The organism is Acidovorax facilis, assembly GCF_050626955.1.
Lineage (GTDB): Bacteria > Pseudomonadota > Gammaproteobacteria > Burkholderiales > Burkholderiaceae_C > Acidovorax > Acidovorax facilis.
The window spans coordinates 4818865-5042816 of record NZ_CP192460.1 but is presented as its reverse complement, the minus strand read 5'-3'; the positions used below and the strand labels follow the sequence as shown (position 1 = coordinate 5042816).

The 223952-nt window shown below is 66.1% G+C and carries 200 protein-coding genes (2 of these 200 only partly in view); 96 read left to right on the top strand and 104 right to left on the bottom strand.

What is annotated here, in order from left to right:
* The 4 genes from ACQ4MJ_RS23105 to ACQ4MJ_RS23090 form a co-directional block, all read right to left on the bottom strand.
* Positions 1-768 carry the 5' portion of a Bug family tripartite tricarboxylate transporter substrate binding protein gene (locus ACQ4MJ_RS23105; protein ID WP_431151142.1) on the bottom strand. Its footprint begins 240 nt before the window's first position, so 768 of the gene's 1008 nt are visible here — the first part of the coding sequence; its start codon is at positions 766-768; the stop codon falls past the left edge of the window.
* A 97-nt stretch (positions 769-865) separates the two neighbouring features.
* The gene (gene ligK, locus ACQ4MJ_RS23100) at positions 866-1549 is read right to left on the bottom strand and encodes a 4-carboxy-4-hydroxy-2-oxoadipate aldolase/oxaloacetate decarboxylase (RefSeq protein WP_218300927.1); all 684 of its coding nucleotides are present in this window, start codon (positions 1547-1549) and stop codon (positions 866-868) included.
* Between the two features lies 1 nt (position 1550).
* Entirely contained in the window at positions 1551-2585 is a 1035-nt protein-coding gene (locus tag ACQ4MJ_RS23095) for an amidohydrolase family protein (RefSeq protein WP_056742987.1), read from the bottom strand.
* A gap of 35 nt (positions 2586-2620) precedes the next feature.
* Complete coding sequence (locus tag ACQ4MJ_RS23090; RefSeq protein ID WP_431151143.1) at positions 2621-3313, bottom strand: substrate-binding domain-containing protein; 693 nt, start codon at positions 3311-3313, stop codon at positions 2621-2623.
* Between the two features lie 170 nt (positions 3314-3483).
* Here ACQ4MJ_RS23090 and ACQ4MJ_RS23085 point away from each other — a divergent pair, with 170 nt between their 5' ends.
* Positions 3484-4434, top strand: a complete 951-nt coding sequence (locus tag ACQ4MJ_RS23085) for a LysR substrate-binding domain-containing protein (protein ID WP_431151144.1) — start codon at positions 3484-3486, stop codon at positions 4432-4434.
* Positions 4435-4539: 105 nt separating this feature from the next.
* Here the strand turns inward: ACQ4MJ_RS23085 and ACQ4MJ_RS23080 are convergent, their stop codons facing one another.
* From ACQ4MJ_RS23080 to ACQ4MJ_RS23055, 6 genes are all read right to left on the bottom strand, one after another.
* Entirely contained in the window at positions 4540-5496 is a 957-nt protein-coding gene (locus ACQ4MJ_RS23080; protein WP_431151145.1) for a DUF1932 domain-containing protein, read from the bottom strand.
* The gene (locus ACQ4MJ_RS23075) at positions 5493-6464 is read right to left on the bottom strand and encodes a Bug family tripartite tricarboxylate transporter substrate binding protein (protein WP_431151146.1); all 972 of its coding nucleotides are present in this window, start codon (positions 6462-6464) and stop codon (positions 5493-5495) included. The genes ACQ4MJ_RS23080 and ACQ4MJ_RS23075 overlap by 4 nt, the downstream gene beginning before the upstream one ends.
* Before the next feature lie 146 nt (positions 6465-6610).
* The gene (locus ACQ4MJ_RS23070; protein ID WP_431151147.1) at positions 6611-7927 is read right to left on the bottom strand and encodes a TRAP transporter large permease; all 1317 of its coding nucleotides are present in this window, start codon (positions 7925-7927) and stop codon (positions 6611-6613) included.
* Complete coding sequence (locus ACQ4MJ_RS23065; protein ID WP_176887440.1) at positions 7927-8445, bottom strand: TRAP transporter small permease; 519 nt, start codon at positions 8443-8445, stop codon at positions 7927-7929. Before ACQ4MJ_RS23065 ends, ACQ4MJ_RS23070 begins: the two co-directional genes overlap by 1 nt.
* 147 nt (positions 8446-8592) lie before the next feature.
* On the bottom strand, positions 8593-9630 hold the full coding sequence (locus ACQ4MJ_RS23060) for a TRAP transporter substrate-binding protein (RefSeq protein WP_176887441.1): 1038 nt from the start codon (positions 9628-9630) through the stop codon (positions 8593-8595).
* Between the two features lie 216 nt (positions 9631-9846).
* The gene (locus tag ACQ4MJ_RS23055; RefSeq protein WP_431151148.1) at positions 9847-10635 is read right to left on the bottom strand and encodes a GntR family transcriptional regulator; all 789 of its coding nucleotides are present in this window, start codon (positions 10633-10635) and stop codon (positions 9847-9849) included.
* 289 nt (positions 10636-10924) lie between these two features.
* Between ACQ4MJ_RS23055 and ACQ4MJ_RS23050 the strand changes: the two genes are divergently transcribed.
* Both ACQ4MJ_RS23050 and ACQ4MJ_RS23045 read left to right on the top strand, forming a co-directional pair.
* Complete coding sequence (locus ACQ4MJ_RS23050; RefSeq protein WP_431151149.1) at positions 10925-11980, top strand: Rieske 2Fe-2S domain-containing protein; 1056 nt, start codon at positions 10925-10927, stop codon at positions 11978-11980.
* On the top strand, positions 11977-12942 hold the full coding sequence (locus ACQ4MJ_RS23045) for a PDR/VanB family oxidoreductase (RefSeq protein WP_431151150.1): 966 nt from the start codon (positions 11977-11979) through the stop codon (positions 12940-12942). Before ACQ4MJ_RS23050 ends, ACQ4MJ_RS23045 begins: the two co-directional genes overlap by 4 nt.
* A 183-nt stretch (positions 12943-13125) precedes the next feature.
* Here ACQ4MJ_RS23045 and ACQ4MJ_RS23040 read toward each other — a convergent pair whose 3' ends face one another.
* The 3 genes from ACQ4MJ_RS23040 to ACQ4MJ_RS23030 all read right to left on the bottom strand — a co-directional run bounded on the left by ACQ4MJ_RS23040 (position 13126) and on the right by ACQ4MJ_RS23030 (position 19306).
* Positions 13126-13476: an HPF/RaiA family ribosome-associated protein gene (locus tag ACQ4MJ_RS23040; protein WP_218300919.1), complete on the bottom strand. Its 351-nt coding sequence runs from the start codon at positions 13474-13476 to the stop codon at positions 13126-13128.
* A 279-nt stretch (positions 13477-13755) separates the two neighbouring features.
* A complete protein-coding gene (locus ACQ4MJ_RS23035) occupies positions 13756-15765 on the bottom strand; it encodes a CHASE2 domain-containing protein (RefSeq protein ID WP_431151151.1) in 2010 nt (669 codons plus the stop codon).
* On the bottom strand, positions 15737-19306 hold the full coding sequence (locus ACQ4MJ_RS23030) for a TonB-dependent receptor domain-containing protein (RefSeq protein WP_431151152.1): 3570 nt from the start codon (positions 19304-19306) through the stop codon (positions 15737-15739). Before ACQ4MJ_RS23030 ends, ACQ4MJ_RS23035 begins: the two co-directional genes overlap by 29 nt.
* 294 nt (positions 19307-19600) lie before the next feature.
* Between ACQ4MJ_RS23030 and ACQ4MJ_RS23025 the strand changes: the two genes are divergently transcribed.
* On the top strand, positions 19601-20476 hold the full coding sequence (locus tag ACQ4MJ_RS23025) for a gamma-glutamyl-gamma-aminobutyrate hydrolase family protein (protein WP_218300916.1): 876 nt from the start codon (positions 19601-19603) through the stop codon (positions 20474-20476).
* 9 nt (positions 20477-20485) lie between these two features.
* Here the strand turns inward: ACQ4MJ_RS23025 and ACQ4MJ_RS23020 are convergent, their stop codons facing one another.
* On the bottom strand, positions 20486-21427 hold the full coding sequence (locus tag ACQ4MJ_RS23020) for a LysR family transcriptional regulator (RefSeq protein ID WP_431151153.1): 942 nt from the start codon (positions 21425-21427) through the stop codon (positions 20486-20488).
* A gap of 58 nt (positions 21428-21485) precedes the next feature.
* Between ACQ4MJ_RS23020 and ACQ4MJ_RS23015 the strand changes: the two genes are divergently transcribed.
* The 4 genes from ACQ4MJ_RS23015 (at position 21486) to ACQ4MJ_RS23000 (ending at position 25121) form a co-directional block, all read left to right on the top strand.
* Positions 21486-21833: a protocatechuate 4,5-dioxygenase subunit alpha gene (locus ACQ4MJ_RS23015; protein ID WP_431151154.1), complete on the top strand. Its 348-nt coding sequence runs from the start codon at positions 21486-21488 to the stop codon at positions 21831-21833.
* Positions 21834-21844: 11 nt separating this feature from the next.
* Positions 21845-22690, top strand: coding sequence for a class III extradiol dioxygenase family protein (locus ACQ4MJ_RS23010; RefSeq protein WP_431151155.1), 846 nt, complete (start codon positions 21845-21847; stop codon positions 22688-22690).
* Between the two features lie 136 nt (positions 22691-22826).
* On the top strand, positions 22827-24119 hold the full coding sequence (locus tag ACQ4MJ_RS23005; RefSeq protein WP_431151156.1) for a putative DNA modification/repair radical SAM protein: 1293 nt from the start codon (positions 22827-22829) through the stop codon (positions 24117-24119).
* 15 nt (positions 24120-24134) lie between these two features.
* Positions 24135-25121: a TIGR03915 family putative DNA repair protein gene (locus ACQ4MJ_RS23000; RefSeq protein WP_431151157.1), complete on the top strand. Its 987-nt coding sequence runs from the start codon at positions 24135-24137 to the stop codon at positions 25119-25121.
* Here the strand turns inward: ACQ4MJ_RS23000 and ACQ4MJ_RS22995 are convergent.
* Both ACQ4MJ_RS22995 and ACQ4MJ_RS22990 read right to left on the bottom strand, forming a co-directional pair.
* Entirely contained in the window at positions 25015-26016 is a 1002-nt protein-coding gene (locus tag ACQ4MJ_RS22995; RefSeq protein ID WP_431151158.1) for a pyridoxamine 5'-phosphate oxidase family protein, read from the bottom strand. The genes ACQ4MJ_RS23000 and ACQ4MJ_RS22995 overlap by 107 nt on opposite strands.
* Positions 26013-26654, bottom strand: coding sequence for a glutathione S-transferase family protein (locus ACQ4MJ_RS22990; protein WP_431151159.1), 642 nt, complete (start codon positions 26652-26654; stop codon positions 26013-26015). The genes ACQ4MJ_RS22995 and ACQ4MJ_RS22990 overlap by 4 nt, the downstream gene beginning before the upstream one ends.
* Positions 26655-26771: 117 nt before the next feature.
* Between ACQ4MJ_RS22990 and ACQ4MJ_RS22985 the strand changes: the two genes are divergently transcribed.
* Positions 26772-27695: a LysR family transcriptional regulator gene (locus ACQ4MJ_RS22985; protein ID WP_431151160.1), complete on the top strand. Its 924-nt coding sequence runs from the start codon at positions 26772-26774 to the stop codon at positions 27693-27695.
* A 301-nt stretch (positions 27696-27996) separates the two neighbouring features.
* A complete protein-coding gene (locus ACQ4MJ_RS22980; protein ID WP_431151161.1) occupies positions 27997-28566 on the top strand; it encodes a response regulator in 570 nt (189 codons plus the stop codon).
* A 59-nt stretch (positions 28567-28625) separates the two neighbouring features.
* Here the strand turns inward: ACQ4MJ_RS22980 and ACQ4MJ_RS22975 are convergent, their stop codons facing one another.
* On the bottom strand, positions 28626-29219 hold the full coding sequence (locus tag ACQ4MJ_RS22975) for a TetR/AcrR family transcriptional regulator (protein WP_431151162.1): 594 nt from the start codon (positions 29217-29219) through the stop codon (positions 28626-28628).
* Between the two features lie 135 nt (positions 29220-29354).
* Here ACQ4MJ_RS22975 and ACQ4MJ_RS22970 point away from each other — a divergent pair, with 135 nt between their 5' ends.
* Both ACQ4MJ_RS22970 and ACQ4MJ_RS22965 read left to right on the top strand, forming a co-directional pair.
* Positions 29355-30191, top strand: a complete 837-nt coding sequence (locus ACQ4MJ_RS22970; protein ID WP_431151163.1) for an SDR family NAD(P)-dependent oxidoreductase — start codon at positions 29355-29357, stop codon at positions 30189-30191.
* Positions 30192-30235: 44 nt separating this feature from the next.
* A complete protein-coding gene (locus tag ACQ4MJ_RS22965) occupies positions 30236-31369 on the top strand; it encodes a thiolase family protein (RefSeq protein WP_431151164.1) in 1134 nt (377 codons plus the stop codon).
* Between the two features lie 13 nt (positions 31370-31382).
* Here the strand turns inward: ACQ4MJ_RS22965 and ACQ4MJ_RS22960 are convergent, their stop codons facing one another.
* The 6 genes from ACQ4MJ_RS22960 to ACQ4MJ_RS22935 all read right to left on the bottom strand — a co-directional run bounded on the left by ACQ4MJ_RS22960 (position 31383) and on the right by ACQ4MJ_RS22935 (position 35455).
* Positions 31383-31859, bottom strand: coding sequence for an FKBP-type peptidyl-prolyl cis-trans isomerase (locus tag ACQ4MJ_RS22960; RefSeq protein WP_055397684.1), 477 nt, complete (start codon positions 31857-31859; stop codon positions 31383-31385).
* A 90-nt stretch (positions 31860-31949) separates the two neighbouring features.
* Positions 31950-33032 carry a pirin family protein gene (locus ACQ4MJ_RS22955; RefSeq protein ID WP_431151165.1) on the bottom strand — a complete coding sequence of 361 codons (1083 nt, stop codon included), beginning with the start codon at positions 33030-33032 and terminating at the stop codon, positions 31950-31952.
* A gap of 288 nt (positions 33033-33320) precedes the next feature.
* A complete protein-coding gene (locus tag ACQ4MJ_RS22950; RefSeq protein WP_431151166.1) occupies positions 33321-33689 on the bottom strand; it encodes a DUF1428 domain-containing protein in 369 nt (122 codons plus the stop codon).
* Positions 33690-33779: 90 nt separating this feature from the next.
* Positions 33780-34274 (bottom strand): DUF1579 domain-containing protein, encoded by a 495-nt coding sequence (locus ACQ4MJ_RS22945; protein ID WP_431151167.1) that lies wholly within the window; start codon positions 34272-34274, stop codon positions 33780-33782.
* A gap of 57 nt (positions 34275-34331) precedes the next feature.
* Entirely contained in the window at positions 34332-34991 is a 660-nt protein-coding gene (locus tag ACQ4MJ_RS22940) for a glutathione S-transferase family protein (RefSeq protein ID WP_121508929.1), read from the bottom strand.
* Positions 34992-35026: 35 nt separating this feature from the next.
* Positions 35027-35455, bottom strand: a complete 429-nt coding sequence (locus tag ACQ4MJ_RS22935) for a VOC family protein (RefSeq protein WP_121508236.1) — start codon at positions 35453-35455, stop codon at positions 35027-35029.
* A 137-nt stretch (positions 35456-35592) separates the two neighbouring features.
* On the opposite strand from ACQ4MJ_RS22935, the gene ACQ4MJ_RS22930 reads away from it, so the two are divergent.
* On the top strand, positions 35593-36276 hold the full coding sequence (locus ACQ4MJ_RS22930) for a TetR/AcrR family transcriptional regulator (RefSeq protein WP_431151168.1): 684 nt from the start codon (positions 35593-35595) through the stop codon (positions 36274-36276).
* Here the strand turns inward: ACQ4MJ_RS22930 and ACQ4MJ_RS22925 are convergent.
* From ACQ4MJ_RS22925 to ACQ4MJ_RS22915, 3 genes are all read right to left on the bottom strand, one after another.
* Entirely contained in the window at positions 36273-37085 is an 813-nt protein-coding gene (locus ACQ4MJ_RS22925; protein ID WP_431151169.1) for a cupin-like domain-containing protein, read from the bottom strand. The two genes, ACQ4MJ_RS22930 and ACQ4MJ_RS22925, sit on opposite strands and share 4 nt — an antisense overlap.
* Positions 37085-38542, bottom strand: coding sequence for a metal-dependent hydrolase (locus ACQ4MJ_RS22920; protein WP_431151170.1), 1458 nt, complete (start codon positions 38540-38542; stop codon positions 37085-37087). Before ACQ4MJ_RS22920 ends, ACQ4MJ_RS22925 begins: the two co-directional genes overlap by 1 nt.
* Positions 38543-38756: 214 nt before the next feature.
* Positions 38757-39737, bottom strand: coding sequence for a helix-turn-helix transcriptional regulator (locus ACQ4MJ_RS22915; protein ID WP_431151171.1), 981 nt, complete (start codon positions 39735-39737; stop codon positions 38757-38759).
* 104 nt (positions 39738-39841) lie between these two features.
* On the opposite strand from ACQ4MJ_RS22915, the gene ACQ4MJ_RS22910 reads away from it, so the two are divergent.
* From ACQ4MJ_RS22910 to ACQ4MJ_RS22900, 3 genes are read left to right on the top strand one after another with little or no spacing between them, the layout of a single operon-like run.
* Positions 39842-40606, top strand: coding sequence for an NIPSNAP family protein (locus tag ACQ4MJ_RS22910; RefSeq protein WP_431173679.1), 765 nt, complete (start codon positions 39842-39844; stop codon positions 40604-40606).
* A 19-nt stretch (positions 40607-40625) separates the two neighbouring features.
* Positions 40626-41249: a glutathione S-transferase family protein gene (locus ACQ4MJ_RS22905; protein ID WP_431151173.1), complete on the top strand. Its 624-nt coding sequence runs from the start codon at positions 40626-40628 to the stop codon at positions 41247-41249.
* 38 nt (positions 41250-41287) lie between these two features.
* Positions 41288-41809, top strand: a complete 522-nt coding sequence (locus tag ACQ4MJ_RS22900) for a hypothetical protein (protein WP_431151174.1) — start codon at positions 41288-41290, stop codon at positions 41807-41809.
* A gap of 141 nt (positions 41810-41950) precedes the next feature.
* Here ACQ4MJ_RS22900 and ACQ4MJ_RS22895 read toward each other — a convergent pair whose 3' ends face one another.
* The gene (locus tag ACQ4MJ_RS22895) at positions 41951-42850 is read right to left on the bottom strand and encodes an oxidoreductase (protein WP_431151175.1); all 900 of its coding nucleotides are present in this window, start codon (positions 42848-42850) and stop codon (positions 41951-41953) included.
* Positions 42851-43021: 171 nt separating this feature from the next.
* On the opposite strand from ACQ4MJ_RS22895, the gene ACQ4MJ_RS22890 reads away from it, so the two are divergent.
* Complete coding sequence (locus tag ACQ4MJ_RS22890; RefSeq protein ID WP_431151176.1) at positions 43022-43996, top strand: LysR family transcriptional regulator; 975 nt, start codon at positions 43022-43024, stop codon at positions 43994-43996.
* A gap of 191 nt (positions 43997-44187) precedes the next feature.
* Positions 44188-44700: an SRPBCC family protein gene (locus ACQ4MJ_RS22885; protein WP_431151177.1), complete on the top strand. Its 513-nt coding sequence runs from the start codon at positions 44188-44190 to the stop codon at positions 44698-44700.
* A gap of 38 nt (positions 44701-44738) precedes the next feature.
* Here ACQ4MJ_RS22885 and ACQ4MJ_RS22880 read toward each other — a convergent pair whose 3' ends face one another.
* Positions 44739-45614, bottom strand: coding sequence for a hypothetical protein (locus ACQ4MJ_RS22880; RefSeq protein WP_431151178.1), 876 nt, complete (start codon positions 45612-45614; stop codon positions 44739-44741).
* A 117-nt stretch (positions 45615-45731) separates the two neighbouring features.
* Positions 45732-46532 (bottom strand): SDR family oxidoreductase, encoded by an 801-nt coding sequence (locus ACQ4MJ_RS22875; RefSeq protein ID WP_431151179.1) that lies wholly within the window; start codon positions 46530-46532, stop codon positions 45732-45734.
* A gap of 140 nt (positions 46533-46672) precedes the next feature.
* On the opposite strand from ACQ4MJ_RS22875, the gene ACQ4MJ_RS22870 reads away from it, so the two are divergent.
* Positions 46673-47596 (top strand): LysR family transcriptional regulator, encoded by a 924-nt coding sequence (locus tag ACQ4MJ_RS22870; RefSeq protein ID WP_431153146.1) that lies wholly within the window; start codon positions 46673-46675, stop codon positions 47594-47596.
* Positions 47597-47787: 191 nt separating this feature from the next.
* Here ACQ4MJ_RS22870 and ACQ4MJ_RS22865 read toward each other — a convergent pair whose 3' ends face one another.
* The 4 genes from ACQ4MJ_RS22865 to ACQ4MJ_RS22850 form a co-directional block, all read right to left on the bottom strand.
* Positions 47788-48363, bottom strand: coding sequence for a DUF1439 domain-containing protein (locus ACQ4MJ_RS22865; RefSeq protein WP_431151180.1), 576 nt, complete (start codon positions 48361-48363; stop codon positions 47788-47790).
* Positions 48364-48547: 184 nt separating this feature from the next.
* Positions 48548-48799, bottom strand: a complete 252-nt coding sequence (locus ACQ4MJ_RS22860; protein WP_055401112.1) for a hypothetical protein — start codon at positions 48797-48799, stop codon at positions 48548-48550.
* Positions 48800-48966: 167 nt separating this feature from the next.
* Complete coding sequence (locus ACQ4MJ_RS22855) at positions 48967-49452, bottom strand: GNAT family N-acetyltransferase (RefSeq protein ID WP_431151181.1); 486 nt, start codon at positions 49450-49452, stop codon at positions 48967-48969.
* A 63-nt stretch (positions 49453-49515) separates the two neighbouring features.
* Positions 49516-50394 (bottom strand): PA4780 family RIO1-like protein kinase, encoded by an 879-nt coding sequence (locus ACQ4MJ_RS22850; protein WP_055401116.1) that lies wholly within the window; start codon positions 50392-50394, stop codon positions 49516-49518.
* A 192-nt stretch (positions 50395-50586) separates the two neighbouring features.
* On the opposite strand from ACQ4MJ_RS22850, the gene ACQ4MJ_RS22845 reads away from it, so the two are divergent.
* Positions 50587-51435 carry a hypothetical protein gene (locus ACQ4MJ_RS22845; RefSeq protein ID WP_431151182.1) on the top strand — a complete coding sequence of 283 codons (849 nt, stop codon included), beginning with the start codon at positions 50587-50589 and terminating at the stop codon, positions 51433-51435.
* A 150-nt stretch (positions 51436-51585) separates the two neighbouring features.
* Here the strand turns inward: ACQ4MJ_RS22845 and ACQ4MJ_RS22840 are convergent, their stop codons facing one another.
* From ACQ4MJ_RS22840 to ACQ4MJ_RS22830, 3 genes are all read right to left on the bottom strand, one after another.
* Positions 51586-52008 (bottom strand): hypothetical protein, encoded by a 423-nt coding sequence (locus ACQ4MJ_RS22840; RefSeq protein WP_431151183.1) that lies wholly within the window; start codon positions 52006-52008, stop codon positions 51586-51588.
* Positions 52009-52366: 358 nt separating this feature from the next.
* On the bottom strand, positions 52367-53146 hold the full coding sequence (locus tag ACQ4MJ_RS22835) for a tRNA-uridine aminocarboxypropyltransferase (protein WP_426305561.1): 780 nt from the start codon (positions 53144-53146) through the stop codon (positions 52367-52369).
* Entirely contained in the window at positions 53143-53751 is a 609-nt protein-coding gene (locus tag ACQ4MJ_RS22830) for a class I SAM-dependent methyltransferase (protein WP_121508221.1), read from the bottom strand. Before ACQ4MJ_RS22830 ends, ACQ4MJ_RS22835 begins: the two co-directional genes overlap by 4 nt.
* A 124-nt stretch (positions 53752-53875) precedes the next feature.
* On the opposite strand from ACQ4MJ_RS22830, the gene ACQ4MJ_RS22825 reads away from it, so the two are divergent.
* Complete coding sequence (locus ACQ4MJ_RS22825) at positions 53876-55111, top strand: hypothetical protein (protein WP_055401122.1); 1236 nt, start codon at positions 53876-53878, stop codon at positions 55109-55111.
* A 120-nt stretch (positions 55112-55231) separates the two neighbouring features.
* On the top strand, positions 55232-55918 hold the full coding sequence (locus tag ACQ4MJ_RS22820; RefSeq protein WP_055401134.1) for a Vgb family protein: 687 nt from the start codon (positions 55232-55234) through the stop codon (positions 55916-55918).
* A 40-nt stretch (positions 55919-55958) separates the two neighbouring features.
* Here the strand turns inward: ACQ4MJ_RS22820 and ACQ4MJ_RS22815 are convergent, their stop codons facing one another.
* Positions 55959-56348, bottom strand: a complete 390-nt coding sequence (locus tag ACQ4MJ_RS22815) for a VOC family protein (RefSeq protein WP_055401124.1) — start codon at positions 56346-56348, stop codon at positions 55959-55961.
* Positions 56349-56521: 173 nt separating this feature from the next.
* Between ACQ4MJ_RS22815 and ACQ4MJ_RS22810 the strand changes: the two genes are divergently transcribed.
* Positions 56522-57121, top strand: a complete 600-nt coding sequence (locus ACQ4MJ_RS22810; RefSeq protein WP_228897218.1) for a flavin reductase family protein — start codon at positions 56522-56524, stop codon at positions 57119-57121.
* Between the two features lie 32 nt (positions 57122-57153).
* Here the strand turns inward: ACQ4MJ_RS22810 and ACQ4MJ_RS22805 are convergent, their stop codons facing one another.
* From ACQ4MJ_RS22805 to ACQ4MJ_RS22795, 3 genes are all read right to left on the bottom strand, one after another.
* Positions 57154-57495, bottom strand: coding sequence for a DUF1330 domain-containing protein (locus ACQ4MJ_RS22805; RefSeq protein WP_055400741.1), 342 nt, complete (start codon positions 57493-57495; stop codon positions 57154-57156).
* A gap of 187 nt (positions 57496-57682) precedes the next feature.
* Positions 57683-59092: a DUF2130 domain-containing protein gene (locus tag ACQ4MJ_RS22800; RefSeq protein WP_121508924.1), complete on the bottom strand. Its 1410-nt coding sequence runs from the start codon at positions 59090-59092 to the stop codon at positions 57683-57685.
* Between the two features lie 72 nt (positions 59093-59164).
* Entirely contained in the window at positions 59165-60085 is a 921-nt protein-coding gene (locus ACQ4MJ_RS22795) for a LysR family transcriptional regulator (RefSeq protein WP_431153147.1), read from the bottom strand.
* 116 nt (positions 60086-60201) lie between these two features.
* Here ACQ4MJ_RS22795 and ACQ4MJ_RS22790 point away from each other — a divergent pair, with 116 nt between their 5' ends.
* From ACQ4MJ_RS22790 to ACQ4MJ_RS22780, 3 genes are all read left to right on the top strand, one after another.
* Complete coding sequence (locus ACQ4MJ_RS22790) at positions 60202-61038, top strand: pirin family protein (RefSeq protein WP_431151184.1); 837 nt, start codon at positions 60202-60204, stop codon at positions 61036-61038.
* A gap of 82 nt (positions 61039-61120) precedes the next feature.
* Positions 61121-61765, top strand: coding sequence for an NADPH-dependent F420 reductase (locus ACQ4MJ_RS22785; protein WP_121508216.1), 645 nt, complete (start codon positions 61121-61123; stop codon positions 61763-61765).
* 319 nt (positions 61766-62084) lie between these two features.
* Positions 62085-63440: an MFS transporter gene (locus ACQ4MJ_RS22780; protein ID WP_431151185.1), complete on the top strand. Its 1356-nt coding sequence runs from the start codon at positions 62085-62087 to the stop codon at positions 63438-63440.
* Between the two features lie 789 nt (positions 63441-64229).
* On the opposite strand, the gene ACQ4MJ_RS22775 is transcribed toward ACQ4MJ_RS22780, so the two are convergent.
* Positions 64230-64988, bottom strand: a complete 759-nt coding sequence (locus ACQ4MJ_RS22775) for a tyrosine-protein phosphatase (protein WP_431151186.1) — start codon at positions 64986-64988, stop codon at positions 64230-64232.
* Positions 64989-65117: 129 nt separating this feature from the next.
* Between ACQ4MJ_RS22775 and ACQ4MJ_RS22770 the strand changes: the two genes are divergently transcribed.
* On the top strand, positions 65118-65960 hold the full coding sequence (locus ACQ4MJ_RS22770) for a helix-turn-helix domain-containing protein (protein ID WP_431151187.1): 843 nt from the start codon (positions 65118-65120) through the stop codon (positions 65958-65960).
* On the opposite strand, the gene ACQ4MJ_RS22765 is transcribed toward ACQ4MJ_RS22770, so the two are convergent.
* From ACQ4MJ_RS22765 to ACQ4MJ_RS22740, 6 genes are all read right to left on the bottom strand, one after another.
* Positions 65921-66259: a DUF2834 domain-containing protein gene (locus tag ACQ4MJ_RS22765; RefSeq protein WP_426305583.1), complete on the bottom strand. Its 339-nt coding sequence runs from the start codon at positions 66257-66259 to the stop codon at positions 65921-65923. The genes ACQ4MJ_RS22770 and ACQ4MJ_RS22765 overlap by 40 nt on opposite strands.
* A 149-nt stretch (positions 66260-66408) precedes the next feature.
* Positions 66409-66759: a DUF4124 domain-containing protein gene (locus tag ACQ4MJ_RS22760; RefSeq protein WP_431151188.1), complete on the bottom strand. Its 351-nt coding sequence runs from the start codon at positions 66757-66759 to the stop codon at positions 66409-66411.
* Positions 66760-66830: 71 nt separating this feature from the next.
* Entirely contained in the window at positions 66831-67433 is a 603-nt protein-coding gene (locus ACQ4MJ_RS22755) for a YbhB/YbcL family Raf kinase inhibitor-like protein (protein ID WP_431151189.1), read from the bottom strand.
* A gap of 115 nt (positions 67434-67548) precedes the next feature.
* Entirely contained in the window at positions 67549-68325 is a 777-nt protein-coding gene (locus tag ACQ4MJ_RS22750; RefSeq protein ID WP_207402156.1) for a helix-turn-helix transcriptional regulator, read from the bottom strand.
* An 89-nt stretch (positions 68326-68414) separates the two neighbouring features.
* A complete protein-coding gene (locus ACQ4MJ_RS22745; protein ID WP_121421561.1) occupies positions 68415-68648 on the bottom strand; it encodes a hypothetical protein in 234 nt (77 codons plus the stop codon).
* Positions 68645-71569, bottom strand: a complete 2925-nt coding sequence (locus ACQ4MJ_RS22740; protein ID WP_431151190.1) for a DNA topoisomerase III — start codon at positions 71567-71569, stop codon at positions 68645-68647. The genes ACQ4MJ_RS22745 and ACQ4MJ_RS22740 overlap by 4 nt, the downstream gene beginning before the upstream one ends.
* A 131-nt stretch (positions 71570-71700) precedes the next feature.
* Between ACQ4MJ_RS22740 and ACQ4MJ_RS22735 the strand changes: the two genes are divergently transcribed.
* The 3 genes from ACQ4MJ_RS22735 to ACQ4MJ_RS22725 are packed head-to-tail and all read left to right on the top strand — an operon-like array spanning position 71701 to position 74031.
* The gene (locus ACQ4MJ_RS22735; protein ID WP_431151191.1) at positions 71701-72303 is read left to right on the top strand and encodes an SET domain-containing protein; all 603 of its coding nucleotides are present in this window, start codon (positions 71701-71703) and stop codon (positions 72301-72303) included.
* Positions 72300-73247, top strand: coding sequence for a biotin--[acetyl-CoA-carboxylase] ligase (locus ACQ4MJ_RS22730; protein ID WP_176887494.1), 948 nt, complete (start codon positions 72300-72302; stop codon positions 73245-73247). Before ACQ4MJ_RS22735 ends, ACQ4MJ_RS22730 begins: the two co-directional genes overlap by 4 nt.
* 46 nt (positions 73248-73293) lie before the next feature.
* Positions 73294-74031 carry an SPOR domain-containing protein gene (locus tag ACQ4MJ_RS22725; protein ID WP_431151192.1) on the top strand — a complete coding sequence of 246 codons (738 nt, stop codon included), beginning with the start codon at positions 73294-73296 and terminating at the stop codon, positions 74029-74031.
* A 45-nt stretch (positions 74032-74076) separates the two neighbouring features.
* On the opposite strand, the gene ACQ4MJ_RS22720 is transcribed toward ACQ4MJ_RS22725, so the two are convergent.
* The 3 genes from ACQ4MJ_RS22720 to ACQ4MJ_RS22710 all read right to left on the bottom strand — a co-directional run bounded on the left by ACQ4MJ_RS22720 (position 74077) and on the right by ACQ4MJ_RS22710 (position 77534).
* Complete coding sequence (locus ACQ4MJ_RS22720; RefSeq protein ID WP_431151193.1) at positions 74077-75078, bottom strand: MBL fold metallo-hydrolase; 1002 nt, start codon at positions 75076-75078, stop codon at positions 74077-74079.
* Positions 75079-75184: 106 nt separating this feature from the next.
* Positions 75185-76636, bottom strand: coding sequence for a sensor histidine kinase (locus tag ACQ4MJ_RS22715; RefSeq protein ID WP_176887497.1), 1452 nt, complete (start codon positions 76634-76636; stop codon positions 75185-75187).
* 223 nt (positions 76637-76859) lie between these two features.
* Positions 76860-77534: a response regulator gene (locus tag ACQ4MJ_RS22710; protein WP_055394601.1), complete on the bottom strand. Its 675-nt coding sequence runs from the start codon at positions 77532-77534 to the stop codon at positions 76860-76862.
* A 118-nt stretch (positions 77535-77652) separates the two neighbouring features.
* Between ACQ4MJ_RS22710 and ACQ4MJ_RS22705 the strand changes: the two genes are divergently transcribed.
* Genes ACQ4MJ_RS22705 through ACQ4MJ_RS22695 form a run of 3 tightly spaced genes read left to right on the top strand, consistent with a single transcriptional unit; the run spans position 77653 to position 80962 of the window.
* Complete coding sequence (locus tag ACQ4MJ_RS22705; protein WP_176887498.1) at positions 77653-78309, top strand: response regulator; 657 nt, start codon at positions 77653-77655, stop codon at positions 78307-78309.
* Entirely contained in the window at positions 78306-79721 is a 1416-nt protein-coding gene (locus ACQ4MJ_RS22700) for a sensor histidine kinase (protein ID WP_431151194.1), read from the top strand. Before ACQ4MJ_RS22705 ends, ACQ4MJ_RS22700 begins: the two co-directional genes overlap by 4 nt.
* Positions 79722-79771: 50 nt before the next feature.
* The gene (locus tag ACQ4MJ_RS22695; protein WP_176887500.1) at positions 79772-80962 is read left to right on the top strand and encodes a serine hydrolase domain-containing protein; all 1191 of its coding nucleotides are present in this window, start codon (positions 79772-79774) and stop codon (positions 80960-80962) included.
* A 30-nt stretch (positions 80963-80992) separates the two neighbouring features.
* On the opposite strand, the gene ACQ4MJ_RS22690 is transcribed toward ACQ4MJ_RS22695, so the two are convergent.
* Positions 80993-81922: an N-formylglutamate amidohydrolase gene (locus ACQ4MJ_RS22690; protein ID WP_431151195.1), complete on the bottom strand. Its 930-nt coding sequence runs from the start codon at positions 81920-81922 to the stop codon at positions 80993-80995.
* 121 nt (positions 81923-82043) lie between these two features.
* The gene (locus ACQ4MJ_RS22685; RefSeq protein ID WP_121421568.1) at positions 82044-83009 is read right to left on the bottom strand and encodes a Bug family tripartite tricarboxylate transporter substrate binding protein; all 966 of its coding nucleotides are present in this window, start codon (positions 83007-83009) and stop codon (positions 82044-82046) included.
* 108 nt (positions 83010-83117) lie between these two features.
* Here ACQ4MJ_RS22685 and ACQ4MJ_RS22680 point away from each other — a divergent pair, with 108 nt between their 5' ends.
* From ACQ4MJ_RS22680 to ACQ4MJ_RS22670, 3 genes are all read left to right on the top strand, one after another.
* Positions 83118-84095: a LysR substrate-binding domain-containing protein gene (locus tag ACQ4MJ_RS22680; RefSeq protein ID WP_218300865.1), complete on the top strand. Its 978-nt coding sequence runs from the start codon at positions 83118-83120 to the stop codon at positions 84093-84095.
* A gap of 70 nt (positions 84096-84165) precedes the next feature.
* Positions 84166-84396, top strand: a complete 231-nt coding sequence (locus ACQ4MJ_RS22675; RefSeq protein WP_121421570.1) for a helix-turn-helix domain-containing protein — start codon at positions 84166-84168, stop codon at positions 84394-84396.
* Positions 84397-84411: 15 nt separating this feature from the next.
* The gene (locus ACQ4MJ_RS22670) at positions 84412-84939 is read left to right on the top strand and encodes a Clp protease N-terminal domain-containing protein (RefSeq protein ID WP_218300864.1); all 528 of its coding nucleotides are present in this window, start codon (positions 84412-84414) and stop codon (positions 84937-84939) included.
* 6 nt (positions 84940-84945) lie between these two features.
* Here ACQ4MJ_RS22670 and ACQ4MJ_RS22665 read toward each other — a convergent pair whose 3' ends face one another.
* A complete protein-coding gene (locus ACQ4MJ_RS22665) occupies positions 84946-85458 on the bottom strand; it encodes a MarR family winged helix-turn-helix transcriptional regulator (protein ID WP_218300863.1) in 513 nt (170 codons plus the stop codon).
* A gap of 141 nt (positions 85459-85599) precedes the next feature.
* Here ACQ4MJ_RS22665 and recA point away from each other — a divergent pair, with 141 nt between their 5' ends.
* Both recA and recX read left to right on the top strand, forming a co-directional pair.
* A complete protein-coding gene (gene recA, locus ACQ4MJ_RS22660; RefSeq protein WP_121422935.1) occupies positions 85600-86676 on the top strand; it encodes a recombinase RecA in 1077 nt (358 codons plus the stop codon).
* A gap of 82 nt (positions 86677-86758) precedes the next feature.
* Complete coding sequence (gene recX, locus ACQ4MJ_RS22655) at positions 86759-87238, top strand: recombination regulator RecX (protein ID WP_176887505.1); 480 nt, start codon at positions 86759-86761, stop codon at positions 87236-87238.
* 43 nt (positions 87239-87281) lie between these two features.
* On the opposite strand, the gene ACQ4MJ_RS22650 is transcribed toward recX, so the two are convergent.
* Both ACQ4MJ_RS22650 and argC read right to left on the bottom strand, forming a co-directional pair.
* Complete coding sequence (locus ACQ4MJ_RS22650) at positions 87282-89975, bottom strand: chemotaxis protein CheW (protein ID WP_431151196.1); 2694 nt, start codon at positions 89973-89975, stop codon at positions 87282-87284.
* A 163-nt stretch (positions 89976-90138) separates the two neighbouring features.
* Positions 90139-91071: an N-acetyl-gamma-glutamyl-phosphate reductase gene (argC, locus tag ACQ4MJ_RS22645; RefSeq protein ID WP_431151197.1), complete on the bottom strand. Its 933-nt coding sequence runs from the start codon at positions 91069-91071 to the stop codon at positions 90139-90141.
* A 215-nt stretch (positions 91072-91286) separates the two neighbouring features.
* On the opposite strand from argC, the gene sucC reads away from it, so the two are divergent.
* From sucC to ACQ4MJ_RS22600, 9 genes are all read left to right on the top strand, one after another.
* Positions 91287-92447, top strand: coding sequence for an ADP-forming succinate--CoA ligase subunit beta (sucC, locus tag ACQ4MJ_RS22640; RefSeq protein WP_056056610.1), 1161 nt, complete (start codon positions 91287-91289; stop codon positions 92445-92447).
* A 15-nt stretch (positions 92448-92462) separates the two neighbouring features.
* Positions 92463-93359, top strand: a complete 897-nt coding sequence (gene sucD, locus ACQ4MJ_RS22635) for a succinate--CoA ligase subunit alpha (protein ID WP_056056609.1) — start codon at positions 92463-92465, stop codon at positions 93357-93359.
* A 504-nt stretch (positions 93360-93863) separates the two neighbouring features.
* Complete coding sequence (locus tag ACQ4MJ_RS22630) at positions 93864-96494, top strand: CHASE2 domain-containing serine/threonine-protein kinase (RefSeq protein ID WP_431151198.1); 2631 nt, start codon at positions 93864-93866, stop codon at positions 96492-96494.
* A 17-nt stretch (positions 96495-96511) separates the two neighbouring features.
* Complete coding sequence (locus ACQ4MJ_RS22625) at positions 96512-97300, top strand: Stp1/IreP family PP2C-type Ser/Thr phosphatase (protein ID WP_121421578.1); 789 nt, start codon at positions 96512-96514, stop codon at positions 97298-97300.
* Between the two features lie 44 nt (positions 97301-97344).
* Positions 97345-97998, top strand: coding sequence for an FHA domain-containing protein (locus tag ACQ4MJ_RS22620; RefSeq protein WP_218300858.1), 654 nt, complete (start codon positions 97345-97347; stop codon positions 97996-97998).
* Positions 97999-98061: 63 nt separating this feature from the next.
* Entirely contained in the window at positions 98062-100323 is a 2262-nt protein-coding gene (locus tag ACQ4MJ_RS22615; protein WP_431151199.1) for a CHASE2 domain-containing protein, read from the top strand.
* Positions 100324-100335: 12 nt separating this feature from the next.
* Complete coding sequence (locus tag ACQ4MJ_RS22610) at positions 100336-101130, top strand: MBL fold metallo-hydrolase (RefSeq protein WP_431151200.1); 795 nt, start codon at positions 100336-100338, stop codon at positions 101128-101130.
* Positions 101131-101520: 390 nt separating this feature from the next.
* On the top strand, positions 101521-102063 hold the full coding sequence (locus ACQ4MJ_RS22605) for a pilin (protein ID WP_431151201.1): 543 nt from the start codon (positions 101521-101523) through the stop codon (positions 102061-102063).
* Positions 102064-102143: 80 nt separating this feature from the next.
* Entirely contained in the window at positions 102144-102965 is an 822-nt protein-coding gene (locus ACQ4MJ_RS22600) for a hypothetical protein (RefSeq protein WP_431151202.1), read from the top strand.
* Between the two features lie 29 nt (positions 102966-102994).
* On the opposite strand, the gene ACQ4MJ_RS22595 is transcribed toward ACQ4MJ_RS22600, so the two are convergent.
* Together ACQ4MJ_RS22595 and moaC are read right to left on the bottom strand one after the other, a co-directional pair.
* Positions 102995-106066: a fused MFS/spermidine synthase gene (locus ACQ4MJ_RS22595; RefSeq protein WP_431151203.1), complete on the bottom strand. Its 3072-nt coding sequence runs from the start codon at positions 106064-106066 to the stop codon at positions 102995-102997.
* 62 nt (positions 106067-106128) lie between these two features.
* Positions 106129-106644 (bottom strand): cyclic pyranopterin monophosphate synthase MoaC, encoded by a 516-nt coding sequence (moaC, locus tag ACQ4MJ_RS22590; RefSeq protein WP_431151204.1) that lies wholly within the window; start codon positions 106642-106644, stop codon positions 106129-106131.
* Between the two features lie 100 nt (positions 106645-106744).
* Between moaC and ACQ4MJ_RS22585 the strand changes: the two genes are divergently transcribed.
* Positions 106745-108304 carry a M48 family metalloprotease gene (locus ACQ4MJ_RS22585; RefSeq protein ID WP_431151205.1) on the top strand — a complete coding sequence of 520 codons (1560 nt, stop codon included), beginning with the start codon at positions 106745-106747 and terminating at the stop codon, positions 108302-108304.
* On the opposite strand, the gene ACQ4MJ_RS22580 is transcribed toward ACQ4MJ_RS22585, so the two are convergent.
* The 3 genes from ACQ4MJ_RS22580 to ACQ4MJ_RS22570 form a co-directional block, all read right to left on the bottom strand.
* Positions 108272-108625: a phage holin family protein gene (locus tag ACQ4MJ_RS22580; RefSeq protein WP_055394559.1), complete on the bottom strand. Its 354-nt coding sequence runs from the start codon at positions 108623-108625 to the stop codon at positions 108272-108274. The genes ACQ4MJ_RS22585 and ACQ4MJ_RS22580 overlap by 33 nt on opposite strands.
* Positions 108626-108711: 86 nt before the next feature.
* A complete protein-coding gene (locus ACQ4MJ_RS22575) occupies positions 108712-109170 on the bottom strand; it encodes a hypothetical protein (protein WP_218300852.1) in 459 nt (152 codons plus the stop codon).
* A 78-nt stretch (positions 109171-109248) separates the two neighbouring features.
* Positions 109249-109983, bottom strand: coding sequence for a TerC family protein (locus ACQ4MJ_RS22570; protein WP_055394555.1), 735 nt, complete (start codon positions 109981-109983; stop codon positions 109249-109251).
* Positions 109984-110471: 488 nt separating this feature from the next.
* On the opposite strand from ACQ4MJ_RS22570, the gene ACQ4MJ_RS22565 reads away from it, so the two are divergent.
* Entirely contained in the window at positions 110472-110912 is a 441-nt protein-coding gene (locus tag ACQ4MJ_RS22565; RefSeq protein ID WP_431151206.1) for a DUF3717 domain-containing protein, read from the top strand.
* A 94-nt stretch (positions 110913-111006) separates the two neighbouring features.
* The gene (locus tag ACQ4MJ_RS22560) at positions 111007-111312 is read left to right on the top strand and encodes a hypothetical protein (RefSeq protein WP_055394551.1); all 306 of its coding nucleotides are present in this window, start codon (positions 111007-111009) and stop codon (positions 111310-111312) included.
* A gap of 75 nt (positions 111313-111387) precedes the next feature.
* Here ACQ4MJ_RS22560 and ACQ4MJ_RS22555 read toward each other — a convergent pair whose 3' ends face one another.
* Positions 111388-111948, bottom strand: a complete 561-nt coding sequence (locus ACQ4MJ_RS22555) for a YaeQ family protein (RefSeq protein WP_008903834.1) — start codon at positions 111946-111948, stop codon at positions 111388-111390.
* Between the two features lie 186 nt (positions 111949-112134).
* A complete protein-coding gene (purB, locus tag ACQ4MJ_RS22550) occupies positions 112135-113514 on the bottom strand; it encodes an adenylosuccinate lyase (protein ID WP_121421591.1) in 1380 nt (459 codons plus the stop codon).
* A gap of 119 nt (positions 113515-113633) precedes the next feature.
* On the opposite strand from purB, the gene ACQ4MJ_RS22545 reads away from it, so the two are divergent.
* The 8 genes from ACQ4MJ_RS22545 to ACQ4MJ_RS22510 all read left to right on the top strand — a co-directional run bounded on the left by ACQ4MJ_RS22545 (position 113634) and on the right by ACQ4MJ_RS22510 (position 121033).
* A complete protein-coding gene (locus tag ACQ4MJ_RS22545; protein WP_055394547.1) occupies positions 113634-114248 on the top strand; it encodes a glutathione S-transferase N-terminal domain-containing protein in 615 nt (204 codons plus the stop codon).
* A gap of 69 nt (positions 114249-114317) precedes the next feature.
* Positions 114318-115034 carry a TetR/AcrR family transcriptional regulator gene (locus tag ACQ4MJ_RS22540; RefSeq protein ID WP_431151207.1) on the top strand — a complete coding sequence of 239 codons (717 nt, stop codon included), beginning with the start codon at positions 114318-114320 and terminating at the stop codon, positions 115032-115034.
* Positions 115035-115215: 181 nt separating this feature from the next.
* Positions 115216-115803, top strand: coding sequence for a TRAP transporter small permease (locus ACQ4MJ_RS22535; protein WP_431151208.1), 588 nt, complete (start codon positions 115216-115218; stop codon positions 115801-115803).
* 23 nt (positions 115804-115826) lie between these two features.
* Positions 115827-117107, top strand: a complete 1281-nt coding sequence (locus tag ACQ4MJ_RS22530; protein WP_121421594.1) for a TRAP transporter large permease subunit — start codon at positions 115827-115829, stop codon at positions 117105-117107.
* A gap of 72 nt (positions 117108-117179) precedes the next feature.
* Positions 117180-118184 (top strand): TRAP transporter substrate-binding protein, encoded by a 1005-nt coding sequence (locus ACQ4MJ_RS22525; RefSeq protein WP_431151209.1) that lies wholly within the window; start codon positions 117180-117182, stop codon positions 118182-118184.
* Between the two features lie 131 nt (positions 118185-118315).
* Entirely contained in the window at positions 118316-119176 is an 861-nt protein-coding gene (locus tag ACQ4MJ_RS22520) for a shikimate dehydrogenase (protein WP_431153148.1), read from the top strand.
* 36 nt (positions 119177-119212) lie between these two features.
* Positions 119213-120112, top strand: a complete 900-nt coding sequence (locus ACQ4MJ_RS22515; RefSeq protein ID WP_431151210.1) for a VOC family protein — start codon at positions 119213-119215, stop codon at positions 120110-120112.
* 15 nt (positions 120113-120127) lie between these two features.
* Entirely contained in the window at positions 120128-121033 is a 906-nt protein-coding gene (locus ACQ4MJ_RS22510) for a sugar phosphate isomerase/epimerase family protein (protein WP_431151211.1), read from the top strand.
* 30 nt (positions 121034-121063) lie between these two features.
* On the opposite strand, the gene ACQ4MJ_RS22505 is transcribed toward ACQ4MJ_RS22510, so the two are convergent.
* The 15 genes from ACQ4MJ_RS22505 to glnE form a co-directional block, all read right to left on the bottom strand.
* Positions 121064-121519, bottom strand: coding sequence for a nuclear transport factor 2 family protein (locus ACQ4MJ_RS22505; protein ID WP_055394683.1), 456 nt, complete (start codon positions 121517-121519; stop codon positions 121064-121066).
* A gap of 5 nt (positions 121520-121524) precedes the next feature.
* On the bottom strand, positions 121525-122307 hold the full coding sequence (locus tag ACQ4MJ_RS22500) for an SDR family NAD(P)-dependent oxidoreductase (RefSeq protein ID WP_055394685.1): 783 nt from the start codon (positions 122305-122307) through the stop codon (positions 121525-121527).
* Entirely contained in the window at positions 122304-122843 is a 540-nt protein-coding gene (locus ACQ4MJ_RS22495; protein WP_431151212.1) for a DUF3833 domain-containing protein, read from the bottom strand. Before ACQ4MJ_RS22495 ends, ACQ4MJ_RS22500 begins: the two co-directional genes overlap by 4 nt.
* Positions 122844-122863: 20 nt before the next feature.
* Positions 122864-124159, bottom strand: a complete 1296-nt coding sequence (locus ACQ4MJ_RS22490; protein WP_431151213.1) for an MFS transporter — start codon at positions 124157-124159, stop codon at positions 122864-122866.
* Complete coding sequence (locus tag ACQ4MJ_RS22485; RefSeq protein WP_121421602.1) at positions 124156-124653, bottom strand: chalcone isomerase family protein; 498 nt, start codon at positions 124651-124653, stop codon at positions 124156-124158. Before ACQ4MJ_RS22485 ends, ACQ4MJ_RS22490 begins: the two co-directional genes overlap by 4 nt.
* A gap of 89 nt (positions 124654-124742) precedes the next feature.
* Positions 124743-125966 (bottom strand): class I SAM-dependent methyltransferase, encoded by a 1224-nt coding sequence (locus ACQ4MJ_RS22480; protein ID WP_431153149.1) that lies wholly within the window; start codon positions 125964-125966, stop codon positions 124743-124745.
* 26 nt (positions 125967-125992) lie between these two features.
* Positions 125993-126784 carry a DUF1365 domain-containing protein gene (locus ACQ4MJ_RS22475; protein WP_431151214.1) on the bottom strand — a complete coding sequence of 264 codons (792 nt, stop codon included), beginning with the start codon at positions 126782-126784 and terminating at the stop codon, positions 125993-125995.
* On the bottom strand, positions 126781-128100 hold the full coding sequence (locus tag ACQ4MJ_RS22470; protein WP_431151215.1) for an NAD(P)/FAD-dependent oxidoreductase: 1320 nt from the start codon (positions 128098-128100) through the stop codon (positions 126781-126783). Before ACQ4MJ_RS22470 ends, ACQ4MJ_RS22475 begins: the two co-directional genes overlap by 4 nt.
* A gap of 244 nt (positions 128101-128344) precedes the next feature.
* A complete protein-coding gene (locus tag ACQ4MJ_RS22465; protein ID WP_431151216.1) occupies positions 128345-128938 on the bottom strand; it encodes a glutathione peroxidase in 594 nt (197 codons plus the stop codon).
* A gap of 322 nt (positions 128939-129260) precedes the next feature.
* On the bottom strand, positions 129261-130466 hold the full coding sequence (locus tag ACQ4MJ_RS22460; protein WP_431151217.1) for an HD-GYP domain-containing protein: 1206 nt from the start codon (positions 130464-130466) through the stop codon (positions 129261-129263).
* A 92-nt stretch (positions 130467-130558) separates the two neighbouring features.
* Positions 130559-133666, bottom strand: a complete 3108-nt coding sequence (locus tag ACQ4MJ_RS22455) for an efflux RND transporter permease subunit (RefSeq protein ID WP_431151218.1) — start codon at positions 133664-133666, stop codon at positions 130559-130561.
* Positions 133667-133678: 12 nt separating this feature from the next.
* A complete protein-coding gene (locus ACQ4MJ_RS22450) occupies positions 133679-134878 on the bottom strand; it encodes an efflux RND transporter periplasmic adaptor subunit (RefSeq protein WP_431151219.1) in 1200 nt (399 codons plus the stop codon).
* Positions 134879-134950: 72 nt separating this feature from the next.
* On the bottom strand, positions 134951-136387 hold the full coding sequence (locus ACQ4MJ_RS22445) for an efflux transporter outer membrane subunit (RefSeq protein WP_431151220.1): 1437 nt from the start codon (positions 136385-136387) through the stop codon (positions 134951-134953).
* Positions 136384-137112 (bottom strand): TetR/AcrR family transcriptional regulator, encoded by a 729-nt coding sequence (locus tag ACQ4MJ_RS22440; protein ID WP_176887534.1) that lies wholly within the window; start codon positions 137110-137112, stop codon positions 136384-136386. Before ACQ4MJ_RS22440 ends, ACQ4MJ_RS22445 begins: the two co-directional genes overlap by 4 nt.
* A 105-nt stretch (positions 137113-137217) precedes the next feature.
* Positions 137218-139965: a bifunctional [glutamate--ammonia ligase]-adenylyl-L-tyrosine phosphorylase/[glutamate--ammonia-ligase] adenylyltransferase gene (gene glnE, locus ACQ4MJ_RS22435; protein ID WP_431151221.1), complete on the bottom strand. Its 2748-nt coding sequence runs from the start codon at positions 139963-139965 to the stop codon at positions 137218-137220.
* A 98-nt stretch (positions 139966-140063) separates the two neighbouring features.
* Between glnE and ACQ4MJ_RS22430 the strand changes: the two genes are divergently transcribed.
* The 4 genes from ACQ4MJ_RS22430 (at position 140064) to ACQ4MJ_RS22415 (ending at position 147853) form a co-directional block, all read left to right on the top strand.
* Positions 140064-144224 (top strand): YhdP family protein, encoded by a 4161-nt coding sequence (locus tag ACQ4MJ_RS22430; RefSeq protein ID WP_431151222.1) that lies wholly within the window; start codon positions 140064-140066, stop codon positions 144222-144224.
* A complete protein-coding gene (locus tag ACQ4MJ_RS22425) occupies positions 144224-145039 on the top strand; it encodes a carbon-nitrogen hydrolase family protein (RefSeq protein ID WP_228897305.1) in 816 nt (271 codons plus the stop codon). Before ACQ4MJ_RS22430 ends, ACQ4MJ_RS22425 begins: the two co-directional genes overlap by 1 nt.
* Positions 145036-147081 (top strand): two-component system sensor histidine kinase NtrB, encoded by a 2046-nt coding sequence (locus ACQ4MJ_RS22420; RefSeq protein ID WP_370110263.1) that lies wholly within the window; start codon positions 145036-145038, stop codon positions 147079-147081. The genes ACQ4MJ_RS22425 and ACQ4MJ_RS22420 overlap by 4 nt, the downstream gene beginning before the upstream one ends.
* A 142-nt stretch (positions 147082-147223) precedes the next feature.
* Positions 147224-147853: a response regulator transcription factor gene (locus ACQ4MJ_RS22415; protein ID WP_055394714.1), complete on the top strand. Its 630-nt coding sequence runs from the start codon at positions 147224-147226 to the stop codon at positions 147851-147853.
* A gap of 41 nt (positions 147854-147894) precedes the next feature.
* Here the strand turns inward: ACQ4MJ_RS22415 and ACQ4MJ_RS22410 are convergent, their stop codons facing one another.
* The 3 genes from ACQ4MJ_RS22410 to ACQ4MJ_RS22400 form a co-directional block, all read right to left on the bottom strand.
* Positions 147895-148542: an OmpA family protein gene (locus ACQ4MJ_RS22410; protein ID WP_055394716.1), complete on the bottom strand. Its 648-nt coding sequence runs from the start codon at positions 148540-148542 to the stop codon at positions 147895-147897.
* A 78-nt stretch (positions 148543-148620) separates the two neighbouring features.
* Entirely contained in the window at positions 148621-148749 is a 129-nt protein-coding gene (locus ACQ4MJ_RS22405; protein WP_255669686.1) for a hypothetical protein, read from the bottom strand.
* Positions 148746-148922, bottom strand: a complete 177-nt coding sequence (locus tag ACQ4MJ_RS22400; RefSeq protein ID WP_228897174.1) for a hypothetical protein — start codon at positions 148920-148922, stop codon at positions 148746-148748. The genes ACQ4MJ_RS22405 and ACQ4MJ_RS22400 overlap by 4 nt, the downstream gene beginning before the upstream one ends.
* On the opposite strand from ACQ4MJ_RS22400, the gene mltA reads away from it, so the two are divergent.
* The gene (gene mltA, locus ACQ4MJ_RS22395) at positions 148855-150078 is read left to right on the top strand and encodes a murein transglycosylase A (RefSeq protein WP_431153151.1); all 1224 of its coding nucleotides are present in this window, start codon (positions 148855-148857) and stop codon (positions 150076-150078) included. The two genes, ACQ4MJ_RS22400 and mltA, sit on opposite strands and share 68 nt — an antisense overlap.
* A gap of 113 nt (positions 150079-150191) precedes the next feature.
* Here the strand turns inward: mltA and ACQ4MJ_RS22390 are convergent, their stop codons facing one another.
* The 5 genes from ACQ4MJ_RS22390 to ACQ4MJ_RS22370 form a co-directional block, all read right to left on the bottom strand.
* Positions 150192-150635: a hypothetical protein gene (locus ACQ4MJ_RS22390; protein ID WP_431151223.1), complete on the bottom strand. Its 444-nt coding sequence runs from the start codon at positions 150633-150635 to the stop codon at positions 150192-150194.
* A 103-nt stretch (positions 150636-150738) separates the two neighbouring features.
* Entirely contained in the window at positions 150739-152496 is a 1758-nt protein-coding gene (locus ACQ4MJ_RS22385; RefSeq protein WP_431151224.1) for an MFS transporter, read from the bottom strand.
* Between the two features lie 101 nt (positions 152497-152597).
* Positions 152598-154088, bottom strand: a complete 1491-nt coding sequence (locus tag ACQ4MJ_RS22380) for a DUF3999 domain-containing protein (RefSeq protein ID WP_431151225.1) — start codon at positions 154086-154088, stop codon at positions 152598-152600.
* The gene (locus ACQ4MJ_RS22375) at positions 154085-157063 is read right to left on the bottom strand and encodes a DUF2339 domain-containing protein (RefSeq protein ID WP_431151226.1); all 2979 of its coding nucleotides are present in this window, start codon (positions 157061-157063) and stop codon (positions 154085-154087) included. Before ACQ4MJ_RS22375 ends, ACQ4MJ_RS22380 begins: the two co-directional genes overlap by 4 nt.
* Positions 157064-157449: 386 nt before the next feature.
* Positions 157450-157935, bottom strand: coding sequence for an Lrp/AsnC family transcriptional regulator (locus ACQ4MJ_RS22370; RefSeq protein WP_055400366.1), 486 nt, complete (start codon positions 157933-157935; stop codon positions 157450-157452).
* 191 nt (positions 157936-158126) lie between these two features.
* Here ACQ4MJ_RS22370 and ACQ4MJ_RS22365 point away from each other — a divergent pair, with 191 nt between their 5' ends.
* From ACQ4MJ_RS22365 to ACQ4MJ_RS22345, 5 genes are all read left to right on the top strand, one after another.
* Positions 158127-161702: an indolepyruvate ferredoxin oxidoreductase family protein gene (locus ACQ4MJ_RS22365; protein ID WP_431151227.1), complete on the top strand. Its 3576-nt coding sequence runs from the start codon at positions 158127-158129 to the stop codon at positions 161700-161702.
* A 301-nt stretch (positions 161703-162003) separates the two neighbouring features.
* On the top strand, positions 162004-162339 hold the full coding sequence (yajC, locus tag ACQ4MJ_RS22360) for a preprotein translocase subunit YajC (protein WP_055400362.1): 336 nt from the start codon (positions 162004-162006) through the stop codon (positions 162337-162339).
* A 161-nt stretch (positions 162340-162500) separates the two neighbouring features.
* Positions 162501-164384 (top strand): protein translocase subunit SecD, encoded by a 1884-nt coding sequence (gene secD / locus ACQ4MJ_RS22355; RefSeq protein ID WP_228897166.1) that lies wholly within the window; start codon positions 162501-162503, stop codon positions 164382-164384.
* Positions 164385-164396: 12 nt separating this feature from the next.
* Positions 164397-165347, top strand: a complete 951-nt coding sequence (gene secF, locus ACQ4MJ_RS22350) for a protein translocase subunit SecF (protein ID WP_121421621.1) — start codon at positions 164397-164399, stop codon at positions 165345-165347.
* Between the two features lie 17 nt (positions 165348-165364).
* Entirely contained in the window at positions 165365-167737 is a 2373-nt protein-coding gene (locus ACQ4MJ_RS22345; protein WP_121421622.1) for a DUF1631 domain-containing protein, read from the top strand.
* A 64-nt stretch (positions 167738-167801) separates the two neighbouring features.
* On the opposite strand, the gene dprA is transcribed toward ACQ4MJ_RS22345, so the two are convergent.
* On the bottom strand, positions 167802-168989 hold the full coding sequence (dprA, locus tag ACQ4MJ_RS22340) for a DNA-processing protein DprA (RefSeq protein ID WP_431151228.1): 1188 nt from the start codon (positions 168987-168989) through the stop codon (positions 167802-167804).
* An 87-nt stretch (positions 168990-169076) separates the two neighbouring features.
* Positions 169077-170294, bottom strand: coding sequence for a LysM peptidoglycan-binding domain-containing protein (locus ACQ4MJ_RS22335; protein ID WP_431151229.1), 1218 nt, complete (start codon positions 170292-170294; stop codon positions 169077-169079).
* Positions 170295-170493: 199 nt separating this feature from the next.
* Between ACQ4MJ_RS22335 and def the strand changes: the two genes are divergently transcribed.
* The 12 genes from def to ACQ4MJ_RS22275 all read left to right on the top strand — a co-directional run bounded on the left by def (position 170494) and on the right by ACQ4MJ_RS22275 (position 180739).
* Positions 170494-171003, top strand: a complete 510-nt coding sequence (gene def / locus ACQ4MJ_RS22330) for a peptide deformylase (RefSeq protein WP_121421624.1) — start codon at positions 170494-170496, stop codon at positions 171001-171003.
* 35 nt (positions 171004-171038) lie between these two features.
* Positions 171039-171518: a hypothetical protein gene (locus ACQ4MJ_RS22325; protein ID WP_055400348.1), complete on the top strand. Its 480-nt coding sequence runs from the start codon at positions 171039-171041 to the stop codon at positions 171516-171518.
* A gap of 31 nt (positions 171519-171549) precedes the next feature.
* Positions 171550-172617 carry a methionyl-tRNA formyltransferase gene (locus ACQ4MJ_RS22320; RefSeq protein ID WP_431151230.1) on the top strand — a complete coding sequence of 356 codons (1068 nt, stop codon included), beginning with the start codon at positions 171550-171552 and terminating at the stop codon, positions 172615-172617.
* Positions 172614-173438 (top strand): AzlC family ABC transporter permease, encoded by an 825-nt coding sequence (locus ACQ4MJ_RS22315; protein WP_431151231.1) that lies wholly within the window; start codon positions 172614-172616, stop codon positions 173436-173438. Before ACQ4MJ_RS22320 ends, ACQ4MJ_RS22315 begins: the two co-directional genes overlap by 4 nt.
* Positions 173438-173776: an AzlD domain-containing protein gene (locus ACQ4MJ_RS22310; RefSeq protein ID WP_431153152.1), complete on the top strand. Its 339-nt coding sequence runs from the start codon at positions 173438-173440 to the stop codon at positions 173774-173776. The genes ACQ4MJ_RS22315 and ACQ4MJ_RS22310 overlap by 1 nt, the downstream gene beginning before the upstream one ends.
* Before the next feature lie 238 nt (positions 173777-174014).
* A complete protein-coding gene (locus tag ACQ4MJ_RS22305; protein ID WP_176887550.1) occupies positions 174015-175214 on the top strand; it encodes a phosphoglycerate kinase in 1200 nt (399 codons plus the stop codon).
* Between the two features lie 209 nt (positions 175215-175423).
* On the top strand, positions 175424-176113 hold the full coding sequence (locus ACQ4MJ_RS22300) for a hypothetical protein (protein WP_055400342.1): 690 nt from the start codon (positions 175424-175426) through the stop codon (positions 176111-176113).
* On the top strand, positions 176110-176667 hold the full coding sequence (locus ACQ4MJ_RS22295) for a FlgO family outer membrane protein (protein ID WP_431151232.1): 558 nt from the start codon (positions 176110-176112) through the stop codon (positions 176665-176667). The genes ACQ4MJ_RS22300 and ACQ4MJ_RS22295 overlap by 4 nt, the downstream gene beginning before the upstream one ends.
* 191 nt (positions 176668-176858) lie before the next feature.
* Complete coding sequence (pyrF, locus tag ACQ4MJ_RS22290; protein WP_431151233.1) at positions 176859-177686, top strand: orotidine-5'-phosphate decarboxylase; 828 nt, start codon at positions 176859-176861, stop codon at positions 177684-177686.
* A 56-nt stretch (positions 177687-177742) separates the two neighbouring features.
* A complete protein-coding gene (locus tag ACQ4MJ_RS22285; protein WP_431151234.1) occupies positions 177743-178639 on the top strand; it encodes a LysR family transcriptional regulator in 897 nt (298 codons plus the stop codon).
* A 124-nt stretch (positions 178640-178763) separates the two neighbouring features.
* Positions 178764-179738 carry a Bug family tripartite tricarboxylate transporter substrate binding protein gene (locus ACQ4MJ_RS22280; protein ID WP_431151235.1) on the top strand — a complete coding sequence of 325 codons (975 nt, stop codon included), beginning with the start codon at positions 178764-178766 and terminating at the stop codon, positions 179736-179738.
* A complete protein-coding gene (locus ACQ4MJ_RS22275; protein WP_431151236.1) occupies positions 179735-180739 on the top strand; it encodes a succinylglutamate desuccinylase in 1005 nt (334 codons plus the stop codon). Before ACQ4MJ_RS22280 ends, ACQ4MJ_RS22275 begins: the two co-directional genes overlap by 4 nt.
* Positions 180740-180858: 119 nt before the next feature.
* On the opposite strand, the gene ACQ4MJ_RS22270 is transcribed toward ACQ4MJ_RS22275, so the two are convergent.
* Together ACQ4MJ_RS22270 and ACQ4MJ_RS22265 are read right to left on the bottom strand one after the other, a co-directional pair.
* Positions 180859-181833 carry an EamA family transporter gene (locus ACQ4MJ_RS22270; RefSeq protein WP_431151237.1) on the bottom strand — a complete coding sequence of 325 codons (975 nt, stop codon included), beginning with the start codon at positions 181831-181833 and terminating at the stop codon, positions 180859-180861.
* Positions 181830-182270: an acyl-CoA thioesterase gene (locus tag ACQ4MJ_RS22265; protein WP_431151238.1), complete on the bottom strand. Its 441-nt coding sequence runs from the start codon at positions 182268-182270 to the stop codon at positions 181830-181832. The genes ACQ4MJ_RS22270 and ACQ4MJ_RS22265 overlap by 4 nt, the downstream gene beginning before the upstream one ends.
* A gap of 258 nt (positions 182271-182528) precedes the next feature.
* On the opposite strand from ACQ4MJ_RS22265, the gene ACQ4MJ_RS22260 reads away from it, so the two are divergent.
* Entirely contained in the window at positions 182529-184511 is a 1983-nt protein-coding gene (locus tag ACQ4MJ_RS22260; RefSeq protein WP_431151239.1) for a methyl-accepting chemotaxis protein, read from the top strand.
* A gap of 130 nt (positions 184512-184641) precedes the next feature.
* On the opposite strand, the gene ACQ4MJ_RS22255 is transcribed toward ACQ4MJ_RS22260, so the two are convergent.
* Entirely contained in the window at positions 184642-186042 is a 1401-nt protein-coding gene (locus tag ACQ4MJ_RS22255) for an ATP-binding protein (protein WP_431151240.1), read from the bottom strand.
* Positions 186039-186812: a response regulator gene (locus ACQ4MJ_RS22250; RefSeq protein ID WP_431151241.1), complete on the bottom strand. Its 774-nt coding sequence runs from the start codon at positions 186810-186812 to the stop codon at positions 186039-186041. Before ACQ4MJ_RS22250 ends, ACQ4MJ_RS22255 begins: the two co-directional genes overlap by 4 nt.
* Positions 186813-187039: 227 nt before the next feature.
* Here ACQ4MJ_RS22250 and ACQ4MJ_RS22245 point away from each other — a divergent pair, with 227 nt between their 5' ends.
* Both ACQ4MJ_RS22245 and ACQ4MJ_RS22240 read left to right on the top strand, forming a co-directional pair.
* Positions 187040-187636 (top strand): hypothetical protein, encoded by a 597-nt coding sequence (locus ACQ4MJ_RS22245; RefSeq protein ID WP_431151242.1) that lies wholly within the window; start codon positions 187040-187042, stop codon positions 187634-187636.
* Positions 187637-187689: 53 nt separating this feature from the next.
* A complete protein-coding gene (locus ACQ4MJ_RS22240) occupies positions 187690-188661 on the top strand; it encodes an alpha/beta hydrolase (protein ID WP_431151243.1) in 972 nt (323 codons plus the stop codon).
* A gap of 67 nt (positions 188662-188728) precedes the next feature.
* Here the strand turns inward: ACQ4MJ_RS22240 and uvrA are convergent, their stop codons facing one another.
* Positions 188729-191785, bottom strand: coding sequence for an excinuclease ABC subunit UvrA (gene uvrA, locus ACQ4MJ_RS22235; protein WP_431151244.1), 3057 nt, complete (start codon positions 191783-191785; stop codon positions 188729-188731).
* 113 nt (positions 191786-191898) lie between these two features.
* On the opposite strand from uvrA, the gene cysC reads away from it, so the two are divergent.
* The 6 genes from cysC (at position 191899) to ACQ4MJ_RS22205 (ending at position 198309) form a co-directional block, all read left to right on the top strand.
* Positions 191899-192495: an adenylyl-sulfate kinase gene (gene cysC, locus ACQ4MJ_RS22230; protein WP_055400369.1), complete on the top strand. Its 597-nt coding sequence runs from the start codon at positions 191899-191901 to the stop codon at positions 192493-192495.
* Between the two features lie 193 nt (positions 192496-192688).
* Positions 192689-193867 carry an MFS transporter gene (locus ACQ4MJ_RS22225; protein ID WP_431153153.1) on the top strand — a complete coding sequence of 393 codons (1179 nt, stop codon included), beginning with the start codon at positions 192689-192691 and terminating at the stop codon, positions 193865-193867.
* A 128-nt stretch (positions 193868-193995) separates the two neighbouring features.
* Positions 193996-194556 (top strand): single-stranded DNA-binding protein, encoded by a 561-nt coding sequence (gene ssb / locus ACQ4MJ_RS22220; protein ID WP_055400317.1) that lies wholly within the window; start codon positions 193996-193998, stop codon positions 194554-194556.
* Positions 194557-194870: 314 nt separating this feature from the next.
* Positions 194871-195446, top strand: a complete 576-nt coding sequence (locus ACQ4MJ_RS22215) for a hypothetical protein (RefSeq protein ID WP_431151245.1) — start codon at positions 194871-194873, stop codon at positions 195444-195446.
* 86 nt (positions 195447-195532) lie between these two features.
* Positions 195533-196246 carry a Bax inhibitor-1/YccA family protein gene (locus ACQ4MJ_RS22210; RefSeq protein ID WP_121421645.1) on the top strand — a complete coding sequence of 238 codons (714 nt, stop codon included), beginning with the start codon at positions 195533-195535 and terminating at the stop codon, positions 196244-196246.
* A gap of 422 nt (positions 196247-196668) precedes the next feature.
* A complete protein-coding gene (locus ACQ4MJ_RS22205) occupies positions 196669-198309 on the top strand; it encodes a hypothetical protein (RefSeq protein ID WP_228897149.1) in 1641 nt (546 codons plus the stop codon).
* Positions 198310-198547: 238 nt separating this feature from the next.
* Here the strand turns inward: ACQ4MJ_RS22205 and ACQ4MJ_RS22200 are convergent, their stop codons facing one another.
* The 8 genes from ACQ4MJ_RS22200 to ACQ4MJ_RS22165 all read right to left on the bottom strand — a co-directional run bounded on the left by ACQ4MJ_RS22200 (position 198548) and on the right by ACQ4MJ_RS22165 (position 211732).
* Positions 198548-202867: a cellulose synthase subunit BcsC-related outer membrane protein gene (locus ACQ4MJ_RS22200; protein ID WP_431151247.1), complete on the bottom strand. Its 4320-nt coding sequence runs from the start codon at positions 202865-202867 to the stop codon at positions 198548-198550.
* A gap of 90 nt (positions 202868-202957) precedes the next feature.
* Positions 202958-205282 (bottom strand): cellulose biosynthesis cyclic di-GMP-binding regulatory protein BcsB, encoded by a 2325-nt coding sequence (gene bcsB / locus ACQ4MJ_RS22195; protein WP_431151248.1) that lies wholly within the window; start codon positions 205280-205282, stop codon positions 202958-202960.
* Between the two features lie 30 nt (positions 205283-205312).
* A complete protein-coding gene (gene bcsA / locus ACQ4MJ_RS22190; RefSeq protein ID WP_055400303.1) occupies positions 205313-207499 on the bottom strand; it encodes a UDP-forming cellulose synthase catalytic subunit in 2187 nt (728 codons plus the stop codon).
* Positions 207496-208278, bottom strand: a complete 783-nt coding sequence (gene bcsQ, locus ACQ4MJ_RS22185; protein ID WP_055400301.1) for a cellulose biosynthesis protein BcsQ — start codon at positions 208276-208278, stop codon at positions 207496-207498. Before bcsQ ends, bcsA begins: the two co-directional genes overlap by 4 nt.
* Positions 208275-208811: a cellulose biosynthesis protein BcsP gene (gene bcsP / locus ACQ4MJ_RS22180; RefSeq protein WP_121508143.1), complete on the bottom strand. Its 537-nt coding sequence runs from the start codon at positions 208809-208811 to the stop codon at positions 208275-208277. Before bcsP ends, bcsQ begins: the two co-directional genes overlap by 4 nt.
* Positions 208812-208855: 44 nt before the next feature.
* Positions 208856-209332 (bottom strand): cellulose biosynthesis protein BcsD, encoded by a 477-nt coding sequence (gene bcsD / locus ACQ4MJ_RS22175; protein ID WP_233559526.1) that lies wholly within the window; start codon positions 209330-209332, stop codon positions 208856-208858.
* Positions 209333-209663: 331 nt separating this feature from the next.
* The gene (mnmA, locus tag ACQ4MJ_RS22170; protein ID WP_055398068.1) at positions 209664-210794 is read right to left on the bottom strand and encodes a tRNA 2-thiouridine(34) synthase MnmA; all 1131 of its coding nucleotides are present in this window, start codon (positions 210792-210794) and stop codon (positions 209664-209666) included.
* Positions 210791-211732, bottom strand: coding sequence for a LysR family transcriptional regulator (locus ACQ4MJ_RS22165; protein ID WP_055398073.1), 942 nt, complete (start codon positions 211730-211732; stop codon positions 210791-210793). Before ACQ4MJ_RS22165 ends, mnmA begins: the two co-directional genes overlap by 4 nt.
* Before the next feature lie 179 nt (positions 211733-211911).
* Here ACQ4MJ_RS22165 and ACQ4MJ_RS22160 point away from each other — a divergent pair, with 179 nt between their 5' ends.
* Genes ACQ4MJ_RS22160 through ACQ4MJ_RS22150 form a run of 3 tightly spaced genes read left to right on the top strand, consistent with a single transcriptional unit; the run spans position 211912 to position 215170 of the window.
* Positions 211912-213003: a 4-oxalomesaconate tautomerase gene (locus tag ACQ4MJ_RS22160; RefSeq protein WP_431151250.1), complete on the top strand. Its 1092-nt coding sequence runs from the start codon at positions 211912-211914 to the stop codon at positions 213001-213003.
* Positions 213004-213042: 39 nt separating this feature from the next.
* Positions 213043-214041: a Bug family tripartite tricarboxylate transporter substrate binding protein gene (locus ACQ4MJ_RS22155; RefSeq protein WP_431151251.1), complete on the top strand. Its 999-nt coding sequence runs from the start codon at positions 213043-213045 to the stop codon at positions 214039-214041.
* A 55-nt stretch (positions 214042-214096) separates the two neighbouring features.
* Entirely contained in the window at positions 214097-215170 is a 1074-nt protein-coding gene (locus ACQ4MJ_RS22150; RefSeq protein WP_431151252.1) for a porin, read from the top strand.
* Positions 215171-215177: 7 nt separating this feature from the next.
* Here the strand turns inward: ACQ4MJ_RS22150 and ACQ4MJ_RS22145 are convergent, their stop codons facing one another.
* Genes ACQ4MJ_RS22145 through ACQ4MJ_RS22130 form a run of 4 tightly spaced genes read right to left on the bottom strand, consistent with a single transcriptional unit; the run spans position 215178 to position 219407 of the window.
* On the bottom strand, positions 215178-216011 hold the full coding sequence (locus ACQ4MJ_RS22145; RefSeq protein ID WP_218300805.1) for an SDR family NAD(P)-dependent oxidoreductase: 834 nt from the start codon (positions 216009-216011) through the stop codon (positions 215178-215180).
* A complete protein-coding gene (locus ACQ4MJ_RS22140) occupies positions 216008-216802 on the bottom strand; it encodes a citryl-CoA lyase (RefSeq protein WP_431151253.1) in 795 nt (264 codons plus the stop codon). Before ACQ4MJ_RS22140 ends, ACQ4MJ_RS22145 begins: the two co-directional genes overlap by 4 nt.
* 17 nt (positions 216803-216819) lie before the next feature.
* On the bottom strand, positions 216820-218346 hold the full coding sequence (locus tag ACQ4MJ_RS22135) for a class I adenylate-forming enzyme family protein (protein WP_431151254.1): 1527 nt from the start codon (positions 218344-218346) through the stop codon (positions 216820-216822).
* Positions 218347-218375: 29 nt separating this feature from the next.
* Positions 218376-219407: a tripartite tricarboxylate transporter substrate binding protein gene (locus ACQ4MJ_RS22130; RefSeq protein WP_431151255.1), complete on the bottom strand. Its 1032-nt coding sequence runs from the start codon at positions 219405-219407 to the stop codon at positions 218376-218378.
* A 104-nt stretch (positions 219408-219511) separates the two neighbouring features.
* Between ACQ4MJ_RS22130 and ACQ4MJ_RS22125 the strand changes: the two genes are divergently transcribed.
* The 4 genes from ACQ4MJ_RS22125 to tcuB form a co-directional block, all read left to right on the top strand.
* Entirely contained in the window at positions 219512-220339 is an 828-nt protein-coding gene (locus tag ACQ4MJ_RS22125; protein ID WP_431151256.1) for an IclR family transcriptional regulator, read from the top strand.
* 220 nt (positions 220340-220559) lie between these two features.
* A complete protein-coding gene (locus ACQ4MJ_RS22120; RefSeq protein ID WP_431151257.1) occupies positions 220560-221543 on the top strand; it encodes a LysR family transcriptional regulator in 984 nt (327 codons plus the stop codon).
* A 285-nt stretch (positions 221544-221828) separates the two neighbouring features.
* Positions 221829-223295, top strand: coding sequence for an FAD-dependent tricarballylate dehydrogenase TcuA (gene tcuA, locus ACQ4MJ_RS22115; protein ID WP_431151258.1), 1467 nt, complete (start codon positions 221829-221831; stop codon positions 223293-223295).
* On the top strand, positions 223282-223952 hold the 5' portion of the coding sequence (gene tcuB, locus ACQ4MJ_RS22110; protein WP_431151259.1) for a tricarballylate utilization 4Fe-4S protein TcuB. The gene runs 511 nt beyond the window's last position; 671 of the gene's 1182 nt are visible here — the first part of the coding sequence; it begins with the start codon at positions 223282-223284; the stop codon falls past the right edge of the window. Before tcuA ends, tcuB begins: the two co-directional genes overlap by 14 nt.

The window sequence follows — 223952 nt, the reverse complement described above, 5'->3', positions numbered from 1 at the left end:
CTTGGGGCCACCCGATTCGGCCACGGTGGGCACGTCGGGGAACTCGGCCGAGCGCTGGGGCCCGGCAAACGCGAGCAGACGCAGCTTGCCAGCGCGGTACAGCGGGCCTGCGGTGGCGGCGCTGCCCAGCGCAAAGTCGATCTCGCCGGTGGAGACCGAGGTGTAGAGCTGCGTGGTCTCCTTGAAGATCACATGCTCCATCTGCGTGCCGGTGGCCGATTCGAACAGCTCCGAGCCCAGGTGCACCGGGTTGCCCACGGACCAGCTGCCGTAGTTGAGCTTGCCAGGTCGCGCCTTGGCGTCTGCCACGATATCGGCCACGGTCTTGTACTTGCTGCCCGTGCCCACGGTGAAGAAGAAGTGCGTCTTGAACAGCGGCAGCAGCGTGTCGAAGTCCTTGGCCACGTCGTAGGGCAGCTTCTTGAACAGGCTGGGGTAGGCGGCCAGGTGCACGTTGTCCAGGATGAGCAGGTCGTGGCCGTCCTTGGCGCCGCGCTTCCAGGCATCGATGGCGATGAAGCCGTTGCCACCGGGGCGGTTCTCCACGATCACGCCCGTGCCCCAGGTGCGCGAGAGCTTGTCGGCCACTAGGCGGGCCACACCATCGGGGCCTCCGCCCACGGGGAAGGGGCTGATGACGCGCACCTGCTTGGTGGGGAACTGCTGCGCGGCAGCGAATTGCGGCGCCAAAGCTGCGGCCGCGGCCACGCCCAATGCCAGGGACAACGTGCGGCGGAGACGGAAAGAGGGAGACACAGAGAACGTCATGGAATACAGAACAGAAGAAAAACGATAGCTATAAAATTAATAGCTACTAGCGCTTATTGAATAAGCGCTAGAGGCCAAAAAGACTTGAGACCGGGGTTCAATCGATGTACCTGAGGCCTGCCTTCTCCAGGCCGGGGCGCATGTTGTACATATCCAGGCCCAGCACGCCGCTGGCCAGCTTGGCGCGCTTCTCGCCTTCAAAGCTTTCGCGCTTTTGCGCGGCGGCCAGGGTCTCGACCGCGCGGGCGGCAGGCACACACACCACGCCGTCGTCGTCGGCCACGATCACATCGCCCGGCGTGACCAGCGCACCGGCGCACACCACGGGGATGTTGACCGAGCCCAGCGTGGCCTTGATGGTGCCCTTGCTGCTGATCGCCTTGCTCCACACGGGGAAGTTCATTGCCTGCAGCGTCTTCACGTCGCGCACACCGGCGTCGATGATGAGCGCGCGGGCGCCACGGGCCTGGAAGCTGGTGGCCAGCAGGTCGCCAAAATAGCCGTCGGTGCACTCCGAGGTGACGGCTGCCACCACGATGTCGCCGGGCTGGATCTGCTCGGCCGCCACATGCATCATCCAGTTGTCGCCGGGCTGCAGCAGCACGGTGACGGCTGTGCCGCTGACCTGCTGGCCGCCGTAGATGGGGCGCATGTAGGGCTTGAGCAGGCCCACGCGGCCCATGGCCTCGTGCACGGTAGCCGAGCCGAGGGCAGCCAGGCCGTCAGCGGCTGCGCGGTCGGCACGGGTGATGTTGCGGTAGACAACGCCAAGTTCAAACATGTCAGAGCCCCTTTGCCTTCAGGCGTGAATCGAGTCGGGAGAAAACACGGCGCGTGTTGGCTTCGTAGATCTGGTGCTTGTCGTCGGCACTCAGGATCGTGGACGCCTCGATATAGCGCTTGGTGTCGTCGTAGTAGTTGCCGGTGGTGGGGTCGATGCCCCGCACCGCGCCGATCATTTCGCTGGCAAACAGCACGTTCTTCACCGGGATCACGGTGTTGAGCAGGTCGATGCCGGGCTGGTGGTACACGCAGGTATCGAAATACACGTTGTTCATCAGATGCTCGTCGAGCAGGGGCTTCTTCATCTCCTGCGCCAGGCCACGGAAGCGGCCCCAGTGGTAAGGCACCGCGCCGCCGCCGTGCGGGATCAGGAACTTGAGCGTGGGGAAATCCTTGAACAGGTCGCCCTGGATCAACTGCATGAAGGCCGTGGTGTCAGCGTTCAGGTAGTGCGCGCCGGTGGTGTGGAAGCATGCGTTGCAGCTGGTGCTCACGTGGATCATGGCGGGCAGGTCGTACTCCACCATCTTTTCGTAGATGGGGTACCAGTGCTTGTCGGTCAGCGGGGGGCTGGTCCAGTGGCCGCCGGAAGGGTCAGGGTTCAGGTTGATGCCCACGGCGCCGTATTCGTGCACGCACTTTTCCAACTCAGGGATGCAGGTGGCGGGGTCCACGCCGGGGCTTTGTGGCAGCATGGCCACGGGCACGAAGTGGTCGGGGAACAGCGTGGAGACCCGATAGCACAGCTCGTTGCAGATGGCGGCCCAGGTGCTGGACACATTGAAGTCGCCGATGTGGTGGGCCATGAAGCTGGCGCGCGGACTGAACAGCGTGATGTCGCTGCCGCGCTCCTTCATCAGCTTGAGCTGGTTGGTCTCGATGGACTCGCGCAGCTCGTCGTCGCTGATGTGCAGGTCTGCCACTTTGGGCATGGCGGCTGGGTCTTTGATGCCGGCGATCTGCGCATTGCGCCAGTTCTCCAGCGCCTTGGGGGCCGTGGTGTAGTGGCCGTGGCAGTCGATGATGAGGCTCATTTTTGGGTGCTCCTGGAAGGTGTTCTTGTGATCGGTCAGGCGGGGGTCATGCCCTGCTTTTGCTTGGCGTCCGCCGCAGCGGGAGAGGCCAGGTAAGCCAGCAACGCACGTGCTGCATCCGCCTGTTGCGAATGCACGCCAACGCCTGCGGAAAACGTGGTGGTGATCTGGATGGCCGGTGGCAACGGGCCCACGATCTGGATGCCCGGCACGTGCAGCAGCTCGCTCAACTGTTGAAAGCCCAGCGCCACCTCGCCCTTGGCCACCAGCGAGCCCACCGGCACCCCAGGGGGCGCCTGCACCATGCGCGGTGCGATCTGTTCGGCAATGCCCCAGCGCTCGAACAGCTTGGCCAGTGCCACGCCGCTGGGGCCGGTGGACAGGCTGATGCTGGGCGCGGCCAGCACGGCCTGGCGCACTGCTTCTTCGGTGCGGATGTCGGGCAACGGTGCGCCTGCAGGCACGGCCACGGCCACGCCGGAGTGCACCCAGTCCACCTTGCTGCCGGGCAGCAGGTGACCCGCAGCCAAAAGCTTGTCGATGGCGTCGGAGGCAAGGATGACGACGTCGAACGCCTCACCGGCCGCCACACGCTTGGCCGCGTCCACGCCGCCCACCGATTCGATGGCGGCCTGCGTGCCCGATTGCTGCGCAAACCCGGCCCCCAGATCGGCCAGCACCTGGCGCGTGGCCATCGACGAAATGCCGCGAATTTCTGGGGGGGTCATGCTGTGTCTCCTGCCGGGCTGCGGGTGGCCCGCGCGTTGCGTGCGCTGGGGTTCCATGGCGCTGATTGTGGTCAGCGCAGGGCCAAACAAGAAGGCGGCACCGGCACTACCAGATATATCATTCCGTGATCGTTGACTTGGAGCTATTCAAATAGCAGAGAGCATTCCCCATGGACCTCAAGCAGATCGAATACTTTGTGCGCGTGGCCGAGCTGGGTAGCTTTACCCGGGCTTCTGTGGTGCTGGACATTGCCCAGCCTGCCCTGAGCCGCCAGGTGCGCCTGCTGGAGGTGGAGCTGCGCCAGAACCTGCTGGTGCGCAATGGCCGGGGTGCCACGCCCACCGAGGCGGGCAAGCTGCTGCTGGAGCATGGGCGGGGCATCCTGCACCAGGTGGAGCGCGCGCGCGAAGAGCTGGGCCGCGTGCGCGGCGCCCTCGCCGGGCGTGTGGCCATTGGCCTGCCACCCAGTATTGCCAAGGTGCTGACCGTGCCGCTGACCCGCGCCTTCCGCGTGAAGCTGCCCGATGCGGCGCTGGCCATCAGCGAGGGCCTGTCGGTGGCCATGCGCGAGTCGTTGACCACAGGGCTGCTCGACATTGCGCTGCTCTACAACACACCCCCTGCGCCGGGCATCGAGATCACCGCGCTGCTGGAGGAAGACCTGTTTCTGGTGCAGCGCCGCGCCGTGGGCCAGACGGATGCCGAAGCCGATGCGCTGGCGCGCGAGCCCGTGTCGCTGGACGAGCTGACACGATTTCCGCTGGTGATCCCCACGCGCCCCAACTCGATCCGCATGCTGGTGGAGTCCGAACTGGCGGCCCGCGGCAAGCGCCCACAGATCAGCCTGGAGATCGACGGCGTGGCCGCCATCCTGGACCTGGTGGCCGATGGCGCGGGCTGCGCGGTGCTGCCCATGAATGCGGTCACCACGTCGGGCAAGCCCGAGGTGTTCATTACGCGGCCGATTCTGGGTGCGAGCATGGATGGCGAGGACAGCGCACGGCTGCGCAGCAAGCTCTTCTTGGCAGTGAGTTCGCAGCGCCCTGCAACGCTCACGCAGCAGGCGATGGCGGAACTGATTCGCAGCACCTTGCAAGCGTTGTACAGGAGCCCCCCCTGAGGCGCTGCGCGCCCCGGTGCAGCCGCCAGAGGCGGCAGCTCTTCGCGAACGTCCAAACCTGTGCAAGCAGGCTTGGAGCAGAGGCCTATCAAAGAGACCGAGGCGTCAGCCCCCGGCCCCAGGTGATGACAAACTTTCTAACAACCGATCCGCATAGTCCTGCCAGCGCACGTCCTGGGGCAGACCTTGAAAGATGCCTTCGCGCGCCAGGTCGGCCACCCACTGCTGCTTGTCGGCGATGGCTGATGCCATCAGCGGCGCCATGCCTGCTTCACCCACGGTGCGGGCTGACTCGCGCATCTCTTCGGCGCGGCGCTGGCCGTGCTGCACCACGCGGCTGAAGAAGTAGCTGCCCTGCTTTTGCCAGTCGATGGACGGAAAGGTCTCAGCCAAGGTGGGCAGCACATGGTCTTCCACACCGTAATGGCGGGCCGTGGCATAGCTCTCCATCACCAGCGCCTCCAGCCCCTTGATCATCACGCTGCGACACATCTTGATGGCACTGGCCACGCCCAGCTGGTCGCTGACCGGCTTGGCGTCCATGCCCCACCCGTGCAACACAGGCGCCAGCGTGGCGGCGTGGGGGCCTCCGAGCAGCATGGGCACGGCGATGCCATAGGGCGGCACCGACGTCATCACCCCCGCCTCGACGTACCGGGCGCCACGCGCGTGGATCAACGCGGCGGCCTGCTGCTTGGTACCGGGGGATGCGGAATTGAGGTCCAGAAAGAACGCGCCAGGCGCAATGTGCAGCGCCACCGCCTCGGCCACCGCCAGCGTGTTGCTGGCCGTCACCGCCGACACGATGAGCTGGCGCCCGGCGCACAGGGCCGCAACGCTGTCGGCCGCAACCACGCCCGCCACCTGTGCGTGGGCGAGCGGCTCGGGGCCCTTCGCAGGGTCGATGAACTTCAGGTCCCATACCGCCACATCGCTCACACCGGCTTTGCGCAGGCCCGCTGCAAAGATGCGGCCCACCTCGCCGTAGCCGACGATACCCAGGCGGTCCACAGGGGGCAGGACTGGGTTCTCTTCGGTCTGCATGGTGCTATCAGGTTTCATTGCTTGGGGATGCCCGCGCGCTCCATCACGGCGCGCCAGCGGTCGATGTCGGTTTTGAGCAGGGCAGCGGCCTGCTCGGGTGTGGAGGTGCGGGGCTCGACGTTGAGCGCGCGCAGCTGCTGCTGCACGGCGGGTGTCGCCACGGTGGCCACCACCTCGCGCTGCAGCCGGTCCACCACCGCGCGCGGTGTGCGCGAGGGCACGGCCAGCGCGTTCCATGAAGCGGCCACAAAACCCTTCACGCCCAGCTCCACCGCCGTGGGCGCATCGGGCAACACCACAGAGCGCTGCTCGCCCGTGACCGCCAGAACGCGCAACGCCCCGGCGCGCACCTGCGGCAAGGTGGGGCCCAGAATCTCCACGCCCACATCCACCTGCCGACCCCGCAGCGCGGTGATGAGTGCGGGCGTGCCGTTGAACGGCACCACCTGCGCATCAATGGCCGCGCTGCTTTTGAACAGCTCGGCCGCCAGGTGCTGGGTGCTCCCGATGTTGATGCTGCCGATATTGAGTTGGCCTGGATGGGCCCGCGCATGCGCCAGCAGCTGGGCCAGCGTGCGGTGGGGCGAATCGGCAGGTACCAGCACCGCGATATCGAAGAAACCCAGCGTGCTGACCGGAGCGAAGTCGGCCAGCGTGTCGTAGGGCAGCGACTTGAAAAGGCTTGCGGATACCGCCGTGCCGTTGGACAGGAGGAACAGCGTATGCCCGTCGGGCTCCGCGCGTGCGACCGCATCGGCAGCCGCCACACCCCCGGCGCCGGGGCGGTTGTCGATGACCACGGGCTGCCCCAGCCGCGCGGCCAGCACGGTTGCCACGGCGCGTGCGGTGAGGTCACCCACGCCGCCCGCCGCAAAGGGCACCACGATGCGCAGCGCCTTGGTTGGGAACGCGGGCTGCGCATGCACCCGCAGCGCAGTCAGCGCCAGGGAAGCCGCCGCAGCAGCAAAGACACGGCGGCGCTGCATGGTCAGTGCTCCACTGCGGTACATACCGCCACAGCCGTCGCAACTGACGCGGCCACGCCAGCGGCCGCCGCGCAAGGGCCGGCCCGCCGCGCTGGCGGCGTCCCCCTTGAGGGGGAAGCTGCGACGCGGCTCAGGGGGGGCTTCATTTAAAACCTCAAAACGAAGATCACGATGCTCGGGAACGCCACCAGGATCGCGGTGCGTATGAAGTCACTGGCGACAAACGGCAGGATGGCGCGGTAGGTGGCCATGATGGGAACGTCTTTGGCCATGCTGTTGATCACAAACAGGTTCATGCCCACGGGCGGTGTGATGAGACCCACCTCGACTACGATGAGCACCAGGATGCCGAACCAGATCGCGAACTCTTCGGGCGTGAGGCCAAAGTCCAGCGCAGTGACGATGGGGAAGAACACAGGGATGGTCAGCAGGATCATGGACAACGAATCCATGAAACACCCCAGCACCACATAGATGACCAGGATGGCGACCAGCACCACCATCGGGCTCAGGCCCGACCCGGCCACCATCTGCGCGGCCTCCTGGGGCAGTTGCGACAGCGCCAGGAAGGTGTTGTAGACACCCGCGCCCAGCACGATCATGAAGATCATGCCCGTGGACACGGCTGTGCCCATCACGGCGCCGACCAGAGTCTTGCGGTTCAGCCCACCCGATAGCCAGGCTGCCACGCCCGTGCCAAAGGCCCCCACGGCAGCGCCTTCGGTGGGCGTGAAGAATCCGAGGTAGATGCCGCCCACCACGGCAATGAAGATCAGCAGCACCGGCCAGACCTTGGCCGTGGCTTTCCAGCGCTCCGCCATGGGCATCGGGGGCTTGGAGCCCATCTCCTTGGGGCGCCACCGGGCATACAGCGCGATCACGATGACGTAGCCAATCGCCGCCATGATGCCCGGCACAAAAGCGGCCAGGAAGAGCTTGGCAATGTTCTGCTCGGTCAGGATGGCGTAGATCACCAGCACCACCGAAGGCGGTATCAGAATGCCCAGCGTCCCCCCCGCCGCCAGCGTGGCAGTAGAGATGCCGCCTGCGTAGCCTGCCTTCTTCAGCTCAGGCAGCGCCACCTGACCCATGGTGGCCGCCGTGGCCAGCGATGAGCCGCAGATGGCACCAAAACCCGCGCAGGCGCCCACGGCCGCCATGGCCACGCCGCCCTTGCGGTGGCCAATCCAGGCCTCCGCCGCCTTGAACAGCGCCTGTGACAAGCCACCCAGCGCCGCAAACTGGCCCATGAGCAGAAACAGCGGAATGACCGACAGCGAGTAGCTGGAGAACGTGCTGAAGGTGACCTGCTTGAGCTGGTTGAGCACCGGCGCCGTGGTGCCGTAGATCAGCCACGCACCCACCAGGCCGCAGACCAGCATGGCCAGGCCAATGGGGATGCGCACAAAGATGAGGAACAGCAGGATCGGGAACGACCAGGCTGCGAGTTCGACGCCGCTCATCAGTGCACCCCCGCTTCGGTGGTCCAGCCTTCGGGCTCCTTGCCGATGCCCAACAGCGTAGCTGTGCGCGCCAGGTAGGCGAGGCAGCCGATGACGGCGCCCACCAGGCAGGCGGCATAGGCCCACCACAGGGGCATCTGCAGGATGAAGGTGGTTTCCATGTATTGCTTCTTCTCGACCATGCCTTCGTAGAGCTTCCAGGTCATCAGCAGCCAGACCGCCAGCATCAGCAGGTCGCTGACCAGCAGCACCGCACGCTTTGCCCAGGCGGGCAGGTGCGTGTACAGCAGGTCCACCGTGGCATGGCCGCCCTTGAGATAGGTCCAGGGCAGAAAGAACAGCACGGCAACACCCGTGCCCATCTCCACCAGTTCAAAATCGCCCGGCACCGGCCCCAGGCCCAGGCCGATCAGCGCCCGGCCCGTGATGCTGGCCACGATCATGAGGGTGAGCGCGACCAGCACGATGCCGCCCACGATGGCGGCCCAACGGGACAGCCGGTAGATAAATGCAATCATGCGGAGTTGTTCCTGCAGAGGTCCAGAAAAGGGGCGACGCACACAGCCGCGCCCGCAGCGCCCTTGGCGCCGTAGAGACAAAGCAACAAGCAGGCAGCCAGGGCAGGCCACCTTTCGCAACCAGGGCCGGCCCGCCGAGCCACCGGCTTACTTGCTGTGCTTGGCAATCAGTGCGCGGGCTTCAGCAGCGAGCTTGGCGCCATCAAAGCCCTTGGATTTGGACTCGGCGACCCAGTCCGTCTCCACCGCAGCGGCCGTGCGGCGCCAGCGCTGCGTCTCGGCCACATCCAGAGCCACGATGTTGTTCTTGGCGCGCTCGGCAATCTGGCGGCCCACCTTGTCGCCCTCGTCCATGGCACGACCGAACATGGCAGCGGCCTCAATGCCGGAGTTCTTGTCGATCACTGCCTTGAGATCGGGTGGCAGCTTGTCATAGCTGGCCTTGTTCATCGAGAACGCAAAAGTCTGCGTGTACAGGCCTTCCTTGCCAGCAAAGGTCGTGTGGTTGCGCACCAGCTCGGTCACCTTCAACGAGGGCGTCACCTCCCAGGGGATGGTGGTGCCGTCAATCACGCCTTTGGACAGGGCCTCGGTCACAGCGGGAACGGGCATGCCCACAGGCGTGGCGCCCAGCTTGGTGAGCATGTTGTTGATGATGCGCGAGCCCCCACGCACCTTCATGCCGCGCAGGCTTTCCAGGCCGGTGACCGGCGCCTTGGTATGGAACAGGCCGGGGCCATGCGTGTGCACGGCGATGAGCTTGACGTCCTTGAACTCGTCGGCCGCGAACTTCTCGACGTATTCCTGGATGGCGCGCGAAGACGCTTCAGCGCTGCCGCTCATGAAGGGCAGCTCGAACACTTCGGTCTTGGGGAAACGGCCGGGGGTGTAGCCCAGCACCGTCCAGGTGAAGTCCACCACGCCATCGCGCGCCTGGTCAAACAGCTGTGGCGGCGCGCCGCCCAGTTGCATGGCGTGGAACAGTTGCACCTTGATCTTGCCGCCCGAGTCGGCCTCGACCTTCTGGGCCCAGGGCACCAGGGCCTTGGCCGGGATGGTGGCCTGGGGTGGGAGCATCTGGTGCAGCCGCAAGGTCACGGTCTGCGCCATGGCACTGCCAGCCACCGTTGCCAGGGCCGCTGCCCCCAGGGCCGTCAATGCGGCGCGTCGCTTGAAGAAGTTCATTTTTTGTCTCCGGTCTCGATTTATCTGCACATCTGCGAGGCCACACCCCAGGGCCGCAGAGAACCTGCGGCATGGAGCGGGACACTGTCCCGCCCCCACTGTGCATGCAGTCGCATCCACATGCCAGTTCTATGACGGACTTTCAGCTATGCCGTAACGTTATGAAACCGGTGAAACCCGCAGACCCTGCAACCCTCGCGCTTGGTTGGTTGTCCGTCACCCCCGCCGAATGAGCGTGAGGGCGGGCATGTCGGCATGCACCTGCCCACCGTCCTGGCCCGACAAGGCTGCACGCAGGTTGCGCTGCGCGAGGCGCGAATGCTCGCGCATGATCGCCTCGGCCCGCGCGCCCTCATGGTGCTCGATGGCGTCCAGCAGCTGGCGATGCTGGTCTTGGGCCACCACCAGCAAGTCGCGCGCCTGCGGCGAATGGGTCTGCACCATCACAAAGGCCGAGGGCGACGCAAACGGCAAGCCCTTGACCCGCTCCAGCTCCCGCGCCACCACATCGCTGCCCACCATGCGGCCCAACAGCAGGTGAAAACGTGCGTTCAGCTCCACATAGCGCGAGAAACCCACGTCGTCCAGCGTGGAAGGGGCCAAGGTGGTGTCGATGGCATCCAGGCAGGCATGGGCGTCGGCCAGCACGGCGGCATCCACCCCGCGCTCGGCCGCCAGGCGCGCGGCCAGCCCTTCCAGCGTGCCGCGCAGCGCAATGGCGTCGGCCACATCGGTTTCGGAAAAGGTGCGCACGGCGTACCCGCCCCCGGGCAGCAGCTGCAGCAGGCCCTCTTGCTCCAGCCGCATGAGCGCGGCGCGGATGGGCGTGCGCGACACCCCCAGCTTCTCGACGATGGCCAGTTCGGCAATGCGCGCACCGCCCGGCAACTCACCCGCCAGGATCATTTCACGCAGGCGCAGCTGCGCCTTCACCGACTGCGAAGCGCCACCTTCGGCAGCGTCGCCCGGGGCGGAATCCGCAAGGAGGGGCTCAGAGAGGTTCATGTGGAGTGTGCGGAGAGTTGATCGAAAAAACCATGCAACCAAGTCTTGGGTCAGCCCGGCGGCCCATTAATGTATACAAACAAAAACCAAACCAACTAGAAAATTCAAAAAAATAGCTTCAAAAACAAGGGCATATGCGATATGCCCATTCGGAATAGCTGCTTTTCAACGATTGAATGTATACATCGAACGGCCTTTTTTGCACAATCCGCTTCACAACACCAAAGCGCTGAAGGCGGCCTGCGGGCCAGGCCAACAACATCCCACCACCCCACGGAGAGAGACAAGCATGTTTCCCAAAAACGCCTGGTACGTAGCCTGCACCCCTGACGAGATCGCCGAAAAGCCCCTGGGCCGCACCATCTGTGGCGAGAAGATCGTCTTCTACCGCCCCGCGCCCGACCAGGTCGCCGCGCTGGACGACTTCTGCCCCCACCGGGGCGCACCACTGTCGCTGGGCACGGTGTGCGAAGGCCACCTGCAATGCGGCTACCACGGCCTCAGGGTGGAATGCACGGGCAAGTCGGTGTCCATGCCCGGCCAGCGCGTGCAAGGGTTTCCCAAGGCGCGCAGCTTTCCGGTGGTGGAGCGCTACGGCTTCATCTGGGTGTGGCCCGGCGACGCCGACAAGGCCGACCCCGCCACCATCCACCACCTGCCCTGGGCCAACAACCCCGAATGGGCTTACGGCGGTGGGCTGTACCACATTGCCTGCGACTACCGCCTGATGATCGACAACCTGATGGACCTGACGCACGAGACCTACGTGCACTCCACCAGCATCGGCCAGAAGGAAATCGACGAGGTGCCCTGCAAGACCCGCGTGGAGGGAGACGAGGTGATCACCAGCCGCTTCATGGAAGGCATCGAAGCGCCGCCCTTCTGGAAGATGGCGCTGCGCATGAACGGCCTGCCCGACGACCAGCCGGTAGACCGCTGGCAGATCTGCCACTTCACACCACCCAGCCATGTGCTGATCGAGGTGGGCGTGGCGCTGGCGGGCAACGGCGGCTATGACGCCCCGGCGGACAAGAAGGCATCGAGCATCGTGGTGGACTTCATCACGCCCGAGACCGAGACTTCGATCCACTACTTCTGGGGCATGGCGCGCAACTTCAAGCCGCAAGACCCCTCGCTCACCACGCAGATCCGCGAGGGCCAGGGCAACATCTTTGCCGAAGACCAGGACATGCTGGAACAGCAGCAGCAGAACCTGCTGCGTTACCCCGACCGCAAGCTGCTCATGCTGAACATCGACGCAGGCGGGGTGCAGTCGCGCAAGATCCTGGACCGCATCATCGCGGCCGAGCAGGCCGCCACTGCACCCCAGGCGGTGGCCGCATGACCGCGCAGGAAACGATCCAGGTCCGCGTCGTCAAAAAGCAGGCCGAGGCCGAAGGCATTGCCAGCTTCGAGCTGGCGCGCGTGGACGGCGCCGCGCTGCCCCCGTTCAGCGCGGGTTCGCACATCGATGTGCATCTGCCCGGAGGTGTGACGCGGCAGTATTCGCTGTGCAATGCCTCGCACGAATCGCACCGCTACCGCATTGCCGTGCTGCGCGATCCGGCGTCGCGTGGCGGCTCGGTCGCCATGCACGACAGCGTGCACCAGGGCGATGTGATCACCATCAGCACACCCCGCAACCACTTTGCGCTGCACCCCGCGCAGCGCACGGTGCTGCTGGCCGGTGGCATTGGCGTCACGCCGCTGCTGTGCATGGCCGACCGGCTGGCGCGCACGGGCGCCGACTTTGCGCTGCACTACTGCACACGCTCTGCCGAACGCACGGCGTTTGCTGCCGAAATTGCCGCATCGGCCATGGCACCGCGTGTGCATTTCCATTTCGATGCGGGCCCGGCCGAACAGAAGCTGGACATTGCCGCCGTGCTGGCCGCGCCCGGGCCCGACAAGCGCCTGTATGTATGTGGACCGGCAGGCTTCATCGACCATGTGGTGAACAGTGCCAAGGCCCTGGGCTGGGCGCAGGACCACATCCACCTCGAGTACTTTGGCGCCCCTGCGCAGGACACCTCGGGCGATCAGGGCTTTGACGTGCGCATTGCCAGCACGGGCAAGGTCTACGCGATTGCGCCCGACGTGTCGGTGGTGGAAGCCCTGCGCAAGGAGGGCATCGACATCCTGACCTCGTGCGAGCAGGGCGTGTGCGGCACCTGCCTCACGCGCGTGCTGGAGGGCGAGGTGGACCACCGCGACATGTACCTGACCGACGAAGAAAAGGCAGCCAACGAGCAGTTCATGCCCTGCTGCTCGCGCGCGCACAGCAAGCTGCTCGTGTTGGATTTGTGAAGTTGAACACCCCCTGAGTCGCCTGCGGCGCCTTCCCCCTGAAGGGGGACGACGCCCTCGCTGCGGGGCGGCCCTTGCCAGGCGTCCCCCGCGTGGGGCTCGCGGGGGTTTGGCTGAAAAATCCTGAATTGATAGCTGCTAGCGCTTATCCATCAAGCGCTAGCAGCCAATTTCACTCAAAACTCACTCTTCCACGGCCGTGCGGATCGTGTCGCGGCCGTGCCGGTCTTTGACGCGGCCCAGGTCGGTGTCGAGCGCGCGGGCCAGCTTGTCCACGGCGCCGATGAAGGCGTTGGCCATCTTGTCGGCTTCGTCGGTCACAGTGACGGGCTGGCGGCCGGTGACGCGGGCCTCGAGGCGGCAGCGTTTGTCATTGGCGCCGGACTTGCCCGCATCCAGATCTGACAGAAACACCTCCAGCCGCGTGATGTGGTCCTGAAAGCGCGTGAGGCGGCTCTTGGACTCGTCCGTGATCCATTGCGCGAGCGACTCGCCGCCGTGGATGTGGTCGTCGGTGTTGACTTGTACTTGCATCAGAGTTCCTTTCAGATGACGTTGCTCAGGGGTCCATGATGGCACCGCAGGCCTTGACCCCGGTAAACACATGTCAAAACATCCTCAGAACCTGTTCAAGGTCTTTTCGGGGATCGCATTGGAGTGCCATCGGGATGAGTGGAAGCTTCGGATGCGCCGCATGGGCTCGTGCCCATGCAAGCAGCCGGGGCGCCAAAGCTCCGAGTTCATCGGCCCGATTTCACTCCAACCCTTCGGGCAAGTGCCTTGTGCGACCCCGAAAAGACCTTGAACAGGCTCCTACAACTTGTCCAGCGCCACGGCGGGCGACCAGTCGCTGCCAACGGGCAAGGCGCGCGCCTCTGCCACGCGCTGCTGTAGGCGCAGCGCCGCGGCATCCCCAGGCACGCGTGCCAGCACCTGTGCCAGATAGCCGCTGGCACCGTCCCAATCGCGCGCGTGGAAGGCACTGAGCGCGGCCAGGCTGGCATCCCGCACAGCGGCATCGTCACACGGTGTGAACACACGCACGGGCTCGGTTTTTCCCTTCACGACCACATCATCGAGCGCGCGCAGAGCCACCGAGGAAGGCAGCTGCGCGGCGGTGGCGGCAGAGAGCAGGATGCCGGTGCCAAAGGCCTTGTTGGCGCCCTCCAGCCGTGCGGCCAGGTTCACCGCATCGCCAATCGCGGTGTACGAAAAGCGCTGCTCCGACCCCACGTTGCCCACCACCACCCGCCCCGTGTGCAGGCCAATGCGCATGTGGATGGGCGGCAGGCCCCGCGCACGCAGGTCGGCCACCAGCACCTGCATGGCCTGCTGCATGGAGATGGCCGCAGTCACCGCGTGCTCGGCGTGCTGCGGGTCGTCGAGCGGCGCCCCCCAAAAGGCCATCACCGCGTCGCCGATGAACTTGTCCACCGTGCCACCCGTGGCGTGCACGATGGGCGTCATGGCGTTGAAATACGCGGTGAGCACTTCCACCGTCTGCTCGGCACTCAGCTGCTCCGATAGCGTGGTGAAGTTGGCCAGGTCGGTGAACATGAGCGTGACCTCGCGCGCCTCTCCGCCCAGGCGCATCAGCTCGGGCTGCGCAATGAGGCGCGAGACCACGGCGGGCGGCACATACTGCGCAAACATCGCCCGCGTCTGGCGCGCGCGCCGGCGCACAAAGGCATAACCCGCCAGCGCCGCTGCACCATAGACCGCCAATGCCGCCGCCGCAGGCAGCAAGGGCGGCCACCACAGCTGAAAGCGCCCGAACAGCCACCACGAGGCTCCCGCTATCGCCGCCACCAGCGCCGCCGCCAGCGCTGCGGCGCCCGCCGGGTGCAGCCTGCGGTTGCCCCATAGCAGCAAGGGGACCAGCAGCGCTACGAGGGCCAGCGTCCAGCCTTCGGGCACGCTGCGCAGCCCGCCGCCGGTGAGGTAGTTGTCCACCAGCGTGGCCTGCAGTTCCACACCGGGAAACAGGCGCTCGCCCCCTGCGGTGCCAAACGGTGAATTGAACAGGTCGGCCTGCGACCGCGACAACTCGGTCGCGGTGCGCGCCGAGCGCCCCACCAGCACGATCTTGTTCTTGAAGAAGCCCGCTGGCAGCAGGCCCGGCTCCAGCGCCTGGTAGTACGAGCGCGTGTCAAACGTGCCGCGAGGGCCCCGGTAGCCGATCCAGTCGAAGTGGCGCAGCACCGGCAGCTTGCCGCGCGCCTCGGCCGCGCGCTGGGCCAGCCGCAGGGCAAAACCCTCGCGCGCCACGGGCACACGGCGCACCACAAAGTCATCGTCGGGCTCCACCCCGGCATCGCCCGCATCGGCTCCGGCGTCCAGAAACCGCTGCAGTGGCATCACGTCCAGCCACAGCGCAGCGTTGCTGCTGTCGATCTTTTCACGGGTGGCGGCCAGCACCACGGGGCCGGTCTCTGCGATGGCCTGCGCCAGTGCGGCATCTTCGGCTTCGGTTGATGGGTCGGCGAACACGATGTCCAGGCCCACGGCGGCGGCACCCTCGTCGTGCAAACGCTTCAAAAGCGCTGCATGCACGCTGCGCGGGAAGGGCCAGGTGTGTTGCAGCTCTTGAAACGTGGGTTCGTCAATCGCCAGGATCACCACGGGCAGCGCCGTGCGCTGCGGCGCAGTCCAGGCCGTGAGCACGTCGAAGGTCTTGAACTCCAGCGCGTGCCAAGTGCGGCTGAACGTGGCCGCACCCACCAGCAGCAGCGCCAGCGCGCAGGCTGCCAGCGCGTAGACCTGTTGCTGGCGCCGGACCGCTGGCGATGCGGAATCAGAAGCGGTAGCGCGCGTCCAGAACATACCGGGTCTTTCTGCGGTCTGACTTCGGCGCCCACAGGTTCAATGCGGCCACCCCCACCACCCAGTGTTTGTCCTGCGATTCCCAGAAACCCATCAGGTCCAGGCCCCAGCCGGGTGCCATGCGCGTGAGGTTTTCCTTGTCTTCAAAACGCTCCGACCGGTACACCGCACGGCCGCTGACATAAAACCGCTGCGGGCTGACCCAGGTGGCGCCCAGCACTGCGGTGTGGCGCGGAATGTAGGGGATGCGCCCTGCCGGCCCCTCCGTGTCGTAAATATGGCTATCGCTGCCCTGGTAGAGGTACTTTGCGTAGCCCGACCAGCGCCGGTTGAACATGTGGTTGACACCGGCACCGAGGGTCTTGAGCGTGCCGCTGTCAAAGCTGGGGGAGTCTTCCAGCAAGTCGGTATTGGAGAGGTTGACCAACTGGGTGTTGCGCATCTCCTCCAGGAAAGGCAGGCTCGGCGTGCGCAAGTCGACACCCACCATGCCGGGGTTGCGCACGCGCAGGTGGTCTGCGCGCAGGCTCAGGAAGGTGTTGGCGCCCAGTTCCATGCCCAGTTGCGCCACGGTGCGCTTGTGGCGCCCACCAGCTTCCACGAGCCGGTCTTCCACGGGAATGCCCGCTGTTTCCACGCTGGTCAGGGTGGACACGCTGAGCGGCCGCAGCCAGTCTTGGTAGGCCATGCGCACCGTCGTGCCTGCGGCGGGTTGCCAGACAACGCCGATACGCGGCGTGACCACACGTTCCATGTCTGCCCGACGCGCTGCCTCGTCGGTAACCAGATCAAGGTTCGCGAGGTAGTAGCGAGTAAAGCCGTCCACGCGGTGGCGAATCTGCTGAAGCCCCAGTGCGGCGTCCAGGTTCAACGCGGCGTCCAACCGCTGGGTGGTCGCCAGGGTGAGGCCGGTATACCGCCGGTCAATCCGGTTGTAGCCCAACGCAATCAAATAGTCCGTGTAAAGCCCCACACCGGGGATGTCGGCCGCCACCACGCTTTCGCCTGCCAACACATTGTTCTGCCGCTCACGCACGTGCTCCAGCGCAAGGCTCCAACGACTGCCCGGTGCGGTGTCCAGGGTGTGGCGCAACTGCAGATCGGTCAACTGTTTGCGTGGTGCAGTGCTGAAGCTTGTCACCGTCACCAAAGGCGGGTCGATATACACCGTGGGGTAACGCAGATACTCGTTGTTTTCCACACTGCGGCCCAGCTTGATCCATGTCTGCTCCGTCGGCCCCCAGCGGTACGCTAGGCCCAAAGCGCCTTGGCTGTTCGTGTTGTCAATGGACGTCTCAGGCAGGTTCTGGCTCCGCATGCGGGCCTCGAACTGGTTCCCATAGGCAAACAGATTGATGCGTTCCGTGGGCTGCATGCCAACACCTGCAGTCACGGCGCGCCCGGTCAGATCGCCATAGCCGCCCCGCACCGCCGGGGCCTGATTGTTCAGCAGATCAAAAGGCAACTCGCTCACGCTGACCGACTGCGCTTTGAAGAACCAGGAAGTGGGCACATAGCTGTTGTTCATGCCATTGAGCGTGATGGCGGGTGCACGCGACCGTGCATCCTCCTTGTCCAGCGTCACCCCCACCGCCCCATGCGCCCCGGGTTGCTGCAGCAGCGACGAATACCGCTGGCTCGCCCCAAACGCCATCGGGTCTGTGAGGAAACCCTGGAACAGCGCCGAGTTCTTGTTGAACTCGCCCGCATACCGGTCTGCCAAGAACAGGTGGCTTCCGCCCCAGTACGGATAGAAGCTCTGCTGCGCCAGTTCCAGCGCCCAGTCTTCCATGCCAAAGAAGGCCATGGAGGCACCCAGGTTGGCGCTGCCTTTCTGGTCGTTGGCGACCTGGTTGAGCGACTTGAGGTAGGGCATGCGTTGCACCGCTGCGCGCGCAGCCTCCACCGCTTCGCCGGGCTGGAACAGGTCGGTGTGGATCTGTGCCAGCAGCATGTAGGGCACGGGGTCCTTGTCGTCCAGGCTGCTGGCCTGGCGCAGCGTGGCCAGTGCGTCCTGGTGGCGGCCGAGCTGGTAGTACGCCACGGCCGTCCAGGTCTTGGCGCGGGCGTAGCGGGGCTCCATCACACCCGCGCGCAAAAAGGCATCCAGCGCCGCCTGCGGGTTGCCCTGCTTGAGGTGCAGCAGCCCCTGGCCGGTGAGCGCCACATAGTCCGCCGGGTTGTCGCCTAAAGCGGTGGCAAAGGCTTGGCCCGCCTCGGTGAACTGGTTGGTGAAGGTTTCCAGCGTGCCCAGCTCGCCCCAGGCGCCTGGGCTTTGGGGCGACAGTGCCAGCGCCTGCTGCAGATTGGCGCGGGCGGGGCGGGCGTCTTCGCGTTCGGTGTGGGCACTGCCCAGGCCCTGCCAGCCCCGGGCGTCTTGCGGCGCGAGCTGCGTGGCCTCGGTGTACGCACTCAGTGTGCCGGGGGCATCGCCCCGGCGGCGGGCCAATTCAGCCCGCACCATCGCAAGCTCTGCATGCGCCATGGCCTGTGCCGGGGCCAGCGTGGCGGTGGCCTCGTCCACGCGGTCGCTCAGCAGTTGCACCCGGGCCAGCTGGGCCACCAGGGCCGGGTGCGCGGGCCAGCGCTGCAGGGCGGTGCGCAGCGTGGTGGCCGCAGCGGCCGCGTCGCCTTCCATGAGCCACACATCCGACTGCATGAGCCAGACCGGCAGCGGGGCGGCCGGCGTGGCCGCCTGGCGGGCCAGCTGTTCGCGCGCAGCGAGGACATCGCCCGCCTGCAGCGCGATGGCAGCCTCCATCACGGCCACCCAGGGTGCGGGTGCGCTGCCGTTTGCTTTCGCCTGCGCCAGCGCGGCACGCGCGGCGGGCAGATCGCGGGCCACCTGCGCGGTGCGCACGGGGGCCAGCGCTTCGGGCACGGTCTCGGCGGCCAGGTGCGGCAGCGGGTCGGCGCGCAGGGCGTTGACCCACTGGATGCGGTCGCGCGGCTGGCTCAGCACCAGTTTGACCGGGGCCTTGCCCACTTCGGCATAGGCGGCCTCGTTGGCGCCCACCGACACCTGCCCCTGCGCATTGGAGAACTCCACCGTGCCCGACAGCACGGTCAGCAAGGTACGGCCGTCGTCTTCCACGCTGATGTCCCAGTCGGTGCCCCGGATCGCCGCCGTGGCCGCCGGGGTTTCCAGGTTCAGCCGTGAGCCATCGGCGCGGCGCGTCTGCGTCCAGGCCCGGCCCGCGTTGAGCAGCAGCGTGGTCACCGGCTGGGCGGGTGTGGCCACGCCCTTGACCTGCAGCACCGTGTTTTGGTGCAGGCGCAGCTGGGTGTCGTCGGCAAACAGCAGGGCCATCCGCGCGGCTTGCCGGGTGCGCACGAAATCGCCCGTGGCGAGGGCCTGGGCCGGGCGAGCGGGCTGCCAGTCGGCTGCAGCTGCGGCACGCTGGTCGCCCGTGCCCTGCAGGCTGACGATCTCGGCGGCAGCACCTGCGGGCACAGCGGCCTGGGCCAGCAGCGGCCAGGCCAGGGCGGTCAACGTGGCCAGCGCCGTGAGCGCGGGCAGGCAATGCTTCTTGTGGGACATGTCATGGGCTTTCGGGGAAGGCTGGAGGGGCACCACCTGGCGCAGCCTCCCTGGCGCCCGGCGAGCAGAAATTATGGCCAGCCCACCGCCCCAACCGGCCTCTTGCGAGACACCGCACGGTTGCATTTTCATGAAGAAAGCCACATTTCGTAGCACTGCTTTACCGGCGGCAGGCCTCGCGCAGCCCTGCACGGCCCCTTCCTACAGACGTGGCGCGGGGGCGGTGCTACAAATTGGTAACCCAAGATTGCATTGATCACACGCCCCGCGCGTGTTCCCTGGAGCCCACCACCCATGCCCGCCGCACCCCGCCTCAAGATTGGCCTGTCCGCCTGCTTTCAACACGCCGACCCCGCCCGCCCGTTGTTCACTGGCAAGACGCTGCAGTACGTCGAGCAGTCCATCGCCCACTGGCTCATGTCGGCCGGTGCCATGGTGGTGATGGTGCCCTGCCCCACGGGCGAGACGGCACGCGGTGACGTGACGCTGGACCACTATGCCGAGTGGCTGGACGGCATCGTGATGCACGGTGGCGCCGACGTGTGGCCGGGCAACTATGGCGAGGAGCCCCTGCGCGAAGAGTGGGTGGGCGACCGCGTGCGCGACCTGTACGACCTGGCCGTGGTGAAAGCCTTTGCCCAGGTGGGCAAGCCCATCTTTGGCGTGTGCCGGGGCCTGCAGCTCATCAACGTGGCCTTTGGCGGCGCGCTGTACCAGGACATCGAGACCCAGCACCCCGGTGCGCAGCAGCACCGCAACGCCAGCACCTACGACCAGCATTTCCACGACATCCAGATCCTTCCCGACTCGCACCTGGCCACGCTGTACCCCAACACGCCACGCGCTCGGGTCAACAGCATTCACCACCAGGGCATCAAGCGAGTGGCGCCCGAGTTTGTGGTCGAGGCCCTGAGCGAGCCCGACGGCGTGCCCGAGGCGATTCGCCTCAAGCCCGCGCCGGGGCGCGGCTACATCGCCGCCACGCAATGGCACCCGGAGTTCCACAAGCAGGGTTCAGACACGCTGGACGACACGGCCATCCTGAATGACTTTCTGGCGGCGTGCGAACAGGCCAAGGCCCACCCACGGCCGGTGCTGCGCCCCGCGCCTTCGTTGCGGGAACGGGCGGCGCGGCGGCTGCGAAAGGCGCTGTCACGGCAGCGCGACTGACCCTGCGGGTCAGGCACCTTCCACAGGCAACACAGCGGCCAAGACATCTTGCAGCTGCGCCCGCAGCCAGCGGTGTGCCGCGTCTTGCTGGTAGCGCACATGCCAGATCAGGTACATGGGCAGACTGGGGCAGGCCACGGGCACCGGCACACCCGCCAGCGCGGCCAACGCGGTGCGCCCCATCAGCGACGGCGCTGTAGTGAGCAGCGAGGTGCCCCGCACAAACGCGGGCAGCGCGGCAAAGCCCGGCACGCGCACCACCAGGCGGCGGCGCACGCCACGTGCTTCCAGTTGCCGGTCCAGTTCCAGCCCCCGGTGCGCCTCGTAAGCCACCGTGGCGTGGTCCGCCGCCAGGTACTCCGCCTCTGAGGCCGGAGCGCTGCGCACGGCCGGGTCATAGAACACGCGGTATTGGTCTTCAAACAGACGCTTCTGCACGATGTCGGTGCCCTCGGGCGGGCGGGGGCTGATGACCAATTGGCACGCGTCAGACCGCAGCAGCTCGGCACTTGGCGCGCCGCTGGGCACGATGCGCAGCGTGACGCACGGTGCGGCAGTGCGCAGGCGCGCGGCCAGCGCGGGCAAAAGCAGGTCGCGCTGAAAGTCGTTGGCGGCGATGGTCAGCTCGGTCTGCCAGGCGCTCGGGTCAAACTCGGCCCCTTGGGCAAACAGCTGCATCTGGTGCAGCATGTCACGCGCGGGCTGGGCCAGGGCCTCGGCCCGGGCGGTGGGCACGATGCCACGCCCGCGCTTCACAAAAAGCGGGTCACCGGTAATGGCGCGCAGCTTGTCGAGCAGGTGGCTCACGGCCGACTGGGTGACGCCCAGGCGATCAGCCGCCGCCGTGATGCTGCCCGTCTCCAGCACGGCCAGCAGCAGCTTCAGCAGGTGTCCGTCCAGCGCTGATCCATCGAAATTGCTCATGCATTCGATGATGTTTTGAGGCTTCATCTTTGGCAATGGCATCGCGACACTGCGGGCTGACTTACATCAAGCCCCGGAGACTTCCATGCCTTCCCCACTGCCCCCGATCCCCGGCACCACGCCGTTCGATGGCGACCAGGCCCGCAAGGGCTATGCGCTGAACAAGATGTGCTTTTCGTTCAACGACGAGGCCAACCGCAAGGCTTTTCTGGCCGACGAAGAGGCGTACATGAAGCAATACGGCCTGAACGAGCAGCAGGCCGCCGCCATCCGCGCCAAGAACGTGCTGCAGCTGATTGCCGCGGGCGGCAACGCCTATTACCTGGCCAAGTTCGCGGGCATCTTCAAGCTGGACATGCAGGACATCGGCGCGCAGCAGACGGGCATGACCAAAGACGAATTCAAGGCCATGCTGGTCGCAGCGGGCAAATAAGGAGACATCACATGGCACAACTCATCGGCGGCCTCGGCACCTCGCACATCCCGGCCATTGGCAACGCCATCCACAAGGGCCTGCAGAACGATCCGTACTGGAAGCCCTTCTTCGACGGCTTTCCGCCCATCCGCCAGTGGCTGGGAGAGAAGAAGCCGGACGTGGTGGTGATGTTCTACAACGACCACGGCCTGAACTTCTTCCTCGACAAGATGCCCACGTTTGCCGTGGGCGCGGCGGCGCAATACAACAACGCCGACGAAGGCTGGGGCATCCCCACGCTGCCGCCCTTCCCGGGCGAGGTGGACTTGTCGTGGCACCTCATCAACACGCTGGTCGAGCAGGAGTTTGACGTGACCACCTGCCAGGAGATGCTGGTGGACCACGCCTGCACGCTGCCGCTCAAGCTCTTCTGGCCCGAGGGCGATTGCCCCGTGACGGTGGTGCCGGTGTGCATCAACACCGTGCAGTTCCCGCTGCCATCGGCCAGGCGCTGCTACGCGCTGGGCAAGGCAGTGGGCCAGGCGATCAGCAGCTGGGACAGCAACAAGAAGGTGGCGGTGATCGCCTCGGGCGGGCTCAGCCACCAGCTCGACGGCGAGCGCGCGGGCTTCATCAACAAGGCGTTTGACCTGCAGTTCATCGAGAGCCTGACCACCAACCCCGAATGGGCCACGCAGTTCAGCGTGCACGAGCTGGTGGAAAAGACCGGCACCCAGGGCGTGGAGCTGCTGATGTGGCTGGCCATGCGGGGCGCCCTGGCCACTGCGAGTGCGGGCGTGCAGCGGGTGCACAGCAACTATCACATCCCCATTTCGAACACGGCCACGGCGGTGATGGCCCTCGAAACGGAGTAATCCTGCAATTTTCAGCTGATTTTGGCTGCAAGCGCATGATTTTCATAAGTTTTCAGCTATCAAATCAGGAGCATATTGCCGCTATCGCTTGACCCCAGGCTGGCGTCAGACAATCAAAATACTGTAAATTCATCCAGTGAATTTACAATCCAAACTCGCCATCCTGGCCGACGCCGCCAAGTACGACGCCTCGTGTGCATCGAGCGGTGCTGCGCCGCGGAACTCGGTGGGCGGGCGGGGCATGGGCTCTACCGAAGGCATGGGCATCTGCCACAGCTACGCGCCGGACGGGCGCTGCATCTCGCTGCTCAAGATTCTGCTCACCAACTTCTGCCAGTACGACTGCCTGTACTGCGTGAACCGCTTGACCAGCAACGTGCCCCGCGCGCGCTTCACGGTCGATGAGGTGGTACAGCTCACGCTGGATTTTTACCGCCGCAATTGCATCGAGGGGCTGTTCCTGTCCAGCGGCATCATCCAGAGCCCGGACTACACGATGGAGCAGGTGGTGGAGGTGGCCCGCGTGCTGCGCGAAGAGCACGACTTTCGCGGCTACATCCATCTGAAGACCATTCCCGATGCAGCGCCGGAGCTGATGGAGCGCGCAGGCCGCTATGCGGACCGCCTGTCCATCAACATCGAGCTGCCCACGGCCGAAGGCCTCACGGCCCTGGCGCCAGAAAAAGACAGCGTCGCCATCGACCGCTCCATGGCCCGCATGGCGGTGCACATTGGAGAATCCCGCGCCGCGCGCAAGGAGCAGGCTGCACTGCCCATCGTGTCCATGCCGCAGTCGCGCACCACACGCCGCGCCAGCGTGCCGCACTTTGCGCCCGGCGGGCAGAGCACGCAGATGATCGTGGGGGCGGATACGACCAACGACCGCACCATCCTCGCCACCAGCGCGCGGCTGTACGGCGTGCACCGGCTGCGGCGCGTGTACTACTCGGCCTTCAGCCCCATCCCCGATGCGGCGCGCGCCCTGCCACTGGCCGCGCCACCCACGGTGCGCGAGCACCGGCTGTACCAGGCCGACTGGCTGATGCGCTTTTACGGTTTCACCCACGACGAGATCGTGCCGCCCAGCCAAAGCAACCCAGGCAGCCAGGCCGGCATGCTGGCGCTGGACATGGACCCCAAGCTGGCCTGGGCGCTGGCGCACCGCGAGCGTTTTCCGGTCAACCTCAACACCGCCCCGCGCGAACTGCTGCTGCGCGTGCCCGGCTTTGGCGTGCAGACGGTGGACCGCCTGCTGGCCGCGCGCCGCGTGCGCCGCCTGCGGCATGCGGACCTGGCGCGGCTGCATGTGCCGCTGAAGAAAGTGCTGCCCTTTGTGGAGGCGGCCGACTACCGCCCCGGCCGTGCGCTGGACGCTGCCGACCTCGCCGCGCAGTTGACGCCGCCGCCGGTGCAGCGCAGCCTGTTCTGAGCTGGAGAGGCCCGCATGCAGCGCCACACCATCACGCTGGACCACGCCACCGACTGGCCCGGTTTTCGCCAAGCGGCACGCGCCCTGGTGCAAGCCAACGTGCCTCCGCAGGCTGTGGACTGGCGCTGCCAGGCGGATGCCGCTGAAGACCTGTTCGCGCCCGAGCTTGCTGCCAGCCACACCTTGCCCAGCCCAGCCCCCGATGCGCCGCCGCTGCGCGTACCGCCCGATTTTGTGCACCTGTGCGAGCAGCTCATCCTGCACCGCGACCCCGCCCGCTTTGCGCTGATGTACCGCCTGCTGTGGCGCATGGCGCAGGGCGGCCATGAAGCCGAAGCCGCGCGGCACGACCCGCTGGACGCCGACCGCATGTTGGCCCACCACATGGTCCGCAGCGTGCGGCGGGACATCCACAAGATGCACGCCTTTGTGCGCTTTCGGCCCGTGGTGGAGCCCGATGGCCAGACCCTGCACATGGCCTGGTTCGAGCCCGACCACTACATCACCGTGGCCAACGCGGGCTTCTTCATCCGCCGCTTCACACAGATGCGCTGGGCCATCCTCACGCCCGACGCCAGCGTGCGCTGGGACGGCCAGCAGCTGCACACCGGCCCCGGGGCGCAGCGCAGCGACGCGCCGCCGCCCGATGCGGGCGAGGCACTGTGGCTCACCTACTACCGCCACATCTTCAACCCCGCGCGGCTCAAGCTGGCCATGATGAAAAAGGAGATGCCCACGCGCTACTGGCACAACCTGCCCGAGGCGGCTCTCATCACCGAGCTGGCGCAGACGGCGCACGAGCGCAGCGGGCAGATGGTGGAAGCCGAAGCCACAGTGCCGCGCAGGCGGATCGCGGAGACACCGACCCGGGCGCGGCGCGCGGGGGGCGCACCGCTCAGCCCAGCGCCGCCTCACGCATCACCCGGAACTGGGGGGCCGATACCGGCGGTGTCCAGCGCCAAGGCAGCACCTGCGGCCGCCACAGGGCGCGCAGCACTGTGAGGCGCAGCACACGCTGTGCACCGGGCCAGGGCGCACGCGCTGCGCTGTCCCACAGCACCTCGGCCTGCGCGGCAATGTGCAGCAAGCCGCCCTCTTCATAGTCCACCACCAGCAAGCCTGCCAGCGGGTGCAGGGCGAGGTTGCCCAGGGTGTTGAAGAACTGGTTGCCAGGGTAGTCCGGCAGGCTCAGCACCACGCCGGCCTCCGTGTTCGCCACCTGCACAAAGCCTGCCTCGCCGCCCCGGTGCGATACATCCACGCCTTCGCTGTGCTCGGCACCAGGGCGTGGCGCCGAGGCACTGGCGATGAACAGGGTGTCGGCACGCTGCACGCGCGCGATGGCGGCGGCGTCCAGTCCGGCGCCCAGCCACTGCACCGGGCCCGGAGCGGCCAGCGCAGCGCGCAGGCCTGGCTCCCGTGCCTGGATGTATTTGGGGCAGTTGCCAAAGCTCTGCACCACCTGCACGTCCAGGCCGCTATCGCCAAACGCTGCCACCCGCCCGTTCATGCGGTTGCGCCGCCGCGTGTGCGGCTCCAGCCCCAACACGCCCACGGCCGCGCCTGGCGCCAGGTGTGTGAGCACCGGGTCCTTGGAATCCGGCGCAGTCGCGATCTGCATGTGCTGCGCATCGGGGGTGTGCACAAACCCAGGCGGTCCGGCAAGCATCGTGGCCCACGGCTGGCCTTGTTCATCCAGCGTCCCCAGCAGCAAGGTGGGCAGCTTTTCAAACAGCTCACGGTGCTGGTCGGGCATGTGGTCGCGCAACACCATGGCACCCACGGCCGCCATGCGCTCGCGCACGCCCACGCGCGCCTGCAGGGCCTGCTCACCGCGGTGGAAAGCCTCGGGCGGCACCGGCGCCGCAACCGATGCAGCGGCCACGGTGGCTGTCATGCCGCCACCTGCTCGGCAGTGGGCAGCTGGTCGGCCAGCACCGGGTAGCCCGGCAAGGCCTGCATGCGCGCCACCCAGGCCGCAATGCGCGGGTAGGCATCCAGCGGCAGTCCCGCCAGATGGGCCTGCGAGGTGTAGCTGACCATGGCCACATCGGCCAGGCTGGGCGCTGAACCCCCGAGCAACCAGGCCCGCCCCTGCAGTTCGTCCTCCATGAAGGCGAGCAGGCGCTTGCCGGTGGCCTGCGCCACCTCGTTCACGGCACGGCCCGTCAACGTCGCAAAGCGCGGCCCTCCGATGCCCGGCGCCAGAAAGCCCGCCGCCAGGCTGAACCAGCGCTGCAACTGAGCCTGCCCCACGGCGTCTTGTGGCAGCCAGGCACTGCCGGGGGCGTAGCGCTGCACCAGATAAACCAGGATGCCATTGCTGTCACTCAGCACCTGGCCCGCGTCCACCAGCACGGGCACCTGGCCCAGCGGGTTGAGCGCCAGAAACTCCGCGCGCTGGTGTTCGCCGCGCAGCAGATTCACATCAATCAGTTCATAGGGCAAGCCGAGCAGGGACAGCATCAGCTCCACGCGATGGCAATGGCCCGAGATGGGCATGCGGTACAGCTGGAGCGGGGTGGTGGGGAACATGGTGAGGCCTCGTCGGTGGGTGAGTGAAAAGATGGCTCGACGATATCTATTGCAATCTGCGATGTGAATAACCAATCACCGCTTTTCATAATTGCCACATTCGCAATAATGGGGTGCATGGACTATCTCGACACCTTGCGCTGTTTTGTGACCGTGGCGGACGCCGGCGGCTTTGCCGTGGCGGGCCGGCGGCTGGGCTGCTCCGCCACGGCCGTCACGCGCGCCATTGCGGCGCTGGAGGCGCGGCTGGGTGTGCTGCTGTTCCAGCGCAGTACGCGTTTGGTGCGGCTGACCGAGGCGGGCGAGCGCTTCTTGCACGACTGCCGCCCCCTCTTGAACGACCTGCACGAGGCCGAGCAGGCAGCCAGCGGTGCACAGGCCGAGGCCCAGGGGCTGCTGTCCATCACCGCACCGCAGATGTTCGGCATCCAGCACGTGGCGCCCATCGTGCAGGGCTTCTTGCACGCCCAGCCGCGTGTGCAGGTGCGCACGCTGTTCGTCAACCGCCTGGTGCACTTGCTTGATGAGGGCATGGACGTGGCCATCCGCATCGCGCACCTGCCTGACTCCGGCCTCACTGCCGTGCAAGTGGGTGCGCTGCGCCGCCTGGTGGTGGCGTCTCCCGCCTACCTGGCGCAACACGGCGAGCCCCGGCACCCCCACGAGCTTGCCGCGCACCGCGCCATCGGCTTCTCATTCGATGCGCGGGCCGTGGCGCCCTGGAAGTTCAAGGACGGCGCCACGGGCCAGCCGCAGTTTGCGTGGATCAGCAACAGCAACGAGGTGGACATCGCCGCTGCCGAAGCAGGCCTGGGCCTCACGCGCTGCCTGGCCTACCAGGCCGCCGCCAGCCTGCGCGCGGGGCGGCTGCGCATCGTGCTGGCCGAGCACGAACTACCGCCCGTGCCCGTGCACATCGTCTACCCCGCCGGGCGGCGCGCACCGGCCAAGGTGCGCGCGTTTGTGGAGTTTGCGCGCGAGCGGCTGGTGGCAGAGCCGGTGCTGCGCGGGCGTGGGCTGGTGCGCGGCGGAGCGCAGTGACAGGCCATACTTCGAGTATTTTTGGCCTCTAGCGCTTATCCATCAAGCGCTGGTAGCTATCAATTTTGAACTTCATGCGGGGCAGCATTGTTCAACTGGGATGGGACCCTCGCCCGCTCTTTCACCGTGAAACGGAACACGCTACCCGGAGCGGCGGCCGCATCTGGAATACTTGCGCCCTGTGGACACGAGATGTGCGAACGCGCCCGTCACTCACCCATCCAGCGGCCATCCGCTGGAACCCAGCGAACGCAATGACCCGCCGCCCGCCATCCAAGAACGAAAGAAACGAGACAGCACCATGAGCATCTTCGACCGGCTTCTGGGCAGTGTGCGCAAACCGACGGGGAAGCCCGAAGCCCCCCCCGTCCCACCAGCGGCACCCGTGGAACGCCGCCAGCGCAAACGTGTCAACGCCCGCAAGGGCACCACGGTGCTGATCATTGACGACTCGCCGACTGTTGTGGCCGTGCTGCGCAAGGCACTTCGATCTGCAGGCTATGACACCCGCGAGGCGCTCGACGCCGAGCAGGGCCTCGCCCTGATCGCAGAGGAAGCGCCCGAACTGATCTTCCTCGACATCATCCTGCCGGGCATGAACGGGTTCAACGCGCTGCGCGCGATCCGCAAATTGCCCGCTTCGCAGCACATCCCCGTGATCATGATCAGCGGCAACGAGCATGCCACCGAGCAGTTCTACGCCAACCGCATCGGCGCGGACGACTTCATGAAGAAGCCGTTCTCGCGCCACGAGATCTTTGCCCGCATCGAGGCACTGCTCGACGAGGAGTTCATCCCCCGGCGCAAGGTGGACGCCGCGCCAACGTCCTCGCCCACTGCGGCCGCTCCAGCCACGCCCACCGCGCCCTGAGATGCAGGCCGATCACGCCGCTTTCTCAGCCGCGATCACATGAAAAGTCCTCCAGGTTCTCAAGCTGCAGGTGGTGCACAGACGCGCAGTGCCGCCGCCGTGGCCTGCAGGATCTCGTCCGAAAAGTCCGGATCGTCCACCGCGCGCGCCAGCACCATGGCGCCGACCATGCTCGCGTAGTCGGCCAGCGCGCGCTGGCGTTTGGCCGCCTTGGTGCGGCCGGGCATCAGCGTAGCCAGGGCGTCCACCTGTTTTTGCACCCCATCGGTCACGGCCTGCCGCACGGCGGGGCCCTGGCGCGCGGCGTCGCTGCCCAGCGCGGCCAGCAGGCAGCCGTGGCCGGGCGCGTCGCGATGTCGGGCTGACAGGTAGGCAGATTCCACCGCTCCCAGCGGGTCTTTCCCGTTGTGTGCAGCGTCGCGCGCCAGCGCAGCCCAAGCGGTGTGCAGCTTGCCCAGCGCGCGTTCGGTGGCCTGCGCCATGAGGTCGTCCTTGGATGCAAAGTGGCCATAGAAGCCACCGTGCGTCAGCCCCGCGCTCTTCATGAGGTCGGCCACGCCAATGCCATCGAAACCTTTCTCACGGAACAGCTGCGCGGCCGTGTCCAGGATGCGCTCGCGGTTTTCTGCCATCTGTTCCTTGCTGACTTTCATCGCATTTCCCCTGTTTGCTGCGCTGTCTGAAATCACCCGCTTGACATTTTAAATGATGGTCGTCATATAATTTAAACATGATAGCCATCATGTAAAGCATCTTTCACCTTTTTCTGTTTTCTTCAGGAGCCTTTCATGTCCACTGCTGCATCCCATTCATCCCGCACCTCTATGCCCTCCCTGGGCACTGCTGTTGTCACCGGCGCATCGTCCGGCATAGGGGCGGTGTATGCCGACCGCCTGGCCCGGCGCGGCTATGACCTGGTGCTGGTGGCCCGCGACGCTGCACGCCTGACGGCTCTGGCCGACCGCCTGGCACGCGAGACCGGCGTACGCACCGAGGTGCTGCAGGCCGACCTGACCAACCCCGCCGACCGGGCCCGCGTGGAGCAGCGCCTGCAGTCGGACGCCAGCATCACCTTGCTGCTCAACAACGCAGGCATGGCCGTGAGCGGCACGTTCCTCGAGTCCGACATCGATGCGGTGGAACGCATGATTGCGCTCAATGTGGTGGCGCCCACGCGGCTTGCAGCGGCCGTGGCCAAGGGGTTTGCAGCACGCAAGGCGGGCACGCTGATCAACATCGCATCGGTGCTGGCGCTGGTGCCCGAGATGTTCAGCGGCACCTACAGCGGCACCAAGGCCTATGTGCTCAACCTCTCCAAGTCACTGCAGGCCGAACTGGGCAGCCACGGCGTGCGCGTGCAGGCTGTGCTGCCGGGCGCTACACGCACGGAGATCTGGGACCGCGCGGGCACACCCATCGCCCACCTGCCGCAAGAGATGCTGATGGATGTGGACACCATGGTGGACGCAGCGCTGGCAGGCCTGGACCAGGGTGAAGAGGTGACCATCCCGTCGCTAGAAGCCGTGCATGAGTGGAGCGCACTGGAAGACGCCCGCCGCGCGCTGGGCCCCTTCCTGTCGCTGCGCGACCCGGCACGCCGCTACCTGGCCGCCGCTGTCGCCTAACCCGCAACCCACCCCACCAAACGTCACCCCCGAAAGGCATCGCCATGAAAGCCCTGATCACCGCCTATGCCCGCTCGCCCTTCCACTTTGCGCGCAAGGGCGCGCTGGCCGGCATGCGCCCCGACACCCTGGCCGCACAGGTGGTCTCCGGCCTGCTGCAGCGCACCGGCATTGACCCCTCCACACTCGAAGACGTGATTGCCGGCTGCGCCTACCCCGAGGCAGCGCAGGGCAACAACATCGCGCGCATCGTGTCGCTGCTCGCGGGCCTGCCGCACGAGCTGGGCGGCATGACGGTCAACCGCTTCTGCGGCTCGTCCATGTCAGCCATCCACATCGCCGCCGCGCAGATCGAGGCGGGCCTGGGCGAGGCATACCTGTGCATCGGCGTCGAGTCGATGACCATGGTGCCGCAGGGCGGCTTCAACTTCTCGCCCCACCCCGCGCTGTACGAACACAGCGACGCCTACATCAGCATGGGCGAGACGGCCGAGAACGTGGCGCAACGCTACGCGGTGACGCGCGCCGACCAGGAGGCGCTGGCCGTGGCATCGCACCGCAAGGCGGCCGCCGCGCGCGATGCAGGCCGCCTGCAGGCCGAGATCGTGCCGATCACGCTGGCATCCGGCGACATGGTGGCGCAGGACGGATGCATCCGCCCCGGCACCACGCCCGAGGCCCTGGCCGCGTTGCGCCCCGCGTTCAGGGACGATGGCGTGGTCACCGCAGGCACCTCATCGCCATTGACCGATGGCGCCGTGGCCGTGCTGGTCACCACCGAAGCCTATGCCACCCGCCATGGCCTGGCGCCCCTGGCCCGCATCCTGGCGATGGCAACCGCGGGCGTGGACCCCGCCTACATGGGCATGGGCCCGGTGCCCGCCACGCGCAAGGCACTTGCGCGCGCAGGCATTGCGGCACAGGACCTGGATGTGGTGGAAATCAACGAAGCGTTTGGATCACAGGCCCTGGCCTGCATCCGCGAACTGGGCCTGCGCGAGGACGCGATCAACCTGGACGGTGGCGGCCTGGCCATCGGCCATCCGCTGGGCGCCACAGGTGCGCGCATCACCGGCAAGGCGGCGGCACTGCTGCTGCGAGAGAAGGGCCGCTATGCGCTGGCAACGCAGTGCATAGGCGGCGGGCAGGGGATTGCGACGGTGCTGGGGGCCGTGTAGCAATCTGCCGTGATCAGTGCTGGTGGCCGTGTGCCCCGTGCACATGGCGGTGTGCAATTTCTTCAGCACTGGCAGCGCGCACTTCGGTGACCTTGCAACTGAACTTCAGCGCCTGCCCGGCCAGCGGGTGGTTGCCGTCCAGGTGCACTTCGGGGCCCTTTATCTTGACGACGTTGAACAGAGCGGGCTGGCCGTCAGTGCCCATGCCCTGCAGCTGGCCGCCCACCTTCACGCCCGGGGGGAACTCGGTCTTGGGGATGGTGCGCACCAGGCTTTCGTCGCGGGCGCCGAAGGCGTCTTCCACGGCCAGGTCCAGCGCGGTGGTGAAGCCGACGGCCTGGCCTTCGAGGGCGGCTTCGACCTTGGGGAAGATGTTTTCATAGCCGCCGTGCAGGTATGACAGGCTGCCCGCGTCCAGCGGCTTGCCCTGCGGTGTAGTGACCTTGTACGTGATGGTGACGGCGGTGTCTTTGGTGATGGTGGTGGCCATGGTGGTATCTGCTTGCGCTAAAAGCGTGCATTGTCCACGAGGCGCCCGGTGGCCGCCGGGCACCTCGGGGGCGGGGCGCGCCGCCCCGGCTTACGCGCCAGCCGTCGCCTCTGCCGGCCGCTCTTCTTCCGCCTGCCCCGGATACCGCGCAAACCGCCGTGCCTCGGTGCCATGCACCGGGTCCTGGTCGGGCCAAGGCCACCCGCCGAACTGGGTGCGGCGGTAGTCGTTCATGGCCTGCATGATCTCCGCCTGCGTGTTCATCACAAACGGGCCGTACTGCGCCACGGGCTCGCCAATGGGGCGGCCCTGCAGCACCAGGCATTCGACGGCGGTGGTACCGGTGTTGGTCAGGGTCCAGTCCTCGGTGGCCCGCACCTGCAGCGCGGCGTGGCGGTCCACGTCTTGCGGGCCGACGCGCAGGCTGTCGCCCACAAAGAAGTACAGCATGCGCTGCGTGGTCTCACCCTTCGCCGCAGGCAGTGTCCATTCAGCACCGGGCTCCAGGTGCAGCGTCCAGATGGCGACGTCGCCTTCGGGCTGGGAGGCCCAGGATTCGGGCGGCGGCGACAGCGGATCGGGCGCGCCGGGCAGCGCACCGGCCACCACCGTCACCGTGGTGGCGCGGCCTGCAGCGTCGTGGTGCACCAGGCGCGGGATGCGCTCGTTCCACAGCATGGTGAAGTGCGGCGCCACCATCTTGTTCTTCGCGGGCAGGTTCAACCAGATCTGGAACAGCTCCAGAGGGTTGGGCTCGGTGGCGTTGAGCAGCGGGAACATCTCGGAATGCACGATGCCCTTGCCGGCGGTGACCCACTGCACATCGCCGCCACCAAAACGCGCGGCCGCGCCCAGCGAATCGGAATGGTCGATGAGGCCCTTGCGCACCAGCGTCACCGTCTCAAAACCCCGGTGCGGGTGGCCCGGAAAGCCCGGCACGGTCTCGCCGTGGTACATGCTCCAGCCGTCCTTGCCGCTGAAGTCGCTGCCGATCTGGCGGTCTTCAATCGGCACGGCCGGGCCGAACGCGGCGTTGCCTGCGGGGTAGGCATCGTCATGGTGGGCGCAGAAAAGAAACGGGTCCATCGTGGGCCACTGCGGGCCAAGCAGCTGGGCGCGCACGATGGGCACCAGGGCGGTGCTTGCAGTAGCAGCAGGTGTGGACGACGACATACGGGGGCTCCTCATGTTGTGCACCGCCACGATCGGGCGGTATGCCTGTGGAATATGGAGCCTATGGTGCCTGAGCAGAAGTGCTGTGGGTGGAACAGTGCGATGCGGCGGGCAGGACAGTGGGGGCTTTGCACCGCGTGCTCTTACAGAACACCCAGGGATGACCTGCACAACTCCCTGCGATCTGTGATGGCACGGCCTCGGGCGGGTTGTGCAGGACATCCCTAGCCAAGTCCGGCCCTGGCGCTTGTCCACCAAACACCGATTGCTATCAGTTTCGACGGCTGATCAAGCCTTCACCTCCACCACCTGCTCGAAGCCGCCAAAGATCATGCGTTTGCCATCAAAGGGCATGGGCGGGTTGCCGGGTGCGGACGGGTCCATGCGCGGGTCTTCCATCATCTTCTTCATGCCCGCGTCGCGCGTGGCTTTGTCGGGCCATTCGACCCACGAAAAGGCCACCGTCTCCTCGGCGGTGGCCTGGACCGCGCGGCGGAAATCGGTGACTTTGCCGTCGGGGACGTCGTCGCCCCAACCTTCGATCACACGGATCGCGCCCAGCTCGATGAACATCGCGTCGAAATGGCGCGCGTGCTCAATGAACTTCTGCTTGTTGGCGGTGGGAACCGCGATCACGAAACCATCGATGTAGGACATAGCTTGACTCCTGTGAGGTTGACCATGGGATGCGCCCGCCTGTGGGCGCCACGTATTCGTTCGGCGGACGCGGACCGGGGCCCGCCTCCTTCACTTGCGCCGGTACGTTGCCTGCATCATCTGCGACCAGCTGCCATCCGGCTGCAGACTGAACGATGTCAAGTTGCGTTCGTTTGTGCTCACCAGCGTGATCACGTCGCGGTAGCGGGCGGTCTTGCCGTCGTCCTTGAAGCTCGGGCCTTCGGTCTCCAGGGTCAGCACCTTCTGGTCCGCATCGAGCGTGCCTTCGTACACGAACATGTGGGTCATCATCGAGCCCACCCAGGTGCCGCGAAACACGCTCTTCTCGGGGTCGTAGCCCAGCGTCATCAGCATGTGGGCTTCGCCCCCGCCGGGCATGGTGCCCGTGCCTTCGCACAGTACCCACAGGTCGCCCAGGGCGCGCACATGCTCGGAGCCAGTGGATTGCTCTTGAACGGGGGCGCCGGACTCGCCGGGTGGAGCGTCGCAGTTGGCGTCGCTGGTCCAGTCGCCAATCAGCTGCTGCAGCCAGCGGTGCATGGCGTGGGGTTCGGCATTCATCATTTCGGTCTCCTTGGTGGTTGGGGTTTGGCAATTCAGTCAGCTTGGGGGTCGATCCCGTCAATCACGGTCTGGCGCCCCGAGCGGAAAGTAGTGGCGGTAGGGGCGGCCGCCCTCCACGGCTTGCGCAAATGAGGGTCGCGCCAGCAGTCGCGCGCGGTAGGCGCGCAGCAGGGGGTAGCTGGCGGCAATGGGGTGCGTCCAATCGGCATAGAACAGCGCGGGCGCCGCTGCGCAGTCGGCCATCGTGAAGCCGTCGCCCGCAGCCCAGGTGCGGCGGGCCCATTCGCCTTCCAGCCATGCATAGGCCTTCTCCAGCTTGTCAGCGGCCCAGGCCACGCCGTCAACGCGCTTGGCGGGGTCGCCAGTCAACGCAGCGTTCACCGCGTGCTGGACGGGCGCCATCACGTGCAGGTCAAAGAACCGGTCCATGAACCGCACCTGCAACGCCGCTGCAGGGTCGGCCGGTATCAGCTGCACAGGCCCCGGGTGGGCCATCTGCAGGTGCTCGATCACGATGCTGCTCTCCACCACCGTGTGATCGCCATCCACCAGAAGCGGAAACTTTGCCAACGGCCAGCGGCGCAGCCATTCGGGCGCATGGTTGCCCGGCGCAGCGGGGTCGAGATTGCGCAATTCAAAGGGAGTCCCGTTTTCATACAGCGCAGTCAGCACCTTCTGGGTGTACGACGAGAAAGGGTGTCCATAGAGGGCAAGCATGGCCGTACCTGTGTTGGAGCTCTGGTGCGCTTCGCTCATTCGGGCGCCACCACCATCCACGGCACGCCAAAGCGGTCGGCCACCATGCCGAAGGCCTGCGAGAAGAAGGTCTTGGCCAGCGGCATCTGCACCTGGCCACCGTCGGCCAGCGCATTGAACAGGCGCTGGGCCTCCGCTTCGCTCGCGGGGCTCAGCGCCAGCGAGATGCCCTGGAAGCTGGCCTTGCCCGACCCCATGCCGTCCGATGCCATCAGCGTCGTCTCGCCCACGGTGAATTCGGCGTGCATGACCATCTCGGGCGTGGGGCCTGGGCCGCTGCCGTCGGCGCAACCCTGTCCTGCAGCGGGCTCGGGGTTGTCCTTGTAGCGCATGAGGGTGCCGACCTTGGCGCCCAGGGCGCTGCGGTAGAAGTCCAGCGCTTCCTCGCAACGGCCTTCAAACATCAGGTAGGACTCGACTTTCATGGGGTCTCCTTGCAAACCAGGCCGTTCATCGCATGAAGGCCTGGGAGGGTCATAAAAAAGAAAGTGTTCACCTCATTGTGAACACCGTCCACAAACAATAGCAAAGATAATGGACAGTGTCCACATCCAAGTCCGCCATGCCCGTAACCAATCGCAACGCCCCCGCCGCCAGCACTGCCAAGACTGCCACCGCAGGCCCCGCCCCGCGCGCCACCTACCGCCATGGCGACCTGCGGCGCGCGCTGCTGGACGCCGGTGTCGAGCTGGCCCGACAGGGTGGCCCCGACGCTGTGGTGCTGCGCGAGGCCACACGCCGCGCGGGGGTGGCGCCCAACGCGGCCTATCGCCACTTTGCCAACCGCGACGATTTGCTGGCCGCCGTGCGCGCCGCCGCCGTGGCAGCTGCCGCGCACTTCATGGAGGCCGAACTGGCCCAGGTACCCACCACCGGCACCCGCACCGAACAGGCCCACGCCAAGGTGCGCGCCGTGGGCGCAGGCTACATGCGGTTTGCGCATGCCGAAACGGGCCTGTTCCGCACCGCGTTCGGAGGCCGCTTCACCGTGCAGACCCATCCCGACCCGGCCATGGGCGGCGCCACGGGCCTCAATCCCTTTCAGCACCTGAGCGCCGCGCTGGATGACCTGGTCACCGCTGGCGCCCTGCCACCCGAGCGCCGCCCCGGCGCGGAGTACCTAGCATGGTCCACCGTGCACGGTATGGCGCTGCTCAGCATTGACGGGCCACTGCGCGGCACGCCGCAGCCCCTGCTGGACGGGCTGGGGCAGCGGCTGCTGGACATGGTGGAGCGGGGGATTTAGACCCGCGCCGGATGGCAGGTGCAGTGCCCACGCCGCCACAGGCCTGCAAGATGTGCGCCCTGCACAGCCTGGCGCCACGCCCACTGCGCGTACACCGTCGTGCGGGTGCCAAAAAACCCGCTCAGCAACACGCTGGGGGTGTGGTTCACCACTTCATGCCACCAGCGCGCGGGCACATAGAGCACGTCCCCGGGCTCCAGGTCCACCACCCAGGCGTCGCCTGCAACAACACCTCGGTCCACCACGGCATCAGCATTCAGTGAAGCCAGGGCCGCCCAGCGGTCATGCTTGGCGGCAACGGCACCCAGCCGCTCCACCGCCCCGGGGCGCAGCAGATAAAAGCGCTTGCGCCCCACCAATTGCACGGCAAGGTTGTCGAGGTAGTCGTGGTGCAAGCCCGTTCTGGCCCCTGCGGGGCCGATCCAGGTCTGGGCATCGTGCAGTGCCCCGGGCGGAAACAGCTCTTGCGGACGCACGTCGGCGCGCAGCGTGGGAAAGGCACCCAGAAGATTGAACTCCTTGAGGTACAGCGGCGCTTCGCCGGCGGTGGCAGGGCCTTGCAGGGACTGGAGATAAGCGCCCAGAGTGGAAGGCTGGAACACGGTGGCGCCCAGCTCGCGGTTGCCCTGCACCAGCCGCACGGGCATGTCGGGGGCCAGCGCCCCCAGGCGCTCCCAGGTCCACTGCGCCACTGCGGGCCAATGGGCCGCGCGCTGGCGCAACACACAGGGCTCGCGGCGGCCGACGGCCTCGGCCACGGAAACTGCCTGCGCGCCCAATGGCTCCCACGCGCTTTCATGGTCTGCCATCACAGCACCCTGGCCATGCGGCGTTGCATCCCCCGCAACCAGGGCAGCGGCACATGGCGCCACAGCGGCGCCAGGGACGACAACGGGATGCGCCCCCGCACCACCACCCCGTAGTCCAGCGACGCAGCATGCGGAAAGTAGTCTGGCTTGCAGGCCACGATGGTCTTGAAGCCCTTTTGCCAGTAGTAGCGCAGCTGCGGGTCTTGCGGCATGCCCCGGCGGGTGGCGTAGACATACGACTCCACCGGGGCATGGGTCTCGCTCCTGCGCCAGCGGGCCAGGCCCGGCACGGGCGAGCCCAGGTAAATCTGGCGCCAGCCAGCCTTCAGCGCACGCGGCCAGAAGAACGCAAAGATCGCCTCCACCCCTTGCGGGCTGACGCTGCTCAGACTGATGCCAAACAGGTCACGGCTGGGCTGTGCCCCGTCCTGGCTTCCAACCTCCGCGCAATCGGCCCAGGTGCGGGCGCTTTGCAACTGTGCCGCTGAAATGGGCTTGAGGAACAGCGAGGCCAGCGCCTCGCCCGTGCGCGGGCAGAACGCCCCCATGCACAGCTGCGGGTGGGCCGCGATGCGTTGCGCCATGGCCTGCGCGCTGGCGGCCTGGTCGTCGCTCCACTTCTGGTGCTCCAGCACCAGCAGGCGGGGAATGTCGTGGGCCTGCAGCGGGCGCACTTCGATGCGGGTCTTCTCTGCATTTCGGCCCGCGTGCGGCGCTGGCACCAGGCGGTGCAGCGGCAGCCCGTAGCCCAGCCACCCCACCGCCATGCGGGCCAGGCCCATGCCCTGCCGCAGCACAAACTCCGCCGCAGACCGGACACCACCACCCCAGGTCAACCGGCCCTGCGCGCGATCGGTCTGAAAGAAGTCCCAGGTGTGGCGCGCCACATCGCCCAGCAATATCAGGGACGCCAGCACATACAGCCCCAATCGGCGCCCATAGCCCACCTGGCCCACCTCATTGAGAAGGCGCAGCGCCACGCCATGGTGCGCCACCTCTTCTTCGCAGTGCCAGCGCCACAGGCTGGACTGGCGGGACGCGTTGTGAACCAGCCAGCCCTCGCTGCGCAGTGCCTGGCGCGAGATCAGCGCTGTCAGGTATTCCAGCGCCGCCGCCAGGGCCAGGCGCTCCTTCCAGGCCAGCGCCTGCTCCAGGCCCTGCACGGCGCGCTCGATGCGCGCCTCCAGGGCCACGGCGTTGTAGCCCTGGGCCGCCAACTGCGTGTTGTACAAGCGGTGCGCGCGCTGGTGGGCGCGCTCCTCGCGCACGAACTGGGCCACCTCTTCCTGCAAAGGTGCCCCTTCGGGCAGGCGCGTGACAGCGTCTTCCATCGCCCGGATCACAAACTGCTCCCCCGAGGGCAGCAGCAGCGAAAACGCATTGAACAAATACGAACGAAAGGGGGTCTGGTTCCAGAACCGCTCGGACGCCCCCGACACCACCATCACTGTTTGCATCACCGCAGGCCATTGTTAAAGCCTGTCGAAGGTAGTGGGGGTACGTGTCGCGCATGTGACACCTCCAACACCACCCAACCGGCAGGGCGGCTGCAGTGGCAGGGCACGGTCTGCGTTGAAGTGCCTGCTCAGTTTTAGAAGATTTTTAGGCCCTAGCGCTTATCTATATTGCGCAAACAGCTACAAATTTAATAGCAACCCCCTACAACCCAGATCACGGCAGTCCATACAGGCGCGCCGTGGCCACCACCCGCTCCATGAGCGCGCGGCGCAACGCCACAGGCCGCAGCACCTCCACCTGCGGAGACAGCCGCATGAGTTGCCCGCAGGCGTGTTCCACCGACTCAATGGGAATGGTGACGGCCACGCGCCCGTCCTTGCGGCGGGGCGGCGGGGCCGCAGCCACCGCGCGGGCCACGGCGCTGCTGAGCGCGCGCAGGCCCTTGAGCCCGGCCGGTGTGGCCAGCAACGCCGCCTCGCCGGTGTAGATCCCTGCTTCAAAACGCTGGATCGACTGCGCCCAATAGCTGGCCAGGTCAAACCGCGCCGGGCGGCGCACGGGTGTGGCCAGCGCCGTGGCAGCCCGGATGTTCGACACGCGGTAGGTACGCGGTCCGCCTTCTGTCGCACCCGCAGGCCCTGCCACCAGGTACCAGACACCCGCCTTGAGCACCAGCCCCAGCGGGCTCACCGTACGCTCCACCGTGTCGGCCCAGCTCTCGTAGCGCATCGCGATCTGGTGACCGCTCCACACCGCAGCGGCCACGGTGGGCAGGTGGGGCGTGGGGTCGCTCTCGCGGTACCAGTCCACCGGGTCCAGGTGCAGGCGGGTGCTCACGCGCTGGGCGTCTTCGCGCCACGAAGCGGGCAGCGACGACAAAAGCTTCAGCCGCGCGCCCTCCACATCGCCGCCCAGCCCCAGGTCCTGCGCGGGGCCGGGCAGGCCGCTCAAGAACACGGCCTGCGCCTCGGAAGGCGTGAGCCCGGTGAGCGTGGTCTTCCAGCCTGGCAGCAGCGCAAAGCCACCGTTGCGCCCGCGCTCGGCATAGATGGGCACACCGGCCGCACTGAGCTGGTCCACATCGCGGTACAGCGTGCGCACGGAGACCTCCAGTGCCTCGGCCAGCGCCTGCGCACTCATGCGGCCCTGGGTTTCGAGCAGCATTTGAAGGGAAAGCAGGCGGCTGGCGCGCATGGGCAGGCAGGTTGTGCGGGTAACTGGGGGGTACTAGGGTGAAGGCGAAAGATAGCGCAAATACCTGCCATAGGTTGGCAGGTATTGCGGCGCAGACTCCGATCATGAGCTTGTCTTCCCCCCACAAACCCGGAGCCCGCATGCCCACCGCCGACCACCACCCCATCGTCGAACTGCGCCAATACACCCTGCACCCAGGGCAGCGCGACGCACTGATCGACCTCTTCGACCGCGAGTTCGTTGAAACACAGGAGGCCCATGGCATGCGCGTGCTGGGCCAGTTCCGCGACCTCGATCAGCCCGACCTGTTTGTCTGGCTGCGCGGCTTTGCCGACATGAACGCACGCCGCCGCGCGCTCGAAGCCTTCTACGGCGGCCCCGTGTGGGCGGCGCACCGCGCTGCCGCCAACGCCACCATGATCGACTCTGACAACGTGCTGCTGCTACGCCCCGCGTGGCCCGGGGCGGCGTCCACGTTGCCGCAACACGCCCGGCCCGCGCCGGGCGCCACAGGCACTGCGGCGGGTGTGCTGGACGCCACCGTGTTCTATCTGCACGAGCCCGCCACCCCGGCCTTGCTGGACTATTGCCGCCACCGCATGGCCCCCGCGCTGCAGCGCGGCGGCGCGCGCCAGGTGGCGTGGTACAGCACCGAAGCCAGCCCCAACACCTTTCCCCGCCTGCCGGTGCGCGCGGGCGAGCATGTGCTGCTGGGGCTGGCGCTGTTTGGCGATGCAGCGGCGCTGCAGTCCTTTGCCAACAGCGGCGCCTGGGCGCGGGACGTAGCCCCGGGGCTTGCCCACTGGCTGGCCCGGGCGCCCGAGGCGCACCGGCTGCAGCCCACGGCGCGCTCGGCGTTGCATGCCTGATCGCAAAGGAGAAGAGCCCATGTCCACACCCGCCTCCCTGCTGCTGTACGGTGCCGCAGGTTCCGGCCATTCGTACAAGGTTCGGTCGCTGCTTTTACTGACAGCCACCCCGCACCGCTACCAGCCCATTGCGCTCGATACGCCCCGGGCCGAGCGCCCCGCAGACTTTGTGGCCGCCAGCCACTTCGGTGAAGTGCCGGTCCTCGTCGATGGCGGCACCGCCTATTGCCAATCCAATGCCATCCTGCTCCATCTGGCGCAGCGCACCCGCGCCTTCTGCGGCGCTGCGGCGGAAGGGAGCGCCATCCTGGAATGGCTTTTCTGGGAGACGAACCGCATTGGCTTCAGCGTGCCCAACCTGCGCTTTGCAATGCGCTGGGCGCCACAGCCTGGCGAGGTTCTGACCTACCTGCGCGCACGCGCCATCGCAGACTTGACCACGCTGAACGAAACACTCGCAAGCTCGGAGTTTCTGGTGCCTTCCGGCCCCAGCATCGCAGACCTCGCCTGCTCGGCTTATCTCTTCTGGCTGCCCGAAGCGGGCCTCGCCGCCGAAGACTTCCCCTGCGTGTCGCGCTGGCTGAATGCTCTGCGTGCCCTGCCCGGCTGGGTTCATCCCAACGAAGCCATGGCTTCGTCCTGATCCTTCATCCCCCTCACGAACCCCCATCACCACACACCATGCAAAACTCCACCACAACCCCCACCACTGGCAACAACGCCGCCCGCGACTTCGACTTCCTCATGGGCTCCTGGCAGGTGTGCAACACCCGCCTGGTGCGCCGCCTGGCCGGCTGCACCGACTGGGAGACCTTTGACGCCACCGGCACCGCACGCCCGCTGCCCGGCGGCATCGGCAACTACGACGACTTCATCCCCGCCACCTGGAAGCCCGGCTTTGTGGGCATGGCGCTGCGCGTGTTCAGCCCTGAGGCACAGCGCTGGAGCATCTACTGGCTGGACAACACCACCGGCGGCGTGGACGCGGCCACCGGGCTGCTGCATCCGCCCGTGGTGGGCGGGTTTCGCGATGGCATGGGCATCTTCGAAGGCCAGGAGAACTTCGAGGGCCGCCCCGTGCATGTGCGCTTCGAGTGGTCGCAGATGCACACCGGCGCACCGCGCTGGCAGCAGGCTTTTTCGGACGACGGTGGGGCCACCTGGGAAGTCAACTGGGTGATGGAGTTTGCGCGGCCGGTGTGAGGCCCTGCACACCGTTGCAGGGGTGGGCGGCTGGCACGGCATCCGCCATTCCATCCAACCACACCATCGCCACTGATTGAGAGCAAAAATAGCCTCCAGCGCTTATCCCATAAGCACTAACAGCTATTAAATCAGGAGCTTCTATCCAGCAGACAGCGCCTGGACCTCCTCACGCTCGTGCACCGGAAAATCCGTGGACGCCGCTACGGCCCGCCACTGCGCGGTCTCTTGCGCCACGAAGGCATGCGTATCGGCAATGGTCTGCAGCGTGTCGGTGCCCAGTGGCAGGCGCAGCGGCGGTGTGCGGCTGGCCACCAGCTTCATCACGGCCTGGGCCAGGCGCACGGGGTCGCCAGGCTGGTTCAGGTTGATGCGGCGCGCAGCCTCGCGCACGGCGCCCGCGCTGGCGGCGTAGTCGTCCAGCACACGTGGCGCCACGGCCAGCGAGGCACCATCAAGGAACTCGGTGCGGAAGTACCCGGGCTGCACCGCCGTGGCATGGATGCCCAGCGGTGCCAGCTCGGCATGCAGCGCCTCGGTCAGGCCTTCCACCGCGAACTTGGTGGCGCAGTACACGCCAAAACCGGCACTGGAGCGCACGCCACCCAGCGACGAGATGTTGATCACATGCCCTGCTCGGCGCGCGCGCATGGCGGGAAGCACGGCCCGGGTCACATGCAGCAGGCCGAACACGTTGGTGTCGAACAGTCGCAGCACTTCGTCGGCGGTGGATTCCTCGACAGCGCCCAGCAGGCCGTAGCCCGCGTTGTTGACCAGCACGTCGATGCGGCCAAAGCGCTCCAGCGCGGCGCCCACTGCGTGGCGGGCCTGGGCTTCGTCGGTCACGTCGAGCGCCACCGGCAACAGTGCGTCGCTGGGGCCCAGGCGCTTTTCAATCGACGCGGCATCGCGGGCCGTGGCGACCACGGCGTCGCCCTGGGCGAGCGCAGCCTCGGCAATGCGGGCGCCAATGCCGCGCGAGGCGCCGGTAATCATCCAGACGCGGGGGAAGGAGGAAGGGAGAGCAGTCGAAGCCGTCATGGCGGAAGTCCTTGAAAGGGATTGAAAGCGGGGTTCTGGCAAACGCAGCACGCTGAGATGCAAAGGCGCGGCCATGGAGGTGAACTGTAGGCAGACCATTGCCATCGCACTAGCCCATAATTTCTGACTTCATTCACAAGTGAAACTTGTCAATACCTCGGAACGGACACCATGGCCATCAATGAACTGCGTGCCATTGCCACGTTTGCCAAAGCCGCCGAACTGGGCAGCCTGCGGCAGGCGGCCTCGGCCCAGGGCATCACCCCGCAGGCTGCCAGCTTGGCGCTGGGGCAGCTCGAATCGCACCTGGGCGTGCGGCTGTTCCACCGCACCACGCGCAGCCTGAGCCTGACCGAGGAGGGGCGCCAGTTTCTGGAGGCCGCGCTGCCGGGCCTCGCGACCCTGCAGCGGGCGGTACACGGCGCGCGGCGCGGGCGCGAGGAGATTGCGGGGCCGCTGCGCATCGTGGCACCACGCTCCATCATGCTGGAGGTGGTCTGGCCCGTGCTCGACGTGTTCTGCCGCCGCCACCCGCTGGTGGAGCCCGATGTGCAGCTGGACGACCGCATCGGTAACTGGGTGGAGGACCGGGTGGACGTGGGTTTCCGCTCGGGCTACCCGCCCGAGGGCGGCGTGATTGCGCGGCGCCTGATTGCGCTGCAGCTGGTGGTGTGCGCCACGCCGGACTACCTGGCCCGCCATGGCACACCCACCCGCATCGAAGACCTGGCGCAGCACCGCTGCAGCGGGTTTCGCCACCCCACCACCGGCAAGCCCATGCCGTGGGAGTTTCAGGTGGGCGATGACATCGTGGCCCATGCCATACCGCCTGCGTTCTGCGTCAACGACATCGAGCTGGAAGCGCGCGCGGTGCTGGGCGGCCACGCCATCGGCCAGCTTGTCGGCGTGACGGCGGCGCCACTGGTGCGCAGCGGGCAACTGGTGCCCGTGCTGACCGAATTCGTGCCCCAGCACCTGGGCCTGTACGTGTACTACGGCAGCCGGGCAGCGCAGCCGGCCCGCGCGCGCGCCTTCATCGATCTGGCGGTGGAGATGCTGGCCGACAACCCGGCGTTCGGGCTGAGCGTGCAGGAGCTGCGGGCCCAGGCCCCAAAGCCCCGGCGACGCAAAGCATCGGCCACCTGAACGGGCGCAAGCCGCCGATGGCTGCCGTGTGCGCCCGCCGCGTCGGCGCACAACGTCTTCGCCCGTGAAAGAGGCGATTGCGGGTCATTTGGCAAACAGTCCGTTGCGGAGAAGGGTATTTATCGGTGTGGTCGCACGCCCTACAGTGACTTGACTGCCCGAGAGGCGGAAGCAACGCACCGGATTCACCCATGACCACCTTCTCTGCCACGGTCCAGACACACATCAAGGCCTCCCCGGCACTGGCGTTCCAGCACATCGCGCCCATTGACCCGCGCGCCCTGTTCACCGGCTACGGGCCTTTGCCCGCAGTGATCGGAACGCGCGACCAGACGGGCGCCTGGGACACGCCGGGGCAGACGCGCATCGTGGCGCTGTCCGATGGCAGCGTGGCCGAAGAACGGCTCAAGCACTACCACCCGGCGCAGTACTTCAGCTACACCGTCAGCGGCTTCACGGGTGCGATGCGCTGGCTGGCCACCGGCGCCAACGGGGCCTGGTGGTTTGACCCGCAGGCGGGTGGCACGCAGACCACGGTGCGCTGGCGCCACGCGTTTCATCCCCGCTCCAAATGGGCCGCGCCGGTGCTCTGGCTGCTGGCCAACGTGCTGTGGCGCGGCTACATGCGCAAGGCGCTGCGGCTGGCCAAGATGCAGATCGAGACCCCACTGCGTGCGCCCGGAGGCCCAGCGATTTCAGCCTGAGGCGGCCCCCATCCGACCCGACGACTGCCCACCACGGCTCAGTTGCTTTTGGCTTCGAAGAATGGCGTGCCCTGAATGGCCGACGGGCTGACGGTAAACGTTCTCAGGGGCTCCAGGGGCGGGGTCTCGCCTGGTTTCGGCGCAGGGCGCGGGGCGCCAGGATTCAGCGCGGGGGCTATGCAACCCGTACGCACTGTTTGCACCACTTCAGGGTCCAGCGCCCGGCGTTTGCCCAGGCGGCTGCCTGACAGAAACAGCATGTCTCCTTTCAGCTCGGCCCGCTGGCTCATCAGCGGCAAGGCCTGCAGCGGATCAAACCCCACACGCACTGAATTGGCACCGTCCAGCCGGTACTGCACCACCTTCACGACCGCTGGCTTTCCCGGGGCTTCCTCCACCACGTCGCCCAGGTAAAAGTAGCGCACGGCCTCTGCAGGCAGTGGGGGCAGCGGGTAGTTTTCAGACCAGCTGCTGTGGTCCGGGCCAAACAGCGGGCGCAGCGTGGCCGGGGCCTTGTCATCAGCCGACACCGCAAACACCGGCGCGCGGGCACTGGACAGCGTGGGGCCGTGGAAGTCGAACTCCACCATGGCGCCCAGCGCTGCCACCTTGCGGGCGTAGGCCGGGAACAAGGTCTGGTCCTGCCGCACCTGCTGCAGCCGGACTCCGCTGCCTTCCGCCTTCCAGCGGCCCGCCATCAGCATGTCCAGCACCCCGCCCGTCACCGCAAAACAAAAGGTGTTGTCGTCCAGCAGCGCCAGTTGCGTGATGGTGTCCACGGAACGCCCCCGGTATTCGCCCACATAGCCCGACTCGGCGGGCGTGGCGGCGTGCAGGGAGACGCTGACCATCAGCGCGGTCAACGCTGCTGCAGGGGCGCAGGCATTGCGCAAAGTGCGGAGGGTGAGGTTCACAAAAGGGTCCCAGGTGGAAGGGTGGGCCACTATATCGCCCTGGGCGCAACCCGCGCGCGCAACGCCACCCACCAGCACAAAGTCCCCAAAGTCCCGCGAGCCCAGAGCTACCTTGGCTCAGGCAGCAAACCCGCCATCGATGAGCAGGCTGGCCCCGGTCACCATGCCCGACTCCGGCCCCGCCAGATAGGCCACCATGCCCGCGATCTCGTCGGGGTGGGCATGGCGGCCGAGCGCCATCATGCCGTGCATGTTGCTGGCCAGGGGGCCGTCGGCGGGGTTCATGTCGGTGTTGACCGGGCCGGGTTGCACGTTGTTCACCGTGATGCCACGCGGCCCCAGGTCGCGCGCCAGGCCTTTGGTGAGGCCCACGATGGCGGCCTTGCTCATGCCATAGACGCTGAAGCCTGCCCATGGCACACGGTCGGAGTTGGTGCTGCCGATGGTGATGACGCGGCCATAGGCACCGCCCTGGCCCATGTGGCGCACGGCAGCCTGCGTGGCCACAAACACCGCGCGCACGTTCACGTTGAGCGTGTGGTCGAAATCGGCGAGGGCAAAGCTGTCGATCTCGCCCGCCACCGCCACGCCGGCGTTGTTGACGAGGATGTCGAGGCGGCCCAGCGTGCGCGCGGCCGTGTCGATGGCTTGCGTGAGGGCGGCGGCGTCTGCACTGTCGGCACGCAGCGCCAGGGCCTTGCCGCCGGCCGCTTCAATAGCCGCCACCAGCGCCTGCGCGGGAGCTTCGGAGCTGCTGTAGGTGAAGGCCACCGCCGCTCCGTCGCGCGCCAGGCGCTGGACGATGGCGGCGCCGATGCCACGCGCGCCGCCGGTGACAAAGGCCACCTTGCCCGCCAACAGGCGTGACGCGCTGGCAGGCAGCGTGGTGGGGGCGGATGTATCGGGCACAGAAGACATGGTGTTTTTCCTAAAAAAATCAGATGGTTGAAAAGGTTCTTCACGGAACCAGGAACACCTGCAGTTTCAGAAAAACATTGCTTTGCGGGTAGCCAGGAATGGGCTGGATCTATTTCAACCTGCAGTTGAAAATGCAAACCATGCAACCCCTGAGCCACCTCGAATCGTTCGTCAAATCCGCCGAGTGCGGCAGCTTCTCGGCCGCCGCGCGGCTCATGGGCCTGACGCCTGCCGCCGTGAGCAAGAACGTGGCGCGTCTGGAGGCAGGCCTGGGCGTGCGGCTGTTCCAGCGCAGCACGCGGCGCATCACGCTCACCGAAGGCGGGCAGCGCCTGCTGGCGCAGATCAGCCCGCCGCTGACCGCGCTGGCCGATGCGGTGGACCACGCGGCCGAGGCCGAGCAGCAGCCTGCGGGCACGCTCAAGGTGAGCATGGGCCTGGCGTTTGGCCGTGCCTACATCGTGCCGCTGCTCACCGAGTTTTTGCAGCGCTACCCGGCCATCCAGCCCGACTGGCGCTTTGAGAACCGCCAGGTGGATCTGATCGGCGAGGGTTTTGATGCCGGCATTGGCGGTGGCCTGAATCTGAACCCCGACATGGTGGCGCGCACGCTGGGGCCGATCCACCTGGTGGTGGTGGCCGCCCCCGCGCTGCTGCAGGGCCGCAAGGCGCCGCGCCACCCGGCAGACCTGGCGCAGTGGGACGGCATTGCGCGCCGCGCCATCCGCACGGGGCGCGTGCCAGTGACCACGCTGCGCAACAAGGCGGGCGACGCTGCAGCGGCAGTGTTCCGCCCCCGCATCGTGTTCGACGACCCCGAGGCCATGTGCCAGGCCGCGCTGATGGGCCTGGGCCTGGCCGTGCTGCCCATGCCGTTTGCGCAGCCCTGGCTGGCGCGCGGCGACCTGGTGCGGGTGCTGCCGGGCTGGTGGGCGGATGCAGGGCCGACATCGCTGTACTACCCCAGCAAAAAGCTGCTGCCAGCGCGCACGCGGGTGTTTGTGGATTTTGTGGTGGAGCAGTTCGCGCTGCGCGGGTTTGCGCAGCGGGTGCGGGGCGATTGAGCGCAAGCCCCTGCGCGAGACTGACCTGCGCAACCTGCACCACCCTCGGCCCAGCCCTGGTGGGAGAGGGCGGGGAGAGGGAGAACAAGCGCGGCGCCCCCGAAGCCCCGTCTCCCCCACCGGCTCCCACGAGGGGAAAGGGAGTTAACCCCGGCGCTGCGGCGATGGAAGGCGGCCGCGCCCAGCGGGCGTCATGGCTGCTTGCCCACAAACGCCACGTTGAGCCCCTTGGCCGTCACCGTGATGGGCCCGGGCTGCAGCCCCAAGCCGTCGAACATGGCCGTGTCCTGCGGGCGCAGCTGGTGCAAGGTGACTTCGCGCAGGGATTGTTCGGCCAGCACGGGGGCATAGGCATTGATCAGTTCGGTGACGGCCGGTTTGAGCGTGGGGAAATCCAGCCGCCCCAGCCGGATCTGGTGGGCGCGCAGCGTGCGGTCACTGGCTTCATAGCGCAACGCAAACTCCACATCGAACGTGCCCGCGTGGCTGCGCCGCAGCGCAGCGCCCGCCGCGTCCACCGCCATGACGGCGCCCAGGCGATTGACCTCAGGCAGCAGGCGCAGGCGCGGGGGTTGCAGGGTGAGATCGAACAGGCCTTGCACCGGCACACTGCGCGGGAACTTCGTGGCCACCATCTCCTGCAGCTGCGCGAGCGGCACCGTGTAGCTGGGCTGGGCCCACGCGGCACGCCCTGCCAGCAGCAAAGCGGCGCCGCCCAGGGCCAGGCCGCTGCCGGTGGTTCTCAGAAATCGTCTGCGGTGCAGCATGAGGCTATCTCCTTGATAGGCCTGTGTGACACGCACGAGATGAAAAGGTGCCCCATTTGGGGGCCATGGCTGTGTATCCATTCGCACAGCCCTGCAAGCCGTTCCCAGCCATGGGTTGGAACCCAAAATGACCGCTGGCGCTTATCCAACACGCGCTGACCTCTCTCCATGGAGATGCGATTGCTTATCGCCCCACCACCGACCAGCCTGCCTTCTGGTTGCCCTTGTCGTTCTCATACTCCCACGCCGTGCCGCAGCGATCGCACACATAGCGGGTGATGGTGACGGAGCCCGTCTCGCGGTCTTCCTTGCGGTTGCCGCGCTGCACCAGCTCGGCGTGGCCCGGCGCCTTGCGCCAGTTGCGCTGGATGCCCTGGCAGGGCTCGCACAGCGCCATGGGTTTGAGTTCGTTCTGTCGGGCCAGGTCTTTGGTCATGGGGTGTCAGCCATCGTGGGCCGGTGTGGGTGGGTTTGTCTGCTGCGGGGCGGCTACTGTAAGGCACCTGCGGGTGCAAAGACACAGCATGATGGCTGAATTACAAGCAAAATCAGCCTCTAGCGCTTGATAGACAAGCGTAACCAGCTATCAAATCAGGAGTTGCCTTAGCCCATCACCAGCGCCTTGGCCATGCGCGCGTTGTGCAGCACCACGCCCGCGCGCTCCACCTGCTGGCGCGCTTCCACCGCGAAGCCCTGGGCGGCAAAAAAAGGCTCGGCCGTCAGGCTCACATGGGCGTTCAAGCGGGTGATCCCGCGCTGCGCCGCCTGCGCGTGGAGGTGTGCCATCAGCGCCCGGGCCACGCCCTGGCCTGCGAACGCCGGGGCCACAAAAAACATGTCGATGGTGCCGCTGGCCTGCAGATCGGCAAACCCAGCTATCGCCCCGCCGTCTATTGCTTGCGCGATGAAGGGCTGGTTGGCCCGCATGCGCTCGGCCCACTGCGCGGCGTCGTGCTCCAACGGCGCCCAGGCGGCCAGCTGTTCGCCGGTGTAGTCCTTGCAAGCCAAGCCATGCACCGAGGCATGAAAAACGGCGCGCAACGCGGGTTCGTCGCCAGGGCAGAAGTTGCGGATGCGGAAGGAAGGCATGGCGAGCGAACTGCAGAGAAAAAGGGGCGCGATGGTGCCACAGCGCAGCGCAGTGGGGAAATCTCAGCCCGCCGCCATGCGCAGCCTGCGCGCTGCATCTTCGTCGCGTGCGTCGTCGATCTCGCGCAGCACGGCCTGCATGTCCACATCGGCATGCGTGGGCGCATAGATGCCGGTGAGCGGCGTCTCGTTGCTCAGCAGCCCGCTCTGGTACAGGCTCCAGATCTCGGGGCCGTATTGGGTGGCGCGCAGCTCGGGGGCAAACTGGCCGAAGAAGTCGCGCAGGTTGGCCACGTCGCGCAGCAGCATGCGCTGGGCGTGGTTGTTGCCCGCAGCGTCCACGGCCTGGGGCAGGTCGATGATGACGGGGCCATCGTGGCCGGCTTCACCACCTTCTGCGCCCGGCAGGTGGGCCAGCAGGATGTTGAACTCCGACAAGTCACCATGCACCACGCCCGCACACAGCATGCGCACCACCTCGGCCACCAGCGTGGCGTGGTGGGTGCGCGCGTCTTCGGGAGTAAAGCTCACATCGTTCAGGCGCGGGGCGGCGTCACCGTGGGCGTCGGTCACCAGCTCCATGAGCAGCACGCCGTCGTGAAAGTTGTAGGGCTGCGGCACGCGCACGCCGGCAGCGGCCAGGCGGTAGAGCGCATCGACCTCGGCACTTTGCCAGGCGGCCTCTTGCTCTTGCCGGCCAAACTTGCTGCCCTTGGCCATGGCGCGGGCCGAGCGTGAGTTCTTGACCTTTCGGTTTTCGGTGTAGTCCACCGCCTGCCGAAAGCTGCGGTTGTTGGCCTCTTTGTAGATCTTGGCGCAGCGCGTTTCATCACCACAGCGCACCACATAGACCATGGCCTCCTTGCCGCTCATGAGCTGCCGGACCACGGTGTCGATCAGGCCTTCCTCAATGAGGGACTGCAGGCGGGGGGGAGCTTTCATCGGGTCAGTGCGGTAGAGGGGGAATGGTCCATTGTCGTTGCAAGGCCACAAGAGCACGGCGTGCCCAGGGCCTTGAACGACAATCCGACGGCTTTTCAGTGTGATGACGGGCCGCGCCTGGGCACGCCGCCGTTCCACCGCCTTCTCTTTTTCTTGCGCCGTACCAGGCGCTGCCGCCCGGAGACACCCCCCATGCCCTTCGCCATTGCGCTCCCCGCCACCGCCCCGCGCGCTGCTGTGTTGGCGGGGCTTCTGATCGGGGGCGTTGCGGTTTCGCAGCCTGCGGCGGCTGCCGGGTTCCGCCAGGGTGCCTATGCGGACTCCTTGGGCAGCACCGCCGTGGTGTGCGTGACAGCGCAGCACATGGCCAGCCTGACGGCCCCCGCCTGGAAGAATGCCATGCAGCAGCGCGGCATGGACTGCACGGTCAGCGAGTCTGACCAACCCATGCCCGGCCATGAGACCTGGAAGGCCCGCTGCGTCGCCCCTGCCCAGGCCGCAGGCGCCAGCGCCGCGCACCTGTACCAGTTCACCGTGCACGCCGATGGCGAGCAGCTTGTCATCGACAGCGGCATGCAGACCTCGGCGGGCCGGCAGATGATGAAGAAGGCCTTTTTCGGCACCTACCAGGGGGCGTGCGCGTCCGGCACCCCACCCCTGGACGTGTGGGCCTACCTGGATGGCACGCACGGCATGGCGACACCTGCGCAGGCCGATGCACGCAAGGCGGTCGCCATCGACCTGATCCGCTGCGGCAATGTGTTCAACGGCCTGTCGCTGAGCGTGGCAAAAGCCCGGCAAGAAGGCATGCGCGCCGCTGCGGCGGCCATGCTGGAAGCAGCGGTGGAGCTGCACCCGGGCGAGGGCGACTTCCACATCGACGCGCTCAGGAAATCGGCGCCCGAAGTGTCGGCCGAACTGGTTGGTACGTCGGCAGAAAAGAAGTTTGCGCTGTACCAGACCTGCAGCCCGTATCTGGAACCAGATGGCGTCACCAAGGCGGTACAAAGCCGCGTGGCTGGGGGTGCGACCCCACGCTAGCGGGGTGTTGCACGCTATCCGGCACGTAGAACGGCGATTCCTTCGCAACTGCCGCACCCTGATTCAGGCACCTCACGGCGCCTACAAACGCCAACGCCCCGCACCACGCACAGTGGTGTCGGGGCGCTGCTTGGGGCTAGGAGTCTGCGCTTATTTGTCCAGCTCGGCGGCCAGCATGTCCCAGCTGGGGTACGAGCTTTCATCGAGAGTGATCGTACCCTTGCCTGCGGCAAACTTGAAAGCGGTGGTGCCGGTGCGGGCAAATTCCAGGGTCTTGAGTTGGCACACCGCGGCCTTGGAAGGGGCATCGTTGCAGTAGCGCGGGGCGTTGTCCACGATGGTGCCGGCCGCGTAGCGCACCTGGCGCAGATGGTCCACGGTCTGAAAGCTGTCCTGTTTCACATCCATCTTCACATCGCAGCCGCACGATTGCTTGAGGGTGCTGGCGGCGGTTTTCAGCGCGGGGGCCACCTCGGCAGCAAAAAAGTCGCGCTCGGCCTTGCCGGCATGGGCCAGCGATGCGACAGCCAGGCTGAGGGTTGCGACGAGCAACAGGGGGATCTTGTTTTTCATGGTTCTCCAACGGGTTGGCTTTGGGTGTGCAGGCCCCTGCCCCTCCCGGACAGACGGGCCGCGCCAGAGGTGGTGGCGCCAGCGCCGAATTTTGCGGGGGGCCAGGTGCAGCGCTTGTAACAACGCGGTAACAGCGCATGCTTTTTGGGCAACAGGTCATGCACGCACGCGGCCCGGCAGTCCGAGGGGCGATGGCTCAGAGGCTGAGAGTTTTTTTGCCGAGCCCGAAAGGCACGCGAAAACGCCTCGGATCTAGGCGCAAAGCACAGCCATAGCTCGGGCTATGGCGAGCATTCGCAACGACGAGCCGGGGCGTTTCGGCGTGCAAGGCGGGCATGGATAAAAGACTCTCAGACTCTCAGCCGCGGCCCTGCGCCAGAAGCCGGAGCCGTGCGTGCGCCGCCCCGTTCACGTCCGGCGGCAGCTGGTGCTTGGCCTGCAGGTAGTGGTGGGTGAACACGTCCAGGTACGCCTCCAGCGCCTGTGCGGCCTGCAGCTCGCCCGCCAGCTCCAGGCACAGCGCGCCCACCTCGGAGGTGCAGAAATGGTCCGTGCGCGTGGAGCGGCGCAGGTGGTAGCGTGAGAGCTGCTCGGGCTGCAGGCTCAGCACCGGCAGGCGGTCCAGGTACGGGCTCTTGCGGAACATCTTGCGCGCCTCGGGCCAGGTGGCATCGAGCAGGATGAACAGCGGGCGCTTGCCCGTCGGCTCGGTGCTGCCCACCTGGGTGACCACGCGCCCGGGCTCCACAAACTCACCCGGAAACACCACATACGGCTGCCACTGGGGGTCTGCCAGCAGCGCCAGCAGGTCGGGGTGCACCTCGGTGCGCGCCCAGCCATACGCGTAGGTGTCGGCCACCACATCGGCAATCAGCCAGCCGGTGTTGCTGGGCTTGAGCGGCTCGATGTCGGCCATCAGCAGGCACATGCCCGCGCGCGTGGGCAGCACGGGGCGCAGTGCGCAGATGCAGTGGCTGGGCACCAGTCGGCAGCCCGCGCAGCGCTCGCCCTTGGGGCCGCCCCGGGCCAGGAAGGGCTTGGCGCTGCGGGCCAGGCGCTCGGTGCGCAGGCGCGATACCGCATGGGGCGGGTGCGGCACCGCCTGCGGCTGGGGCGGCGGCACAGGGGTCGCCGTCACTGCCCGCCCGCCTGCTCCAGCGCAAACAGCGGCAGCTCGGCCCGGCGGCTGAGCCACACGCCGCCACCCAGCTCGATGGCGCCTTCGCGCAGGCCACGCCGGTACAGCTCGGCACGGTGGCGGAACACGCGGTTGTCGGTGATCTCTTCGTCGATGATGTCGCTCTCAAAATCCTCGCGCGACACAGCCTCGACATACAGCGCGCCTTGTGTCAGACGGCCCAGGTTGAGCAGCGCGGCCTTCAAATCCGGCGGGCTCAGGTAGGGCAGTACGCCCTGGCAGATGACCAGGTCATACGGCGCATCAGCCGCATAGTCCACCACCGAGCCCTGCTGCCAGCCAAAGCGCTCGCACAGGTAGGGGCTGAACTCCACGCCCTGGTAGCTGGCCTGCGGAAAATGCTGCGCCACGATGCCCTTCCACAGCCCGATGCCGCAACCCACATCCAGGACGCGGTTCACCGGCACGCGCAGGTACTTGAGGTAGCTGCACACGAAGGTGCCCAGGCGCTCCATGTGCGCCGGGTCCACCACGCTGGTCTTTTTGTCGAAGTAAAAGCGCTGGTAGTAGGCCTCGTCAAAAGTGGTGGCGCTGGCGGATTTCAATGGCGGGTCCTTGGGTCTTTTGGGGGGATTTGCACCACCCGGCGGGCGGCACAGCGAAGCGGCCAAGTATCCCCCACGCATGCTGGCGTGCCATCGCAGCAGCACGCTGCGGTAGTCTGTCGCCATGGATTCGCTGATCTCCGCCGCCGCCCGCGCGCTGGCCGCAGGCGACGCCCTGGCCGCCCTGCAGCGCGTGGCCCTGCGCGACGACCCACCGGCCCTGGCCCTGCGCGGCATTGCCATGGCCCAGCTGGGCGAGCACCCGCGCGCCCGCGATCTGCTGCGCCGCGCCGCACGCGGCTTTGGCACGCACGAGCCCGTGGCCCGCGCCCGCTGTGTGGTGGCCGAGGCTGAGGTGGCCCTGGCCCAACGCGACCTGGGTGGGCCGGCGCAGGCGCTGATGTCGGCAGGGGCTACGCTGCAGGCCCACGGCGACATCGCCAATGCGCTGCAGGCACGGTTGGTGGCAGCGCGCACGCTGATCCTGCTGGGCAAGCTGGACGAAGCATCGGCTGCGTTGGCAGACGCTCCCACCACCGATGCCACAACGCGACTGCCCCCTTCCCTTGTCGCGGTGGCCGAACTTGCCGCCGCAGAGCTGGCCCTGCGGTCACTGCACATCGGCGCAGCACGCACCGCCCTGCAACGCGCGCAACAGGCTGCCGCCCAATCCGGCGTGCCCGCGCTGCTGACCGAGGTGGCGCAGGCCCATGCGTTGCTCGAACAGCCCGCTGCGCGCTGCCTTGCGAACGGCGCCGAGCACATGCTGCGGCTGGACGACGTGGCCGCGCTGCTGGCGTCCCCGACGCTGTGGGTCGTGGACGCCTGTCGCCACGGCGTGCGCGCGGGCGAGGTGTGGCACCCGCTGGCACGCCGCCCTGTGCTGTTTGCGCTGGTGCGCGCGCTGGCTACTGCGTGGCCGGGCGATGTGGACCGCGAAGCCTTGATTGCCAACGTGTTCCGCACCCGCCACCCCGACGAAACCCACCGCGCCCGCCTGCGGGTGGAAATCGGCCGCCTGCGCGCCCTCATCGCTCCGCTGGCCGGGGTGGAGGCCACGCCGCGCGGCTTTGTGCTCCGGCCCCACGGCGGACGCACTGTGGCCGTGCTGGCCCCGCCGGTGGAGGGCGAGCAGGGCGCGCTGGTGGCGCTGCTGGCCGACGGTGCGGCATGGTCCACATCCGCCCTGGCGCTAGCCCTGGGCGACAGCCAGCGCACCGTGCAGCGCGCACTGGCTGAACTGGAAGCTACCGGCCGCGTGCGCGCCATCGGCCAGGCGCGCGCACGCCGCTGGCTGGCCGCGCCCCTGGTGGGATTCACGACGATCTTGTTACTCCCCACCGCGCAGCCGATTGCCTAAAGTGGCTTCACCGCCCAACGCACAGCGCCCTTGCCGTGCACCGGGTACCTACCATCAGGAGCTACCGAGATGACCACAGTCACCCCTACCGCCACCCACGACACCGCCTGCAGCAGCGACATGGCGGGCACCCCGCCGTCCACCAAACACCTGCCCATTGCGGCCCGCCAGCCCGCCGAGGTGGTGCGCGAATACGGCCCGTTTGGCGGCGCCAGCACCATCCACGGCGTGACGCACGATGGCCAGCGGGTGTGGGCCGCCACGGGCGAACACCTGGTGGGTTTTGACCCGGCCAGCGGCGCCACCACCCGCACGCTCAACGTGGTGTGCGACGCAGGCACCGCGTTTGACGGCACGCACCTGTACCAGATCGCCGAATCACGCATCGACAAGATCGACCCCGCCACGGGCCGGGTAGTGGCCACCATCCCCGCACCGGGCGGCGGCAACGATTCAGGCCTGACCTGGGCCGAAGGCAGCCTGTGGGTAGGCCAGTACCGTGACCGCAAGATCCACCAGATCGACCCGGCCACGGGTGCGATCCGCCGCACCATCGAATCCAACCGGTTTGTGACCGGTGTGACCTGGGTGGACGGCGAGCTGTGGCACGGCACCTGGGAGGGCGAAGAAAGCACCCTGCGCCACATCGACCCCACGAGCGGCGCCGTGCTGCAGCAGCTCGATATGCCGCAAGGCGTGGGTGTGAGCGGGCTCGAATCGGATGGGGCCGGGCTGTTCTACTGCGGTGGTGGCGGCAGCGGCAAGGTACGCGCCGTGCGTCGGCCCGGCGCACACATGCCCGCTTGAAGATCAGAAAACCGATGCGCTGAGCCGGTCGGCCCGGCCGTCACGCCGCTGGCTTGGGTGGGCGGTGCAACGCGCAGATCTTGTTGCCGTCCGGGTCGCGCAGATACGCCAGGTAGAGCTTGCCGCCAGGGCCTTCGCGGTAGCCCGGTGGGTCTTCGCAGGTGGTGCCACCGTTGGCCACACCGGCCGCGTGGAAAGCATCGGCCTGCTCGGGCGACTGCATGGCAAAGCCGATGGTGCCGCCATTGGCAAAGGTGGCGGGCTCGCCATTGATGGGGGTGCTGATGCAGAAGGTGCCGGTGGGGCCCCGGTAGAAGTAGCGGTTCTTGTTGGCGACACCCGGGGGCACACCGATGGTGCCGAGCAGCGCGTCGTAGAACTTCCGGGACACCTCCAGATCGTTCACACCGACCATCACATGACTGAACATAGCTTCTTGTCTCCGTAGTGCCCCCGGGGGGCAGTGGTTGATAGGCCCGGGGATGTTACCGGCCCTGCACCCACCCGGCGCGCACGCTGGTGACACGGCCACACACGGCAGTCTGGTTTCAGATCAAAATGCCATCTACCGCTTATCCAACAAGCGCCACCAGCTATGAAATCATGAGCAAACCCAGCCCACAACATTCGCCCCGAATCCCCCACATCGCCCCCGTCCCCCTCGACAAGGCCTACCGCCTGCTCAACCACGGCCCCACGGTGCTGGTGTCGGCAGAACATGCGGGCCAGCACAACGTGATGGCTGCATCGTGGGCCTGTGCGCTGGACTTTGCACCGCCCAAGGTGACGGTGGTGCTCGACAAAGCGACACGCACGCGCGAGCTGGTCGAAGCCAGTGGCGAGTTCGCACTGCAGTTGCCCACCCTGCCCATGGCGGCGATGACCGTAGCCCTTGGCACCGACAGCGCCAAGACCCACCCCCACAAACTGCAGCAGCACGGGGTGGAGCTGTTCCACGCCCCTGGCCATGCCACCCCGCTGGTACAGGGCTGCGCCGCCTGGCTGCTGTGCCGCGTCATCCCCGAGCCCCACAACCAGCAGACCTACGACCTGTTTATCGGCGAAGTAGTGGCCGCCTGGGCGGACGAGCGCGTGTTCCGCCACGGGCACTGGGAGTTCGACACCGCGCCCGATGCGCTGCGCACGCTGCACTACGTGGCGGGTGGGCAGTTTTATGCGACGGGGGCGTCGGTGACGGTGTAGCCCCGGGCCCGTGTCTGTGCCCGGAGGAGCATTCAGGCCTTGACTCCCAGCTTGGCCAGCAAGGACTCTGCGCGGTAGTTCGGTTCCGCCACCCCATCCAGCAGAAACACCGTGGATTGCGCGTGCTGCGCACGCAGTGGAATCAGCTCGGCATAGGCTGGCGATTCGTACCAGGCACGCGCCTGCTCCATGGCCGGGAAGCTGATGATGATGCAGTCCCCATCGAACACGCCTTCCTTGACCTCTGCCCGGGTGCCATGCACGAGGAAGGCCCCGCCATAAGGCGTGAGGGTCGCGTCGATGCGCTGCAGGTAGGTGACGATATCGGGGCCGAACTGCAGATTGCTCAACAGGCCAACGGCATAGGCAGACATATCTGGGGCTCCTTTCTGGTCTCTCAGTGAGTTGGTTGGCTGCGGTTTCGATGTGTATGCACAGACGCAGCGCGCGTCTTCAATGCGCTTTACGCTGGCAACCGACCCGCGAGGACCACTGTAGAAAAAGGCGCTCCGCTTGGCGATTACCTCAGAGGTCAAGGTTTGGCGCCGCGATGCTCTTGCATCACTCCCCGTCCAAAAGCCCCACCTGCTTGAGCTCTGCAAACTTGGCCGCCATCGTCGGGTTGCCCCGGGTCAGCTTCTTGATCGTGAGGTCTTCGGCCTTGTCGTTGGCCAGGCGCAAATTGTTGGCCGACTTGTGCAGCGCCTCCTTGGTCTTCTCCAGGTCCTTGATGGCCTCGTCAATGCGCCGCACGGCCTCCTCGAACCCGTCTGACGCCAGGCGCCAGTTGCGCCCAAACGCGCCCTTGAACTCCTCCAGCTGCGATTCGAACTTGGTGATGTCGAGGTTCTGCGCCTTCACCAGCGCCAGCTCCGACTTGTACTGCAGCGACTTCATCGCAGCGTTGCGCAGCAGTGTGATGATGGGGATGAAGAACTGCGGCCGCACCACATACATCTTGGGGTAGCGGTAGAACATGTCCACGATGCCGGTGTTGTACAGCTCGCTCTCAGGCTCCAGCAGCGACACCAGCACCGCGTACTCGCAGCCCTTTTCAGTGCGGTCCTTGTCCAGCTCTTTCAAGAAGTCTTCGTTGCGCTTCTTGGTGGCGGTCTCATCGCTCTCGTTCTTCATCTCGAACATGATCGAGACGATCTCGTTGCCCGCCTCGTCCGCATCGCGAAAGATGTAGTCGCCCTTGCTGCCGCTGCGTGCGTCGTTGTCCTTCTCGAAATACGCACGGGGGAATGCCGTGGCGCGGATGCGGTTGAACTCCGTCTCGCAGTGCTGCTCCAGCGTCTCGCCCACCATCTTGGTCGACAGGCGTGCCTTCATGTCCCGCAGCCGCGCAATCTCGCCGTCACGGTCGCGCAGCTGCAGGGCGAACTGCTCCTTAATGGCGGCCTCCTCCAGCTGCTTTTTCACCACCACCAGGTTCAGGTCGTTCTTGAGTTCATCGCGCTCCCGCGCCACTACCGTGACTGCCTCGGTCACCGCCAGCCTGCGCACTACCTCGCCTGCTTCCAGCTGCGATTTCAGCTGCTGAATCTCCGCGTCCTTTTGGGCAGCCACACCTTGCAGCTCCTGCGCCAGCCGGGCTTGTGCCAACTGGTCCGCTGCCTGCTGCGCCTGCCGCGCACGCTCCAGTTCATTGGCCAGCGCATCGCGCTGCTTTTCTACCGCGCTCAGGGCGTGCGCCACCGCCAGGTCGCGCTCCACCGCGCCTGCATCCAACTGCGCCTTCAGAGCTTGGATCTGTGCATCCTTGGCGGCTGCCGCCTTCTGCAGCTCATTGGCCACCTGGGCCTGCGCCAGCGCCACCGCATTGCGCTTGTCCTGCTCGGCCAGCTCCAGCCGCTCGTGCAACTGCGCATGGAAATCTGCGTCGCGCACCTGCTTGAGGATATCCGCGTAGCCGGTCTCGTCCACCTTGAAGGCCTTGTTGCAGTGGGGGCAGATGATGTCGTGCATGGCGGTCACCGTGGTCTAGTTTGGTTGGGTGGGGAGCATAGCGGGCAGGAGCATGAGCGGATTCATGCTGCATCAGCCGCAGGTCTGCGGCGGCAGTTCCTGCATCGCGCCCATCTTGCCGATCACCAGGTCCATGAAGGCAGACACCGCCAAGGGCAGGTAGCGCCGGCTGGGGTACACCATGTGCACGCCGTGGCCCTGCCGGTGGTATTGCGGGAGCACGGGCACCAGCAGGCCAGCGCGCAGATCGCGCTGGGTTAGCGTGGAGGGCAGCAGTGCAATGCCCAGGCCCGCCAGCGCGGCCTTGCGCAAGGCCTGCGCCGTGTTGCCACTGAAACGGCCCGCCACCTGCACCTCGGCCTGCGCTCCATCCGGTCCCGTCACGCGCCAGGTGGCCTTGCCGCTGGGGTGGCTGAACACCAGGCAGTCGTGGTCTGCCAGGTCTTGCAGCGTGTCCGGCGCGCCCTGGCGGGCCACGTAGGCCGGGCTGGCCACCAGGCCGTCGTTGCCCGCATCCAGCACCTTGCGGGCAAAGAGGCTTGAGTCCTCCAGGATGCCGCCCCGAAGGGCCACATCAATCCGGTCTGCAATCAGGTCGGCGCGCCCGTCGCTCAGTACAAAGTCCACCCGCACCTTGGGGTGCGCTGCCAGAAACTCGGTCAGCCACTCCATCGCAAAGAAATCAAAAAAATCGGCCGGTGCCGCCACCCGCACCAGGCCACTGGGCTCCTGGTTCACTGCCAGCAACTCCTCGCCCGCATCCATCAGCCCCTCTACCGCGCCGCTACAGCGCTCCAGAAACACCTGGCCCGCGCTGGTAAGCGTGAGATGGCGGGTAGAGCGCTGCATCAGCCGGGTGCCCAGCTGCGCTTCCAGCTGCTGCACCCGGCGGCTCAGGGTGTTGGGCGGCACGCCCAGGCGGCGCGCGGCCTCGGCAAAGCTGCCACAGCGCACCACCTGCACAAAGATGGCCACGTCGTTCAGATCCAGCATGGTAGTGCTCATTCATTCAATTAATGGACGAGTTCAATCATATTGCACCATCTAGTCAATCAATCGATGAATTTTTAAGCTACAGGCATCAGTTCAACACCTCCAAGGTTCTCTTGATGTCTGCACCCGCCACAGCCCCCCGCGCCATCGCCCACCGCACCCGTGGCACCGCGCACGGCCCCATCACCCGTCTCATGAGCCCCGGGGACCTGGGCCAGGTGCTCAAGCCCTTCATCTTTTTGGACCTGGTCCACTTTCAGCCCGGCGCCGCGCAGCAGGGCTTTGGCATGCACCCGCACTCGGGCATCGCCACCGTCACGTTCTTGTCAGAAGGCGATGTGCGCTACGAAGACAGCACCGGCCAAGCGGGCCTGCTGCCTGCGGGCGGTGTGGAATGGATGCGGGCGGGCAACGGCGTATGGCACACCGGCGCCCCCGTGGGCGACACACCGGGCCGGGGCTTTCAGCTGTGGGTGGCCCTGCCCGCCGCGCTGGAAAACGCCCCCGCCCACAGCCAGTACCTCGCCCCTGAGCTGGTGCCACAGGTCGGCCCGGTGCGTGTGCTGCTGGGCGAGTACGGCGCAGCGCACAGCCCGGTGGCGGCGCCCGAGGGCATGACCTATCTGGCCGTGCAGTTGGCCCAAGGTGCGCGCTGGACCTACACCCCGCCCCCCGGCCACACCGTGGCATGGACCGCAGTGGCCACCGGCGCGCTGACGGCAGGCGAAGCCATTGACGCTGGCGAGCTGGTGGCGTTTGAGCCCAGCAGCCAGGGCATCGACTTTGTGGCCACCCAGGCCACCAGCTTTGTGCTGGGCTCTGCCGTGCCGCACCCGCACGACCTGGTCATGGGCCGCTACTCGGTGCACACCAGCCCGGCCGCACTGGCACAGGGCGCCACAGAAATCCGGCGCATTGCCGCGCAACTGCGCCAGGCCGGGCGGCTCGGGTAGTCGTCTAGCCCTTCCATCACGCTTTCTCACCTCACCCCTTCCACCTCACTTCAACCCACTTCATTTCAACAAGGAAAACATCATGAACATCGGCATCATCGGTTCTGGCGCTCTCGGCTCCAACGTGGCCCGCGCATTGGCCAACAAGGGCCTGTCGGCCACCCTCTCCACCCGGCGCGGTCCGGAATCTTTGGCCGCGCTGGTGGCCGAACTGGGCCCCACCATCAAGGCGGGCACCGTGGCAGAAGCTGCCGCCGCAGACATCGTGCTCATCGCCGTGCGCTGGGAAGACCTGGGCCAGGCCCTGGGGCCCCTGCCGGCCTGGAACGGCCGCATCGTCATCGACGGCACCAACCCCGTGGCGTTTCTGGACCCCAACTCGCCCGACGCCCAAGACCCCACCAACCCGCTGGCGGCCTACGGCATCAAGGCCATCGACCTGGGCGGGCGCTCGTCCAGCGAAGTGTTCAGCGAATTCGTGCCCGGCGCCCGCGTGGTCAAGGCGTTCAACCACCTGGACGTGAACGTGCTGGCGCAGCCCCAAGTGTCTGGCGGCCAGCGCGCCATGTTCTATGCGGGCGACGATGCCGCCGCCAAGGCCGAAGTGCGCAAGGTGCTGGAAGCCATCGGCTACTTTCCGGTGGACCTGGGCACGCTGGCGGTGGGCGGGCGCTTGTCGGAGCTGCCGTTTGGCGCGTTGTCGAGCACGCAGTTCATCAAGATTTGAGCGGGGTGCCTGCCCAGGCACTTTCAGGGCCCCAGGTGCCCCTTGTCTAGCCCAAGGTACCTGGGGTCTAGGCATTTATTGCAAGCGCTGGTCACCGCCGAATTGGTATCCATGGAGGAGGTGTCGGGGCAGACTCCCTCAGCCCCGTGGGTGTGGCGCTGTGAGAGCTTGGGTTTTGGATCGCTGGATGACAACACGCTGGAGGTGGCGCTGATCGCGATGGACACTGAATACCAGCGGGAAGATGATCGAGATCATTGGCCATGTGGATGCGTTGAAGGAGCGGATTTAGGCGCAGATCAGGGTTAAATTGCACCGCATGCCTACCACCCCTGCTTCTGCACACATCGCCGCCCCGGCATCCCTCATCGATTCACCCCAAGCCGCCTGGCGACTGCTGACCACCCTAGGCCTCGTGGTGCTGGGCAACAGCAGCATGTATGTGGTGTCGGTGGTGCTGCCCGCCGTGCAGGCCGAGTTCGGTGTGGGCCGCGCGGATGCGTCGCTGCCCTACACGCTGATGATGGTGTGCCTGGGGCTGGGCGGGCTGTGGACGGGGCGGATGGCGGACCGCCATGGGCTGATGCCGGTGCTGTGCGTGGGGGCGGTGGCGGTGTGTGGCGGCTTTGTGTGGGCGGGGCTGTCGGGCAGCATCTGGATCTTTGGGCTGGCCCATGGGTTGATGGGGCTGGTGGGCAGTTCGGCCACGTTTGCGCCGTTGATGGCCGACACGGCGCTGTGGTGGAACAAGCGGCGCGGCATTGCGGTGGCGATTTGTGCCAGTGGCAACTACATCGCGGGTGCGCTGTGGCCGCCCATCGTGCAGCACGGCATCGAAGCCATTGGTTGGCGCCAGACCTATGTGCTGATGGGGCTGGTGTGTGGCGCGGGCATGCTGCTGCTGGCGCTGCGCATGCGCCAGCGGGCGCCGATGGTGCTAATGGATGCTGCGGCCGTGGTGCCTGCGTCGTCGTCACCTTCGGCAGGGGGTGCTGCACTGGGTGCTGCTGCTTCACCAGCGACTGCGTCCGCACCTTTGGTTCCCTTGGCACTGGACCGCAGCCGCCCGTTTGGCTTGCGCCCGGTGCACGCGCAGTTGCTGCTGTGCGTGGCGGGCGTGGCGTGCTGTGTGGCCATGGCGATGCCGCAGGTGCACATCGTGGCCTATTGCACCGACCTGGGTTTTGGCGCGGCGCGCGGGGCCGAGATGCTGTCGCTGATGCTGGCGTGCGGCATTGTCAGCCGCTTGGTGTCGGGCGTGATCTGCGACCGCATTGGCGGGGTGCGCACGCTGCTGCTGGGGTCGGCGCTGCAGGGGGTGGGGCTGATGCTGTTTTTGCCGTTTGACGGGCTGGTGCCGCTGTATGTGATCTCGGCGATGTTCGGGCTGTTCCAGGGCGGCATCGTGCCCGCGTACGCCATCATCATCCGCGAGTATTTCGCGCCGCAAGAGGCGGGCGCCCGGGTGGGCGCAGTGATCATGGCCACGCTGATCGGCATGGCGCTGGGCGGCTGGATGTCGGGCTGGATTTTTGACGTGACGGGCAGCTACCAGGCGGCGTTCATCAACGGCATGGGGTGGAACCTGCTGAACCTGTCGATCATGGGCTGGCTGTACTGGCGGGTGCGGCGCCAGGGCGCGACTGGGGGACGGATGCAGCCCAGTGCGGGGTGAGTGTGGCGGGCGCTAGTGTGGTGTTGCACGCTTGACGGCACATTGAAAACCGATGGATTTTTGGTCAGGGCAAGGCGCAAACCACAGCGATACCCGTAGGTATCGCGCGGATTTGCAACGCAACCCTGGCCGAAAAGACGCGGTTTTAAGTGCCGGATAGCGTGCAACACCGCACTAGGGGCTCGCTGGCCCTGCGCCGCCTTCATTTCATTGAGAATTTTGATCAAATAGGCCTCTAGCGCTTGGTAGTCAAGCGCCTGCAGCTATTGATTTATGAGCAGTTAAGCAATTGAGCACTGCAGCATTCGCTCAACAGGCCCCGGCAGGTGCAACCCGATTTTTTATCGGCCTGCACCTGCCGGGGCCCCACGGGACCGCAGTAGCAGCTGCGGTCCCTGAGCAGGTCGTCGTTACCTTCGACCCTGTGTTCGGGCTGCTCAGCAAGGCGTTTCTCACCAGGCTGCATGCCTTCATCCCGAAGGTATGCGCCCGGTGCTAGTAGCAACCCTGTCTGTCGCCTTTGCTGTCAGCCTCTCCTCCCTGTTCCCGCCCTTGTGTGCATTTGTTACTTGACTGTAGAGGGTGAGGGAGCGCGGCACAACCTGCGAAAGTTGGTAGGTACGGCGGGCTGTGCGGGGCGAGGGTTCGGCAAAAAGAATCAGCCAAAATGGCTCTATCGCCTTACTGCATTGCATTGGCAGCTTCTGCTTTGATAGCAAAAGAAATTTGCACGGCACAAACCGACGCACAGGGTGCCGCGCGATTCTTCAGGGTCTTGGTGCGAATTGGCTACACCGCCGCCTGCAGATAGCGCCCCGCCAGCTCTGTCTGCGCAGCGGCGTCCACGCCCAGCACGTCCACCAGATACGGCTGCAGGCCGCCGAACTCGGTGTCTACCTTGTGCAGGGCGGCGTCCAGAAATTCTTCTTGCACGCGCCACAGCACGGCCAGCACTTCCTCGGGCGCGTGGCTGCCCATGCCTTCGGGGCGGCGGTAGAGGGCGTTGGTGAGCAGGTAGTCGTGCATGACCACGTCGCGCGGCACGCCCAGGGTGAGCAGGATGAGGGCGGCGGCAAAGCCGGTGCGGTCTTTGCCAGCGGTGCAGTGGAAGACGGTGGGGGTGTCGCTGGCCAGCAGCAACTTGAACAGTTCGGCAAAGCGCGGGGCGTTGTCGTGCACAAAGCCGCGGTAGGTGTCTTGCATGAGCCCCACGGCGTCTTGCGCGGTGAGCTGGCGGCCGGTGCGCTGCAGGTCGAGCGCGCGCTGCACCACGGTGGGCTCGATGGCGAGCGGGTGGTAGGCGATGCCGGGCAGCGCGTAGGCATAGGCGGCGCTTTCGGCCTTGCCGCGAAAATCCACCGCGCGGGCCACGCCCAGCTGGGCCAGCAGGGCCTGGTCCTCGGGGGTCAGGGCGGCGAGGTGGTCCGAGCGAAAGATGCGCCGCCACTTCACGGGCCGCCCGCCGTGGCCGGTGTAGCCGCCCAGGTCCCGAAAGTTGGTGGCGCCTGCTAGGGGGAGGGATCGGGTGGGGGCTTGCTCTTGCTGCATGGTGCGTGGCACAGGTGTGCGGTGGATAGGAATGCTGAAGCAACAAGGATAGTCGGGCAGTGCGGCAGGCGCGTGTCGCACGGGTGGCTGGTGCAATGCGCGGGGCGCGACCGTGTGCAGAATCCGGGCATGCAGCGTTTTGTGCCCGTGCCCTCTGATTTGCAGCCCTGGCTGATGGCGGGGGTGGTGGTCGACGCCCCGGCGGAGCTGGCGCAGTCGCATTTTCCGGCGATGGTGTCGAGCATGCTGGTGGTGCGGCTGGCCGGGCAGGTGCATTGCCGGGGCGCACTGGTGCCGCCAGCGGCCTGGATCAGCGCCAGCACCACGGCCACGGTGTACGAACACGGTGGGCCGGTGCGGGCCGTGGGGCTGGTGCTGCGGCCTGAAGCTGCGGCGGCACTGTTTGCCAGCGCACGCGGTTTGGTGAACACGCTGCGGCCGCTGGCAGAACTGGTGGGCCCTGGGTGGGCCGAGGTGGAGCACGGCGTGCATGCTGCGCAGAATGATGGCGCGCGGATTACGGTGCTGTGCCAGTTCGTCCGGCAGCTGGTCGCGCCTCCGTCACCGTGTGAAGCACGGCGGCTGCAAGCCCTGGCCCTCTTGCAGGCGGCCCACGACGATGCCCCAGGCGCGAATCAGCACATGGGCCTGAGCCAGCGGCAGTTTGAACGGCGCTTTGTGGCGCACTGGGGCATGGCGCCCAAGCAGTTTCAGGTGATTGCGCGGCTGAACAGCACGCTGGGCAACGCCCTCGCCACGCCCGGCGGCCCGGTGGTGGACCTGGCGGCCGACCAGGGCTACTACGACCAGTCGCACATGGCGCGCGATGTGCGCAGGCTGGCGGGCCACCCGCTGCAGGCCCTGGTGCAGGGCACGCGCAGCCCGCTGACCGCACACTGGCCCTTGCAGATTGGGGCGCAGACCCTACCGAATCAACCTGCCCCACCCTTGGAGCCCACGCGCAAGCGCTGAGCCAGGTACAGCGGCATCACAAACGCGAGGCCAATGCCAAAGCAGGCGGCGATGTAAGCCCAGCGCCACGCGCCCAGGCTGCGGTCTGCCGCCACCCAGGCGGAGAACGCCACGGCGGCCAGGTACACGTCGAGGGTGATGCCGGTGGTCAATGCATTGGCAAAGGCATCGCGCCAGAAAACGTCGGGCATCACGCTGCCGCCCGCCAAAAAATACACGGTGTTGAAGTACCAAGGGACGGCCAGACCCAGAAGGGCCAGCAGAAGAAAAAATGCGCGCAGGTGGGTGTGGTTTTGCATCGGTGCATGCGGCCCTCTCAAGAGAAAGAGAGAGGCCTTGGGTAGTGAATCAACGCACCGATTGAATCCGCGCAGCCCCCTGGCGGGCTAGGAAAAAAACGACATGCCTCGCACCGGCGGACGAGCCGCTGCACGCCATCTTCATGAACTTACTGCGCGCGCGGCAGCGATGTCACAGCGCCATCCACCGGCAGCTCCTGCGTGCCCTTGGGGCAGGGCTGGTCGGTGTAGGTCGTGCGGCCGTCCTTCACGCACTTGCGCGGCTGCGGGGCCACGGGCTCAGACGCTCCATTGTTCGCAGAGCGGGCCTGTGCGGCAGGCTGCTGCCTGCCGGGCGGCAAGGTGTCGGGGCCGGGGCGGGTGATCTTCTTCCAGGCCTGCTCGGTCCACGGCCCGGCGTGGGGCAGCCACTGGTCGGCCGTCCACCATGCGGCGGCTGCGGCAGCCAGCAGGAGTGCGGCCAGAATGGACCAGAGGGTGCGTTCGCGGGTGCTGCGCATGGGGTGGGCCTGTGGTGTGGTGGGTGACCACCAAGCTTAAAACATCACGACGCCCACCCGACCACGCGGTATCACGGCTGCTTGCCTTTGGCCGCAGGGCGCCCGTAGCGCGCCGTGAGCGTGGCCTTGCTCAGGCTGTTGGCGTTGATCATGTAGCCGGCCAGCGCGGCGGTGGCGTCGGCAGGCAGGTCCAGGCGCGGCACCTTGAGCGCGTGCACGGTGAAGATGTAGCGGTGCGGCGCATCGCCTTCGGGCGGGCAGGCCCCACCCCAGGCGGCCACGCCGTAGTCAATGCGCACATGGCTGGCGCCTGCGGGCAGCTTGGCGCCGCCGGCAGCACCCGCATCGGGCCGAAGCTCGGTGGTGCTGGTGGGGATGTTGACCACCGACCAATGCCACCAGCCCGAGCCGGTGGGGGCATCGGGGTCGTAGGCGGTGACGGCGAAGCTTTGGGTGCCTGCGGGTGCACCGCTCCAGCGCAGGGCGGGTGATTGGTTGTCGCCCGCACAGCCAAAGCCCTTGAACTCGAAGCGCTGGGGCAGTGTGCTGCCTTCGGCAAAGTCGGGGCTGGTGAGCGCGAAGGCCTGGGCGTGGGCGGCAGGGGCCAAGCCGATGGTGGCGAATGCCGCGATGGCGGCGCCAACGCGAAGAGGGCGTGAAAGTGGGTGGGTCATCTGAAAAGCTCCTTGCAGTAGCGGTGTGAGACAAGGGCTTGATGGTGCTGCGCGCCGCGCCTTCGCATTGGCCCGGCGGCGTCAATGGCTGTGCGCTGCGCGTCAGCCGCAGCCATCAGGGCCGCAGCTGCGAAGGCGGAAAGCCGAAACGTTCGCGGAAGGCCGCGCTGAAGCGGCTGTGCGATTCATAGCCGCAGCGGGCCGCAATCTCGGACACCTGCAGCGTGGAGCTTTGCAGCAGCACCAGCGCCGTCTCCAGCCGCACATCACGCAGGCACTGGCTCACGGTCTCGCCCTCTTGCGCCAGGCGGCGCTGCAGGGTGCTGGCGCTGGTGGCAAAGGCGGCGGCGATGCGCTCCACCGTCCAGTCGGCCTGCGGGCTGGGGCCGACCAGGCGGCGCACGCGTTCAGCCCAGCCCAGCTCGCCCGGCGGGGCGAAGACGATGCCCGCCTCGGCCAGCATCAGCAGCACTTCGAGCGCGCGGTGTTCGCGCAGTGCCTGCGAGCTGGCATCGCTCTCCAGCGCGGCCACGGCGCGCGTGAAACTGTCTTCAAAGGTGGCGTCGGCCGCCAGGCCTGCGCAGCCCTGCACTGGCGGAACGGCTGCAAACTGGCCAAACTGGCGGTGGAACTGCTCCACCAGCTCGGGCGCAAAACACAGGAGCCGCGCCACATAGCGGCCCTGGGGCGCCGGGTCGTTCACCACCTCCCACTGCGCGCCACGCGGCAGCACAAACACCCGCCCGCGGGGGTAGCGGTGGCCGCCGCCGGGCGTGACCAGGTGCTTGGTGCCCGAGACCACCCAGCCCACCGAATCCATGCGCACGGTGACGGTGTGGATGCGGTGGTGGACCGTGGTGGCAATCTGCAAGGACAGTGCGGGTTCGCCCATCGTTCTTTCCCCTGGGGCTCAAGCGCCATCATCTGCGCAGCGCTGTGCCGGATGATGGCAGGCTTCAGCCGACGGCAGCACAAGCACCGTCAGCGCGTGCGCTCTTTCGTCACGCCGACATCGATGTCGCCAAACACGGTCACGCCGCTGGCACCCTGAGGCTGCTGCTGGCTGGCAGGGTCGCCGGAGCGCGCAGAGCCTGCGGTGCTGCTGCAACCGCCCAGCACACCGACAACCGCCAAGGCCACCAGCGCGGTGCGCCAGAAGCCCTGTGCGAACCGTGCGGGCGATGCGGCGTGTTCCGTGTGGAGCGGCTGCATCATTCGCCGCCCAGGTGGTTGCCCAGGATGCCCGCAAGCTCGAACATGCCCGCGCTGTCCTTGCCAAACACGGCGCGCAGCTTGTCGTCGGCGACGATGGTGCGCTTGTCCTTGGGGTCTTGCAGGTTGTGGGCCTTGATGTATTCCCACATCTTCTTCACGGCCTCGGGGCGCGCCACGGGTTCGTTGCCGATCACGGCAGCCAGCGCGGCACTGGGGGCCTTGCCAGCGGCGGCCTTGCGCGGTGCCTTGGTGGCAGCGGTCTTGGTGGCCGGGGCCTTTTTGGCAGCGGCAGGTTTGGCGGATTTTTTGGCTGCAGCGCTTGTCTTGCCTGCCTTGGCAGCTATCGTTTTAGCAGCAGCGCCTGGGCGTGGCGGGAACTTGCTCGGCGCAAACTCAAAGTTGACCTTGCCCGCCTCCTTGTCCCACGCCAGGTGGGCCTTGAAGGCGCGGCGCGTGCGCATGCTCACGAACTTGTCGAGCAGGTCGGTCTTGCCGGTGTCCAGCAGCTTGGTCATCTGCTCGCGCTCCACAGGCTGTTGCAGGATGATCTTGCCGCTTTTGAAGGTGCAACTCGGTGTGGGCTGCGCAGCGGTGGGCACGGACTTGCTGCACACGTAGTTGCTGCCATGCTCGTGCACTTCCGATCCGCAGATGGGGCAGGCACCCAGCGATGCGTCTTCAAACTCGACGATCTCGCCGGACTCTTCGCCCTTCTTGTCATCGCCAAAGTCGAATTCGAGCTTGTAGTTGTGCGCCTCGTCGTCGTACTTGATGACGATCTCGGACGTGAAGGGCCAGCCCGCCTTGGAGCGGAAGCCTTCCAGCGGGCCGATCTTCTTGTCGCGCAGCAGGGCGTTGGCCTCTGCGGTTTCAAACGTGCGGCCTGCGGGCGACTTGCCAAAGCTGAAGCCGCAGCCTTCCGAGCCGGGCTTGCCCACGCAGGCAAAGCGGCGGTAGTTCTCTTTGACCACGCCGCCGCAGTTGGGGCACGGCGATTCGAGCGTGGCGTAGTCGCCAGGGATGGTGTCGCGGTCGTATTCCTTGGCCTTCTTGACCATGCGCTCGGTCATGGCGGCGATCTCGGCCATGAAGGATTCGCGGCTGAGCAGGCCCTTTTCCATTTGCGAGAGCTTGAACTCCCACTCGCCGGTCAGGTCGGCGCGGCAGAGTTCTTCGACCTCCAGCCCGCGCAGCAGCGTCATCAGTTGAAACGCCTTGGCCGTGGGGATGATCTCGCGGCCTTCGCGCAGCATGTACTTTTCAGTCAGCAGGCCTTCAATGATGGCCGCGCGCGTGGCTGGCGTGCCCAGGCCTTTTTCCTGCATGGCTTCGCGAAGTTCGTCGTCGTCGATCTGCTTGCCCGCGCTTTCCATGGCGCCCAGCAGCGTGGCTTCGGAATAACGTGCGGGCGGTTTGGTCTTGAGGCCCTTGGGGTCCACCTGCAGGGTGTTGACCATTTCACCGGGCTTCACGGGCACCAGGTTCTGGCCCTTGTCGCCGTCCTTGCCGCCTTCCACCTCCTCGGCCGCTTCCTTGCCGTAGATGGCTAGCCAGCCGGGCTTGACCAGCACCTTGCCTTCGGTCTTGAAGCTGTGGGGCGCCACGGTGCTGATGCGCGTGGTCACGGTGTATTCGGCACTCGGGAAGAACACGGCCATGAAGCGGCGCACGACCAGGTCGTACAGCTTTTGCTCGGCCTCGCTCAGCCCGCTGGGCGCCTGCAGCGTGGGGATGATGGCAAAGTGATCGCTCACCTTGCTGTTGTCGAAGATGCGCTTGGACGGGCGAATGTAGTTGTTGTTCAGCGCGGTGAGCGCGTGCGGCGCCAGGTGGCGCATGCCGCTGTCGGCCAGCATTTCAAAGGTTTGCTTGGCCACGGGCAGATAGTCTTCGGGCAGCGCGCGCGAGTCGGTACGCGGGTAGGTCAGGGCCTTGTGACGCTCGTACAGGCTTTGCGCCAGCGCCAGCGTGGTCTTGGCGGAAAAGCCGAACTTGCCGTTGGCTTCGCGTTGCAGGCTGGTCAAATCGAACAGCAGGGGCGAGGCTTGCGTGGTGGGCTTGCTCTCCTCGGTGACGGTGGCCTGCTTGCCGCGCACGGCGTTGGCAATCGCCGTGGCCTCTGCGGCAGACCACACGCGGTCTGAGCGGGCTTCCACGTCTTCCGATTTCTTCCACTTGGGGTCGAACCACTTGGCGGGGTATTCACCGGCCTGCGCACCGAAGGTGGCGTGGATTTCCCAGTAGTCGCGGCTGATGAACTTGCGGATCTTTTCTTCGCGCTCCACCACCAGAGACAGGGTGGGCGTCTGCACCCGGCCCACGGTCGTCAAAAAGAACCCGCCGTCGCGCGAGTTGAACGCCGTCATGGCGCGGGTGCCGTTGATGCCCACCAGCCAGTCGGCCTCAGACCGGCTGCGAGCTGCACTGGCCAGGCCCGCCATCTGCTGCTCGGTGCGCAGGGCGTCAAAGCCGTCGCGGATGGCCTGGGGCGTCATGGACTGCAGCCACAGGCGCTTGACGGGCTTGCCCAGCGGCTTGCTGCCACCGGCGTATTGCTCGATCAAACGGAAGATCAACTCGCCCTCGCGGCCCGCGTCACAGGCGTTGATGAGTTGCGTCACGTCCTTGCGCTTGGCTTGCTTGACCACGGCGTTCAGGCGCGTCTTGGTCTTGTCCACGGGCTTCAGGTCGAAGTACGGCGGGATCACGGGCAGGTGCGCAAAGCTCCACTTGCCACGCTTCACGTCAAACTCTTCGGGCGCCTGGATCTCTACCAGGTGGCCCACGGCGCTGGTGACTACATAGCGGTCGTTCTCGAAGTGGTCTTCGTGCTTGTCGAACTTGCCGGCCACGGGGGTCAATGCGCGCACGATGTCTTGCGCGACAGAGGGTTTTTCTGCAATTACCAGGGTCTTGGTCATTTTGGGGCTCTCGCCAGTCATTCTGGTTGCCCGGGTTCCGGGCGCTTCTACAATTCGGGTCTCACGCGCATGCACACGCATACACGCGCACGCACACATGTGTGCACTATCAAGTTAACAGAGTTTTTGCCATGCCCCGCTCCGCATCGCCTGCCGCCCCCACCCTTGCACCGGGCCGCCGCATCCAGACCCGGCGCTCTGGCGTCCATGGCAAGGGCGTGTTTGCCGTGCAGGATATTGCGGAAGGCGAAGTCCTTGTGGAGTACACGGGCGAAGTGATTGGCTGGCAGGAAGCGCAGGACCGGCACCCACACGACCCCCTGCAACCCAACCACACGTTCTACTTTCATGTGGATGAAGACCACGTGATCGACGCAAAGTTCGGCGGCAATTCGTCGCGCTGGATCAACCACAGCTGCAACCCCAACTGCTACGCCGATGAGCGGGACGGCCGCATTTTTATCACCGCGCTGCGCAATATCAAGGCGGGCGAAGAGCTGAACTACGACTACGGCCTGATCATCGAAGAGCGCTACACCAAGAAACTCAAGGCCGAATACCCCTGCTGGTGCGGCAGCAAGAACTGCCGGGGCACGCTGCTGGCGCCCAAGCGTGGCTGGGCACCACCGGTGCCGTTGCCACCATCCAAACCCTCTCCAGCCCAGTCTTCCGCCAAGAAAGCCAAAGCCCCCAAAGCGCCTTCAACCACCAAGCCACGGGGCCGAAGCCAGTGAGCGCCGCCTCCCCCATCCGCTGGCCCGCCGAGGCCATCTGGGAAGCGGTGTCACCGCTGTTACCGGGCTTTACCGTCGAGGTGCTGCCCACCATCGACTCCACCAACACCGAGCTGATGCGCCGCGCGCGCAACGGCCAGTGCGAGCCCACGCTGCTGGTGGCCGAGCAGCAGACCGCCGGGCGCGGGCGGCTGGGACGGGTGTGGCAAAGCGGTGTGGATGTGAGCAGCGCCGGGCCGCCCCAAGCTGCGAAGGCCCCCTTGGGGGGCAGCGCCGCACGCGAAGCGGCAAGCGTGGGGGCCATACCATCCCTCATGATGTCGCTGGGGCTGCCGCTGGCGCCGCAGGATTGGTCGGGTCTCTCGCTCGCTGTGGGGGTGAGCGTGGCTGAAAGCCTGCAGCCCGTGCTGCCCGCTCTGGGCGCCGACCAGCCCGCGCGTGTGGGGCTCAAGTGGCCCAACGACCTCTGGCTGGGCGGCACGGCGGGTGACCGCAAGCTTGGCGGCATCCTGGTGGAGACCGCGAGTTTTGTGGCGCCCCAGGCAGCCTCTGCTGCAACAGCCAGTGCCAGCACCGCACGGTATGTGGTGGTGGGCATCGGCATCAACGTGCTGCCGCGCAGCGCCGAGGGCATGAGCATGCCGCCCGGCAGCTTGCAGGACGTAGAGCCCGGCCTGGACGCCCCCTCCGCCCTGCTGCGCATCGTGCCCGCGCTGGTGGCCATGCTGCAGTCGTTCGAGGGCTACGGCTTTGGCCCCATGCAGCCCCGCTTTGCAGCCCGCGATGTGCTGCAGGGCCGAGCCGTGACGCTGAGCGACGGCCACACCGGCACGGCGCACGGCGTGGGGGACGATGGTGCGCTGCTGGTGCACACTGCGGGCGGCATGCAAGCCATCACGAGTTCCGAAATCAGCGTGCGGCCCACTGCGGTGCCTCCGGTGTGAAAAAGCTCCCTTTGTTGATCTCGATGTTCCTGAAAGGCCGCGCTCCATGCTCCGTCTTGCCGTGATCGCACTGCTGCTGGCCAACGCGGGCTACTACGCGTGGTCGCAAGGGCTGCTCAAGGACTGGGGCTTTGCCCCCGAGGTACAGGCCGAGCCGCAGCGCATGAACCAGCAGATCCGACCCGAGACGCTGCAGATCCTGCGTGTGAACCCCAGCAAAACCTCTTCCTCCTCCTCTTCTTCGTCCTCCCCCCCGCCCTCTCCCTCCACCCCCGGCACGGCCACCGCATCGGCCGACGTGGCGTCTTCCGCCGCCTCCTCCCCACCCCCTGCCGATACCGCCGAATGCCTGCAGGCCGGTGTATTTGACGAGCGCCAGGCCGACGCCCTGCGTACCGCCGCCGCCAACCTGCCGCCGGGCAGCTGGCTGCTGGAGCCCACGCCCATCCCGGGCCGCTGGATGGTCTACATGGGCCGCTTTGAAGACCTGGAAACGCTGGACCGCAAACGCGCCGAACTGCGAGCCCGCAAGGTAGACCACGACCGGGCAGGCGGCACACTGGAATACGGCCTCTCGCTCGGCCGTTTTTCGTCCAAAGAGGCCGCAGAGCGCGAACTGGCCAACCTGGGCAACAAGGGCGTGCGCACGGCCCGCGTGATCCAGGAGCGGCCCGAGTCCCCCGGCTTCACGCTGCGCCTGCCCGCCGTGACCGACGCACTGCGCCCGCAGTTTGATGCGCTACGCAGCGCCATGGCGGGCAAGACGCTGCGCAACTGCGCGTAACCGCAGCAGCTGCGATGGCAGGGCCATCGCTTGCGCCGCCGGTTGTCACATCGGGACGGCGCGCGTCTCGCCGTGGCGCATGAGCCAGACCCGGTCCTGCGGCAGGCCGCGCTGCGCCAGTGCAGCGGCCACGTCGCGCGGAGGGTGGTCAAACGCCTCCTGCGTCAGCATGAACGTGCCCCAGTGCACGCCCATGGCCTGCTTGGCGTCCACATCCAGCATCAGCTGCACGGCGTCCTCGGGGTTCACGTGCATGGGCTTCATGAAATCGCGCGGCAGGTAGGCGCCGATGGGCAGGGCCAGGAAATCCACGGCCCCCAGGCGCTGGCGGATGGCCTTGAAGTCGTCGCTGTAGCCCGTATCGCCCGGAAACAGAAAACGCCAGGGGTCCCCAGCGTCCGGGCGCGCCCATTCCAGCGCATAGCCGCCCCACAGCGAGGCGTTGGTATCCCACGGGGTGCGGCGGCTCCAGTGCTGGGCGGGCGTGAAGTGCACCCGCACACCCGGGGCGATGTCGGTGTGTTCCCACCGGTTCAGCTCGGTCACGGGGCCCATGCCGCGCTGGGTGAACCAACCTCCCAGGCCCAGGGGCACCACAAAACGCGGCGACTGGCCCGCGTCGCGCAGGCGGCGCAAGGTGCCGTAGCACAGATGGTCGTAGTGGTTGTGCGAGATCAGCACCACGTCGATGGACGGCAACTGCTCGGGGGTCAGCGGTGCCGGTACGCGGCGTGGTGCGCCAAAGCGGCCGAGTGGCCCGGCAAAGCCGCACAGCGTCGGGTCCATCAGCACGTTCAGACCCGCCACCTGCAGCAGGATGGACACATGGCCCAGCCAGGTGACGACCGGTGCCTGCGGGCGCTGCGCCAGACGCGCGTGGTCCACGGGCGCGCTCCACTGCCGGGCAAAGGCTTCATAGCCCCCGGCGGGGTCCGAGCGGGGTTTGAAATCGCCGCGCAGCGAGCGCCACACCATCTCGTACCAGGGGAAATTGCCAATGACGACGCCGGGGTGGGTGTTGACAAAACGGCGGGGTGATGGAGGCATGGTGGCAGCTTGGGGTCAAAGAGGTCGCATGATGCCGCAGCCCAGCGCGGGGCGGCGGGGTGTAGTGCATCGCCCCTGCGGCGTGCCCGTATTCGGGCGGTGCTGTTCAGCCGCCCGCCACCTCATCGCGCGCGGCAAAACGCACGCTGAAGCGCGCGCCCGGCGGCTGCTGGCCCGGGCGTGCGTCTTCGAGCGTGACCTCGGCGCCGTGCTTGCTGGCGATCTCCAGCACGATGGGCAGGCCCAGGCCGGAGCCGTCGGCCTCGCTGCCCAGCGCACGGTAGAACGGCTGGAACACCAGCTCACGCTCGGCCTCGGGCACGCCAGGGCCGGAGTCTTCGACCTGCAGCATCAGCACATGGCCAAACGTATCGGCCAGCACGCGGGCCGTGACCACGCCCGGCTTGTCGGGCGTGGAAGGGGTGTAGTTGAGGGCGTTGTCCACCAGGTTACGCACCAGTTCCTTGAGCAGCGTGGGGTTGCCGTCGAGCATCACGCCGGGCGCGCCGGGCTCGGCACCGTCGTAGCCCAGGTCGATGTGTTTCTCCAGGGCACGCGGCACCGAGTCGCGCACCACCTCGATGGTCAGGCGCGCCAGGTCACACGGCTGGCGGGCAAAACCCACGCCGCTGCCCTCGGCGCGCGCCAGCGCCAGCAGCTGGTTGACGGTGTGTGTGGCGCGGATGCTGGAGCGGCCAATTTGCTGCAGCGAACGCTTGAGCTCTTCCGTGCTGGTGCCCTCGCGCTGGGCCAGGTCGGCCTGCATGCGCAGGCCTGCCAGGGGTGTTTTGAGCTGGTGCGCCGCGTCAGCGAGAAAGCGCTTTTGCGTGGCCAGCGAGTCGTTCAGGCGCTGCAGCAGGTCGTTCACCGACGCCACCAGCGGCGCCACTTCGAGCGGCACCGTGCGGTCGTCCAGCGGGGAGAGGTCGTCGGGGTTGCGCGCGCGGATGCGCTGCTCCAGCTGGTTGAGCGGCTGGATGCCCCGCGCCAGCGCCAGCCACACCAGCAACACGGCCAGCGGCAGGATCACGAACTGCGGGAGCATCACGCCCTTGATGATTTCGGTGGCCAGCACGCTGCGCTTTTCGCGCGTTTCGGCCACCTGCACCAGCGCCACGGGGGTATCTGGCAAGGGCAGGCGCACCCAGATGTAGGCGACGCGGATCTCGATACCGCGCATTTCGCCGTCGCGCAGGCGCACCTCGCCGGACATGGGCACCTCGTCGGCGGGCGGCTCGGGCAGCTCGCGCTCGCCGGAGAGGAACTCCCCGCCGGGGCCCAGCACCTGGTAGTAGACGATGTCGGACTCATCGGCCCGCAGGATCTCGCTGGCAGGCTGGGGCAGGTTGAACTGCACCTTGTTGCCCGCCACGCCCACCAGCTGGGCAAGGGCGTGGGCGTTGTATTCGAGCGCCCGGTCAAACGGCTTGTTGGCCAGGCCCTGTGCCACCAGCCAGGTCAGCGCCAGGCTGACGGGCCACAGCAGCAGCAGCGGCGTGAGCATCCAGTCGAGGATTTCGCCGAACAGGGATCGCTGCTCTCGCTGGAATATTTTCAAGGCGTTCGCCGTGGTGTTTTTGAATGATATTGGCCTCTAGCGCTTATCCATCAAGCGCCAGTAGCTATATTTTTATGAGCATTCATCAGCACGCAATCGCAGCTCACAGCCTGCGAAACTGGCGCAGCCCAAGCCAGTGCACCCGTGGAACTGGCTTCGCCAGGCCACCGGGTGCGTCCCCCTTCAGGGGGAAGGCGCCGAAGGCGACTCAGGGGGTGCATCTTCATCCTGGAATCTTCTCAAGGCAGTAGCCGAGGCCGCGCACGGTAGCAATGCGGATGGGCCCGCCTTCGATCTTCTTGCGCAGCCGGTGGATGTAGACCTCGATGGCGTTGTTGCTGACTTCTTCGCCCCACTCGCACAGGCGCTCCACCAGTTGCTCCTTGCTCACCAGGCGGCCCGCGCGCTGCAGCAGCACCTCCAAGAGGCCCAGCTCGCGCGCCGACAGCTCGATCATCTTGCCGTCGATGGTGGCCACGCGGCCGGCCTGGTCGTACACCAGCGGGCCGTGTTTGATGGCGCTGCTGGTGCCGCCCATTCCCCGCCGCGTGAGGGCGCGCACGCGGGCTTCGAGCTCCTGCAGGCTGAAGGGCTTGGCCATGTAGTCGTCGGCGCCAAAGTCCAGGCCCTTCACACGCTCTTCCACGCTGTCAGCGGCGGTGAGGATGAGCACGGGCAAGGCGGAGCCTCGGCCGCGCAGCTTTTTGAGCACCTCCAGCCCGTGCATCTTGGGCAGGCCCAGGTCCAGGATGAGAAGGTCGAATTCGTTGTTGGTCAGGAGCGCTGCATCGGCCTCGGTGCCGCTGGCCACGTGGTCCACCACGGCTCCCGAGGCGCGCAGGGTGCGCAGCAGGCCATCGGCCAGCACCTGGTCGTCTTCGGCAATGAGAATGCGCATGCGTTGTCTCCTGGTGAGGTGGCGGCGGTCTGGTGCCGCGCCTGTGCTGTGATTTTAGGCGTCTGGCTCCCGCCTGGTCTTTGGTTTCGTGCAAGCTTGGGCGGGGACAATCACCGCCATGCACATCCTGCTCATTGAAGACGATCTGGACCTGGGACAAGCGCTGCTGCAGGCCCTGCAGCTGGACGGCTTCACGGTGCAATGGCTGCGTAGCGTGGCCGCCACGCCGCCCGTGCCAGACGCCAACGACATTGCCGCCGTGCTGCTGGACCTGACCCTGCCCGACGGCCAGGGCATGGCGCTGCTGCGCCACTGGCGGCGCGCGGGGCTCGCGGTGCCCGTGATCGTCATCACTGCCCGCACGGCGCTGCAGGACCGGCTGGACGGCTTGGACGCCGGTGCGGACGACTATGTGCTCAAGCCCTTTCACGTGCCCGAGCTACTGTCGCGCCTGCACGCGGTGCTGCGGCGCAGCGCCCGCCAGGCCTGCGAGGAATGGACATTGGGCACACTGCGGATTGCGCCCCGGCGGCATGAGGCCTGGCAGGGCGACGCCCTGCTGGCCCTGTCGCCGCGCGAGTTCCGCCTGCTGGTGGAACTGGCCCGCGAGCCCGGCACCGTGGTCGCCAAGAACGTGCTCGCCCAACGGCTCGAACCGCTGGGCGATGCGCTGGACGCCGCCACGCTGGAGGTGCATATCTCCAACCTGCGCAAGAAGATTGGCGCCCAGCGCGTGGTCACGGTGCGCGGCGTGGGCTACCGGCTGCAGCCATGAAGTGGCCTGTCCTTGCACACGGCGCATGGAACCGCTGGTGGGGCCCCAGCCTCACGCGGCGCACCCTGCTGGCGCTGCTTGCAGCCATGGGGCTGGTGTGGCTGGTGCTGCTGGCGCAGATGGCCTACACCCACTACGAGACCATGGGCACCAACCCGGGCGTGCGCCAGCTGGCACAGGGGCTGGCAGTGCCGCTGGCCTCCATGCCCGACCCGGTGGAAGCCCGCGCGCTGGTGCGCGGCACGGCACAGACGTTCAACGCCATGCGCCTGGACGTGGAACTGCTGCAGGGCGAGAAAGTCGTGCTGCAGCTGCAGGACACGCACGGGCAGCTGTTTCATAGCAGCGCCGCCGACCTCCCCGCCGTTGCCCTGGCCGGCCCGTCCGGCCACGCCAAGTTGGTGATTGCAGGGCGCTCGCACTGGGCCGCGTGGGAAACCTCGGGCGCGTGGCGCGTGCTGGTGGCAGAGCCCCTGTTGTCCGACGCGCGCCTGCTCAGCTTCATGGGCGAAGACCTCGCGGCCTCGGTGCTGCTGGCGCTGCCCCTGGTGGGACTGCCGCTGTGGCTGGCCGTCCGCACGGGCCTGCGCCCACTGGCGCGGCTGGGTGCCCAGATCGCGGCGCGCTCTGCCCACGACCTGCGCCCCCTGCAGGACCTGCCCCCCGAGCGCGAACTGCGCGGGCTGGCCCAGGCATTCGACCACTTGCTCAACCGACTGCGCGCCCACCTGGCACGTGAGAAGGCGCTTGTGCACGACGCGGCCCACGAGCTGCGCACGCCCATGGCAGTCATTGCCACCCAGGCCCACATGCTTCTCCAGGCACCCGAGGGCCCCGCGCGGGCGCGGGCCTCTGAGGCGCTGATGCACGCCGTTGAGCGCGCGGCCCACCTGAGCGAGCAATTGCTCACGCTGGCTGCGCTGGAGGAAGCCCCGCCCCCCAGCGCCGAACGGCAGGACCTGATGGCCTTGCTGCAGGACTGCCTGGCGCAGCGCATGCGCTGGGCGGACGAGACGGGCGTGGAGCTGTCGCTCGAAGGGCCCGATGCCTGGGTGCTGGCCTTTGACCGCCAGCTGCTGTGGTCGGCGCTGGGCAATGTGCTGGACAACGCCCTCAAGCATGGCTGCGGACCGGGCGCCGGGCACGAGGTGCAGTTGCGCGTGAGCCAGGACGGTGGCGACGTGGTGGTCTGGATTGCCGATGACGGCCCAGGCATTGAGGCCGGCGAGCAGACACGGGTCTTCGAGCGGTTCTGGCGTTCGCCACGCGCGCGCAGCAGCGGCTCCGGCCTAGGGCTCACCATCGCGCAGCAGGCCATGGGACACCTGGGCGGGCGGGTCACTGTCGGCACGGGCCTGCAGGGCCGGGGCGTGGGCTTCACGCTGCGCTGGCCAGCTGAGACCTTTGGGTAGGCCCAAGGTTCGCGTTCCAACAATCGGGCATCTTTTCTTTGCGAGATGCCATGAACTTCCTGAATTTCCTTGCGGCGCGCGGCGCCGTCCTCTCTCGTCGCCGCTGGCTGGCCGCAGCTGGCCTGGGCACCCTGGTGACCGCCTGTGGCGGCGGTAGCGACGATGGCGCTGACGCCTTGCTGGAGCGCCTGCAGTCGCAGGCCAGCAAGCTGGTGTCCCAAGGCGTTGTGGGAGCGGCCACCGGCTGGACGGATTCCACGCGCGCCCAGGTGGCGGTGGCCGGGCTGCGCAGGTTGGGCGGCACCGCCGCGCTGGAGCGTGGCGACCTGATGGCAATTGGCTCCAACACCAAGGCCATGACGGCGTGTGTGGCCGCCAGCGTGGTGGACCAGGGCCTGCTGCGCTGGGACAGCACGCTGGCGCAGACGCTGCCCGGATTGGCCCGCGAGGCCCTGCCCGCCTACCAGGGTGTCACGCTGCGGCAATTGCTGGACCACCGCGCGGGTGTGATGGCATTCAACAAACCGGAGGATGTGGCGATGTTCCTCGGCGAAGTGGGCACCGACGTGCTCACCCGACTGCAAGCGCCCGCCGAAGTGGAGGACTTCTTCCTGCAGTGGCTGCTGCGCCAGGCCCCTGTCCGGGGCACGGGGGCCGACCCGGATTTTGCGTACTCCAACGCTGGCTATGCGCTGGCGGCCCGCATGCTGCGCGCCGCCACGGGGCAGGACTGGGCAGACTTGCTGCGCCAGCGCGTGGCCCAGCCGCTGGGCATCTCCCTGTTCGTCGGCGAGCCTTTGCGAAGGGGTAGCGACCAGCCCGCAGGCCATGCACTGGAAGGTGGGCAACTACAGCCCCAAAGCTTGGCCGGGGCGCCCGAGCGCGCATGGCTGGAAATCCTGAACCCAGCCGGCGCCGTGAGCCTGACCGCGCGGGACGACGCCCTGTGGCTGCAATGGCACCTGCACGCCCTCAGGGGTGACGCCACGCCCCTGCCCCGCAGTTACCTGCAGGGGCTGCAAGAGCTGGCACGCGCTCCTGCCAACCGCTATGCGCTGGGGTGGATCACGCACGCCATGCAGGGCGCAGGCTGGCTGTTGCACACGGGTGAAACCGGCGGGTTTCAGGCGTTGTCGCTGGTGGCCATGGACGGGTCGCGCGCCGCCTTTGCGCACAGCAACATCGCCACCGAGGACAGCATCGCGCTGCTGTACGAAAGCGTTTCTGTACTGCTGGCCTGAGAAGCGGTTCTGAAAGCGGCTCGCCCCCCGTCAGCGCGGATCGTGCGCGAGCAGCCTGCGCACCAGCGCCTGCAGGTCGGCCTGCAGCCGCGCCATGCCCTCGGGCACCTGCGCCAGCGTGCGCTCGTCCATGTAGAGCTTGCGGTTGATCTCGACCTGGATGCTGTGGCGTTGCTGCGCAGGGTTGCCATAGCGACGCACCAGCTCCACGCCTTTGTAGGGGTGGTTGTATTCCACGCTGTAGCCACACGCGCGCAGGTGATCGCAGATCAGTGCGGACAGCGCGGGGCTGGCCGTGGTGCCGTCGCGGTCGCCCACCACGAAGTCGGCGTGTTCGAGGCCCGGAAACTCGGTGGCAAAGCGCCCGGCCACGGCGGGCATGGAGTGGCAGTTGAGGTGAATGCTGTAGCCGTGGCGCGCATGGGCGGCATCGATGGCCTGCGCCACTGCCGCGTGGTAGGGGCGCCAGCACTGGTCGATGCGCGCACGCACTTCGGCCACGGTGAGCTGGCGGTGGTAGATGGGCTCACCCTCGTCGGTGAACTTCCAGATCAGGCCCTTGCCCAGGCGCACCTTGCTGAGCACCTTGGGGTCGGTGGAGATGGGGTCGGTCCATTCGCCGTCGATCAGGCTGGTATCCAGCTCGGTGGTGTCGCGGTTGGCATCAAGGTAGATGCGGGGGAAGTGGGCCTCGACCCAGGCCACGCCCAGCGCAGGGGCAAAGGCGTAGATTTTTTCGACGTGGGTGTCTTCCGCACGGCGCAGGGTGGCCAAAGCGAGGGCAGAGCCAAAGTCGGCGGGGTACTGAGTGCCGCTGTGGGGAGAGTCAAGCACCAGCGGTGTACTGCCGGACACCGCAGTGACGGTGGCAGATGGTTGCGTGGCCTGCCCGGGTGAACCGGTGACTCCCGGTTGGGCGTGCTGAAAGCGGTGGTGGATCAGTTTCAAGGCTGAATGCATAGGCAGAGTGTGCGCAAAATGGGGCGGCTGGCCTAGCCGTCCAGACCGGGCGAAGACCATGGTTATCCCTGTGACGGTCTTCCCCGGCTATGGCCGCCGGGCCCGCGGGCCCGGTGTGGGTTCAATCGAGCACCACCTTGGCGTAGGCGGCAACACCCTTCATTTTCTCGATCTCACGGGCGATCTGTGCGGTGAATTCCTTGGAGGTTGTACCGGAGGGGTACAGGCCCTGACCCGCCAGGCGCTCGCGCACGGCAGGTTCCTTGAGGGCCTGGGCCACGGCCTGCTGGATGCGGTCTATGGCCGCGGCGGGCGTCCCCGCCGGGGCCACCATGCCAAACCAGGAGGGCTCGTTGGCCTGTTTGTAGCCCACCGCAGCATAGGTGGGCACATCGGGCAGGACTTCCAGCCGCACCGGCCACGACACGGCCAGCGCCCTGAGCTTTCCAGCCTTGATGTGGGGCAGCGAGGAAGCCACCTGGTCAAAGTACACCCCCACCTGGCCAGCCAGCACGTCGTTGATGGCCGGACCCGCACCGCGGTAAGGGATGTGAACCATGGAGACACCTGCGCTGCGCTTGAACAGCTCGCCCCACATGTGTCCGATGGTGCCGTTGCCCGGAGTGGCATAAGCCACTTTGCCGGGGTTGGCCTTGAGATAGCTCACCAGCTCGGCGAGGTCCTTGACGGGCAGGACGGCGGGGTTGACCACCACCACGCCGGGCGCTTTCACGATCTCGGTCACGCCCACAAAGTCCTTGATCGGATCGTAAGGCAGCTTGCTGTACACGGCGGGGTTCACGCCGTGGGTGGACAACGTGGCCACGCCCAGGGTCAGACCGTCCGCAGAGGCCCGCGCCACTTCAGCCATGCCGATGGAGCCGCCTGCGCCGCCCCGGTTTTCCAGCACCACGGGCTGCTTGAGGATGCGGGCCAGTGACTCCTGCAAGCTGCGGGCGGTGATGTCGGTAGCCCCGCCGGGGGGAAAGGGCACGATGATACGCAGAGGCTTGACCTCTTGCGCCAAGGACATTCCAGGAACGAAAGATACAGCGGCCAGCGCTGAGAGCATGTGACGGCGTTGCATGGGTTCTTCTCCTATAAGGAGCCACAAGGTTAAGTGAGGCATACACAACCACCAAGCAATGGATACGCCTGATAACATTCCATTGTGGAATGATTAAATCCAGCAACCATGTCCTCTCTTCGTCGGCTGTCGCCCCCTTTGCACCTGTTGCGCGCGTTTTCCATGGTCACGCGGTTTGGTAGCGTCTCGCGCGCTGCCGAGGCCTTGCACCTCACGCAAAGCGCGGTCAGCAAGCAGGTCAAGGAGCTGGAGGGCTGGGTGGGCGTGGCATTGTTTGAGCGCAGCCGCAAGCGCTTGGCGCTGACGCCCGCGGGCGAACGCTACGAGAAAGCCGTGCGCGCGGTACTGGCGCAGCTGGAGGCCGCCACCCTGGAGCTGATCACCAGCGACGACGGTGGCGGGGCGCTACACCTGTCCAGTCTGCCCACGTTTGCGGCCAAGTGGCTCATCCCGCGCCTGCCGCAGTTCCAGCAGCTGCACCCGCAGGTCACTCTGCACTTCGTGCCCTACGTGCACAGCTACGACTTCGAGCGGCCCGAGCTGGATTGCTCCATTCTGTTCGGTGAAGGCCACTGGCCCGGCGCACACGCGCACTACATCACGGGCAATGAGGTGGCCTTGATCGCCCCGCGCACCCGCGTGGCCGACTGGACCATCGACACGCCAGGCGATGTGGCCCATCACACACTGATGCGCCACGTGACGGTGCCCGAGGCCTGGCTGCGCTGGAGCGAGACGCACGGGGTGGAAGCCCTCATCGACCCGCTGGCCGGGCCGCAGTTCGACCAGTTCCAGACCATGATCCGCGCGGTGATGGCCGGCATGGGCCTGGCGCTGGTACCGCGCTGCTTGGTGCAGGATGAAATCACGGCGGGCCTGGTGCGCGAGCCCCTTGCCGACCATCCGCTGCGCGGCGGCTTCCGCAGCGACATGGGCTACTGGTTTTGTTACCCCGAGGGCCGCACGCAGCTGCAGGCGCTGCAGTGCTTTCGACAGTGGTTGCTGGCGTGTGAATCGCCCGGGGGTGAGACAGTGCTTTCGCCACCCACACCGGGTGCAGGGCCGATCGCGCTCGTTCCGCGGTGACGCCTCGCTGTGAACAGGCCGTCGTCAACATGGGTTGACGATAGAGCTATTCGTCAACTATAGTTGACGAATGCAAGCGCCACCCGCACTCCCCTCACCCGACAACCCCGAGGCCGCGCTGGCTGCCGTAGTCGCCTTGCGGCTGATGGCCGACCGGCTGGAAGCTGCCGCCGTGGCTGCGGCGCTGGAGCAAGGGTGGTCGTGGGCACAGATTGCCCAGGCCCTGGGCGTGAGCAAGCAGGCAGCGCACAAGCGCCTGTCACCCCACATGCCCCAGGCCCCACAGCGCCCCCGTTCTTGAGAAGGAGTTATCACCATGTTTCGCCAATTGCAGCACCGCTTCCAGAGCATGCGCACCCTGAGCCGCCTGTGCACCGGCGCCGAGGCACATGCCCGCGCAAGCGGCCAAGCCGCACCGGGGGCAGAGCACTTTTTGCTGGCCGCCATCGACCTTCCCGATGGGTCGGCCCGGCGTGCGCTGGAGAGCATGGGCGTCGCACCCGCCGCCGTGCGGGATGCGATCGAGCAGCAGTACCGCGATGCGCTACGCAGCGTGGGGCTGGATGCAACCCTGCCGCAGGCGCCAGCCCTCGCGCCACCGGCCCCGGGCCTCTACCGGGCACAGCCATCGGGCCAGGAGGTCATGCAGACGCTGGCGCGCTCCCGCAAGAGCCAGGGCGGCCCCCTTCTGGGCGCCCACGTGGTGGCAGCGGTGGCCACCATGCCGCACGGCGTGGCGGCACGCACGCTGCGTGCCATGGGCATTGACGCTGACCAGCTGGTGGCAGTGGCGCAGGCCCAGGTGTCAACGGCAACAGCAACCGCAACGGGTACAGCCGACTAGCCGGGTTCAGCGCATCAACATGCCCGCCCCATCGCCGCCCGCATAGGCTTCCAGCCCAATCGCTACCACAGTGGCCACGTCATGGCCCACTTCGGCCCGGAACTCGGCCTCCGCCTGCGCCACAGCATCGCGAAACGCCTGCAGCCAGGCCAACCCCGTGGACGTAAAACACACGCGGCGGGCGCGCGCGTCCAGCGGGTCGGCCTCGCGCGTGACCAGGCCCCAGGCCTCGCACTGGTCCACTAGGTTGGCCATGGCCTGCTTGGTCATGCCCGCGCGCTGGGCCAGGTCGGTCAGTCGGTCGCCCTGCAAGGCCAGGTGCCGGGTGATGTGCACATGCGCGGCCGTCACCTGGTCGCGCGCCGCCAGGTTGGACAGCGCCAGCGGCACCTCCACGTTGTGCGCCATGAGCTGCAGCACGCGCGCGTCAAAACGCCGCATGGCGTGGCCGAAGAGGCGACCCAGGTGGGTCTGGCGCCAGCCGTCTTCGACAGGGGATGGAAGGGGCGAATCAGGCATCACCGAATTGTCAGGCAAACTGACCAAATTATCCTTGAAGACCTTGCAACAGCTCGCATAAACTACTGTTCAAGCATCCAGCCTGTGATTAACCGCAGAGCGATGCAAGCATCCAACCTGTTGTTTTTCAAGGAGTTTCTCATGGACGTCGCAGTCAAAGGCACCAACCCCGCATTGCCCGTGAACACCGAAAAGGCCAAGGCCCTGGCCGCTGCGCTCGCCCAGATCGAGAAGCAGTTTGGCAAGGGCACGATCATGCGCCTGGGTGAAGGTGAGGTGATCGAGGACATCCAGGTTGTCTCCACCGGCTCGCTGGGCCTCGATATCGCGCTGGGCGTGGGCGGCCTGCCCCGTGGCCGTGTGGTCGAGATCTATGGCCCGGAATCGTCGGGCAAGACCACGCTCACGCTGCAGGTGATTGCCGAGATGCAGAAGCTGGGCGGTACCTGCGCGTTTGTGGATGCCGAACACGCGCTGGATGTGCAGTACGCCCAGAAGCTGGGTGTGCAGCTGTCCGACCTGCTGATCAGCCAGCCCGACACCGGCGAGCAGGCGCTGGAAATCGTGGACAGCCTGGTGCGCTCCGGCGCCGTGGACCTGATCGTGGTGGACTCGGTGGCTGCGCTCACGCCCAAGGCCGAAATCGAAGGCGAGATGGGCGACGCCCTGCCCGGTCTGCAAGCCCGCCTGATGAGCCAGGCGCTGCGCAAGCTCACCGCCACGATCAAGAAGACCAACTGCATGGTCATCTTCATCAACCAGATCCGCATGAAGATCGGCGTGATGTTCGGCTCGCCCGAAACCACCACCGGCGGTAACGCGCTCAAGTTCTATGCCTCCGTGCGCCTGGATATCCGCCGCACCGGCACCATCAAGAAGGGCGACGAAGCCATCGGCAACGAAACCAAGGTCAAGGTGGTCAAGAACAAGGTGAGCCCACCCTTCAAGACGGCCGAGTTCGACATCCTGTTCGGCGAGGGCATCAGCCGCGAGGGCGAAATCATCGACATGGGCGTGACCGCCAAGATCGTGGAAAAGAGCGGTGCCTGGTACGCCTACAACGGCGAAAAAATCGGCCAGGGCCGCGACAACGCGCGTGAGTTCCTGCGCGAGAACCCCGACCTCGCCCGCGAGATCGAGAACAAGGTGCGCGAAGGCCTGGGCATTGCGCTGCTGCCTGGCGCACTGCAGGCCCCTGCCGCCACTGCGGACGAGTGAACTCCGAAGTTTCAAGCAAAATTGGCTTCTAGCGCTTGATTGGCAAGCGCTAGCAGCTATCAAATTTGAAGCAAATAGATTCATGGGGTTCACCACGCTCTCGCTCAAGGGCCGGGCCCTGCGCCTGCTAAGCCAGCGGGAGCATTCCCGCAGCGAGCTGGCCGCCAAGCTGGCGCCCCATGCAGAGAGCCCCGAGGAGCTGGCCGCCCTGCTGGACCTGCTGGTGGAGCAGGACTGGCTGAGCGACCAGCGCGCGGCCCAATCCCTGGTGCACCGCCGTGGCCCCCGCCTGGGTGCAGCCCGCCTCGTTCGGGAACTGCGCAACCGGGGAGTGGCCGATGAGCTGGTGCGCGAGGCCACGGCCCCGCTGCTGGCCACCGAGGTGCAGCGTGCCCGAGAGGTATGGCAGCGCAAGTTTGGCCAGGTGCCGCTGGACATGAAAGAACGCTCGCGCCAGGTCCGCTTCCTGATGGCACGCGGCTTCACGATGCATGCCATCCAGAAAGCCATTGGTGGCGATACGGACGGCGACACGAATGACGAAGACCCTGGCGCCACCTGACCCAACCAGGCAGCGTCCGCAAGCTAGGCCAGGCCAGGCCCGGTCAGCGCCGCGTTGTCAACTCTGCAACAGTACTGCTGGCTGAGGGTGCCGCAAGCACCTCGGGTGGCAAGGGTACCCACCGGGCATCCAGGCCATTGGGGTCCACCACATACACGATGGCCTGGCCCGAGCCTCGGTCGCTCAGGATGCCAGTGATCCATGGGGCATGTGCGGACACGCTACCCGGTACAGGGTGCACGCTGTCCTGCGACACCACGCCCACCAGACGCTCCACCAACAGCACCACCGGGCGGCCCTGGCTCTTGACCACGACCGCCACGGCCCGCCGAGGGTCGGCCAATGCAGACAGGCCCGCAATGCGGCAGGCGTCATAGGCGGGCGCCATGCGGGTGCCGCCTTCGTGGGCAATCTCCAGCATGCCGGCCAGCTGCGCCGGGCCCGGCACCTGCACCAGGCGCGCGGCCGACATGGCCTGCTGCACGTGCATGCTGTCAATGGCCAGCAGCAGGGCGCCACAGGCCACCACACCATAGCGGCGCACATTGCCGCCCGCCCCCTGCACAGATGACTGCGGCAAGGCCAGGGCACCGCCGCTGACCACGGCGGGCTGCACGGGCATCAGCAATACGGAGTACACGGGTTCCCGGTATCCATCGTCGCGCTTGAATTCCCGGTATCCGGTGCTGACCGCCACACCCGCCAGATAGTCCCGCCCTTGCCAGTGCACGCGCTGCGCGGTGGCGGGCAGGACAGACGCAGTCGCCGCAGAGGAAGTTCTTGCGCCCTGCCCGGGCTGCCGCCCTGCGGCGGCGGGTGGCACTGCGGCCCGTGCGATATCTGCCACAAAAGGCAACACAGGTTGCGCACCGCCCAGAGCGGCATCCGGGCCATCCTCGTCGGCGCTGGCCAGCACGCGCCCCTGCGCATCGGTGAAGAAGCCGCGCATGCCCTGGCCCTGCGGCAGTGCGTCGCGCAGCATGGCCTTCAGCTCGATGGCGCAGTTGAAGGCCAGCGCGATGCCGCCCACCACCGGGCCGCCCGGCGCAGCGCGCAGCGCGGCGCAGTACACATAGGCGGGCAGCCCATCGGCCAGCGCCTGCGGCTGCATGGGCGACACGACGTAGGCCTGCGAACCTTGCAAGGCCAGAGTGCGCCGGACCAGGTCGGCATCCAGTTTCAGGTCGGCGGGCAGCGTGTTGGCATCGCAGGACACGGCCACCACGAGCCCCTGGCGGTCAAACAGCGCCACGCGCCGGTACACCGTGTAGAGGCTGTTGAGGTGCGCGAGGATCTGTGCCGCGCGCTGTGCTGCAGCGGCTGATTGCCCGGGCACGCCCCGCGCCTGGATGTCACCCAGCGCATGGGCCAGTTCTTCGGACAGCGCCCACCAGCGGCAGTCGTTGGCACGTTCGTAGAGATTGCGGTCCATGATGCGGACCGCCAGGCCGGCATGGGCCTTCATCTCGGCGCGGCGCCCTGCCAGTAGCAGTCCGCGCAGTTCCTGGATGGCACCGTCGAAGACGGCAATGGTGTCCTTGCCCGTACGCCCGATCTGGTCAAACACGGCATGGATCGACGAGCCTGCGCTCACCGCCGATTCGGCCACCTTGCCATTCCAGATCACGCGGGTAAGCCCTTCTTCGATGGCGCGGGCGCGTTCCACAATGGCGCGCAGCATGGGATCATCCACCTCCATGCGCGCCGCCTCAGCCGTCGCCGGCGCGCCACCGCCCCCTGCAGACTCCTGCATACCTTGCTCGCCCTTGAACGCCGCATCCAGCCGCACCAGCGCCACCGCCCGCCAGGGCAGGCCTTGGTAGCCCTGGTAGCCCCGGGTGGTGCGCGCCTGCGCCAGGTAGTCGTGGCCCCGGTGGGTGCAAGGGCGGGCGTCAAGCGACTGCAGAGAGCCAGTGGCCAGGACCTCGCCCACCGAGAATTCAGCGGGCTTGCTGGACGCAATGACACGATCACTGCCATCCACGAGCAGCAGCGCCACGCGGTCCTCGGGGTCGCGCAGGTCGGCAAAGATCGACTCCAGCTCGGAATGGAGTCCAAAGCGCAGCACCACGGCCCCGCAGGCGCGCCCCTGCGCCGATACAACGCGGTGCACATACAGCAGCAGATCGCCTTCGCCGGGATACCAGCCCGAGGCACCGTAGTGCTCGCCATAACCGGGCCTGTCCATCGCACCCCGCCACCACGATGGCTCCTGCACAACCAAGGCCTCGGTCACCTGCCGGTCTTGCAGGCCCAGCAACGGATGGGCACAGGCATCCAGCAGCAGGATGTCGTCATAGACGGTGTATTTGGCGCGGTACTCTTGCAACCGCTGGCGCAGCAGCGTGGCGGCATCGGGGTCGCCTTGGACTGCCGCAGCCTCCACAAAAGCCACCAGCGGTCCATCGGTGGCGATGAAGCCGACATCGGCCGTGCGCTCGAAAAGGTTGCGCACCAGAATATCGATGGCCACCTGGGCGCGGGACGCCAGGTCGCCCATGCGGTTGCTCAGGTGGGTGGTGGCAATGTGCTCCACCATCTCCTGGGCCAGCGTGGCGAACGCGGTACGCGTCTGGTCCAGTGTATGCAGGAAACCCGCCGCCTCGCCCGGGCACACGATGCGTGCAGTGGTGTCGATGACCTCCCAGCGAAGATCCAGGCGCTGCAACGCAGCTTCGAGCTTCTGCAGCGACCGCATCTGCGGCGCCACGATGTCATAAGACAGTGGAAAACCCATCAGCCCCCCCAAACATACGGCGTGCGCCAGTGGGCCTGGCGTGGTCAGCGGTCTGGAATCAGCTTAAACGATTCCGCCGGGGACGCCCATAGAAAAAACGCGCCAGGTCTGGCGCGTCGAAAACCTGCCGGGCAGACAGGAGGGTGGGGAAACCCGTAGCGGTTCAGAGACCGAGCATCAGCTGCAGGTTCTGCACTGCGGCGCCGCTGGCACCTTTGCCCAGGTTGTCCAGGCGCGCAATGACCACGGCCTGCCGGTATTGCTCGTTGGCAAACACGCGCAGCTCCAGCTTGTTGGTGTCGGTCAGCGTGTCGGCGGCGAGCTTCAAATCATCGGTGGGCGGCAGTACGCTGACCCACTGCTCGGGCGTGTTGGTGCGGCTGTAGTGACCGGCCAGCGCGTCGTGCAGGTCGCTGGCCTTGGGGGCTCCGGGCAGCAGGTCCAGGTGCAGCGGCAACTGCACCAGCATGCCCTGGCGGAAGTTGCCCACGGCGGGGATGAACACCGGGCGGCGTGTGAGGCCGGTGTAGCGCAGGATCTCGGGAATGTGCTTGTGCGTCAGGCCCAGGGCGTAGGCCTCATACGGCGCTGCAGTGCCTGCCTCGTACGCTTCGATCATGGTGCGGCCGCCGCCGGAATAGCCCGACACCGAAGGCAGGCTCAAAGGGTAGTCCGCAGGGATCAGGCCGGCGTCCACCAGCGGGCGCAGCATGGCAATCGCGCCCGTGGCGTAGCAGCCGGGGTTAGAGACACGGGTGGCGTCGCGCACCGCCTGCGCCTGCGATGCAGCGAGTTCTGGAAACCCGTACACCCAGCCATCGGCCGTGCGGTGGGCCGTGCTGGCGTCGATCACCTTGACCTTGCGGCCCGAGCCGCGCTCGATCTCGTCCACCATGGCCACGGTGTCGCGCGCTGCATCGTCGTGAAGACACAGCACCACCAGGTCGACCCCCGCGATCAGGTCGCGCTTGGCGGCCGGGTCTTTGCGCAACTCGGGCGCAATGCTGACCGGCTCGATCTGCGGCATGGCCTGCAGGCGCTCGCGGATCTGCAGGCCCGTGGTACCGGCTTCGCCATCGATAAAGACTTTGGACATGGAGGTGCTCCTGCAAAAAGGCGGCAGCGGCTGCCGGAATAGAAAAGAGAAAAAGGGGGGATGGGAAGGCTACCAGCCCAGCCCACGGTGTAAGTTAGGCACAAGGATGGTGCGTTGCAACATGATACAGTCGCGGGTTGCCATGTCCCAAGCCCGCGGCCAGACATCTGTTCATGGTAAACGGGTAACTACCACCCTTCCCTGAGAGAGACCTCATGAAGATTCACGAATACCAAGGCAAGGAAATCTTGCGCAATTTTGGTGTGCCCGTTCCGCGTGGCATTCCCGCATTCACGGTGCAAGAAGCCGTTGAAGCAGCCCAGAAGCTCGGCGGCCCCGTGTGGGTGGTCAAGGCCCAGATCCACGCCGGTGGCCGTGGCAAGGGCGGCGGCGTGAAGGTTGCCAAGACCATTGACGACGTGAAGGCACGCGCCAGCGACATCCTGGGCATGCAGCTGGTCACGCACCAGACGGGCGCTGAGGGCCAGAAGGTTCGCCGCCTGTACATCGAAGACGGCGCCGACATCAAGAACGAACTGTATGTGTCGCTGGTCACCGACCGCGCCACGCAAAAGGTCGCCCTGATCGCTTCGAGCGAAGGCGGCATGGACATCGAGGAAGTGGCCCACTCCACGCCCGAGAAGATCATCACCGAGATGATCGACCCGCTGACCGGCATCACCGAAGCGCAGAGCCGCAAAGTGGCAGCAGCCATCGGCCTGACCGGTGCATCGATCGATCAGGCCGTGGACATCTTCGCCAAGATCTACAAATGCTACATGGACACCGACGCGTCGCTGGTGGAAATCAACCCCCTGAACTGCGACTCCAAGGGCAACCTGATGGCCCTGGACGCAAAGTTCAACTTTGACGCCAACGCGCTGTTCCGTCACCCCGAAATCGTGGCCTTCCGCGATCTGGACGAAGAAGATCCGGCCGAAGTGGAAGCCTCCAAGTTCGACCTGGCCTACATCAGCCTGGACGGCAACATCGGCTGCCTGGTGAACGGCGCGGGCCTGGCCATGGCCACCATGGACACCATCAAGCTGTTCGGCGGCGAGCCCGCCAACTTCCTGGACGTGGGCGGCGGTGCCACCCCCGAGAAGGTGACCGAAGCCTTCAAGATCATGCTCAAGAACCCCAAGGTCGAAGGCATTCTGGTCAACATCTTCGGCGGCATCATGAAGTGCGACACCATCGCCACCGGCGTGATCACCGCCTGCAAGGCCGTGAACCTGAACGTGCCGCTGGTCGTGCGCATGAAGGGCACGAACGAAGAGCTGGGCAAGAAGATGCTGGCCGAGTCCGGCCTGCCCATCATCGCTGCAGACACCATGGCCGAAGCTGCGACCAAGATCGTTGCTGCCGTCAAGTAAGCCCGGAGAACACACATGTCGATCTACATCAACAAAGACACCAAGGTCATCACCCAGGGCATCACGGGCAAGACTGGCCAGTTCCACACCGAAAAGTGCCAGGAATACGCGAACGGCAAGAACTGCTTCGTGGCGGGCGTGAACCCCAAGAAGGCGGGCGAGTCGATCTTCAACATCCCGATCTACGCCTCCGTCAAGGAAGCCGCCCAGCAGACCGGCGCCACCGTGTCGGTGATCTACGTGCCTCCAGCAGGCGCAGCGGATGCCATCTGGGAAGCCGTCGAAGCCGACCTGGACATGGCCATCTGCATTACCGAAGGCATTCCGGTCAAGGACATGCTGATGGTGCGCAACAAGATGAAGGCCAAGGAAGCCGCTGGCGGCAAGAAGACGCTGCTGCTGGGCCCCAACTGCCCTGGCCTGATCACGCCTGACGAAATCAAGATCGGCATCATGCCCGGTCACATCCACCGCAAGGGCCGTATCGGCGTGGTGTCCCGCTCGGGCACGCTGACGTACGAAGCCGTGGCCATGCTGACCGAAGTCGGTCTGGGTCAATCGAGCGCCGTGGGCATTGGTGGCGACCCCATCAACGGCCTCAAGCACATCGACGTGATGAAGGCTTTCAACGACGATCCAGACACCGATGCCGTGATCATGATTGGCGAAATCGGCGGTCCTGACGAAGCCGAAGCCGCCCAGTGGTGCAAGGCCAACATGAAGAAGCCTATCGTGGGCTTCATCGCTGGCGTGACGGCCCCTCCCGGCAAGCGCATGGGCCACGCTGGCGCGCTGATCTCTGGCGGTGCCGACACGGCCGACGCCAAGCTGGCGATCATGGAAGAGTCGGGCTTCATCATCACCCGCAATCCTTCGGAACTGGGCAAGCTGCTCAAGGCCCAACTGAAGTAAATCTCGCTGCGCCCGTCCGCGTCACCGCGGACACCTTGGGCTTGAGGGCTCGCAGAGGAACGCGAACTCCAAAAAAAGCGTCCGGAACCAAGGTTCCGGGCGCTTTTTGCATGGGTGGGCCAAAGTGTGCCCGGGTGGCTCGTCGCATTCGGGTGACAAGTCCGCGTCACCGCGGACACCTTGGGCTTGAGGGCTCGCAGAGGAACGCGAACTCCAAAAAAAGCGTCCGGAACCAAGGTTCCGGGCGCTTTTTGCATGGGTGGGCCAAAGTGTGCCCGGGTGGCTCGTCGCATTCGGGTGACAAAAATGACACACCCGATTCATGCGTCCTGCCTGCCCCGACAAGAACCGCCATCGAATCCTCGATGAACCACCCGTCGCATGCGGTTGGGGGTCACACCAAGCCCCCTGCAGCCCCGGCTTAAATATTGCTTTGAACAGCTCTCAATACAGAGAGTGGAATATCAGCAAGTGGGACGAACAACCTCGGGGCGGTGGCTTGGCATGTGGCGTACCGATGGTTTGCGGGGCGCATTGGCTGCGGCGGTGCTGGTTGCACTGTGCGCAGCCACGGGTGTGTTCAAGTGGCTGGAGTACCGCGTGTATGACGCTGCGACCAGCATCCACACGCCGGCCCCGTTGCCTGAAATTGCCATCATTGGCATCGACGATGCCAGCCTTGAAAGCTTGGGCAACGGCCCCTGGTCACGAGATGTCTACGCCAAGCTGATCGATCAGCTTTCGGCGGCTGGCGCCAAGACTATTGTCCTGACCCCGTCTTTTGCCGAACCCCAGTCCGACCGTGGCCTTGCCTACCTTCGCAAAATGCGGGACACGATGGCGCGGGCGGGGGACACATCCCCGCTGGCGACGGAGTTGAGCCGCACCGTAGACGAGGCGGAGAAGGCTCTGGATTCTGACGCGCGCCTCGCCGCCAGCATGCAACGGGCCGGCAACGTATTCCTGGCTTCGCGCTACACCCTGGCGGGCGGTGCCCGCACGCCGCTGCCCGCCTATGCGCACCGCAGCGTTTTGCCGAACCCTGCGAGCTTTGCGATCCCCGCCACATCGGCGCAAAACCCGGTAGCCGGGATCGGTTCGGTGGCGGCAGGCGTTGGTCATCTTTCGGTCGCCCTGGACGAAGATGGTCACCTTCGCGGCATTCCCCTTCTGCTGCGGTACGACGACGTCGGCGTGCCCTCCTTGGCCTTGCTCGCGGCGAGGCACAGTCTGCATCTGGGCCAAAACGAACTGCGGGTTCAGACGGAGCCTCAGGGCATTCGCATGGGTGGGCTGCACGTTGTGACCGACGGTTCGGCGGTGATGCATCCGCGATTTCACGCAGCGCCGGACGGTGCCTCCGCATTCCCTGTGGTGTCTTTTGCCCAGGTATCCAGCGGCAAGATTCCGCCGCAGGACTTCAAGGACAAAGTGGTACTGGTGGGTGAGACAAGCAACGCGCTGGTCACCCCATGGGTCCAGTCCAGCGCGCGCACGATGTATCCCGTGGAGATGCTGGCGCAAACGCTGTCGGCCATACGGCTGGGCCTCGGGGTGCAACGACCTGAGTGGGCATGGACGGCGTCCTGGGGCAGCGCACTGGGAGCATTGCTCTTTGTTGCGCTGGCCCTTCCGAGACTCTCTCGTCCAGCCGGGGGAGTGCTGGGCGCAGGGCTCCTGCTCCTGCTCGTCGCCACTGAGTGGGGCCTGCTGCGTTACGCAGGGCTCTGGATTCCTTTGGCGCCCGGCGTGCTGGCTTTGTTGGGAGGCATCACAGCCTTTGCCGTGCTGGGCAAGCTCGGCGCAAGAGGTACACCCCCATCAGCGGAAACCGCCGAAACCGATCGCATGATGGGGCTTGCGCTGCAGGGGCAGGGCCAATTGGACATGGCCTTCGAGCGCTTGCGCCGAGTGCCGCCCAGCGATGCCCTGATGGACAACCTGTACCACCTGGCTCAGGACTTTGAGCGCAAGCGCAACTTTGCCAAGGCCAAGTCCGTCTACAAACACATTCTGCAGCACAACAAGGGATACAAGGATGCCCATGCACGGTACAAGCGTGTGCGGGCGCACTTGCAGAAGGAAACTGGCGCCCCGTCCAGCACACCCGCATCGATTCCCCCCACCCCAGCGCCGCGCCTGCCAGGTGATGCCGCAACCGGCATACCGATGCTGGGCCGCTATCAGATAGACAGGGAGATTGGCAAAGGGGCGATGGGCGTGGTCTACCTGGGAAGAGACCCAAAGATTGGACGCGTGGTTGCCATCAAGACCCTGGCGCTCGGCGAAGAGTTCGAGGGCGACGCACTGATCGACGCCAGAGCCCGGTTCTTTCGCGAGGCAGAAACGGCGGGGCGCCTGCAGCACCCCTGCATCGTGACGATCTTTGATGCTGGCGAGGAACACGATCTGGCCTACATCGCCATGGAGTTCCTCAAGGGCGCAGACCTGGCGCGGGCCTGCCATGCTGGGCATCTTCTACCGGTGGCCACGGTGCTTTCCATCGGAGCACGCGTCGCCGAGGCGCTGGACTACGCCCACGCACACAACGTGGTGCACCGCGACATCAAGCCTGCCAACATCATGTTCGACGCCGCCACGGATGCCGTGAAGGTGACGGATTTTGGCATTGCACGCATCACGGATTCCAGCAAAACACGCACAGGACTGGTTCTGGGAACCCCGAGTTTCATGTCACCGGAACAACTCGCAGGCAAGAAGGTAGATGGCCGGTCAGACCTCTACTCATTGGGTGTCACGTTGTTTCAGCTGCTGACGGGCTCGCTGCCGCTGCGCGGGGAGTCGATGACGGAGCTGATGCACAAAATCGCCAACACGGAGGCGCCCGACATTCGGCAACTGCGCCCCGAGCTTTCCCCCGCCGCGGCGCGCGTGGTGGCCCAGGCCCTTCAGAAACGCCCGGAGGCCCGGTACCAGACGGGCCGGCAATTTGCCGCCGACCTGCGGCAGGCGGGCGTGGCAGCCGGACAGGCGGGATCGCCGGAGCCGGGAGCAGTCGTCTATGATGCGGACCGCGATGCAACAGGGCATGAAATGGCGGATTTTCAGAGAACCGTGATGGAGCAACCCGCTGGGCGGGGCGCGGCATCCCCGCCGATTTCAGGCGCCCGATGACGCTCGCCCCAACATCCATGACCTACGAATTTTTCGCACGCACCGACAAAGGCCGCGTGCGCACCAACAATGAAGATGCGGTGGCGGTCGACCGGGATGCTCAGGTCGCCATCCTCGCCGATGGCATGGGCGGATACAACGCTGGTGAAGTGGCAAGCGGCATGGCCACCACGTTCATCCGCACCGAGATGGCCCGCTGGTTGGGGCAGGCCGGCAGCACTCCCCAATCGACCGACGTGCGGCGAGCCCTGGAGATCTGCGTCGAGAACGCCAACCATGCCATTCTGGGTGCCTCGCTTTCCAACCCCCAATATGCGGGAATGGGCACCACCCTGGTGGTCGGGGTTTTCCACGGCAGCCGCCTCATCCTCGGACATATTGGCGACTCCCGCTGCTATCGCCTGCGCGATGGCACCCTGCAGCAGATCACACGTGACCACTCCTGGCTCCAGGAACAGGTTGATGCCGGCCTGCTTACAGCGCAGCAAGCCGCGCTGTCGTCCAACCGCAATCTCGTTACCCGTGCGCTGGGCGTAGAGCCCAATGTCATGATGGAAGTCAACGAGTTTCAGGTGGCCCCCAATGACTTGTTCCTAATGTGTTCAGACGGCCTCACGGACATGGTCGCTGACTCTGACTTGGCGGAACTGGTGCGAACACCACTGCCTTTGGAGGAAAAAGCCACATTGCTCATCGACACTGCCAATGCGAACGGTGGGCGTGATAACGTCAGCGTACTGCTGGTGCAAGCGGCTGCGGGGGGCAAGAAACGCGGCCTTATGTCCCGATTGCTAGGGGCCGCGTAAGTGGCGCCGACTACAACAATTACTCATCACATCAGGAGTGGATCATGCCCAGAATGATCGTTTCAATCGACGGGGTTGTCATCAAGGAAGTGCAACTGACCAAAGAGCGCACTACGCTCGGCCGCCGCCCTTACAACGACATCGTGATCGATAACCTCGCCGTGAGCGGCGAACATGCCGTCATTCACATGGCAGGCCAGGATGTGGAAATTGAAGACCTGGGGAGCACCAACGGCACCTACGTCAACGCCAAGGCTGTCAAGCGCCAGGAACTGCGCAATGGCGACACCGTTGAGGTGGGCAAGTACAAGATCCGTTTCATGCACGAGGCTGAAGGGCAAAACTTCGAGAAGACCATGATCTTCAAACCGGGAATGGTGCCTCCGTTGGGCACGGCATCCCGGCCTGCCCCGCTGGGTGCTGCCACTGCCCCGCCCATCTCCGGGGTCATCCGTGTGATGTCTGGTGCCGCTGCGGGGCGGGAAGTGTCGCTGCAAAAGGTGGTTACCACCATCGGCAAACCTGGCGTTGCTGTGGCCTCCATTACCAAGCGGCATCAGGGCTTTGTGCTGGCCCATGTCGAGGGCCCCGACATGCCTCTGCTCAATGGTGCTTCCATCGGCACATCTCCTGTACCTCTCAAACACGGTGATCGGCTGGAGTTGGCAGGTACGGAAATGCAGTTCGAACAAAGCTGACGGCCGCACCCGGGCCTCGCGCCCCATCTGGCAATTTATCTGCCGACCTTGTCGCCGGAACCCATGCAATCCAGACTCTTGCATCTGTTCCGACGGCACGCTCGCCGCACGGCAGTCACCCTGATTCCGTTAGCGTTTGCACTGCTGCACATTTCAGGCGCCCTTCATCTCCAGGTGCTGGAGCGGCTCGAAAACATCATCTACGACACCCGGCTGCGTGCGACCATGCCGCGGACCCTGGATGAGCGTATCGTCATCGTTGATATTGACGAAAAAAGCCTTGATAGGGTGGGGCACTGGCCTTGGGGACGGGACAAGCTTGCTGCTTTGACGCAAGAGCTGTTTGAACGGCAACAGGTCGCGCTGGTGGGGTTCGACGTCCTCTTCGCCGAAGCAGACGGAAGCTCAGGCCTCGCAAACCTGGAGCGTTTGGCCAAAGGGCCTTTGCGGGCGCAGACAGGCTTCAAGGAACAACTGGCGCGCCTGGCTCCCGCTCTTGACTACGACGCACTCTTTGCCCGCGCTCTGCAAGGCCGACCTGCGGTTCTGGGCTATTACTTCACCAGTGACCGGGACGGGAGAACAAAAGGTGTTTTGCCAGCACCCGCCTTGCCCGCAGAAAGACTTCGCGGCCTACCGTTGCTGGCAACCTCCTGGGGAGGATATGGCAGCAACATCAAGGAGCTGGCGCACGCCGTACCCGCTGCGGGCTTCTTCAATTCCATCACCGATGACGATGGTGTCGTCCGATCTCTCCCATTGCTGGCGGAGCATCAGGGAAATTACTACGAATCCTTGGCCTTGGCGATGTACCGTACCCTGCTCGACCAGCCGGAAATCCATCCCCACTACGCCCATGCCAATCCAGAAGGGAAGCACGACATACTCCAGAGCATCGTGCTACGCCAGGATGGCCGCGATTTCGCGCTACCGGTGGACACACGGCTTGCAACCTTGATCCCCTTCCGCGGCCCTGGTGATGTAAATGGCGGGTCATTCCGCTACGTGTCCGCGTCAGACGTTCTGGAGGGCAAACTGCCAGCCAACAACCTGCAAGGACAATTGGTTCTGGTGGGCTCGACAACCCCCGGCCTGCTCGACCTGCGCGTGACCCCCGTAGGCCGCACCTATCCCGGCGTGGAAACCCATGCCAATATGCTGTCCGCCTTTCTCGATGGCAAAAGCATCGTGCGACCGGACTACGCGGTAGGCTTTGACGCTGCACAACTGCTCTGCGCAGGTGTTTTACTCTCCGTTGCCCTGCCCGCGCTGTCAGCCACCTCCGCGGTGCTTCTCAGCCTGGGGGTGGTTGCAGCGCTGGCAGGCCTCAACCTGTGGCTTTATCTCGCCCAAGGCTTGGCAATGCCACTGGCGACGGTAATCGTGATGGCGGTACTGGCATTCGCGCTCAACATGGTCTACGGCTACTTTGTGGAAAGCCGATCCAAGCGGGAACTGGCCGCACTGTTCGGCACCTACGTGCCACCCGAGTTGGTGGACGAGATGGTCAAGCAGCCCGAAAACTACAGCATGCAGGCCACCAGCCGCGAACTGACCGTCATGTTCTGCGACATGCGGGGTTTCACCGCCATGTCGGAGCAGATGGAGCCCCTGCAGCTGCAAGCCCTGCTCAATGACGTGTTCAGCCAGCTGACCCACATCATTCGCAGCCACCGGGGCACCATCGACAAGTACATGGGGGACTGCGTCATGGCGTTTTGGGGAGCGCCGGTGCCCACCGCAGAACACGCGCAACTGGCAGTGCAGGCAGCGCTGGACATGGAGCGTGCGGTAGAGCAGATCAACCTGTTGCACCTAGAGCGCGGCCTCCCCGAGATTGGTATTGGGATTGGCTTAAATACCGGCACAATGTGCGTGGGCGACATGGGTTCGGACATCCGACGCAGTTACACGGTCATTGGTGACGCGGTGAACTTGGGGTCTCGCCTGGAAGGCCTGTCCAAGCACTATGGCGTGCGTACCGTGGTGAGTGAATCCACCCATGCCCAGGCACCGGATTTCATCTGGCAAGAGCTGGACCTGGTGCGCGTCAAGGGCAAAGCCCAGGCTGTGGCTATCTATTCGCCAGTTGCCCCGCTGCAGACCGGAATGCCGCGCAAAGTGGAGGAATTGTCCATATGGAAACACTTCCTGGACGCCTATCGCGCCCAGGACTGGGCACAATGCGGCAAACTGCTGGTGAACTTACAGCAAACTACCGCGCCCTCCACCCTCTACGAACTGTATGCCGCCCGAGTACAAACCATCCACGGGCAGACCGTCGATCCCGGATGGGACGGCGCCACCAATTTCGACACCAAATAGACAGGTTGGCCCATGAAGGTTCGTGTGCTGGGCTGCTCCGGAGCCATCGCCAAAGATTGCCGGACTACGTCCTTCCTCATCGACGACAACATTCTTGTCGATGCGGGTACAGGCGTGGGCGACCTGACACTGGACGAAATGCGCAAGATCGACCATGTGTTTCTGACACATTCGCACTTGGACCATATTGCTGCGCTACCGTTGATGCTGGATGCGGTTTCGTCCTTGCGCGACTCACCAGTGCTGATACACGCCCTGCCCGCTACGATTGCCGCACTTCGCACGCACGTCTTCAACAACATCGTTTGGCCAGACTTTGGGGCCATACCCTCCGCAGACAAGCCGTTTCTTCGCTTTTGTCCCATACAAAAAGGAGATCAGCACACCGTCGCCGACCTGGTGGTTGAAGCACTACCCGCCGTCCACACCGTGCCTGCGGTGGGCTATGCCATCCAGGGAAGCTCAGGATGGTGGGTTTTTAGCGGGGACACAGAACGCAACCCCGCCTTCTGGCAGCGCGTGAACCAGTTACCAGTGGTCATGTTCGTCATCGAAACCGCATTCAGTGACCGTGAAAGCACCTTGGCCCGCCAAAGCCTGCACCTATCGCCGCGCACTCTGCTCATGGAACTGCAATCTTGTGCGCATCAGGGCTGCCGTGTCTACATAACCCATACCAAGCCAGCCGAGACAGCGGTTATCCTGCAGGAAATTCGCAGCTTGTTGGCTGCCAACTCCGATAGAACGTGCCCTCCTTCACCTATTGAGATCGGCTGGCTGCATGCAGGACAGGAGTTTGCGATTTAGCACTGGCGAGATGGGTTCGGCGCTCCTAGCCGCACTTCGCATGGGCAGCACTGGCGAACAAGTTATTTCGTCTCAACGGAATTCAGGTATACGAAGCGTTGCCCGAGGCGGAGAGCACAGCATCTGTTTGTCCCCTTCCTGAGACGACAAGATCCACCTCTTGCGCCTACAAATGAAGCACCTTGTGACACTCTTGCGCAGACAAAAATGTCAGTGAAGCTTGCATGCCCGAGCATCTATCAAGCTCAGGTGCGTAGTCCGTATGCGTGCACAGGAGCATCGCCGCAGCACAAGGCGCCAAGGGCTGGCACGACAAATGCTTGATTACGGTAGACCTGGAGAATCCTTCTGCAGGTTGTGTGTTTGCAATCGATCTCCGAGGAGTTACATATGAAGCGTTTCATGCAAAAGGGTTTTACCCTGATCGAACTGATGATCGTGGTGGCCATCATTGGTATTTTGGCTGCTGTGGCTCTGCCTGCATACCAAGACTACACGGTACGCGCGCGCGTGACGGAAGGTATTTCGTTGGCAACGGGCGCTAAAAAGCTCGTTGAAACCGATGCGCAGACAGCCATCGAACTCACCGCACTTGCGACTACGTTCAATGGCCAGGTGGGCGGAGCAGGCGCCGTAAGTAAATATGTGACCAAAGTTCAAATCAATGCTGCAACCGGTGAAGTAACTGCAACGCTCAATCAAGCGAACATCGGCGCCATCCCTGCTGGAGCTCAGCTGGTGTATACGCCGTATCTGCAATTGAAGGGTGGACCTGTTGCTTTGAAAGCTGCTTTGACAGGCACAGATACCGGCACAATGGATTGGGGTTGCGCATCTGATACCAATACCGTTGGTGCAAACCGTAAATTGCCAGTGATTACAAAAGCAGCCACCCCGCTTCCAGCCAAGTACGCTCCTAGCGAATGCAGATAACTCGATTTTATCGATTCAACTGATTCATTAGTGAAATAGAAATGCCCGCCTAGCGGGCATTTTTACTTGCAAATTCGAAAATGTACCAGAAATTCAAAATTTTCTGCAAAGATCATTTTTCAAAAAAATCGACAACGAGGATTGCACTTGTACATCTAATAATTTCTACACTTCTTGCAACTTTTGTCGCTATTTTGGTCTTTACTCTTTGGTTTCCAGAAAATTTACATAAAATTGCTGGTGGTCAGAGAATATTTTTGTTGATTATAGGGGTAGATCTCATCTGCGGCCCATTGCTGACTCTTTTGTTAATCAAAAAGTCTAAGTCTCGGCTAGCTATTTCGGTAGATCTATTTTTTATTGCAGCCATTCAATTGGCAGCCATGGCATACGGCCTAAACAGTCTTGCCATAGCCCGCCCTATCGCTTTAGTATTTGAAGTAGATCGCTTTAGACTTATCAGTTACGCCGATGTACCAGAATCCGACTTAGATAAACTACCTTCTTGGGCGAAACCTTGGAGTTTCGATAGTTTGAGGACAGTTGGTTTGCGAGTCTCCGCATCCGCAAGTGAACGTCTAAAGAGTCTAGAGATGGCGCTACAAGGTGTAGATGCAGGCCAACTCCCATCGAGGTGGCAAGACTACAACAAAAGCAAAGAGGACGTCCTCAAAAAAGCGAAGCCTATCTCAGTTCTAAGAGCAGCTCATCCAGAAAATAAAATCATAATCGACAAATCTGTAGCGGCAGCCCTTGCGAATATGCAATATGGTGAGAGCAAAGATGATAGCAGCCTACTATGGCTTCCCATGGTTTCCCGCAATACCTTGGACTGGGTCGTTCTATTAGACCCAAACACTTTACGTATTCGGGCCTACGTTCCTGTCGATGGTTTTCTCTAAAAAACCAAACACTCACTCAATATCAGCGCCTATTGCACAGACTCCCCAATAAGCGCCCTCGCAAGCCTACGAGTGTAAACGTATTCCGGATGAAGCGATGTACTAGCATCCATTGAATCAACAATATCAGACAATTCACTCCACTTTTTTTGCTTTACCTTTGCCAACAAAATTCCCGACCAAGCATAACCGTCAAAATATCGCTGCATAAAGCTTTCGGCCGGAGGTTTTGAAATCCAATCTCTGCCTAAAACCTCCATTTTAGAGTAATCACGCATGGCGTGAGCCTCCAGCATAGAAATCACACGCGCAAAATCCTCATGTAAATTAGGACATTGAAGCCAAGCGGGGCGAATCCAAACTCCATCCAACATTGCTGGCGGAAGATATTTGATCGTACTGTCCGCTAGGTCAACGAGACTGCTGGCGATCTGTCGTCGCTGAGATATTGACCACAACACTTGTCGACAGTTCCTGCCAGCCGCCTGCACAGATGCCACCAGAGGCGAATACGCACCGTTTCCGTCACGAATCTCCTTGGCAAGCCTCCTGGCGCGCTCGGTAAGATCATCAGCCGTGAAATGTTGAATACTTGGTGGAGCAACTTGGGAGGGCAGAGCGGTTGCAACATCTAAAGCCTCCAGCAAAGGCCTATTGATGATGGGCAGCGTCAATGCCGTATCCGACGCAGTACCCTTAAATCGGGTACGAGGTGCTTCTAACCCAAGGATCGGTAGAAAATCAGAATTTGCTTTTTGCGCAGGGTGAATTTTACTGAGCGCTCGCAAAATGCGCGCATCCGCTATTTTTCTAAAATCAAGCTGATGCTGACTTGTGATACCAATCCGCTGCAAGTCAAAGCGACTCTTTTCGTTAGACAGCAAATATTCCAAATTCAGCTTTGGCAAGACACCTTTAGGAGTTGCAACAATCAGCAAATCAGACTTGTTACTCAACCAAGCCCCATAATCCTCAAATGCGGGAGTAAGCCCCTTTAAAATCGAACCCAGCAAAGCATCATCAATCTCGTACAACTGAACCCATTGAACAAACAAACCATTTTCATTCAAATGCCGAGGGACGAATTTATAAAACTCCTTGGAAAACAATGCACCTACACCACTAATCCAAGGATTAGAGGGCTCGGAGATTATAATATCATATTTCCCACGCTGTCCTGAAAAATATGATTTAGCATCATCAATAATAATATTAGACCGCTCGTCTGTGTAGGCACGCTCCACTCTCGGTCCGAATGCTTTTGCCCCCTGAACCATGGCCGATTCAATTTCAATTGTATCGACTTGTTTAATACGCGGGTTGGCCAGAAATGAATGCGTTGTTAAGCCAGAACCAAATCCAATAACACCAACACGCTCAGGCGCCGCGTGTATGGCCATTGGCAATGCCGCTGCGAGAACCATTGTTGGCTCATCCGGAGTAGCAGGCATATCATCTCGCATTTGAATTGCCGCATCGGTTTTGCCATTTGTTGCGATTTGAATACTGCCATCAACTGATACTACAGACGCAACACTCGCAGTTTTTCCATCTCGGTAATAGACAACTTGATCGTCAGCGCTCAAAGCAACTCGCCCATGACGAAAAACGCCTGACGCTACTGTCATTGGATCAAACGGGATTCGAACAGCAATCAACAAAGACATAGCGGCTAGTGCCACTCCAATGCTAAAACGCAACATTGCCTTCTTATCATCAGCATCCAAGCGAAGTAATACAAGGCCAACACTTAAATCCACCAACGCAGCGATACAAAGAGACAGCTTCAGGCCCAAGATCGGAATCAACAGATGGATTGCGGCAAAGACACCCGCGATTGAACCCAAAGTGTTCCAGGCGTAGACACGGCCAATGGCGCGCTCACCCTGACCGCTTCTCAGCAATGCGACGGTGAACAGTGGCAATGTTGTGCCAGCAAAGAACGCTGCTGGCAACATGATGGCGATCGCGATAGTGGCCGTACCGAGGTTGAAAACGCTGTAGCCAGCATCTGTCTTAGCCAATGCCTGCATCAACCAGCCGACCCAGGCAAAGGTATTGGCATACACCGCTAGAGAGGCCAGAGCGGCTACCCCCATGAAGATCTGCATCCAGCCTGCCAGCCGCAGCGGCGATTCTGTGGAGTCTGCGCGTTTACGCACCCACAGGCCGCCGAACGCGATCCCCGCAATGAACGACGCAAGCATGAGTTCGAAAGCATGCATCGTGCTGCCGACCGCCATGCTTAACATGCGGATCCAGATAATCTCATACGCAAACGAGGCAGCACCTGAAAGCGCAGTGCTGAACAGCACCACCCTAAGCAGAGGATTTTTTGTAAGTTTTTGGGCATCGCCATTGCCCGAAGTTTTGTGGATGGGCGCTTCCGGCTCTGGCTCACGTGCCAGCCACCACGCCAAACCTGCCACTACAAAATTCATCACAGCGGCTACGGTCATGGCTCCCGGCAAACCAATAGACGGTAGCAACACAAATACCGCCACCAAGGCACCGACAGCCGCGCCAATACTGTTGGTGAAGTAAAGGCCGCCAAGGGTATACCCATCACTGCCAGAGAAACGGCGAATCAAACCACCACTCATAAGCGGAAAGGTCATGCCAAGCAGAATAGTCTGCGGAAGAATCAGCGCTGCAGCGATCAACCAGCGCGCAAGGTTGACGGTCCAAGGATCACCCAGAGCAGGAATGAGAGTGTCATAGCTGAAGGCCGCAATGCTGGTGAAGATTGTGTGAAAAAGCAGGCCCAAAACGCCAATAACGGCCTCGATGATGGCGTAGCCTCGAATCAAGTTGCGCCAGCGTTGCCCTGCCCTTGCGATCCAGGCAGCACCGATTGCCATGCCGCCCATAAAAATTGCCAGCACCAGCGCCTGTGCATAGGCAGCATGCCCAAGAAACAAACCCAAATAATGAGACCAGATCGACTGGTAAATCAGTCCTGCAAAGCCGGACAGGACAAAAATGGCAAACAGACCTGTGCGCAGGCTGTCGGGTGATGACTTTTTCAATTGAAATTGCTCCCTGTGACTCTTTGAACCGGTAGTAACAAGCAAAAATAGCGCCTGCTTCTTGTGCGTCAAGGCGCTTTGAACGACAAGCGCTCTATCTCTATCTGTCTACCAACTTTGCTATCTGCTGACCGTTAGGAACCTGCGTGGGCAGACATAACAAAATGCCCTGATTTGCCACCGCGCTTTTCCCGAACCTTCACATCGGATATGACCATTCCTCTGTCAAGAGCCTTGCACATGTCATAGATCGTCAGTAGGGCCACCTGTACAGCGGTGAGCGCTTCCATTTCCACGCCAGTCGGACCAACGGTTTCCACCGTCGCAACGCATGAAATGCCAGTGATGCCATGCCCACTAGCGCCACAAGACTCAAATTCAATAGCAACTCGCGTCAGCGCCAACGGATGACACAACGGAATCAAATCACTCGTCCTTTTGGCCGCCATGATTCCTGCAATGCGTGCAATTCCCAGCACGTCGCCTTTTTTGGCAGTCCCAGATTCGATCAAGGCCAAGGTTTCCGGCTGCATCTCGATGCGGCCGGTGGCGACGGCCACGCGGTGGGTGGCGGCCTTGGCGCCAACGTCCACCATGTGGGCTTGGCCTTGGGCATCGAAGTGGGTGAGGGGTGAGGCGGGGGTGGACATGGACAATGGAGCGAAACGTTTTTGGGGCGAAGGCATCATAAGGCGTTAGCCGTACAGGGCAACGCATGTGCATGGCCCTGAGGGTGGACAAAGGACCTTCGTGCAAAAATTTCAACAAAAATGGCTTGTAGCGCTTGTTCAGAAAGCGCTAATAGCTATAATTTTTATAGCAAATAGCATTTTGTACGCACCAGTGGCGAGTGCCCAGACGGCCTTGCCCACCCTCGGCGACCCCAGCGACCTCACCACCAGCGCCGAGCGCCGCCTGGGTGACCGCATCATCCGCGAACTCTACAGAGACCCCGACTACATCGACGACCCCGTCATTGCCGACTATGTGCAGGGTATCTGGCGCCCTTTGATGGCTGCAGCCAAGGCGCGCGGGGAGCTCTCGCCGGAGCTGGATGAGCGCTTCGCGTGGGAGATCCTGCTGGGGCGCGACCGCACGGTGAACGCGTTTGCGCTGCCGGGCGGCTATCTGGGCGTGCACCTCGGCCTGATCGGGGTCGTTACCACCCGCGACGAGCTGGCCTCGGTGCTGGCCCACGAGCTCAGCCACGTCACCCAGCGCCACATCTCGCGCCTCATCACCCAGCAAAGCAAGCAGACGCCCCTGCTGCTGGGGGCGATGATTCTGGGCGCGCTGGCGGCCAGCAAGAATCCGGGCGCCACGCAGGCGCTGGTGGTGGGGGGGCAGGCGCTGGCCATGCAGAACCAGCTGAACTTTTCGCGCGACATGGAGCGCGAAGCGGACCGTATTGGCTATGGCCTGATGGCCCCCGCTGGGTTTGCACCGCAGGGCTTTGTCAGCATGTTCGACAAGCTCCAGCAGGCCAACCGGCTCAACGACAACGGTTCGTGGCCATATCTGCGCAGCCACCCGCTGACCACCGAGCGCATGGCAGACATGCATTCGCGCCTTCCGCCCGGAGAGGCTGCCGCAGCGGCCACAGTGCCATCGACCCTGGAACACGCAATGGTCGCAGCGCGTGCCCGGGTATTGGCCAACCCCGGCGTGGACACCTTGCGCCAGTGGATTGCCGAGCCGCAAGGTTCCGGTTTTGCAGCCCTGCCCGCCTCCCGGCGCGTGGGCGTGCTGTACGCGGCTGCGCTGGGCAGCAACCAGCTTCGGGACGCCGCAGGTGCACGCACTGCCGCAAAGAAGCTGGAGGACCTGGTGCGCAATGATGCCGCAGCCCACCGGCTGGCAAAGCTGCTCGCCGCCGAGATCGAACTGGCATCAGGCGACGCTGCGGCCGCAGTCAACGCACTGACTGCCGATGCGAGCAACACCACCACCAGCAGCAACCGGCGCCCTGAACTGGTTTTGCGCACACAGGCCTTGCTACGCGCTGGGCGCGCTGCCGAAGGAACCAGCGCCCTGCAAACCTGGGTGGCCACGCACCCCCGGGATGCGACGGCGTGGCAGCTTTTGGCGTCCACCTGGCAGGCTCAAGGCCAGGCACTGCGCGCAGTGCGCGCCGAGGCAGAGGCCCACGCCGCGCGCTATGACTATGCGGCTGCGGTAGACCGCTTCAAGGCGGGCCAGGATCTGGCACGGCGGGGTGGACCGCAGGTGGACCACATTGAGGCGTCCATCATCGACACCCGGCTGCGCGCGGTGGAGTCACTTCTTCGCGAACAGGCCGCCGAGCGCTGATTCAATCAGCACACCCAGCAGCGAATAGATCAGCGACCCCAGCAGCGCCGCGCCGAAGCCATTGACGTGGAACCCGTCCAGTACGCTGGCGGCGGCCCAGAACATGAGCGCGTTGATGACGAAGAGAAAAAGGCCGACGGTGACGATGGTGACCGGCAGCGTCAGCACCACCAGCACGGGCCGCAACACCACGTTGAACAGGCCAATGACAAAGGCCGCGATCAGCGCGGAGGTGAAGCTCTGCACTTCCACACCGCTGTAGACATAGGCCACAAACAGCAGCGATGCAGCGCTGAGAAGCCATTTCAGGAGGAGTTTCATGGCCGGAGAATAGCACCGGCCGAGGGAACCAAGAAATGCGCAAAACGGGAGCCAAGCCCCTGGCAGTCAGCCCCCGCGCTGACTGCCTATTCGAAAGCCAGCATCCACAACGCTCCGCAACCCGTGAGCAGGCTGCCCAGCGTTCCTGGCATTGGCGACCAGCCTTTGTCCGGGCGCACAGGCGCAGGCTCCTGTGCCAAATCCGTCTTGGGCCGGCGCGCATCTACCACCTGGGCCACGGAGGCGCCTGCAGCCTGCAACTGATCGGTCAGCTCCGCCAGCGGCCCCTTGGCCAGTACGGTGGTCACTCTGTCCGTGGGCACCCGCAGCACGGGAAGGATCTGGGCAAACAGCTTGTCAGCCCACTTGGCGCGCCAGTTTTCACGGGCGCTGTGGCTTACCCACTTGCTGATGCGATGGGTCATCCGTGGCGCGCAGGCCACCAGCACCCATTGTGTTCTGGCGGCCGCGTCGCGCGCGAACAAAGGTGCCAGCACCTGCTGCGCATAAACCGCGTCGTCCACATACACGATGACTCTGTCCATACCGACTCCCATTGAGGACCAAGGACAAAAGGGGGCATAGAGCCCCCTTTTGAAATGGTCGGTTCCGTATGTCTGCCTTTAGCCCTGCTGCTCGGCAGGTGCCGCCGCCGCGCGGCGCGCAACGATGATCTTGCCAGCCAGCAGAACCAGCAACGCACCCGCCACGCTGGCACCGTACTTGATCATGTCTGTCTGTGGCAGTTTCAGCATCCACTGCCACTTGTCGGGGTTCGAGAAAGCAGGGTCCGTCACCAGCATGCCGCCAGCTATCCAGCCCAGCAGCATGCCGCCCGCCGTGATGATCATCGGGAAACGCTCCATGAGCTTGATGACCAGCTGGCTACCCCAGACGATGATCGGGATAGAGATCAGAAGGCCCAGCACGACCAGCAGGAACTGGTGCTCGCCCGCATTCTGCGCAGCGCCCGCAATGGCGATCACGTTGTCCACGCTCATCACCAGGTCGGCCACGATGATGGTCTTGATGGCGGCCAGCAGCTTGTCGCTACCTTGCACGTCGCCGTGGCCCTCTTCATCAGGAGCCAACAGTTTGACGCCAATCCACACCAGCAACAGCGCGCCCACGAACTTGAGGAACGGCAGCGCCAGCAGGGTCATCGCAAAGGCGATCAGGATCACACGCAGAACGATGGCCCCGGCAGTGCCCCAGATGATGCCCTTGGTACGCTGGGCCGGAGGCAGCTTGCGGCAGGCCAGCGCGATGACCACCGCGTTGTCGCCGCCCAGCAAGATGTCGATGATGATGATCTGGCCGAGTGCGAGCCAGAATTCGGGCGAAGCCAAAAAGTCCATAAATTCCTCAGTATCAATACACGCGAAGGGGGAGTTCGCCGCCACTGTAGCGCCGAGTCCACCCAAGGGATAAAGGGCCTGCGGTCGGGGGATCAAGGACTGCCCTGACAGGGCAAGCAACGAAAGGACGGCCTTGATCAGCCCCAGCGGGCCCATCAAAGGTCTTGCTCAGCCCGGCGCCCTTGCGGTATGCGCTGAACCCGGACCGCCGGAAGCGATGTTTCGCTTCGTACTGACGACGGTTCCGATGCCTCGCGCCCCCACGCACCAAGATTTGGCAATGCCGGAATGCAAGTCGGGAGCTACTCCCCTTCGAAGCGTCGATTGGAACATCGCCCGCACGGTCGCGCAAGGGCAGCACGATTGTGGTTATTGCGTACACACCCCTTCAAAGGCTGCCCCAAAGGGGCCGAAGCTCCCTGCAAAACACCTTTGCCAGGGTTGCCTTGTCCGCGCGGCTATGATCCAGCCCCTTCGCTCAAACCTCCATGGCCGCCATCCACATCACCGACATCGAAGCCGCCATCAACCACTGGCGCAGCCGGGTGCCTTCGCCCGACGGAGTCTCCCTTGCCCCGGAGATCCGCGCGCTGGCAGAGGTCTATGCGCAGATGGTGTTCCGGCGCGAGGACATGGTGGAAGAAGACCGCCTGCCCCCGGATGCCCTGGATGCCTGGCATGCCTGGTACGGCACCACGCCCGACACGCCCTGTATCGCCATCTGCTCCACTAGCCAGGGCGACGACCTGTGCAAAGGGTGCGGGCGCACGTTTGACGAAGTGCAGTTCTGGCCCGCGATGGGCCCTGCCGAAAAACGCGCGGTGTGGCGACGCATCACGCTGGAGCACTCTGCGTGGCGGTTCAACCGCTATGCAGAACGGGCGGCCGAAGGGGTTTCCAAAGCGCCGGCGCCAGCGGGCGCGGCGTAACCCGCTCCTTTTCTTTTCAACACGTCGCCCCGCCTCGCAAGCTGCAAACATACGGGGGCTGTACGCCCGGCGGTCAAACGGCTATGGTGGGCCCATGCTGCGCCTCACCCAAGCCCCGAACATCGCCATCGCCACGTTGTGGGCGGACTTGTTGTGCGAAGCGGGCATGACGGCCTCCGTGCAGCGCCAGTATCTGGGTGCCGCGGCGGGGCACCTGCCGCCGGACCAGTGCCTGCCCGAAATCTGGCTGGACTACGACGAACACGCCACCCGCGCACGCGCGCTGCTGCAGGAGCTTCAGGATTTGCCACAGCGCCGCTGGGCATGCCAGTGCGGCGAGACAGTCGAAGGCGGATTCGAGCAGTGCTGGCAGTGTGGCGCGCTCATGCCACGAGACTGAGTCAGAAACTACCAAATTGATAGCTGTTAGCGCTTATTCATCAAGCGCCAGAGGCCATTTTGACCAGTATTCCAGTCACTTCCAGCGCACGGGCTCCACATGCACACTGCCCTGCGTGCTGCTCAGGGTGATCGCGCCTTCCTGCACCGTAGCCTGCAGTTGCATGCTGCGCTCGGCCAGCTGCGCCAGTGCCTGGGATGCCTCCGTGGGGATGCGCCAGACCTGCAGCTTTTCCAGGCGTGACAGTTTGGTCTCGATGCCTTTCCACCAGATCTCGGCGGCGTGGTTGAAGCAATAGACGATCACAGAATCGGCCTTGCTGCAGGCCTTGGTGAGCGGCTTGTCTTCGGGCTGGCCCACCTCAATCCACACGCGCTTGCGGCCGGTAAAGTCGGTGAGCGAGGCATCCGGGTCATCCGGGTCCGACAGCCCCGCACCAAATGCCAGCGTGGCGTCGCCGTTGCAGAGGTCGTTGAGCTGGTGCGCCTGGATGGCCAAAGCAGCCAGCCGGACCATCATGCGCTCGTCGGTCTCGCTGGGGTGGCGGGCCAGCGTGAGGGCGTGGTCAGCGTAGTAGCCGTGGTCGATGTCGGCGATCTGGAGGTTCGCCTTGAAGATGGTGGATTTGATGGCCATGCAGCCTCACTATTAAATTGATAGCTGCCGTCGCTTATCGGAAAAGCGCCAGAGGCAAAAAATATCTCAAAAGACCGGCAGCGCACGCAACTGGCGGTGCCCAAGCCAGCGCAACCGTGGAACCGGCTTTGCCGGGCCACGGGTTGCGTCCCCCTCGGGGGGAAGGCGCGCAGCGCCTCCGGGGAGTCACACCCTTCGTGCCAGTTCGGCGGCCTTGCCCACATAGCTACCCGGAGTCATCGCGAGCAGCCGGTCTTTTTCTGCCTGGGGGATTTCCAGCGAGGCGATCAGGCCGTGCAGCGCCTCGGCGGTCACGGTCTTGCCACGGGTCACTTCCTTGAGCTTTTCGTAAGCGCCCTGCACACCAAAGCGGCGCATCACCGTCTGGATGGGCTCGGCCAGCACTTCCCACGAAGCATCCAGGTCTTCGGCCAGCGCTTCTTCGTTCAGCTCCAGCTTGTTCAGGCCGGTCAACAGCGAGGCATAGGCCAGCGCCGCGTAGCCCAGGGCCACGCCCATGTTGCGCAGCACGGTGCTGTCGGTCAGGTCGCGCTGCCAGCGGCTGATGGGCAGCTTTTCAGACAGGTGCTTGAGCAGCGCGTTGGCCAGGCCCAGGTTGCCTTCGGCGTTCTCGAAGTCGATAGGGTTGACCTTGTGCGGCATGGTGCTGGAACCAATCTCGCCCGCCTTCAGGCGCTGCTTGAAGTAGCCCAGGCTCACATAGCCCCAGATGTCGCGCGAGAGGTCGATGAGGATGGTGTTGGCGCGGGCCACGGCATCGAACAGCTCGGCCATGTAGTCGTGCGGCTCGATCTGGATCGAGTACGGCTGGAAGGTCAGGCCCAGGCCCAGCGGTTCGGGCGTTTCGATGACCTTCTTGCTGAAGGCTTCCCAGTCAAACTCAGGCCAGGCGGACAGGTGGGCGTTGTAGTTGCCCACGGCGCCGTTCATCTTGCCCATGATCTTGACGGCGGCGATCTTCTCGCAGGCCGTTTGCAGGCGCATCACCACGTTGGCCATTTCCTTGCCCACGGTGGTGGGGCTGGCGGTCTGGCCGTGGGTGCGGCTGAGCATGGGCACGTCGGCAAAGGCGTGCGACATTTCGCGCAGCTTGAGCACGATGCGGTCCAGGCCCGGCAGGATGACCTGGTCGCGACCTGAACGCAGCTGCAGCGCGTGGCTGGTGTTGTTGATGTCTTCGCTGGTGCAGGCAAAGTGCACAAATTCGGAGGCCTTTTCCAGCTCGGGGCGCGCCTCGAACTTGCTCTTGATCCAGTATTCGACGGCTTTGACGTCGTGGTTTGTTGTTTTTTCGATCTCTTTGATGGCGGCGGCGTCAGCTTCGGAGAAGTTCTTGATCAGGCCGAGCAGATAGGCGCGGGCGCCCGTGGTCAGAGGCTTGAACTCGGCAAAACCGGCATCCGACAGGGCAATGAACCAGGCCACTTCCACCTGCACACGGCGGTGCATGTAGCCGTGTTCGCTCATGATGGGGCGCAGGGCGGCAAGTTTGCTGGCGTAACGGCCGTCAAGCGGCGACAGGGCGGTAATGGTGGACAGGCTCATGGCGCGCCATTGTAGGCGTGGTGTGTAAGCGCCACGCAGCCGTCAGCTTGCGGGCGGGCAGCTGCCGATAGAATCAATCTCGAATCGTTCAGCCTATCCCGCGCCCTGGAAGACACACCATGAAATTGATCGGAGCCACCGCCAGCCCCTACGTACGCAAGGTACGTATCGTGATGGCCGAGAAAAAGCTCGACTACCAGTTCGTGCAAGAAAACGTCTGGGCAGACGACACCCATATTTCCACCTCCAACCCCTTGGGCAAAGTGCCCTGCCTGGTAATGGAAGGCGGCGAGGCCGTTTTTGACTCCCGCGTGATCGTCGAATACCTCGACACCCTGTCGCCCGTGGGCAAGCTGATCCCGTCGCAAGGCCGCGAACGCGCCGAGGTCAAGACCTGGGAGGCACTGGCCGATGGTGTGATGGATGCCGCCATCCTGGCCCGCCTGGAAGCCACCTGGGCCCACCGCAAGGACAGCGAGCGCAGCCAGGCCTGGATCGACCGCCAGCTGATCAAGGTGAACGACGGCCTCAAGTCCATGAGCCAGGGCCTGGGCGACAAGCCGTATTGCAGCGGCATCCACCTCAGTCTGTCCGACATCGCCGTGGGCTGCGCCCTGGGCTGGCTGGAATTCCGCTTCCCCGACATCGCCTGGCGCAGCGAGTACCCCAACCTGGGCAAGCTGCTCGACAAGCTGATGCTGCGCCCGAGCTTCGCCGATACCAAGCCGTCCTGAGCGGCCAGCGAGAGCGGGCATTGGTTTTTTGAACCCCCTGCGCCGGGCTTGCCGTATGCTTGGGCGCTTATGAACGAAATGGTTCAAAACCCTCCGAAACCCGGTGATGTACGGGCCACCCGCCAGCGCGCAGCGCGCGAGGCCGCCACCACGCCCGGGGCGGACCGCGTGCGCGTCAACGACCCCGACCGCACGATGGCCAACATCCTGCAGGTGGCCACGGCGGAGTTTGCCGACAAGGGCCTGGCTGGGGCGCGCATCGACGAGATCGCGGCATTGACCAGCACCAGCAAGCGCATGATCTACTACTACTTCGGTAGCAAGGAAGGTCTGTATGTGGCGGTGCTGGAGGATGCCTATCGGCGCATCCGGCGCATCGAATCGGAACTGCACCTGGAAGACCTGGCACCCGAGCAGGCCCTGCGCACGCTGGTGGGCTTCACGGTGGACTACCAGCTCGCCAACCCCGACTTCATCCGCCTGGTGATGAACGAGAACATGCACCGGGGCGAGTACATCACCAAGTCGGCCACGATCCAGGAACTGAACATCCCCGTCATCCATGCCGTGCGCGATGTCTACCAGCGTGGCGTGGCGGCGGGTGTGTTCCGCCCCGACGTGGACCCGGTGGACCTGCACATGTCCATCTCGGCCCTGTGTTTCTTCAACGAGGCCAACCGCCACACCTTTGGCGCAATTTTCAAGCGCTCCCTCGACACCCCCGCCGCCACGGCGCAACGCCGTGAATCGATCATCGAGATGATCGTGCGCTTTCTGCGGCCCTGACCCTCCCGGCCTGGGCGCGCACACCGGCCCGCGTCAAAAAGCTCCTCATCAGCACCCTGCGCGCGCGCCGTGCATGGCTGCGTGCTGCCATGACAAACCATGCAGGGTTTGCACCTAGATCAAATACTAACCAGTTCGTACAAAATTCTTTCAGCGTTTCAATACAACGACTGGAGACACCATGTTTTCACTGGCCGACCGCGTGCTGCGGGGATACACCCGCGTGCTGGATGTACTGGCTGGCCTGTGCCTGGCGGTGATGGTGGTGCTGGTATTTGGCAATGTGGTGCTGCGCTACACCCTGAACTCCGGCATCACGGTGTCGGAAGAGCTCTCGCGCTGGCTGTTCGTGTGGCTGACCTTCATGGGCGCCGTGGTCGCGCTGCGCGAACACGGCCACCTGGGCACGGATGCGCTGGTGTCGCGCCTGCCCGCTGCGGGCAAGAAAGCCTGCCTGGTGCTGGCGCAGCTCGCCATGCTGTATGTGTCGTGGTTGCTGCTCAGTGGCAGCTGGGCCCAGATGCTCATCAACTGGGAGACCGAAGCCCCGGTCACCGGCGCCTCGGTGGGCATCTTCTACGCCAGTGGCGTGCTGATGGGCGGGTCGGGGATTGCCATCTTGCTGCACGACCTGCTGCGCACGCTGTTCGTTCCGCTGGCTGAGCACGAGCTGGTCATGGTGCAGGAGAGCGAAGAACTGGCGGCCCTGGCGCACCGCCCTGCGGGCGCCGATGCATCCCACGAAGCGCCCGGCAGCCACCGCCCCTGACCCCTCCGCACAGGCTCTCCACCATGACCGTCACTATCTTCCTCGGCTCCCTTCTGCTCGCCATGGCGATCGGCATTCCCATCGCGTTTGCGCTGCTTATCAGCGGCGTGGCGCTGATGTGGCACCTGGACCTGTTCGACGCGCAGATCCTGGCGCAGAACGTGATCAACGGCGCCGACAGCTTTCCGCTGCTGGCCGTGCCCTTCTTCATGCTGGCGGGCGAGATCATGAATGTGGGCGGCCTGTCCAAGCGCATCGTGAAGCTGGCGCTCACGCTGGTCGGCCATGTGCCCGGCGGACTGGGTTATGTGGCCATCATGGCGGCGGTGATCCTGGCCGCCGTGTCGGGCTCGGCCGTGGCCGATGCTGCAGCGCTGGCCTCCCTGCTGCTGCCCATGATGGTGGCTGCGGGCCACAACAAGGAACGCTCGGCCGGGCTCATTGCGTCGGCCGGCATCATCGCCCCGGTGATCCCGCCGTCCATCGGTTTCGTGATCTTTGGCGTGGCGGCCAACGTGTCCATCAGCAAGCTGTTTCTGGCAGGCATCGTGCCGGGCATCCTGCTGGGGGTGGCGCTGGCCCTCACCTGGTGGTGGCTCGTGCGGCGCGAAGATGTGGCGCCCCCAAAGCGGGCCACCCGTGCCGAACTGGCCGTGGCCCTGCGCGAAGCCGTGTGGGCGCTGGGCCTGCCCATCATCATCCTGGTGGGGCTGCGCATGGGTGTCTTCACCCCCACCGAAGCCGCCGTGGTGGCCGCCGTGTATGCGCTGTTCGTGTCCATGGTGGTCTACCGCGAGCTGAGCTGGCACCAGCTGGCCGATATCTTCCGCGCCTCGGCCCGCACCAGCGCGGTGGTGATGTTCCTGGTGGCTGCCGCCATGGTGTCTGCCTGGCTGATCACCGTGGCCGACCTGCCCTCCAAGGTCATCGGCATGCTGGAGCCGTTCATGGGCAACCCAACGCTGCTGCTGATCGCCATCATGCTGCTGGTCATGGTGGTGGGCACGGCCATGGACATGACGCCGACCATCCTGATCCTTACGCCCGTGCTAATGCCGGTGGTCAAGGCCGCAGGCATCGACCCGGTGTACTTCGGCGTGCTCTTCATCATCAACAACGCCATCGGGCTCATCACCCCGCCGGTGGGCACGGTGCTCAACGTAGTGGCCGGGGTGGGGCGCATGTCCATGTCGCAAGTCACACGCGGCGTCACGCCCTTCATGCTGGCCCAGCTGGCCGTGATGTTCCTGCTGGTGCTGTTCCCCTCCATCGTCATGGTGCCGCTGCGCTGGTTGAGTGGTTGACCCCCATCTGCGCCCCGGCCCTTTTCTTTCGGCTCCGTTTCTGCCCCGCCTAAAACTCAAGGAGACATTTCCATGAAGCTGCTCAAAACCCTGCTCGCTACCGCCCTCGTTGCCGCGTCGCTGCTGCCCGCTGCACACGCCCAGGAGCGCACCATCAAGTTCGCCTTCCAGAACCAGAAGGACCACCCCCAGGCCCAGGGCGCGCAAAAGTTTGCCGACCTCGTGGCGGCCAAGACCAACGGCCGCATTGCCGTCAAGCTCTTCCCCGGTGGCACGCTGGGCGGTGACCTGCAGACCGTGTCGGCCCTGCAGGGCGGCACGGTGGAGATGACCGTACTCAACGCGGGCATCTTGTCGGCCCAGGCCAAGGAATTCGGCATCTACGACTTCCCGTTCCTGTTCGCCACGCCCCAAGAGGCCGACGCCGTGACCGACGGCCCCTTCGGCAAGAAACTGCTCGACAAGCTGCAAGCCAAAAACCTGGTCGGTCTGGGCTACTGGGAGCTGGGTTTCCGCAACCTCACCAACAGCAAGAAGCCCATCACCAAAGCCGAGGACATTGCGGGACTCAAGATCCGCGTGATCCAGTCGCCGATCTACATCGACCTCTTCAACGCGCTGGGCGCCAACGCCGTGCCCATGCCCTTCCCCGAGCTGTACACCGCCATGGAGCAAAAGGCTGTGGACGGCCAGGAGAACCCGTTCTCCACCATCCTGTCGTCCAAGTTTGCCGAGGTGCAGAAGTACCTCACCGTCACGCGCCACATGTACAACCCCCAGGCCGTGATCGTGAGCAAGAAGTTCTGGGACAGCCTGAACCCCGCTGACCAGAAGGCGCTGAACGACGCGATGGCCGAAGCCACGACCTTCCAGCGCGGCGTGTCGCGCGTGCAGGCCAACGTGGCGCTCGAAGACCTCAAGAAGGCGGGCATGCAGGTGTCCGAGTTCTCGCCCGCCGAGCTGGACAAGCTGCGCGCCAAGGTGAAACCCGTCGTTGAAAAACACAGCGAGAAGGTGGGCGCCGAGACCGTGCAAGAGGTCTATTCCACGCTGGCCAAACTGCGCGGCGGCAAGTAAGCCACCACTGCAACCCCTGCGCTGCCGTGCGGTGAACACACCACCACCCCGGCAGCGCGCTCACCCCGCATTCCGCCCGCCCCATGAGCCTCCAGCTCCTCGATCCCCCGGTCATCCCCACCACGTCCACCATGTCTTCCACTAGCCCCCGCAAGGTGCTGATCGGGCTGATCGGCGCCGGCATCCAGAAGTCGCTGTCGCCGGCCCTGCACGAGGAAGAGGCGCGCCACCACGGCATGCGTCTGCACTACCAGCTCATCGACCTGGACCGCTCTGCTTCGTCGGCGGAGCATCTGCCCACGCTGTTGTCTGCGGCGCGCATCATGGGCTATGCGGGCTGCAACGTGACCTACCCCTGCAAGCAGGCCGTGATCCCTCACCTCGACAGCCTGTCCGAGGAAGCGCGCGCCATGGGCGCAGTGAACACGGTGGTCATCCGCGACGGACAACTGGTAGGGCACAACACCGATGGATCGGGCTGGGCCTGGGGCTTTACCCGCGCACTGCCCGGCGCTGACCTGCGCCGCGTGGTGCTGCTGGGTGCGGGTGGCGCAGGCGCCGCCATTGCGCACGCCGTGCTGCGGCTGGGCGCCGAGCACTTGAGCATCGTCGATGCGCAACCCGAGCGTGCGGCGCAGTTGGCGGCCGACGTGAATGCGCTCTACGGAGCCCGTGCCGAAGCCTCCGACATCCAATCGGCCATGGCGCAGGCCACCGGCCTGATCCACGCCACGCCCACGGGCATGGACAAGCTGCCCGGCCTGCCGCTGGACGTGGGCCTGCTGCGCCCCGCCATGTGGGTGTCCGAAGTCGTGTATTTCCCGCTCGACACCGCCCTGGTGCAGGCCGCGCGCGCGCTGGGCTGCCGGGTATCGGACGGCGGCGGCATGGCCGTGGGCCAGGCCGTGGGGGCGTTTGAGCTGTTCACAGGCGAAACCCCAGACGCTACCCGCATGGACGCACATTTCCGCCGCCTGGTCAGCGCCCGCTGACCCATTCAGCGCACGACAACACAAGGAGTTGAACCCATGAGCACCCCGATGGTGGCCACCCGCGAAGCGCTGGGCGACATGCCCAACCCCCTGGGCCTGCAGGGCATCGAGTTCATCGAATACGCCACCAGCCGCCCGCAGGCGCTGGGCCAGGCGCTGGAGCGCATGGGTTTTCAGCCCGTGGCGCGCCACCGCTCGCGCGAGGTGCTGCTGTACCGCCAGGGTGACATGAACATCATCGTCAACGCGCACCAGGACACCGAACGCACCGGTGTGCATGCGCCGCCCGCACTCACGGAAACACCGGTACTGGCCGCCATCGCCTTCCGCGTGGGCAATGCAGCCGCAGCATTTCGCCGCGTGCTGGAACTGGGCGCGTGGGCCGTGCACACCGAGGTCGAGGTGATGGAGCTGAACATCCCCGCTATCCACGGCGTGGGCGCGAGCCGCATCTACTTTGTGGACCGCTGGAAGGAGTTCTCGATCTACGACGTGGACTTTGTGCCCATCCCCACCGTCAACCCGCGCCCGCCCGCGCTGCAGGGCCTGCACCTGTTTGGCGTGGTGCAGTACATCGGCCTGGGCCGCGCAGCAGACTGGATTCACTTCTACGCGGAGTTGTTCGGCTTTGCCGAGCTGGCACCCGACCAGTCGTTTGGTGTGCTCACCCATGGCCGCATCCTGGCCAGCCCCTGCGGCACGCTGCACTGGCAGCTGATTGAACCGCTGGTCGATGCGCTGGATGCCGACCCCGAGGAGCTGCTGCAGCGCGTGGCCTTTGGCACACCCGACGTGCTTGCCACGGTGCAAGCGCTGCGTGCGCGCGGCGTGGAGTTTGTCGAGTCGCCCACGGGCGTGCACACCGGCACGCGCGGTGCCCTCACGCGCGCCGACACCGCATCGCCCAGCTTCGAGCTGGTGCTCGACGCCCGCTGAGCCTGGAGACCGCCCATGCGCCAATCCACCATGCAACGCAACGTCGCCGATTTCGGAATGGACACCATCAGCCTGGCGGGCCCACTGGAGGCCAAGCTGGCCGCCGTGAAAGCCGCCGGCTTCGGCCAGATCATGCTGGCCGCGCGCGACATCGTGGGCCATCCTGAGGGCATCGAAGCCGCTGTGCACGCGGTGCGCAACAGCGGCCTGCGCGTGACGGGTTTCCAGGTGCTGCGCGACTTCGAGGGCCTGTCGGGCCACCTGCACAGCTACAAGGTGGACATTGCCAAGCAGATGATCCTGATGGCGCGCGACCTGGGCGCGCCCGTGTTGCTGGCCTGCAGCTCCACGTCATCGCACGCCACGGCGGATGCCGAGACCATTGCACGCGACCTGCGCAAGCTTGCGCTGCTGGCGCTGCCCCATGGCATCCGTGTAGCGTTTGAAGGCCTCTCGTGGGGCCGCCACATCAACGAAGTGCACCAGGCCTGGGCCGCAGTGGAGCAGGCCGATTGCCCCAACCTCGGTCTGGCGATCGACTCGTACCACCAGTTCGCCACCAGCACGCCACTCTCGGCCCTGGAAGACGTGGACCCCGCCAAGATCTATCTGGTGCAGCTTTCGGACTTCATGTGGCAGGAGACCCGCACGGTGCAGGAGCGCATCGAGACCGCGCGGCACTTTCGCGTGTTCCCTGGCGAGGGCGTGCACAGCCAGGCCCTGGCCGAGCTGGTGCGCACGCTGGATGGCATGGGCTACCAGGGCGACTACAGCTTCGAGGTTTTCAACGACGACTACCAGCAGCTGCCGCTGCCTTATGTGGCGCAACGCGCGTGGAACAGTGCGCTGTGGCTGGCGGAGGGGGTGCTGCAGCGCGCCGTGCCGCTGCCCGGACACCCGCGCATCAAGACCCTGGCGTGACCAACGCGTCAAAGCGGCAGCGGCCAACGATCAGCTGTTGGCGCGCTTCTTGAGCCAGCGCATCAGTGCGCCCACCACGGGCAGCTTTTCGTACAGCTCTTCGGCAGCGTCCCAATAGTCGCGGTGCAAGCTCACCAGGCCTTGTTCGTCCAGCACCAGGTGCGAGGCACCGCGCACCGTCTGCGTCACGCCCTTGTGGAAGTCCTTGAAGGCGAACAGGAAGTCCCAGGTCAGAAAACATTGCTGCCCCTGCACCACGCGGCCGGTGACCACAAAACGCGGCTGCTCCAGTGCCTCGAACATGTGGGCAAAGATGCCCTGGATGGCAGGCACGCCCACCACCTCGTTGAACGGATCCTTGAAGCGCGCCTGAGGCCCATAGAACTGGCCGATGGTCGCCACATCGGCGGGCGACAGGTTTTCAAAGAACGCAATGACGCGCGTAACGGCTTCTTCCGTAGCGATCGTGGTTTCCGGTGGGTGCATACCGTTCAAAGACCTGTGAATTTGCGAACCGCCGGAAAGTACCACCGATACGGCAGCACACGCAGCAGTTTCATCACCCGCGTGAAGCGCTTGGGAAAGTGGATGTCGAAATGCCCCCGCTCCCAGCCCTGCACGATGGCCGCCGCCGCTGCTTCGGGTGAGATGAGGGCCGGCATGGTGAAGTCGTTGCCCGCCGTGAGCGGCGTGGCCACAAAGCCCGGGTTGATCACGCTCACGCCCATGCCCAGGTCATGCAGGTCCAGGTACAACGCCTCGGCCAGGTTGATGAGCGCCGCCTTGGTCGGACCATAGGCCAGGCTCTTGGGCAGCCCCCGAAAGCCCGCCACGCTGCTGATCAGGCTCACATGGCCCGGGCGCCCGGCCTGCGCTGCGGTCAGCATGGCGGGCAACATGCCAGCCAGCACATGCAGCACGCCGTTGTAGTTGATCTGCTCGTGGCGCAGCATCACGTCCAGGTCGAAGTCGGTGGCGCGCATGTCGCGGTAGTAGCCCGCGCAATAGCACACCATGTCGGGAACACCACCCGCCAGCACCTGCGCGGCGGCGGCCTGCACCTGTGCCGGTTCGGCGGTGTCAAAAGCCAGCGCCGTGCTGCCGGGGTGCTGCCGGGCAAAGGCGTTCAGCGCATCACCACTGCGCGCCGACACGATGACCTGCGCGCCGCGCGCATGCAGCGCAGCCGCTGTGGCCCGGCCAATGCCGCTGCTGGCCCCGATGAGCCAGGCCCGGCGGCCATGCCAGTCGCGCAGGGGAGGATTGAGGCTCATGGTGCGCGTTTGGTGAAGGACAGGGTGATCTCGCCCAGGCGAAATCCGAACTTACTCATGGTGGCGCGGTTGAGCATCACGCGGTCGTCAATGAGGTACATCCAGTCGTCCAGGTCCACGTTGTAGACCTTGCCATCCACGGGCAGGGCCAGTGTGTAGTTCCAGCGGAAGGCGTTGCCACGCGTCTGGCCGTTGGCCGTGCCCACCACATCGTCGGCGGTGCCGGTGTAGCGGCCGTCGGCATGCTTCGTCAGCCGCCAGATGCGGCGCTGCGTGGTGCCGTCGGAGTAGGTGAAGGCTTCGTCGAGCACGCCCTCGTTGCCTTTCCAGCTGCAGTCCATGACCACGGTGAAGCGCTTGACGATCTGGCCGCTGCGGTCCTGGAAGATGCCGTAGGCGTCGATCTTGCCGTTGAAATACTGGGCCAGGTCCAGCACCGGTTTTTCGCTGGCGTAGCCATCAAGGCTCTGGCTGGCGCAGCCAGCCAGGACCACAGGGGCAGCCACGGCGGCGGAGAGAAGAAGGCGTCTTTGCATGTTGGGCATCCCTTGAAAAATCAGGCACTGGCTGCACCGCGCGCAGGCCGAAGCACCAACCAATACAGCGCCCCCGCTGCCAGCAGCTTGAGCAGACAGGGCAACACGGCATAGGCCCAGCCCAGGGTCTGCAGGCCTTCTTCGCTGCGTGTGCCGGGGGTGTAGCCCCACCAGCCCAGCAGGGGCAACGCGAGGCCTGCGGCCAAAGCCAGGTTGAGCTTGGTGGCAAAGTTCCACCAGCCGAAGTAAGCGCCTTCGTGCTGGCCGCTGTCGCCCTCGGCGGCAATCACGCCCGCCAGCAGGGCGCTGGGCAGGGCCAGGTCGGTGCCCAGGGCCACGCCCGACAGCGCACAGACGACGAGGAACGGCACCACGTCACCCGCGCCCAGAAACGCAGTCCACACAAACACGGCAATCGCCAGCAGCATGCCTGCGAGCCAGGTGCGCGCCAGGCCCCAGCGCGCCACGGCACGCAGCCACAGCGGGATGGACAGCGCAGCGCAGACGAAATAGGCAGCGAGGAACATCGGCTCCTGCGCGGGCGGGGCCTGCAGGCGGTCCTGGATGAAGAACAGCACCAGCGTGGCCGGGATGGCGCTGGCAATCCCGTTGAGCATGAACACGGCCAACAGGCGGCGAAAGGCCGGGCGCCCCCAGGGCCGCCACAGGCTGGTGCGCTGCGGGGGGCGGTACACACCGGCCACGGCGACACCCGCATGCGCTGCGGGGCGAGGGGCTCTGGTCCAGGCCCACCAGCCTAGCAGCAGGGTGATGGCAAACACACTGAGCATCACCGGCAGGCCCAGCAGCGCAGGCAGCACCGAGGCCAGCACCACGCCCACCAGTGCGGCACCTTCGCGCCAGGCCACGATGCGGCCGCGCTGCAATTCATCGCCTCCCAGGCGCGCACCCCAGGACTGGTGCGCAATGCTGAGCTGGCTATAAGCGACGTAGGTGATGAGCAGCGCCACCAGCGCCCAGGCAACGAGCGCATCGGCACCGCGCACCAGGGGAAAAAACAGGCTGGTCAACCCCAGTGCCAGCACCGCCGCCGACATCGCACCCACCGCCAGCACGGCGCGCACCGAGCGGCCAAACAAGTGGTCGGCCAGGCGGCCCAGCAGCGGGTCGGTGAACGCATCGAACAGCCGCGCTGCCAGCAGCACGGCGCCCAGCGTGGCCAGCGGCATGCCAAATTCGCGCGCGTAGTGGTTGGGCAGCAGCACATACAGCGGCAGCGCCACAAACGCCAGGGGCAGGCCCAGCAGCCCATAGGCCAGGCCGTGGCCGGCGCGCATGGGCTGCGTGGAGGTCATGGTTGGCCTGCAGTGCGGGTGGCGGCCAGCAGCTCCTGGCGCAGGCCGGGTTCGGAGGTCTGCGGCGAGAGCCAGATGCCAAAGAACAGGCGCGAGAACTCGGCGTCCGGGACCTCGCCGACGACACGCCCCGCCATCTTGAACACCGCACCCACGCCCGGCTGGTGAATGCCCAGCAGGCGGTCGCCCGACTTCACATCCGGCAACGCGGCCTGCAGCGCCTGCTGCCAGCGCGTGGCCTGTTGGGGCGTGAAGCTGCCCACGCGGCGCATCTCTTCCAGCGAGCGTTTGGCGATGGCCTCGGCCGTGAAGTCGCGGTGGTAGGTCAGCTCCAGCGCCAACGGCTGGGCGCCGTAGTTGTCTGCGTCAAAGCCGGGCTGCACCCACAGGCGGGCGCGGTAGATCTCGAAGCCCAGAAACCGGAGCACGCCCTGGCCCGCCAGGCGCACGCCTGACAGGGGCGTGGCGGTGGCCGACTCTGCCGCCTGGGCCATTGGCACGGCCTGCGCGATAGCGGAATTTGAATAAAAAAAGGCTCCAGCGCTTATCCATAAAGCGGTAATAGCTATGTTTTTCATAGCATTCAATCCTTCGCCAGCGTGTACTGCACCAGGTCGATGTTGCTCATCGCAAATGCCGCTTCGCAGTACGCCAGGTAGAACTCCCAGATGTGCAGGAAGCGCTGGTCAAACCCCAGCTGCAGGATTTGCGTGCGCTGCGCCAGAAAGCGCTCGCGCCAGCGCTTGAGGGTTTCGGCGTAGTCCTGGCCAAACGCAAACTCGTCGACCACGCGCAGGCCTGCGGCCTCGGCCTCGCGGCGGAATTCGCGCGGGCAGGGCAGGCAACCGCCGGGGAAGATGTACTGCTGGATGAAATCGGTGGAGCTGATGTAGCGCTCGAACAGGCTGTCGTCGATGACGATGCTTTGGATGCAGGCCTTGCCGCCGGGCTTGAGCAGGCGGTTGACCGACTGGAAATAGGTGGGCCAGTACTCGCGGCCCACGGCCTCGACCATCTCGATGGAACAGATGGCGTCGTACGGACCGTCCTGGATGTCGCGGTAGTCCTGCAGGCGCAGGTCGGCCTTGGCTTGCACCCCGTGCGCCGCCATGCGCTTCTGCGCAAACGCCAGCTGCTCGGTGGAGAGCGTGACGCCGGTGAGGGATGCACCGAACTCGGTGGTCGCCATCTCGGCCAGGGCGCCCCAGCCGCAGCCGATCTCCAGCACGCGGTCGCCCGCCTGCACGCCGGCCATGCGCAGCGCACGGCGCACCTTGGCGTGCTGTGCGGCACGCATGTCACCGCCCGCATCGCCCTCGAACCAGGCCGACGAGTAGTTCATCGTGTCGTCCAGCCAGAGTTCGTAGAACGCATTGCCCAGGTCGTAGTGGGCGTGGATGTTCTTCTGGCTGTTGGCGCGCGTGTTGCGGTTGAGCAGGTGCTTGATGCGGTACAGCAGCCGGCCCGCCCAGGTGCCGTAGATCACGCCTTCCACCTGCTGGCGGTTGGCGATGAAGAGCTTGAGCAGGTCGGTCAGGTGCGGCGTGGTCCAGTCGCCCGCGATGTAGCACTCGGCAAAGCCGATGTCGCCGGACTTGAGCGCGGCGCTGCACACGTTCCAGTTCTTGAGCGTGATCGCGGCCGAGGGGCCGTTGCCATGCCCGAAGTGCTGCAAGGTGCCGTCGGGCAGCTGGACCGTGAGGTGGCCATGCTGCAGGCGCTGCAGCAGCTTGAGCGCCGTGCGGGCTGCAGCCGGGGTGCCTGCGGGCAGGGCCAGGGCGGTGCGGGGGGCGGTGGTGGAGTTCATGGCGGCGTTCTCGTTCGTCATGGAATTCAGCGGGTCACGATGGATGCAGGCGCCTCGGGCTTGCGGTGGAAACGCACGCGCTTGAGCCACAGCTGCAGCGCGTGCCAGTGAATGCGGGCAATGATGGCCAGCGTCATGGCGGGGTAGCCCCAGAGCGCCTGGCGCAGGGTCTGCGGGGTGATGGCCTGCAAGGTGCCGCTCACGCTGGTCTGGAGGAGTGGGCCGGTGTCGTCGTCGTGGTCGATGCGCACCACAGTGCGGCCCGCGTCCTGCGCCCCCGCCTCGGTGCGCATGAAGCGGAACCGGTAGCCCCCGTTCACCTCGCAGAACGGCGAGACGTGGAACACCTTGCGCGCCTGCTGTTCCACGCCGTACTGCGGCGCATCGAGCAGGTAGCAGTGGCGCTCGCCAAAGGTGTTGTTGACCTCCACCACGATGGCGCGCAGGTGGCCGTCGGCGCGGTGGCAGTACCAGAAGCTCACGGGCTTGAAGGTGTAGCCCAACACACGCGGGTAGCAGTGCAGCCACACCTCACCCGTGGCATCGGTGATGCCTTCGGTGGGCAGCAGCTCATCGAGCCAGGCCAGCGCCCCGCCCTGCGCGGCACTGCGGCCGTCGCCGTGGTCCACGTCATGGAAGCTAATGGCGCCGCTGCGGTTCACCGCCAGCGGTGTGTGCGTGCCGCTCAGGCTGCGCATGGGCAGCATGAGGAAAAACGTGGGGTAGGCAAACGCATGCCGCCGGGGCCGCAGCCGCGTGTGGCGCACTTGGCCGAAGCCGATGAGGGGCGCTGCGGTGGGAGCCGGCGCGTTGCTCACGCAGCCTCCGCCAAAGGCGCTGGCAGGGCCGCCAGCAGTTGCTCGGCCACGGCCAGGCCGGATTTGAGGCCATCCTCGTGAAAGCCATAGCCCGTCCAGGCGCCGCAGAACCAGGTGTGCTGCTGCCCCTGCAGCTTGCCCACCTGCTGCTGCGCGCGGATGGCAGCCATGTCGAACACCGGATGGGCGTATTCGTAGCTGCCGATCACGTGCTCAGGCGCAATGTCGCGCACCGGGTTGAGCGACACCACCACAGGCTGCGCAAAGGGCACGGGCTGCAACTGGTTGATGAGGTAGTGCAGGCACACGCGGGCCGACTCGCGGCTGCGCTGCGGGGCACGTTCGTAGTTCCACGCGGCCCAGGCGGCGCGGCGCTCGGGCAGCACGGAAGTATCGGTGTGCAGCACGGCGCGGTTGGCCTGGTAGCGAATAGAACCCAGCACCGCGCGCTCGTGCGGCGTGGGCTGGGCCAGCAGCGCCAGGGACTGGTCGGAATGGGTAGCCAGCACCACCTTGTCAAAGTGTTCGGTGTAGCCAGCCGTCACCACGCGCACACCGGCGGCATCGCGCTCGATGCGGCGCACAGGGGTGTTCAGGCGCTTGTCGGCGATGCCCGCCACGATCTTGTCCACGTAGTGGCGAGCACCGCCAGACACCGTCCACCACTGCGGGCGATTGCTCACCTGGATGAGGCCGTGGTTGTGGCAGAACCGGATCATGGTGGCCACGGGGAATTTCAGCATCTGGTCGGTGGGGCAGCTCCAGATGCAGCCCAGCATGGGCAAGAAGTACCAGTCGCGGAACGCATCGCCAAAGCGGTGCTCGCGCAAGAAATCGCCCAGCGGCTGCATCAGCGCCGCCTCGGCCTGTTTCTCTGCGATGCGCGTGCACAGCTTGTTGAAGCGCAGCAGGTCGCGCAGCATGCCCAAAAAGCGCGGGTTGACCAGGTTGGAGCGCTGGGCAAACACTGTGCTGAGGTTGGTGCCGCTCCACTCCAGCGCGCGGCCGCCGCCAGGGCCGCTCAAGGCGCCCGGCACCCGCACCGAGAACGACATGTCCGACTTGGCGGTCTCCACGCCCAGCTCGGCCAGCAGGCGGATCAGGTGGGGGTAGGTGCGCTCGTTGAACACCAGAAAGCCGGTGTCCACCCCGTGGGTGACGGGGGTACCCGAGGCATCGGGTAGCGTGACATCGACGGTGTGGGTGTGCCCGCCGAAGTAGTCGCCTGCCTCAAACAGTGTGATGTCCGCCTGGCCGCGCAGCTGGTGCGCGACCGAGAGCCCCGAGATGCCGGAGCCGATGATGGCGATTTTCATGACCGGCTCCCTCTGGCCGGTACACGGAATAAAAAGGTTGCGAAGCGTCCCGAAACGAATAAGAGAGGGAGGGAGGAGAAGCGCTCCAGGAGGTCAGTCGGAACCCGGGGGCCCGAAAGGCTTCGCAACGTTAAAACTGTACGCTGCGCAATCGTCTTGCGCAATGGATAGAGTGGGGTCACGCTGGCGAAGTTCCAGAGGCTCACTGTATTTTTTTTCAAGAAATGTAAAGAAGTCATGGCGGTCACCGGGGCACAGGCTGGTTCAGCTGTTGTTCGATGGCCCGCACCAGGCCTTTGTTGTCTGGGGCGGTCAGGCTGGAGTAGCTGTCCACCAGATTGCCGTCGCGGCCCAGCAGGTATTTGTGGAAGTTCCAGCGCGGCGCTGTGCCCGACAGCTGCGCCAGTTGCTGGAACAACGGCGAAGCCTCGGGGCCCTTCACGCTGCTCTTGGCAAACATCGGAAATTTCACGCCGAACGTGTTTTCGCAGAAGTCAGCAATCTCCTTGTTGCTGCCTTTTTCCTGGGCAAAGTCGTTGGACGGGAAGCCCAGCACCACCAGGCCCTTGTCTTTGTAGCGGGCGTACAGATCCTCCAACCCCTTGTACTGGCCCGTAAAGCCACAGAAGCTGGCCGTGTTCACCACCAGCACCACTTTGCCGCTGTACTGGCACAGCGACTGAGGCTTTTCGTCCTGCAACCTCGCAAACGTGTGCTGCAGCGTGGCCGGGCAGCTTTCGGAACCCGCCGCGCGGACCGGGGGGGCATAGCCGACCGCCACCGCGACCAGCAACAAAAGGCTGGCGGCCGAAAGAAAGCGTCTGTTAGAGGTGTTCATAGGACTTGGGATCGCAGTGGGTATGGGCAATTTAACCATTCCATCATTTTTTGTCCACATGAGTTTTTATTTGGACTGATTGGTTTACGGGAATGCGAACCGCTCGGATTCAAAGTCCTGCAAAAGTAAGGGGTATTGCGGGCGCGCACGGGAACGGGGCGACAGGCGTCGCACGGCTGAAGGTTTGCCGTCGTGGTGGCAAGAGAGGGGGAGTTCCGGGCACAAGCTGCCCGCCAGTGGCGCTGGGCGCCGTTGGGTGGCGTGGGCCTGTGCCAGCCCACCCGCTGCAGGTGGGGGGATGCGCCCGCAGCCCGGCGCGGGGTCAGACCAGGTTGAGCAGGCGGTCCAGCGAGAGCTTGACTCTCACGTCCTTGAAAGCCACCACGCCCGTGACCTTCCAGGGGGGCATGCCGGTGTCACGCGGAATGGGCTCGCCCGTGGGCATGCCGTCACGGTTGGTCACCACCGCCACCTTGGGCGTGGTGGCCGTGGTGCCCCGGCGAACGACCACGCCCACCTCCTGGCTGGCCAGCCGCACGAAGGCCCCGGGCGGGTATACACCCAGGGTCTTGACGAGCGCGGCACCAGCCTCGTCCACCTGGTGCTCTTCGTCGTAGTAGCTGGCCTGCATGGCCGCCGTGACGGGCATGGGCAACCGGGCCGCGCGAGGTGCCATGCGGGCGCCAAAAATGTCGGCACGCTGCAGCAGGCGGGCCATTTGCTGGGGTTCCGTCTTCTTGGCCAGCGGGCCGGGGGTGCGGTGGTGGTGGCAGCGCACCGCCTCCAGCCACACCGGGTCGGCCACGCCAAGCGTGCGCAGCAGCGCCTCAGAACGCTCCGCATGACTCTCGACCGCCGCAATCTGCTGGGCGGTGAGCGGATGGGTCTGCTGGGCCAGCTGGTCCTGCAGCTCGCACATGGCTATGTTCATGGAGAGCGCCGCGTGGCCCAGCTGCTGCACGCGGGAGGCGGGCCAGCGCAGCATCTCGCGCGCCACCACCATGCACACACAGCACACCAGCATCGAATGCGTGGCGCTGTACATGCGCGTTTCCTGCGCAGACAGGTAAATCAGGCCCAGCAGCGTCGCGTCGGGCGTCTGCTCGCAGTGGCGGGCCAGCTCGTCGTGCAGCGTCTGGAAGCGCCCGCCAAAATCAGCGGGCGAAGGTGCACGCAGCAACTGTGTGGCACGCAACTGCAGTTCGGGCCAGTCAGGCAGCGTCTTGCCAGTGCGGCCCCGCCCTCCTGCGTCGTCGGCCGCCGTCATCTTCATCGCGGCAATTTCGCCCAGGTTGGTGTCGGCGATCAGCATGCGCTGCAATTGCGCGAGGTAGGCCCGGTGGCTGTCACCGGACTCATCGGTATCCACACACAGCTGCCGCCCCCGGCCCACCATCTTGGCCAGCTCTTCCCGAGTACGGATGACATAGCCTTTTTGCGCCAGCAACACGCCATCAGCACCCCGCAGCACAAACGGCAGAGGGTGGCCCAGCTGGATGGATTCGATGTTCAGGCTGACGAGGTTCATGGTGGTCGTTACATTATCTAACGACCACACGCCCGGCTAAGCCGGGGCAACCCCGGGGATTGCCTGCTTTTTCAAGCAACCACCGGTCTCCATCATCCCGCTGGGGGTGTAGCGGGCGCCTCTGGGGCGGGCACGGGGTGGGCACCTCGCAAGCGCCGCAGCATGCGACCAAACCACTGCCCCAGATCATCCACCCCCGTGAACACGGCGGGGATGACCAGCAGGCTCAACAGCGTGGACGTGATCAGCCCGCCAATCACCGCCACCGCCATGGGCGAGCGAAAGCTGGCATCCGCCGCACCAATGCCCAGCGCAATCGGCATCATCCCCGCACCCATGGCCAGCGTGGTCATGATGATGGGCCGTGCGCGCTTGTGGCAAGCGTCGATCAGTGCCTCAAAGCGCGTCATGCCATGCTCGCGCCGCGCCAGGATGGCGTATTCCACCAACAGGATGGAGTTCTTGGTGGCAATGCCCATAAGCATGATCAGCCCGATGAGCGAGGGCATCGAGAAGCTCTTCTGCGCGATCAGCAGGCCCACGAACGCCCCGCCTAGCGACAGCGGCAGCGCCGCCAGGATGGTGACCGGGTGGAGGAAGTCCTTGAACAGCAGCACCAGCACGATGTAGATGCACAACACCCCGGTCAGCATGGCCAGGCCGAAGCTGGCGAACAGCTCCCCCATCATTTCGGCATCGCCAATGGTGATCTGGCGCACGCCCGGCGGCAGGTTCTGGATGGAGGGCAGCGCTTCGACCGCCTTCGTCACGTCGCCCAGCGGCTGGCCTGACAGCTCGATCTCAAAGTTGACATTGCGCGCGCGGTCATACCGGTCCACCACGGCCGGTCCGCCGCTGAACTCGAGCGTGGCCACCTGGCCCAGCATCACTGGGCCTTTGCTGCCCGGCACCGACAGGCGCTCCAGCAGCGACAGGTCCTTGCGCGCGTCGTCCTGCAGCTTGACCACGATCGGCACTTGGCGCGAGGCCAGGTTGAGCTTGGGCAGCGACACGTCGTAGTCGCCCACGGTCGCAATGCGCAGCGTTTCGGCAATCGCGCTGCTGGTCACCCCCAGGTCGGCGGCGCGCGCAAAGTCCGGGCGCACCGCGATCTCGGAGCGCACCAGGCTGGCGGTGGAAGAGATGCTGCCCAGGCCCGGGATGGTGCGCAGGTCCTTCTCGACCGCCAGCGCGGCCGAGGTCAGCGCCTGCGGGTCGTCGCCCGAGAGCACCAGCACGTACTTCTCGCCGGAGCCCCCCAGGCCCACCTTGCTGCGCACGCCCGGCAGCGTCTCCAGCGCGGCACGGATCTGGTTCTCGATGCCCTGCTTGCGCGGCCGGTCGCCGCGCTCGGCCAGCAAGATGGTGAGCGTGGCCTTGCGCGTTTCAGCATTGGCGCTGCCCATGAACGGGTCGCCACCGGCCGAGCCCCCACCGATGGTGGTGTACACGCTTTGCACATGGTCCACCTTGGCGATGCGCTGGCGCGCGTCCTCGGCCACGGCGCGGGTCTGGGCCAGCGTGGCGCCAGGTGGCAGCTCCAGGTAAACCTGGGTCTGCGAGTTGTCATCGGCCGGGATGAAGCCCGTGGGCAGCAGCGGGATCAGCGCCAGCGAACCGATGAAAAACGCTGCTGTGGCAATGAAGGTCATCCAGCGGTGTTTGATGCACCAGGCCGCCCAGCGCAGGTACACCGTCATCCAGCGCGGGTCCTTGTGCGTGTCCACGATGGGTTTGAGTATGTAGGCCGCCATCATGGGTGTCAGCACCCGCGCCACCACCAGGCTGGCAAAGACCGCCAGCGACGCCGTCCAGCCGAACTGCTTGAAGAACTTGCCCGCAATGCCGCTCATGAACGCGGTGGGCAAAAACACCGCAATCAGTGTGAACGTGGTGGCCACCACGGCCAGGCCAATTTCGTCGGCCGCCTCCATGGCCGCCTGGTAGGGCGTCTTGCCCATGCGCAGGTGGCGCACGATGTTCTCCACTTCCACGATGGCGTCATCCACCAAAATGCCCACCACCAGCGACAGCGCCAGCAGCGTGATCACGTTGATCGAGAAGCCCAGCCAGTGCATGCCGATGAACGCCGGGATCACCGACAGCGGCAGCGCCACAGCCGACACGAACGTGGCGCGCCAGTCGCGCAAAAAGAGCCACACTACCAGCACGGCCAGCAACGCGCCTTCGTACAGCAGGTGCATGGAGCCGTCGTACTCCTCCTGCACAGGCTGCACAAAGTTGAAAGCTTCGGTGATCTCCAGATCGGGGTGCTGTTCGCGAATTTCCTTGAGGGCCGCCTGCACCGCAGAGCCGACTTCCACCTCGCTCGCACCCTTGCTGCGCGCAACCTCGAAGCCCACCACGGGCTTGCCGTTGAGCAGGGCCAGGGCGCGCGGCTCGGCAATCGTGTCTGTCACCGTGGCCACCTGATCGAGCCGCACATGGCGGCCGTCGGACAGTGCCAGCGTGAGCCCTGCGAGCTCCTGCGCCGACTGCACCGTGGCCAGGGTGCGTACCGGCTGTTCGCTGCCGCCCAGGTCGGTGCGGCCACCGGCACTTTCGGTCTGCACCAGCCGCAGCTGGCGCGAGACATCGGCCGCCGTGGCGTTCAACGCCTGCAGCTTGAGCGGGTCGAGCAACACATGCACCTCACGCTGCACACCGCCCACGCGGTTGACCGCGCCCACACCCCGCACCGTGAGCAGCTTCTTGGCCACGGCATCGTCCACAAACCAGGACAGCGCCTCGTCGTCCATGCGGGTGGAGGCAATAGTGAACGCGAGCACCGGCTGCGCGGCCAGGTCCATCTTGGTCACGATGGGGTCGCGCACGTCGCCAGGCAGGTCACCGCGCACGCGGGCCACGGCAGAGCGCACGTCGTCCAGCGCTTCCTGCGTAGGCTTTTCCAGGCGGAACTCGGCCGTGATGGTGGCGCCGCCGTCCTGCACCTTGGTGTAGATGTGTTTCAGGTCTTGCAGCGTGGCGATGCTGTTTTCAATCTTGCGCGCCACATCGTTTTCGAGCTGCGCGGGCGAGGCGCCGGGCAGCGCCACGGTCACGGAGATCGTGGGCAGGTCAATGTCCGGAAAGTTCTGCACCTTCATGGCGTTGAACGACAGCAGGCCGCCGAAGGTCAGCAGCACAAACAGCATCAGCGCCGGTATGGGGTTCTTGATCGACCAGGTGGATACATTCATGTCGAATGCTCCTCAATTGATAGCCGTTTGCGCTTTATTGGTAAGCGCTAGAGCCATTTTTTGCTTGAAATCCGGAGCTTGCGAGGTGCTGCTGGCGGGCGGCGTGCTCACCACCCGCACCAGGTCACCGTCGTTCAGGAAGCCAGCGCCACGCACCGCTACCGAGGCATTCGCGTCCAGACCCGAGAGCACCTCGACCCGGTCAGCCACGCGGCGGCCCGTCTGCACCTTGCGCATTTGCACACGCTGCTCGGCACCCACCACAAACACGTACGAGAAGCCGTCGCGCACCACCAGCGCCTCTTGTGGCACGGTGAGTGCATCGCTGGCGCCCAGCGCGAACTCACCCCGCGCAAACATGCCCGCACGGAAGTCTGTGTTCAGGGGTAGATCAACGTACACCAGCGCATTACGCGTCTGCGGGTCCACCGTCGGCGCAATCATGCGCACCGTGCCTTCTGCCACCGCACCACTGGCCGCCGTCACGCTGACCTTGGCGCCCGGCGCAATCCGGCGCAGCTCGGTAGACGTGACTTCGGCGCGCCATTCGAGGCGCCCCTTGCGCACCATGCGGAACAGCTCGGTGCCCGCGCCCACCACCGCGCCCACGGTGGCCGTGCGGGCCGAGATCACGCCGCTGTCGGGCGCCACCACCTGGGTGTACTTCAGACGCAACTGCTGTGCGTTCAGCGTGGCCTTGGCCGCCTCCACGCGAGCCTGCGCGGTCTTCTCGGCCGTTGTGTACTGCTGGATCTGCTGCTGGCTCAAGGCGCCCGTGGCCTGCAGCGAGCGGGCCCGGTCGGCATTGGCAGCGGCTTCGGCCGCATTGGCCTGGGCTTCGAGCAGGCTGGCGCGGACCTGGGCCACATCGGCCTGTACGGTTTCGGCAGAGAAAGTTGCCAGCACCTGGCCGGCCTTGACCACGTCGCCCACATTCACACGCACGTCGGTCAGGCGCAGACCGTTGCTCTCGGCGCCAATGCTGGCCTCCTGCCAGGCGGCCACATTGCCGTTGGCCGCCAGGCGCAGGGGCACCGAGGTGCGCTGGGGTTGGGCCGTGCTCACGGTGAGCGCGGGGCGGGGCTGGCTGGCCTTGGGCTCATCGGCGGCGCGCGATGCGCTGGAGAACACCAGGGCGCCACCGGTGGCCAGTGCGCAGGCAGCGATAACGGCGAAGGCCGTGGGAGAAATCTTGAAACCTTGCGTTTGCATTGTGTGTATCCGTTCATCCAGTCGGTGTCAGGAGAAAGGGTGAGCGATCAGCCCACCCCCCCGGTTTTTCATTCAGCGTGCGGCGGTAGCCGCAGCAGAAGGGGAGGCTGCCGTGGTGGTGGTCTGCCCGTCCCATCCACCGCCAGCGGCGCGGTACAGCGCAACCCAGGCGGCCTGGCGTTCATGCTGCAGCGCAATCAGCGCGTTCTCGGCCGCCAAGGACGTGCGCCGCGCGTCTTCCAGCTCCACCAGACTCGCCAGGCCGCCGCGCCAGCGCGCTTCGGTGGCATCGAAAGATGTGCGATAGCCCGCAGCCGCCGTTCGCGCGCTGGTGCTGCGCTCGGCCGTGCTCTGCAGCCGCACCAGCGCCTGTTCGACCTCGCTCACGGCCTGGCGCACCTTGGCGCGGTAGAGCGCGGCGGCTTCGTCATAGCGCGCCTGCGCCGCGTCCACCTGCGCGCCGCGCCGGCCACCATCGAACAGCGGCACGCTGAGCGCCAGCGGGCCGATGGTCCAGGTGTTCAGGTCGGTGGTCACGCCACCGCTGCGCACCCACGCCGTGCCCACCGAGCCGCTGAGAGACAGGCGCGGGTAACGCTGGGCCTGGGCGCTGCCCACTTCGGCACTGGCAGCGGCGACTTCGCGCTCGGCGTTGTACACATCAGGGCGCTGGGCCAGCACCTGGGCGGGTAGCGTGGCGACGGCGAACAGGGTGTCGGGGGCTGCGGCGGCAGGCGTGGACAGGCGCGACCGCAGCGCCGACTCCTCCCACCCGGTCAGTGCCACCAGGGTCTTGACCTCCACGTCGCACTGCATGCGCTGCTGCGATGCACGCGCCTGCGCTTCGGCGGCACTGGCACGGGCCAGGGCAGCCGTGGCGGGCGCCGTGAAGCCGGCGCGTTCGCTAAGACCTGACAGGCGCGAGGTTTCGCCACGCGACTGCGCATCGCGCTCGGCCACGCGCAGCTGCTCCAGGCAGGTGCGCAGGCTGCTCGTCTGCTGCGCCACCTCGCCGGCCACGCTCACGCGCGCCTCGTGCCACAGCGCCTGTGCGCCCGCCAGCCGCTCATCGGCAGCGGTCTTGGTCGCGCGGTTCGCACCAAAAAGGTCAATCTCCCAGCTCGCCTGCAGCCCGGCCTGCGCCGTGGTCGCGATGCCTGCAAGCTGTTCGTTGAAACCCCGGCTGGCGCTGGCCTGCGCATCGAGCGACGGCAGCAGGGCGGCGCGGCTGGCCACCTGCGTGGCCCGGGCCTGCGCAATGCGGGATTGGGCCTGCGCCACACCGGGGCTGACGGCCTGGGCCGCGTCGATCAACTCCACAAGCAGCGGGTCGCCCAGCTGCGTCCACCATCGGGTCAGATCCCCCAGCGAGCCCTGGTGCGGCAAGGGCGCCTGCCACGCCACAGGCGGAGTGGTGGGCACTTGGGCGGGGGGCGCTGTGATGGCACAGGCGCCCAGGGCCAGGGGCAGGCAGGTGGCCCAGAAGAATCGGGTCTTGCTCAAAGTCATGCGTTGGATTCCTTGTGCGAATTCCGTGAAGTACTGCGGCGCGCGGGCTGTTGTACGGCCTGCCGCCTGGCGATCTCGCCCTGCACCATGCTCAGGGCGTAACCGGTCAGCCGGTCCACCCATTCGTCCACAGCCCCAGACCCCGCCAGCTGCGGTGCAATAGCCTGCAGCGGGTCGCGCTGGGTCCACATCTGCATAACCAGCCCGGCCAGCGAGAAGGCGAGGCGATGCATGTCGTCGTCCGCTGCGGCCACGCCCATGTGGCGGCACAGCACTTGGACCAGCGCCAGATGGGGGGCCCGGCACTCGCGCTCGATGAGCTCGGGCCACACATGGGTGGGGTCCAGCAGCTCGCGCACATGCAAGCGCAGCGACTGGGTAACAAGGTCATCGTGCTTGAGCGGCTCCAGAAAGCCACCGAAGTAGGCGGCCAGCGCCTGCTGCAAGGTCAGCGCAGGGTCGGCAAACACCGGGATGAGGTCGCTGCCGCTGCCGAAGGGCTCGTAGAACGTGGCTGTGTAGAGGCGCGCCTTGTCGCCAAAATGGTAGGCGATCGCTGCCACGTTGGTGCCGGCGGCTTCGGCAATGGCGCGCACCGAGGTCTGTGCAAAGCCCCGCTCGGAAAACAGCTGCAGCGCGGCGCGCAGCAGGCGCACGCGCGTGTCTTCTCCATCACTGCGGGCGGTGCGCTGGGCTGCGGGAATGAAATGGGCGCCGAAACTCATGGCACCGGATTACACACCAGAATTCAAACAACCGTTTGAATTAGCGATGCCACGCGGAAAATTCAGCCCGCAAAAATGCAACAAAACGTCACACCTTGGTGCGACTCAACCGAACACGGACCTCCACAGGGCCAGCACCGCATCGCGCTCGGCCTGCAGTGCGGGGGGGGCAACCTGGGTGGGCGCCTCGTCCAGGCGCGCCACGTGTTGCACGCGCCGCAGTTCGCGGTACGCATCCGCAGCCGCCACACCCACGCCAGGGGGCAACAGCCCCACCTGCTCGGCGCGCTGCAGCAGCGCGATGTTGCCCACATTGCCCACCAGCTCCGGGTGGTTTGCAGACTGCGAGAGCACCAGGTACTGCACGGCAAACTCCGCATCCACCATGCCACCCGGACTGTGTTTCACATCAAACTGCCCGTCGCGCGTGGGGTGCGCTGCGCGCACACGCTCGCGCATGGCCACGATCTCCTCACGCAGGGCGGCAGGGTCGCGTTCGGAGGTGATAACGGCCTCCCGCACGGCATCGAAGCGCGCCTGCAAGGCCTCGCTGCCCATCACAAAACGCGCGCGTGTCATGGCCTGGTGCTCCCAGGTCCACGCGGTGTTGCTGCCCCGGCGCTGCTGGTAGTTGGCGTAGGCCTCGAAGCTCGTGACCAGCAGACCTGAGCTGCCATTGGGCCGCAACGCAGTGTCGATCTCGTACAGATCGCCCTCGCCCGTCTTCACGGTGAGCCAGTTGATGAGCTTGCGCACAAAGGCCGCGTAGACCTCGGGGGCGCGTTCGTCGTCGTCATCGAACACAAAGACGATGTCTAGGTCACTGCCGTAGCCCAGTTCCTTGCCGCCCAGCTTGCCGTAGCCAATGATGGCGAATTGCGGGCTCTCGCGGTGGCGCGTCTTGAGCCGGCTCCAGCACCACTGGGCCGTGATGCGCAGCACGCTGTCAGCCAGGGCGGACAGGTCATCCGCCACCTGCTCGACGGTGATGCGCCGCTCCACGTCGCGCGCGAGGGTGCGGAAGGTTTCCGCGTGCTGGGCACGGCGCAGCAGGTTGAGCAAGGTTTCGTCATCGTCCTCGCCCGTGGACTGCAGCGACGCGAGCCGCACGGCCAGTTCGCGCTCGAAGTCGGCCACCACAAAACGTTCGGCGAGCAGCGAATCCCCCACCAGTTCATCGATGACGCCGGGGTGCTGCAGCAGGTAGCGGGCGGGCCATTTGGCCGCACCCAGGAGGTGCAGCAATTGCTCGTGCACAGAGGGGCGCTCCAGCAGCAGCGCCAGATAGCTCTCGCGGCGCAGCAGCGGCTCCAGCCAGTTGGCAAGGCGCAGGGCGGCCTCTTCGGTGACGCGGCCTTCCTTGAGCCACTGTGCGGTGCGTTGCACCAGCCGGAACAGGCGGGCACGGGCTTCGTCGCGCAGCCCCGCCACGCGCGGGTGGTTGCGCCATTCGGCAACGCGCTCGCGAAATCCGGGCGGTAACTGCTCCAGCAGCGTGTCGAATTCGGGGGGGGCTGCTGCCGCAGCGCGGGGGCCGCCACAGCCTCCGCCATTGCACTGCTTCTTGCCCGCCCCGCCCAGCAGGGTGTCGAATTCCTGGGCCACCAGTTCACGGTGTGCGTCCAGCTCGTGCAGGAAGGCGCAGCAATCGGGATACCCCAGGGTGTGCGCGATCCACGCCAGATCGTCATCGCGCGTGGGCAGCACATGGGTCTGCTGGTCATCCAGGTACTGGATGCGGTGCTCCACACGGCGCAAGAAGACGTAGGCCCGCGCGAGCGCATCGGCCGTTTCCTGCGGCATCAGCCCCGCCTGGGACAGGCGGGTGAGCGCATCAAGCGTAGGGCGGCGGCGCAACTCGGGGAACTGGCCGCCCCGCACCACCTGCAGCAGCTGAACCGTGAACTCGATCTCACGAATGCCGCCGCGCGAGAGCTTGACGTCGTTGGCGCGCTCCGGGTGGCCCGCGCTGCGCTTGGCGGCATGGTCCCGGATCTGGCGGTGCAGCACCCGCAGCGCATCGAACACGCTGTAGTCCAGGTAGCGGCGGAACACAAAGGGCAGCACCACACCGCGCAGCGCCTGAACCTCAGGGCTGGCAATGCAATCACGCGGTGCCACCACGCGGCTCTTGAGCCAGGCAAAACGCTCCCACTCGCGCCCATGCAGCTGCAGGTATTCCTCCAGCGCCGACAACGAGACCGAAGGCGGGCCAGAGTTGCCATTGGGGCGCAGCGCCAGGTCCACGCGGAACACAAATCCGTGTTCGGTGGTGTCGCCCACCAGGCTGTAGATGGCCTTGACCGCACGTGCAAAGTATTCGTGGTTCGAGATGCGCCCCCGGCCATCAGCCGTGCCCGCCGTTTCGCCATCGTGCTCGTACACGTAGATCAGGTCGATGTCGCTGGAGACGTTCAGTTCGCGGGCACCGAGCTTGCCCATGCCGATGATCCACAGCTGCACGGGCTGGCCGTCCGGCCCGCGCGGCGCGCCGTGGCGCTCGTCCAGCTCCTGGCGGGCGTGTTGGCTGGCCCTGTCCAGCGCCAGCTCGGCCAGCTCGGTGACCGCGCTGGTAATGTCCGCCAGCGGAGCCTGCGTCTCGCAGTCCATCGGGATCAGCCGCTCCATGACCAGCTGGCGCAGCACCCGGAGCGCGGTGCCCGTGTCACAACCGCGTGCGCGCAGCGCGTCGTAGGCCTGCTCCATGCTGGGCCACCGGGGAACACCGGGCGGCAGGAGCAGCAGGTCAGCCTCGTAGCGGCGATGCAGGCGCTGATAGAAACGCGAGTGCGCGGCCCCGTGAACAAAGGTCGCGGAGGGATTGCAGGGGGATTCAGGATACGGGATCGACATGGCAGCCGCAGCGCAACGCTGCGTACATAAGAACACTGGTTTGTAGTGAACCCGCGCTAAGCCTGCGGGTCATAATTCCTGCCACATTCAATCCCACCATGATCGATCCCACCACGCACCCCACCCGCCTGCTGAAAATTGTGGCAGGTCTCGCGCGGTGGTCGCTGGGCTTGCTGCTGGCCTTCTGGCTGCTGCTGACCATCGCGTGGGGGGCCCTTCATGGCTGGATTGTGCCGCGAATCGGTGATTTCCGCCCACAGCTGGAGGCGCATGCCGCACGGGCGCTGGGGGTTCCTGTCCAGATCGGTGCCATCGCGGCGCACACCGAAGGCCTGATCCCTTCCATTGAACTCTCGGATGTCACCCTGCTGGACGCTGCCGGCCGCTCTGCCCTGCGCCTTCCACGGGTGGTGGTGGCGCTGTCGCCGCGCTCCCTGCTCAAGGGCGGGTTCGAGCAGCTGTACATCGAAGAGCCCGAGCTGGATGTGCGCCGCACTGCGGACGGCCGCATCCAGGTGGCGGGTCTGGATTTCTCCCAGCAGCAGGGCGAGGACAACGCCGCCGCCGACTGGCTGTTTTCACAGGGCGAGGTGTTCATCCGGGGTGGCACGGTGCGCTGGACCGATGAGCAGCGCGGCGCCCCGGAGCTTGCGCTGGAGAAGGTGGACCTGCTCTTGCGCAACGGCAACTGGCACCACCACATGCGGCTGGATGCCACGCCGCCCGAAGCCTGGGGAGACCGCTTCACGGTGACGGGGCTGTTCCGCGCCCCCTTGCTGCGCGCGCGCGACGGCAACTGGAAACACTGGAATGGGCAGGTCTTCGCCGACTTTTCCCGGGTGGACGTCTCGCGGCTGCGTCACCATGCCGATGTGGGCGTGGATATCGCACAGGGCCGGGGCGCGCTGCGAGCCTGGGCCGATGTGCAGCGCGGGCAGGTTGTGGGCGGCACAGCCGACCTGGCGCTGGCCGATGTCAATGCCACACTGGGTGCAGGCTTACAGGCGCTGGTGCTGCCGTCCATTCAGGGGCGGCTGGGTGGACGCCGACTGAACGGGGGGTTCGAATTCTCGACCCAGGCGCTGCAATTCAGGACGGACGATGGTCTCACCTGGCCCGGAGGCAACGTCCGGCTTGTGCACACGGCGGCGGCCGGCAAGGCACCCGCGCAAGGCGAGTTCCGCGCCGACCGCCTGGACCTGGCTGCCCTGGCGCAGGTCGCCAGCCGCCTGCCCCTGAGCGCCACGGCACATGAGGCCGTGCGCACCTATTCACCTCACGGGCTCGTGGACGAGATCCAGGCCACCTGGAAAGGCCCTCTCGAAAACCTGCAGCAGTATCAAGTACGCGGGCGCATTCGCGGATTGGCGCTGGCAGGCGACACTCCCGCCAGCGCTTCCACCCAACTGGGCCTGCGGGGTGCCACGGTGGACATCGACATGACCCAGGCGGGCGGCAAGGCAGCGCTGACCATTGCCTCCGGCGCGCTGGTGCTGCCCGGCGTGTTCGAAGACCCAGTGCTGCCGCTGGACCGGCTCAGCGCCGATGTGCGCTGGCAACTCGATGGCGACCGCATCGCCGTGCAGGCCACCGACGTGCAGTTTGCCAATGCCGACGCCCAGGGCGAGGCCCGGGCCACTTGGCATACCAGCGATGCGGGCAAGGTGGCACACCGCTCTCGCTTTCCGGGGGTACTGGACCTCACAGGCACCCTGAACCGGGCGGACGGGACCCGTGTGCACCGCTACCTGCCGCTGTCCATCCCCCAGGAGTCGCGCCACTATGTGCGCGACGCCGTGGTGGCGGGCAGCGCGAGCAACGTGCAGTTCCGCGTCAAAGGGGATCTGCACCACCTGCCTTTCGACGACCCCAAACAAGGCGAATTTCGCATCGCAGCCCGCGTGAAGGATGTCACCTACGCCTACGTCCCTACGCAGCTGCAACCGGCCAATACGTTGCCGTGGCCTGCATTGACGGAGCTGGCGGGGGAGCTGGTCTTTGAACGCTCCTCCATGCAGGTGCGCGGCGCCAGTGGCAGTTTTGCGGGACGTCCGGGCCTGCGCCTGTCGAAGGTGGACGCCAAGATTCCAGACCTCTCCCATACCGTGGTGGGTGTCAGTGCCGATGCCCGGGGGCCGCTGACCGAGCTGCTCACGCTCATGAACACGTCGCCTTTGGGCCGGATGACCGGCAATGCACTGGAGCAGGCCAGCGGCACCGGCAACGCAGATTTCAAGTTGCGCCTGACCTTGCCGATCAGCGACATCGAAAAATCCAAGGTCCAGGGCAGCGTCACGCTGGCGGGCAACGAACTGCGCATTACCCCCGACACCCCGACGCTGAGCCGAGTGCGGGGCGTGGTGCAGTTCACCGAAGGCGGTTTTTCGCTCAATACCGTGCAGGCCCAGGCACTGGGCGGCGCTGTCCGGCTGGAGGGCGGCATGCGCGCTCTGCCCTCCAATGCCCCGGCCACCGAATCGGCCGTGCAGCTTCGCGCACAGGGCACCGCCACGGCCGAAGGGCTGCAGCAGGCATCACAGCTGGGCATGCTCTCGCAGCTGGCGCGCCGCGCCACGGGCAGCACCGCGTATTCCATGGCGCTCGCGTTTCGCCGTGGCGTGCCGGAGGTGCAGGTCACCACCAGCCTGCAGGGGCTGGCGCTGGCGCTGCCCGCCCCGCTGGGCAAGACGGCCGAAGGCAGCCTGCCACTGCGGTTTGAAACCCAGGTGGCCCGCGAATCGCTGGTGGGCCTTACGCAGGCTGGAAATGGCACCGAAGCCCCGCCTTTGCGCGATCAGATGACGCTGGACCTGGGCGCACTGGGCTCGGCCACCTACATTCGGGATCTGGGCGGGCCCCAGGCCCGGGTGCTGCGCGGTGCCATCGGCATCGGCCTGTCGGGCGGGGAATCCGCCCCGTTGCCCGCGCAGGGTGTGGCGGCCAACATCAGCCAGGGCAAGCTTGATGTGGATGCCTGGGAAGACGTGCTGACCCAGGCAACCGGCAGCGAACCCGCTGCACGCCCCGCAACCGCACCCGGATCGCCAGGCTCAGCGGGAACGCCCAGCACGGCGCAGGACTACCTGCCCACCACACTGGCCTTGCGCGCCCGCGAACTCACGTTGCAGGGTCGCACCCTCCACAACATCGTGGCCGGCGCGCTGCGGGACGGCACCACCTGGCGTGCCAACCTCGACGCCACGGAACTCAACGGCTATCTGGAATACCGCCAGCCAGGCGGCGCCGAACACCCTAACGGGCGCCTGTTTGCGCGGCTCTCGCGCGTGAACATGCCTCAGAGCGACGTCACCCAGGTCGAGGCCCTGCTGGACGAGCAGCCCGGCGCCCTGCCCGCGCTGGACATCGTGGTGGATGACTTTGAACTGCGTGGCAAACGCCTCGGGCGTGTGGAAATAGAAGCGCAGAACCGGGGCGGAGATGGCACGCAGCGCGAATGGCGCCTCTCCAAATTCAATATCCTCGCGCCCGAGGCGAACTTCACAGCCAACGGCAACTGGGCGGTGCTGAACACCGCAGGTGTGGGGCCCCGCACGCCGGAGCGGCGCACGGTGCTCAACTTCAAGCTGGACATCCGCGACTCGGGCGACCTGCTGGGCCGCATGGGCATGGCCAATGTGGTCCGGCGCGGCAAGGGCCGCATGGAAGGGCAGGTGGCCTGGATCGGCGCGCCGTTCAGCCCTGACTACCGCAGCATGACCGGGCAGATCAACCTGAACGTGGAGTCCGGCCAGTTCCTCAAAGCCGACCCAGGCCTGGCCAAGCTGCTGGGCGTGCTGAGCCTGCAATCGCTGCCACGCCGCCTGACGCTCGACTTCCGCGACGTGTTCAGCGAGGGTTTTGCGTTCGACTTTGTCCGGGGCGATGTGCGCATCGAGCAGGGCGTGGCCACCACGAACAATCTGCAGATGAAGGGCGTCAACGCCGCCGTGCTGATGGAGGGCAGCGCCAACATCGATCAGGAAACCCAGGACCTGCGCGTGGTGGTGGTGCCCGAGATCAACGCCATGACCGCGTCCCTGGTGGCCACAGCCATCAACCCGGTCATTGGGCTGGGCAGCTTCCTGGCCCAGGTATTTCTGCGCGGCCCGCTGATCGAGGCGGCCACGCAGGAGTTCCGCATCGATGGCACCTGGACGGACCCCCGCGTGGTGCGCGTGGCCCGCCGCAACCGCGAGGCAGGCCCTGCAACCGGCACGCCCACACGCCCCAGCGCACCCCGCACCGGAGAACCGTCATGATGAAAGTTGCTGCGATCCAGATGGTGTCCTGCACCCGGCTCGACGACAACCTGCGCGCTGCGCGCGCCCTGCTGGAGCAGGCCGCCAGCGCAGGTGCCGAGCTGGCCGTGCTGCCCGAATACTTTTGCGTGATGGGCCACAAGGACACCGACAAGATCGCCCTGCGCGAAGCACCGGGCGAGGGCCGTATCCAGCACTTTCTGGCCAGCGCGGCACGCGAGCTGCAGATGTGGATTGTGGGGGGCACCTTGCCGCTGGTGGCCACCACACCCGACCGGGTGCGCAACACCACCTTGGTGTTCAACCCCGCTGGCGACTGCGTGGCACGCTACGACAAGATTCACCTTTTCTACTTTGACAACGGGCGCGAGCAGTTCCACGAAGGCCGGGTCATCGAAGCGGGCAACACCCCCGTGCAGTTCGAGCTGCCATCGCGCGACGGCCACTGCTGGCGCGTGGGCCTCTCGGTGTGCTACGACCTGCGCTTTCCCGAGCTGTACCGCGCCCACGCCAGCGCGGGTGCAGACCTGCTGCTCGTGCCCAGCGCGTTCACCCACACCACCGGCCAGGCGCACTGGGAGCTGTTGCTGCGCGCCCGCGCCGTGGAAAACCTGGCGTATGTGCTGGCGCCCGCACAGGGCGGTGTGCACGAAAACGGGCGGCACACCTGGGGCCGCAGCATGCTGGTGGACCCCTGGGGCACCGTGCTCGCCCAGCAGGACCAACTGGCGGGCGTGGTGTCGGGTGTGGTGGACCCGCAGCGCCTGCGCGACATTCGCCTGCAGTTGCCCGCCTTGTCGCACCGCGTCCTGTGAAGATCCCGCAGCAGCGCACACTCTTCAGACGCTGGCGCGGCGCATGGCGGCGCTGGTCGCTGTGGACCCTGCTGGTAGCCCTGGTGATCTCCATGCTCGCCACCATGGTGTGGCTTGCGGGGCGCTACGAGGCCAGTCAGGTGCAGTCGCGCCTGGAGCGTGACACGGCCGACGCGGTGTCCGACATCCGCGTGGCGCTTACGCGCAACCTGCAAAGCCTGCAGGCCCTGCACGCGGGCGACCCGGGCCAGCTGGCCTGGGAGGTCGATGCAGCCGAGCTGCTGCGCAACCGGCGGGAGCTGGTGCGCATCGAGTGGCGCGATGCCGACCTGCGGGTACGCACCCATGCCCAGTCGCCCTACCGCCCCGTGGCCTGGGACGCCCGGCTGCGCGAGGGTAACCAGTCCGACGCCGCCATTGCCTGTGCCAACGCACGCCGCCTGAGCAGCCCAGCCTATTCAAGCAGCTACTTTCAGCCCCACGGCGACGGGCTGGGCTCGGAGATGATGGAGCTGTGCCTGCCGCTCACCTCGGGCGGGCGCAGCACGGGTTTCCTGGTGGTCACGTATTCGCTGCAGGACGTGCTGATCAACCTGGTGGCGCACAACCTCACCCGCAGCCAGGAGGCCTCGTTCACGGAGGCCGACGGCACCCGGCTGGCCGTGCTGGGCGCCGCGCGCCGCGGCTCGCGCATGTTCACGGCCACGCACCTGCTCGATCTACCTGGCAGCACCCTGGTGCTGCGCATGGACACCTGGCACAGCGCGCCCAGCCTGTTCCCCAACGTGCTGACCGCGCTGGTCACCGCCATGTCGATTGCGCTGGTCACCGTGATGGTGGTGCTGGTGCGCGACAACCGCAGGCGCCTGCGCGCCGAGCGCGACCTGGCCGACGCGCTGGCGTTTCGCAAGGCCATGGAGGACTCGCTGGTCACAGGCCTGCGCGCCCGCGATCTGGAAGGCCGCATCACCTATGTCAACCCGGCCTTCTGCGCCATGGTGGGGTTCAGCGCGCCGGAGCTGCTGGGCCAAAGCGTGACCGCGCCCTACTGGCCCCCCGAGCGGGTGGAGGAGTATCGCCAGCGCCAGGCCATCCGCTTTGCGGGCACCATGCCGCCGCGCGAGGGTTTCGAGTCAGAATTCATGCGCAAGGACGGCACCCGCTTCCCTGTGCTGATCATCGAGGCCCCGCTCATCAACGCCCAGGGCCTGCACACGGGCTGGATGAGCGCGTTCCTCGACATCAGCGAGCAGCGGCGGGTGGAAGAGCTGTCGCGGGCGTCACAAGAGCGGCTGCAGGCCACCGCCCGCTTGGCCACCGTCGGCGAAATGGCCTCGCTGCTGAGCCACGAACTCAATCAGCCCCTGGCCGCCATTTCCAGCTATGCCACCGGCTCCATCAACCTGCTGGAGGCGCCCACACCGGCAGAGCAGGGCGCAGGCGCAGCTGCCCATGCCGAGCAGCTGCAGGATGTGCGCATGGCCATGCAACATATTGCGCGGCAAGCCGAACGCGCAGGCAAAGTGATCAAGAGCGTCCACGACTTTGTGCGCCGCCGCGACCAGGCGCGCGAAGCGGTGTACGCGCAGCAGTTGCTCGATGCCATCCTGCCGCTGGTGAGCCTGCAGGCACGCAAGCTGGGGGTGCGCGTGAACACCTCACTGGAGCCCCACCTGCCCCCCGTGTTGTGCGACCGCACCATGGTCGAGCAGGTGCTGCTCAATCTGGCGCGCAATGCCATGCAGGCCATGGACGACCCCGCCCTACCCACGCGCATTCTGGACATTCGGGTGCGGCGTGCGGCGTCGAACCAGCACAGCGGCTGGATCGAGTTTGCGGTGACCGACCTGGGATCGGGCATTCCCCCGGACGTAGCCGAAAGGCTTTTCACCCCGTTTTTCACCACCCGCCCCGAGGGCATGGGTCTGGGGCTGAGCATGTGCCGCACGGTGATCGAGCAGCATGGCGGTTTTCTCGGATTTGCGCCCCATGAACCGCGTGGTACGGTGTTTACCTTCACGTTGCCAGCGGCAACCCCCTGAGCGACTGCGTCACTTCCCCCTTCTCTCGCGCTGCGCGCGGGAAGGGGTACGCCGCTAGCGCGGCGGGGCGGCCCCCGCCCAGGTCGCGCCGGTTGCGTCGACCGCGCGTAACCGACAATGCACTAGTTAACCGAGTTAAACCATGGAGCCCACCACCAACGCCACCGTGTACATCGTGGACGACGACGCCAGCGTGCGCGAAGCGCTGGCGTGGCTATTGCGTTCGCGCAGGCTATTCAGCGAGTCCTTTGAGAGCGCCGAGGCCTTTGACGCCATGCTCTCAAGCCGGCCCGCGCAGCGCCAGCCCTGCTGCCTGCTGCTGGACGTGCGCATGCCCGGCATGAGCGGCCTGGCGCTGTTCGACCTGCTGGCTGTGCGTGGTGACCTGGCCACCATGCCGGTGATCTTCCTGACCGGCCACGCGGACGTGCCCACTGCCGTGGACACCGTCAAGAGGGGTGCGTTTGATTTCTGCGAAAAACCGTTTTCCGACAACGCGCTAGTAGACCGTGTCGAGCAGGCGCTGGCCAAGTCGGCCGAGCGCCTGGCGCAACTGCGTGAGCGCAGCGACCTTCAGGTGCGCCTGCGCGATCTGACGGACCGCGAGCGCGATGTGATGGACCTCGTGGTAGCGGGCCTGCCCAACAAGCTGATCGCTGACCAGCTCGATATCAGCGTGCGCACGGTGGAGGTGCACCGCTCACGCGTGTTCGACAAGATGCAGGTCAAGTCGGCCGTGGAGCTGGCCAACCTGCTGCGCACAGAGAAGTAGGGCTCTGCGCGCCCGCCCCACGCCCTCTCGGGTGTGGTTGCTTACCCGCGTGGCCGCTCGCCCACAAAGATCTCCACGCGCCGATTGCGCGCCCGGCCGTCGGCCGACTCGTTCGTGGCGATGGGATACCGCTCCCCCATTCCGTCGATGGCGATGCGGCGCCCGTCCACGCCCCGCCCCGTGAGATAGCTGCGCGTGCTGGCAGCGCGGTCCATCGAGAGCGGGTTGTTGATGGCGTCGCTGCCGGTGTTGTCGGTGTGGCCCACGATGCGGACATCGGTGTTGGGGTTGTTGCGCAGCCCGGCAGCGAACTGGTCGAGCACGGGCGCGAAATTGGGCTGGATGTCCGAACGGCCCACGGCAAACGAAATGTCGCTGGGGATGTTGAGCATGAGCTGGTTGTCGGCGGTCTGCGTCACGCCGATGCCGGTGCCTCGCGTGGCCTGCTCCATCTCGCGCTTCTGGCGCTCCATGTTCTGCGACCAGATGTAGGTGCCCAGGGCCCCCACACCGGCACCTACCACTGCCCCGGTACCAGCGCTGCCACCGGTGGCCGAGCCGATGACGGCGCCTGCCAGCGCGCCCACGCCGGCCCCGGTAGCGGTACGGCGCTGGGTGTCGTCCATGCTGGCGCAGCCAGTGGCCAGAACGATGACGGCGGTGGCGCCGAGAAGAATGTGTTTGCGCATGGTGGTGCTCCTTGAAAGATTCAACGGAGCTGGGCGCTTCGGGACTTCCGATCGCGTGCCGCATGGCCTGTGGTGGGCCTAGGCCTCGGGTGCGCCCAGCTCATCGCCATCGTGGCTGCAGCCGGGCCGGGGCACCATCGGCACAGCGGCACCCTGGCTGTAGGACGAAGCCGCCTGGGCCCGCTGCACGCGCGCAGGCAAGGTCATTGCGCCGGAGGTGGTGGGGGAGCTGCCTGGGGGGATTCCGCTGGCGGTGGAGGCAAAGGCTCCTGCGGCGGCGGCTGCAGCTCGCCACCCTTGCGGCCCGAGAACATCGTCCACCAGACGATGGCCACCAGCAACACCAGCGCCAGCAGCGCTTCAAGCAAAATCAGCCCCATGAAATTGACACTCCTGCGCGTTGCTTTGACGGCGCTGATTGTAGGAACGCTGGCCGCCTGCTCCACGCCCCCTGCCCCAAGCCCCTCCCGCCCCGGGGCCATCCCCGCGCCACCACCGCCCAGCACCGTGGTGCTGCCCGGCGACACCGGCCCGCTGCCGCCACCGATGTCACAGCCCAAAAGCCGCTGGATTCCCGTGCGCTGGGCCGAGCTGCCGGGCTTTGCCGACGATGCGTTGCACGAGGCCTGGAACGCCTGGATCAAGAGCTGCGAACGCCCCCAGCCCCCCTTCACTGCGCTGTGCAGCGAAGTGCGCCAGCTCAGCATTGCCACCGCCGACGAGCAACGCGCGTGGCTCATCGCCCGCCTGCAGCCCTACCGCGTTGAAGCAACCGACGGCAACCCCGAAGGCCTGCTCACCGCGTACTACGAGCCGATGATGGAGGCCACCCGCCAGCCAGGCAATGGGTTTACCGTGCCCATCTACCGCGTACCGACCAGCCTTGGGGCCCGCAAGCCCTGGTACACGCGCCAGCAGATCGAGACCCTGCCGGAAGCGCAGGCCGCGCTGGCGGGCCGCGCCATCGCCTGGCTGCGCGACCCTGTGGAATCGATGGTGCTGCACATCCAGGGCTCGGGCCGCCTGCGCATCGCCGAGGCAGACGGCACGGTGTCGCTGGTGCGCGTGGCTTACGCGGGCACCAACGACCAGCCCTACCAAAGCATCGGCCGCTGGCTGCTCGACCAGGGCCACACCCGCGACGCCACCTGGCCCGGCATCCGCGCCTGGCTGGCCGCCAACCCCCAGCGCACCAACGAGCTGATGTGGACCAACCCGCGCTACGTGTTCTTTCGCGAGGAGCCTCTGAACCCGCTGGACGCGGGCTTCGGCCCGCGCGGCGCCCAGGGTGTACCGCTCACCCCCGGCCGCTCCATCGCCGTGGACCGCCAGAGCATCCCGTACGGCACACCCGTCTGGCTGGCCTCCAGCGGCCCGCAGGTACAGCTCAACCGCATGGTGATGGCGCAGGACACGGGCAGCGCCATCCTGGGGGCGGTGCGTGCAGACTTCTTCACTGGCTGGGGCCCGGAAGCGGGCGACATCGCCGGGCGCCTGAAGCAGAACCTGCGTCTGTGGGCGTTGTGGCCCCGATGATTTCTGGATGATTTTGGCCGCCAGCGCTTATTCAGCAAGCGCTAATAGCTATCATATTTATAGCAAACTCTCAACCCCTCTGCGAACCTACGCCCAGTGGTTGGCCGCCGGGTTCACGGGCACGGCGCCCTTGCCGCTTCGGTTTCCACCCGCTGGGCCGCAGCCGCCGCCGCGAACGCCATGGCTGGGGGCACGGTCACAGTGCGCAGTTGATCGCCCGTGATGTGGTACTCGTACTCGCGCGTCGAGCCCACCATCTCCGTCCTGAAAGTGCTGCCCGCCATGGTAGCCGCATACACCTGGGGGCGGACGACCTGGTAACGGTACTTGGTAATGGCCGTCCCGCTGGCGGTCTTGCAGGTCGATTCGAACTGATCTTCCTTGAACTGCAGAGTGCAGCGGCCGGAGGTGTCTTCGGCCTTTTCGCCATCGGGGGTGGTCAACACGATTTTGGCGGCGCGCCAGCAGCCGAGCAGGGCTGGGTCAGGAGTGGCGGCGTGGGCGATGGGGGCCACAACAGCAAGGGCCAGAAGGGCAGAACGCAGAAAGCTCGGCATGCGGGGTGAGCGGGCCAACGACGGGCGCGCTTTCAGACTGGGGAAGCCGCCATGGTAGGCGAAGCAGACGCCAGCGCCGGCTAGACATCGCACCACCGCAGGCCTACTCCACCGCCCAGCGCGTCACCCGGGGCGGCGCATCGCCCACATGGAAGGCCAGCTTGCGGTCGCGCAGCGCCACGTCGGACGCCGTCACGCGGTCGAAGCGCCGCAGGTGCTCCGTCCACGACTCGTCCTCGATGCGCTCCACGTACCGCGCGGGCTGGCTGATGTCGTGCAGCAACTGCCAGCCCAGGGCACCCTGGCGCAAACGGCTGCGGCGGCTTTCCTGCATCACGGCGCGGAATTCAGCGGCGCGGGCGGGGTCGATGAAGTACTCGATGGTGACCACCAGGTGCCCTGATCCGGGCGGTGTGTCGGCCACCGGGGCCTTGAAGGCGCGCGAGGGGCTCAGGTCTTCCTCCATGCTGCGGTCGGCCACCAGGCGCTGCACCAGCAGCATGGCCACCACGCCGGTGGCGGCGGCAATGCCCAGGCTCACATGCACATCGGTGAGCGTGGCCACCTGGCCCCACACGGCGGCGCCCAGCGCGGTGGAGCCCATGATGGCCATCTGGTAGATGGACATGCCGCGCGCGCGCACCCAGTTGGGCAGCGCGAGCTGGGCAGACACCGACAGCGAGTTGGCCGTGGTGATCCACGCCATGCCAGCCACGAACATCGCGGGCACGGCCACGTACACATTGGGCGCCACGGCCATCACGCCCGTGGCGGCGGCCTGCAGCGCCGTGCCGCGTATCACCAGCACATCGCGCGCCATGGCCTGGCGCAGGCGCGGCAAGAACATGGCCGCCATGATGGCGCCCGCGCCCATGCTGGCCAGCAGCAGCGTGAAGGTGCCCGCGCCGCCGCCTTCGAGCCCCTTGGCCAGCAGCGGCAGCAGGGCCAGCAGCGCGGTGGCGTGCAGAAAGAAGATGGAGATGCGCCACAGCACGGCCCGCATGCGCGGCGACTGGCGCACGAACTGCAGGCCCACGCGCATGGCGCTGGTCAGACGCTCGCGGCCCAGCGGGCTGGGTGTGTGCACCCGCTTCCAGCGCATGATGACCAGGCCCGAGAGGATGGACAGCACAGCGTTGAGCACAAACACCCAGGCGCTGCCCGCGCTGGCGATGATGGCGCCCGCCAGCAGCGGGCCGATGATGCGCGAGGCGTTCATGGCAACGCCGTTGAGCGCCAGTGCGGCGGGCAGCTGCGGGCGGCTGACCAGCTCCGGCACGATGGCCGCAAACACCGGCCAGCGCATGGCCAGGCCGATGCCGTTGGCAAAGGTGAGCGCCAGCAGCAGCGGCGCCGTCATGCCTCCGGCCAGGATGGCCACACACAGCACCAGCGCCACGGCCGCGACCCAAAACTGCGTGGCGATGAAGTAACGGCGCCGGTCCAGGATGTCGGCCAGCGCACCGCTGGGCAGGCCCAGCAGGAACACGGGCAGCGTGGAAGCGGTCTGCACCAGCGCCACCAGCACGGGCGAGGTGGTGAGCGTGGTCATGAGCCAGGCGGCCGCCACGTCGTTCATCCACATGCAGGTGTTGGCCGCCACCCAGGTGATCCAGAGCATGCGGAACACGGGCACCGACAAGGGCGCAAACGGTGAGAGCGAAGCCGCCTGGTTCAGCGCTGCGCTGTCTCCCAACTGGGCGGCGACGGACTCTTCGGTGCCATGCGCCAGATCCGCACGCGCGGCACGGTCTGCAGCCGCATCGCTTTGCGGCGGGGCGCCCGGGCTCAGGTCCGGGGCATCAGGGGAGGGCGGGGGCGCAACGCTGCGCGTGCTTTCGTGGGACGGCAATGGCGGCATGTCTGCGCATTGTGCGACGGTTGGCGCGGCTGTGGTGGCTCAGCGCCAAATAGCCCACTGCGGGCCTGCGCCAAACGGGCCATCACCGGTGCCGCGCTTCGTCATGGGGCATCGGTCGGCGCAGCCGGGGCCTGAGCGCCCGCCTGTTTGGTTTGCCGCAGCAGCAGCCAGGCCATGAGCCCAAGTGCCGCCACGCCCGCCAGCAGCACGCCCCAGAGCACGGCGCTGCGCGTGGAGATGCCGCCGCTGGCCGCCGCAGCGGGCACCAGCGCGCCGTCGCCGTCTGCGGGCTTGCCGCCAGTGATGTCGGCCCGGGCCACAGCCGCCAGCGCCACGGGCAGGGTGTTCTCTTGCGCGGGCTGGTAGCCCGGCACCAGGCTGGCCAGGGGCAGGAAGGCGCTGGCCGCCGCCGTGGCCCCGGGCAGCCCGGCCGCCAGCGTGAAGGGCCCCTGTCCGCTGGCCAGGAACACCAGCTGCGCGGGCTCGAACTGCAGCGCCAAAGCGGGCGCGGCAGCAAAACCGGGGGTCTTGGGGTCGGCTTCGATCTTGATCTCGCGCACCGAGGCGCCGCCCAGCTCCACGGGCCCGCTGGCCTGTTCCTTGCCGCCGGTTGCCATCTTGTAGACCACGGCACTGGCCAGTGGCGACCAAGGCTGCTCGCGGTGGTTGCGGCCCAGCACGCGCACCGGAATCAGCACATTGCTGCCGGGCGGCGTGATGGCGAGCGCGGCGACCGGCGTGGCAAACGGCAGCGCAAACACCAGTTCACGCGGGTTGGCCAGGGCGGGCGTGGCCATGCTGGCGCTGACGCGCTCGCGCGGGCCCGTGCTGCGCGAGGTGGCCAGCGTGGCGCCGCGCAGGGTCACGGCAGCGTCGCCCCAGGTCACGCGCAGGTAGTGGCCCTTCAGGTCGGCGCGCTGCAGGTCAATCTGCTCGTTGCCCAGGCGGCCCGGTGCCGTGGGCGCCGCTGCCGCGTCCGCACGGTAGAGCACGGTCTCGGCGAGCGGCTGCCAATGTTTGAGGTCCTTGCTGGCCTGCACCCGGAACGTCACGGGCTGGCCCGCAGGCAGATCCACGTCCAGGGCCATGCGGGCCACGGGCAACTGCACATTGCGCGCGTCGAGCAGCGCGCCGCGCACGGCCTGCGGGGTGGCAGGGCCTGCCGTGGTGGTCGTGGCGGCCGTGTCGATCTGCACCACACGCTGGCCCTGGCGCTCCTCGATGCGCAGCGACAGCCCCTCCAGCCCGGCCGTGCCCGTGCTGGCGGCGCCCAGGATGGGATACGCGGGCAGGGTCACCAATTCCTCGGGCGCGCTGGCCGCCGCCACACCGGCCAGGGCCATCGGCACGGGCTGGCCCGCGCCGTTGAAGAGGCGCACGTCGGCATAGCCCGGGCTTTGCAGGCGCACCAGCACCTCGGCGGGCAGCATCACGCGCTGCAGCGGCGCATCGGCCGCGAGCGTGACAGGAACGCGGATGGCGTAGGCCGCAGGGCTGTTGGCATCGGCCGCCGCCTGGGCCACGCCGGTGCACAGGGACAGGGCGGCAGCGGCCAGCACCAGGGGCAGGTTCAGGGCGACAGGCTTCTTCATGGCAGTGTTTCTGGTTGCGATGGCGCCAGCGGTGGCGCGGCAGGCTCCGCAGGGGCGTCCGCCTTGGGTGGCGACTTCGGAGGCGACTTCGGAGGTAAAGGCGCAAAGTAGCCCACCACCAGCATCAGCACACCCACGGCGATGAAGGCAATGATGCGCTCAGCACCCCCCGCGTTGGACAGATCGATCAGCAGCAGCTTGACCACCACCACGCCCAGCAGGCCCGCGCCCACCAGCCACAGCGGCCGCTGCACGCGGCGGTGTGCCAGCACCATCAGGCTGAGCGCCAGCAGCGTCCACAGGATGGCGTAGCCGGTCTGCACCACGAAGCTGTTGAACAGCGCCGAGGCATCCCAGCGCACGCCAAAGAAGTGGTGGGCCACGCGCAGCCACACGGTGTTGATCACGATGAACGCGAGCAGCGCCAAGGCCACCAGCGCATGGCGCCCGGTGACCCCGCCCGAGCGGGCCGGGGGCGGCAGCGCTGCGAGCAGCACCCGCCGCCAGAACACCAGGCCGCCCAGCGCAAGCGCCAGGGTCAGGTCGGTGGGGTTGAGCAACGGGATGTAGGGCAGCGGCGCCGTGTGTCCGGACGAATGCACGGCGGCCAGCAGCGCGCCCCCGAACACCAGTACCGCAAGGGGCAGGGCCGCCAGCCAGTAGTAGGCCTCGGCATGCGGGTTCAGCGGCCAGGGCAGCGCCGCACGTGCCGCAGGCTGGTTGCCACGGCCCGCCCAGAGCGCGAGCAGCATCAGCACCGCAATCGCGCTGACCAGCAGGACCACACCGGCCCACGAGGTGCGCCACAGCTCGGCCTTGCCGATGCCGGACCACAGGCAGTCGGCCAGCAGCAAGGTCACCAGCCAGGCCGTGGCGGCGTGGAACCAGCCGAAGCGCGGCGCGCTTTGGGCGGACGGGCCCTCAGTGTCCGCCGCCTGCCAGCGATCGGTCTGCCACAGCATCCACCCATGCAGCGCCAGCACGATGGGCCACACGGCCCAGGCGGGGGTGCTCAACACACGGTGGCCGTCCACCACCTGCGCCACGAACCCCAGCGCCAGCACGCCGATGGTGGCGCGCGCGGGCCAGGTGGCCACGGCCCAGCGCGTGCGCAGGCCAAGCACCATCGACAGCGCGGCGCTCAGCACCACGGCCAACATGCCCAGCAGTTCGGCAACGCGGTCCGAGAACACCGGCACGGGCCACTGGCCCGCCTCCAGGCTAGGCACGCGCCGCGTGATCTCCAGCCACCAGGCCAGGCACCAGAAGACAAAGCCGTAGAGGTAGGCCGGATTGGGCAGCAGCACCTCCACCCTGGCATAGCCCTGGGCCCAGGCCGAACCGCTGTGTGACAGCGGCTGGCGCAGCCACCAGGCCAGCAGCAGCGCGGGCAGCGCAATCAGCATCGCACCCAGGAAGGCCGGGTTGGCCAGCGGCAGGGGCGAGACCTGCAGGCCCCCGCCGTCCACACCGCTCATGAACGCCAGCATGGCGACGACCTGCAGCACCAGACCAAAGGCCCGCGGCATCCAGCGCGCCTGGCGCATGCCGACCCAGAAGGCGCCCGCGCCTTCGAGCGCCCACACCGCCGAGGTCCACTGCGCATCCAGCGCGAGCGGCACGGCCAGCGTGGCAAAGCCCACGCCGATGGCGATGAAACATTCGGTGAGCAGGCGCCAGCTGGCTTGCGCGCGGCGCACCAGCACGGTCGCGGTCAGCAGGTAGAGCGCAGCAAAGGCCAGCGCCGAGAAGGCCGCGCCCAGCTCAAACGGCTGCACCAGCCCGGCCTGCAGCCCAAAACCCACCAGCGGCGTGCCGAAGACCAGCATGCTGTCCACCGTCTTGCCCAGCTTCGTGGGCGTGTTGCGCGCATAGAGGATGGCGGTGGCGAGGTAGATCAGCACAAAGCCCGCGAGGAAGGGTTGCGTGCTGGCGTAGTGAGCGGGCACATACTTGAGCGCCCCCCAGGCCGTGGCCACGCCAAAGGTGGCGACAAAACCCACCACGTTGAGCACGCGCCAGGAGCGCTGGTGGGCGATGAAGAGAATCGCCAGGTTGAGCAGGGTGTAGTAGCTGAACAGGCCCACGTGGCTGCCCTGGCCGGTGGACAGCAGGATGGGCGCCGCAAAGCCCCCGGCGAACGCCGCCACCGCGAGCGCGCGCGAATCCTGCAGCAGCGCCAGCGCGCAGCTGGCCGCGCAGACCGCGATCATCAGCCCGAAGGCCCAGAGCGGCGGCAGCAGCCCATAGAGCCGGAAGGCCGCAAACACGGTGAGGTACATCACTGCCACGCCGCCGCCCTGCAGGGCCAGCGCAAAGCCGGGCTTGTCGGTGCGCTTGCGGAACCCCACCCCCAGCAGCGCAATGCCCACCGCTGCAACCGCCGCCAGGCGGAATTCAACCGGCAGCAGCCCGGCGGAGGCGGCGTAGCGTGCGAGGAAAGACAGGCCGATGAACAGGATCACCAGGCCCACACGCACGATGGTGTTGCCGCCCAGGAGCCAGCTCTTGGCCGCGAGCACGGCGAGCTCGATGGGGTTGGGCTGCGCGGGCGGGGCTGTCTTGCGGGGCGCGGCAGGCGCGTCCGTGCGGTTGGCCACCGGGGCCGACGAAGGGACGCGCGGCAGGCCTTGGGGCGTGAGTTCGCCGGCCCAAAAAGCGTCGTCCGCATCCCGAGGATCGTCGCTGGGGGTGGGTGGTGGAGGGGGTGCCTGTAGCACGGGCCCTTGCGGCACGGGCGCCGCCGCCTCAGGCCGGTCTTCGGCAACCGCCGCCGCCTGCGGTGCCCGCGTGGGCTGGGCGGTGGCCTTGGTGGCGTGCGCCTGCAGCTCGGTGCGGATGGCCGAGCGGATCGCCCAGCGCAGCGACAGCCCGGCGAAAAATCCCAGAATGCCGCCCACAAACGGCCCGAAGTCGCCGTAACCGCCGAACCACGAGCCCAGCACCGCGCCCCAGAAAATGCCCCAGATGATCATGCCGCCCTCGCCCTCTTTTTTGGGCTCCGGTCGGCAGGCCGTGGGGCTGTGCGCGAAAGAAGCCGTCGTATTGGTAGACCCACCGGCAACCGCTCGCGCAGCCGCCTTGCGAACCAACACCCCGGTCAGGGACACGAGGTGCAGGGCCTTGCAGGCGCGTGGCGGAGAGGGTGCGTGCGGCAGCTTGGCAGCCCCGCTGTGGTTCCGCAGGCTTATACAGCACACTCTGCGCAGGAACCACGCCCTAACGCCTTGTTACCTTGCAGGGCGCCCGGCCACATCGAGCCCCTCGCCCCGGGACGAGGGCTTGCACTGCACGGATTTGAAGCCAAAACAGGCCTTTCCGCGCGTCCATCAAGCCCTATCAGCTACCGATTTAATAGCAATCACCCTTTGGCCCGCGCCAGGTGCGTGAGCGGCAGCGCCCCGCTGGCCTTCACCTCGCCCAGCGAGAAGCTGGTGTGCATGTCTTTCACATTGGGCAGGTTCAGCAGCACGTCGCGCGCAAACTGCGAAAAGCTGTCCAGGTCGCGCGCCACCACCTGCAGTTCGAAGGTGCCGGTGCCGCTGATGTAGTGGCAGGACACGACCTCGGGGATCTGGCGGATGGCCTCTTCCATCTTGCGCGTGAGGTTGCCCGTGCTGCGGTCGGCGTCCAGCCGCACAAAGGCCAGCACCCCCAGTCCAATCTTGTGCCGGTCGATCTCGGCGCGGTAGCCCTTGATGAAGCCTTGCTCTTCCAGCGCCCGCACGCGGCGCCAGCAGGGCGCGGCCGACAGGCCCACGCGCTGGGCCAGCTCGGCGTTCGTCAGGCGAGCGTCAGCCTGCAGTTCGTTGAGGATGGCGATATCGAATTTGTCGAGAGTGTTCACAAAATGGCAGCAATGAGAAAGATCCTTTCTCAGAATAGCCTAAACACGGCACAGAACGCAAAGACATATCAGCGGCGCAGACATACACTTCTCTCCACACTGGAGTCGCGGCCCTAAACGGGCGGATGGACTCTGCCCCCCACCGGCCCACAAGGCGCGGACCCCACAAAAAAGCCATTGGAGACATAGCCATGAATGCCCCACTCCCAGAATCCGTCCGCAAGGCGCTGGAAACCGTCACGCTTGACGACAAGTATTCCCTGGACCACGGCCGGGCCTTCATGAGCGGGGTGCAGGCCCTGGTGCGCCTGCCCATGCTGCAGCGCCAGCGCGATGCGGTGGCCGGGCTGAACACCGCCGGATTCATCAGCGGCTACCGGGGCTCCCCGCTGGGCACGTATGACCAGGCGCTGTGGGCGGCCAAGAAGCACCTGGCGGCCAACAACATCGTCTTCCAGCCCGGCGTGAACGAAGAGCTGGGCGCCACGGCCGTCTGGGGCACGCAGCAGCTGGACCTGTACCCGCAGAGCAAGAAGTTCGACGGCGTCTTCGGCATTTGGTACGGCAAGGGCCCGGGCGTGGACCGCTGCTCGGACGTGTTCAAGCACGCCAACATGGCGGGCACCGCCAAGCATGGCGGCGTGATCGCCATTGCGGGCGACGACCACATCAGCAAGAGCAGCACGGCCGCGCACCAGAGCGACCACATCTTCAAGGCCTGCGGCACGCCGGTGTTCTTCCCGAGCAGCGTGCAAGAGATCCTGGACATGGGCCTGCACGCCTTTGCCATGAGCCGTTTCTCGGGCGTGTGGTCGGGCATGAAGACCATCCAGGAGGTGGTGGAGTCTTCGAGCAGCATCAACATCGACCCGGACCGCGTGAAGATCGTGATGCCTGAGGACTTCGTGATGCCGCCCGGCGGTCTGCACATCCGCTGGCCCGACGCGCCGCTGGAGCAGGAAGCGCGCCTGATGGATTACAAGTGGTACGCGGCCCTGGCGTACATCCGCGCCAACAAGCTCAACTACAACGTCATCGAAGGCAAGAACGACCGCTTCGGCATCATTGCCAGCGGCAAGGCCTACAACGACACCCGCCAGGCGCTGGTGGACCTGGGCCTCGATGACGACACCTGCCGCCAGCTGGGCATCCGCGTGCACAAGGTCAACGTGGTGTGGCCGCTCGAAGCCACCATCACGCGCGACTTTGCACAAGGCCTGCAAGAGATCCTGGTGGTGGAAGAAAAACGCCAGGTCATCGAATACCAGCTGAAAGAAGAGCTGTACAACTGGCGCGCCGACGTGCGCCCCAATGTGCTGGGCAAGTTCGACGAGCCCGAAGGCGATGCGACGGGCGGCGAATGGAGCATGCCCAACCCCAGCCAGAACTGGCTGCTGCGTGCCAAGGCCGACCTGACCCCCGCCATCATCGCCAAGGCGATTGCCAAGCGCCTGAAGAAGCTGGGCGTATCGAGCGACATCATCGCGCGCATGGATTCGCGCATTGCCGTCATCGAAGCCAGCGAGCGCGCGATGACCGAGCTGAAGGTGGACACGGGCGAACGCGCCCCGTGGTTCTGCAGCGGCTGCCCGCACAACACCAGCACCCGCGTGCCCGAAGGCTCTCGCGCCGTGGCCGGCATTGGCTGCCACTACATGGCCAACTGGATGCCCGACCGCAACACCAGCACCTTCACGCAGATGGGCGGCGAGGGCGTGACCTGGGTGGGCCAGGCGCCGTTCACCACCGACCAGCATGTGTTCGCCAACCTGGGCGACGGTACCTACTTCCACAGCGGGCTGCTGGCCATCCGCCAGAGCATTGCGGCCGGCACCAGCATCACCTACAAGGTGCTCTACAACGACGCCGTGGCCATGACCGGCGGCCAGCAGGTGGGCGAGCGGCCTGAAGGCCACTCGGTGCTGCAGATCATGAACAGCCTGAAGTCCGAGGGCGTGGTCAAGCTCATCATCGTGACCGACGAGCCGCAGAAGTACGACGGCGTACCGTTGGCCGATGGCGTGACGGTGCACCACCGCGACGAGCTCGACACGCTGCAGCGCCAGTTCCGCGAGATCAAGGGCTGCACGGTCATCATCTACGACCAGACCTGCGCGACGGAGAAGCGCCGCCGCCGCAAGCGCGGCACCCTGGCCACGCCCGACAAGACCGTGGTCATCAACGAGCTGGTGTGCGAGGGCTGTGGCGACTGCTCGACCAAGTCCAACTGCCTCTCCGTCGAGCCGGTGGAGACGGAATTTGGCCGCAAGCGCCGCATCAACCAGAGCACCTGCAACAAGGACTACTCGTGCGTCAACGGCTTCTGCCCCAGTTTCGTCACGGTGGAGGGCGGCAAGCTCAAGAAGCCCAAGAAGGAAAAGAAAGGCGACCTGTCGGCGCTGCCGTCCATTCCTGAACCCGTGCTGCCGGTGGCGGAAGCGGCCTGGGGCATCGTGGTCGGCGGCGTGGGCGGCACGGGCGTGATCACCATCGGCTCGCTGCTGGGCATGGCGGCGCACCTGGATGGCAAGGGCGTCATCACGCAGGACGCTGGCGGCCTGGCGCAAAAGGGTGGCGCCACCTGGAGCCACATCCAGATCGCCAACCGCCCCGAAGCCATCTACACCACCAAGGTCGATACGGCCAAGGCGGACCTGGTGATCGGCTGCGACTCCATCGTGGCGGCGCACAAGTACACACTGGCTGTGATGCAACCGGGCCGTACCTTTGTGGCGCTGAACACGCACGGCACGCCCACGGCGGCCTTCGTGACCAACCCGGACTGGCAGTTCCCCGGTGCCAATTGCGACAGCGCGATTGCTGCGGCGGTCGGCGCAGGCGGTGTGGGCAGCTTTGACGCCGAGCAGGTGGCCACCCAGCTGCTGGGCGACAGCATCTACACCAACCCGCTGATGCTGGGCTACGCCTGGCAAAAGGGCCGCGTGCCGCTCACGCTGGCATCGCTGATGCGCGCCATGGAACTCAACGGCGTGCAGGTGGACAACAACAAGGCCGCGTTTGAATGGGGCCGCCGCTGCGCGCACGATCTGGCGTCGGTGCAGGCGCTGTTCCAGGCTGCGCAGGTGATCCAGTTTGTGAAGAAGCCCTCGCTGACCGAGATGATCGCCAAGCGTGTCGAATTCCTCACTGGCTACCAGAACGCGGCCTACGCGGCCGAGTACCACGCGTTTGTCGAGAAGGTGAAGGCGACCGAATCGCGGCTGGACGTCGGCACCCGCCTGAGCGAAGCCGTGGCCCGCTACCTGTTCAAGCTCATGGCGTACAAGGACGAGTACGAAGTGGCGCGCCTGCACACCGACCAGGCTTTCACGGACAAGATCGCCAACATGTTCGAAGGCGACTACAAGCTGGTGCACCACCTGGCACCACCCATGACGGCCAAGAAGAACGACAAGGGCGAACTCGTCAAGCAGCCCTTCGGCCCCTGGATGCGCAGCGCTTTTGGCCTGCTGGCCAAGATGAAGGGTCTGCGCGGCACGGCGCTGGACGTGTTCGGCAAGACCGAGGAGCGCCGCATGGAGCGCGCGCTGATCGTGGAATACCGCGCCTGCATCGACGAACTGCTGGCCACGCTGAATGCGGACAACCTGGCCCTGGCCGTGGAGATCGCCCGCATCCCCGAAGAGATCCGGGGCTATGGCCACGTGAAGGAGCGCCACCTGAAAGCGGCACGCCCCAAATGGGACGGCCTGATGGCCCAGTGGCGCAGCGGCAAGGCGACCGAGCCCCGGCGCCAGGCGGCCTGACACACGGCCCGCAGCGGCCGTTTGGGGCGGAGAGCCCGCGCCTGGCGCGGGCTTTTTGCTATTAATTGATGAGCTATAAATGCATAACCATCAAGCGCTAGCAGCCATTTTTACCCAAATAACTGTCAATCCATCCCTTGCGCCGCCTGGCGCGGCAAACACCCGCTGCCGCCTTGGGTCTTCCTCCTGGGGACACAGGCGAGGCGCCGCATACAATGCCCTGTTCTGCCCTGACAGGCGCTATGGCGCTTGCCTCTGGCGGGTTGTGTGAATTTTGAACATCCGTTGTGGAGTCCAGTCCGTGTTTATTTCTTCCGCTTTTGCCCAAACCGCACCCGCAGCAGCCGCTGGCGGCGGCGACATGATGTCCACGCTCACGGGCATGCTGCCCCTGGTGCTGATGTTTGTGGTGCTGTACTTCGTCATGATCCGCCCCCAGATGAAGCGCCAGAAGGAACACCGCGCCATGATCGAAGCCATTGCCAAGGGCGACGAAGTGGCCACCGCAGGCGGCATCGTCGGCAAGGTCACGCGCCTGTCCGAAGGTTTCCTGCACATCGAGATCGCCAGCGGCGTGGAAGTGCAGCTGCAGCGCAGCGCCGTGGTTCAGGTGCTTCCCAAGGGTTCGGTGAAGTGAGGATCAACCCCCTGAGCGGCTGCGCCGCTTCCCCCTTCTCTCGCGCAGCGCGCGGGAAGGGGGACGACGCCCGTGGCCTGGCAACGCCAGTTCCACGGTGTCCGCTGGCATGAGGGGATCGGCGCACACAGCGCCTGAAATACTGAGATAAGAGCGCGATCATGAACCGTTATCCGGTCTGGAAGTACGCGATCCTGGTGATCGTGCTGCTGGTGGGGGTGTTGTACACCCTGCCCAATTTCTTCGGCGAGGCACCTGCCGTGCAGGTTTCGTCGGCCAAAGCCACCGTCAAGGTGGACACCGCCGTGCAGCAGCGGGTGGAAGAGGCGCTCAAGGCGGCTGGCGTCACGCCAGACTTCGTGGAACTGGAAGGCAACTCGGTGCGCGCGCGTTTCGATGCGCCCGACACGCAGCTCAAGGCCAAGGACGCGATCCAGAAGGCCCTGGTGCCCGACGCCAGCGATCCCTCGTACATCGTGGCGCTGAACCTGGTGTCCCGCTCGCCCGTCTGGCTCAAATCCCTGCACGCCAACCCCATGTACCTGGGCCTGGACCTGCGCGGCGGCGTGCACTTCATGCTGCAGGTGGACATGCAGGCGGCCTTGACCAAAAAAGCCGAGTCGTACGCAGGCGACATCCGCACCGCACTGCGCGACAAGAGCATTCGCCACGGTGGCATCAGCCGCGAAGGGCAGAACATCGACATCAAGGTGCGCGACGAAGCCACGATGACTGCAGCCCGCAACCTGATTGCGGACCAGTTCCCCGACCTCCAGGTCGCCAGCACGCCCGAGGGCACTGAATTCAAGCTGCGCGTTGCCATCAAGCCCGAAGCCACGCGCAAGGTGCAGGAGCAGGCGCTCAAGCAGAACATGGTCACGCTGCACAACCGGATCAACGAACTGGGCGTGGCCGAACCAGTGATCCAGCAGCAGGGCCTGGACCGCATCGTGGTGCAGCTGCCCGGTGTGCAGGACACGGCCAAGGCCAAAGACATCCTGGGCCGCACCGCCACGCTGGAAGTTCGCCTGGTGGACGAGGGCACCGAAGCCCGCGCCGCCGAGACTGGCCGTGGCCCCGTGCCGTTCGGCTCGGAACGCTATCTGGAACGCAGCGGCCAGCCAGTCATCGTCAAGAAACAGGTGATCTTGACCGGCGAGAACCTGACCGATGCCCAGCCGGGCTTTGACGGCCAGACGCAGGAACCCACTGTGAACCTCACGCTGGACGCCAAGGGTGCGCGCATCTTCAAGGACATCACGCGCGAGAACGTAGGCAAGCGCATGGCCATCGTGCTGTTTGAAAAGGGCAAGGGCGAAGTGGTGACCGCGCCAGTGATCCGCACCGAAATCGGCGGTGGGCGCGTGCAGATTTCGGGCCGCATGACCACGGCCGAAGCCAACGACACCGCGCTGCTGCTGCGCGCCGGTTCGCTGGCGGCGCCCATGGAAATCATCGAAGAATTCACCATCGGCCCCAGCCTGGGCGCCGACAACATCGAGCGCGGCATCAACAGCGTGGTCTGGGGTCTGATCGCGATTGCCATCTTCATGTGCGCCTACTACATGCTGTTTGGCGTGTTCTCCAGCATTGCGCTGGGCGTGAACGTGCTGCTGCTGGTGGCGGTTCTGTCGATGCTGCAAGCCACACTCACATTGCCGGGTATTGCCGCCATGGCCCTCGCGATTGGGGTGGCCATTGACTCGAACGTGCTGATCAATGAACGCATCCGCGAGGAGCTGCGCTCGGGTGTCTCGCCACAGGCGGCCATCCATACGGGCTACGAGCGTGCCTGGGCGACGATTCTCGACTCCAACGTGACGACCCTGATTGCAGGCCTGGCCCTGCTGGCCTTTGGCTCCGGCCCGGTGCGCGGGTTTGCCGTGGTGCATTGCATCGGCATCCTGACCAGCATGTTCTCGGCCGTGTTCTTCTCGCGGGGCCTGGTGAACCTGTGGTACGGCCGCCAGAAGAAGCTCAAGAGCGTGTCGATCGGTACGGTCTGGAAGCCAGATACCGACACCGCCGTGGCCAAGACGAACTAAAGGACAACGGCCATGGAATTCTTCCGCATCAAAAAAGATATCCCCTTCATGAAGCACGCGTTGATCTTCAACGCGATCTCCTTCATCACCTTTGCCCTCGCAGTGTTCTTCCTGCTGACCCGTGGCCTGCACCTGTCGGTGGAGTTCACCGGCGGTACGGTCATGGAAGTGGCCTACAGCCAGCCCGCCGAGCTGGCCAAGGTCCGCGAGACGGTTTCCGGCCTGGGCTATCCGGACGTGCAGGTGCAGAACTTCGGCACCGCCCGCGACGTGATGATCCGGCTGCCCGTGCAAAAGGGCGTCACATCCGCGCAGCAAAGCGAGCAGGTGCTGGGCGCACTCAAGGCCGCTGACCCCGAGGTCACGCTGCGCCGCACCGAGTTCGTCGGCCCGCAGGTGGGTGAGGAACTGGTGCACGGCGGCCTTATGGCGCTGGCCATGGTGGTCGTGGGCATCGTGATCTACCTGGCCTTCCGCTTCGAGTGGAAGTTCGGGGTAGCAGCCATCATTGCCAACCTGCATGACGTGGTGATCATCCTGGGCTTCTTCGCGTTCTTTCAGTGGGAGTTCTCGCTGTCGGTGCTGGCTGCTGTGCTGGCCGTGCTGGGATACTCGGTCAACGAGTCGGTGGTGATCTTCGACCGGATCCGCGAGGCCTTCCGCAAGTACCGCAAGATGAGCACGCACGAGGTGATCGACCACGCCATCACGAGCACGATGAGCCGCACCATCATCACCCACGCTTCGACCGAGGCCATGGTGCTGTCGATGTTCTTCTTTGGCGGCCCCAGCCTGCACTACTTTGCGCTGGCGCTGACGATCGGCATCCTGTTCGGCATCTACTCGTCCGTGTTCGTGGCAGCCGCCATCGCCATGTGGCTGGGCGTAAAACGCGAGGACCTTGTCAAGCCCGTCAGAAAAGATGGGGATCCGAATGATCCCCATGCCGGAGCCACCGTCTGACCCGCTAATATCTGCCCATGCAGCCCACGCCCTCTTCCGTTCCGCAGCGCCGCCTGGCCCGCCAGGCGCGCCAGCGGTTCGTAGAGGGCATCTGTGCAGGGCTCCCGGACCTGGACAAGACGGTCCTGGACCTCCTGACAACGCTGATGACCCAGACGGGCACGGCGCGCGAAATGCAGTCGCACCGCGATGCCTGGATGCGGTATCAACAGCACCACGCAGCCTGGACAGATCGCACTGGCAAGGCCTGGCGCGATGCGTTGGCCCCCCATAGCAGCACCACCCGGGGTGCCCTGGCAGCCAATGGCGCAAACCCCCAGTTCGAACTGTTGAGCGACGACGTGGTGGAAAACAAGATCCTGGCTTCACGCATGGCCCTGACGGTCAGCGAACAGGTGAGCCAGCAGTTCGACACACTGCGCCAGCGCACCCAGTCGCTGGAAGGCCAGGAACTCGACAGCAGCGATATCCTCCGTCCGGAAGCCGTGTGCCTGCTGCTGGTCGAGCAGTGGGTGGAGGCCGGACTGCCCCGCACCGACCTGCAGACCGTGGTGGACCCGCTGCAGCGGGAACTGGCCAACTTGCTCCAGAAACAGTACCAGGCCGTCAACGTGTTCTATGTGGAACAGGGTGTGACGCCACAGGCGGACCTGAAGTCCCGCGTGCGGCGCACGGCAGGGGGGGCGATCACCGGCAGCGGTGGGAGCAACGACTCCGGGGCCGGAGGCCTGGCCTCCCAGGCCCTGGCCCAGACTCGGGATGCCATGGCGGCAGCGCGCGGGGGCATGATGCCCCCCCAAGGCGGTCGGCCCATGCCCCAGCATCCGTCCCGCATGCCCCCGCCGGGCTACCCGCAGCACGGAATGCCCACTGCGTTTGCCACCGGCATGACTCCGCTGGCACGCGCCCGCCAGCGCGCCCACGGTGTGATGGGGCAACTGCGCAGGCTGCTCACACAGCCCGCCACCGGCTTCGACATGGTCAATGCCCCACCAGCGTCTGCGGCGCTGGCCCATGCACTGACCGCCCACCGTGTGCACGCCGACACGTACTACAGCGGTGTCGCCACCCTGATGGAAGACTACAGCCCTGCGGCCGTGGTCCAGTTGGCAGGGGCCGTGCGCGAACGCTCGACCGAACTCAAGAAAAAGGCCTCGACGGCCGGTGAAAAAGCCATCATCGAGGTGGTGGCCCTGATGTTCCAGAGCATCCTGGCCGAAGACCGCATCCCGCCAGCCGTGCGCGTGTGGTTTGCGCGACTTCAGGTGCCTGTGCTGCGCGTGGCACTGGCCGAGCCAGAGTTTTTCAGCAACCTCAACCACCCAGCGCGCCAGCTGATCGACCGCATGGGCGCCTGCGTAATGGGCTTTGATGCGACCAGCATCAATGGCAGCGCACTGGAGGCGGAAATCCGTCGCGTGGTACAGGTGATTGAGCAGTACCCTGAAACCGGCCGCCGGGTGTTCCAGCTCGTCTACGACGAGTTCGAGAAATTCCTGTCCAAGTTCCTCACCGAAAAACAGGCTACGTCGCGCTTGGTGACGGTGGCTCAACAGGTCGAGCAAAGGGAGACGCTGGCGATCCAGTACACCATCGAGCTGCGTACCATGCTGCGCGACATGCCGGTGCGCGACGAGATCCGCGAGTTTCTGTTCAAGACCTGGGCCGAAGTCCTAGCCCTCTCGGCCGTGCGCGACGGCCCCCAGCACGCAGACACCATCTCGCTCAAGCGCACAGCCGCCGACCTCGTCTGGGCCGCCAGTGCCAAGCCCAACCGCAGCGACCGCGCGCAGGTCATCCAGAATCTTCCTGGCTTGCTGCAGCGACTGCGCCAGGGGCTGGCCCTCATGGGCGTGAACGGCGCGCCGCAGGACGCCCAGATCAAGATCCTCACCGACACCCTGGCCGATGCCTTCCTGTCCAAGACGGCCTCCATCCCGCAGGCCCACATTGACGCCATGGCCAAGCGCCTGGCCAATCTGGAGGACTTTATTAGCGACGCCACGCTGGGCGACATGCCGCTCAATGCCGACAACATCGAGATGATGCTGGGTATCGATGCTTCGTCCATTCACGTGGTCGCCGACAACGGTGCCCCGGTGGAAGACGCCATGGTGGCCTGGGCCCAGGAACTGCAGCCTGGCACCTGGTACACGCTGGACCACAACGGCGCATCGGCCCAGGTGCAGTACGCATGGCAAAGCCAGCGCAAACAGCTGCACCTGTTCGCAGCCGTGGATGGCAGCAGCTACCTGATCCAGCTGCGCAGGCTGGCTGCGTACTTGCAAGCGGGCTTGCTCGTGGCCCAGGACGAAGAAGGCCTGACCTTGCGCGCCACGCGCGATGCACTGGCCAAGCTGGACGCGAACCCCGAGCGGCTGCTGGACTGATGCGGCTTCAGGGGGCATCAAGACGATGCCTGTGCCACCCGGCAACGAGAGGCCACCGCCAGCGTCAGGCGCTGCCCAGCCGCTGGTACAGGCCGCCTGGCAGACGCGCCACCTGGCCATCCAACTCCAGCTCCAGCAATTCCACCTGCAGCGACGCCGCATCCATGCCCGTGCGGGCCACCAGGGCATCCACCCCCATGGGGTCAAAACCCAGCGCCTGCAACAGGGGGCTTTCAGTCTCGCGAGTGTCGATATCCCTGCTGCCTTCTTCGTCAAGCAAGGCAGCGCCAGAAGAGGCGCTCTGCTTGCCTGCCGCAGGGGGCATGCGCAGTTCTTCCAGTACATCCTGCGCGGACTCCACCAGCTTGGCGCCCTGGCGTATGAGCGCATGGCAACCCCGCGACTGCGGTGCGTGAATGGAGCCGGGGATGGCAAAAACCTCACGGCCCTGTTCCGCCGCCATTCGGGCGGTGATCAGCGAACCAGACGCCAACGCCGCCTCGACCACGAGAGTGCCTTGAGAGAGGCCGGAGATGATGCGGTTGCGCTTGGGGAAATTGGCGGCCAGCGGTGGCGTGCCCAGGGGGTATTCGCTGACCAACACCCCGTGGGCTGCGATGCGGTGGGCCAGGTCAAGGTTCTTGCGGGGGTAGACGCGATCCAACCCGGTGCCCACCACCGCAATGGTGGAGGGTGTTGCCTCCGCAAAGGGGTCGGAGGACACATCCAGAGCACCTTCATGGGCTGCCGCATCCACACCCAGTGCGAGCCCCGAGACGATGGTGAAGCCCGCCCCCCGCAGTGCGCGCGAAAAGAGCCGCGCGTTGTCCGTGCCCTGTGCCGTGGGGTTGCGGCTGCCGACCACGGCCAGGCACCGGCCGGTCGGGAACGGGTTTTGCGCAAGCAGCCGGGCCGCCCCCATCAGGTACATGAGCAGCGGGGGATCTTCGGTGTCCAGCAGCGACTGTGGATACCGGGCATCCCCCAATGTGATCACCGCACGGGCAGGTCCTTGTGGGTCTGCTCCCTCCAGCCAATGCCAGGTGGTCTCCAGCAACGCCTCCCATCCGCTGGGTACGGTACACAGCGCCTTGGCCTGGGCCAAGGTCACACAGTGCTGCAAGGCAGATTCGGGTTGACGGAAGATGTCCTGCGGCAGCCCAAAACGGGACAGCAGGCGCCGCGCGGCGCCATTGCCCACGCCCTGGGAAAGCGTGAGGCGCAACCAAGCGCCCAGCTCGTCGCGGTCCATGGAGGCAGTTGATAGAAGAACCACGGCAACGCCAGCCCCGCCGCCGCGCCACCCACAGGCAGCCGTGCGGCTTCAGCCAGTCCGCCGTTATTCCTGAGGATTGATCAGGCGGTCGCCCACGCGCACGCCGCTGCGGATTTCCAGCAGCAGCGCGTACGAGACGCGGTCGAAGGTTCGGAACACCATGGCCGTCCCGTTGCTCTCGCTGGGTAGCTTGATCATGGTCTTCCCCTCGCCAGTCACATCCTTGATGCGGTCGCCCTGGGTCAGCAGCGACAGGACATGACCTGGCTCAATGCCGTCTTGCGAACCCATGTTGATCGCAACCACCTGGTTCTGGGCGGCATAGGCTGCCGAGAAGCTGCCGTAGATGGAGACGATGCGCGCGTCCACATCGATGTGGGGCGCTCGTGGGGTGTAGCTGGTGAAGACCCGGGCAGGCGCTGGCAGGATGCGGTCTCCTGCGCGTATCTCTTCCTTGGTGCCGGACAGATCCACCGTGGCAGGTACATATTCAGAGACATAGCCGCCCTTGCCGTTGGGAATCTCCTCAAAAGACTCGCCACGCACCAGCTCGGCCTTGCCCAGGTACTGTGCTTCGTACCCCAGGATTTCACCCGTCACCGGATCCTTCATGGCCACGGCATCGCGGAAAACACGGAAAAAGCGGGGCTCGCCAGGTTCTGAACGGACGGGGGCGGATGCATCGCCGCGCACATAGGCGCGGTCGCCGCTGGCCATGAGCACGCGATCTTCGGTGGTGGCCACAATGCGGGGAGCCCGTTGCAAAACGTCGGCATCCACCACCAGAGGCTCCACGAGGAAGGGCTCGATCAGGTGAGACTTGAGTGTGGGGAGCGCCGTGCTGGCCAGACTGTCGCTGCGGGTGCGGGGCGACACGCGCACCGTCTGAGGCTCTGAATCCGGCACGCCAGGGGGTGTCGTCCGCAGGCGGGCGTAGCTGCCATCCTTGTCCAGGTAAAGCGTCTGGCCCGGATAAATCAGGTGCGGGTTTGCAATGGCCTTGAGGTTCATGCCCCACAGTTCGGGCCAGCGCCAGGGCCGTTTGAGGTACAGACCCGAAATACCCCACAACGTGTCGCCGCGCTGCACCGTGTAGGTGTCCGGGGCGTTAGGCGCCAGCTCGGACAGCGGGATGCCACGCTCCGACACTTGCTGTGCCGTGGCGCGCTGACCGCTGGAGATGGGAGGGGTCTGGGCCTGAGCCGGTGCGACCAGCAAAGCGCCAGCGATGATGGTGAGCGCGCCCAGGGCGGTCCGCCGCACGCTGGTGAATGCTGTCATGTTGTTCCTTTTCTCATGCATTGGGAAACGCCCCCTCGCTGGCACCTCGACGCACGGAGCAACCGCGCAGCCGGGCAAATACGTTACAAAGCTTCTTAGATTCTCTGCTCAAGCCCTTGATTCGGCAACGATTATTGGCTGGCGGCGCTGCAGCAGGCCTTAAAAGTGGCGAAAATAGCGACATCTCTTGGCAGCTTTCATGGCAATCCTTCCCATTCTCTGTTACCCGGACCCCCGGCTTCACAAGGTTGCACGCCCCATTGCGGCGGTGGACGACCGCATCCGGACGCTGGTCTCCGACATGCTGGCCACCATGTACGACGCCCATGGCATTGGCCTGGCCGCCACCCAGGTGGACGTGCACGAGCGCCTGGTGGTCATCGACGTTTCTGAGGAACGCAACCAGCCGCTGGTGCTCATCAACCCCGAACTGGTCTGGACCAGTGCCGAAAAGCACCTCAACGAAGAAGGTTGCCTCTCGGTGCCCGGCATCTACGACGGCGTTGAACGCTTCGATGCCGTGCATGTGCGGGCACTGGACGCCCAGGGCCAGTCCCGCGTCATTGAGGCCGATGGCCTTCTGGCCGTGTGCATCCAGCACGAGATGGACCATCTCATGGGCAAGGTGTTTGTGGAATACCTCTCCCCACTCAAGCGCAATCGCATCAAGACCAAGATGGTCAAGCAGCAGCGGGGGGCGCGCGAGTGACCGGTCCGGCGCTCTGCACCCGCAGGGGTGGCGGAGTGCTGGCGCGCCTGGCGCTTCTTGTGCTGGCGGTGCAAATTTCGGGCTGTGCGCTGCCGGCCCGCGAAAAAGCCGGCGCGCTGCGCGCCGAGGTGGTTGCCCGTCTCGGGCCGCCCACCGCCTCCTTCCCTTTGCCAAGCGGCGAGCGGCTCCTGTACTCCGAGCTGCCCGCGGGGTTTGCGGCCTACAACCTGGATTTCGACGCCAGCGGCAGGCTGGTGCGCAACGAGCAGGTGCTGACGCAGGCGCGCTTTGAGAACCTTCCCGTGGGCATATGGACCACCGCCGATGTGCAGCGCACCTTTGGCGCGCCTTTGCGCGTGGAGCGTGTGGCACGGTTCGAGGGCGACATCTGGACCTACCGCTTCCGCCAGAACTCCGACCCGCGCCTTGCCCACGTCCACCTGGACCGCCAGGGCGTGGTTCGGCTGGTCATGTTCACGGACGAGCTTCCCCATTTTGACAACGCGCGCGACTGAGTGCGTACTTACCTCCTGACAACGGTTTCCCATGAGAGTCATTTTTGCCGGCACGCCCGAATTTGCCCGCGTGGCGCTGGAGCGGCTGCTGGCCGCAGGGTTCACGGTGCCCCTGGTCCTGACCCAGCCCGACCGCCCCGCGGGGCGCGGCATGAAGCTGCAGGCCTCCCCCGTCAAGCAATGCGCGCTGGAGCATGGCATCGCCGTCGCGCAGCCCCGCAGCCTGCGCCTGGACGGCAAGTACCCCGATGATGCGGCCGCCGCCCGCGATGCCTTGTTGGCTGCGCGGGCCGACGTGATGGTGGTGGCCGCCTATGGCCTCATCCTGCCGCAGTGGGTGCTGGATTCCATGAGCGCCGCACGGCCGCCCGAAGGCGCGAAGGCCCCCTCGGGGGGCAGCGAACCACGCGCAGCGGGAAGCGTGGGGGCGCGTTTGGGATGCCTGAACATCCACGCCAGCCTGCTGCCGCGCTGGCGCGGCGCCGCGCCCATCCATCGCGCCATCGAGGCCGGGGATGCAGAAACCGGCGTCACCATCATGCAGATGGATGCTGGCCTGGACACCGGCGACATGCTGCTGATGGAGCGGCTGGCCATTGCGCCCACAGACACCACCGCCACCCTGCACGACCGGCTGGCCGCGCTCGGGGGCCGCATGATCGTGGAGGCTCTGGAACTGGCCGCCTGTGGAGGGCTGAAGGCCTTGCCCCAGCCCGCCGAGGGCATCACCTACGCCCACAAGATCGAGAAGGCCGAGAGCACCATCGACTGGTCGCTGCCCGCCACGGTGATCGGCCAGCGTATTCGGGCGTTTGACCCGTTCCCCGGAGCCAGCACCGAATGCGCCGGGGAAACGATCAAAGTGTGGAGTTATGAAATTGATAGCGATAACTCGAATACAGATAAGCGCCAGGGCCAAATTTTGTCGGTAAATGGCGACGGAGTGACGGTCGCCTGCGGCGAAGGCACGCTGCGCCTGACCACCTTGCAGCGCGCGGGGGGCAAGCGGCTCGCAGCGGCCGATTTCTTGCGGGGCTTTGACCTGCAGCCCGGCATGGTGCTGGGCGCTGCGCCCACTACCGCCGCGACACCGGAATGAGCCGCCGGGCCGCCATCGGCAACACACTGCGCCACCCCTCCTTTCGCGTGGCCGCTGTCGACATGGCGGGCACGGCCGTGGGCATCGGGGCCTGGGGCCTGGTCACCGGAGTGGTCATGGTCAAGAGCGGGCTGCCCGTTGGGATGGCCATCTTCATGTCGCTGGTGGTGTATGCCGGCAGCGCGCAGCTGGCGGTCATCCCTTTGATGGCGGTGGGCGCACCGCTGTGGGTGGTCTGGCTCACGGCGAGCTGTGTGAACCTGCGTTTTGTGATCTTCAGCAGCATGTGGCGCAGCTACTTCGCGCACCTGCCGCTGCGCCAGCGCCTGGCGGTGGGCTATTTCAGCGGCGATGTGATCTACGTGGCCTTCATGAAGCGCTTTCCGGAGCCGCGCCCCCAGCCCGAGCAGGTGCCGTATTTCTGGGGTGCTGCCAGCACCAACTGGCTGGCCTGGCAGGTGCCGTCCATCGCCGGCATCCTGCTGGCCAATGCCGTGCCGCTGTCCTGGGGCCTGGGGTTTGCGGGCGTGCTGGCGCTGCTGGGTGTGCTGCTGTCGCTGCTGTTCGACCGGGCCACCTGGCTGGCCACCGCGGTCGCCGCCACGGCGGCGATTGCCGCGTTTGCGCTGCCGCTCAAGCTCAACATCCTGGTGGCCATTGCGGCGGCGGTGGCCGCAGGCCTCTTGATGGAGGCGGTAGACCGCCGTCGCCACAAGCCCGAACTGGTCCTGTTGCCCGCCGACAGCGTGCTGCCACCTGAAGAACGCGAGCAGGTCGAGGCGGGCGATGTGGTGCCACTGCGCGAGGAGCGCCATCCATGATGAACGACTGGTCCTGGATCGAACCCGCCATCGCCATCTTCGGCCTGGCCGTGATCACCGTGGTGTCGCGCTCGTTCTTCATGATCCCCGAGCGCGAGCTGCCGCTGCCCGACTGGCTCAAGCGCGGGCTCAAGTACGCACCGCTGGCCGCCCTCACCGCCGTGATCGCGCCCGAGATCCTGATGACCCATGGCGAACTCATCGGCACGTTCATGGACGCGCGCATCCCTGCCGTCCTGTGTGCCACTGCCTACTACTTCTGGCGGCGCGGCATCCTGGGCACCATCGTGGTGGGCATGGTGGTGTACCTGCCGCTGCACATCGGCTGGAATTGGTAGAGAAGCACCTCCTGAGCCGTGTGCGTCAGTGCCGCCGCCAGAGGCGGTGGCTCTTCGGTGCAGTCCAAGCCTGCGCAGGCAGGCTTGGAGCCGCTGCCCCTCAGCCCCCAGGGGGACGACGCCAGGGGCCTGGCAGAGCCAGTTCCGCGGTTGCACTGGCACGGGCGCGGGAGCCGCATGGGCTTCGCTCACTAAAATGGCAGCCCTCAAGAGCCCGATTCAATCCACCCCTCCCGCCATGAACATCCTCCGCTTTTCCGATCTGTGCGCCCAAGGCAAGGCCCAAGGCCAGCGCGTTTTCATCCGTGCCGACCTGAACGTTCCCCAGGACGATGCTGGCCGCATCACCGAAGACACCCGCATCCGCGCATCGATCCCCTGCATCCGCATGGCGCTGGACGCCGGGGCGGCCGTCATGGTGACCAGCCACCTGGGCCGCCCGACCGAGGGTGAGTTCAAGCCCGAGGACTCGCTGGCCCCCGTGGCCGCACGCCTGGCCGAGCTGCTGGGCCGCGATGTTCCGCTGGTCTCGAACTGGGTGGACGGCGTCACCGTTGCCCCTGGCCAGGTCGTGCTGCTGGAAAACTGCCGCCTGAACGTGGGCGAGAAAAAGAACAAGGAAGACCTGGCCCGCAAGATGGCTGCGCTGTGCGACATCTTCGTGAACGATGCCTTTGGAACCGCCCACCGCGCCGAAGGCACGACCTACGGCATCGCTCAATTTGCCCCGATTGCCTGCGCCGGCCCGCTGCTGTCGGCCGAGATCGACGCCCTGACCAAGGCCCTGGCCCATCCCCAGCGCCCGCTGGCTGCCATCGTGGCGGGCTCCAAGGTCTCGACCAAGCTGACCATCCTCAAGAGCCTGGCCGACAAGGTGGACCAGCTCATCGTGGGCGGCGGCATTGCCAACACCTTCATGCTGGCTGCGGGCCTGCCCATCGGCAAAAGCCTGGCCGAACCCGACCTGCTGGACGAAGCGCGCGCCGTGATCGCCGCCATGAAAGCGCGCGGCGCCGAAGTGCCGATCCCCACCGATGTGGTCACCGCCAAGGCCTTTGCCGCCGATGCCCCAGCGACCGTGAAGGCAGCCAAGGACGTGGCCGAGGACGATCTGATCCTGGACATCGGCCCCGAAACCGCCGCCCGCCTGGCCACCCAGCTCAAGTCCGCAGGCACCATCGTCTGGAACGGCCCGGTGGGCGTGTTTGAATTCGCGGCCTTTGAAAACGGCACCCGCGAGATTGCCAAGGCCATCGCCGAATCCCCCGCGTTCAGCATTGCTGGCGGTGGCGACACCCTGGCGGCCATCGCTAAATACGGCATCGAAAAACAGGTGGGTTATATCTCCACCGGCGGCGGCGCCTTTCTGGAAGTGCTGGAAGGCAAGACGCTGCCCGCGTTCGAAATCCTTGAAAAACGCTTCGTTACTATCGTTTGAAATTCGTTACACGCGCCGGTACAAGCAAATGCAGCCGCGCGTAAGCAAGCACGCCAATCTGTGACCAAAAACAACGAATTGCGTGTGTCTGGGCGCAGTTACCTCAATTTTTTCTTGTTTTTGTTGAGTATCGCGCCCAGAATTATTTTTCAATCGCGTGGGATGTATCTGTTCATGTCCCCGCCTCTCAAAGTCCGTAGGAGGGAATCATGAAATTTTCAAAGGCAGTCAGCTTGGCGGTATTGGCCGGCGCTGTGGCTACTTTGGCGGGATGTGCTTATCGTTCGCCCATTCCCCTGGCGGAGAACTTTGAGCTGACGGTACAACCCAAGGTCCGCTCGGCGGGCCACTGGGAACTGGTCTCGAACGACGTGGTGGCGCAAACCCTCAGCACGCTCGACAAGACCGGCATGGCCCCTGGCACGCAATTGCATGTCGCACTGCCCCCCAACCCGAGCGCATTCGATCTGGCATTCCGTGATTTCCTGATCACCAAGCTCGTGCAAAGCGGTGCGCCTGTTTTGCAGGATCCTGGCCAGGCACTCAACGTGACGTACAACACGCAGGTGGTTCGTCACAACAGCCCCCGCCCCCACTTCATTCCTGGCCAGTTCACGATGATCGCTGCGGGCCTGATGGCAGCCTACGGGCTGCGTCACGAGCACCTGGATCTGCAACTGCTGGCCGCGCTGGGTGCCACCTCGCTGGCTGACTACGGCGCCAGCATCAACTCGGGCGGCCCCACCAACACCGAGCTGATCCTGACCACCACGGTCACACGCGGCGGCCAGTATGTGGCCCGCAAGACCGATGTGTACTACCTCGAGAACGCGGACACGCCGCTGTTCATGCGTCCGTCGTACTACAAGAACGTCAATATGAAGGTAGTTTCGCAATGAAAACCGCAGCACTTCTGACCGCGCTGGCCGCAGCAGCTTTGCTGGCCGGCTGTGCCAACAATGGCGCGCCCACGCGCACCGATCCGACCTACCAGGAAGCCGCCAACAACCAGTTCCTGAACAGCAGCCGCGATGCCGTGGCCAAGCTGACCGCCGGTTTCGACCTGAGCGCTGCAGGCAGCGGCCCCGTCCTGGTGGCCACCGTGGTCAACGTGAACGACCTGAGCCGCTCGGCCCCTCTGGGCCGCACGCTGTCCGAGCAATACGCCTCGCACATGGCGGCCAGCGGTTTCAACGTGAAGGAAATCAAGCTGCGCGGCGACGTGTTCGTGCGCGAAGGTGCTGGCGAGTTGCTGCTGTCCCGCGAAATCAAGGATATCGCCCGCAGCCACAATGCCTCGCTGGTGCTGGTGGGTACCTACTCGGCCGCTGCCAATTTCACCTACGTGAGCCTCAAGCTCGTGCGCACGGAAGACAGCCGCATCATCCGCGGCCACGACTACGCACTGCCCAACGACCGCGATGTACAGCGCCTGCTGGCGGTACCGCGCTGAGGGCATGCGAATTCGGTAGGGGTGCTCCCGCTGCGTACGGGGACTCCCGAACCACCCCAAAAAAGGCCGTCTCGACGGCCTTTTTTGTTGCCCACTGCGGGCTCGTGACCACACCCCGGAGTCCTCTGCGCCGCAGCGGTGGGCAGAAAACCGTGCGGCGGTGCTTGTCACCCCACCTAAAATCACGCCCCATGACCTTCACCGACATGCTGCGCGACGCCACGGCGCAAAACAACTCCCTGCTGTGCGTGGGCCTGGACCCGGAGCCCACGCGGTTTCCTGGGGGAATGCAGGGCGATGCGCACAAGATCTATGACTTCTGCGCCGCCATCGTGGACGCCACGGCCGATCTGGTGTGTGCCTTCAAGCCACAGATCGCCTACTTTGCCGCCCACGGCGCCGAAGACCAGCTCGAACGCCTGATGCAGCACATGCGCGCCAACGCGCCGCATGTGCCGGTGATCCTGGATGCCAAGCGCGGCGACATTGGCTCCACGGCCGAGCAGTACGCCAAGGAGGCCTTCGAGCGCTACGGTGCCGATGCGGTCACGCTGTCGCCCTTCATGGGCTTCGACTCCATCGAGCCCTACCTGGCCTACCACGGCAAGGGCGCGTTTCTGCTCTGCCGCACCTCCAACCCGGGCGGCGACGACCTGCAGACCCAGCGCCTGGCCAGCGTCGAGGGCCAGCCGCTCATGTATGAGCATGTGGCACGGCTGGCGCAAGGCCCCTGGAACAAGAACGGCCAGCTGGGCTTGGTGGTGGGTGCCACCTACCCACAGGAGATCGAGCGTGTGCGTGCCATTGCGCCCACACTACCGCTGCTGATCCCGGGCGTGGGCGCCCAGGGTGGCGACGCCGCTGCCACCGTGCGCGCCGGGCTGCGCGATGGCGGGCCGATCATCGTGAACTCGTCGCGGTCCATCCTGTACGCGTCCAAGGGCGACGACTTTGCAGCAGCGGCGCGCACCGAGGCCCAGCGCACCCGCGCGGCGCTCGAAGCAGCCCGCGCGCGCTGACACCCCACTTTCAGCTCCTACAACCTTCGCGCCGCAGCTGCACCCGGATCACACCCATGCAGCTCAAGTGGCTCGAAGACTTCATCGTGCTGGCGCAGGAGCGCAGCTATACGCGGGCAGCCGAGCTGCGGCATGTCACTCACCCCGCCTTTGGCCGCCGCATCCGCGCGCTGGAGGCCTGGGCGGGTACGCCGCTGGTGGAGCGCGGTGGCGGCCCCGTCACCCTGACGCCTGCCGGGCAGAGCTTTCTGGAAACCGCCGGCCACATGGCGCGCAGCCTGGCGCAATCGCACGAGGAGCTGCAAAGCCTGGCTGGCCGGCAAGCCCGCACCGTGACGCTGGCCACCGGCCGCACGCTGGCACGCACGGTGGTGGCCGACTGGCTGGTGCGGCTGCAGCCCATTTTGCAAAACGCCGAGCTGTGCATACGCACCCGCGCCCTGGCAGACACCGTGGCGCTGCTGGAAAGGGGTGAAGCCGACTTCTCGCTCGTGTACCACCACCCGGCGCTGGCGATACGGCTGGATGCGCGCCAGTTCATGCATGTCACGGTGGCGTCCGACCGGCTGGTGCCCATTTCGCGGGCGACGGCGCAAGGGCAGGCGCTGCACCGCTTCGGGCACGACCACCTGCCCGTGCCCTACCTGGCCTATGCCCCCCAGCTCGCACTGGGCCGGCTGGTGGAAGACCATCTGTCCCAGAACCCGCATGCGCCCCGGCTGCAGCGGGTGGTGGAGTGCGACTCGGCCGACGCGCACTACGAATACGTACAAAAAGGCCTGGGCGTGGCGTGGCTGCCCTGGTCCATGGTGCACGCCGATTGCCAGGCCAAACGGCTTGCGCCTGCGGGCGATGCGCGCTTGGAAGTGCGTTTCGACGTGCGCCTGTACCGACCCAAACGCCGACTCGGTCCCGTGGCCGAAGCGCTCTGGAAAGCCCTGGCACAGCGCTGACACCCCAGGGTTTGCCCGAGGGGGCAGAACCTATTTGGCACACCTCGGTGCCATTTCAGCACCACAGACGTGTGCCCGCCTTTTCACAATGGCTCCACCCACAAGAACTTCACTGGAGCCCCGCATGCAAAACACTCCCTCCCTGCGCCGCACCGCCTTGCTGTGTGGCATGGCCCTCCTGGCGGCCCCAGCGTTCGCACAGGATGTGTATCCCTCCAAACCCATCACCATTGTGGTGGGCTACCCACCCGGGGGCAGCACCGACCTGACCGGCCGCACCGTGGCCACGGAATTGAGCGCCAAGCTGGGCGTGCCGGTGGTGATTGAAAACATTGGGGGCGCAGGCGGCGCGATTGGTGCACAGAAGGTGGCGAGCAGCGCACCCGACGGCTACACCTTTCTGGTGGGCGCCAGCAACGAGATTGCCATCAACAAGCTGGTGACCAAGAAGGTGAAGTACGACGTGAAGGACTTCACCGCCATCGGCCTCATCGCCTCGCAGCCGCTGGTGCTGGTGGCATCCACCGGCGCGGGCGTGAAGAACCTGGCCGAGTTCACGCAGAAGGTGTCCAAGAACCCGGGCAAGTTCAGCTACGGCAGTTCGGGCGTGGGCACGTCGCTGCACCTGGCGGGCGAGATGGTCAAGGAGCAGGGCAAGCTCTTCATGACGCACATCCCTTACCGGGGCGTCGCGCCGCTCACCAACGACCTCATGGGCAACAACCTGGAATATGGCGTGTTCGTGCTCTCCAGCGGCCTGCCACACATCAAGAGCGGAAAGGTGATTGCCCTCGGCACCACCGAAGCCAAACGCTCCGCCGCCACACCGGACATCCCGGCCCTGGCCGAAACCCCGCAGTACAAGAACGTGGACATTGGCGTGTGGTTTGCGCTGATGGGCCCGGCCAACCTGCCCAAGCCGGTGTTCGACAAGGTGAAGAAGGCGCTGAACGACACCCTGCAGTCGCCCGAGTTCAAGAAGAAGATGGAAGCCAGCGGCTCCACCGTGGCTGCGACCACGGTCAACATCGACCAGTTCCTGGCGGCCGAAGTCGCCAAGTACAAGAAGATTGTGGAATTCGCCAAGATCGAAGAATGAGCAGCAGCACCGCCCCCCAAAACACGGCCGTTCCACCGCTGGCCTTTGAGCTGCCCGCGCCCGACATCACCGCCTGGCGCGTGGGCAACACCGGCACCGAAGGCGTCTGGCATTTCGACTCGGGCGAGCCCGGCCGCCACGTGATGGTCAGCGCGCTGGTGCATGGCAACGAGCTGTGCGGCGCCTGGGCCTTGAAGGGCCTGCTCGAAGCGGGCGTGCGGCCGCAGCAGGGCACGCTCACGCTGGCGTTCTGCAACCTCGATGCGTTCGACCGGTTTGACGCGAGCAACCACGACGCCTCGCGCTTCACCGACGAAGACCTCAACCGCCAATGGCTGGACGAGCGCATCGACGCAGCCGATACCAAGGAGCGCCGCCGCGCCGCCGCGCTGCGCCCGTTTGTGGCGCAGGCGGACTGGCTGCTCGACATCCACTCGATGCACGAGCCCTCGGCCCCACTGCTGCTCACCGGCATCCAGCCGCGCAACCTGGAACTGGCGCGCGCCATGCGCTCGCCCGAGCACATCGTGGTGGATGCGGGCCACAAGGACGGCGTGCGCATGCGCGACTACGGCCGGTTTGGCGCGCTGGAAGACGACCACGGCAACAGCACCCGTTCGCTGCTCATTGAATGTGGCTTCCATGGCGACCCGGCCAGCCGCGCCGTGGCACAGGACCAGTGCGTGCGCTTCATCGAACAGTCCGGCGCCCTGAGCGCCGACGCCCTGGCGCAGCAACTGCCCGGCTGGCGCCTGCCCGATGCGCCCCGCCAGTGGGCGCTGGAGGTAACCGGCCCCGTGGTGGCCACCAGCAGCGCCTTCCGCTTTGTGGCGCCCTACACGGGGCTGGAGCTGTTTGAAAAGGCTGGCACCGTGATTGGCGACAACGACGGTGTGCCGGTGACCACGCCGTATGACAACTGCGTGCTGGTGATGCCGTCGGTGCGCCAGGCGCGCGCGGGCGTGACGGTGGTGCGGTTCGCGCGGCGCAGGGCGCTGTAAGCGCGCAGTAACAGCTCAGTAGCGGCGCAACAGGCGCACTGCAGAGGCGGTGGGTGGCAGGAGCCCCCGCCTCTTCCTATTCAAACACTATAAATTTAATAGCTGCTAGCGCTTATCCATCAAGCGCTAGAGGCTATTTTTGCTTGTATTTTTGGCCCCAGCACCACACAGGCCAGAGCTGCCACCACCAGCACAATCCCCGCCCACTGCCAGGGCGCCACGCCCTCATCCAGCAGGAGCCAGCCTGCGGTGAGCCCCACCACCGGCACCGCCAGGCTGAAGGGGGCCACACGGTTGGCAGGGTAGCGCTGCAGCAGGTTGGTCCACAGCGCATAGCCAACAATGGTGGCCGCCCAGCCCAGGTAGGCCACAGCCGCCCACGACAGCAAGGGCACGTCCGCCAGCGTTTGCCACTGCAGCCAGCGTGCGGCGTCAGGGTCGAACATGGCAGACAGCGCCACAAAAGGCAGCACCGGCACCAGGCTGCTCCAGATCACAAACGCCAGCGGATCAAACCCCGGGCTTTGCTGCTGCGCCAGGCGCGCCACGATGTTGGACGAGGCCCACATGGCAGCGCCGCACAGCGTCAACAGCAAACCGGCCAGCGTGGTAGCCGCCGCTACACCCACGCCAGAGCCTGGGCCCACGTAGTTCATCGCAAAACACACCAGCCCCAGCGCGGCCAGCACCATGCCCCACCGCAAGGGCAACCCCGGCCGCTCGCGCAGCAGTGCAAAGCCGAACAGCGCGGTGAAGAACACCTGCGTCTGCAGCAGCACACTGGCCAGCCCGGCCGTCATGCCCACCTTGAGCCCTACAAACAGAAAACCGAACTGCCCCACGCCCTGGAACAGCCCAAACAACAGCACCCAGCGCCAGTGCATGCGCGGCGGGCGCACCAGCAGCACCAGCGGCAAGGCGGCACACAGGTAGCGCGCGGCGCCCAGCTGAAAGGGGCTGAAGCTGCGCAGCCCCCATTTCATCGCAACGAAGTTGACGCCCCACAGAACTACCACCACCAGGGCGGCCAGCAGGTCGCGCGCACGCAGCGAGCCACCTACCGGGCCTAGCGGGCCGGATACAGGCGCCGTCACTGCGCAGCCCGCGCAGCGTCAATGTGTGCCTTCACCCGCTGGGCCAGGGCCATGTCGCCGGGGGTTTCCGGGCTCCATTTGTCGATGGCACGGGGCTGCTCGTCGGCATCCACGGCGGTGTAGACCGCCACACAGTGCAGCACCTCTTGCAGCGGCTCGCCATGGATGCCACCGCTGCACACCTCCACGGCCAGGTGCATGGCGGTGTCGGTGGTGGACGCCAGGCGCGCATGCACCTCCACCAGATCCCCCGGGCGAATGGGGTGCACAAAATGCGCGCCGCCCACAAACTCGGTGATGCACGGCCCCTTGGCCCAGGCGCAGGCGCAGGCAAAGCCGGCATCGTCCACCCAGCGCAGCACGGTGCCACCGGGCACACGGCCTGCCTGGGGCAGGGTGCTTTGAGACGCCAGGAAGCGCAGGGTGATCGATTGCATGCCAGGTGCTCCAAGGGGCGGATGTAGGGGTCATTATTCTCCAGCGCGCCCTCTGCCGCTGCCCCGTGTGCATGCCTCCAAAGACGCCCCGCAGGTGGTGAAAATTGACCTGAGTCAAAACCCTACTCAAAACAGCCCCCTACATTGCGTTACATCCCGCGCGGCCTGATGGAGGGCCGCATCCCAGTCGGCGGGTGCCGACACCCCGCCCCCTGAGGTCTACCCTTTTGCGCACACACCCACCGTGCGCGTACTGCCATGTCCCTTCTTCACCGCTTGAACCTGCTCGAAAAATTCCTCATCCTGGGAACCCTCGGGCTCATGATGAGTGCGCTGCCCACCTACCTGACGGTGCGCGATGCGCTGCACGCCATTGGCCATGCGCGCCACGAGGCGCAGGGCATGGTCCCTGCGCAGGCACTCACCCGCCTCGTGCAGCAGATGCAGGTGCACCGGGGCCTGTCGGTGGGCATGCTGGGCGGCGACGAAACCCTGGCGGCGCGCCGCCCCGCTGCGCGCGATGCCGTCAACGCGGCGCTGGACGAGGCCACCACCCGCTTTGCGGCCGCCAAGGTGCCCGCCACCCAGATGGCCGCCTGGACCCAGGCCCAGCAGACCTGGCGCACGCTGGAGCAGGCCGTGGCCGCACGCAGCATCGAGCAGGCCCAGAGCACGGCGCAGCACACGCAGCTCATCGCGTCGCTGCTGCAGCTCAACGAATCCTTGCTGCATGCCTATGGCCTGCAGATCGACCCCGACGCCGACACGCACGCACTGATCCAGGCCTCGCTGGTGCAGGCGCCCATGCTGGGCGAAAAGCTGGGCATGCTGCGCGCGCAAGGCGCCAGCGCCCTGGGCAAACGCGAGCTGACGCCCCAGGGCAAGGGCCAGTTGCTGGTGCTGCAGCAGCGTGTTGCCGAGCTGCAGGCCGACACCTTCCGGGGACTGGACCGCGCCCTGCAAGGCAACCCCGATCTCCAACGCGCCCTGGGCAGCAGCGCGCAGGCCGTGCAGGGCCAGATCCAGCAATCGCTGCAGATGGCCGAACGCGACGTGATCAACGCCAGCGAACTCCAGCTGCCTTCCAAGGACTATTTCGACGCCTTCACCCGCACCATCGAAGCGCTGAACGCACTCAACAACCTGTCCATGGCCAGCCTGGACCAGGCGCTGCAGGCCCGGGTGTCCGACCTGCAGCGGGGACTGCTGTGGGTGGCTCTGGCGCTGGTCGTAACGCTCTCGGCCACCAGCGGCATGGCGCTGGTGTTTGTGCGCTCGATGACGGTGCCGCTGTCACAGGCCGTGGCGCTGTCACGCGCCGTGGCGCAGGGTGACCTGAGCGGCGCCCCGCTGGCCCACGGCACCAATGAAGTCGGCCAGTTGCTGCAAGCGCTGCAGCAGATGCGCAGCCAGCTCACGCAGGTGGTGCGCCAGGTGCGCAACGGTTCTGAAAACGTGGCCACGGCCAGCGTGCAGATTGCCCAGGGCAATACCGACCTCTCGGCCCGCACCGAAAGCCAGGCCAGTGCGCTCGAAGAAACCGCCGCCTCGATGGAGCAGCTCAACGCCACCGTGCGCCAGAACGCCGACAGCGCCCAGCAGGCCAGCCAGCTGGCCGCGAGCGCGAGCACCGTGGCCACCCAGGGCGGCGAGGTCGTGGCCCAGGTGGTCAACACCATGCAGGGCATCAACGCCGCGTCGCAGAAGATCTCGGACATCATCGGCGTGATCGACTCCATCGCCTTCCAGACCAATATCCTCGCCCTGAACGCCGCTGTGGAGGCGGCCCGCGCGGGCGAGCAGGGCCGGGGCTTTGCGGTGGTGGCCAGCGAAGTGCGCAGCCTGGCCGGACGCAGTGCCGAGGCCGCGCGCGAGATCAAGGCCCTCATCAGTGCCAGCGTGGAGCGCGTGGAACAAGGCACCGCCCTGGTGGACCGGGCGGGCAGCACCATGACCGAGGTGGTGGCGTCCATCCGCCGCGTGACCGACATCGTGGGCGAGATCAGCGCGGCCAGCCACGAACAATCGCTGGGCGTGGCCCAGGTGGGCGAGGCCGTGACGCAGATGGACCAGGTCACGCAGCAAAACGCCGCCCTGGTCGAGGAAATGGCCGCCGCCGCCAGCAGCCTGCAGAACCAGGCCGAAGACCTGGTGCAGGTGGTGTCGGTGTTCCGTCTGGGGGACGAAGGCCAGGGCCAGCACAGGGCACCACGCCCCACAAATTCGCTACAAATTCAATAGCTATCAGCACTTACCCATCAAGCGCTAGCGGCAAATTTTATTCAGATTCTGCGACCCCCGTGGCTCCGCGGCGCTGCGCGGAGCGGCGGATGGACCGGGCAGCCCGCTCGCTCCACCGTTGCGCATCCGTTCACGCCGTCGCAGGCTCACCACCCGGCCCCGTCTGCGGTAGCACCAGCCGCGCGCGCAGCCCGTGGCCGGGGGCGCTGTGCAACTCCAGCGCCCCCCCCTGGGCGCGCGCCACGCGCTCGGCAATCGCCAGCCCGAGCCCGGCCCCCGGTGCGCCCGCACGCGCCGTGCCGCCGCCACGTGCAAAAGGCTGGCGCATGCGGTCGATCTCTTCAGCGGTGATGCCGGTGCCCTGGTCCTGCACCTCCAGCCATACCTGGGTGGCGTCAGCCCCCGTGCGCAACACCACCGGCGGCGCACCGTGGCGCCAGGCGTTTTCCACCAGGTTGTCCAGCGCGCGGCGCAGGGCCTGGGGGCGCACGGGCACGTCGGGCAGGGCCCCCAGTTCCAGCACCAGCGCGCGGCCATGGTCGGCCTGCGCCTCGGCCACGGCCTGGGCCAGGTCGTTGAGCGATGCGGTGGTGGGCGCCTCGGCCTCACCGCTGCGTGCGAACTGCAGGAACTGACCCACGATGCCATCCATCTCGTCGATGCTGCGCGCCATGCTGGCCGCCAGCGGCGCATCGACCTGCGCGCCGGCAATCTCCACCCCCAGGCGCAGCTTGGTCAGCGGCGTGCGCAGGTCGTGCGACACACCTGCCAGCATCAGGGCGCGCTCGTGGTCGGCGGCGGCCAGGCTCTGCGCCATCTGGTTAAAGCTGCGCGCCACGGTGGCGATTTCTTCGGGCCCATCATCCGGCAGGGTTGCGGGCGACTGGCCTTGCGCCAGTTGCTGCGCCGCGCCCACCACCTGCACCAGCGGGCGGTTGATGTGGCGCTGCAGCCACCACGCGCCCAGCAGCGCCAGCAGCATGCTGGCCAGCGTGGCGGCCAGCCAGGCGCCGGTGAACTCACGGCTGGGGAACACGCTGGGCAGGTTGAGCCAATAGCTCTCGGCCCCCTCCGCGCCCTCGTGCACCACACGCAGGGACAGCACGCCGGTGCTGTCGCGGCGCCACAGCGGTTGCGTCGGTTGCGGCGGCTGTGTCGCAGCATCGTTCGCACCCAGACGGCGCGACACGGCCTGCACAAACTGCCGCTCCAGGGGCGACAGCAGCGCGCGCCGCGCAGCACTCTCCGGCGCAACGGGCGGTGCGGACAACACGGCCTGCCGGTTGAACGCCTCGACAAATGCCACACGCTGCGCCGCGGGCAGTGCCTGCAGCCCCGCACGCAGCGCAGCCACATTGCGCGCCACGCCATCGGCCACCTGCGCCACACGGGGCTTGAAGATCATCTGCCGCACCAGCACCGCCGCCACCAGCTGCCCCAGCACGATGAGCACGGCCATCAGCAGCAGGTTGCGCCCCAGCAGGCTGCGCGGCCAGAGCCCCCAGCGGCGGGTGGTTGCAGAGGCCGTCATGGCTGGCGCCCCCCGCCCGGCGCAGCGCCATCGGGCACAAACACATAGCCCACGCCCCACACGGTGCGGATGTGGCGCGGCTGGGCCGGGTCGGCCTCGATGAGCTTGCGCAGGCGCATCACCTGCACGTCGATGCTGCGGTCGGTGGCGGTGTGGTCGGGCCCATAGGCCAGCGCGATAAGCCGGTCGCGCCCGAGCGGTCGGTGTGGCTGCCGGGCCAGCGCCTGCAGCAGTGCGAATTCGCCGGTGGTCAGGGGCACGTCCTGCGCACCCTGACTGTGGTTGTCGTCGCGACCGTCGTTGCGCTCCAGACGGCGCTCGTCCAGCCACAGCGTGAACGCGCCAAACACAATACGCCCACCCGCCTGGCGCGGCCCGGTGTGGGCGCCCAGCACACGCTGGCGCCGCACCATGGCCTGGATGCGGGCCAGCAGCTCGCGCGGGTTGAAGGGCTTGGGCAGGTAGTCGTCGGCGCCCATCTCCAGGCCGATGATGCGGTCCACCGGGTCGCCGCGTGCGGTGAGCATCAGGATGGGAATGGTCTCGCCCTGCGCACGCAGGCGGCGGCAGATGGCCAGGCCGTCCTCGCCCGGCATCATCACATCGAGCACCAGCACATCAAAGCGTTCGCGCGCCAGCAGCACATCGAGCGGGCCTGCGCCATCGACCGTGCGCACGGTATAGCCCTGGTCGCTGAGGTAGCGCTGCAGCAGGGCACGCAGATCGGGCTCGTCATCGGCGACCAGGATTTTGGCCAGGGGGTCGGTCATGGGCAGGGAGCAACGTGGCAAGTGAAGGCGGCGTGGTGGCAATGGTAGGCGCTACTTGGACGGTACGGCGGGCCATGCACCCCCAGCCATGACAAGGCATGACGGAGTCGCAGTCGTTTGTCATGGTTTGTCATACATCGGCGGATTTCTGCCATCAATGGCTCACACCCGGGACCCACAGTACAGCCATGCCACACCCCAAGGCAAACCCCAAGGAGTTCACCACCATGCCTTTGCTGCCCCACCCCGCTGACAACGACCTGCTGCACCGCCCCGCGCTGGCAACGGGTGTGCTCGTGTTACCCGCCCTCGCCACCCTGGGGCTGAGCGCCGTGCTGGCGCTGGCCGCCCCCACCGAAGCGCAGGCCCGCACCCGCCGGAGCGTGGAACACAACGCCGATGGCAGTACCACCACCCACACCGGCGTGGCCCGCAGCGGCCCGAACGGCGCGGTGCTGCGCGGCCGCACCGCCACCACCGATGGGCAGGGCAACGGCAGCGTCACCCGCCGCGGCGCCACCGTGGGCGCGCAGGGCGGGGTGGCCGCACGCCAGGGCAGCACCACCCGCAGTGTTGACGGCAGTGCCAGCCACAGCGGCACGGTGTCCGCCCAGAATGCCCAGGGCAGTCTGCACAGCAGCGGCGGGGCAAGCCGCAATGCCGACGGCAGCGTGGAGCAGGCCCGCAGCACCACCGCCACCAGTGCGGCCACCGGCAACAGCGTGCAGACGCAGAGCAGCTACAGCAAGGACAGCGGCTTGAGCCGCAGCGCCACCTGCTATGACGCGAGCGGCACGGCCATGGCTTGTCCGACGCGGCCTTAACACCGTCTGGACCCAGCCATCGATTGCCCCCCTCTGAACTCCGGAGCCTTGCCATGTCCCTGCGCCGCACCCTCACCTTGACCACCCTCGCCGCGCTCACGCTGGCCACCGCCAGCGTGCAGGCCCAGACCACCGCGCACAACGGTGGCCGCCTGCGTGCCCTCATCGCACAAAAGCAGGCCGCCGCTGCACCGGCCGTCCTGGCCGCCGGCGTGCAGCGCATCGCCGATGTGCCCTACGGCGCCGACCCGGCGCAGCGCATGGATGTGTATGTACCCACCAGCCCCACCACAGGCACCAACAGCCTGGTAGCCAGCGCGGTGCGCGCGCCGGTCATCTTCATGGTGCACGGCGGCGGCTGGCGGCATGGCGACAAGGCCATGGGCCGCGTGGTCCAGGAGAAGGTGAACCGCTGGGTGCCCAAGGGCTTCATCCTCATCTCCATCAATTACCGCATGCTGCCCGACGCGCCCGTGGCCGTGCAGGAGCGCGATGTGCAGGCCGCCCTCATGGCCGCGCAGCAGCGAGCGGGGACCTGGGGCGGGGACCCGAGCCGCTTCATCCTCATGGGCCACTCGGCCGGTGCCCACCTGGTGGCCCTGCTCAATGCCCGCGCCCCGCAGGCACTGCGCGAAGGCGCCTGGCCGTGGCTGGGCACGGTCTCGCTGGACAGCGCCATGATGAACGTGCCCGCCCGCATGCGCGCCCCGCACTTGCCGCTGTACGACGACGCCTTTGGCACTGACCCTGCTTATTGGGTAGCGATGTCGCCCTTCCACCAATGGACGGCGGGCGCTCCGCCGATGCAGATGGTGTGCTCGGCACAGCGGGCGGACGACCCCTGCCAGCAATCCGATGCCATGGCCCGCCACGTGCGCAACCAGGGCGGCCGCGCCGAGGTGTTGCCGCAGGACCTGGACCATGGCGAAATCAACGCCCAACTGGGCCTGGACAGCGATTACACCCGGGCGGTGGAGGCCTTCATGGGATCGCTGGACGCTGAGGTGGCCCGTCGCTTGCAGTGATGCAGCGGCAATTTGCTACTGAATCAATAGCTGCTAGCGCTTTATAGATAAGCGCTAGCAGCCATTTTCATTCAAATTTCGCCTGCAGGTAGGGCGCCAGATACCGCCCCGTATGGCTGGCCGGGTTGGCCGCCAGCTCCTCGGGCGTGCCCACGCCCACTACGGTGCCACCGCCCGCACCACCCTCCGGCCCCATGTCGATGAGCCAATCGGCGGTTTTGATCACGTCGAGGTTGTGCTCGATGATGACGATGGTGTTGCCCGCGTCGCGCAGCTGGTGCAGCACCTTGAGCAGCAGGTCAATGTCGGCAAAGTGCAGGCCCGTGGTGGGCTCGTCCAGGATGTAGAGCGTGCGGCCCGTGTCGCGCTTGGAAAGCTCCTGCGCCAGCTTCACGCGCTGCGCCTCGCCGCCCGAGAGCGTGGTGGCTGCCTGGCCCAGGCGGATGTACGACAGGCCCACGTCCAGCAGCGTCTGCAGCTTGCGCGCTATTGTTGGAACGTCCTTGAAGAAGGCCGCAGCGTCCTCCACCGTCAACTCCAGAATCTGCGCGATGTTCTTGCCCTTCCACAGCACTTCCAGCGTCTCGCGGTTGTAGCGCTGGCCGTGGCAGATGTCGCAGGGCACGTACACGTCGGGCAAGAAGTGCATCTCCACCTTCACCACGCCGTCGCCCTGGCAGGCCTCGCAGCGGCCACCGGCCACGTTGAAGCTGAAGCGCCCGGGGCCGTAGCCACGCTCCTTGGCGGTGTTCACCTCGGCCATCAACTCGCGGATGGGGGTGAACAGGCCGGTGTAGGTGGCGGGGTTGCTGCGCGGCGTGCGGCCAATGGGGCTCTGGTCGACGTTGATGACCTTGTCAAAGTACTCGATGCCCACGATCTCGTCGTGCGCGGCAGGCTCTTCGTGCGCGCGGTACAGCTGGCGGGCCACGGCGGCGTACAGCGTGTCGTTGACCAGCGTGCTTTTGCCCGAGCCCGACACGCCCGTCACGCAGGTGAGCAGCCCTACGGGGAAGTCCACCGTCACACCCTTCAGGTTGTTGCCCGTGGCGCCTGCCACCCGCAGCGCCTGCAGGGCGCCCTGGCGTGCGTGGTGTTCGGCCATGCGTTCGGCGCGGCGTTTGCTGGCCTCGGTTTGCGGAAAGCGCGACTTGGCCTTGGCCTCGACCACGGGAGCAGTCTGCTCCAGCACCGGCAGCCAGGGCGTGCGGCGCTGGGGCACGGCAATCGAGCGCACGCCCGACAGGTACTGGCCGGTGAGCGACTGCGTGTTGCCGCGCACTTCGTCGTACGTGCCCTGCGCCATCACGCGCCCGCCGTGCACACCCGCGCCGGGGCCCATGTCGATCACATGGTCGGCGGCGCGCATCATGTCTTCGTCGTGCTCGACCACGATCACGCTGTTGCCGATGTCGCGCAGGTGTTTGAGCGTGGCGATCAGGCGGTCGTTGTCGCGCTGGTGCAGGCCGATGCTGGGCTCGTCCAGCACATACATCACGCCCGTCAGGCCCGATCCAATTTGCGAGGCCAGGCGGATGCGCTGCGCCTCGCCCCCGGAGAGGGTCTCGGCGCTGCGGTCCAGGCTCAGGTAGCTCAGGCCCACGTCGTTCAGGAACTGCAGGCGCGTGGCGATCTCGCGCACCACCTTGTCGGCGATCTCGGCCTTGGCGCCCGTGAGCTTCAGGTCGTTGAACCAGGTGTGGGCGGTGTTCAGTGTGGCGTGGCTCACTTCAAAGATGGCGCGGGCCTGCTCGCCCTCGCCCAGCCGCACGTGGCGGGCTTCGCGGCGCAGGCGAGTGCCGTGGCATTCGGGGCAGGGCTGGGTGCTGCGAAAGCGCGCAAGGTCTTCGCGCACCACCACCGAATCGGTCTCGCGGTAGCGCCGCGACATGTTGGGGATGATGCCCTCGAACGGGTGCTTCTTGGCATACACCTTGCCCTTGGAGGCACCGCTGTCCATGATGTAGCTGAAGGCGATTTCTTCCTCGCCCGAGCCGTGCAGGATGGCGTGCTGCACCGGTGCGGGCAGCGATTCAAACGGCGCCTCGATGTCAAACGCGTAGTGCTTGGCCAGGCTCTCGAGCATCGCAAAGTAGTAGCCGTTGCGCCGGTCCCAGCCCTTGATGGCGCCGCTGGCCAGGCTCAGCGTGGGGAAGGCCACCACACGCGCCGGGTCGAACACATCGCGCTGGCCAATGCCGTCACACGCGGGGCACGCGCCCATGGGCGAATTGAACGAGAACAGGCGCGGCTCCAGCTCCGGCAGCGAATAGCTGCAGACGGGGCAGGCGAACTTGCTGCTGAACAGGTGCTCTTGCCCCGTGTCCATCTCCAGCGCCAGCACGCGGCCATTGCCCTCATGCCCGCCCACGCGCAGCACCGCCTCGATGCTCTCGGCCAGGCGCTGCTGCAGGTCGGCGCGCACCTTGATGCGGTCGATCACCACGTCGATGTTGTGCTTCTCGGTTTTCTTGAGCGCGGGCAGGTTCTCGTGCTCGTAGATCTGGCCATCCACCCGAAAGCGGACGTAGCCCAGCGCCTGCATCTGTGCGAACAGCTCGGTGAACTCGCCCTTCTTCTCGCGCGCCACGGGCGCCAGCAGCATGAGCTTGGTGTCTTCGGGCAGGGCCAGCACGGCATCCACCATCTGGCTCACCGTTTGCGCGGCCAGGGGCAGGTTGTGGTCGGGGCAATACGGCGTGCCAGCGCGGGCGTACAGCAGACGCAGGTAGTCGTGGATCTCGGTCACCGTGCCCACTGTGGAGCGCGGGTTGTGGCTGGTGGCCTTCTGCTCGATGCTGATGGCGGGCGACAGGCCTTCGATCAGGTCGACATCGGGCTTGTCCAGCCGCCCCAGAAACTGCCGCGCATAGGCCGACAGGCTCTCCACATAGCGCCGCTGGCCCTCGGCATACAGCGTGTCGAACGCCAGGCTCGACTTGCCCGAGCCCGACAGCCCGGTGATCACCACGAGCTGGTTGCGCGGGATGTCGAGGTCGATGTTCTTGAGGTTGTGCGTGCGCGCCCCCCGGATGCTGATGCGCTGCTCGCGCAGGGCGCGGGCGAGGTAAAGACCGCTGCTGTCGGCAGCTTGGGCATCGGTGGGGGAATGGGAGTCGGTCACGGAGTGGGGAAACAGCAGGGAAACCGACCATGATAGGTCAAGCCCCATGCCCTGTGTTGCAGCTGCTGCCATGCCAGTACCATTGCACGCCATATTCATTTGCCTACGCCAAAGTGACCGATCCCACACCACCCCACGTCCCCCATGTCCATGCCCAGGCGCTGACCGTGACCCGTGCGGAGCGCGAGCAGCTGGGAGGCCACCCCGGCCGGGTGGTCTGGCTCACCGGCCTGTCGGGTGCGGGCAAATCGACCATTGCCAATGCGCTGGAGCGGGAACTGAATCGCCAGGGCAAACGCACCTACATCCTGGACGGAGACAACATCCGCCAGGGGCTGAACCGTGATCTGGGGTTTTCGGACGCGGACCGGGCAGAGAACATCCGGCGTGTCGCACAAGTGGCCCGCCTGTTTGTGGACGCGGGCGTGATCGTGGTGGTGGCTTTCATTTCGCCCTTTCGTGCAGAACGCCAGGCGGCCCGGGAACTGTTTGCCCCGGGCGACTTCCTGGAAGTGTTTGTCGATGTGCCGCTGGCACTCGCCGAAGAGCGCGACCCCAAAGGCCTGTACCGCAAGGCCCGCACGGGCGAGTTGCGCCAGTTCACCGGTATTGATTCGCCCTACGAGCCACCGCTGGCCGCCGAGCTGGTGCTGCCCACAGCCCAGCTCACGCCCCAGGAATGCGTGCAGCGGATCTGCGCTTTGCTGTGAGCCTTTGGGCCGGTCAGCCATGCCTTGCTGGCCGTGCCACGCCCCGCACATGCCCACGCGAATCACAACTCCTGCCCAATGGGCGAAAATCCCTGCTTTACCTGCCCCATAGGGCACCACCGTGCCGGATTCTCCTTCTTCACTTGCGGGCGCTGCCCCGCCGCCCCTGTCGCCATCGCCTTCCGGCAACGCCATGACCCCGCAGGAGCGCCGCTCCAGCCTCAGCCTGGCGCTGATCTTTGCGCTGCGTATGCTGGGCCTGTTCCTGGTGTTGCCCGTGTTTGCCCTGGAGGCCCGCAAGTACCCCGGTGGGGATGACCCCGCCCTGGTCGGTCTTGCCATGGGCATCTACGGCCTGACACAGGCGGTACTGCAGTTGCCGCTGGGCATGGCCTCCGACCGGTTTGGGCGCAAGCGCGTGATCGTGCTGGGTCTTTTGGTGTTTGCAGCGGGTAGCCTGCTGGCCGCACTCGCCGATTCGCTCACGGGTTTGCTGGTGGGCCGCGCGCTGCAGGGCGCCGGTGCCGTGTCGGCCGCCGTCACCGCCCTGCTGGCTGACCAGACGCGTGATGCCGTACGCACCAAGGCCATGGCCCTGGTGGGTGGCAGCATCGGGCTGATGTTTGCGGTGGCGCTGGTGGCGGCGCCGGTGCTGGCGGCCCACATCGGGCTGGCGGGCCTGTTTGGCCTGACCTGCGCCCTGGCGCTGGCAGGCGTGGCGGTGGTGATTTGGTGGGTGCCTGCAGAAACCGCGCAGCACCAGAATGCGCCCCGGGGCCGCCTGGCCGAGGTGTGGGCCCACCCCGACCTGCTGCGCCTGAACCTGGGGGTTTTCGTTCTGCACACCGTGCAGTTGTCCATGTGGGTGGCCGTGCCGGCCATGCTGGTGCAGGCGGGCCTTAGCAAAGACCACCACTGGCAGGTCTACCTGCCTGCGGTGGTGCTCTCGTTTGCGGCCATGGGCGGGCTGTTTGCGCTGGAGCGTGCGGGCAGGCTGCGCGCCGCGCTGCTGGGTGCCATTGCACTGGTGCTGCTGGTGCAGGCAGGCCTGGGCCTGCTGGCGGGCAGCGGCAGCACACCCACACTGTGGGTGCTGGGGCCGTTGCTGTTTGTGTTTTTCTGTGGATTCAACGCGCTGGAGGCCAGCCAGCCCAGCCTGGTGTCGCGCATGGCGCCGCCGCAGCTGCGCGGCGCGGCGCTGGGCAGCTACAACACGCTGCAATCGCTGGGCCTGTTTGCGGGCGGCGCGCTGGGCGGCGCCCTGGTGAAATGGGCCGGAGCGCCCGGCCTGTTTGCCGCCACCACCGTGCTCACGGCCCTGTGGCTGGTACTGACCTGGCCCCTGCGGCCCGTGGGGCGCGGCGGCCACTGAGTGGTGGATCGAGCCATGCCGCCAGAGCTTCCATTGCGAGCCGGTTGCGGCACAATGGCGCGTTTGGCGCCCGGAATCCTTCTCCAAATCCGGCGCTTCTTTCATCCCTTTAAGGCAAAAACAGCACCATGGCATCCGTAAACAAAGTCATCATCGTCGGCAACCTGGGCCGCGACCCTGAAATGCGCACTTTCCCCAGTGGCGACCAGGTGGCCAACGTGACGATTGCCACCACCGACAAGTGGAAGGACAAGCAGTCTGGCGAAATGAAGGAAGCCACCGAGTGGCACCGCGTGGTCTTCAACGGCCGCCTCGCCGAAATCGCTGGCCAGTACCTGCGCAAGGGCTCGCAGGTGTACGTGGAAGGCAGCCTGCGCACCCGCAAGTGGACCGACCAGAGCGGCGTGGAAAAGTACAGCACCGAAATCCGTGCTGACCAGATGCAGATGCTGGGCAGCCGCCAGGGCATGGGCGGCGGCCAGGGTGGTGGCCAGCAAGGCGGCGGATACGACGATGGCGGCTACGGCGGTGGCGACCAGGGCGGCGGCTACGACCAGGCCCCCCGCCGCGCCGCGCCCCCACCACGCCCCATGGCGGCCCCTGCCCAGCGCCCTGCGCCTGCGCCCGTGGCACAGCCACCCCGCGCAGCTTCGGGGTTTGACGACATGGATGACGACATCCCCTTCTAAAAGCCGCGCTTTCCAGCTTTTGCAAAAAGGCCCGCAGCACAGACGCTGCGGGCCTTTTTTTGCGCCCGCATGATGGTCAAGAAGCGCTGAGATGCTGAGGCAACGGCACGCGGCGCTTCTTCTACAACGGCCAGCGCCCTCACCACCCCCTCAGTTTGTCCAGTGCGGCACGGGGACAACGGCGCCAACACTTTCTTACACCGGTTGCGCCCAACTCGAAGATCATCGGGCGCTTGTTGGCGGCTGGCCTGCGGTGCCGCCAGCAAATTCTGGTTAGTCACAACAACATTCAACAGCACAAGAGAGGGATAGCCATGCCAGGCTTTGTTCGCAAGATTTTGATTTTCATCACCGGTTACGCGTGGCTGCTGCTACTGGCCGGGCCCGGCCTGATCGGCCTGTCGCTGTACAGCGGCTGGAAGGCCGATGGCGACCATGCCTACGCAGCGCGGGAAAGCCTGCAGACCGTGACAGGCACGGTGACGCAGGCTTCGGAGGTCACCGTCAAGCGCAAGCGCCGCGCTACCAAGCAGTTCTACGAAATCAGCGTCCAGCCCGATGGCGCAGGCGCCGAGGCCCGCAAGCTGCGCATCGACTACAGCACACCCCAGGAACTGGTTGGCAACCTGATCGACGAAAAGATCACCGCTTTGGTGGACAAGAGCGACAACGACCTGGTGTACGAAGTGGCGGTCGATGGCAAGCCCGTGATCAGCTATGAGACCACCAGGCAGCGCCTGCAGGCCGAGGCAGCGTCCTCCGCCCGGTCCTTCAGCGGCGCTGGCACCTGGATCTTCGCGATCCTGCTGACGCTGATCGGCGCCGCCGGTGTGTGGTCCAACCGCAGGCTGCGTGCAGCGGACTCCAGCCAGCAGCTCAGCGCGGCCTGAGAAATTTTCACAGAGAGGGAGGGAGGAGGCGCCTGGTGCGCCCCTCCCGTGATTTCACAACCAACACACAGAGCGAGGAATACGCCATGAATCCCAATGTCCTGACCCCTTCGACGCCGGAAGGCGCACCGTTTGAACGGCGCGATTTCATCGTTGCTACCTACAAGCACCTCGGTGTGGCCATGCTGGCCTTCGTGGTGCTTTCCGCCGTCCTGATGGCGACCGGATTTTCCGGCACAGCGGCCAAGATGCTGCTGGCCAGCGGCAACAAGTTCCTGTGGCTGGGCGTCATGGGCGCGTTCATGCTGGTGGGCTGGCTGGCCTCGTACATGGCCGACAACGCAGAGAGCCCGCAAACACAGCTGATGGGCCTGGGCCTGTATGTGCTGGCCGAAGGCCTGATCTTCGCGCCGATGTTCGGCATCGCCCAGATCGTGGCCCCCGGTGCCATTGGCGCTGCGGCCTTCATCACGCTGCTGCTGGTGGGCGCGCTCACCTGGACGGCGTTCACCACCAAGACCAACTTCTCGTTCCTTGGGGGCATCCTGAAGGTGGGTGGCCTGGTGGCCCTGGGCACCATCATTGCCGGCGCCATCTTTGGCTTCAAGCTGGGCATCTGGTTCTCGGGGATCATGGTGCTGTTTGCCGGCGCCTGCGTGCTGTACGACACCTCGCGCATCATCCACGACTACCCCGCCGACCGCCCTGCGGGCGCTGCGCTGCACCTGTTTGCATCGATCGCGCTGATGCTCTGGTACGTGCTGCGCATCCTGATCAGCCTGGCGACCAACGACGACTGAGCCGCCATCCTCGAAGCCCCGCGCGGTGGCAAGGGCCGGCTCCTGCAAAGGGGTCGGCCCTTTTCTTTGCAGCAGGCTGAAATCCAAGAAAAAAACAGGCTCTAGCGCTTGATGAACAAGCGGGAATAGCTATATTATTGATAGCAATTCATCGTAAGTGCATTAAGGTGCACCTGACACGCGTGGCCCAGCCGACATCCGAGGTCGCATTCCCCGTGGGCGCACCGCAGCCCCACAGCCCGCCGCCCAACTCTGGCATGCCATTTTCCTGTCGTCCCTTGCGCCCGCTGCTGGCACAATTAGAAACAGCAAGACAGCCAGCATGCACCTGTGCGCGCTCGCTGGCCCGTCGATAACGCCTCGCGCGCCACGGCGGCATCTCGACGAATCCCCATTACCTACTGATCCTCTTTCTGTCCATCATGCGCAAATACTTCTGGCTATCCTTGACCTGTGCGGCCTTGCTCGCCAGTTGCGGCGGCGGCTCGTCCGACGGCGAAGACGTGGGCCCCGCCCCTGGCGTACAGCAATACCCCGGCGGCGTGTGGGAGGGCACGGTGGGTACCGGCGCTGCGCAGCGGCAGGTGGTGGGCTACATCGATCCCGGCCCGCTGGGCACCGGGGGCGAGTTCTACATGGCACGTGAGGCCCCGGGCGCAGCGGGCTTTGATGCGTTTTACGGGCGCCTGAATGTCAACGTCACGGCAGTGCTGGCCACTGGCGTCACGTACTACTCGGTCCAGGACGGCAAATTTGCCACGGGCCTGACGCTGCGTGGCACGGCATCGAACAGCGGCAAGATCGGCCGCACCGACGGCATCAGCGGCAATTACTCCGACCCGGTGCAGACGGCGGCTGCGTCTGGCGCGGTGGTGCCGATCAAGCTCTCGTACAGCAGCCTGAACTTCCACCCCGCACGCGCGAGCCTGGTCGAGGGCACCTACCGGGGTACCGGCCTGTTTGGCGGTGGATGGGTACTCACCGTCACCCCACAGGGCCAGCTCTCGGGCCGCATCGGCGGCTGCCTGGTCACGGGCACGGCCACGCCACGCGCCGCAGACTCCCCGCTGTATTCGATGACGCTCAATCTGTCGGGCGACACCACCTCCTGCGAGGCCAGCGGCACGCAGCAATCCGGCATCGCCGTGCTGCGGTTTGATGCGGCAGGGGTGCCCAACGGCATCTGGGTGTTCACGCGCAATGCGACGGGCCCGAACAACACCTTCACCCTCAACGGCATTGCCGACCCCCGCACCACAGTACCGCCTTCCACCACGCCGTTGTCGGTGGCAGGCAACTGGCAGGGCTCCTTCACGCTGCCTGCAGGCGTGATTGGCGATACGACCGTCTGGGGCAGCGTGCTGCCGGACGGTGGCCTGTTCTTCTACACCAACAGCAGCCTGGACCACAACGCGCTGTATGGCCGCCTTATCCGCTACGAGAACAACGTCACGAACAACCGTTTTGTGACGGCCAACGACGGCGTGTTCTTCAATCGCCTGCTGGCCAATACGGGCGCGTACAACGAGTCCGTGCTGATCGACGGCACGCTCCAAAGTGGCGATGGCACCAGCACCGCCGGCCTGTTCAGCGGCAGCTTCAGCTACCCAACGCAGCCAGGCGGTTTCCCCACCCGCTTCAGCGTGACGCCCGACCCGCTGTACGCCCTGCCCTCCGGCAAGGTGCCCAACGCGGCTCTGATCGTTGGTACCTACAAGATGGCTGGCACGGGTTTTGGTGGCGACACCACAACGCTGACGGTGTTTGCCGATGGCGCCATCACGGGCCTGACCACCAGCGGCTGTGAAGTGGCGGGCAAGCTCCTGGGCGAACTGGGCAGTGGTCTGAACCTGTACCGCGTCGAGGCATTCGGCTACCTCAACAGCCCCAACGCACCCATCACCTGCGGCCTGTCCTCAGGCCCGCCGCAGTCCGGCTCGGCATCGGCACAGTTCGATGCGAATGGCAAGGTCATTGGCCTGCGCATTCTGACTGCCGGGTTGTCCGTGGCTGGCACACGTGCCCACACCGTGTTTGTGGGTGCCAAGCAGACCACGCCGTAACGGCAGGGAGCACCCCTCGCGCTAGGCGGGGGGTGCTGCAACCGGGCAATCACTGCGGTGCCCCCGTGATCGGCCCATTGGCCTGGGCTTACAGCGCCTTCACCCCGCGCAAGCGCCATGTGGCACGCAGACAGTGCTCCCGCCACAAGCGGGTTGCCCATAAAAGAGGCCCGTCGCACGTGAAGTGCGACGGGCCTTTTTGTGGCTTGCAGAGAGCGGGTGAGCGCCCTGGAAAAGTTCAGTAGCTGTACGGTGACCGCAGCGGGTTGACCGGAAACGCCTGCAGGCCGTTGTAGGGCTGGAAGGCATAGCGCACATACAGGCCGCCCGCGAACTCGCGGTAATTGCGTGCGTTGTTGAGCGACAGGTGTCCACCCACGAACACCTGCGGATGCATCTGGTATTCCATGGCTGCACCCAGGTTGTAGCCCAGGCCCGTGCGGGACTGGCCGGGGTAGATGGCCGTGGCGCCCGTTTCGCCAAAGGCCAGCGCGTCGGCCGCAGCCTGGACGGCCGATACCTGCCGCGATGGGCTGTTGGGGAAATACGGCGCCGCATCTTCCTTGAAATACTGCACGCCCACCGAGCCCTTGAGCTGGAAGGACAGGCGGCCATTGCGCTGCGCCCATTCGACCGGAATGCCAAATGACACGAACTGCTGGGGACTGAAATAGCCACCGTGGCCCACCGTGAAGTAGCGCAGGTTGCGCTGGTACGACAGCCCCGTAAAGCTCAGGCCCGCCGTGAGGTCGGCGTTCGATGTGCGGTGCACATGCCAGTACATCCCGCCACCCAGCTCGGCCCGCGCATTGCTGCGCACGCGGGTACCGGTCAGGCCATGCAGCGAACCGTACCCATAGATCCCCAGTTCACCATCGTCCCAGGTCAGATCAACGCGGCCCCCCGAAGCGGACACGCCGCCCCAGCGGTCGCCGGTCCGGGCATCACGGACACCGGCAAACGACAGCAGGCTGTCGGTCACCGGGCGGCGCGAGAGGTCCACGGCCACGGTCAGGTCGTCGGTGAGGGCTGTGCGGTATCTCGCGCCTGCCGTCACATCGGACTGGCCGAAGCCCAGCGGCGTGCTGCCGATGTCTGCCCGGAAGCCTCCGCTTTCATAGCCTACGCTCAGGCCGACGCCGCTGTCGCTTTGCGAGCCAGCACCGCGTTCGGGCATGGCCAGGGCCGTGACCGGGCCACCACCAAAGCGGCTGATGGTGCCGTAGGGAGAGCCGGGCGAACCTGCGCTGGCGCCCGTGGGCGTTACGCCCAGCAGAAGGTGACCGTCACCCACGCTCATCTTGAGCTGCACGGGCGCTTCGATCTCGGAAAGCTGGCTCATGCCCGCCTCGCCCTGCCGTGCGCGCGCAACTGCGCCCACGGAGAACGAAGAAATCTGGCTTTGCTGCACTTCCCGCAGCTCGTCGCGGGCCGTGCGGGGCCGCGTGGGGTCGGGCACGTTGCCCAGCCCCGCCGTGGACCAGGCAGAAGGTGCTGCAGGAGCAGGCATTGCGCGTTGCGCAGGCAAGGACTGGGCGCCGCCCGCATACCCACCACCGTAGGCCTGTGCAGGCGTGTAGTAGCCCGCCGCAGCCGGGGCCGGAGCGCCCATCGGCTGCATGGGTTGTGCAGGCGGCACGTACACAGGTGCCATGGCCGGCGCCGCCGCAGAGGCCCCCGCCGACCGTGGGGTCGAAGAAGGCAGTGCCGCAGCGTTGCGCCGCGCAGCGCTCGTCGAAGCCGCCGTGTCAGCCGCCGCCACCGGGCTGGACGCCTCGGGGTAGTAACTGGCGGGCGTCATGGGAGCGGCCTGCGCATAGGCCTGCGGTGCCGTGCCAAAGCGGCTTGCACCGGCCGGGTCGGGAATGTAGAGGCCTGCAGGTGCGTTGTTGCTGCGCGCTACTGGCTGGGCCGCGTACTGCTGGGGGGTGTAGCCCACCGGCGACCGTGCGACGGCTGCGGCACCAGGCACTGACAGGCCGCCCCCGGCACGCTGCTGCAATGCCGCGCGCTGGGCAAATGGATTGCCCGAACGTGCAGGCCCCGCCGCCACGCCACTGGCGGCCAGCACGGCATCGCGCTGCGCGTTTTCGGCAGCAACGGCAGCCGTGAAGAACTCGGTGGCCTTGGAATTCTTGCCCTGCGCCCGGTACAACCGACCAGCGGCCGTCAGCACTTCGGGATCACGCGGCGCGCGCGCCAGCGCCACGGACAGCAGCGACTCCGCATAGCCATAGTCCTTGGCGCCCGTGGCCATGGCTGCGGTCTGCAGGATGAGGGGCACGTCATTGGGAGACTTTTCCAGCAGCCGCGCATACAGCGCCTGCGCCTGGGCATAGTCGTTGTTGGCCGCGTACATGCGGGCCAGTGCCGCCATGGCCAGGGGCTCGTCGGGCTGCTCGGCCAGCAAGGGAACGAGCGTGTCGTAGGCCGCGACCAGGTCGCCCGCCTCGCGCAGGCCATCGGCCTGGCGCACGATGTAGGCGCGGCGGATGTCGCTGAAACTCTTGCGCTCGCGGTCATTCATCGGGGCCGTCTGCAGCTGCCGCAGGATGCCCGCCAGTTCCACATCCTGCTGGGTCTTGAGCAAGGTGGCTGCGTACTGCAGGCGCAGGCCGACATCGGGCCGGGGGGTGCGCGCCAGCACCTGGCGCACCATGCCGAGTGCGCGCTGCGGATCGCCAGCGTCCGCGTAGGCCAAGGCCATGGCGCCCAGCAATTCGGGGTCTTGGGTGGCAAAGGACTCGGCCTGGGCCAGGGTGGCCAGGGCTTCCGTCTGGCGACCTTCGGCCGCCAACGCCGACGCAGCCGATGCCTGCACATGCACCCACACCCGCTTTTGCAGCGCGGCGATGTCACGGGTGCGGTGCTTTTCTGGAACGCGGTCCAGCAGGGCCAGGGCGTTGGGCCAGTCGCCGGCTTCCGAGGCGAGCAGGGCGCTGGCATACAGGGCCTCGGGCATGTTGGGGTTGGACAGCAGCAGTCCGTCCATCACGCCCCGCGCCTCGGCCACCGCGCCCATGCGCAGGTACAGGCGGGCAAGGTCCAGCCGCACCCAGGGGCTGGCCGGATCGTTCAGCAGGGCATCTTCCAGCGCTGCGCGGGCGGCGGCGCTATCGCCACGCTCCGTCGCTGCGCGGGCCTGGCCCAATGCCTGCGCAGCACGCAGGCGCCCCAGGGCTCCCACCTTTTCTTGCTGCGAGGGTGACAGCTTCTCCACCAGCGCCAGGGCTTCGGCCGCCTTGTTGTTCTGCGCCAGCACGCCCACGAGTCCCCGCACCGCGTCGGGGTTGTCGGCCTGGCGCGCGAGCACACGGCGGTAGGCCGCCTCGGCGGCGTCGTACTGGCCATCTTCGACCAACAGGTCTGCCAGGTCGGTTTCGGCCGTGACTTCGGCCGGATTCAGCCGCACAGCCTGCTCCAGCGAACGCCGCGCTGCCGCTGTCTCGCCGCGTTCGCGTTCGGAGGTGGCCTGCTCGACCAGGCTCCAGTAGGTGGCGCTGTCGAGCGCCTGTTTCCAGCGGCTGGCCGAGCCCGCACGCGAGGCCCGCTCCAGCAGCCCGCGCGCGTCGGCAAACCGTTCCTGGCGCAAACGCAGAATGCCCAGGCCACCCAGCGCATCGCCGTCGGTGGGACGGGATTCGAGCACGTTCAGAAATGCGGCCTCTGCAGCATCCAGCTCGCCATCGTCCAGGGCCTGGAACCCTGCTGTCGTCCGCTGGCGCAGGGGGTCGGCCGTCCGGACGGAAGCTGCCTGGGACTGTTTTTGCAGGTTCTGGGCTTGCACCAGTCGCGTCTGCACGGCCGTGTCTCCGGGATTGGCGCGCAGGAATTCCTGGTACAGCGGGATGTCGGCCGAGCGATTGCCCGTCCAGGCCAGCGCCTTGCGCCAGCTTTCCGTCGCCGCCTTGCCCACATCGGGGCGCCCGGCCAGCCGCGCCAGCTGGGATATGCCTTCGCGGCGCGTGGATTCGCGGTAGGTCAGGTGTTGCGCCAGGGCCAGCGCAATCTGCGGGTCTTCGGGCGATTCCTGCGCCAGGCGGTTCAGACCCCGGCGGGCCTCGTCCCAGCCGCCTGCTGTGGCGCCCAGCGTCTGGTAGTACTCCAGCGCCAGGGGGCCGGTGGGAGCGCGGTCTCCCAGTGCCGCCTGGTAGGTGCTCAAGGCCTGGCTGGCCTGCCCGCTGCGGGCCTGCTGGCGCGCAGTTTCGATCTGGGGTGCGCTGCGGCCCGTGCGGATGGATTCCTGCAACCGGCTGACCAGCGGGCTGCGCGGATGGGCTGCCTGCAACTGGTTCAGGTAGCGCTGGGCGCCCTCGGGGCGGCGGGCGTTGAGCTCCACCAACGCCATCCCATAGAGGGCCTGGGCGTTCTGGGGGTTGATGCGCAACAGCTTCTGCCATGCTTCACCCGCGCGTTCCGTGTCGCCGCGCTCCTGCCAATACTGCCCCTGGTCCAGCAGGGTCTGCTCGGCCCCGGTCTGCGCCCAGGCAACGGGGGCCATCAGCGAGGCCAGCAGCCCCATGGCAAGTGTTTGATGACGACGACGTTTGGAGGACATGCCTTCCTTCTCCCTGCGAGGCTCCCGGCCACCGAGGTGCCGGGAATGTGTTGCGTGATTCAGAAACAGCCGGGCGTGCTTTGCACCGCCTCAGCCTTTTTGCTTCAGCCGGGCCCGTGCGCGCGCTCTCAGCGACAGGTACATGATGATCGCTATCAGCACCGCCGCCGACACGCCCAGGACAATCAGCAACAGCGGATTGCGCGAAAGAAACCACTGGGTATACAGCAAGGGGCCCAACTGACCCACATGGTAGTTTTTCTCGGCCACCAGGCTGTCCACCTGCTTGCCCCGGATGACCGTGGTGCTGCCCTGCACGTGTTTGAGCATTTCGGCATCCAGCAGTGCATCCATCACTTGCGACAGACCTGCAGGCTGATTGCTGGCAACCAGCACCACACTGCGGCCACCGCGCAAAGGCGATTCAAAACCTGCCACCAGAGCATCGGTGCTGTCGCTGGAAAACGCAACCTGGCTGCGCCGTGCGTGCACGCTGGAGTCCTCGCCAAAGCCCCACCAGCGCAGCAGGCGGTTGGCAAAATCCGACATCTGGAAACTCTTGGTTTCGCCCTGCAGGAGGGCCGGAATGGAACTGGCCCATTGCTTGAGCAGGGGCTGGTTGCCGCCGGAGGCAATGACCAGCAGGTCCTTGTCGGCAAGCCGCTCCACCTGCTGGGCCTGCGCCACGGTCACGCCCAGGGCAGGGTATCCCGTGACGCGCCCCATGACACCCATCAGGCCCAGATAGGCCGCGTACTCCTGCGCACCCGGCTTGTCCGGCATCACCACCGCAGATTCAGAAAGGTCTGCCATGCGTGTGAACGGGAACCCTGCATTGCCAAAGGCCGCCAGATCCGGCATGGCGATGAAATGCGGAAAACCGGAGATGTCGATGGTCGAGTCGGCCTCGACAGAGCCCCGGACGTTGTCGAGTGGTACGTCCTTGCAGGCGCCCTGCTTGACCACGTCGTAGTAGTAATGCATCTGCAGCTGCGACTGGGCCGGCAGCTTGAACAGCGGGATGTGGAACGTCTCGCGCTCCGGCGCCATCTCGCCCTTGGGCACCACCTTGGTCAGCAGGCGGTCCAGAGCGCCGGGTTCTTCATGATTCACTGCGTGCAGGGGCAACGAACGCAGGAACTGCTGGTTCACATTGATGTTGAGGGTGGACTTGTCCGGGTTCGGGCGCGGGGTATAGCGATACCGCAGGTCCACCGGGATGCCCTTCTGGCGCCATGCGAACAGGTCGGGCGGCAGGAAGAAGTTCAGGCGGATCAGGTCTGGCGAGTAGCCGGACACGTTGAGCGCATCGGCCTCGACCAGTTCACCAAATTTCACGGGCCGGTCATTGGAAAGCCAGTTGGGCGCGTCGTACGGCTTGCGGGGCTTGAGTTCCGTGACCTCGGTGATCCGTGCCAGCGGGCCGGACAGGGCCGAGGAACCGATGGCCAGTGCCTTGGCGGCAACGCCAAGCTCGGCTTCGTCCCGCCCCATGACCAGCAGCAGCTTGCCATGGCGGTCTGCCGGGTGGCTCACCACGGCCACGGTGGGGCCCTGGATGTCTGGCAGGCTCAGCCCGGCGGGCGCTTGCGCCTTGCCCGCGATCATCACCACCGCGTTGCCGCGCGCGGGGAGTTCGCCCACCAGTGACGGGAACCTCGCTCCCCGGAAACCCGCCAGCGCGCCAAACCAGGACGACATCGTACCTGCGGCCTGCAAGGTGCCCGTGTTGGGCACTGCGCCGAACACCATCGGCAGCTCCAGCGGGCGCACATCCCGGCGATCAAAGAAAGGCTGCGGCAGCAGCGCCAGATCGTTCGTCTGGGCCACGGGCGCCACCGTCAGTTCCAGCACGCTGTCGTTGCCGACGTTGGCCCACAGGCTGGAGTGCAGCGGGTCTTCGCACTCCATCGTGTAGTGGCCGATCAGCTGCAGGTTGAGCCGGTTGAACTCGGTGATGAGGCGCGGCGGGATGACGATCTCGCGCTGCAGGTTTTCGCCCGCCTGCTGCGTGGTCACCGGAATGGTGGCGGCCACCTGCTCGTTCACCAGCACCTTGATATGGGACAGGTTGGGGAGCAGGGCGGGCGAGTAGGAGTAGTTCAGCTTCAGTCGCGCGCCTGTGACCACTTCGTCGTTGCGCACGCTGAACGCCACACCGCTCGTGCCGTCCACACCCCGCAATTGCAGCGGAAACAGGGCCCCCAGGTCCTTGAAACTGGTGCGGTGTACACGCACTCCACTCTCGGTCGGTTGCGCCGCAGCCAGCATTTCCGCCCCAGCCAAGCCCGCTGGTGCAGGGGCCGCAGCAAGTTGGGATACGGGCACGGCCGTCCCTGTCAGTACCAAGGCCAGCATGGCAGGCAGCATGCGCTTGCGCGGCAGCCGCGCTGTCGGATGTCTTTTGGGAATCATGGTGTCGAGTCTTTGGAAACAGGGAAAGGCTTAACGGGGCTTGAGGGACTTGACGGCGGAGACGGTCAGTTGTCCCATGCCGCGCACTCCAATCGCAATCACGCTCCAGAGCGAGCGCAGCGGCTTGTCGCGCTGGCCCGTGCCCCAAGTGGCAATCCAGGCATCCGCCCGTGCAAAGGTCAGCGATGCCAGTTCGGCCTGCTGGCGCAGACTGAGGTTGTCGAACTTCACGCCCAGACGCCCCTTGCCACTGAACGTGACAACGGCCGGAAAAACACCTTCTTCGTCGGACCTGAACAGCGACACGGAAAGGCGGCTGCCCATGGGAATGTCGCTGTCCGCCGGAACGGACAGGCCCAGCCCGTGCTGCGAGAAATCTTCGGTCTTGCAAACCAGCGTGCGGCCGTTATCAAAGCGGATGACAGCGGGCAGGGCAGCCGCCACGCGCGGTGTGCCACGGATCTGGCGCGTCTCGCTGGCCACCGCCACACTGGCGCCCAGCAGGATGACGTTGTAGGTGGTCCAGACCATGTTGATGACCAGCGTGGTGGTTTCGTCGCCTGCGGAGGAGAACAGCTTCCAGATCCCCACCGCAAAACCCACCAGATTGATCACCAACAGCACCACATAAGGCCGTGCAATGGTCCAGTCGAAATAGGCTTTCTCGATCACGCCCCCCTTGGCCGTCACGTTGAACTTGCCCAGCTTGGGGTTGATGAAGGCAACGATCACCGGGCGCATGATGTACCAGGCCAGCACTGACTCGTACACCTCATTCCAGAACGAGTGGCGAAAGCGCCCCTGGATGCGGGAGTTGGTCACGCTGGCGTGGGCCAGGTGGGGCAGCGCATAGGCGGTGATCATCAGCGCCGTGGCCTGGAACACGTGGGCCCCGAAGAACAGGTAGGCCAGCGGTGCAGTCAGAAACACCAGGCGCGGCAGTCCGTAGAAGAAATGCAGCATCGCATTCAGGTAGCACAGCCGCTGGCCGAACTTGAGACCCTTGCCAAAGAGCGGGTTGTCGGTGCGCGCGATCTGCGCCATGCCCCGCGCCCAGCGAATGCGCTGGCCTACGTGGCCGGAAAGGCTCTCGGTGGCCAGGCCCGCAGCCTGAGGCACTTCGAGGTAAGCCGTGTTGTAGCCCAGGCGGCTGAGCTTGAGCGCCGTGTGGGCGTCCTCGGTCACGGTTTCTACCGCAATGCCACCCACTTCCAGCAACTCCTTGCGGCGGATGATGGCGCAAGAACCGCAGAAGAACGACGCGTTCCAGAGGTCGTTGCCGTCCTGGACGATGCCGTAGAACAACTCGCCCTCGTTGGGCATCCGGTGGAACGTGTCCAGGTTGCGCTCAAACGGATCGGGTGAGAAGAACACGTGCGGCGTCTGCAGCATGACCAGGTTGGTGTCCTTGAAGAACCAGCCCATGCAGACCTGCAGGAAGGAACGCGTGGGGATGTGGTCGCAGTCAAAGATGGCGATGTATTCGGAACTCGTGACTTTGAGCGCCGCGTTGATGTTGCCCGCCTTGGCGTGGTGGTTGTTGTCGCGGATCAGGTAGCCCACGCCCAGCTCTTCGCAGAACTCACGGAACTCGGGACGGCGGCCGTCGTCGAGCACATACACGTGCAGGCGATCGGCGGGCCAGTCCAGGCTCATGGCCGAGAACACCGTCTGGCGCACCACTTCAAGCGGCTCGTTGTAGGTCGGAATGAACACATCCACGCTGGGCCAGGTGCTGATGTCCTGGGGCATGGGAACCGGGCGGCGCTGCAGGGGCCACGCCGTCTGGAAGTAGCCAATGAGCAGCACCGCAAAGGCATACAGCTCTGCCAGCACCAGGCCATAGCCGAATGCCGCATCCAGCCAGTTGGTAAAGCCGATGGTGTCGGTAAAACGCCAGTAGATGTAACGCGACGAGGCCGAGATCGACAGCACGATCATTGCCAGCGTGGACAGGCGGCCGGGGGTCCTGCTCAGCAGCAAGGCCGCACCAAACGAACCCACCGAAAAGAGAATCTGCCCCTGGAGATCCAGCGGTACGCTGATGACCAACCCCATCAGCAAGGCACTGAACACCACAGCCGCGACACGCGCTACGGGGTGCTGCCACAGATCCCACCCGGTGATGGCATGCACCACGGTGCGCCAGTGTGCCTGGGGACTGTGGGAATCGGCGTCAGCTACCTCGTCGGCCTGCGGGCGTTGGTCGATACTCATTGCGCGGCTCCAGCCAGTGGCAGTCGCAGGCGCTGCGCAAGGACGCGCGCGCACTTGCGCAGGTCATCGGCCGCCTGGCCTTGGGGGTCATACTCCAGCACGCTCTGGTCGTAGGCGAGCGCCTCGCGCACCGCCTGGTCTTCATGGACCACGCCCACCAGACGCTCACCCAGGTTGTCCTGCATCACACGCGTGATGTCTTTGGACAACTGGCGCGCGCCGTCCACCTGATTGAGCACGTACAGCGTTTCGGAAAAATCAGGGCGCGGTGTGCAATAGGTGTGCACCAGCCGCTGCATTAGGGCCAGCGCCGCATAAGATGCCGCATCGGGCAGGCTGACCACCACCACCACCTGGGCCGCCGACAGCGCCTGCTGCATATAAACAGAAGGACCCGGCGGCGTGTCGATCAGCACCACGGCATCCTCCGGCAGTTCCAGGCCCTGCAATTGCTGCTCCAGCCAGTTCGGGTGTGCGTCCAGGTGCCGCTCGAAAGCCACGCGGTCAGACTCGTTCACCACGCCATAGGGCAGCACATGCACACCCGATGGGCTTTGCACGCAGACCGAGCCCCAGTCTTCGCCTGCCAGGCTGGCGCGGGATACGCCGGCCAGAGAACGGGGATCGGCGCCGAAATGCAAGCCCAGCGCATTCTGGGGGTCCATGTCCACCACCAGCAACGTCGCAACACCTTCGCGCTGCAGTGCGGTGGCCAGGTTGGCAGTCAGGGTCGTCTTGCCCACGCCACCTTTGGCAGAAACGATGGCAATCACTTTCATAGGTGGCCCTTGCGAGGCTGCCAGGCGGGCGCTGGCGCAGCGCCGGCGGCCACGGGAGCACCCGCCAGACGCGCAAAAACCGATGGGAGGTCCACCGGCAAGGACTCCTGGTGCACGGCCTGCTCTTCAGCAACAGTCGGCGCAGCCTGTCCACGCAGGCCCGCAAGACCCGCCAGGGGGGAACGCGAGGCCAGCGCAGCCGCTGGCGGCAGACGGTCTGCCGCTACTGCTGCGGGCGCGGCCACCGGGCGGGGCAACTCGGCGGCGACGGGTGCAGTGCGCTGCACTGCCACAACGGGCTCTGGTCGCGCCGAAACGGAAGCCTGAGCCTGCTGGGGAAGCGGCGCCGCAGCGGTACCGGCGCTTCGGTCTACCGAGGGCACATCATCGGCCACGGCATTGCGCACGGCGGAGACAAGGGGCCAGCGCTCGTTGGAGAGTTGGTGCTCCTGCTTGCGGGCCAGCTCATGGTAGGGGTCTGCCTTGGCCCCAAACTGCTGAAAGAGGTTCACGATGTCGTCTGAGTGTTTCATGGGTCACCGCCAATGCCGCAACATATAGATCCGAAACCCGGTGCTCAGCGCGACAGCTGAAGGTGTACACACCCCCAGGCATCTGCAGGTGCGCACTGCACCACCTTGAGTTGCCCGGCACCCGCTTGGTCGAACCAGCTTTGGTAGACCCCTTCGAGGAAACCACCCGACCAATGCACGTGGTCCGGCCCGAATGCAGCAGATACGGGCGAGAGGCTGTGGTGGATGTTCAACTGCGCAACTTCCTGCGTCAAATCGACCCAGCCCCAGTCGATGCTCGTCCAGACCGCCGTCATGCTGCGCTGCAGGTCTTCCACAGTGGCACACGCTGGCAAAGGATGGTCTGCCGCAAACCGCGCGCCCACCCGGAACATCAGCGCGCGAAGGTCTTCCGGTGGCAGGGCCGCGACAAATTCCGCTGCAAGAGCCTGGAAAAACCCTCGCCATTGCACCGAACACTGCTGCCGGACCAGGTGCGCGGCGATGTCGGGGCTCGAAGGCATGGAAACAATTTGAGACATGGTGCAAGCACGAGCAAGCTTCGGGCCCGTTTTGACGGCCGTCAGCAAGATGAACTAAGGGTTTACCACGTGCATTTTTTGATACATGTGGTTTCAAACAGCGTTTTCGGGAATTCTAGAAGCCACGCCGTGACAAATGACGCTTGTGGCGACGAACCAAAGGTCAACTTAGTTCAACTGGCGGTAACTACGTAGAAGTTTGTGGGTGTCACGCCACAAGAATTAATTATTTACTATTTGGATTATTCAATCCATAGTCTTAATTAATTAGAAAACCCCATTTGTGGGGGTGCACCACAATCGGCTAGAGGGCCAATGTGCCCCAGATGTTTCAGTCTGTCGCACCAAAAATGACCCCGCCCCCGAGGCAGACCTCCCCGTCGTACAAGACCGCACTCTGTCCCGGCGTCACCGCCCACTGCGCCTGCGGGAAACGCAGCTGAAAACCCGCGCCGTCCGCGCTGACGACGGTGCACGCGGCGTCCTGCTGCCGGTAGCGGGTCTTGGCGGCATAGTTCCCCGGCACAGGGGGGTGGCCGGACGTCCAGCTGGCATCTTGCGCCTCCAGGGCGGAGGAGAGCAGCCAGGGGTGGTCGTGCCCCTGCACCACGCGCAGCGTGTTCCTGGCCAGGTCCTTGCGGGCCACAAACCAGGGCGCATGCTCGCCGCCGCCACGCTGTGCGCCCTTCTCCTTGATTCCGCCGATGCCCAGGCCCTGGCGCTGGCCCAAGGTGTAGAACGACAAGCCCACATGCTGGCCCAGCTTGCGGCCCCGGTCGTCCAGGATGGGGCCGGGCTCATGGCTGATGTAACGGTTCAGGAACTCGCGGAACGGCCGCTCGCCAATGAAGCAGATGCCCGTGGAATCCTTCTTCTTGGCATTGGGCAGGCCAATCTCCTCGGCGATCCGGCGCACCTCGGTCTTGTGCAACTCGCCCACCGGGAACAGCGTCTTGGACAGCTGCGCCTGGTTCAGGCGGTGCAGAAAGTAGCTCTGGTCCTTGGAGGGATCCAGCCCCTTGAGCAGCTCGAACAGGCCGGAGGATGGGTTCTGACGCACGCGGGCGTAGTGCCCCGTGGCGATCTTCTCCGCGCCCAGGCGCATGGCGTGGTCCAGAAAAGCCTTGAACTTGATCTCGGCGTTGCACAACACGTCTGGGTTGGGCGTGCGGCCCGCCTGGTACTCACGCAAGAACTCGGCAAACACACGGTCCTTGTAGTCGGCTGCGAAGTTGACGTGTTCGATCTCGATGCCGATCACATCAGCCACGGCGGCGGCGTCCACGAAGTCGATGTTGGACGAGCAGTATTCGCTGTCGTCGTCATCTTCCCAGTTCTTCATGAAGATGCCGACGACTTCGTGGCCCTGTTGCTTGAGCAGGTGGGCGGTCACGGCAGAGTCCACTCCGCCCGAAAGGCCCACGACAACACGTTGTTTGGGCGGTTTGGTATTGGCAGTCATTGCCCCGATTGTATTTTTTGCGCCGTGGCAGCACTGCGTGGGCGCACAGAACGCGTAGCCACCAGCAGGTCATAGAGCTGCTGCGCAGCGGGCGACAGCGATTTGCCCCTGCGTTTGATCAGCCCCATCTGGCGCGTCACCACGGGTTCGATCAGCGGAATGCTCACCAGTGTGGGATGGTCCTTGCCCGGCATGGCCAGGCTGGGCACAGCAGCCACGCCCAGGCCCGCCTCCACCAGGCCGAGCAGCGTGGTCACGTGCTTGGCCTCGTACAGGCACTGGGGGCGGTCGGGCACGTTGGCCAGCGCCAGGTCCATCAACAGACGGTTTCCCGAGGTCTTGCCCACCGACATGAAGTCGTGCTGGCCCAGCTCTGCCCAGGTGACCTTCTTGCGCCGCGCCAGCACATGGTCGCGCCGGCAGGCGGCTACGAAGCGCTCGGCCAGCACGGGCTTGAACTCGATCTCGGCCTCCTGGCTGCCGATGAAATTGAGGCCAAAGTCGGCATCGCCCTGCGCCACGGCCACCAGCACCTCGTTGGCGCTGGCGTCGTGCACCTTGACGCGGATTTTCGGAAACCGCTCGTGGTAGCGCTTGACCACCTGCGGCAAAAAGTAATACACGGCCGACGGCACGCAGGCAATCGTCACCTCGCCCATGCGGCGCGCGGCCACGTCGCCCAGGCCCATGAGCATGCCGTCCAGGTCATCCAGCCACACGCGGGTCTTGCGCGCGAAGTCACGGCCCACGGCCGTGAGCGTGACACGGCGGGTGGTGCGGTCAAGCAGGCGCACGCCCAGGGCTTCTTCGAGCTTGTCGATGCGACGGCTGAAGGCAGGCTGCGACAAGTGGATCGCCTCGGCCGCAGCACGAAAGCTCTGCAACTCAGCCACCGCGGCAAAGGCCTGAATGTCAGCAAGATCGAATTTGTTGTTCATGGGCATGGGCTTTCAAGACGTTTCGCTGTTGCGCAGCACGCATCAAACGATCAGAACATTGCAATTCACGAACGTGATTTCACCATGTACAAGAGCTCATAGCCTATTGCGCTGCATGCATCAATCATTGTCAACAATGCAATTCACAGAACAGATGAAGCGTCGCACCATGCCGACCCATGAGCTACAACCTTCCTTGCGTTCTGATGCGTGGCGGCACTTCCCGGGGGCCGTTCTTCCTGGCCGACTGGCTGCCGCAAGACCCTGCGGCGCGCGACCGCACCCTGATCGCCGCGCTGGGCTCGCCGCATGAATTGCAGATTGACGGCCTGGGCGGAGGAAACTCGCTGACCAGCAAGGTGGCGATCGTTTCCAGGTCGGTACATGCCGACTGCGATGTGGACTACCTCTTCGCCCAGGTCAGTGTGGAAGAGGCCCGGGTGGACACGCGGCCCAACTGCGGCAACATGCTGGCGGGCGTGGGGCCTTTTGCCATCGAGCAGGGGCTGGTGCCCGCTTCCGGCCATGGAAACACCACCACGGTACGGGTCTACAACGTCAACACCCGTTCACGCATTGATGTGCAGGTGTGTACCGCTGGCGGACGGGTGCACTACGACGGCGATGTGCATATTGACGGCGTGCAGGGCACTGCGGCACCGGTGCTGATGAACTTCCTGGACGCCTGGGGCGCCGTCACGGGCCAGATTTTCCCGACCGGCCAGCGCATCGACACCATCCACGGCCTGCAGGTCACCTGTATCGATGCCGCCCAGGTGATGGTGCTCGTGCGGGCAGCGGACCTCGGCCTGTGCGGCAACGAGAGCCCTGCAGAGCTGGATGCCAATGCCGAGCTGCTTTCCAGGCTGGAAGCGTTGCGGTGCGAAGCCGGTCTGCGCATGGGCATGGGCGACGTATCGAACAGCGTGCTGCCCAAGCCCGTGATCGTGTCTGCGGGCGATCAACCGGGCAGCGTCGTTTCGCGCTATTTCACACCCCACCGCTGCCACCGCTCACACGCCGTGACCGGTGCGATTGGCGTGGCTGCTGCCCACGTGCTGCCAGGCACGGTGATCACCGACTCCCTGCAGCACGCCATTGCAGGCACACGCCGTGTGGAAGTGCTGCACCCCGCCGGCCGCATTCATGTAGACGTGGAACTCACCGAAGTGGACGGCCAATTCAAGCTGGTGCAGGCCGCGCTGGTTCGCACGGCGCGAAAAATTCTGGAGGGCACGCTGTTCGTTTCAGAAAACGCATTCACCCACTGATTTCACACCCCAACCCTTTGGATGACAGGAGACAAAAAAATGATTCGCCAACACTTTGCGCCATCGCGCGCACGCCGCACCCTGCTCACCGCGGCGGCCCTCGCTGCCGCTGTGCAAATGATCCCCTCCCTGGCACATGCGGCCTATCCCGACAAGCCCATCACGCTCGTGGTGCCGACCGCCGCTGGCGGTGGCAACGACGGCATGGCGCGCGTGGTGGCGCTCAAGCTGTCCACCCTGCTGGGGCAACAGGTCATTGTGGAGAACAAGGCGGGCGCCAACGGTGCCATTGCGGCGGAGTTTGTGGCCCGCGCGGCGCCCGATGGTCACACGATTCTTTTTGGCTACATCGGCACCCACGGCATGAGCCCTGCGCTGCAAAAGCTGCGCTACGACCCCATCACGCAGTTCGAGCCCATTGGCATGGTGAGCTACTCGCCCACGCTCATGGTGGTTCACCCCAAGGTGCCAGCCAAGTCGGTGGGCGAGCTGGTGGCGTTGACCAAAGCCAAGCCCCAGGACTTCAACTACGCCTCGGCCGGCAACGGCACAGCCCCGCACTTCTCCGCCGAAATTTTCAAGCTGGAAAGCGGTGCGCAGATGGCCCACGTGCCCTACCGGGGTGCCGCGCCCGCGATGAATGACACCATGGCCGGGCAGACCCAGGTCATGTTCCCCAGCCTGTTCTCAGCCTACCCCCACGTCAAGAACGGCAAGCTGCGCGCCCTGGCGCTGGCAGGCCCCAAGCGTTCATCGCTGTTGCCCGATGTGCCCACGCTGGAAGAGGCGGGCGTGAAAGGCGTCGAGATCACGCAGTGGTACGCCCTGTTTGCGCCCGGCAAAACGCCCAAGCCCGTCGTCGATCAGCTCAACAAAGCGCTCAACACCGCCCTGGCGGACAAGGACGTGGCACGGCGCATTGAAGAACAAGGCGCCGTGGTGGAGCCCAGCACGCCCGAGCAATTGGCCCTGACCGTACGCCAGGAGATCGCCAAGTGGAAGGGCGTCGTGCACAAAGCCCAGCTCACCCCCGATTGAGGCCCCAGAAATACCCTCGCACCCGTTTCAGATTTCAATCAGGCAGGAGACATCTATGAGAAAAAGAATAGGCAACATCGGTGCGCTTTGTGCCGCACTGGCCAGCAGCTGCATCGCGGCACAAACCAGCGGCGTCACGCTGTATGGAACCGTGGACCTGGGGCTGCGCCACGGCAGCGGCCTCACGGCGGCCAATGCGGCAGCCCCCGGTTCGTCGCATAGCCTGGGCAGCGGCATACACACCACCAGCCGCTGGGGGCTTCGCGGCAGCGAAGACCTGGGGGGCGGTGCCAAGGCGCTGTTCCAGTTCGAGAGCGGACTGAACGCCGACACCGGCGCTTCTGCCAACGCCAGCAAGACCTTTGATCGCGCATCCTGGGTCGGTCTGGAGGGCGGATGGGGCACGCTGGCCCTGGGCCGCCAGACCACCACACTGGCGGATGCCATCTCGCCCGTGGACCCGCTGGGCATGCGCTTTGCGAGCTTCAACCCCAGCATCGGCGTGGCCGCGCTCAGCCAGCATGGCCTGGGCATCGAGTTCGGCAGTGCGGGGTCCACGTCAGGCTCGTACCGGCTGGACAACGCGATCAAGTACACAGCGCGATTTGGCGGCCTCACCGCACGGGCGATGTTGGGCACGGGTGAAGTGGCTGGAAAGACATCGGCCCTGTCGTCGCGCGGGGTCGGCATGGCCTATGCGGCCAGCGGCGTCACACTGTCGGGCGCATTCCAGACCTTCAAGGACACGAACCAGCGCACCCTGGACGGAGCCACCCTGGGCGCGGCCTACCAATGGAACACCGTGCGCCTGGCGGCCAACGCGGCACGCAGCGATGCCGAGACAGCGGTCGGCAAGCACACGGTGCAGCGCGTGTTCTCGGCAGGCGCGACCTGGTCCGTCACGCCCCTGTTCGATCTGACGGCTGCCTACTACAAGGTGGACCGCACCCGCACGGGCGCCGCCGACGACGGCTACGGCCGCCTGGTGGCGTTTGCCGAATACAAGCTCTCGCGCCGCACCAAGGTGTATGCCGAGCTGGACAACACCCGCTGGCGCAACGGCTTCCAGGGTGCGGCGAACAAGGCCACGGCCACCGGCATCTCGGCCGGTGTGGTGCATACGTTCTGAACCTGCCTTACACGAACTTGCCGGTGATGCCCCCGTCCACCACCAGCTCGGTGCCGGTCACGTAGGCGGCGGCATCGCTGGCAAGGAAGGCGCAGGCATGCGCCACATCCCACGCCGTGCCCATGCGGCCCATGGGCACCTGCCGGGCGCGCGCGGCGCGGGCCTCGTCGAGGCTGGTGTCCGAGAACATCTTCGCCACCGTGGTGGCAATGCGCGGCGTGTCGATGAGCCCGGGCACCACCGTGTTGGCGCGCACGCCCTGTCCCGCGTACTGCTGCGCCACCATGCGTGTGAAGTGCGTGACGGCCGCCTTGGTCACGCCATAGGCCAGGTGCGGGTAGCCGAGGTAGCGCATGCCCGCGATGGACGAGATCGCAATGATGGAACCCCGCCCGCGCTCCACCATGGCGGGCAGCACCTGCTGGCAGGCCAGCAGCAGGCTGTTCACATTGACGGAATGGATGCGGTCGAAGTCTTCAACGCTCGTCTCCAGCGGGCCGCCGGTCTTGCCGATGCCCACGTTGTGGTGCAGCACATCGATGGCGCCGCCAAAGCGCTCGCGTGCCTCGGCAAACAGGCGCTGCACATCGGCCGCGTCCGCCACGTCGCCCACCAGGGTGGCGGCCGTTCCGCCCTCGGCGTGGATGAGCGCCGTGGTTTCTTCGGCCGAGGCTGCGTCGCGGTCCGCCACACACACGCTGGCACCCAGGCGCGCGTAGGTCACGCAGGCGGCGCGGCCAATGCTCCAGCCCGGGCCGGCAGACCCGCCTCCGGCCACAAAGACGACGCGGCCTGACAAATCGAGCGGCAGGGCAGGTGAATGGGCTGGCGGGGCGCTCATGCGTCCGTGCCCTGGCCGGCACTGCCGCCAACGAAGGGAATGGCGTGCTCCACCGTGTCCCAGATGAAGCGGCCCGAGGGGCTTTGCTGCTCTTCCACGATGTGCGCCACCAGCCCGGCCGCGCGCGAGATCACGGCAAAGCCGCGCATCACGGACGTGGGCACGCCGATCTCGCCCAGCAGCGCGGCCACCGCGCCGGTGGCGTTGATGGTGATGGGGCGGCCAGCCACCTCATCCACAGCCTTGGACAGCGTCTCCAGCGCACGGATCTTGTCGCCCCGCAAATCGGGCTCGGCGCGGCCCATTTCGAGCAGCTTGTAGGCGCGTGGGTCCACGGGCTTGTGCAGGTGGTGGCCAAAGCCGGGCACGGGGGATTTGAGGCCCTTGTAGTCGCGCGCAATGGCCAGCGCCTCCGCCTCGGGGTCTTGCGCCGCCGCAATGCGGTCGAGCAGGCCCGAGCAGTTCTCCATGGTGCCCACGAAGGAGCTGCCCACGGCCAGCAGGCCCGCGCTCACGGCGCCCTGCAGGTTCTCGGGCGCGCTCATGTAGATGAGCCGCGTGGCAATGGCGCTGGGCGTGAGGCCGTGCTCCATCAGCACGATGAGCACCACGTCGGTGATGCGCAGGTCCACGCCGCGCGGCGTGCGGCCCAGGATCTGCATGAGCATCACCTCGGTGAAGGTCTTCTTCCCCATCAAGTCCTCGACCAGGTCCGCATCGCGGTAATGCAGGCTGGTGAGGGTGTGGGTGCACAGGCGGGTGACGGGGGTCTTGGAAGCAGGGTGGGTCATGAAATGGGTTCCTTCATTCAGGCAGTGGCCGTACCGGCAGTGACGGCCATTGCCGCATCGCGCACGGCGGACTTGAGCACCTTGCCCACGGGCGAGCGCGGCAGGCTTTCGTGGAAATGGATGCGCTTGGGCGTCTGCACCGGGCCCAGGCGTTCGCGCACAAAGGCGATCAGCTCGGCCTCGCTCGCGTGCTCGCCGGTGCGCAGTTGCACGGCGGCCTGCACGGTCTCGCCCCACTTGTCGTCGGGCAGGCCGAACACGGTGCATTCGTGCACCGCAGGGTGCTGGCCCAGCGCGTTCTCCACGTCCACCGGGTAGACGTTGAAACCGCCAGTGATCACCATGTCCTTGAGCCGGTCCTTGAGGTAGAGATAACCGCGCTCGTCAATCATGCCCCGGTCGCCCGTGTGCAGCCAGCCGTCCACCAGGGTCTCGGCCGTCTTCTCGGGCAGGCGCCAGTAGCCGGTCATCAGCAGGTCGCCGCGCGCCACCACCTCACCCACTTCGCCCGGGGGCAGCAGGCGGCCGTCGGGCGCCATGATGCCCACGTCGCTGAACCAGGTGGTGCGGCCCACCGAGGCCAGGTTGCGCTCGTCATCGAAGTCCTCAGGGCACAGCACGGTGAGGATCTGCGGCGCCTCGGTCTGGCCGTAGGTGGTGCCCAGCACCGGGCCGAAGAAGTCGCGCACCTGGCGAATTTTCTCGGGCGGCATGGGCGCGCCGCCGTAGATGAGCCGGCGCAGGCGCGGAAAGTCCGCGCGCGACGCGCCGGGCAGCGCCATCAGCATGTAGACCAGCGTGGGCGGCATGAAGCACACGGTGCCGCCGCGCTCGCGGAAGGCCGTGCGCACCGCCTCGGCGCCCGCGCCGGCCAGCACCACATGGCAGCCACCCTGCGCCAGGATAGGCAGGATGTACGTGGAGGTGCCGTGTGTGATGGGTGCGGCCAGGATGTAGCGCTCGTGCTCGTCAAAGCCCCAGGCGTGGATCTGGTTGGTGATGTTGGCCATCCACGCGCGGTATGGCTGCATCACGCCCTTGGGTGCGCCCGTGGTGCCGCCAGTGAACTTGATGGCCTGGGTGGCGTCGTCCGGCAGGTCCAGCTGCGGGCGTAGCGCACCAGCGTGCGCAGCGGCCAAGCCGGCCAGCGTGGTGGCCCCCTCGGTGGCCTGCGCGCCGGTCAGCACGCGGGTGCCGGGCGCGCCTTCGAGCAGGTCAGCGCACGCGGCGTCCAGCACCAGCAGGGTGGGCTCGGTCGCGTCGATGATGCGGCGGATCTCGGGCCGCGTGCTCTTGGGGTTGAGCGGTACCCACACCTTGCCGCAGGCCAGCACGGCCAGCAGCGCGGCGATGTGGTCGGCGCTGTTGCCCGCGCAGATGCCCACGCGGCTTTGGGGTGTGGGGTCGATGGCTGTGAAGCCCGCCGCGAGCGCTGCCACGCGGGCGGCCAGCGCGTCGTAGCGGATGGAGCCCTCGGGCGCGTCGATGGCGATGCGGTCGGGCCAGCGCTGGGCGGCCCGCCAGAAGAAGTCGATGGGGAACATGAAAGAGGTGAGGTTGTGTGGGTGATCTGTCACTCTGCGGATGCGCCCGACTCTTTCACCACTTCGCGCCAGCGCTTGATCTCGGCGGCGGCAAACTGGCGCATCTTGTCGGGGGTGCCACCATCGGGCGTGGCGGCAAGCTCCTGCAGGCGCGTGCGCACCTCGGGCTGGGCCAGCACCTTGTTCAGGGCCGCGTTGACCTGCTCGATCACGGCGCGCGGCGTGCCCGCCGGTGCGGCCAGGCCGAACCACGACTGCACATCAAAGCCCGTGTAGCCCGACTCGGCCAGCGTGGGCACGTCCGGCAGCAGGGGCGAGCGCTGGGCGCTGGTGATGGCAATGGCGCGCAGCTTGCCCGCCTGCACGTGCGGCAGGGCCGACGGCGTGTTGTCGAACATCGAATCCACCTGGCCGCCCAGCAGGTCGGTGACGGCGGGTGCGCTGCCCCGGTAGGGCACATGCAGCATCTTGAGCTTGGACTGCATCTTGAACATCTCGCCCGAGAGGTGGATGGACGAGCCGCTGCCCGACGACGCAAACGTGATGCCGTCCTTGGAATCCTTGGCGTAGCGCACGTAGTCGGCCAGGTTCTTGATGGGCAGCTTGGGGTTGACCACCAGGATGTTCGGAATCTTGGCGATCATGCCGATGGGCTCGAAGTCCTTGACCGGGTCGTAGCCCAGCTTGGGGTACAGCGTGGCGTTGATGGTGTTGGCGATGGTGTAGACGTAGAGCGTGTAGCCATCGGCCGGCGCGCGCGCCACGGCCTCTGCGCCCACGTTGCTGTTGGCGCCTGCGCGGTTGTCCACCACCACGGGTTGGCCCAGCTGGTCGCCGAGCTTGACGGCCACCAGGCGCGCAATCACGTCCGTGGCGCCGCCCGCCGCATAGCCCACCACCAGCTTGACCGGTTTGGTGGGCCAGCCCGAGGCATTGGGCTGGGCCTGCAATGGCATGGCGGCGCCGCAGGCCAGGGTGGCGACCAGCGCCAGCAGGGCGCGGCGCGGCAGGGATGGCGAAGCTTTGCGCTGACCCAGCGCGGCGGGGGTGTGTGGGCTCATGGTGTCTGTCTCCGGTGGTTCTTGGAAAAATGCCGTCGTGGCGCCCTGCTGCGTGCTCTGCGGCACACTGCGCACTGGTGGCGTTGACGAACAAATTCTTTCCCATGCCCTCCCGACCTGCGAATTCAAACGTCCGGCTGCCGGACGAACGTGTGAGTGCGCACACGGCAGACGAACCGGCCGACGACCACGGCAGCCGCACGCTGCGGCGCGGCCTGCAGGTGCTGGAGGCTGTGCTGGCCCATGGCCGCGACGGCGCGCGCGTGGTGGACCTGTGCCGCGCCGCCGCGCTGGAGCGGGCCCCCGTGTACCGGCTGCTCGCCACGCTGATGGAGAGCGGCTACGTGGCGCAGCGCGGGCGCTTTCGCTACGTGGCGAGCCCGCGCCTGGCCGCCCTGGCCGAGCCCCCGGGCCAGCCCAACCTGGCCGTGCGCCTGGCGCCTGTGCTGGAGCGAGTAAGCCGCGCCTGTGGTGACGCAGCCTTTGCCATCGTGCGCGAAGGCCCCACCTCGCACTGCATTGCACGCCATGTGGGCACGCACCCGGTGCAGATCCTGGTGATCCAGGTGGGCACGCGCCAGCCGCTGGGCGTGGGCGCCGCGGGCCTGGCGTTGCTGGCGGCACTGCCCGATGCCGAGATGCAGGCCTGCATCGACGCCAACGCGCAAGATCTGCCGCGCTACGGCGGCATGACGCCCGAGCGCCTGCAGATCCTGGTGCGCGCCACGCGCGAGCGCGGCTGGTCGGTGGTGGGCAACCACGCCACGCAGGGCGTGCTGGCGGCTGGCATGGCCGTGCGCAACGCGGCGGGCGAACCGGTGGCGGCGATCAGCGTGGCATCGACCGTGGACCGCATGCCGCGCGACCGCCAGCAGCTCATCGCGCGCTGGATGCGCGAGGCGCTGGCGGCGCACCTGCCCAATGGCATCTGAGCGGGTCTGCGGCACACTCTGGCAAGCCGCAGACGGACGATGCCAGCCAGCCGACGCCGCGAACGCCACCGAAGCAATTACTATAAAAATGATAGCTCTCAGCGATGAATGGACCAGCGCCAGATGGCAATTTGGCTTCAAACCAATGCTTCCCCTGCCTTTCCACCACCCTGTTGACCGCCCTGCATCCGAGTCACGCCATGCACCCTGAGGCCCGCCCATGGAACTGAGACAACTGCGCTATTTCGTGCGTGTGGTGGAGCAAGGCTCCATGAGCCGCGCTGCGCTGGACCTGGACGTGGTGCAGTCCGCGCTGAGCCAGCAAATCACCCGGCTGGAGAGCGAGCTGGCCACGCGCCTGCTGCAGCGCACGCCGCGCGGCGTCACGCCCACAGAGGCAGGGCTGGCGTTCTTTCGCGAGGCGCAGCTCACCCTGCGCCATGCCGACCAGGCCGTGCGCGCGGCGCAGCAGGCGCGGCTGTCGGGCACCGTCACCGTGGGGCTGGCGCCCACCACTTCCGGCGTACTCGGCCTGCCACTGATGCAGGCCATGCGCACACGCTACCCGGACGTGCGGCTGCACATGGTGGAGAGCATGTCGGGCCACCTCACGGCCATGCTGCATGCGCGCGAGCTGGACCTGGCCGTGCTGTTCGACACGCGCCTGCACCAGGCGCAGCAGGCCACCGGCGCGCGCCGCTGGGACATGGCGCCGCTGCTGGAGGAAGACCTGTTCCTCATCTGCGCCCGTGACCGAGGGGAGGGTCCCGGCAACCCCCGTGGCCGGCAGCTGCCGGAAACCATCACCGTTGCCGAGCTGGTGCAGGAGCCGCTGATCCTGCCCACTGGCCCGCACGGCCTGCGCAGCACGCTGGACACCGCCTTTGCCCGCGACCGCGTGGCACCCCACGTGGTGCTGGAAGTGGACTCGCTCGCCATGGTGATGGCCGCTGTGGACGCAGGCCTGGGCTCCACCGTGCAGCCCTGGGCCGCCATGGGCCGCTACCCAGATGCGGCCGAGCGCTTTCAGTGCGCACGCCTCACCGACGCGCCCGCGCGCCGCGTCAACCTGCTGTGCAGCCTGCCCGACGAAGAGCTCTCGCCCGCTGCGCTGGCCGCGCGGGTGGTGCTGACGGACTGCGTGCGTGAATTGGTGACGAGCGGCCAGTGGTTTGGCACGACATGGATAGGCACATCCCCCTGAGCGGCTGCGCCGCTTCCCCCTTCTCTCATCGCTGCGCGATGGGAAGGGGGACACCGCCCTCGGTGCGGTGGAAGAGCCCGGCGTAACACCCGCCGTGCCTCATCGCAGCCATCACGATCCGTGATACCCCCATGACCTGAACCCGCTGCACGGCGGGCCTGTGTCTCCCTACAGTCGCCATCACCCCGATGAACGACACGGCAACCACGCCAGGAGACACCCCATGGGTCCCACACCCCCCTCTTCATTCCCCCGCGCGCAGCGCACCGCCGGGAGCCACCGGCCATGAGCGGCGATGCTGTGGTCGATGTGCTGGTCATCGGTGGCGGCAATGCCGCCCTGTGCGCCGCCCTGATGGCACGCGAGGCGGGCGCCAGCGTGCTGCTGCTCGAATCCGCCCCGCGCGCCTGGCGCGGCGGCAACTCGGCCCACACGCGCAACCTGCGCTGCATGCACGATGCGCCGCAGGACGTGCTGGTCGATGCCTACCCCGAGGAAGAGTTCTGGCAAGACCTGCTCAAGGTGACGGGCGGGCTGACCAACGAACACCTGGCGCGCCTGGTGATCCGCGAGTCGAGCACCTGCCGCCCCTGGATGCGCCGCCACGGCGTGCACTTTCAGCCCGCGCTGGCAGGCACGCTGCATGTGGCACGCACCAACGCGTTCTTCATGGGTGGCGGCAAGGCGCTGGTCAATGCCTACTACCGCAGCGCGGAGCAGCTGGGCGTGCAGATCCGCTACGAGGCGCTCGTGGACCGCATCGAGATGGACGGCCGCCGCTTCGTCGCCGCCCACCTGGCCAACGGCGAGCGCATTGCCGCCAAAAGCTGCGTGCTGGCCGCTGGCGGCTTCGAATCGAACCGCGAATGGCTGCGCGAAGCCTGGGGCCAGAACGAGCGCGGCGAGTGGCCGGCCGACAACTTCCTGATCCGCGGCACGGCCTACAACAAGGGGGTGCTGCTCAAGCACCTGCTTGAAGACCATGGCGCGGACCGCATTGGCGACCCCACGCAGGCACACATGGTGGCCATCGACGCGCGCGCGCCGCTGTACGACGGCGGCATCTGCACGCGCATCGACTGCGTGTCGCTGGGCGTGGTGGTCAACCGCAATGGCGAGCGCTTCTACGACGAGGGCGAGGACTTCTGGCCTAAGCGCTATGCCATCTGGGGCCGTCTGGTGGCGCAGCAGCCGGGGCAGATCGGCTACTCCATCATCGACAGCAAGGCCATTGGCCGCTTCATGCCGCCCGTGTTCCCGGGCGTGAAGGCCGACACCCTGCCCGAGCTGGCGCAAAAGCTCGACCTGCCCGTGGACACCTTCATGCGCACGCTCAACGACTACAACGCCGCCTGCCGCGTGGGCCAGTTTGACCACACCACGCTGGACGACTGCCACACCGAAGGCGTGGCGCCCGCCAAGACACACTGGGCCCGGCCCATCGACATCGGGCCGTTCTACGGCTACGCGCTCAAGCCCGGCGTCACCTTCACGTACCTCGGCCTGCACACCGACGACACCGCCGCCGTGCGCTTTGGCAACGTGCCCAGCCCCAACCTGTTTGTGGCGGGCGAAATGATGGCGGGCAACGTGCTGGGCAAGGGGTACACCGCCGGGGTGGGCATGAGCATTGGCACTGCGTTTGGCCGCATTGCGGGCACGCAGGCAGCTTTGGCCTCCAAACGGCCGGTAGCGCCAGTCGCACATGCCTCAAACGCTACAAAACAAGGAGCAAACCATGCAAACGCTTGAGGCCCTGACGCGCGACGCCCGGGCGCTGGCAAATGGCGACATCGTGCTGTCTGCGCCCGAAACCGAGGTGGCGCGCCAGCTGCAGATCTGCAACGCCTGCCGCTACTGCGAAGGCTTTTGCGCCGTGTTCCCGGCCATGACGCGGCGGCTGAAGTTTGGCAAGGCCGACATCCACTTCATCGCCAACCTGTGCCACAACTGCGGTGCCTGCCTGCACGCCTGCCAGTACGCGCCGCCGCATGAGTTTGCGGTGAACATTCCGCAGGCCATGGCCCAGGTGCGTGGCCAGACCTACGCCGACTACGCCTGGCCACCCGCGCTGGGCCAGCTGTACCAGCGCAGCGGCTTGACCCTGGCCCTGGCACTGGTGGCCGGGCTCACGCTGTTCCTGTTGCTGGCCGTGGCACTGCATGGGCGAGGAATCGCCGCGCTGTGGCAGGCCCCTGTGGGCGGCTTCTACGGCATCTTCCCGCACAACCTGCTGGTGGGACTGTTCGCGCCCGTCTTTCTGTTCGCCGTGCTGGCGCTGGGCCTGGGCGTGCGCCGTTTCTGGCGCGATATCACACCCGCCACCAGCGGCGCACCGCTGAGCGCGCCCGCCACGGCCGAGGCCACCGATGCCGTGCTGCGCCTGAAGTACCTGGACGGCGGCCACGG

What these genes read in the sequence shown, in the direction of transcription:
- ligK (WP_218300927.1), bottom strand. Translation starts at nt 1,549, where the DNA reads ATGTTTGAACTTGGCGTTGTCTACCGCAACATCACCCGTGCCGACCGC.
- ACQ4MJ_RS23095 (WP_056742987.1), bottom strand. Translation starts at nt 2,585, where the DNA reads ATGAGCCTCATCATCGACTGCCACGGCCACTACACCACGGCCCCCAAG.
- ACQ4MJ_RS23090 (WP_431151143.1), bottom strand. Translation starts at nt 3,313, where the DNA reads ATGACCCCCCCAGAAATTCGCGGCATTTCGTCGATGGCCACGCGCCAG.
- ACQ4MJ_RS23085 (WP_431151144.1), top strand. Translation starts at nt 3,484, where the DNA reads ATGGACCTCAAGCAGATCGAATACTTTGTGCGCGTGGCCGAGCTGGGT.
- ACQ4MJ_RS23080 (WP_431151145.1), bottom strand. Translation starts at nt 5,496, where the DNA reads ATGAAACCTGATAGCACCATGCAGACCGAAGAGAACCCAGTCCTGCCC.
- ACQ4MJ_RS23075 (WP_431151146.1), bottom strand. Translation starts at nt 6,464, where the DNA reads ATGCAGCGCCGCCGTGTCTTTGCTGCTGCGGCGGCTTCCCTGGCGCTG.
- ACQ4MJ_RS23070 (WP_431151147.1), bottom strand. Translation starts at nt 7,927, where the DNA reads ATGAGCGGCGTCGAACTCGCAGCCTGGTCGTTCCCGATCCTGCTGTTC.
- ACQ4MJ_RS23065 (WP_176887440.1), bottom strand. Translation starts at nt 8,445, where the DNA reads ATGATTGCATTTATCTACCGGCTGTCCCGTTGGGCCGCCATCGTGGGC.
- ACQ4MJ_RS23060 (WP_176887441.1), bottom strand. Translation starts at nt 9,630, where the DNA reads ATGAACTTCTTCAAGCGACGCGCCGCATTGACGGCCCTGGGGGCAGCG.
- ACQ4MJ_RS23055 (WP_431151148.1), bottom strand. Translation starts at nt 10,635, where the DNA reads ATGAACCTCTCTGAGCCCCTCCTTGCGGATTCCGCCCCGGGCGACGCT.
- ACQ4MJ_RS23050 (WP_431151149.1), top strand. Translation starts at nt 10,925, where the DNA reads ATGTTTCCCAAAAACGCCTGGTACGTAGCCTGCACCCCTGACGAGATC.
- ACQ4MJ_RS23045 (WP_431151150.1), top strand. Translation starts at nt 11,977, where the DNA reads ATGACCGCGCAGGAAACGATCCAGGTCCGCGTCGTCAAAAAGCAGGCC.
- ACQ4MJ_RS23040 (WP_218300919.1), bottom strand. Translation starts at nt 13,476, where the DNA reads ATGCAAGTACAAGTCAACACCGACGACCACATCCACGGCGGCGAGTCG.
- ACQ4MJ_RS23035 (WP_431151151.1), bottom strand. Translation starts at nt 15,765, where the DNA reads ATGTTCTGGACGCGCGCTACCGCTTCTGATTCCGCATCGCCAGCGGTC.
- ACQ4MJ_RS23030 (WP_431151152.1), bottom strand. Translation starts at nt 19,306, where the DNA reads ATGTCCCACAAGAAGCATTGCCTGCCCGCGCTCACGGCGCTGGCCACG.
- ACQ4MJ_RS23025 (WP_218300916.1), top strand. Translation starts at nt 19,601, where the DNA reads ATGCCCGCCGCACCCCGCCTCAAGATTGGCCTGTCCGCCTGCTTTCAA.
- ACQ4MJ_RS23020 (WP_431151153.1), bottom strand. Translation starts at nt 21,427, where the DNA reads ATGAAGCCTCAAAACATCATCGAATGCATGAGCAATTTCGATGGATCA.
- ACQ4MJ_RS23015 (WP_431151154.1), top strand. Translation starts at nt 21,486, where the DNA reads ATGCCTTCCCCACTGCCCCCGATCCCCGGCACCACGCCGTTCGATGGC.
- ACQ4MJ_RS23010 (WP_431151155.1), top strand. Translation starts at nt 21,845, where the DNA reads ATGGCACAACTCATCGGCGGCCTCGGCACCTCGCACATCCCGGCCATT.
- ACQ4MJ_RS23000 (WP_431151157.1), top strand. Translation starts at nt 24,135, where the DNA reads ATGCAGCGCCACACCATCACGCTGGACCACGCCACCGACTGGCCCGGT.
- ACQ4MJ_RS22995 (WP_431151158.1), bottom strand. Translation starts at nt 26,016, where the DNA reads ATGACAGCCACCGTGGCCGCTGCATCGGTTGCGGCGCCGGTGCCGCCC.
- ACQ4MJ_RS22990 (WP_431151159.1), bottom strand. Translation starts at nt 26,654, where the DNA reads ATGTTCCCCACCACCCCGCTCCAGCTGTACCGCATGCCCATCTCGGGC.
- ACQ4MJ_RS22985 (WP_431151160.1), top strand. Translation starts at nt 26,772, where the DNA reads ATGGACTATCTCGACACCTTGCGCTGTTTTGTGACCGTGGCGGACGCC.
- ACQ4MJ_RS22980 (WP_431151161.1), top strand. Translation starts at nt 27,997, where the DNA reads ATGAGCATCTTCGACCGGCTTCTGGGCAGTGTGCGCAAACCGACGGGG.
- ACQ4MJ_RS22975 (WP_431151162.1), bottom strand. Translation starts at nt 29,219, where the DNA reads ATGAAAGTCAGCAAGGAACAGATGGCAGAAAACCGCGAGCGCATCCTG.
- ACQ4MJ_RS22970 (WP_431151163.1), top strand. Translation starts at nt 29,355, where the DNA reads ATGTCCACTGCTGCATCCCATTCATCCCGCACCTCTATGCCCTCCCTG.
- ACQ4MJ_RS22965 (WP_431151164.1), top strand. Translation starts at nt 30,236, where the DNA reads ATGAAAGCCCTGATCACCGCCTATGCCCGCTCGCCCTTCCACTTTGCG.
- ACQ4MJ_RS22960 (WP_055397684.1), bottom strand. Translation starts at nt 31,859, where the DNA reads ATGGCCACCACCATCACCAAAGACACCGCCGTCACCATCACGTACAAG.
- ACQ4MJ_RS22955 (WP_431151165.1), bottom strand. Translation starts at nt 33,032, where the DNA reads ATGTCGTCGTCCACACCTGCTGCTACTGCAAGCACCGCCCTGGTGCCC.
- ACQ4MJ_RS22950 (WP_431151166.1), bottom strand. Translation starts at nt 33,689, where the DNA reads ATGTCCTACATCGATGGTTTCGTGATCGCGGTTCCCACCGCCAACAAG.
- ACQ4MJ_RS22945 (WP_431151167.1), bottom strand. Translation starts at nt 34,274, where the DNA reads ATGATGAATGCCGAACCCCACGCCATGCACCGCTGGCTGCAGCAGCTG.
- ACQ4MJ_RS22940 (WP_121508929.1), bottom strand. Translation starts at nt 34,991, where the DNA reads ATGCTTGCCCTCTATGGACACCCTTTCTCGTCGTACACCCAGAAGGTG.
- ACQ4MJ_RS22935 (WP_121508236.1), bottom strand. Translation starts at nt 35,455, where the DNA reads ATGAAAGTCGAGTCCTACCTGATGTTTGAAGGCCGTTGCGAGGAAGCG.
- ACQ4MJ_RS22930 (WP_431151168.1), top strand. Translation starts at nt 35,593, where the DNA reads ATGCCCGTAACCAATCGCAACGCCCCCGCCGCCAGCACTGCCAAGACT.
- ACQ4MJ_RS22925 (WP_431151169.1), bottom strand. Translation starts at nt 37,085, where the DNA reads ATGGCAGACCATGAAAGCGCGTGGGAGCCATTGGGCGCGCAGGCAGTT.
- ACQ4MJ_RS22920 (WP_431151170.1), bottom strand. Translation starts at nt 38,542, where the DNA reads ATGCAAACAGTGATGGTGGTGTCGGGGGCGTCCGAGCGGTTCTGGAAC.
- ACQ4MJ_RS22915 (WP_431151171.1), bottom strand. Translation starts at nt 39,737, where the DNA reads ATGCGCGCCAGCCGCCTGCTTTCCCTTCAAATGCTGCTCGAAACCCAG.
- ACQ4MJ_RS22910 (WP_431173679.1), top strand. Translation starts at nt 39,842, where the DNA reads ATGAGCTTGTCTTCCCCCCACAAACCCGGAGCCCGCATGCCCACCGCC.
- ACQ4MJ_RS22905 (WP_431151173.1), top strand. Translation starts at nt 40,626, where the DNA reads ATGTCCACACCCGCCTCCCTGCTGCTGTACGGTGCCGCAGGTTCCGGC.
- ACQ4MJ_RS22900 (WP_431151174.1), top strand. Translation starts at nt 41,288, where the DNA reads ATGCAAAACTCCACCACAACCCCCACCACTGGCAACAACGCCGCCCGC.
- ACQ4MJ_RS22895 (WP_431151175.1), bottom strand. Translation starts at nt 42,850, where the DNA reads ATGACGGCTTCGACTGCTCTCCCTTCCTCCTTCCCCCGCGTCTGGATG.
- ACQ4MJ_RS22890 (WP_431151176.1), top strand. Translation starts at nt 43,022, where the DNA reads ATGGCCATCAATGAACTGCGTGCCATTGCCACGTTTGCCAAAGCCGCC.
- ACQ4MJ_RS22885 (WP_431151177.1), top strand. Translation starts at nt 44,188, where the DNA reads ATGACCACCTTCTCTGCCACGGTCCAGACACACATCAAGGCCTCCCCG.
- ACQ4MJ_RS22875 (WP_431151179.1), bottom strand. Translation starts at nt 46,532, where the DNA reads ATGTCTTCTGTGCCCGATACATCCGCCCCCACCACGCTGCCTGCCAGC.
- ACQ4MJ_RS22870 (WP_431153146.1), top strand. Translation starts at nt 46,673, where the DNA reads ATGCAACCCCTGAGCCACCTCGAATCGTTCGTCAAATCCGCCGAGTGC.
- ACQ4MJ_RS22865 (WP_431151180.1), bottom strand. Translation starts at nt 48,363, where the DNA reads ATGCTGCACCGCAGACGATTTCTGAGAACCACCGGCAGCGGCCTGGCC.
- ACQ4MJ_RS22860 (WP_055401112.1), bottom strand. Translation starts at nt 48,799, where the DNA reads ATGACCAAAGACCTGGCCCGACAGAACGAACTCAAACCCATGGCGCTG.
- ACQ4MJ_RS22855 (WP_431151181.1), bottom strand. Translation starts at nt 49,452, where the DNA reads ATGCCTTCCTTCCGCATCCGCAACTTCTGCCCTGGCGACGAACCCGCG.
- ACQ4MJ_RS22850 (WP_055401116.1), bottom strand. Translation starts at nt 50,394, where the DNA reads ATGAAAGCTCCCCCCCGCCTGCAGTCCCTCATTGAGGAAGGCCTGATC.
- ACQ4MJ_RS22845 (WP_431151182.1), top strand. Translation starts at nt 50,587, where the DNA reads ATGCCCTTCGCCATTGCGCTCCCCGCCACCGCCCCGCGCGCTGCTGTG.
- ACQ4MJ_RS22840 (WP_431151183.1), bottom strand. Translation starts at nt 52,008, where the DNA reads ATGAAAAACAAGATCCCCCTGTTGCTCGTCGCAACCCTCAGCCTGGCT.
- ACQ4MJ_RS22825 (WP_055401122.1), top strand. Translation starts at nt 53,876, where the DNA reads ATGGATTCGCTGATCTCCGCCGCCGCCCGCGCGCTGGCCGCAGGCGAC.
- ACQ4MJ_RS22820 (WP_055401134.1), top strand. Translation starts at nt 55,232, where the DNA reads ATGGCGGGCACCCCGCCGTCCACCAAACACCTGCCCATTGCGGCCCGC.
- ACQ4MJ_RS22815 (WP_055401124.1), bottom strand. Translation starts at nt 56,348, where the DNA reads ATGTTCAGTCATGTGATGGTCGGTGTGAACGATCTGGAGGTGTCCCGG.
- ACQ4MJ_RS22810 (WP_228897218.1), top strand. Translation starts at nt 56,522, where the DNA reads ATGAGCAAACCCAGCCCACAACATTCGCCCCGAATCCCCCACATCGCC.
- ACQ4MJ_RS22805 (WP_055400741.1), bottom strand. Translation starts at nt 57,495, where the DNA reads ATGTCTGCCTATGCCGTTGGCCTGTTGAGCAATCTGCAGTTCGGCCCC.
- ACQ4MJ_RS22800 (WP_121508924.1), bottom strand. Translation starts at nt 59,092, where the DNA reads ATGCACGACATCATCTGCCCCCACTGCAACAAGGCCTTCAAGGTGGAC.
- ACQ4MJ_RS22795 (WP_431153147.1), bottom strand. Translation starts at nt 60,085, where the DNA reads ATGCTGGATCTGAACGACGTGGCCATCTTTGTGCAGGTGGTGCGCTGT.
- ACQ4MJ_RS22790 (WP_431151184.1), top strand. Translation starts at nt 60,202, where the DNA reads ATGTCTGCACCCGCCACAGCCCCCCGCGCCATCGCCCACCGCACCCGT.
- ACQ4MJ_RS22785 (WP_121508216.1), top strand. Translation starts at nt 61,121, where the DNA reads ATGAACATCGGCATCATCGGTTCTGGCGCTCTCGGCTCCAACGTGGCC.
- ACQ4MJ_RS22780 (WP_431151185.1), top strand. Translation starts at nt 62,085, where the DNA reads ATGCCTACCACCCCTGCTTCTGCACACATCGCCGCCCCGGCATCCCTC.
- ACQ4MJ_RS22775 (WP_431151186.1), bottom strand. Translation starts at nt 64,988, where the DNA reads ATGCAGCAAGAGCAAGCCCCCACCCGATCCCTCCCCCTAGCAGGCGCC.
- ACQ4MJ_RS22770 (WP_431151187.1), top strand. Translation starts at nt 65,118, where the DNA reads ATGCAGCGTTTTGTGCCCGTGCCCTCTGATTTGCAGCCCTGGCTGATG.
- ACQ4MJ_RS22765 (WP_426305583.1), bottom strand. Translation starts at nt 66,259, where the DNA reads ATGCAAAACCACACCCACCTGCGCGCATTTTTTCTTCTGCTGGCCCTT.
- ACQ4MJ_RS22760 (WP_431151188.1), bottom strand. Translation starts at nt 66,759, where the DNA reads ATGCGCAGCACCCGCGAACGCACCCTCTGGTCCATTCTGGCCGCACTC.
- ACQ4MJ_RS22755 (WP_431151189.1), bottom strand. Translation starts at nt 67,433, where the DNA reads ATGACCCACCCACTTTCACGCCCTCTTCGCGTTGGCGCCGCCATCGCG.
- ACQ4MJ_RS22750 (WP_207402156.1), bottom strand. Translation starts at nt 68,325, where the DNA reads ATGGGCGAACCCGCACTGTCCTTGCAGATTGCCACCACGGTCCACCAC.
- ACQ4MJ_RS22745 (WP_121421561.1), bottom strand. Translation starts at nt 68,648, where the DNA reads ATGATGCAGCCGCTCCACACGGAACACGCCGCATCGCCCGCACGGTTC.
- ACQ4MJ_RS22740 (WP_431151190.1), bottom strand. Translation starts at nt 71,569, where the DNA reads ATGACCAAGACCCTGGTAATTGCAGAAAAACCCTCTGTCGCGCAAGAC.
- ACQ4MJ_RS22735 (WP_431151191.1), top strand. Translation starts at nt 71,701, where the DNA reads ATGCCCCGCTCCGCATCGCCTGCCGCCCCCACCCTTGCACCGGGCCGC.
- ACQ4MJ_RS22725 (WP_431151192.1), top strand. Translation starts at nt 73,294, where the DNA reads ATGCTCCGTCTTGCCGTGATCGCACTGCTGCTGGCCAACGCGGGCTAC.
- ACQ4MJ_RS22720 (WP_431151193.1), bottom strand. Translation starts at nt 75,078, where the DNA reads ATGCCTCCATCACCCCGCCGTTTTGTCAACACCCACCCCGGCGTCGTC.
- ACQ4MJ_RS22710 (WP_055394601.1), bottom strand. Translation starts at nt 77,534, where the DNA reads ATGCGCATTCTCATTGCCGAAGACGACCAGGTGCTGGCCGATGGCCTG.
- ACQ4MJ_RS22705 (WP_176887498.1), top strand. Translation starts at nt 77,653, where the DNA reads ATGCACATCCTGCTCATTGAAGACGATCTGGACCTGGGACAAGCGCTG.
- ACQ4MJ_RS22700 (WP_431151194.1), top strand. Translation starts at nt 78,306, where the DNA reads ATGAAGTGGCCTGTCCTTGCACACGGCGCATGGAACCGCTGGTGGGGC.
- ACQ4MJ_RS22695 (WP_176887500.1), top strand. Translation starts at nt 79,772, where the DNA reads ATGAACTTCCTGAATTTCCTTGCGGCGCGCGGCGCCGTCCTCTCTCGT.
- ACQ4MJ_RS22690 (WP_431151195.1), bottom strand. Translation starts at nt 81,922, where the DNA reads ATGCATTCAGCCTTGAAACTGATCCACCACCGCTTTCAGCACGCCCAA.
- ACQ4MJ_RS22685 (WP_121421568.1), bottom strand. Translation starts at nt 83,009, where the DNA reads ATGCAACGCCGTCACATGCTCTCAGCGCTGGCCGCTGTATCTTTCGTT.
- ACQ4MJ_RS22680 (WP_218300865.1), top strand. Translation starts at nt 83,118, where the DNA reads ATGTCCTCTCTTCGTCGGCTGTCGCCCCCTTTGCACCTGTTGCGCGCG.
- ACQ4MJ_RS22675 (WP_121421570.1), top strand. Translation starts at nt 84,166, where the DNA reads ATGCAAGCGCCACCCGCACTCCCCTCACCCGACAACCCCGAGGCCGCG.
- ACQ4MJ_RS22670 (WP_218300864.1), top strand. Translation starts at nt 84,412, where the DNA reads ATGTTTCGCCAATTGCAGCACCGCTTCCAGAGCATGCGCACCCTGAGC.
- ACQ4MJ_RS22665 (WP_218300863.1), bottom strand. Translation starts at nt 85,458, where the DNA reads ATGCCTGATTCGCCCCTTCCATCCCCTGTCGAAGACGGCTGGCGCCAG.
- recA (WP_121422935.1), top strand. Translation starts at nt 85,600, where the DNA reads ATGGACGTCGCAGTCAAAGGCACCAACCCCGCATTGCCCGTGAACACC.
- recX (WP_176887505.1), top strand. Translation starts at nt 86,759, where the DNA reads ATGGGGTTCACCACGCTCTCGCTCAAGGGCCGGGCCCTGCGCCTGCTA.
- ACQ4MJ_RS22650 (WP_431151196.1), bottom strand. Translation starts at nt 89,975, where the DNA reads ATGGGTTTTCCACTGTCTTATGACATCGTGGCGCCGCAGATGCGGTCG.
- argC (WP_431151197.1), bottom strand. Translation starts at nt 91,071, where the DNA reads ATGTCCAAAGTCTTTATCGATGGCGAAGCCGGTACCACGGGCCTGCAG.
- sucC (WP_056056610.1), top strand. Translation starts at nt 91,287, where the DNA reads ATGAAGATTCACGAATACCAAGGCAAGGAAATCTTGCGCAATTTTGGT.
- sucD (WP_056056609.1), top strand. Translation starts at nt 92,463, where the DNA reads ATGTCGATCTACATCAACAAAGACACCAAGGTCATCACCCAGGGCATC.
- ACQ4MJ_RS22630 (WP_431151198.1), top strand. Translation starts at nt 93,864, where the DNA reads ATGTGGCGTACCGATGGTTTGCGGGGCGCATTGGCTGCGGCGGTGCTG.
- ACQ4MJ_RS22625 (WP_121421578.1), top strand. Translation starts at nt 96,512, where the DNA reads ATGACCTACGAATTTTTCGCACGCACCGACAAAGGCCGCGTGCGCACC.
- ACQ4MJ_RS22620 (WP_218300858.1), top strand. Translation starts at nt 97,345, where the DNA reads ATGCCCAGAATGATCGTTTCAATCGACGGGGTTGTCATCAAGGAAGTG.
- ACQ4MJ_RS22615 (WP_431151199.1), top strand. Translation starts at nt 98,062, where the DNA reads ATGCAATCCAGACTCTTGCATCTGTTCCGACGGCACGCTCGCCGCACG.
- ACQ4MJ_RS22610 (WP_431151200.1), top strand. Translation starts at nt 100,336, where the DNA reads ATGAAGGTTCGTGTGCTGGGCTGCTCCGGAGCCATCGCCAAAGATTGC.
- ACQ4MJ_RS22605 (WP_431151201.1), top strand. Translation starts at nt 101,521, where the DNA reads ATGAAGCGTTTCATGCAAAAGGGTTTTACCCTGATCGAACTGATGATC.
- ACQ4MJ_RS22600 (WP_431151202.1), top strand. Translation starts at nt 102,144, where the DNA reads ATGTACCAGAAATTCAAAATTTTCTGCAAAGATCATTTTTCAAAAAAA.
- moaC (WP_431151204.1), bottom strand. Translation starts at nt 106,644, where the DNA reads ATGTCCACCCCCGCCTCACCCCTCACCCACTTCGATGCCCAAGGCCAA.
- ACQ4MJ_RS22580 (WP_055394559.1), bottom strand. Translation starts at nt 108,625, where the DNA reads ATGAAACTCCTCCTGAAATGGCTTCTCAGCGCTGCATCGCTGCTGTTT.
- ACQ4MJ_RS22575 (WP_218300852.1), bottom strand. Translation starts at nt 109,170, where the DNA reads ATGGACAGAGTCATCGTGTATGTGGACGACGCGGTTTATGCGCAGCAG.
- ACQ4MJ_RS22570 (WP_055394555.1), bottom strand. Translation starts at nt 109,983, where the DNA reads ATGGACTTTTTGGCTTCGCCCGAATTCTGGCTCGCACTCGGCCAGATC.
- ACQ4MJ_RS22565 (WP_431151206.1), top strand. Translation starts at nt 110,472, where the DNA reads ATGGCCGCCATCCACATCACCGACATCGAAGCCGCCATCAACCACTGG.
- ACQ4MJ_RS22560 (WP_055394551.1), top strand. Translation starts at nt 111,007, where the DNA reads ATGCTGCGCCTCACCCAAGCCCCGAACATCGCCATCGCCACGTTGTGG.
- ACQ4MJ_RS22555 (WP_008903834.1), bottom strand. Translation starts at nt 111,948, where the DNA reads ATGGCCATCAAATCCACCATCTTCAAGGCGAACCTCCAGATCGCCGAC.
- purB (WP_121421591.1), bottom strand. Translation starts at nt 113,514, where the DNA reads ATGAGCCTGTCCACCATTACCGCCCTGTCGCCGCTTGACGGCCGTTAC.
- ACQ4MJ_RS22545 (WP_055394547.1), top strand. Translation starts at nt 113,634, where the DNA reads ATGAAATTGATCGGAGCCACCGCCAGCCCCTACGTACGCAAGGTACGT.
- ACQ4MJ_RS22540 (WP_431151207.1), top strand. Translation starts at nt 114,318, where the DNA reads ATGAACGAAATGGTTCAAAACCCTCCGAAACCCGGTGATGTACGGGCC.
- ACQ4MJ_RS22535 (WP_431151208.1), top strand. Translation starts at nt 115,216, where the DNA reads ATGTTTTCACTGGCCGACCGCGTGCTGCGGGGATACACCCGCGTGCTG.
- ACQ4MJ_RS22530 (WP_121421594.1), top strand. Translation starts at nt 115,827, where the DNA reads ATGACCGTCACTATCTTCCTCGGCTCCCTTCTGCTCGCCATGGCGATC.
- ACQ4MJ_RS22525 (WP_431151209.1), top strand. Translation starts at nt 117,180, where the DNA reads ATGAAGCTGCTCAAAACCCTGCTCGCTACCGCCCTCGTTGCCGCGTCG.
- ACQ4MJ_RS22520 (WP_431153148.1), top strand. Translation starts at nt 118,316, where the DNA reads ATGTCTTCCACTAGCCCCCGCAAGGTGCTGATCGGGCTGATCGGCGCC.
- ACQ4MJ_RS22515 (WP_431151210.1), top strand. Translation starts at nt 119,213, where the DNA reads ATGAGCACCCCGATGGTGGCCACCCGCGAAGCGCTGGGCGACATGCCC.
- ACQ4MJ_RS22510 (WP_431151211.1), top strand. Translation starts at nt 120,128, where the DNA reads ATGCGCCAATCCACCATGCAACGCAACGTCGCCGATTTCGGAATGGAC.
- ACQ4MJ_RS22505 (WP_055394683.1), bottom strand. Translation starts at nt 121,519, where the DNA reads ATGCACCCACCGGAAACCACGATCGCTACGGAAGAAGCCGTTACGCGC.
- ACQ4MJ_RS22500 (WP_055394685.1), bottom strand. Translation starts at nt 122,307, where the DNA reads ATGAGCCTCAATCCTCCCCTGCGCGACTGGCATGGCCGCCGGGCCTGG.
- ACQ4MJ_RS22495 (WP_431151212.1), bottom strand. Translation starts at nt 122,843, where the DNA reads ATGCAAAGACGCCTTCTTCTCTCCGCCGCCGTGGCTGCCCCTGTGGTC.
- ACQ4MJ_RS22490 (WP_431151213.1), bottom strand. Translation starts at nt 124,159, where the DNA reads ATGACCTCCACGCAGCCCATGCGCGCCGGCCACGGCCTGGCCTATGGG.
- ACQ4MJ_RS22485 (WP_121421602.1), bottom strand. Translation starts at nt 124,653, where the DNA reads ATGGCCCAGGCGGCAGAGTCGGCCACCGCCACGCCCCTGTCAGGCGTG.
- ACQ4MJ_RS22480 (WP_431153149.1), bottom strand. Translation starts at nt 125,966, where the DNA reads ATGAACTCCACCACCGCCCCCCGCACCGCCCTGGCCCTGCCCGCAGGC.
- ACQ4MJ_RS22470 (WP_431151215.1), bottom strand. Translation starts at nt 128,100, where the DNA reads ATGAAAATCGCCATCATCGGCTCCGGCATCTCGGGGCTCTCGGTCGCG.
- ACQ4MJ_RS22465 (WP_431151216.1), bottom strand. Translation starts at nt 128,938, where the DNA reads ATGAACACCTCTAACAGACGCTTTCTTTCGGCCGCCAGCCTTTTGTTG.
- ACQ4MJ_RS22460 (WP_431151217.1), bottom strand. Translation starts at nt 130,466, where the DNA reads ATGAACCTCGTCAGCCTGAACATCGAATCCATCCAGCTGGGCCACCCT.
- ACQ4MJ_RS22455 (WP_431151218.1), bottom strand. Translation starts at nt 133,666, where the DNA reads ATGAATGTATCCACCTGGTCGATCAAGAACCCCATACCGGCGCTGATG.
- ACQ4MJ_RS22450 (WP_431151219.1), bottom strand. Translation starts at nt 134,878, where the DNA reads ATGCAAACGCAAGGTTTCAAGATTTCTCCCACGGCCTTCGCCGTTATC.
- ACQ4MJ_RS22445 (WP_431151220.1), bottom strand. Translation starts at nt 136,387, where the DNA reads ATGACTTTGAGCAAGACCCGATTCTTCTGGGCCACCTGCCTGCCCCTG.
- ACQ4MJ_RS22440 (WP_176887534.1), bottom strand. Translation starts at nt 137,112, where the DNA reads ATGAGTTTCGGCGCCCATTTCATTCCCGCAGCCCAGCGCACCGCCCGC.
- glnE (WP_431151221.1), bottom strand. Translation starts at nt 139,965, where the DNA reads ATGTCGATCCCGTATCCTGAATCCCCCTGCAATCCCTCCGCGACCTTT.
- ACQ4MJ_RS22430 (WP_431151222.1), top strand. Translation starts at nt 140,064, where the DNA reads ATGATCGATCCCACCACGCACCCCACCCGCCTGCTGAAAATTGTGGCA.
- ACQ4MJ_RS22425 (WP_228897305.1), top strand. Translation starts at nt 144,224, where the DNA reads ATGAAAGTTGCTGCGATCCAGATGGTGTCCTGCACCCGGCTCGACGAC.
- ACQ4MJ_RS22415 (WP_055394714.1), top strand. Translation starts at nt 147,224, where the DNA reads ATGGAGCCCACCACCAACGCCACCGTGTACATCGTGGACGACGACGCC.
- ACQ4MJ_RS22410 (WP_055394716.1), bottom strand. Translation starts at nt 148,542, where the DNA reads ATGCGCAAACACATTCTTCTCGGCGCCACCGCCGTCATCGTTCTGGCC.
- ACQ4MJ_RS22405 (WP_255669686.1), bottom strand. Translation starts at nt 148,749, where the DNA reads ATGACCTTGCCTGCGCGCGTGCAGCGGGCCCAGGCGGCTTCGTCCTAC.
- ACQ4MJ_RS22400 (WP_228897174.1), bottom strand. Translation starts at nt 148,922, where the DNA reads ATGGGGCTGATTTTGCTTGAAGCGCTGCTGGCGCTGGTGTTGCTGGTG.
- ACQ4MJ_RS22390 (WP_431151223.1), bottom strand. Translation starts at nt 150,635, where the DNA reads ATGCCGAGCTTTCTGCGTTCTGCCCTTCTGGCCCTTGCTGTTGTGGCC.
- ACQ4MJ_RS22385 (WP_431151224.1), bottom strand. Translation starts at nt 152,496, where the DNA reads ATGCCGCCATTGCCGTCCCACGAAAGCACGCGCAGCGTTGCGCCCCCG.
- ACQ4MJ_RS22380 (WP_431151225.1), bottom strand. Translation starts at nt 154,088, where the DNA reads ATGAAGAAGCCTGTCGCCCTGAACCTGCCCCTGGTGCTGGCCGCTGCC.
- ACQ4MJ_RS22375 (WP_431151226.1), bottom strand. Translation starts at nt 157,063, where the DNA reads ATGATCATCTGGGGCATTTTCTGGGGCGCGGTGCTGGGCTCGTGGTTC.
- ACQ4MJ_RS22365 (WP_431151227.1), top strand. Translation starts at nt 158,127, where the DNA reads ATGAATGCCCCACTCCCAGAATCCGTCCGCAAGGCGCTGGAAACCGTC.
- secD (WP_228897166.1), top strand. Translation starts at nt 162,501, where the DNA reads ATGAACCGTTATCCGGTCTGGAAGTACGCGATCCTGGTGATCGTGCTG.
- secF (WP_121421621.1), top strand. Translation starts at nt 164,397, where the DNA reads ATGGAATTCTTCCGCATCAAAAAAGATATCCCCTTCATGAAGCACGCG.
- ACQ4MJ_RS22345 (WP_121421622.1), top strand. Translation starts at nt 165,365, where the DNA reads ATGCAGCCCACGCCCTCTTCCGTTCCGCAGCGCCGCCTGGCCCGCCAG.
- dprA (WP_431151228.1), bottom strand. Translation starts at nt 168,989, where the DNA reads ATGGACCGCGACGAGCTGGGCGCTTGGTTGCGCCTCACGCTTTCCCAG.
- ACQ4MJ_RS22335 (WP_431151229.1), bottom strand. Translation starts at nt 170,294, where the DNA reads ATGACAGCATTCACCAGCGTGCGGCGGACCGCCCTGGGCGCGCTCACC.
- def (WP_121421624.1), top strand. Translation starts at nt 170,494, where the DNA reads ATGGCAATCCTTCCCATTCTCTGTTACCCGGACCCCCGGCTTCACAAG.
- ACQ4MJ_RS22320 (WP_431151230.1), top strand. Translation starts at nt 171,550, where the DNA reads ATGAGAGTCATTTTTGCCGGCACGCCCGAATTTGCCCGCGTGGCGCTG.
- ACQ4MJ_RS22315 (WP_431151231.1), top strand. Translation starts at nt 172,614, where the DNA reads ATGAGCCGCCGGGCCGCCATCGGCAACACACTGCGCCACCCCTCCTTT.
- ACQ4MJ_RS22310 (WP_431153152.1), top strand. Translation starts at nt 173,438, where the DNA reads ATGAACGACTGGTCCTGGATCGAACCCGCCATCGCCATCTTCGGCCTG.
- ACQ4MJ_RS22305 (WP_176887550.1), top strand. Translation starts at nt 174,015, where the DNA reads ATGAACATCCTCCGCTTTTCCGATCTGTGCGCCCAAGGCAAGGCCCAA.
- ACQ4MJ_RS22300 (WP_055400342.1), top strand. Translation starts at nt 175,424, where the DNA reads ATGAAATTTTCAAAGGCAGTCAGCTTGGCGGTATTGGCCGGCGCTGTG.
- ACQ4MJ_RS22295 (WP_431151232.1), top strand. Translation starts at nt 176,110, where the DNA reads ATGAAAACCGCAGCACTTCTGACCGCGCTGGCCGCAGCAGCTTTGCTG.
- pyrF (WP_431151233.1), top strand. Translation starts at nt 176,859, where the DNA reads ATGACCTTCACCGACATGCTGCGCGACGCCACGGCGCAAAACAACTCC.
- ACQ4MJ_RS22285 (WP_431151234.1), top strand. Translation starts at nt 177,743, where the DNA reads ATGCAGCTCAAGTGGCTCGAAGACTTCATCGTGCTGGCGCAGGAGCGC.
- ACQ4MJ_RS22280 (WP_431151235.1), top strand. Translation starts at nt 178,764, where the DNA reads ATGCAAAACACTCCCTCCCTGCGCCGCACCGCCTTGCTGTGTGGCATG.
- ACQ4MJ_RS22275 (WP_431151236.1), top strand. Translation starts at nt 179,735, where the DNA reads ATGAGCAGCAGCACCGCCCCCCAAAACACGGCCGTTCCACCGCTGGCC.
- ACQ4MJ_RS22265 (WP_431151238.1), bottom strand. Translation starts at nt 182,270, where the DNA reads ATGCAATCGATCACCCTGCGCTTCCTGGCGTCTCAAAGCACCCTGCCC.
- ACQ4MJ_RS22260 (WP_431151239.1), top strand. Translation starts at nt 182,529, where the DNA reads ATGTCCCTTCTTCACCGCTTGAACCTGCTCGAAAAATTCCTCATCCTG.
- ACQ4MJ_RS22255 (WP_431151240.1), bottom strand. Translation starts at nt 186,042, where the DNA reads ATGACGGCCTCTGCAACCACCCGCCGCTGGGGGCTCTGGCCGCGCAGC.
- ACQ4MJ_RS22250 (WP_431151241.1), bottom strand. Translation starts at nt 186,812, where the DNA reads ATGACCGACCCCCTGGCCAAAATCCTGGTCGCCGATGACGAGCCCGAT.
- ACQ4MJ_RS22245 (WP_431151242.1), top strand. Translation starts at nt 187,040, where the DNA reads ATGCCTTTGCTGCCCCACCCCGCTGACAACGACCTGCTGCACCGCCCC.
- ACQ4MJ_RS22240 (WP_431151243.1), top strand. Translation starts at nt 187,690, where the DNA reads ATGTCCCTGCGCCGCACCCTCACCTTGACCACCCTCGCCGCGCTCACG.
- ACQ4MJ_RS22225 (WP_431153153.1), top strand. Translation starts at nt 192,689, where the DNA reads ATGACCCCGCAGGAGCGCCGCTCCAGCCTCAGCCTGGCGCTGATCTTT.
- ssb (WP_055400317.1), top strand. Translation starts at nt 193,996, where the DNA reads ATGGCATCCGTAAACAAAGTCATCATCGTCGGCAACCTGGGCCGCGAC.
- ACQ4MJ_RS22215 (WP_431151245.1), top strand. Translation starts at nt 194,871, where the DNA reads ATGCCAGGCTTTGTTCGCAAGATTTTGATTTTCATCACCGGTTACGCG.
- ACQ4MJ_RS22210 (WP_121421645.1), top strand. Translation starts at nt 195,533, where the DNA reads ATGAATCCCAATGTCCTGACCCCTTCGACGCCGGAAGGCGCACCGTTT.
- ACQ4MJ_RS22205 (WP_228897149.1), top strand. Translation starts at nt 196,669, where the DNA reads ATGCGCAAATACTTCTGGCTATCCTTGACCTGTGCGGCCTTGCTCGCC.
- ACQ4MJ_RS22200 (WP_431151247.1), bottom strand. Translation starts at nt 202,867, where the DNA reads ATGTCCTCCAAACGTCGTCGTCATCAAACACTTGCCATGGGGCTGCTG.
- bcsB (WP_431151248.1), bottom strand. Translation starts at nt 205,282, where the DNA reads ATGATTCCCAAAAGACATCCGACAGCGCGGCTGCCGCGCAAGCGCATG.
- bcsA (WP_055400303.1), bottom strand. Translation starts at nt 207,499, where the DNA reads ATGAGTATCGACCAACGCCCGCAGGCCGACGAGGTAGCTGACGCCGAT.
- bcsQ (WP_055400301.1), bottom strand. Translation starts at nt 208,278, where the DNA reads ATGAAAGTGATTGCCATCGTTTCTGCCAAAGGTGGCGTGGGCAAGACG.
- bcsP (WP_121508143.1), bottom strand. Translation starts at nt 208,811, where the DNA reads ATGAAACACTCAGACGACATCGTGAACCTCTTTCAGCAGTTTGGGGCC.
- bcsD (WP_233559526.1), bottom strand. Translation starts at nt 209,332, where the DNA reads ATGTCTCAAATTGTTTCCATGCCTTCGAGCCCCGACATCGCCGCGCAC.
- mnmA (WP_055398068.1), bottom strand. Translation starts at nt 210,794, where the DNA reads ATGACTGCCAATACCAAACCGCCCAAACAACGTGTTGTCGTGGGCCTT.
- ACQ4MJ_RS22165 (WP_055398073.1), bottom strand. Translation starts at nt 211,732, where the DNA reads ATGAACAACAAATTCGATCTTGCTGACATTCAGGCCTTTGCCGCGGTG.
- ACQ4MJ_RS22160 (WP_431151250.1), top strand. Translation starts at nt 211,912, where the DNA reads ATGAGCTACAACCTTCCTTGCGTTCTGATGCGTGGCGGCACTTCCCGG.
- ACQ4MJ_RS22155 (WP_431151251.1), top strand. Translation starts at nt 213,043, where the DNA reads ATGATTCGCCAACACTTTGCGCCATCGCGCGCACGCCGCACCCTGCTC.
- ACQ4MJ_RS22150 (WP_431151252.1), top strand. Translation starts at nt 214,097, where the DNA reads ATGAGAAAAAGAATAGGCAACATCGGTGCGCTTTGTGCCGCACTGGCC.
- ACQ4MJ_RS22145 (WP_218300805.1), bottom strand. Translation starts at nt 216,011, where the DNA reads ATGAGCGCCCCGCCAGCCCATTCACCTGCCCTGCCGCTCGATTTGTCA.
- ACQ4MJ_RS22140 (WP_431151253.1), bottom strand. Translation starts at nt 216,802, where the DNA reads ATGACCCACCCTGCTTCCAAGACCCCCGTCACCCGCCTGTGCACCCAC.
- ACQ4MJ_RS22135 (WP_431151254.1), bottom strand. Translation starts at nt 218,346, where the DNA reads ATGTTCCCCATCGACTTCTTCTGGCGGGCCGCCCAGCGCTGGCCCGAC.
- ACQ4MJ_RS22130 (WP_431151255.1), bottom strand. Translation starts at nt 219,407, where the DNA reads ATGAGCCCACACACCCCCGCCGCGCTGGGTCAGCGCAAAGCTTCGCCA.
- ACQ4MJ_RS22125 (WP_431151256.1), top strand. Translation starts at nt 219,512, where the DNA reads ATGCCCTCCCGACCTGCGAATTCAAACGTCCGGCTGCCGGACGAACGT.
- ACQ4MJ_RS22120 (WP_431151257.1), top strand. Translation starts at nt 220,560, where the DNA reads ATGGAACTGAGACAACTGCGCTATTTCGTGCGTGTGGTGGAGCAAGGC.
- tcuA (WP_431151258.1), top strand. Translation starts at nt 221,829, where the DNA reads ATGAGCGGCGATGCTGTGGTCGATGTGCTGGTCATCGGTGGCGGCAAT.